178 protein-coding genes (2 of these 178 only partly in view) are annotated in these 230,686 nt (G+C 46.8%); 133 read left to right on the top strand and 45 right to left on the bottom strand.

What is annotated here, in order from left to right:
• The 3 genes from OL444_RS29455 to OL444_RS29445 all read right to left on the bottom strand — a co-directional run.
• Window positions 1-3,296, bottom strand: the 5' portion of a protein-coding gene (locus OL444_RS29455; protein ID WP_264727324.1) for a SusC/RagA family TonB-linked outer membrane protein. The gene continues 247 nt to the left of window position 1, outside the view; 3,296 of the gene's 3,543 nt are visible here — the first part of the coding sequence; its start codon is at window positions 3,294-3,296; the stop codon falls past the left edge of the window.
• A 276-nt stretch (window positions 3,297-3,572) separates the two neighbouring features.
• Window positions 3,573-4,730: a FecR family protein gene (locus OL444_RS29450; RefSeq protein ID WP_264727326.1), complete on the bottom strand. Its 1,158-nt coding sequence runs from the start codon at window positions 4,728-4,730 to the stop codon at window positions 3,573-3,575.
• Window positions 4,731-4,801: 71 nt separating this feature from the next.
• Window positions 4,802-5,389: an RNA polymerase sigma factor gene (locus OL444_RS29445; protein WP_264727328.1), complete on the bottom strand. Its 588-nt coding sequence runs from the start codon at window positions 5,387-5,389 to the stop codon at window positions 4,802-4,804.
• Between the two features lie 438 nt (window positions 5,390-5,827).
• Between OL444_RS29445 and OL444_RS29440 the strand changes: the two genes are divergently transcribed.
• The 14 genes from OL444_RS29440 to OL444_RS29375 all read left to right on the top strand — a co-directional run bounded on the left by OL444_RS29440 (window position 5,828) and on the right by OL444_RS29375 (window position 34,741).
• On the top strand, window positions 5,828-6,427 hold the full coding sequence (locus tag OL444_RS29440) for an RNA polymerase sigma factor (protein WP_264727330.1): 600 nt from the start codon (window positions 5,828-5,830) through the stop codon (window positions 6,425-6,427).
• Window positions 6,428-6,541: 114 nt separating this feature from the next.
• Window positions 6,542-7,546: a FecR family protein gene (locus OL444_RS29435; protein WP_264727332.1), complete on the top strand. Its 1,005-nt coding sequence runs from the start codon at window positions 6,542-6,544 to the stop codon at window positions 7,544-7,546.
• 419 nt (window positions 7,547-7,965) lie between these two features.
• On the top strand, window positions 7,966-11,610 hold the full coding sequence (locus OL444_RS29430; protein ID WP_264727335.1) for a SusC/RagA family TonB-linked outer membrane protein: 3,645 nt from the start codon (window positions 7,966-7,968) through the stop codon (window positions 11,608-11,610).
• A gap of 10 nt (window positions 11,611-11,620) precedes the next feature.
• Window positions 11,621-13,108, top strand: coding sequence for a RagB/SusD family nutrient uptake outer membrane protein (locus OL444_RS29425; protein WP_264727337.1), 1,488 nt, complete (start codon window positions 11,621-11,623; stop codon window positions 13,106-13,108).
• A 38-nt stretch (window positions 13,109-13,146) separates the two neighbouring features.
• On the top strand, window positions 13,147-14,046 hold the full coding sequence (locus OL444_RS29420; RefSeq protein ID WP_264727339.1) for a zinc-binding metallopeptidase: 900 nt from the start codon (window positions 13,147-13,149) through the stop codon (window positions 14,044-14,046).
• A gap of 34 nt (window positions 14,047-14,080) precedes the next feature.
• On the top strand, window positions 14,081-15,379 hold the full coding sequence (locus OL444_RS29415) for a DUF4302 domain-containing protein (RefSeq protein WP_264727341.1): 1,299 nt from the start codon (window positions 14,081-14,083) through the stop codon (window positions 15,377-15,379).
• Between the two features lie 47 nt (window positions 15,380-15,426).
• Window positions 15,427-24,387 carry a DUF8696 domain-containing protein gene (locus OL444_RS29410; protein ID WP_264727343.1) on the top strand — a complete coding sequence of 2,987 codons (8,961 nt, stop codon included), beginning with the start codon at window positions 15,427-15,429 and terminating at the stop codon, window positions 24,385-24,387.
• A gap of 170 nt (window positions 24,388-24,557) precedes the next feature.
• Window positions 24,558-28,685, top strand: coding sequence for a PKD domain-containing protein (locus OL444_RS29405; protein WP_264727345.1), 4,128 nt, complete (start codon window positions 24,558-24,560; stop codon window positions 28,683-28,685).
• A gap of 32 nt (window positions 28,686-28,717) precedes the next feature.
• Window positions 28,718-29,722 (top strand): PorP/SprF family type IX secretion system membrane protein, encoded by a 1,005-nt coding sequence (locus tag OL444_RS29400; protein WP_264727347.1) that lies wholly within the window; start codon window positions 28,718-28,720, stop codon window positions 29,720-29,722.
• 26 nt (window positions 29,723-29,748) lie between these two features.
• Window positions 29,749-31,746 carry an OmpA family protein gene (locus tag OL444_RS29395; RefSeq protein WP_264727349.1) on the top strand — a complete coding sequence of 666 codons (1,998 nt, stop codon included), beginning with the start codon at window positions 29,749-29,751 and terminating at the stop codon, window positions 31,744-31,746.
• A 34-nt stretch (window positions 31,747-31,780) separates the two neighbouring features.
• Window positions 31,781-32,812 (top strand): PorP/SprF family type IX secretion system membrane protein, encoded by a 1,032-nt coding sequence (locus OL444_RS29390; RefSeq protein ID WP_264727351.1) that lies wholly within the window; start codon window positions 31,781-31,783, stop codon window positions 32,810-32,812.
• A 57-nt stretch (window positions 32,813-32,869) separates the two neighbouring features.
• Complete coding sequence (locus OL444_RS29385; RefSeq protein WP_264727353.1) at window positions 32,870-33,460, top strand: collagen-like triple helix repeat-containing protein; 591 nt, start codon at window positions 32,870-32,872, stop codon at window positions 33,458-33,460.
• A gap of 106 nt (window positions 33,461-33,566) precedes the next feature.
• The gene (locus tag OL444_RS29380; RefSeq protein WP_264727355.1) at window positions 33,567-34,130 is read left to right on the top strand and encodes an RNA polymerase sigma factor; all 564 of its coding nucleotides are present in this window, start codon (window positions 33,567-33,569) and stop codon (window positions 34,128-34,130) included.
• Window positions 34,131-34,210: 80 nt separating this feature from the next.
• The gene (locus OL444_RS29375) at window positions 34,211-34,741 is read left to right on the top strand and encodes a hypothetical protein (RefSeq protein WP_264727357.1); all 531 of its coding nucleotides are present in this window, start codon (window positions 34,211-34,213) and stop codon (window positions 34,739-34,741) included.
• 4 nt (window positions 34,742-34,745) lie between these two features.
• Here the strand turns inward: OL444_RS29375 and OL444_RS29370 are convergent, their stop codons facing one another.
• Entirely contained in the window at window positions 34,746-35,312 is a 567-nt protein-coding gene (locus OL444_RS29370; protein WP_264731725.1) for an RNA polymerase sigma factor, read from the bottom strand.
• A gap of 198 nt (window positions 35,313-35,510) precedes the next feature.
• Between OL444_RS29370 and OL444_RS29365 the strand changes: the two genes are divergently transcribed.
• The 4 genes from OL444_RS29365 to OL444_RS29350 are packed head-to-tail and all read left to right on the top strand — an operon-like array spanning window position 35,511 to window position 42,935.
• Window positions 35,511-36,482 (top strand): FecR family protein, encoded by a 972-nt coding sequence (locus OL444_RS29365; protein ID WP_264727359.1) that lies wholly within the window; start codon window positions 35,511-35,513, stop codon window positions 36,480-36,482.
• A gap of 17 nt (window positions 36,483-36,499) precedes the next feature.
• Window positions 36,500-39,823 carry a SusC/RagA family TonB-linked outer membrane protein gene (locus tag OL444_RS29360; protein WP_264727361.1) on the top strand — a complete coding sequence of 1,108 codons (3,324 nt, stop codon included), beginning with the start codon at window positions 36,500-36,502 and terminating at the stop codon, window positions 39,821-39,823.
• Window positions 39,824-39,841: 18 nt separating this feature from the next.
• Window positions 39,842-41,575 carry a RagB/SusD family nutrient uptake outer membrane protein gene (locus OL444_RS29355; protein ID WP_264727364.1) on the top strand — a complete coding sequence of 578 codons (1,734 nt, stop codon included), beginning with the start codon at window positions 39,842-39,844 and terminating at the stop codon, window positions 41,573-41,575.
• Between the two features lie 16 nt (window positions 41,576-41,591).
• Window positions 41,592-42,935, top strand: coding sequence for an alkaline phosphatase family protein (locus OL444_RS29350; protein ID WP_264727366.1), 1,344 nt, complete (start codon window positions 41,592-41,594; stop codon window positions 42,933-42,935).
• Between the two features lie 73 nt (window positions 42,936-43,008).
• On the opposite strand, the gene OL444_RS29345 is transcribed toward OL444_RS29350, so the two are convergent.
• The 3 genes from OL444_RS29345 to OL444_RS29335 all read right to left on the bottom strand — a co-directional run bounded on the left by OL444_RS29345 (window position 43,009) and on the right by OL444_RS29335 (window position 45,058).
• The gene (locus tag OL444_RS29345) at window positions 43,009-43,950 is read right to left on the bottom strand and encodes an HTTM domain-containing protein (protein WP_264727368.1); all 942 of its coding nucleotides are present in this window, start codon (window positions 43,948-43,950) and stop codon (window positions 43,009-43,011) included.
• Window positions 43,951-43,956: 6 nt separating this feature from the next.
• Window positions 43,957-44,601 (bottom strand): hypothetical protein, encoded by a 645-nt coding sequence (locus OL444_RS29340; RefSeq protein WP_264727370.1) that lies wholly within the window; start codon window positions 44,599-44,601, stop codon window positions 43,957-43,959.
• 97 nt (window positions 44,602-44,698) lie between these two features.
• Complete coding sequence (locus tag OL444_RS29335; protein WP_264727372.1) at window positions 44,699-45,058, bottom strand: hypothetical protein; 360 nt, start codon at window positions 45,056-45,058, stop codon at window positions 44,699-44,701.
• Between the two features lie 337 nt (window positions 45,059-45,395).
• On the opposite strand from OL444_RS29335, the gene OL444_RS29330 reads away from it, so the two are divergent.
• The gene (locus tag OL444_RS29330; RefSeq protein ID WP_264727374.1) at window positions 45,396-45,734 is read left to right on the top strand and encodes a helix-turn-helix domain-containing protein; all 339 of its coding nucleotides are present in this window, start codon (window positions 45,396-45,398) and stop codon (window positions 45,732-45,734) included.
• Between the two features lie 16 nt (window positions 45,735-45,750).
• Here OL444_RS29330 and OL444_RS29325 read toward each other — a convergent pair whose 3' ends face one another.
• Genes OL444_RS29325 through OL444_RS29315 form a run of 3 tightly spaced genes read right to left on the bottom strand, consistent with a single transcriptional unit; the run spans window position 45,751 to window position 47,413 of the window.
• Window positions 45,751-46,503: an SOS response-associated peptidase gene (locus tag OL444_RS29325; RefSeq protein ID WP_264727376.1), complete on the bottom strand. Its 753-nt coding sequence runs from the start codon at window positions 46,501-46,503 to the stop codon at window positions 45,751-45,753.
• Window positions 46,504-46,511: 8 nt separating this feature from the next.
• On the bottom strand, window positions 46,512-47,006 hold the full coding sequence (locus OL444_RS29320) for a hypothetical protein (RefSeq protein ID WP_264727378.1): 495 nt from the start codon (window positions 47,004-47,006) through the stop codon (window positions 46,512-46,514).
• A 17-nt stretch (window positions 47,007-47,023) separates the two neighbouring features.
• A complete protein-coding gene (locus tag OL444_RS29315; RefSeq protein ID WP_264727380.1) occupies window positions 47,024-47,413 on the bottom strand; it encodes a LexA family protein in 390 nt (129 codons plus the stop codon).
• 859 nt (window positions 47,414-48,272) lie between these two features.
• Between OL444_RS29315 and hisG the strand changes: the two genes are divergently transcribed.
• The 21 genes from hisG (at window position 48,273) to OL444_RS29210 (ending at window position 68,045) form a co-directional block, all read left to right on the top strand.
• Window positions 48,273-49,127, top strand: a complete 855-nt coding sequence (gene hisG / locus OL444_RS29310) for an ATP phosphoribosyltransferase (protein ID WP_264727381.1) — start codon at window positions 48,273-48,275, stop codon at window positions 49,125-49,127.
• 12 nt (window positions 49,128-49,139) lie between these two features.
• Window positions 49,140-50,411 (top strand): histidinol dehydrogenase, encoded by a 1,272-nt coding sequence (gene hisD, locus OL444_RS29305; RefSeq protein WP_264727383.1) that lies wholly within the window; start codon window positions 49,140-49,142, stop codon window positions 50,409-50,411.
• Between the two features lie 51 nt (window positions 50,412-50,462).
• Window positions 50,463-51,536: a histidinol-phosphate transaminase gene (gene hisC, locus OL444_RS29300; RefSeq protein WP_264727385.1), complete on the top strand. Its 1,074-nt coding sequence runs from the start codon at window positions 50,463-50,465 to the stop codon at window positions 51,534-51,536.
• Complete coding sequence (hisB, locus tag OL444_RS29295; RefSeq protein WP_264727388.1) at window positions 51,533-52,669, top strand: bifunctional histidinol-phosphatase/imidazoleglycerol-phosphate dehydratase HisB; 1,137 nt, start codon at window positions 51,533-51,535, stop codon at window positions 52,667-52,669. Before hisC ends, hisB begins: the two co-directional genes overlap by 4 nt.
• A gap of 236 nt (window positions 52,670-52,905) precedes the next feature.
• A complete protein-coding gene (locus OL444_RS29290) occupies window positions 52,906-54,315 on the top strand; it encodes an anthranilate synthase component I family protein (protein WP_264727390.1) in 1,410 nt (469 codons plus the stop codon).
• Between the two features lies 1 nt (window position 54,316).
• The gene (locus OL444_RS29285; RefSeq protein WP_264727392.1) at window positions 54,317-54,886 is read left to right on the top strand and encodes an anthranilate synthase component II; all 570 of its coding nucleotides are present in this window, start codon (window positions 54,317-54,319) and stop codon (window positions 54,884-54,886) included.
• An 86-nt stretch (window positions 54,887-54,972) separates the two neighbouring features.
• The gene (gene trpD / locus OL444_RS29280; protein WP_264727394.1) at window positions 54,973-55,968 is read left to right on the top strand and encodes an anthranilate phosphoribosyltransferase; all 996 of its coding nucleotides are present in this window, start codon (window positions 54,973-54,975) and stop codon (window positions 55,966-55,968) included.
• Window positions 55,969-55,984: 16 nt separating this feature from the next.
• Window positions 55,985-56,785, top strand: a complete 801-nt coding sequence (gene trpC, locus OL444_RS29275) for an indole-3-glycerol phosphate synthase TrpC (protein WP_264727397.1) — start codon at window positions 55,985-55,987, stop codon at window positions 56,783-56,785.
• A 7-nt stretch (window positions 56,786-56,792) separates the two neighbouring features.
• Window positions 56,793-57,428 carry a phosphoribosylanthranilate isomerase gene (locus OL444_RS29270; RefSeq protein WP_264727399.1) on the top strand — a complete coding sequence of 212 codons (636 nt, stop codon included), beginning with the start codon at window positions 56,793-56,795 and terminating at the stop codon, window positions 57,426-57,428.
• 54 nt (window positions 57,429-57,482) lie between these two features.
• The gene (gene trpB / locus OL444_RS29265; RefSeq protein WP_264727401.1) at window positions 57,483-58,691 is read left to right on the top strand and encodes a tryptophan synthase subunit beta; all 1,209 of its coding nucleotides are present in this window, start codon (window positions 57,483-57,485) and stop codon (window positions 58,689-58,691) included.
• Window positions 58,692-58,698: 7 nt separating this feature from the next.
• The gene (trpA, locus tag OL444_RS29260; protein ID WP_264727403.1) at window positions 58,699-59,469 is read left to right on the top strand and encodes a tryptophan synthase subunit alpha; all 771 of its coding nucleotides are present in this window, start codon (window positions 58,699-58,701) and stop codon (window positions 59,467-59,469) included.
• Window positions 59,470-59,558: 89 nt separating this feature from the next.
• Complete coding sequence (gene hisH / locus OL444_RS29255) at window positions 59,559-60,152, top strand: imidazole glycerol phosphate synthase subunit HisH (RefSeq protein ID WP_264727405.1); 594 nt, start codon at window positions 59,559-59,561, stop codon at window positions 60,150-60,152.
• A gap of 1 nt (window position 60,153) precedes the next feature.
• Window positions 60,154-61,299: a 1-(5-phosphoribosyl)-5-[(5-phosphoribosylamino)methylideneamino]imidazole-4-carboxamide isomerase gene (gene hisA, locus OL444_RS29250; RefSeq protein WP_264727407.1), complete on the top strand. Its 1,146-nt coding sequence runs from the start codon at window positions 60,154-60,156 to the stop codon at window positions 61,297-61,299.
• 11 nt (window positions 61,300-61,310) lie between these two features.
• Window positions 61,311-62,066 carry an imidazole glycerol phosphate synthase subunit HisF gene (hisF, locus tag OL444_RS29245; RefSeq protein ID WP_264727410.1) on the top strand — a complete coding sequence of 252 codons (756 nt, stop codon included), beginning with the start codon at window positions 61,311-61,313 and terminating at the stop codon, window positions 62,064-62,066.
• Between the two features lie 21 nt (window positions 62,067-62,087).
• The gene (gene hisIE, locus OL444_RS29240; RefSeq protein ID WP_264727412.1) at window positions 62,088-62,681 is read left to right on the top strand and encodes a bifunctional phosphoribosyl-AMP cyclohydrolase/phosphoribosyl-ATP diphosphatase HisIE; all 594 of its coding nucleotides are present in this window, start codon (window positions 62,088-62,090) and stop codon (window positions 62,679-62,681) included.
• Between the two features lie 146 nt (window positions 62,682-62,827).
• The gene (locus tag OL444_RS29235) at window positions 62,828-63,910 is read left to right on the top strand and encodes a TlpA disulfide reductase family protein (RefSeq protein WP_264727414.1); all 1,083 of its coding nucleotides are present in this window, start codon (window positions 62,828-62,830) and stop codon (window positions 63,908-63,910) included.
• Between the two features lie 70 nt (window positions 63,911-63,980).
• Window positions 63,981-65,120 (top strand): TlpA disulfide reductase family protein, encoded by a 1,140-nt coding sequence (locus OL444_RS29230; RefSeq protein ID WP_264727416.1) that lies wholly within the window; start codon window positions 63,981-63,983, stop codon window positions 65,118-65,120.
• A 147-nt stretch (window positions 65,121-65,267) separates the two neighbouring features.
• Window positions 65,268-65,627: a BlaI/MecI/CopY family transcriptional regulator gene (locus OL444_RS29225; protein WP_264727418.1), complete on the top strand. Its 360-nt coding sequence runs from the start codon at window positions 65,268-65,270 to the stop codon at window positions 65,625-65,627.
• An 18-nt stretch (window positions 65,628-65,645) separates the two neighbouring features.
• A complete protein-coding gene (locus OL444_RS29220) occupies window positions 65,646-66,911 on the top strand; it encodes a M56 family metallopeptidase (RefSeq protein ID WP_264727420.1) in 1,266 nt (421 codons plus the stop codon).
• Window positions 66,912-67,077: 166 nt separating this feature from the next.
• Window positions 67,078-67,530, top strand: a complete 453-nt coding sequence (locus OL444_RS29215; RefSeq protein ID WP_264727422.1) for a redoxin domain-containing protein — start codon at window positions 67,078-67,080, stop codon at window positions 67,528-67,530.
• Between the two features lie 5 nt (window positions 67,531-67,535).
• A complete protein-coding gene (locus OL444_RS29210; protein ID WP_264727424.1) occupies window positions 67,536-68,045 on the top strand; it encodes a DsbA family protein in 510 nt (169 codons plus the stop codon).
• Here OL444_RS29210 and OL444_RS29205 read toward each other — a convergent pair.
• Window positions 68,022-69,098, bottom strand: a complete 1,077-nt coding sequence (locus tag OL444_RS29205; protein ID WP_264727428.1) for a formylglycine-generating enzyme family protein — start codon at window positions 69,096-69,098, stop codon at window positions 68,022-68,024. The two genes, OL444_RS29210 and OL444_RS29205, sit on opposite strands and share 24 nt — an antisense overlap.
• 186 nt (window positions 69,099-69,284) lie before the next feature.
• On the opposite strand from OL444_RS29205, the gene OL444_RS29200 reads away from it, so the two are divergent.
• Complete coding sequence (locus tag OL444_RS29200; protein WP_264727430.1) at window positions 69,285-70,655, top strand: GH1 family beta-glucosidase; 1,371 nt, start codon at window positions 69,285-69,287, stop codon at window positions 70,653-70,655.
• Window positions 70,656-70,688: 33 nt separating this feature from the next.
• Here the strand turns inward: OL444_RS29200 and bamG are convergent, their stop codons facing one another.
• Together bamG and OL444_RS29190 are read right to left on the bottom strand one after the other, a co-directional pair.
• Window positions 70,689-71,918 (bottom strand): BamG family beta-barrel-assembly machinery protein, encoded by a 1,230-nt coding sequence (bamG, locus tag OL444_RS29195; RefSeq protein ID WP_264727432.1) that lies wholly within the window; start codon window positions 71,916-71,918, stop codon window positions 70,689-70,691.
• Window positions 71,919-71,926: 8 nt separating this feature from the next.
• Window positions 71,927-73,258: a DUF4270 family protein gene (locus OL444_RS29190; protein ID WP_264727434.1), complete on the bottom strand. Its 1,332-nt coding sequence runs from the start codon at window positions 73,256-73,258 to the stop codon at window positions 71,927-71,929.
• 247 nt (window positions 73,259-73,505) lie between these two features.
• On the opposite strand from OL444_RS29190, the gene OL444_RS29185 reads away from it, so the two are divergent.
• The 5 genes from OL444_RS29185 (at window position 73,506) to OL444_RS29165 (ending at window position 78,343) form a co-directional block, all read left to right on the top strand.
• The gene (locus OL444_RS29185) at window positions 73,506-74,504 is read left to right on the top strand and encodes a Kelch repeat-containing protein (RefSeq protein WP_264727436.1); all 999 of its coding nucleotides are present in this window, start codon (window positions 73,506-73,508) and stop codon (window positions 74,502-74,504) included.
• Window positions 74,497-74,838: a DUF4907 domain-containing protein gene (locus OL444_RS29180; protein ID WP_264727438.1), complete on the top strand. Its 342-nt coding sequence runs from the start codon at window positions 74,497-74,499 to the stop codon at window positions 74,836-74,838. The genes OL444_RS29185 and OL444_RS29180 overlap by 8 nt, the downstream gene beginning before the upstream one ends.
• Before the next feature lie 419 nt (window positions 74,839-75,257).
• Window positions 75,258-76,328 (top strand): sensor histidine kinase, encoded by a 1,071-nt coding sequence (locus OL444_RS29175; RefSeq protein ID WP_264727440.1) that lies wholly within the window; start codon window positions 75,258-75,260, stop codon window positions 76,326-76,328.
• Window positions 76,325-77,032 carry a LytR/AlgR family response regulator transcription factor gene (locus tag OL444_RS29170; RefSeq protein WP_264727442.1) on the top strand — a complete coding sequence of 236 codons (708 nt, stop codon included), beginning with the start codon at window positions 76,325-76,327 and terminating at the stop codon, window positions 77,030-77,032. The genes OL444_RS29175 and OL444_RS29170 overlap by 4 nt, the downstream gene beginning before the upstream one ends.
• A gap of 183 nt (window positions 77,033-77,215) precedes the next feature.
• Window positions 77,216-78,343, top strand: a complete 1,128-nt coding sequence (locus OL444_RS29165; RefSeq protein ID WP_264727444.1) for a cysteine desulfurase family protein — start codon at window positions 77,216-77,218, stop codon at window positions 78,341-78,343.
• 77 nt (window positions 78,344-78,420) lie between these two features.
• On the opposite strand, the gene glmM is transcribed toward OL444_RS29165, so the two are convergent.
• Window positions 78,421-79,803, bottom strand: a complete 1,383-nt coding sequence (glmM, locus tag OL444_RS29160; protein ID WP_264727446.1) for a phosphoglucosamine mutase — start codon at window positions 79,801-79,803, stop codon at window positions 78,421-78,423.
• A gap of 260 nt (window positions 79,804-80,063) precedes the next feature.
• Between glmM and OL444_RS29155 the strand changes: the two genes are divergently transcribed.
• The 30 genes from OL444_RS29155 to flxY all read left to right on the top strand — a co-directional run bounded on the left by OL444_RS29155 (window position 80,064) and on the right by flxY (window position 111,832).
• Window positions 80,064-82,082 (top strand): LTA synthase family protein, encoded by a 2,019-nt coding sequence (locus OL444_RS29155; RefSeq protein ID WP_264727448.1) that lies wholly within the window; start codon window positions 80,064-80,066, stop codon window positions 82,080-82,082.
• 79 nt (window positions 82,083-82,161) lie between these two features.
• Window positions 82,162-82,905, top strand: a complete 744-nt coding sequence (locus OL444_RS29150) for a class I SAM-dependent methyltransferase (RefSeq protein WP_264727449.1) — start codon at window positions 82,162-82,164, stop codon at window positions 82,903-82,905.
• A gap of 2 nt (window positions 82,906-82,907) precedes the next feature.
• Complete coding sequence (locus tag OL444_RS29145) at window positions 82,908-83,486, top strand: phosphatase PAP2 family protein (RefSeq protein WP_264727451.1); 579 nt, start codon at window positions 82,908-82,910, stop codon at window positions 83,484-83,486.
• Entirely contained in the window at window positions 83,483-84,214 is a 732-nt protein-coding gene (locus OL444_RS29140) for a ZIP family metal transporter (protein WP_264727453.1), read from the top strand. The genes OL444_RS29145 and OL444_RS29140 overlap by 4 nt, the downstream gene beginning before the upstream one ends.
• 23 nt (window positions 84,215-84,237) lie before the next feature.
• The gene (locus OL444_RS29135; RefSeq protein ID WP_264727456.1) at window positions 84,238-85,527 is read left to right on the top strand and encodes a hemolysin family protein; all 1,290 of its coding nucleotides are present in this window, start codon (window positions 84,238-84,240) and stop codon (window positions 85,525-85,527) included.
• Window positions 85,528-85,681: 154 nt separating this feature from the next.
• Window positions 85,682-87,217, top strand: coding sequence for a flexirubin biosynthesis tyrosine ammonia-lyase FlxA (flxA, locus tag OL444_RS29130; protein ID WP_264727457.1), 1,536 nt, complete (start codon window positions 85,682-85,684; stop codon window positions 87,215-87,217).
• A 61-nt stretch (window positions 87,218-87,278) separates the two neighbouring features.
• On the top strand, window positions 87,279-88,007 hold the full coding sequence (flxB, locus tag OL444_RS29125) for a flexirubin biosynthesis SDR family reductase FlxB (RefSeq protein WP_264727459.1): 729 nt from the start codon (window positions 87,279-87,281) through the stop codon (window positions 88,005-88,007).
• 71 nt (window positions 88,008-88,078) lie between these two features.
• The gene (locus OL444_RS29120) at window positions 88,079-89,305 is read left to right on the top strand and encodes a beta-ketoacyl-[acyl-carrier-protein] synthase family protein (protein WP_264727461.1); all 1,227 of its coding nucleotides are present in this window, start codon (window positions 88,079-88,081) and stop codon (window positions 89,303-89,305) included.
• Window positions 89,306-89,535: 230 nt separating this feature from the next.
• On the top strand, window positions 89,536-89,793 hold the full coding sequence (locus OL444_RS29115; RefSeq protein WP_264727463.1) for an acyl carrier protein: 258 nt from the start codon (window positions 89,536-89,538) through the stop codon (window positions 89,791-89,793).
• On the top strand, window positions 89,793-90,668 hold the full coding sequence (locus OL444_RS29110) for a lysophospholipid acyltransferase family protein (protein ID WP_264727465.1): 876 nt from the start codon (window positions 89,793-89,795) through the stop codon (window positions 90,666-90,668). The genes OL444_RS29115 and OL444_RS29110 overlap by 1 nt, the downstream gene beginning before the upstream one ends.
• 76 nt (window positions 90,669-90,744) lie before the next feature.
• The gene (locus OL444_RS29105; protein ID WP_264727467.1) at window positions 90,745-91,170 is read left to right on the top strand and encodes a hotdog family protein; all 426 of its coding nucleotides are present in this window, start codon (window positions 90,745-90,747) and stop codon (window positions 91,168-91,170) included.
• Window positions 91,171-91,176: 6 nt separating this feature from the next.
• On the top strand, window positions 91,177-91,908 hold the full coding sequence (locus OL444_RS29100; protein WP_264727470.1) for a hypothetical protein: 732 nt from the start codon (window positions 91,177-91,179) through the stop codon (window positions 91,906-91,908).
• A gap of 61 nt (window positions 91,909-91,969) precedes the next feature.
• The gene (locus tag OL444_RS29095; RefSeq protein WP_264727472.1) at window positions 91,970-92,392 is read left to right on the top strand and encodes an acyl-CoA thioesterase; all 423 of its coding nucleotides are present in this window, start codon (window positions 91,970-91,972) and stop codon (window positions 92,390-92,392) included.
• 8 nt (window positions 92,393-92,400) lie between these two features.
• Window positions 92,401-93,543, top strand: a complete 1,143-nt coding sequence (locus OL444_RS29090; protein WP_264727474.1) for a beta-ketoacyl-[acyl-carrier-protein] synthase family protein — start codon at window positions 92,401-92,403, stop codon at window positions 93,541-93,543.
• Window positions 93,544-93,606: 63 nt separating this feature from the next.
• Window positions 93,607-94,671 (top strand): SAM-dependent methyltransferase, encoded by a 1,065-nt coding sequence (locus tag OL444_RS29085; RefSeq protein ID WP_264727476.1) that lies wholly within the window; start codon window positions 93,607-93,609, stop codon window positions 94,669-94,671.
• A gap of 140 nt (window positions 94,672-94,811) precedes the next feature.
• Window positions 94,812-96,068 carry an NAD(P)/FAD-dependent oxidoreductase gene (locus tag OL444_RS29080; protein WP_264727478.1) on the top strand — a complete coding sequence of 419 codons (1,257 nt, stop codon included), beginning with the start codon at window positions 94,812-94,814 and terminating at the stop codon, window positions 96,066-96,068.
• On the top strand, window positions 96,061-96,687 hold the full coding sequence (locus tag OL444_RS29075) for a hypothetical protein (RefSeq protein WP_264727480.1): 627 nt from the start codon (window positions 96,061-96,063) through the stop codon (window positions 96,685-96,687). Before OL444_RS29080 ends, OL444_RS29075 begins: the two co-directional genes overlap by 8 nt.
• 34 nt (window positions 96,688-96,721) lie before the next feature.
• Window positions 96,722-96,985, top strand: coding sequence for a phosphopantetheine-binding protein (locus tag OL444_RS29070; RefSeq protein WP_264727482.1), 264 nt, complete (start codon window positions 96,722-96,724; stop codon window positions 96,983-96,985).
• Window positions 96,982-98,175 carry a beta-ketoacyl-[acyl-carrier-protein] synthase family protein gene (locus OL444_RS29065; RefSeq protein WP_264727484.1) on the top strand — a complete coding sequence of 398 codons (1,194 nt, stop codon included), beginning with the start codon at window positions 96,982-96,984 and terminating at the stop codon, window positions 98,173-98,175. Before OL444_RS29070 ends, OL444_RS29065 begins: the two co-directional genes overlap by 4 nt.
• Before the next feature lie 10 nt (window positions 98,176-98,185).
• Window positions 98,186-99,250, top strand: coding sequence for a beta-ketoacyl synthase chain length factor (locus OL444_RS29060; RefSeq protein WP_264727486.1), 1,065 nt, complete (start codon window positions 98,186-98,188; stop codon window positions 99,248-99,250).
• On the top strand, window positions 99,244-100,020 hold the full coding sequence (locus OL444_RS29055) for a polysaccharide deacetylase family protein (protein ID WP_264727488.1): 777 nt from the start codon (window positions 99,244-99,246) through the stop codon (window positions 100,018-100,020). Before OL444_RS29060 ends, OL444_RS29055 begins: the two co-directional genes overlap by 7 nt.
• Window positions 100,013-100,645, top strand: coding sequence for a flexirubin biosynthesis/transport protein LolA2 (gene lolA2, locus OL444_RS29050; protein WP_264727489.1), 633 nt, complete (start codon window positions 100,013-100,015; stop codon window positions 100,643-100,645). The genes OL444_RS29055 and lolA2 overlap by 8 nt, the downstream gene beginning before the upstream one ends.
• Complete coding sequence (lolB2, locus tag OL444_RS29045; protein WP_264727491.1) at window positions 100,623-101,273, top strand: flexirubin biosynthesis protein LolB2; 651 nt, start codon at window positions 100,623-100,625, stop codon at window positions 101,271-101,273. Before lolA2 ends, lolB2 begins: the two co-directional genes overlap by 23 nt.
• Window positions 101,274-101,332: 59 nt before the next feature.
• Window positions 101,333-101,692: an ApeI family dehydratase gene (locus tag OL444_RS29040; RefSeq protein ID WP_264727493.1), complete on the top strand. Its 360-nt coding sequence runs from the start codon at window positions 101,333-101,335 to the stop codon at window positions 101,690-101,692.
• Entirely contained in the window at window positions 101,693-102,880 is a 1,188-nt protein-coding gene (locus OL444_RS29035) for a DUF2062 domain-containing protein (RefSeq protein WP_264727495.1), read from the top strand.
• Window positions 102,881-102,985: 105 nt separating this feature from the next.
• Window positions 102,986-106,858, top strand: coding sequence for a trifunctional MMPL family transporter/lysophospholipid acyltransferase/class I SAM-dependent methyltransferase (locus tag OL444_RS29030; RefSeq protein ID WP_264727498.1), 3,873 nt, complete (start codon window positions 102,986-102,988; stop codon window positions 106,856-106,858).
• On the top strand, window positions 106,845-108,362 hold the full coding sequence (locus tag OL444_RS29025; protein ID WP_264727500.1) for a phytoene desaturase family protein: 1,518 nt from the start codon (window positions 106,845-106,847) through the stop codon (window positions 108,360-108,362). Before OL444_RS29030 ends, OL444_RS29025 begins: the two co-directional genes overlap by 14 nt.
• Before the next feature lie 2 nt (window positions 108,363-108,364).
• On the top strand, window positions 108,365-110,056 hold the full coding sequence (locus tag OL444_RS29020) for a C45 family autoproteolytic acyltransferase/hydrolase (RefSeq protein ID WP_264727502.1): 1,692 nt from the start codon (window positions 108,365-108,367) through the stop codon (window positions 110,054-110,056).
• 11 nt (window positions 110,057-110,067) lie between these two features.
• Complete coding sequence (locus tag OL444_RS29015) at window positions 110,068-110,463, top strand: holo-ACP synthase (RefSeq protein ID WP_264727503.1); 396 nt, start codon at window positions 110,068-110,070, stop codon at window positions 110,461-110,463.
• 76 nt (window positions 110,464-110,539) lie between these two features.
• Complete coding sequence (gene flxY, locus OL444_RS29010) at window positions 110,540-111,832, top strand: flexirubin biosynthesis putative acyl-CoA ligase FlxY (protein WP_264727505.1); 1,293 nt, start codon at window positions 110,540-110,542, stop codon at window positions 111,830-111,832.
• An 86-nt stretch (window positions 111,833-111,918) separates the two neighbouring features.
• On the opposite strand, the gene OL444_RS29005 is transcribed toward flxY, so the two are convergent.
• Both OL444_RS29005 and OL444_RS29000 read right to left on the bottom strand, forming a co-directional pair.
• The gene (locus OL444_RS29005) at window positions 111,919-112,248 is read right to left on the bottom strand and encodes a hypothetical protein (protein ID WP_264727507.1); all 330 of its coding nucleotides are present in this window, start codon (window positions 112,246-112,248) and stop codon (window positions 111,919-111,921) included.
• A 457-nt stretch (window positions 112,249-112,705) separates the two neighbouring features.
• Window positions 112,706-113,194 carry a DUF6702 family protein gene (locus tag OL444_RS29000; protein ID WP_264727509.1) on the bottom strand — a complete coding sequence of 163 codons (489 nt, stop codon included), beginning with the start codon at window positions 113,192-113,194 and terminating at the stop codon, window positions 112,706-112,708.
• A 69-nt stretch (window positions 113,195-113,263) separates the two neighbouring features.
• Between OL444_RS29000 and OL444_RS28995 the strand changes: the two genes are divergently transcribed.
• From OL444_RS28995 to OL444_RS28985, 3 genes are all read left to right on the top strand, one after another.
• The gene (locus OL444_RS28995) at window positions 113,264-113,848 is read left to right on the top strand and encodes a HupE/UreJ family protein (RefSeq protein ID WP_264727511.1); all 585 of its coding nucleotides are present in this window, start codon (window positions 113,264-113,266) and stop codon (window positions 113,846-113,848) included.
• A gap of 91 nt (window positions 113,849-113,939) precedes the next feature.
• On the top strand, window positions 113,940-116,261 hold the full coding sequence (locus OL444_RS28990; RefSeq protein WP_264727513.1) for a M1 family metallopeptidase: 2,322 nt from the start codon (window positions 113,940-113,942) through the stop codon (window positions 116,259-116,261).
• A gap of 79 nt (window positions 116,262-116,340) precedes the next feature.
• Window positions 116,341-117,150 carry an alpha/beta hydrolase gene (locus OL444_RS28985; protein WP_264727515.1) on the top strand — a complete coding sequence of 270 codons (810 nt, stop codon included), beginning with the start codon at window positions 116,341-116,343 and terminating at the stop codon, window positions 117,148-117,150.
• A gap of 280 nt (window positions 117,151-117,430) precedes the next feature.
• On the opposite strand, the gene OL444_RS28980 is transcribed toward OL444_RS28985, so the two are convergent.
• From OL444_RS28980 to OL444_RS28950, 7 genes are all read right to left on the bottom strand, one after another.
• Window positions 117,431-119,038, bottom strand: a complete 1,608-nt coding sequence (locus OL444_RS28980) for a SusD/RagB family nutrient-binding outer membrane lipoprotein (RefSeq protein WP_264727518.1) — start codon at window positions 119,036-119,038, stop codon at window positions 117,431-117,433.
• Window positions 119,039-119,067: 29 nt separating this feature from the next.
• A complete protein-coding gene (locus OL444_RS28975; RefSeq protein ID WP_264727519.1) occupies window positions 119,068-122,214 on the bottom strand; it encodes a SusC/RagA family TonB-linked outer membrane protein in 3,147 nt (1,048 codons plus the stop codon).
• 475 nt (window positions 122,215-122,689) lie between these two features.
• The gene (locus OL444_RS28970) at window positions 122,690-124,270 is read right to left on the bottom strand and encodes a SusD/RagB family nutrient-binding outer membrane lipoprotein (RefSeq protein ID WP_264727521.1); all 1,581 of its coding nucleotides are present in this window, start codon (window positions 124,268-124,270) and stop codon (window positions 122,690-122,692) included.
• An 11-nt stretch (window positions 124,271-124,281) separates the two neighbouring features.
• On the bottom strand, window positions 124,282-127,683 hold the full coding sequence (locus OL444_RS28965) for a SusC/RagA family TonB-linked outer membrane protein (RefSeq protein ID WP_264727523.1): 3,402 nt from the start codon (window positions 127,681-127,683) through the stop codon (window positions 124,282-124,284).
• An 89-nt stretch (window positions 127,684-127,772) separates the two neighbouring features.
• Entirely contained in the window at window positions 127,773-128,795 is a 1,023-nt protein-coding gene (locus OL444_RS28960) for a FecR family protein (RefSeq protein WP_264727525.1), read from the bottom strand.
• Window positions 128,796-128,873: 78 nt separating this feature from the next.
• Complete coding sequence (locus OL444_RS28955; RefSeq protein ID WP_264727527.1) at window positions 128,874-129,464, bottom strand: RNA polymerase sigma factor; 591 nt, start codon at window positions 129,462-129,464, stop codon at window positions 128,874-128,876.
• A 130-nt stretch (window positions 129,465-129,594) separates the two neighbouring features.
• Window positions 129,595-130,470 (bottom strand): AraC family transcriptional regulator, encoded by an 876-nt coding sequence (locus OL444_RS28950; protein ID WP_264727529.1) that lies wholly within the window; start codon window positions 130,468-130,470, stop codon window positions 129,595-129,597.
• A 302-nt stretch (window positions 130,471-130,772) separates the two neighbouring features.
• On the opposite strand from OL444_RS28950, the gene OL444_RS28945 reads away from it, so the two are divergent.
• From OL444_RS28945 to OL444_RS28915, 7 genes are all read left to right on the top strand, one after another.
• On the top strand, window positions 130,773-131,783 hold the full coding sequence (locus OL444_RS28945) for a LacI family DNA-binding transcriptional regulator (protein WP_264727531.1): 1,011 nt from the start codon (window positions 130,773-130,775) through the stop codon (window positions 131,781-131,783).
• Between the two features lie 539 nt (window positions 131,784-132,322).
• Window positions 132,323-135,442 (top strand): SusC/RagA family TonB-linked outer membrane protein, encoded by a 3,120-nt coding sequence (locus tag OL444_RS28940; RefSeq protein ID WP_264727533.1) that lies wholly within the window; start codon window positions 132,323-132,325, stop codon window positions 135,440-135,442.
• An 11-nt stretch (window positions 135,443-135,453) separates the two neighbouring features.
• Complete coding sequence (locus OL444_RS28935) at window positions 135,454-137,028, top strand: SusD/RagB family nutrient-binding outer membrane lipoprotein (protein WP_264727535.1); 1,575 nt, start codon at window positions 135,454-135,456, stop codon at window positions 137,026-137,028.
• A gap of 87 nt (window positions 137,029-137,115) precedes the next feature.
• Window positions 137,116-137,826, top strand: coding sequence for a hypothetical protein (locus tag OL444_RS28930; RefSeq protein WP_264727537.1), 711 nt, complete (start codon window positions 137,116-137,118; stop codon window positions 137,824-137,826).
• 431 nt (window positions 137,827-138,257) lie between these two features.
• The gene (locus OL444_RS28925) at window positions 138,258-141,557 is read left to right on the top strand and encodes a SusC/RagA family TonB-linked outer membrane protein (protein ID WP_264727539.1); all 3,300 of its coding nucleotides are present in this window, start codon (window positions 138,258-138,260) and stop codon (window positions 141,555-141,557) included.
• Between the two features lie 39 nt (window positions 141,558-141,596).
• Complete coding sequence (locus OL444_RS28920) at window positions 141,597-143,174, top strand: SusD/RagB family nutrient-binding outer membrane lipoprotein (RefSeq protein ID WP_264727541.1); 1,578 nt, start codon at window positions 141,597-141,599, stop codon at window positions 143,172-143,174.
• Between the two features lie 95 nt (window positions 143,175-143,269).
• Entirely contained in the window at window positions 143,270-144,850 is a 1,581-nt protein-coding gene (locus tag OL444_RS28915) for a hypothetical protein (RefSeq protein WP_264727543.1), read from the top strand.
• 77 nt (window positions 144,851-144,927) lie between these two features.
• On the opposite strand, the gene mutS is transcribed toward OL444_RS28915, so the two are convergent.
• Window positions 144,928-147,537: a DNA mismatch repair protein MutS gene (gene mutS / locus OL444_RS28910; RefSeq protein WP_264727546.1), complete on the bottom strand. Its 2,610-nt coding sequence runs from the start codon at window positions 147,535-147,537 to the stop codon at window positions 144,928-144,930.
• Between the two features lie 47 nt (window positions 147,538-147,584).
• Between mutS and OL444_RS28905 the strand changes: the two genes are divergently transcribed.
• The 9 genes from OL444_RS28905 to OL444_RS28865 all read left to right on the top strand — a co-directional run bounded on the left by OL444_RS28905 (window position 147,585) and on the right by OL444_RS28865 (window position 154,398).
• Entirely contained in the window at window positions 147,585-148,127 is a 543-nt protein-coding gene (locus OL444_RS28905; RefSeq protein WP_307735012.1) for an RNA methyltransferase, read from the top strand.
• A gap of 54 nt (window positions 148,128-148,181) precedes the next feature.
• Entirely contained in the window at window positions 148,182-149,048 is an 867-nt protein-coding gene (locus OL444_RS28900; RefSeq protein WP_264727548.1) for a UbiA-like polyprenyltransferase, read from the top strand.
• A gap of 15 nt (window positions 149,049-149,063) precedes the next feature.
• Entirely contained in the window at window positions 149,064-149,477 is a 414-nt protein-coding gene (gene ruvX, locus OL444_RS28895) for a Holliday junction resolvase RuvX (protein ID WP_264727550.1), read from the top strand.
• A 134-nt stretch (window positions 149,478-149,611) separates the two neighbouring features.
• Window positions 149,612-150,190 carry a peptide deformylase gene (gene def, locus OL444_RS28890; RefSeq protein ID WP_264727553.1) on the top strand — a complete coding sequence of 193 codons (579 nt, stop codon included), beginning with the start codon at window positions 149,612-149,614 and terminating at the stop codon, window positions 150,188-150,190.
• 66 nt (window positions 150,191-150,256) lie between these two features.
• Window positions 150,257-150,808 carry an RNA polymerase sigma factor gene (locus OL444_RS28885; protein ID WP_264752045.1) on the top strand — a complete coding sequence of 184 codons (552 nt, stop codon included), beginning with the start codon at window positions 150,257-150,259 and terminating at the stop codon, window positions 150,806-150,808.
• Between the two features lie 6 nt (window positions 150,809-150,814).
• Window positions 150,815-151,684 carry an anti-sigma factor gene (locus tag OL444_RS28880; RefSeq protein ID WP_264727556.1) on the top strand — a complete coding sequence of 290 codons (870 nt, stop codon included), beginning with the start codon at window positions 150,815-150,817 and terminating at the stop codon, window positions 151,682-151,684.
• Window positions 151,685-151,901: 217 nt separating this feature from the next.
• Window positions 151,902-152,450, top strand: coding sequence for an RNA polymerase sigma factor (locus OL444_RS28875; protein ID WP_264727558.1), 549 nt, complete (start codon window positions 151,902-151,904; stop codon window positions 152,448-152,450).
• Between the two features lie 15 nt (window positions 152,451-152,465).
• Complete coding sequence (locus tag OL444_RS28870) at window positions 152,466-153,314, top strand: anti-sigma factor (protein WP_264727560.1); 849 nt, start codon at window positions 152,466-152,468, stop codon at window positions 153,312-153,314.
• Window positions 153,315-153,444: 130 nt separating this feature from the next.
• Window positions 153,445-154,398 (top strand): hypothetical protein, encoded by a 954-nt coding sequence (locus tag OL444_RS28865; RefSeq protein WP_264727562.1) that lies wholly within the window; start codon window positions 153,445-153,447, stop codon window positions 154,396-154,398.
• Here OL444_RS28865 and OL444_RS28860 read toward each other — a convergent pair whose 3' ends face one another.
• Together OL444_RS28860 and OL444_RS28855 are read right to left on the bottom strand one after the other, a co-directional pair.
• Complete coding sequence (locus tag OL444_RS28860) at window positions 154,399-156,033, bottom strand: T9SS type B sorting domain-containing protein (protein WP_264727563.1); 1,635 nt, start codon at window positions 156,031-156,033, stop codon at window positions 154,399-154,401.
• A 189-nt stretch (window positions 156,034-156,222) separates the two neighbouring features.
• Entirely contained in the window at window positions 156,223-157,290 is a 1,068-nt protein-coding gene (locus tag OL444_RS28855) for an RluA family pseudouridine synthase (protein ID WP_264727565.1), read from the bottom strand.
• 87 nt (window positions 157,291-157,377) lie between these two features.
• On the opposite strand from OL444_RS28855, the gene lipB reads away from it, so the two are divergent.
• Entirely contained in the window at window positions 157,378-158,076 is a 699-nt protein-coding gene (lipB, locus tag OL444_RS28850) for a lipoyl(octanoyl) transferase LipB (protein ID WP_264727567.1), read from the top strand.
• Window positions 158,077-158,137: 61 nt separating this feature from the next.
• Here the strand turns inward: lipB and OL444_RS28845 are convergent, their stop codons facing one another.
• From OL444_RS28845 to OL444_RS28835, 3 genes are all read right to left on the bottom strand, one after another.
• Window positions 158,138-158,863, bottom strand: a complete 726-nt coding sequence (locus OL444_RS28845; protein WP_264727569.1) for a hypothetical protein — start codon at window positions 158,861-158,863, stop codon at window positions 158,138-158,140.
• Window positions 158,864-158,928: 65 nt separating this feature from the next.
• Window positions 158,929-159,822: a 1-aminocyclopropane-1-carboxylate deaminase/D-cysteine desulfhydrase gene (locus tag OL444_RS28840; protein ID WP_264727571.1), complete on the bottom strand. Its 894-nt coding sequence runs from the start codon at window positions 159,820-159,822 to the stop codon at window positions 158,929-158,931.
• A 123-nt stretch (window positions 159,823-159,945) separates the two neighbouring features.
• Window positions 159,946-161,289 carry an alpha-L-fucosidase gene (locus tag OL444_RS28835; protein ID WP_264727573.1) on the bottom strand — a complete coding sequence of 448 codons (1,344 nt, stop codon included), beginning with the start codon at window positions 161,287-161,289 and terminating at the stop codon, window positions 159,946-159,948.
• Window positions 161,290-162,353: 1,064 nt separating this feature from the next.
• Between OL444_RS28835 and OL444_RS28830 the strand changes: the two genes are divergently transcribed.
• The 8 genes from OL444_RS28830 to ilvA all read left to right on the top strand — a co-directional run bounded on the left by OL444_RS28830 (window position 162,354) and on the right by ilvA (window position 172,586).
• Window positions 162,354-163,256, top strand: a complete 903-nt coding sequence (locus OL444_RS28830) for a sugar phosphate nucleotidyltransferase (protein WP_264727575.1) — start codon at window positions 162,354-162,356, stop codon at window positions 163,254-163,256.
• Window positions 163,247-164,338, top strand: coding sequence for a phosphotransferase enzyme family protein (locus OL444_RS28825; protein ID WP_264727577.1), 1,092 nt, complete (start codon window positions 163,247-163,249; stop codon window positions 164,336-164,338). The genes OL444_RS28830 and OL444_RS28825 overlap by 10 nt, the downstream gene beginning before the upstream one ends.
• A gap of 518 nt (window positions 164,339-164,856) precedes the next feature.
• Window positions 164,857-165,759, top strand: coding sequence for a branched-chain amino acid transaminase (locus OL444_RS28820; RefSeq protein ID WP_264727579.1), 903 nt, complete (start codon window positions 164,857-164,859; stop codon window positions 165,757-165,759).
• A 301-nt stretch (window positions 165,760-166,060) separates the two neighbouring features.
• Window positions 166,061-167,740, top strand: a complete 1,680-nt coding sequence (gene ilvD / locus OL444_RS28815; RefSeq protein WP_264727581.1) for a dihydroxy-acid dehydratase — start codon at window positions 166,061-166,063, stop codon at window positions 167,738-167,740.
• A complete protein-coding gene (gene ilvB, locus OL444_RS28810) occupies window positions 167,706-169,454 on the top strand; it encodes a biosynthetic-type acetolactate synthase large subunit (protein ID WP_307735011.1) in 1,749 nt (582 codons plus the stop codon). Before ilvD ends, ilvB begins: the two co-directional genes overlap by 35 nt.
• A gap of 49 nt (window positions 169,455-169,503) precedes the next feature.
• A complete protein-coding gene (gene ilvN, locus OL444_RS28805; RefSeq protein ID WP_264727583.1) occupies window positions 169,504-170,052 on the top strand; it encodes an acetolactate synthase small subunit in 549 nt (182 codons plus the stop codon).
• Window positions 170,053-170,157: 105 nt separating this feature from the next.
• Window positions 170,158-171,201 carry a ketol-acid reductoisomerase gene (ilvC, locus tag OL444_RS28800; protein ID WP_264727585.1) on the top strand — a complete coding sequence of 348 codons (1,044 nt, stop codon included), beginning with the start codon at window positions 170,158-170,160 and terminating at the stop codon, window positions 171,199-171,201.
• Between the two features lie 128 nt (window positions 171,202-171,329).
• Window positions 171,330-172,586, top strand: a complete 1,257-nt coding sequence (gene ilvA, locus OL444_RS28795) for a threonine ammonia-lyase IlvA (RefSeq protein WP_264727587.1) — start codon at window positions 171,330-171,332, stop codon at window positions 172,584-172,586.
• A 72-nt stretch (window positions 172,587-172,658) separates the two neighbouring features.
• Here the strand turns inward: ilvA and OL444_RS28790 are convergent, their stop codons facing one another.
• Window positions 172,659-173,711 (bottom strand): NAD(P)-dependent alcohol dehydrogenase, encoded by a 1,053-nt coding sequence (locus tag OL444_RS28790; RefSeq protein ID WP_264727589.1) that lies wholly within the window; start codon window positions 173,709-173,711, stop codon window positions 172,659-172,661.
• Window positions 173,712-173,813: 102 nt separating this feature from the next.
• Between OL444_RS28790 and OL444_RS28785 the strand changes: the two genes are divergently transcribed.
• From OL444_RS28785 to OL444_RS28750, 8 genes are all read left to right on the top strand, one after another.
• On the top strand, window positions 173,814-174,614 hold the full coding sequence (locus OL444_RS28785) for an SDR family NAD(P)-dependent oxidoreductase (RefSeq protein ID WP_264727591.1): 801 nt from the start codon (window positions 173,814-173,816) through the stop codon (window positions 174,612-174,614).
• Window positions 174,615-174,638: 24 nt separating this feature from the next.
• A complete protein-coding gene (locus OL444_RS28780; RefSeq protein WP_264727593.1) occupies window positions 174,639-175,778 on the top strand; it encodes an NAD(P)/FAD-dependent oxidoreductase in 1,140 nt (379 codons plus the stop codon).
• Window positions 175,779-175,874: 96 nt separating this feature from the next.
• Window positions 175,875-178,271: a glycoside hydrolase family 95 protein gene (locus OL444_RS28775; protein WP_264727594.1), complete on the top strand. Its 2,397-nt coding sequence runs from the start codon at window positions 175,875-175,877 to the stop codon at window positions 178,269-178,271.
• Between the two features lie 159 nt (window positions 178,272-178,430).
• Window positions 178,431-180,110: a sodium/sugar symporter gene (locus tag OL444_RS28770; RefSeq protein WP_264727595.1), complete on the top strand. Its 1,680-nt coding sequence runs from the start codon at window positions 178,431-178,433 to the stop codon at window positions 180,108-180,110.
• Between the two features lie 40 nt (window positions 180,111-180,150).
• Window positions 180,151-181,629, top strand: coding sequence for a xylulokinase (locus tag OL444_RS28765; protein WP_264727596.1), 1,479 nt, complete (start codon window positions 180,151-180,153; stop codon window positions 181,627-181,629).
• Between the two features lie 37 nt (window positions 181,630-181,666).
• On the top strand, window positions 181,667-182,995 hold the full coding sequence (gene xylA, locus OL444_RS28760) for a xylose isomerase (RefSeq protein WP_264727597.1): 1,329 nt from the start codon (window positions 181,667-181,669) through the stop codon (window positions 182,993-182,995).
• A 93-nt stretch (window positions 182,996-183,088) separates the two neighbouring features.
• Window positions 183,089-184,039 (top strand): aldose 1-epimerase, encoded by a 951-nt coding sequence (locus tag OL444_RS28755; protein ID WP_264727599.1) that lies wholly within the window; start codon window positions 183,089-183,091, stop codon window positions 184,037-184,039.
• Window positions 184,040-184,265: 226 nt separating this feature from the next.
• On the top strand, window positions 184,266-184,985 hold the full coding sequence (locus OL444_RS28750; RefSeq protein ID WP_264727602.1) for a carboxypeptidase-like regulatory domain-containing protein: 720 nt from the start codon (window positions 184,266-184,268) through the stop codon (window positions 184,983-184,985).
• Window positions 184,986-185,088: 103 nt separating this feature from the next.
• On the opposite strand, the gene OL444_RS28745 is transcribed toward OL444_RS28750, so the two are convergent.
• Both OL444_RS28745 and OL444_RS28740 read right to left on the bottom strand, forming a co-directional pair.
• Window positions 185,089-186,222: a S1C family serine protease gene (locus OL444_RS28745; protein WP_264727604.1), complete on the bottom strand. Its 1,134-nt coding sequence runs from the start codon at window positions 186,220-186,222 to the stop codon at window positions 185,089-185,091.
• Entirely contained in the window at window positions 186,197-186,772 is a 576-nt protein-coding gene (locus OL444_RS28740) for an RNA polymerase sigma factor (protein ID WP_264727606.1), read from the bottom strand. The genes OL444_RS28745 and OL444_RS28740 overlap by 26 nt, the downstream gene beginning before the upstream one ends.
• Before the next feature lie 133 nt (window positions 186,773-186,905).
• On the opposite strand from OL444_RS28740, the gene OL444_RS28735 reads away from it, so the two are divergent.
• From OL444_RS28735 to aroC, 8 genes are all read left to right on the top strand, one after another.
• Window positions 186,906-187,148 (top strand): hypothetical protein, encoded by a 243-nt coding sequence (locus OL444_RS28735; protein ID WP_264727607.1) that lies wholly within the window; start codon window positions 186,906-186,908, stop codon window positions 187,146-187,148.
• A gap of 600 nt (window positions 187,149-187,748) precedes the next feature.
• Window positions 187,749-188,573: a prephenate dehydratase gene (locus OL444_RS28730; protein WP_264727609.1), complete on the top strand. Its 825-nt coding sequence runs from the start codon at window positions 187,749-187,751 to the stop codon at window positions 188,571-188,573.
• A gap of 25 nt (window positions 188,574-188,598) precedes the next feature.
• Window positions 188,599-189,762: a pyridoxal phosphate-dependent aminotransferase gene (locus OL444_RS28725; protein WP_264727611.1), complete on the top strand. Its 1,164-nt coding sequence runs from the start codon at window positions 188,599-188,601 to the stop codon at window positions 189,760-189,762.
• The gene (locus OL444_RS28720) at window positions 189,759-190,601 is read left to right on the top strand and encodes a prephenate dehydrogenase (protein ID WP_264727613.1); all 843 of its coding nucleotides are present in this window, start codon (window positions 189,759-189,761) and stop codon (window positions 190,599-190,601) included. The genes OL444_RS28725 and OL444_RS28720 overlap by 4 nt, the downstream gene beginning before the upstream one ends.
• A 35-nt stretch (window positions 190,602-190,636) precedes the next feature.
• A complete protein-coding gene (locus OL444_RS28715; RefSeq protein ID WP_264727615.1) occupies window positions 190,637-191,740 on the top strand; it encodes a chorismate mutase in 1,104 nt (367 codons plus the stop codon).
• Window positions 191,741-191,846: 106 nt separating this feature from the next.
• Complete coding sequence (gene aroB, locus OL444_RS28710) at window positions 191,847-192,872, top strand: 3-dehydroquinate synthase (RefSeq protein WP_264727617.1); 1,026 nt, start codon at window positions 191,847-191,849, stop codon at window positions 192,870-192,872.
• A gap of 36 nt (window positions 192,873-192,908) precedes the next feature.
• Window positions 192,909-194,171: a 3-phosphoshikimate 1-carboxyvinyltransferase gene (gene aroA, locus OL444_RS28705; protein WP_264727619.1), complete on the top strand. Its 1,263-nt coding sequence runs from the start codon at window positions 192,909-192,911 to the stop codon at window positions 194,169-194,171.
• Between the two features lie 47 nt (window positions 194,172-194,218).
• Window positions 194,219-195,217 (top strand): chorismate synthase, encoded by a 999-nt coding sequence (gene aroC, locus OL444_RS28700; RefSeq protein ID WP_264727621.1) that lies wholly within the window; start codon window positions 194,219-194,221, stop codon window positions 195,215-195,217.
• Window positions 195,218-195,305: 88 nt separating this feature from the next.
• Here the strand turns inward: aroC and OL444_RS28695 are convergent, their stop codons facing one another.
• Together OL444_RS28695 and bamJ are read right to left on the bottom strand one after the other, a co-directional pair.
• Entirely contained in the window at window positions 195,306-195,683 is a 378-nt protein-coding gene (locus OL444_RS28695; RefSeq protein ID WP_264727622.1) for a hypothetical protein, read from the bottom strand.
• Between the two features lie 36 nt (window positions 195,684-195,719).
• The gene (gene bamJ, locus OL444_RS28690; protein WP_307735009.1) at window positions 195,720-196,442 is read right to left on the bottom strand and encodes a BamJ family beta-barrel-assembly machinery protein; all 723 of its coding nucleotides are present in this window, start codon (window positions 196,440-196,442) and stop codon (window positions 195,720-195,722) included.
• A 152-nt stretch (window positions 196,443-196,594) separates the two neighbouring features.
• Here bamJ and OL444_RS28685 point away from each other — a divergent pair, with 152 nt between their 5' ends.
• The gene (locus OL444_RS28685; RefSeq protein ID WP_264727625.1) at window positions 196,595-197,782 is read left to right on the top strand and encodes an acyloxyacyl hydrolase; all 1,188 of its coding nucleotides are present in this window, start codon (window positions 196,595-196,597) and stop codon (window positions 197,780-197,782) included.
• A gap of 59 nt (window positions 197,783-197,841) precedes the next feature.
• Here the strand turns inward: OL444_RS28685 and OL444_RS28680 are convergent, their stop codons facing one another.
• The 5 genes from OL444_RS28680 to OL444_RS28660 all read right to left on the bottom strand — a co-directional run bounded on the left by OL444_RS28680 (window position 197,842) and on the right by OL444_RS28660 (window position 202,891).
• Complete coding sequence (locus tag OL444_RS28680) at window positions 197,842-199,734, bottom strand: CocE/NonD family hydrolase (RefSeq protein WP_264727627.1); 1,893 nt, start codon at window positions 199,732-199,734, stop codon at window positions 197,842-197,844.
• 72 nt (window positions 199,735-199,806) lie between these two features.
• The gene (locus tag OL444_RS28675; protein ID WP_264727629.1) at window positions 199,807-200,157 is read right to left on the bottom strand and encodes an MmcQ/YjbR family DNA-binding protein; all 351 of its coding nucleotides are present in this window, start codon (window positions 200,155-200,157) and stop codon (window positions 199,807-199,809) included.
• Window positions 200,158-200,202: 45 nt separating this feature from the next.
• Window positions 200,203-201,090 carry a hypothetical protein gene (locus OL444_RS28670; RefSeq protein WP_264727631.1) on the bottom strand — a complete coding sequence of 296 codons (888 nt, stop codon included), beginning with the start codon at window positions 201,088-201,090 and terminating at the stop codon, window positions 200,203-200,205.
• 163 nt (window positions 201,091-201,253) lie between these two features.
• Window positions 201,254-202,156, bottom strand: a complete 903-nt coding sequence (locus OL444_RS28665; protein ID WP_264727633.1) for a hypothetical protein — start codon at window positions 202,154-202,156, stop codon at window positions 201,254-201,256.
• A gap of 222 nt (window positions 202,157-202,378) precedes the next feature.
• The gene (locus tag OL444_RS28660) at window positions 202,379-202,891 is read right to left on the bottom strand and encodes a hypothetical protein (RefSeq protein WP_264727635.1); all 513 of its coding nucleotides are present in this window, start codon (window positions 202,889-202,891) and stop codon (window positions 202,379-202,381) included.
• Between the two features lie 312 nt (window positions 202,892-203,203).
• On the opposite strand from OL444_RS28660, the gene OL444_RS28655 reads away from it, so the two are divergent.
• Window positions 203,204-204,457 (top strand): alkaline phosphatase family protein, encoded by a 1,254-nt coding sequence (locus tag OL444_RS28655; RefSeq protein ID WP_264727638.1) that lies wholly within the window; start codon window positions 203,204-203,206, stop codon window positions 204,455-204,457.
• Window positions 204,458-204,596: 139 nt separating this feature from the next.
• Here the strand turns inward: OL444_RS28655 and gcvP are convergent, their stop codons facing one another.
• Entirely contained in the window at window positions 204,597-207,458 is a 2,862-nt protein-coding gene (gcvP, locus tag OL444_RS28650) for an aminomethyl-transferring glycine dehydrogenase (RefSeq protein ID WP_264727640.1), read from the bottom strand.
• Window positions 207,459-207,621: 163 nt separating this feature from the next.
• On the opposite strand from gcvP, the gene OL444_RS28645 reads away from it, so the two are divergent.
• Window positions 207,622-208,116 (top strand): YkgJ family cysteine cluster protein, encoded by a 495-nt coding sequence (locus OL444_RS28645; RefSeq protein WP_264727642.1) that lies wholly within the window; start codon window positions 207,622-207,624, stop codon window positions 208,114-208,116.
• A 59-nt stretch (window positions 208,117-208,175) separates the two neighbouring features.
• On the opposite strand, the gene OL444_RS28640 is transcribed toward OL444_RS28645, so the two are convergent.
• Window positions 208,176-209,432, bottom strand: coding sequence for an MFS transporter (locus tag OL444_RS28640; RefSeq protein ID WP_264727644.1), 1,257 nt, complete (start codon window positions 209,430-209,432; stop codon window positions 208,176-208,178).
• Between the two features lie 121 nt (window positions 209,433-209,553).
• Between OL444_RS28640 and OL444_RS28635 the strand changes: the two genes are divergently transcribed.
• Window positions 209,554-210,795 (top strand): PQQ-dependent sugar dehydrogenase, encoded by a 1,242-nt coding sequence (locus OL444_RS28635; protein ID WP_264727647.1) that lies wholly within the window; start codon window positions 209,554-209,556, stop codon window positions 210,793-210,795.
• A 197-nt stretch (window positions 210,796-210,992) separates the two neighbouring features.
• The gene (locus OL444_RS28630) at window positions 210,993-213,113 is read left to right on the top strand and encodes a carboxy terminal-processing peptidase (RefSeq protein ID WP_264727649.1); all 2,121 of its coding nucleotides are present in this window, start codon (window positions 210,993-210,995) and stop codon (window positions 213,111-213,113) included.
• A gap of 714 nt (window positions 213,114-213,827) precedes the next feature.
• On the opposite strand, the gene OL444_RS28625 is transcribed toward OL444_RS28630, so the two are convergent.
• Complete coding sequence (locus OL444_RS28625) at window positions 213,828-215,435, bottom strand: S41 family peptidase (RefSeq protein ID WP_264727651.1); 1,608 nt, start codon at window positions 215,433-215,435, stop codon at window positions 213,828-213,830.
• Window positions 215,436-215,651: 216 nt separating this feature from the next.
• On the opposite strand from OL444_RS28625, the gene OL444_RS28620 reads away from it, so the two are divergent.
• From OL444_RS28620 to OL444_RS28595, 6 genes are all read left to right on the top strand, one after another.
• Complete coding sequence (locus tag OL444_RS28620) at window positions 215,652-216,500, top strand: BadF/BadG/BcrA/BcrD ATPase family protein (protein WP_264727652.1); 849 nt, start codon at window positions 215,652-215,654, stop codon at window positions 216,498-216,500.
• A gap of 23 nt (window positions 216,501-216,523) precedes the next feature.
• The gene (gene murQ / locus OL444_RS28615; protein WP_264727654.1) at window positions 216,524-217,342 is read left to right on the top strand and encodes an N-acetylmuramic acid 6-phosphate etherase; all 819 of its coding nucleotides are present in this window, start codon (window positions 216,524-216,526) and stop codon (window positions 217,340-217,342) included.
• Window positions 217,343-217,373: 31 nt separating this feature from the next.
• Window positions 217,374-217,937 (top strand): hypothetical protein, encoded by a 564-nt coding sequence (locus tag OL444_RS28610; protein ID WP_264727656.1) that lies wholly within the window; start codon window positions 217,374-217,376, stop codon window positions 217,935-217,937.
• 191 nt (window positions 217,938-218,128) lie between these two features.
• The gene (locus OL444_RS28605) at window positions 218,129-218,812 is read left to right on the top strand and encodes a succinate dehydrogenase cytochrome b subunit (RefSeq protein ID WP_264727658.1); all 684 of its coding nucleotides are present in this window, start codon (window positions 218,129-218,131) and stop codon (window positions 218,810-218,812) included.
• A 19-nt stretch (window positions 218,813-218,831) separates the two neighbouring features.
• Entirely contained in the window at window positions 218,832-220,805 is a 1,974-nt protein-coding gene (locus OL444_RS28600; RefSeq protein ID WP_264727659.1) for a fumarate reductase/succinate dehydrogenase flavoprotein subunit, read from the top strand.
• A 63-nt stretch (window positions 220,806-220,868) separates the two neighbouring features.
• Entirely contained in the window at window positions 220,869-221,633 is a 765-nt protein-coding gene (locus tag OL444_RS28595; RefSeq protein ID WP_264727661.1) for a succinate dehydrogenase/fumarate reductase iron-sulfur subunit, read from the top strand.
• Window positions 221,634-221,721: 88 nt separating this feature from the next.
• Here OL444_RS28595 and OL444_RS28590 read toward each other — a convergent pair whose 3' ends face one another.
• From OL444_RS28590 to OL444_RS28580, 3 genes are read right to left on the bottom strand one after another with little or no spacing between them, the layout of a single operon-like run.
• Complete coding sequence (locus tag OL444_RS28590; RefSeq protein ID WP_264727662.1) at window positions 221,722-222,759, bottom strand: phytase; 1,038 nt, start codon at window positions 222,757-222,759, stop codon at window positions 221,722-221,724.
• 39 nt (window positions 222,760-222,798) lie between these two features.
• The gene (locus OL444_RS28585; protein ID WP_264727663.1) at window positions 222,799-224,154 is read right to left on the bottom strand and encodes a hypothetical protein; all 1,356 of its coding nucleotides are present in this window, start codon (window positions 224,152-224,154) and stop codon (window positions 222,799-222,801) included.
• A 12-nt stretch (window positions 224,155-224,166) separates the two neighbouring features.
• Window positions 224,167-226,941, bottom strand: a complete 2,775-nt coding sequence (locus OL444_RS28580; protein WP_264727664.1) for a TonB-dependent receptor domain-containing protein — start codon at window positions 226,939-226,941, stop codon at window positions 224,167-224,169.
• A gap of 224 nt (window positions 226,942-227,165) precedes the next feature.
• Here OL444_RS28580 and OL444_RS28575 point away from each other — a divergent pair, with 224 nt between their 5' ends.
• Both OL444_RS28575 and OL444_RS28570 read left to right on the top strand, forming a co-directional pair.
• Window positions 227,166-228,548 carry a Gfo/Idh/MocA family protein gene (locus OL444_RS28575; RefSeq protein ID WP_264727665.1) on the top strand — a complete coding sequence of 461 codons (1,383 nt, stop codon included), beginning with the start codon at window positions 227,166-227,168 and terminating at the stop codon, window positions 228,546-228,548.
• Window positions 228,549-228,688: 140 nt separating this feature from the next.
• Window positions 228,689-230,686, top strand: partial view of a S9 family peptidase gene (locus OL444_RS28570; RefSeq protein WP_264727666.1) — the 5' portion only. It continues 141 nt past the right edge of the window; only the first 1,998 of its 2,139 coding nucleotides appear in the window; its start codon is at window positions 228,689-228,691; its stop codon lies off the right edge, out of view.

The raw sequence follows: 230,686 nt of genomic DNA, 5'->3' as shown, positions 1-230,686 counted from the left end.
CGGTCTGGCGGAAAGGACGTGGCCAGGTCGTTGGCGTAGCTTTGGTAATAGGAAGTAGCGCTGGTCAGCCGGTCATTGGGCACATACTTACCATCAGGACCCATTTTTACACCGGGGAGAATCATACCATCATGGTATACCCGGCCATTGGAAGCGTTGGCAGGCGCTGCTAAGTTATGTTGCCACGGAATTTTTTTACCATCGCCATCGATGTAGTAGGCGAGGCCACCGCTGGCTTCATCGCGGTAGTCCAGGGTGCTTTCCAGCTGCCCGGTACCGGTGAGGCGGTTGTTGGTATAAGAGAAGATCGTACCGCCATATTTATAATCCAGCCCGATACGGAAATTGAAATCCCCGTACTGAAAATCGGAAATGAACCCACCGTATATTTTCGGCATCACGTTGCCGCCGGAAATGGTTTTCTGGTTATTTAATGCATACAGCCCGTTGTTGTCTACCACTTTGTTGCCGGCATCATCGCGGAGATAATCATACAACAATATTTCCCCGTATGGCCGGCCTTCGTCTGCATGAATGGAGGCTGCAGAACCGTTGATCAGGTTACTGACCGGATTATTGGTAACACCGGGGTATAAACGGGTAACCATAGAACCCTGGCTGGCAGCATTCAGGGTAAGGTTCCAGCGATAGTTTTTACCCAGCAGCGGCGTACCTGTTACGGCCAGTTCAAAGCCCCATGCTTTTACATCGCCGACATTGATTTTTAAACCTGTGGAGCTGGAGGCCGGAGAAATAGGCAGACTGAAGATCTGATTATACCGGTGATTGGTATAAAAGGAGAAGTCGAGGGTAATTCTGTTTTGCGGCAGGAAGGTGTTGTTGATACCAATTTCAAATTCCCGTTTGCGTTCCGGTTTTAACGCGCCTGGCAGCAGGGCGGCAGGTGGTGCAATACTCAGGGCGGTGGTATTGGCCAGGCGGTTGAAACCATATTGGTTATTGGCAAAATAACGGTTGGTACCATTACCTACATCGGCCCAGGATAACCTTAACTGGCCGGTATTGACAGCCGGAATGCGGAAACGTTCCGTATAGTTCCAGGTCAATGCGGCGCCGGGATAAAAGTATTTATTGTTTTCCGGCGGCAACGTAGAGTTCCAGTCCTGGCGGCCCTGCAGTTCCAGGGTGATTTCATTTTTCCACGACAGGGCGGCGGAGGCGAGCATGCTGTACAGTACGTCGTTGCCGCGGGTATAGTTACGCAACAGGTAAGCGTTACTGGTGTTGGGAGTACCGGATTCGTTGGCGAAAGAATACCAGTTGGCAAAGTTTAATCCGCCGATGGTGTTGGTGCCCAGGTAGTCCACGGTGCGCAGCCGGTATACACCGCCGGCGAAGGCGAAGAGATGGAGGTCGTCGTGGAGGAAGGATTTATTATAATTCAGTAAGGCCTGATAGGTTTGGGTAGTCGCATTTTCCTTGGCAACGCCAAAGCTGCCGCCATCTACACTGGGTAATATTCTGGTCACACTTTTTTCTGTGGTATAGTTGGTGTTGTCGTAGTCCAGGCCTGCTTGTCCTACCAGGAATATATTCGGTGTGAAGTTCAGTGTTACCTTGGCGGAGGTGATCATATGCAGTTTGTCGTCCTTGTAGCGATTGTTGCGTTGGTTCCATTGGAACTCGCCGAGGTTGCTGAAAGCAGTAGGTACGCCGGCATTGGAAAGATCCCGTTTGTAGCCGGTGGCGTCGGTGTAGAAAGGATATATTTTGCTGAAGTCATAATCTACCGGAAATCCCCAGGCAACGGATTGCCCGTTGGCATCGCGGCGATTCTGGGTGGTGACGTTGTAGATGTTGGAGATGACTTCAAACGTCGCGAGTTTGGAAGCTTTGATATTCCCGCTGAAACTGAAGGTATTTCTTTTCTGCCATGCGTTGTCACCGGCGATGTCGTGGTAGTTGTAATTGGTATAGGAGGCACGCAGGCTACCTTTTTCATTGCTGCCGGAGATGGCCACGTTGCCGGTAGTGGAATGTCCGGTTTGAAAGAGCGACATGAAGTTGCCGGTATGCGCGCTGTTTTTAACCATTGTGCTGTCGTAGAACATCACATCGGCATCGTCAAAGGCGGGACCGAAGCTGAAACGTTTGTTGGGCAGCATGCGTGTTTTACGGCCGTTTATGGTGGCGTAAACCGTGTCGTAGAGGTTGTCCCCCAGGCCATATTTATTTTGCAGTTTCAGGTAGGAAACCGGCTGTTCTATGGCATACTGGAAGCTGCCGGTCATACCCAGTCCCTGGGCGTTGCGGCCGTTTTTGGTGGTGATGAGCATCACGCCGTTGGCCGCATCACTGCCATATAATACGGTGGCTTTGGCGCCTTTCAGGATATCGATAGACTCAATATCTTCCGGGTTGATATCGTTGATGCCGGCGCCATAGTCAAAGCCTTGTCCTACGCTGCCGCCGATAGCTGTTTTCCGGTCGCTGAGGATGACACCATCCACTACAAAGAGGGGGCGGGTGTTTTGATCGGGGTTCATACTGGCCGCACCGCGGATGTTGATTTTGATGCCTCCCTGCGGACCGGCGGCGCCAACGTTAACGCCTACACCGGCGGCTTTTCCATAGAGGGCAAGGAAAGGGTTCATGGTGCTGCCGGCTTTGGTCAGTTCTTCTCCTTTCACGGTGCTGATCGCATAGCCGAGCGTTCCTTTGGGGCGTTTGATACCGAGTGCCGTTACCACCATTTCATTGAGGCCGCTGGACGCGGGTAGGAGGGTCACGCGCAGTACTGTGTTGTTGCCAACGCTGACAGATCTTGGTTCAAATCCGATAGAGCTGAATACCAGTATCACTGGTCCATCGGGTACTTCGATGCTGAACCGGCCCTGCGGATCGGTGGCGCCGCCGGTGCGGGTGCCTTTGATCACGTAGGAAACACCTGGAATAGGGTTGCCGGAGCTATCCTGTACAACGCCTGTTATTCTACGTGTAGCCGGTTGCGTTAGTGAGACTGCCGGAGCGGCAGCTTCTTTTTCCCGGATGGCAATAACCTTTCCAATGATTTCATAGCTGAGTGGCTGGTGCTGAAATACGAGTTGCAGCACTTTTTCCAGCTCCATGTTACGTACATCGATATCTACCGGTTTACTTTTTTTGAGGATGGCATCTTCATACCAGCATTTATACCCGGATTGTTTTTTGATTGCTTCCAGGACCCTTTGCAGGGGCGCATTTTTTTGAGATAAGGTAATAGGCTGTGCGTATGTTTTTGCACTGAGCTGCAGGCAGGTCACTGTTAATAACAGGACGATCAGTTTGAGCTGCATAACCAGTTGTTTTTTAAAGGAGAGATGAATACCTGTCCTGTGATAGATGCTGGTGGACAAAAGCCCCGGGACATAGGAGGGCTTTGCATGACAATTAGATTGCATACATTTGCATTGTTTGAGTTTAGTGAAATCGGGATTCCTGCTGATCACTGAGCTGAACCTGTGCCAGGGGTGGGTGAGATCACTCCTGGTTTTTTTTCAGATCAGTGTGGCGGCCGTTTTAAGGACCTTTGCTCATGGTATTGGTTTTTGGTTGATACTGATTACAGCCGGTTACGGCATTACGACGAGCTGATTACCTTCCATGCTAAAATGAATCTTACTTACCTCCAGCAACTTTAATAATTCAGTCAGCTGCGCATCTCTGGGGATGTCACCGGTGAAGGTGCGTTCCGGGATATGACCATTGTATACTACTTCTACATCATACCATCGTTCCACTTGCCGCATAATGGTCCGGATGTCGGCACTTCTGAAAGAGGTGAATCCGTTTTTCCAGGCAACGGCCAGTTCCACGTCTGCGTTTTCTATTACCTGCAGGTCACCATCTGCGGGAAACAGGGATTGTTCGCCTGGTTTCAGGAGGCGGGATTCCTGTTGCCGGCTTACTTTTACGGCCCCTTGTAATAAGGTGGTTTTTACAGCGGTTTCGTTTTGGTAGGCCATGATATTAAATCGTGTACCCAATACCGTTATATTGGTGTTGTTGGCAATTACTTCAAATGGTTGTCTGGCATTGTTGCTTATTTCAAAATAGGCTTCTCCGCTTAATTCCACCTGCCTGGTTGTGGTGGTGAAGGCCGTTGGGAACTTCAGGGAAGAAGCGGCATTCAGCCATACTTTGGACCCATCAGGCAACAGCAGTTGGTATTGCCCGCCTTTCGGTGTGCGTAACAGATTATAGCTAATGGCCTGGCCGGTATTACCTGTGTTTTTATGATAGATCAGTTGTCCTGCTGTTGTATAAAAAGGTAAACTGTCTGGTGATTTATTAATATGGCTATCGAGTGTAATGGTGGCGCCACTGGCGAGTGTTAAGGTCGCTTTGTTACTACCGGGAGCCATCCTGGCTGCCGGGTTGTTGCCAGCGGTCAGTGGCGGTATTTTATTTTTTTTATGTCCGTTCAATAATAACCAGGTGCCCCCGGCAATCAGCAATAATAGCACAGCAGCAGCCCATAGTGGGCGGTACCAGCGTTTTACCGGCCGAAGGATGGTGTTGTGCTGACGTGCCGGTATAGGAGCCGGCAGTGTTGAAAACAAGGTGCCATCTGCATCGGCAGATTGTATCCAGGCTTCTTCTATCATCAGCTCCAGCTGCGGATCATTTTCCGCGGCCTGCAGAAAAGCGCTGAGCGCTTCCAGTTCTTCCGGTGTGGCAGTGCCATTAGCATAGCGGTTTAATAGGTATCGTAACCGGTTGTTGTTCATCTGGAAAATTATGATGCTATCTATATGACAGCAGGAAGAGAAGAAAAGAGGTAATGCGGTGAAAAAAAATTTCAGAGTGGCCGGGAAGTACAGGAGAATAGCAACAGGGCCGGTAGTTCCGGATGAGCGAGGGCATAGTTCCGGATAGATCGTAATGCCAGCACCATATGTTTTTTTACGGTTTCCAGGGAAATAGACATCCGCGCGGCAATTTCGGCCTGCCGTAATCCTTCGTCGCGACTGAGCAGGTATACTTTCTGTTGCTGGGCCGGCAGTTCAGCAATGGCCTGTTCAATAATCTGCCGGTAGTGGTGGCCGGGATGTTCATCGGTATGTGCACTGGTCGTGGCTACATTCATTTTCCAGGCCTGATGCTGTGCCAGTTCGCGGCCGAGTTTTTTCAGATAGGAAAGGGTATAGTTCTTCGCTACTACATACAGGTAAGGATGGAATTGTTGTACGGCTGACAATTTTTCTCTTTTCTCCCATATGCGTATAAATATTTCCTGTACGATTTCTTCTGCGAGTGGGAGAGAGCCGGTAAGCCGCAGTACAAAGTAACCAAGCCTGTTGCGGTAGGTATGGAATAATTGCGCAAATGCTGATTCATCGCCCTGCGCGACACGGCATAGCAAAGCTTGTTCACTATTTGATTGCACGTTATTCAAATTATAGCAAGATGCCCCCCTTGAGCTGATTTGGTTGATATGCTGTAAATATAGTTATTCTTGTCTTGATAAAAAATGATAATTGTAAATCGGTTGATCCGTACTTTTATGGTTTATTATCCGCATATAAAAAGAAGTATTATTTTCCGGTATATATACTGCAACTATCTGATCAGGATAGGAATATGGGAAAAAATGCGCTGAATGGCTATTGCAGTCAGGTTGAAAATGGGCCCCGGTTTATGTTAACTGTTCTTACTATGTATATAATAATTTATAATTATAATTAATACGAATTTAATTATTAAATAATAATATTTGTTACTAATTTATACCTGAGAACTGGTGGCCATTGTCGTTGGGAAACCCGGCTTTTTCTAGCCATATAAATTGTATTCCACTTGGTATGATTTATATAAAAGAAGTGATATGAATATAATAGATGCTGAACTGGTATTGCGATTACAGAAAGATGAAGTAAGCGCATTTGATAATTTATACTGGAAATATCACCAGGCTGTATACCGGAATATTTTCAAATTCGTTAAAGATGCCGGCGCCACAGAAGATATTTTACAGGAAGTATTTACACGCCTGTGGGAGAAGCGGCAGGACATCCAGTCAGACCAGTCTGTAGCAGGGTGGTTGTTTGTGATTAGTTTTAATTTATCAGTGAACTATGTCCGGAAAAAATTACGGGAACAGGATCTGCATAAAAAACTACTGGTACTGGATACCGAAGACGAACGGGCATTGGACCGGAAGAATATAGACGAAGAACAGTTTAGTTTATTGGAACAAGCTATTGCGATGTTATCTCCCAAGAAGAGAACCATTGTTACCCGCTGTAAACTGGAAGGTAAAACCTATGATGAAGTAGCCCACGAACTGAATATTTCCCGGAATACCGTAAAGGAACATTTGTCTGAAGCTATGATTAAGCTGAATGATTATATGCAACGGCATGGTGACCACAAATACATTTTTCTATTGTTACTGTTTCTGAACTATCAAGGACCATCTCATTAATACTAACCATTAAGTATATTATCATTAAAAAAATGTAAACATTATTAAAAAAAGATTAAAAAAGACCCCCCCGTTTTTGGGACCCCGGTGTATTTACATTAAACCGTCACGATAGTGCACAACAGAAAGGAATATCTCAAAGAACTGTTACACGCTGATAAATGGTCTGCTACAGAACAACGGTGGATGTTGCAGTATTTGGATAGTAACGATCTGTCGGAACTGGAATCGATAGCGGCAGAAGAGTTTCAACAGACAGGAGAAAACGTTACTGCAGTACTGGATAAACCAGTATCTGAACGGTTGCTGAAAAGCATCCATGCACGTATCAGCTTCCCCGGAAAATCTTCCCGGAATGTTATCGCTCTTTACGGAAAAAGCGTTGCCGCAGCCGCCATCCTGTTATTGCTGGCAGGAACTGCCTGGTATACATTGTCACACAGGCAGGAAAAGGCGCTCGTATTATCATCTCAATCGGCCCGTAGAATAGTAACATTGCCCGATGGTTCCGTTGTACACCTGGAAAAAGGCGCCACTATTACCTATCCGGCGAACTTTGGCCAAAAAAAACGCGAAGTACAATTAAAAGGAGAAGCTTATTTTGAAGTTAACCACAACGCAGGCCACCCTTTTATCATTACTTCTGACCTGATCAATACCACTGTACTGGGAACTTCTTTTAACATGGAAGTACAAGGTGGAAAAGAAGCCAAAGTAGTAGTGGTATCCGGTATGGTACAGGTGAATACCCGTAATGGCAACAACCAACATGCACAACTGGTACTAACAGCCAACAAGAGTGCCGTGTATAACCGGGCAGCCGGTAAACTGGAATTACACGATGCCACAGACGATGCCCGTTTTTTTTCTCAGAAAAGGAATGGTAAATTTGTTTACAAAGGATTACCCCTCGCAGCAGTAGTGGAAGACCTCCGGCGATTTTACAATGTACCCGTACAAACCAACGGAAAAATAGCCCAGTGCAACTTCTATGGCGACTTTAGTACAAATGATGATTTAGAAAAAGCGCTCAATTTAATTGCGCTGACCCTTAATGCCAGAATCGAAAAGAATAATAACAACAACGGATATACGATAGTAGGTGGAAGTTGTAGATGATTAACCAATTAAAAAACCCGTTAACCAATTTTTCAAAATAAGAAAACTCCAAGCAACCCAGTTGAGTCTTGATCGTTTAAAAAAATAACTGATTGCTGGTATACTATCCTGGTGGCCTTTAGCCTGAAATACTTTTCATGCCTGGTTACTTTTTCTTGATTAAATACGCGTGTATTTAATACGTGGCTGCCTATTGCCAATACGTGCCATTTCAATTATTGTAGTTAGTAAATATCAACCGAACTAAATCACAACATGGAACATTATCAATCAATTTTTTCCGGATAGTCACCCCGGTATAGACATTTTATACTGATTAAAAATCCACTGCATGGCAGCAGGCGCTTTGTTGCCCGGTTTCGTCGGAAAGCCGGAATGGGATGCTATTGCCCGGAATGAAACCCACATAAAATCATTGTATGTTTAAAAAGGCCCATCCTTTTATATATCTTTTTATTATCCTGGTATCGGTGCTGCAGGTGCGGGCTCGTGGTGCCGGTATGCAGGATGCGCTTGACAAAAAAATTACTATCCAGCTAAAAAATGTGATCCTCAAAGATGCCCTGGAAAAAATCAGTAACCTGGCAGAAGTCTCTTTTGTATATGTAGGCAGCGATGTACTCGATGGCAATAAAGTAAGCATCAATGCACGCAACGAAAAAGTAGGAGATCTCCTGCATAAACTGCTGACGCCTTATTCTCTTTCCTTTAGTGTGTTATACGGCCGTATCGTGATTAAACATGATAATAGTGCTAAAACGGTTTCTCTAACGGAAACGAATATACTGAGACAGATAGTACTGCGGATTACCGATGCCCGTGGTGTAGTCATTAATGAAAAAGGAGAACCCGTTCCCGGCGTCATCATTATTGTGAAAGGCTCTTCCCGTGGTACCAGCACGGATGATAAAGGTGAGTTTGAAATGAAACGGGTACCCAATGACGCTACCCTGTTATTTAACTATAGCGGATACCGGGTGGAAGAAATAAAAATGGGAGAATTCAGAAGCGGTCCGCTGACAGTACTGCTGAGAGAAAAGCCTACCCGGCTGCAGGAAGTAGTGGTAACAGGTTTTCAACAAATTGAACGGGGAAAATTTACGGGTGCAGCCACCCGCCTGAAAAGTGAAGACGCAAAAATAAACGGTGTAACCGATGTAAGCCGCATGCTGGAAGGCAGGATTGCCGGTGTAGCGATACAAAACGTATCCGGTACTTTCGGCTCTGCCCCTAAAGTACGTATCCGTGGCGCTACTTCTATCAATGGCGATAATAAACCATTATGGGTAGTCGATGGCGTTATACTGGAAGATGTCGTAAATATTTCCAATGACCAGTTATCCAGCGGCGACCCGGCTACCTTGCTGGGATCGGCCATTGCCGGCCTTAATGCCAACGATATTGAGAGCTTCGATATATTGAAAGATGCCGCCGCTACTGCGCTGTATGGCGCCCGCGCCATGAACGGCGTAGTGGTGATCACTACCCGCAAAGGCCGGCCAGGAAAACCTGTCATCACCTATAACGGTAATTTCAGTACCCAGCTGAAACCTGCCTATGCCAACTTTAATATTATGAATTCCGGCCAGCAAATGTCGGTGCTGGCCGAACTGGAAAGAAAAGGTATTCTTACTTCCGATATCCTGTCTCAGGGAGATATCGGTGTTTTCGGGAAGTTGTATGAGCAGCTGGATGCAGATGGTAATGGCAACTTTCCGGTGGAGAATGATCCGGAACGGAAACGGGCATTTTTACTGCGTTATGCCAAAGCCAACACCGACTGGTTCAACCTCCTCTTCCGCAATAACTTTGTACAGGAACATTCCCTCAGCATCGCTTCCGGTACCGACCGTGCCCAGTCTTATTTCTCGGCCGGCTTCTTTAGTGATAACGGCTGGACACTGGCCGACAGGGTGACCCGTTATACCCTGAACTATCGCAACAACTATAGCTTTGGTAACCGCTTAACCGCGGGCTTCTCTGCATTGGCTTCTGTACGCCGCCAAAAAGCCCCCGGGGCCCTCACCCGTAGCAGCAACCCGGTAGAAGGGCGTTATGACCGCGATTTCGACATCAATCCGTTCAGCTATGCACTTAATACCAGCCGTACACTGACTGCTTATGATGAAGCAGGCAACCTGGAATATTTCCGCAGAAACTATGCACCGTTTAACATCCTGAATGAACTGCGGAATAACTACCTGGACCTGAATATGATGGATGTTCGCCTGCAGGGTGATCTGGCCTTCCGGCTTTCCCGGCATCTGCGCTATGAATTTATGGGCGCCATCCGCTATGTAAAATCGTCGCGCGAACACCAGATCACCGAAAACGCCAATATGGCCAATGCCTATCGGGCAGCAGGCAATGCTACCATTGCCCAGAACAATAAATTTCTGTACCGCGATCCGGATGATCCGGACGCTTTACCCGTGATTGTATTGCCTTCCGGTGGTTTCTATAACCGCACGGAAGATCAGCTGCTTAATTACGACTTCCGCAATAACCTCAACTATACCGACACCTTCGGTACCAAACATCATGTGAACGTCCTGATTGGTCAACAGGTAAAATATGCCGACCGTCAGAATGCTTCGAGCACAGGCTACGGCTACCAGTATGAAAACGGCGGCAATGCCCTGGTAGACTATCGTATCCTCAAACAAATGATTGAAAGTAATTTCCCGTATTACGGGATGGCACGCGACTATGACCGCTTTGCAGCCTTTTATGTGACCGGTACCTATGCCTACAACAATAAATACAACCTCACAGCTACCGCCCGTTACGATGGTTCCAACCGCCTGGGACAATCCCGTAAAGCGCGCTGGCTGCCTACCTGGACTCTGGCAGGTTCCTGGAACCTCGGCCAGGAAAATTTTGCACAACGGATGAATAACCTGGATTATCTCACCCTGCGTGCCAGCTACGGATTAACGGCGAGTATGGGACCAGCTACCAATTCCAACATCGTATACCAGGCCATCAATACCAAAAGACCACACCTGAGTGAAGTGGAGTCTGTCATCAGCCTCGCACACCTGCAAAATGATGAACTCACCTGGGAGAAATTATATACCACCAATATCGGATTGGATGGCGGCTTTTATAACGGCCGGCTCAACTTCAGCATTGATGCCTATTCCCGTAAAAGCTTCGACTTAATCAGCATTATTAAAACTTCCGGTATCGGAGGTGAAATGTATAAGGCAGCCAATTATGCCGACCTCAGTTCAAAAGGTGTAGAGATCATGATGAGCGGAGATATTGTCCGTAAAAAAGACTGGGGCTGGAGAACCAACCTGACCTTTGGCTACAGTGTCAATAAGATCACCTATGCGCGGAATATACCGGGCATTTTCGATCTGGTAGTGGCAGAAGGAGGCAGCAAGGAAGGATATCCCGTACGCGGCCTGTTTTCTTTGCAATACACAGGCCTGAACCCTAAAACCGGGGTGCCTTCTTTCATTAATGAACATGGTCAGAACAGTCCGGATGTATACCTGCAGGATCTGAATACGGCACATCTCGTATATGCGGGACCGGTAGATCCACCCGTAACCGGTGGTTTCTCCAACACATTCCGGTATAAATCTTTATCCCTGAATGTATTTTTTACCTATCAGTGGGGAAATAAAATCCGGTTATATCCGGCTTTTAAAACGTCTTATTCAGACCTGGATGCGATGCCTAAAGAGTTTTATGACCGTTGGGTGATGCCGGGCGATCAGCACCAGACCCATGTGCCTTCTATGCTCGATGCCTACGAGAAACTGCTGATCAAAGGTGCTTTTCCCTATAACAATTACAACTATTCAACAGAGCGGGTGGCAAAGGGAGATTTTATCCGTCTTAAAACCGTCTCACTTACCTATCAGCTGCCTGTGGCGCTGGTACAAAGGGCGGGTTTCAGTAGTGTGGCAGTGAGTGGTACCGCTATCAATCCCTGGCTGATTTGTGCGGATCCGAAACTGCAGGGCCAGGATCCGGAATTTTTTAACGCCGGCGGCGTGGCACAGCCCATACAGAAACAATTTACCATTTCAATTAAAGCAGGTATTTAAATAATCAGATATGATACTGTCATATATAACGCAAACCACTATACGAATATTTAAAATACTGTTGATTTTATCTGCAGGAATTTTCGTGTTATTGACAGGTGGTTGCAGGAAGTACCTGGAACAGCCGCCAGACAGTAGCTGGACGGATCTCAGCAGTCCTGCCAAAGTAGGGAAACTGTTGGGTACTGCCTATCCGCAGTCCAGCTATGTGGTGATGTGCGAATCCATGACGGACAATGTAACAGATAAAGGAGCAGGTGTGATAGACCGGCCTAATGAAGAAGCGTTCCTGTTTAAAGATATCACAGCCATTACCCAGGATTCTCCTGAAGCATACTGGGAAGCCTGCTATACGGCCATCGCTACCGCCAACCTGGCGCTGCAGGCCTGTAACCAGGCGCCCGATCCGAAAAACTACCGGGCGCAGAAAGGAGAAGCGCTGCTGGCAAGAGCCTATGCCCACTTTATGCTGGTAAACATATTTGCGCAGATCTATGATCCGGCCACCGCTGCTACCAATCCGGGTATCCCTTATGTGACCGTCCCGGAAACCGTAGTGATGAAACAATATGAGCGGAAAACAGTGGCCTATGTATATGACATGATAGAGAAAGATTTGCTGGAAGGTTTACCAATGATCAGCAATGATGCCTATAGCGTACCGCGATATCATTTCAACAGAAGTGCTGCCTATGCTTTTGCTACCCGGTTTTACCTCTTTAAGAAAGATTACAGCAAAGTACTGACCTATGCCAGCCATACTTTTTCCAACAATGATGTAGCCAGTAACATGCGGCAATGGAATACCGTATATGCCAGCCTGTCGCCGGCACGGGTGTTTGAGCTGTATGCCAGCGCAAAGGAAAATGCCAACCTGTTACTGGTAGAAACCAGCTCCCGGTTTGGCCGCTATGTGGGCCGCTACCGGTATGATATGGACTACATCACCCATGCACAGATATTTATGTACAACGTAACCGGTGGCGCCTGGTGCTATCCGCTTTATTACACCGGTTCACAGGACTATCTGGTACCTAAGCTGACAGAGTATTTCGTGAAATCTTCCGGCAACGGCACCATCGGCCAGCCCTATGTGATGTTACCCTTGTTCACTACAGAAGAAGTGCTGTTTAACCGAGCGGAAGCCAATGCGTGGCAACGGAATGTAAGTGAAGTGCTGGAAGATCTGAACCTGTTTGCCGCTAAACGGATCCGCAACTATGATCCTTCACAGCACACCATTACGCTGGGTCGTATCAAAGCATTTTATGGCATCAGTGATACCCGGTCGGCACTGATCCGAACCATCCTTGATTTCAAACGTGCAGAATATGTGCAGGAGGGGATGCGGTGGTTTGATCTGTTGCGGTATAAACTTCCCGTGGAACATCAGACCAAAGAAGGGCAGGTACTAACGCTCAATGCAGATGATTACCACCGGGTGTTTCAGATACCACAATCGGCTACAACGGCAGGAATAGCACTTAATCCAAGATAATAACAATGCATCGTCTCAACTAAAATAAAAATGCCAAGATGAAATATTTTTTACGCGTTATCACCTTATGCTTACTGGTAGCTTGCAGTAAACAGGACAACCTGGGGGATGTGGAAGATATTCCCGGATTGGGCGGCGATACCTGGGTAAAAGGTCCGCTGGATAAATGGTTGTATGACTCGCTCACCGTACCGTACAACATTGCCGTAAAATATAAATGGGACCAGTTTGAATTTGAACTGGACAAAACGTTGGTACCGCCTAAGGAATCGCAGGTAATACCCGTGATGAAGGCTGTGAAAAAAGTATGGATGGATACCTATATCGCTGCGGCCGGAGAGCTGTTTTTTAAGCGTTACTGCCCTAAGTTTTTTATCCTTTCCGGCAGCGCGAGCTGGAATGAGAACGGTACCATTACCCTGGGTACTGCAGAAGGCGGACGCAAAGTAGTGCTATACCTGGTGAATGATTTCCGCACCAAAGATATGGAAGGATACCAACCGGAAGATGCCGCCCGGGTGAAACAGGTATTCCGTGTCATCGAACATGAGTTTGCGCATATCCTGCACCAGCAAATCATGTATCCGGTCACTTTCCGTCAGATCAGTAAAGGATTATATACCGCCAACTGGAATAATATTTCCAATGCCAAAGCCAATCGCGATGGATTTGTAACAGCTTATGCCATGGCTTCCTATGATGAAGATTTTGCAGAGATGATTGCCACTATGCTGGTAGAAGGCCGGGATGGTTTTGATCGCATTGTAAACAGTATTCCGCCCGGATTCAGCGCAAATGGTATTTCCCAGGCGGAAGCAAGAAGTCGTTTGCGTGCAAAGGAAGCGCAGGTAGTCAGCTATTACCAGACAATCTGGCAAATGGATTTTTATCGCCTGCAGGCCCGTACCAGAAACGAAATAGTACGGTTACTCTATTAAATCCGGATGTGCTGCAAAGCAGAAAAATACAGGTATGAGAAAAACACTATTGTGCCTATTACTGATACTTATTGGTTTGTGTGCCTGTAAAAAGGAAACAGATCCGCTTTTCGGCATGTCGCCGGATGCACGTATCAATGATACACTCCAACATTATCAGCAGGTACTTACAGGTGCGGCTTATGGTTGGAAGGCACTGGTGTATCCTGCCGGTACGCCCGGCACTGTATTTAGTTTCTTCTTCCGTTTTTCCAATAACAACCGGGTGGAGATGCTGGCTGATATCACGGCTGCTGCCAGTTATAAAACTATGGAAAGCAGCTGGCGCCTGAAAGCACTGCAGCAACCCTGTTTGCTCTTTGATACCTATTCCTACCTGCATGTGCTGTGTGATCCGGACGGCAATGTGAGTGGCGGACAAAATGGAAAAGGCCTGGGATCGGATTTTGAATTTGCTATTAACGGCATGAAGGGAGATACCCTGTTACTGACCGGCCGCTTTAATGGCAGCAGGGCTATGCTGATAAAAGCCACCCAGCAGGAAGAAACCGCCTATTACAAACAAGGGGTTAACCGGGCACTGGATAGTGTCGTGAATATCCTGACCTATTTCCACCGGCTTAATACCGGCCGGCGGCAATACGACCTGCATGTAAACCGCCAGCTGCATCAGCTCACCTTTACCTGGATGAAAGAAGGCAACATGAAAAAGGTGACTACCGGTTACTACTATACGTTGTCGGGCATTGCACTTTCTCCTGCCTTTGAAGATAGTGCTGCTACGGTAATCAACAGTTTTGATGGCGTGAAATGGGAACACGATGCAGTGACCTTTAAGATCAGCGGAGAACAGGCGGCCATTACGGCTACACCCCGGCCGGTAGCAGTAGACCCCACTGCCCCGGCGAGATGGTACAGAGCGGCGGCAGATATTGGCCGGTACTGGGTTTCTTACAAGGGGTTTCATGTAAACGGTGTAGACGATGCTTTTAACATCTCCAGTCTGCCGGACTTTCTGGGCCTTTGTTACTGGCCGGAGATAGAAGGCCCTGGTACTGGTATCGACTGGCTCAGTTTCATTATCAAAACAACAGATGGTCCTGTGGCATTATACGGTCCCGGCTATACGCCGCCGGAGTTTACCCCTGATGGCAGAATCATTTTTAACGATGCCGGCATGTTCGGAAGGTTACCTCCCAACAGAAGGCCGGTAGATAAAACCCGCGCAAAGATGGCAGACAGTGAAGGCTTTTACCTCGTGCAAACAGGAGAGAAAAGCTATGATATGGTAAGTGCAGCCGATGCCCGGGTATGGATTACGTGGAAATTATAACCAACATAAACATTGTTTTATAGATCAATCAATTCAAATAACCTCATATGAGAAATTGTACGATTCGTTTTCTACGTAGAACGACATTACTTATGGGAGTATTGCTGATGCTGGTGTGCCGGCTTGCCGCGCAAACAGATATAAAAATCGGCACAGATACGACCGGTAATACGAATACGGGATATCCCTGTCCACTTCAGGACTATTTTGAAGGCAGCCGGGCGCAATACCTTTTCAGGGCGTCTGAACTAAGAGCTGCCGGTATGAACACAGGCGCCATAACGGCGATTAAATTCCTGGTTAAACGCCTGAATGGCGGAGGAATTATTGAACAGTACACGCTCAAAATCGGTACCACTACCGATGCTACCCTCAGTGACAACAGCTGGGTGGCGGGGAGTAATACTGTACTTGGACCGGTAGACTATCAGCCGGTTATAGGCCTGAATACCTTTACCTTTTCGACGCCGTTTTTCTGGAACGGCACCGATAACATCGTTGTGGAAGTATGTAACGGAGCTCCGGACTCCGATAACAATCTCACTTATACCTATAATCCGGAAGTTACTTTCACCCAAAACCTTTCGTTTAACGGATCGCATACCTATCGTGCAGATAACCTCAACTATGCCTGTGGTACTACCAGTACCACCAACAACGGGACCATGACCAGCCGTCCCAATCTGATCTTTAGCTGGGCGGCAGCTTCTGCCTGTACCGGTACACCGGTAGCAGGTACCGCTACTGCCAACCCTACTACGGTATGTATGGGGCAGACATTCAATGTAAGTCTCACCGGTTCCACGCTGGCTTCCGGTCTGGAATATCAATGGCAGATATCTACCAATAATACTACCTGGACAGACATCCCCAATCAGACGAGTGCGAAGCTGACAGCTACACAAACGGCTACTTCCTATTATCGTTGTAAGGTGACCTGTAAGAACGGCAATACATTTGCCTTCTCCAACAGTGTAGTGGTGAATTCGCCACTGGCCGTTTCCGGTACTTTCAGTATCAATAAGGCACAGCCTACAGGCGGCACCAACTTCGCCTCCTTTGGTGATGCCTATAACTACATGAAGTGCGGTATCAACGGACCCGTAATATTCAATGTAGTGGCCGGCAGCGGTCCCTATGTGGAACAACTGATTCTGAAACCGGTGCCGGGCGCTTCGGCAACCAATACCATTACCTTTAACGGTAACGGAGATACGCTGACTTATGCGCCGACATCTGCCAATAAAGCTATTATAAAACTAGATGATGCAGATTATTTTACTTTCAATAACCTGGTGATAAAAAGCCGTGCTACCGGCTCCGGTACCTATGGATGGGGCGTATTCCTGACAAATGATGCTGACAACAATACTATCAGCAATAGTACCTTTGTACTGGATACGACTACTTCTTCTACTGACCATGCCGGTATTGTGATCAGCAGCTCCGCTTCGTCTGCTACCACTACCGGAGATGCCAAATGTGATTTCAATACTTTCACCGGTAATACCATTGTCGGTGGCTACTATGGTATTGTGATGACAGGTAGCTCCAGTATGGCTAATGGTAATAATAAAATTACCAACAACAAGATCCTGGAATTTTATAGCTATGGTATTCATCTGCAGGGTTCCTTTAATACCCTGATCGAAAATAATATCATCAGCCGACCCCAGCGAAGCTATGTATCCAGCTTCTACGGTATCTATTTTACCGGGCTGAGTACCCGCGCAAATGTTACCCGTAACCGCATCAGTAATCCTTTTGGCGGTGCAGGCGGAAGTACCAGCAGCAGTTATGGTATTTACTTCTCCGGTACCGACGCTTTGTCGCAGCTGGAAAATAAAGTTACCAATAACCTGATCTATAATTTTACCGGTAAAGGAGATGTGTACGGTATCTATAATTCCAGTTCCGATAACGTGTGGTATTATCATAATACCGTTGCAGTCGATGGAAGTGGTTCAGCTACCGGTAGCTACGCTGCCCGTGGTTTTTATCAGACTTCCAAAGCAGAAGGACTGGAGTTTTTATTTAACCTGATCACGGTTAGTCGTACCGGTGCCGGTAATAAACATGCGGTTTATTTCGGTACCAATACAAGCGTGATCCACGCCAACAGGAATGACTATTTTGTAACTCCTGCAGCTACCAGCTATACTGGTTACGCCGGTGGTAATGCCGTGACTTTGCTGGACTGGCAGACCGCTTCTAAACAGGATACCAATGGCCTGGCAGTGAATCCTTTGTTTGCCAGTACGGGTAGTGGTAATTACCAGCCAACCAATGCTTCATTGGATAACAAGGCTTTACCGGGATATGGTATCACGGTAGACCTGAACAATACCACAAGAAATGCGACTACACCGGATATTGGCGCTATTGAATTTACGCCTGGTCCATGTACAACGCCGCCAACACCAGGTAACGCTAAAGTAAACCCTGCTACCGTATGTGTAAACAGGAAGGTAACGTTGACGCTGGCAGATAATTCCATCGGATTAGGACAAACCTACCAATGGCAAACTGCTGCTACCATCAGTGGACCTTATACTTCATTGGGCACACCGATGACGAATCCGGATACAGTGGTGCAGGCAACAGCTACCTTGTATTATCGCGTGGCAGTAACTTGTAGCGGTAATACGGCTTATTCAACGCCGGCATTACTTACTGTGTCACCGGCCTTCCCGGGTGGTACCTATACCATTAACAAGGGAGCGCCAGGCAGTGCTACCAACTTTGTTAGCTTCAATGCTGCCAAGGCTGCCATGGAATGTGGTATCAGCGGTCCTGTTATCTTCAATGTGGTATCCGGTTCCGGACCTTATGCGGAACAGTTGATACTGGATTCTATTGCCGGTACTTCTGCCGTAAACACCATTACCTTTAACGGTAACGGCAATACGATTAAATTCCAGCCGTCCGATAACCAGGAAAGAGCGGTTATCAAACTGCGTGGCGCAGACTATATTACTTTTGATAGTCTGACGATTGATGCTACCGGTGGTGATTACGGATATGGTGTGCACCTGCTGGCAAATGCCGATAGTAACACCATCAGCCGCAATAAAATTCTGACAGACCCTACAGAAGAGTATGGAGATTATGCAGGTGTTGTGATCAACGGGGCAGACGGAAGCACTACTTCCGGTACCAATAATCGCTGCGATGGTAACGTTGTCCGTAATAACAACATCAACGGTGGTATATACGGTATCGTGATTTATGGAGAATCTGCTACACCGGTAATCGGTAATAAAATAGTAGGAAATACCATCCGTGAATTCTACGAAAGTGGTATCCAGGCTACCTATACGATCTATACCCTGATCGATAAAAATACCATGTCGAGACCTACCCGTGTGAGCGAAAGCTACACACTCTATGGTATCCAGGTAGAAGATAAAGGAGAAGGCGTAGTAGTGAGTAATAACCGGGTACATCATATGTTTGATGGTAACCCGACTACCAGCAGTAGCTTCATCGGGATTAGTTTTAGTCTGGCAGATGCTACCAGTACCAATCCTGCCAAAGTTTTCAATAACGTGGTAACCGATATCCGTGGCGAAGGAACACAGTCCGGATTGCAGGCTTATTCTGCGGACTATGTGCATTTCTATCACAATACCATTGTACTGGATGACCAGCTGAATACTTCTCAGTATGACGAATCAATGGCGTTGAATATCGGTTCTTCCGGAGCCGGTATGAGAGTTTTCAACAACATCTTTGATGTACGCAGATCAGGAGGAGGCGCCAGAGTAGGTATTGAACTGCCTTATGGCGGCATCACGGGTCTGTCTTCTGACTACAATGATATTTATCTTAACAGTACTACCGGTGAAACCTTCTTCGGTCGTTCCAACATAGATTATCCTACGCATGCAGACTGGAAAGCAGGCATTAAAGCGGATAGTAACTCGCTGACTATTGCACCGGTATATGCAGATCCATCTGCTGGTAACTATGCACCTGTGATTTCTCCGCTGGACAACTCCGGCAAGGCAGGTACTGGTGTTACTATCGATATAGCAGGCGTAACAAGAAGTACCACTACACCGGATATGGGTGCCTGGGAAATCAATATCCCGCAGTGTACCAAACCGATTATTCCGGGTACAGCGGTGGTAGATCCTGTTACGGCTATTTGTATGGGTACGAAAATTAAACTGGATCTCACCGGTAACAGTAAAGGTGGCTTCCAGACTTATCAGTGGCAGCGTGCGACCAGTGCAACCGGTCCATGGGAAAATGCCAGTGATACCCTGTACGTAAGTGTATTTAATACAGAAATAGGGGTGGCTAATTATTATCGTTGCAGAATTGTTTGCGCCGGTACAGATACGGCCTATTCTGCTTTGGTGAAAGTGAACCTGAATCCGCCATTACTGGCAGGAACCTATACCATTAATCCTGCGCTGCCTGTAAGTGCAACCAACTTCCAGTCATTCAGCAGTGTTATCTCCAAACTGGAATGTGGTATCGCCGGTCCGGTTTTATTCCTGGCCAAAGCAGGTACCTACAATGAACAGCTGGTGATGCATCATATTCCGGGTAGTTCACGCATAAATACCGTGACTTTCCAGAGTGAAACCAACACCGCATCATCTGTAACATTGTCCAACACCGCTACCAGCGCTGCCAACTATGTATTGTCGCTGGACAGCGTGAAATATGTGAGCTGGAGAGCGATCACCTTTAAACCATTATCCACCAGATACGCAAGAGGCGTGGTGTTTAATAATAAAGCGGCTTTCGACAGCATCGTTAATTGTACGATTACCCTGCCAGTGAGTACTTCCGGCAGTAATAGTATAACAGGGGTGTTTGCAGACGCTTTTGAAGGTGACAGCAACGTGATAAGAGGTAATACCATTGTGAATGGTAGCTATGGCATTTCCTGGAAAGGAGACTATAACGTGGCAACACCATCTTTGGTAATTGATAGTAATACGATCAGTCAATCCAATGCAAGAGCCATTGATCTGGATTATGTTGGAAGGGCGAAAATCCGGAAAAACATCATCACACAGAATGCACCTGGTGCTTCCGGCGCCACTGGTATCTATGTGTATAATTCAGATTCCAGCTTTGTGATTAATGATAACAAGGTAAACATCAGTAATGCTACCTTGAAAGTGATGGGTATTTATGTGGGTAGCAGTAAAGCCCTGACAGGTGAACGCGCCCGTGTAAGCGGTAACCAGATTATAGCCAGAACAGGATTGACCAGTACGGTATATGGTATGGAACTGGATGACGTAGCACAGGCGACAGTGGTGAATAACATCATCAGTGTGAAAACTTCCGCTACCAGCGCTTATGGCTTGTATAGCACGAGCGGTACCAATATCGATTATTACAATAACAGTGTATTAAACAGTACGGTTTCTGCCACCGGTGAAAACTATGCCGGCGCCTTTAACCATAGTGGTACTTATGCTAATAACATCAAAATAAAGAATAACATTTTTGCCAACGACACTACTGGTCGTGCCTTGTATATTGCGGATCCGGCTTACCTGAAAAGCGATTACAATACACTGTATACCAAAGGTAGTGTACTGGTACAAAGAGGAGGATGGCCAGGTGCTGCCTATGCGAACCTGGAAGCCTATAAAAACGCGGCAGGACTGGACATCAGCTCCATTGTCTATAAACCCGCTTTCGTGGATGATAACGAACTGAAACCGGATGTAAACAATCCGCATGTTTGGGCTATCCATGGACGTGGTGTACAGGTACCGGAAAATGATAAAGACATCCTGGGTAATAACCGGCCTACGACTTTGACGGCTGGTGTACCGGATATGGGTGCCTATGAATTCCTGCCGGCGGTAACACCTCCTGCATTGCCGGCTATCCCGGCTGTTGCAGCGCCAGGCGTAACACAGGCCTTTATGTTTGGGTCTGATACCGTAACTAAAATTACCTGGATACCAGGCGCCGATATTCCTACAGATTTTGCTGTAAGACGTTATTCCGGTGTGAAACCACCGAATATTGCTACCGGTACCGACTATATGTATTTTTATACAGACGTGGATGTAACCCCATCCGGAAGCAGGTATAACTATAATATCCAGCAGTTCTATGTGGATTCCTGGCAAGGGTTTATCAAACGCCAGAAAGATATCAGACTGGCGCGTACGGATAGTACCAATACCTGGAAAGTAGATTCTTTAAGTACCGTAAATGATAGCAAGAATATCATTACCGACAGCACCCTGCATTATTTCGACAAGTTCACAGGGTTGAATGGTAGTGAGAAAACAGTACAGGTAATACAACCGGCAGATAGTTCCAACAGAGGAACCCGCTTCTGGGTAGGATATGGTTATCACCAGTTCTTCGAGCAGAGCAACGATCAGAACATGGTACTGTATCTCAACGCAGAGGATTCTTCCAACGTAACGGTACGTATCAATGGTACCGCATGGGAACGTACGTATCGTATCCCGGCGAATAAAACCATCACCACGGAAATCATCCCTAAATCAGGATTGAATGATGCCCGCCTGGTGGAAGAAGGTCTCTCTGACAAAGGTATCAGTATTGAAAGTGATGTGCCAATTGTGGCTTATGCACATATTTATGGCAGTGCCTCTTCCGGTGCTACCATGTTGTTGCCGGTAGGTACTTACGGATATGATTATTCTACGTTATCATCCCGTCAGAATTACGCCACAACCGGTACCTATTCCTGGTTCTATGTAATAGCCGACTATGATAATACAAAAGTAGAAATCACGCCATCGGTGCCTACATTGGCTGGTAAACCCGCTAATCAGACGTTTACCGTAACCCTGAATAAAGGGGATGTGTACCAGGTACTGGGTGCCATGATGGGTAGTTCCTCAGAAGGATATGACCTGTCCGGCAGCCGTGTGAAATCCATTCAGAATGAAGATGGTAAATGTTATCCGATGGCTGTATTCTCCGGTAGCAGCCGTACAGGCCTGGCTTGTGGCGGTGCTGCAGGTGGTAGCGGTGATAACTTTATCCAGCAGAACTTCCCATCACAGGCATGGGGTAAAAAATACCTGACTGCACCTACATCCAACAGTAGCAGTGCTACCTCGCTGATGACCAACATCTACCGTGTACTGGTGAAAGATGTGGCTACCGTTGTGAAACGGAATGGTGTGGCATTGACAGGTATTATCAATAACCGTTTCTATCAGTATGAAAGTGGTACCGCTGATTATATCGAAGCAGATCAGCCGGTAATGGTGGCGCAATACATGTCGTCTTCAGGAAGTTGTCCGAACACCGGTGGTGATGGCGACCCTGAAATGATCTATATCAGCCCGCTGGAACAGGGTATCAAAAAAGTAGGTTTATACCGTAACACGGTAGAATCTATCACGAGAAACTATCTCACCCTGATTATACCTACCGGTGGTGTGCCTTCGCTCAGAATCGACGGCAGCCCGACCGTAGATTATACTTATCCGCATCCTAACCTGGCCGGCTATACGGTAGTGGTGAAACGTTGGGCAGCAGCTGCTGCACAGTGTTCGGTAGTCAGTGATTCTGCCTTTACCGCTATTACCTATGGCCTTGGCAGTGTGGAAAGCTATGGTTATAATGCAGGTACGCTGGTGAAAAACCTGAATATCCTGCCTTCTTTCAACAACGTTTGGAATAACACAGGTAATAAAAATACCTATACCTGTGCTAAAACACCGTTCCAGTTCTCTATGCTGATTCCGGTGAAACCAACATCAATTACCTGGAAACTGAGTCAGGTTAGTAATCTGACACCTAATGCAGATGTAGTACAGCAAAATCCTGTACCTGCAGATTCACTGATCGCAAACGAACGGAAATACTATCGTTTTGTATTGCCGCAACAGTATGTATTCAGCAAACCAGGTAAATATTTTGTGCCTATTCTGCTTACCCACCCGGATATTGAAAGCTGCAGCAACAGCTTCGAAAGTATCCTGGAAATAAAGGTGATTCCTGCACCGGTGGTTAACTTCAACGTAGACTATACCGGTTGTGTGAATGATGTGGCTACTTTCAAAGGCCTGGCTACTACCAGCAATGGTGTAGGCATCAGCAGCTGGAAATGGGACTTCGCAGACACTACTTACGGTTATGCGAAAGATACCGTGAAACGATTCAAATATCCGGGTACCCGTCAGGTGAAACTGAGCATTGTAGCTGCAGAAGGTTGTATCGGTGATACTACCAAAGAAGTGGAAGTGTTCTCACCGGCAGTTGCTTTCCTGGTGAAAGACTCCATGACAGTGTGCAGTGGAACAGACGTAACCCTCGCCGTAAAAGATCCGGAAGCAGGCGTATTGTATAACTGGTATGACGCCCCTGTAGCAGGTAATCTGCTGCATACCGGCAACACCTATACGATTACCGCTATTGCCGCCAGTGGTACCTATTATCTGGAAACCGTTACCCACGGATGTCCGGGAGAAGTACGCCGCAAGGCCATTGTACATGTATTGCCGGTACTGGCAACCCCTGTGGCTAAAGTAGATAGCGTAGGCGTGAACACCATCCGTTTCAAATGGAATGCCATAGTCAATGCAACCGGCTATGAAGTGTCCCTGGATGGTGGTACTACCTGGAAAGTGCCGTCTTCCGGCAGCAACGGGCTGGTACACGTAGTGATTGGTCTGAAACCAGTACAAAGCATTACCCTGATTGTACGTGCCAAAGGATGTGAAGATAAAGTGTCCGAACCGGTAGAAGGTAAAACCTTACCGGATGGCGTATACATCCCGAATGCCTTTACACCTAACAATGATGGTAAAAATGATATACTGCTGGTATATGGCTATATCATCAAAGACCTGCACCTGGCCATTTTTGACCAATGGGGTGAAAAGGTTTTTGAAACCAACAGCCAGACTATCGGATGGGATGGTACCTATAAAGGAAAAGAACTGCCTTCCGGTGTCTACATCTATGTTGGTCATTTCACTTTAACGGATGGATCGAAAACAGAGAAGAAAGGTGTAGTGAACCTGATCCGTTAACAAGTAAAAATTATGGTATGAAACATAAAATCATATCAGTAGCTGCGATGTTGTATTGGCCTTGTGCCAATACAGCATCCCACAGCTACCCTGCAGGACATGGATCGTTCGTTCAACAGATAAGATGATCGTAAAACAATAACCATTTCAATGTCCAAAATTGAAACAAGATGTCAACCAAACTAACATATCACCCGGTCAGTCCACTGGTTAAAAGATGCTTTTTTGCCATAATTGTACTGATGTTGCAAGCCGTAGCCCTGCTTACAAATGCCCAGAATCTTTCCAATAAAGGAAAGGAATTCTGGGTGGGCTACGGGCACCATCAGTTTATGGAAATGGGGCAGTCCAACAGCCAGGAAATGATTCTGTACCTCAGTGCAGAATATCCGGCAACGGTTACTGTAAGTATTACAGGTACCACCTGGACCCGCACCTATAACGTTCCTGCCAACTCCGTGATAGCCACGGATCTCATTCCCAAGTCAGGCGGTATTGATGCGCGTTTATACTCATTGCCGCCCTCTTTCGGAGGAACCGGCGGAGAAGGTGTTTTTCAGAATAAATCCATCCATATTAAAAGCAATGTGCCAATTGTGGCCTATGCACATATTTATGGCAGTGCCTCTTCCGGTGCTACAATGCTGATGCCGGAAGAAACCTGGGGGTATTCCTATATTTCGGTGAACAGCCAGCAGTATTATGATAACAACTGCTACTCCTGGATGTTTGCCATTGCCAATCATGACAACACCGTGATTGAAATCACCCCATCTGTAACCAGCCGTAATGGCCGGCCAGCCGGTGTGCCTTTTACCGCTACCCTGAATAAAGGAGATATCTACCAGCTGGTGGGCGAATCATTGGGCAACAGCCAGGGACGGGAACTAACCGGAACTACTGTCAAGTCTATTGCCAACAGCAACGGAGAATGTTATCCAATAGCGGTATTTTCCGGCAGCAGCCGAACCTCTATCGCTTGTGGCAGTATGGGAGGAAGTGGAGATAACAACATTCAGCAGATCTTCCCGTTCCAGGCCTGGGGTAAACGTTACCTGACGGCGCCTACTTCTGAAAGCGGTACTGCCAGTAATCTGGAGAACAGCATTTTTAAAGTAGTGGTGAAAGATCCGACTACGGTAGTGAAAAAGAATGGTGTAGTACAGACCGGCCTGATTGCAAATTCCTACTATGAGTTTGTCAGCAATACCGCCGATTTTATAGAGGCCGATAAACCTGTACTGGTAGCGCAGTTTATGCCATCATCCGGTGCCTGCGGCAATGGCGGCAGTCTGGGTGATCCGGAAATGTTTTATCTCAGTCCCATCGAACAGGCGATTAAACGGGTAGGATTCTACCGGAATGTGCGGGAACAGATCAGCGTGAACTATCTTACGATGATCATACCTACCGCCGGCTTAAATTCCCTGCGGATCGACGGAAGCCCCACTTTTGATTATTCCTATGCGCATCCTAACCTCAACGGATATACGGTAGTGGTGAAAAGATGGGATGCTACGTCCGCACAATGTATTACTACCAGCGATTCTGCCTTTACCGCGATTACCTATGGATTAGGTAGCGTGGAAAGTTACGGCTACAATGCCGGTACGCTGATTAATAACCTGAATGCAGTAGGGGCTATTCACAATACTTACGACACTTCGAAATCAATCAATGACTTTACCTGTACACAAACACCGGTACAACTGTCCATATTAATGGCTTATCAGCCAACCAAAATGGTATGGAAGCTGAGTGCGCTGGGAACTGCCATTTCACCTAATGCAGACGTGGTGGTAAATGCACCGGTCAGCACAGGTACGGTATTGGTGAAAGGGATTACCTACTATAAATATACCTTACCGGGTACTTATCAGTTCAGTACTATCGGCGATTATGATATAACGGTATTCTCTACCCACCCCAGTATCGAAAACTGTAATAATACCGAGAAGGTAGGATTTACGGTGCCGGTAAGAGGTAAACCAAGAGCCGTGATGACTTACGCCTACACCGGTTGTACCCTTGATACCGTTTATTTTAAAGGAGATACCACGCTGAAAGAACCGAAAATAGACCGCTGGTTCTGGGAATATCCCGGAGCTGTGAAAGATAGCGGTATGCTGGTGAAAAAAATATTTGCGCCCGGCACACATGCCGTTAAACTCATGGTGATTTCAAAAGATGGCTGTCTGGGAGATACTGCGTTCTCTGTACAGGCGTTTCCGAAACCGGTAGCTGCTTTTACCACAGACCAGGCAGCTTTGTGTGAAGGAGGCACCTTGAAAATAACAGACAACTCTACCTACACGGGCACCGCGCCATTCAAAACATGGTACTGGGATTTTGGTAATGACTCGGTACTCACCGCTACCACGGGTGTGCCACAGAACATACCATACAAAGCCTATAAAACCTACACCCTCAAACATGTGGTGAAGGTAAGTGACCTTTGTATCAGCGATACGGCTACTAAAACAGTTACCGTATATGCGAAGCCGAAGCCGGCTTTCACCTATCCATCCGGTTGCTTGCCGGTAAGTGGGGTGGTACAGTTTACCAACAATTCCACAACACCGGATGTGCAGAATCTGGCAGTGCATAGCTGGGATTTTGGAGATGCGGGCGCTACCCCAGCCAATCCCAATACGTCCACACTGAAAGATCCTACGCATGCCTATACGAAATACGGTACCTACAATATTAAATATACCCTTACTACCGATAAGGGCTGTACGAAGGATACCACGATTACAGCCACCTTTAAACTGAAGCCGGAACTGGCTTATGGTGCGCTGACCGGTATATGTGTGAATACGCCCGGTACTGTGAAGGTGGATGCTGCCAGTGTATTAAACGGGGTATTGGGTAAAGGATATTATCGCGGCCCGGCAACTGACTCTACAGGTAATTTTACCCCTGCCACAGCTGGCGCAGGTACCCATACCATCTGGTACATCTTTAATACAGACAAAGGTTGTATTGATTCCATTTCCCGCACAGTAGTCGTATATCCGAAACCGGTAGCTGCCTTTGCTGCAACTACAGACGTCTGCCTGGGACAAATCGCCACCTTTACAGATCAATCTACACTGCCTGGTGGTACGATTACCAGCTGGAAGTGGGATCTGGGTAATGGCACGAAACCCACTAATAACAACAATACACCGTTTACGGTTACCTATCCGCAGGATACGACCTATCGGGTGAAACTGGTGACTGTGAGCGATCACAACTGTAGCAGCGATACCGCCTTTGCCAATGTGGTGGTGCATCCTTTACCGGTAGCAGATTTTACCCTGCCGGAGAAAGTATGTATGCCGGAAGGGAAAGCGGAATTCAAAAACCTGTCTACCGTAAAAGATAAATCACTCCTCACTTACCAGTGGAGTTTCGGAGAAGGTGGTGCCGGTGCAGTCACTACAGACCCGGTATACTATTACAAGGCCTATGGTCCTTTTGATGTGACCCTGAAAGTAACCAGTGCATTTGGTTGTACGAATACTGCCGTGAAAAAATTAACCGCCTTCTACGGTCAGCCGGTAGCTTCCTTCAAAGTATCTCCGGATACGCTTTGTCAGGGTACCGATAATGTGTTCACCGATCAAAGTACGGATGCAACAGGCACCATCAATAAATGGCAGTGGAATTTTGGTGATGGAACTACCTCTACAGATCGTTCTCCGGTAAAACGTTATACCGCTCCGGGAGAATATATGGTACAACTGCAGGTATCCAATCAGTCAGGTTGCGGCTCTTCTGCCTATAATCACAAGGTAGTGGTATACCTGCAACCGGTAATTGATGCAGGTCCTTCTTTTGTGGTAGCACAGGGTACTACCATTACTTTCAAGCCGGTGGTAAATGATGCAGTAAACCTGACCTTCCGTTGGGAACCCGCTGCAGACTTCCCTAACCCGGCTGTGCTGGCGCCTGTAATACAAGCCATGCACGATGCAAGCTATACCCTCACGGCTACCGGTAAACATAATTGTACTGCCAGTGATGGCCTCACCGTGAAAGTGCTGAAAGCAGTACAACCGCCAAATGCTTTTTCTCCGAATGGCGATAATATCAATGATACCTGGGTCATCAAAAATCTGAGCGACTACCCAGGCGCCACAATCGAAGTATTTAACCGGTACGGACAAAAAGTGTATTCTTCCAAAGGCTATGATGCAGCATGGGATGGTAGTTTCAAAGGCAGTCAGCTGCCAATGGCCACCTACTACTATGTGATCAGACTCAGTAATGGATTTGAACCACTGACAGGCTATGTAACTATTATCAGGTAACGTAAATCATTCACATAAAACACGGAACGTACATGAGAACTTTCATTGTATCATTATTCATATTAGTGGCCATAACGCTGGCGGGTAAACGGCTCATGGCACAGGCAGACCCTCACTTTTCGCAGTATTACGTATATCCGTCCTGGTTAAACCCTGCCCTTACCGGCGCCTTCGACGGAGATTACCGGGTAGCAGCCATTTATCGCACCCAGTGGGGAAATATCAGCCCGTTTAAGACATATGGTGTGGCAGCAGAAATACCCACCCAGAAAAATATCAATTTCGGCGCCAGCGTATTGAATCAGGCTGCCGGCGATGGAGGCTATAACTATACGACTGGTTATGCCAGTGCGGCCTATACCGGCGTAAAGCTGGACGCAGCCCATTATCACCGGTTAACGTTTGGCTTACAACTGGGATTTATTCAGCGCCGGTTCGATCCTTCCAAGCTCACCTTCGGTGAGCAATGGAACCCGGTGACGGGCTATAACCCCGGCACTCCGGTAACAGATATCCTGACACGTACTTCTGCCATCTCTTTTGATGCCGGCGCCGGTGCTTTGTACTACGATGCTACCCCTGGTAAAAACTATAATATCTATGGTGGTTTTTCCGTGATGCACCTGACCCGGCCACAGGATCAGTTCAGCGCCAAAGGGGATGCCCGTTTCCCGATGCGTTTTAATATTCATGGCGGCGTAAAACTAACGTTGTCGGATAAACTGAGTATTACTCCCAACTTCCTGTATATGATACAAGGCCCTGCACAGGAAAAAATGATCGGCGCCTATGGCCAGCTCAATGCTGCCAATGCCACTGATTTTCTGCTGGGTGTGAACTACCGGTATAAAGATGCGATTACCACGCATGCCGGTTTCATTTATAAAACCATGATGCTGGGTGTGAGCTACGATATCAATACCTCCGAGCTCAGCAAAATGGCGCGTGGCTCCAACAGCTTTGAAGTATCCCTGACATTCATCGGCCGCAGGAAGGTAAGAACACCGGAAGTGGAATTTGTTTGTCCTCGTTTGTAACCAAATTTTAACGCAACAGCTATCTCATGAAAAAAATATGCTTTACCGCAGCCGTGTTGTTATCAGGTATGATGTCTTATGCGCAGTATACCTACAACTACCTGAAAGCGGCAGATCAGTACTATAAAAACCAGGATTACAATTCTGCCATACAGTATTATGAAAAGTACCTGGGGTCGCGGAATAAAACCGTGAAAACGGATTCCTATAAACCCTATGCAGCTACCTCCGGCGCCAAAACAAAAGTGGTAGCAGTGAGCAGTGAACAACAGGCCGTATATAAGCTGGCGGAGAGCTACCGGAATCTGCATAACTATCAGAAAGCAGCGCCGAATTATGAAACGGTGATCGCATCAGATAAAGGCAGCTTTCCACTGGCAGGTTATTATTATGCTGTGTCTTTAAGAGCTTTGGCAAAATATGAGGAAGCAACCAAAGCTTTTCAGCAGTTCCTGGATCGGTATCCGGAGAATGATTTATTCAAAACTGCTGCTGGCAGGGAGTTGGAAAACCTGCGTTTTATCACCACACAGCTGGGCCGGAAAGATCTGGCACTGTATGATGTGCGTAAAGCGCCGGCAGCATTGAATACTACCGGCGCCAGCTATGCGCCGGTGTGGAATCCGAATGGTGCGTTGATCTTTACTTCCACCAGACCGGATAATGCAGCCTCAAAAAATCATACCTATGTGAACCGGCTATATACGGCTGATTATGCCAACGGACAGGCTAACAACATTAAACCATTTGACCTGGACCAACCTGCCTCCCTGCATCAGGGAGCAGTGAGCCTGTCGCCCAACGGAGAACTGTTGTTCCTCACCCGCTGGCATATCGATCATGGTAAAAAAACATCCGCCCTGTATGTGGCACATAAAAACGGAGATGGCTGGAGCAAACCCGTATTGCTCGATAGCCTGGTAAATACAGCCGGCAGCAATACGCAGCAGCCTTTTGTATTGCCCGATGGTAAACATCTCCTGTACAGCAGCGATAAGCCCGGTGGCCACGGTGGTTTTGACCTGTGGTCTGCGGTAATCGATGAAACAGGTAAACCCTTGGAAACCACCAATCTGGGTGAGGTAATCAATACTGCCGGCAATGAGCAGTCGCCTTTTTATCACGAAGCAACCAATACGCTGGTATTTTCGGCAGATAGCCGCACCGGTATGGGAGGCTATGATTTCTTTGCCAGCAAAGGCCGTATCGGTAGCTGGAAGGAACCCGTGAACATGGGATATCCGGTGAACTCCATTAAAGATGATATCTACTTTGCCAGCAGAAGCAATAACAAAAATATCCTCGACGAAGTATTGCTGGGAACAGACCGCGCTGCAGAATGTTGCCTGGAGCTGTTTTATGTACATAAAAACCGGCTGGCGAAACAGCTGAGTGGTACGGTAGTCGCCTGCGACGACAATACCCCGGTAGTAGGTGCAGAAGTACGTGTAGTGAATACTGTTAGTAACCAGGTGATCTATACGCATATGACGGGCGCCGACGGTAGCTACGCATTTACCGTAGACGAATTTTTGCCGCTGAAAGCAGAAGCCAATGCCACCGGCTACACGCCTGGTACCCAGCAAATCGCAGTACCGGCCGATGAAGACGCAGCTGGCCTGACAGCTCCTGTATTGTGCCTGACGAAGATTGTAACACCGGCGTCTCCGGAAATACTGGAGAACGTGTATTACGATTTCAACGAGGCAACGTTGCTGCCAGCTTCTTTTGTTTCATTGGATAAACTGGTACGGCTGCTGAATGAACATCCGGAAATGGAAATAGAACTGAGTGCGCACACCGATAGCAAAGGCTCCAAAAAGCTGAACCAACGTCTTTCCGAAGCACGTGCTAAAAGCTGTGTTGACTATCTCGTGGAAAAAGGTATTGCTGTTTCCAGGCTGACCTATAAAGGGTATGGTGCTTCACAACCGGTAGCGCCGAATACATTGCCGGATGGCAGCGATAACCCGGAGGGCAGACAGCAGAACAGAAGAACCGCTTTCACGGTGCTGAAAAAATAGCCAGTAAGAGGCTTTCATCCAAAATTTCTGAGTCATGAAAAAAATTGTGCTTACAGGATGGGTGGTGCTAATGGCACTTTGGACCCATGCGCAGCAGCAGCCACATTATACGCAGTATATTATGAATCCTTTTATTATCAATCCTGCTGTGGCGGGGATTGAAAACTACTGGGACCTGCGTTTGAGCCACAGACATCAGTGGGTGGGTATGAAAGGAGCGCCGGTAACTACTTACCTGACCCTGCATGGCCCGTTACGGAAATCTGAGTATGCTGCTGCCTCGCCAACCGGATTTGATCCACAGGGAGAAAACCCCCGCGGCAAAGCCTACTGGCGGGATTATACCACGCCGCCGCCACATCCGGGAGTAGGCCTTACTGTTTTAAACGACAGAACGGGCCCGCTGAACCGCTTTTCGATAACAGGCGCCTATGCACATCATATTAATCTTTCGCCCACTACCAGTATCAGTGCCGGTATTTCAGTAGGTATGCAACAGATTAGCCTGGATGCCAGTAAGGTGGAGTTTTTTGATCCGGCAGATCCGGTACTGGGTAGTTCCGGTGGTGTCCTCAACAAATGGCGGCCGGAAGTAAATGCAGGTCTGTGGCTGTATGGTGCAGACTATTTTGCCGGATTATCTGCGCAGAATATCATCCCGCAAAAGATCGGTTTTGATAATGGTAAGGTGATCGGCGATTCTGTACTGAAAGGAAAACTGATCCCGCATATCTTTTTTACAACGGGCTATCGGTTATGGATAAACGATGACCTGAATGTGATGCCTTCTGTGATGTTGAAGTTTATTACAGCCAAACCGCTGAGTGTGGATGTAAACGCCAAAATGATGTACCGCGACCGCTTCTGGGTAGGAGCGTCCTATCGGCTGAATGATGGAATAGCAGGCATGTTTGGAGTAAATATCAACTCCATGATTAATATCGGGTACTCCTATGATTATACCACATCATCCCTGAATACCGTCACGAAGGGATCACATGAGATCATGATAGGGTTCCTGCTGGGCAATAAATTTGGAGATACCTGCCCCCGTAATGTATGGTAGGCCGTTACGTATTCAATTGTCATAAATAAAAAAAACACTAAAATCTAAGCTGTCATTATGAAACAGATCACGCGCTTTTTGCCGCACGTATGCATGCTCGCTGTAGTATTATTTTTTGCTGCCTGTTCTAAAAAAGGCGACCAGGGTCCCGCTGGTTCACAAGGTCCTGCAGGACCTGCCGGGATTCCCGGTACAACCGGACCTAAAGGAGATTCCGGCGCACCCGGTACTTCCAATATTATTTATTCTGATTGGCTGGATGTACAATATGGCGTAGGGGAAGTATTGACAAGACCCAATGGCGACAAAGATACCATCAGCTATATAGCCGGTATTCAGGCGCCTAAAATTACAGCGGCATTGTTAGGGAAGTCTGTAGTAAATGTATACATCAACCTGGGCACTGCCGCCACTCCCCGTGTAGTGGTGCTGCCTTATACAGATGAATATGGTACGTTGATCCGTTTTGTAGCTACTACCCAGCTGATAGCCCTGGTAGCAACAGATCCGGTTGGTACCGTTAATACGGCAGATGGGAAAAGATTCCAGTACCGCTATGTAATAGTGCCAGGTACTGCTGCTGCACGCAGTAGTATTAACTGGACAGACTATACGCAGGTTAAAAAGTATCTCGGTTTGAACGATTGATAAATGAGGCTTTACTCAAAGCCACCAGCATAGAAATGCAGGGCTGCCTTCTCCAGGGTGGCCCCTTATCTAAACCTTCATTGCTTAAAATCTTTTTTTATAGTTTATGAACAAGTATAGTGATCTCACGGATCAGGAACTGATCCACTCATATATAGCAGGTAATAACCTGGCTTTTACGACCCTGGTGCATCGCCATAAAAGCAGGCTCTTTACAACCATTGTTTTGCTTGTGAGAGACCGTGCGCTGGCAGAGGATATATTTCAGGAGGTATTTATTAAAATCGTAAATGCCCTGCAATCCGGCCAGTATACAGATAACAGCCGTTTCCTCGCCTGGGCGGTACGCATTGCGCACAACTGCTGCATCAGCCATTTCAGGAAAGTAAACAGCTGGTCTAAAGTAGTGGTGGAATACCATGATGAAATCGGAGACAGCATGGCGCACATGGAACATAGTGCGGAACATCATCTTATCACCCAGGAAATCAACCAGGAAATAGGGGAGATGCTCAACCAGCTACCGAAATTGCAACGGGAGGCATTGATTCTACGTTATTATGCAGACCTCAGTTATAAAGAAATAGCACAAACGGTGGGCATTAGTATTAATACGGCATTAGGCAGGGTTAGATATGCGCTGATGAACCTGCGTAAACAGGTAGTCTAGGGAATGTACACGCGATTCCGCCTGGTACTGCAGCTCCTGGTTGTCATATTTATTCCCGTTGTTTTGTAACTTTAACGGTAATGAATACACGTTGTAAGTTATATGCCGGATTATTATTTATTGCAGGACTGTTTGGAAATTACCCGGTGAAAGCCCAACATGGTAAAGGATTTCAATCATTTAACCGGTATGGGGCAGGTGTGCAGAAAAGTGCATATATCGATGTAGGTTGGTTAGCATACAGTTATACCCCCAGCCGTCACAAAGGCCGTTATTACGATATATCGGCCGGCACCGAAGCTATTATCAGCAAATATTTCCTGGTTGCGCCTAAGTTAAGTATGGATGCGGCAATAATGCCCGTGTTCGGGGGAAAGTCTTTTTACCCGGGCTTCGGGATGGATTTTTCTGTACCTACCAATTTCCGGGAGTGCGATTACCTGCTTACCCCTAAGGCAGGTATCGCCCTGGCATATGGTTTATTACGCTTGTATTACGGTTACAACTTCGTAATCGGAAAACAGCATTTTACCCAGGTAGGTGCCCATAAAATTTCTTTTGAAGTAAATCTGTCTTCTTTACAGGGAGAGAAACTGCAGATAGTGCATTAAGCTATTACAGGTGGTGGTGCATACTCATTAGCAGTAAGAATACACCCGGATAATAGGTTTCTTTTAATTCTTTACGTAATACCTGGAGCGCTTTGCTCATGTGTTTTTCTACTGTTTTTACAGAGATACCCATCTCTTGTGCGATATCTTTATAAGGCAGATTCCCATAGTAATTCAGCATAAATACTTCGCGGCATTTCTGCGGCAAGGTATTGATGCTATGGGCAATCTGCTTTTTTAATTCATGCTGTTCAAGTGTCTGTGGGGGCGTCGCTTCCCGCTGGTGGGCCTGTTTTAATAATTCCTGGTGATGTCCTTCCTGCACCAGTTTGTTCCGCAGAATATTCGATACTTTATATTTCACGGCATTACTCAGGTAGCCGGTAATGTTGGTATTTGCCGGCAACGTTTTTCGCTTGAGAAATAAACTGATAAAAACATCCTGGATCACATCTTTGGTTTGTTCCTGATCCTGGAGAATGCGGTAAGCCTGCTTGCTGAGTAAAGGCACAGTGGCTTTGTACAGTAACTCAAACGCTGTTGTGTCACCTTGTTGGGCCTGCTGCCACAGGCTATCGCATGTATGGTTACCGGTTGTGCAGATAAGAATAGAATTTGCCTGTAAAGATATTGGCTATGGCAAAGTTTCCATGTTATCTTATGGTAAACACCTGCGTAATGTTAACTTAATATTAATTGCCGCTTTTTTTTAAAAAAGGACTGGGGGGAAATACGTGTTGAAGTGATATTAATAGCAAACACCTGATTCATGACACCAGCCCGGCTGCAATACTTATTGGAAAAATACCTGAATGGAACGGCTACCAGTGCAGAACAGGAAGAATATGACCGTTGGTATAACCGGGAAGGATTATTGCCGGAAGCTCCCTGGACACCGGAAGAAGTGGAGGCGGTATATGCAAAAATAAATGCGGGCATCAGCCGGAAAAAAGTATTTCAGTTGCGTTGGGCCGCCGCTGCCGCTGTATTACTGCTGGCCGGTACCTGGTGGATCATGCGTGCACCGCATACGGATACACGAAAAACACTGGTTATACAAAAAGCGGTTCACCCGGATAGTATGGTCATCCGTAATACCACAGGCAATACAAGAGAAATCAACCTGCCGGATGGCTCGCTGGTTACTTTATATAAAGATGCAACTATTCGTTTTGCAGCTCCTTTCGGCGCCCGCGATCGTACAATACTGCTACACGGAAAAGGTTTTTTCAACGTGGCTAAAAGTGCGACGGCGCCCTTTACTGTGATCAGTGAGCAGGTAGCTACTACCGCACTGGGTACTTCCTTTACCATCGCAGGCATGGAAAAGGAAGTAAAGGTAACCCTGCACACCGGAAAGGTAATGGTGAAAACAACCGCACAAACAATGTATCTCCGGCCGGGACAACAGTTGTTATGCGATGTGCACACCGGTATTACCCGACTGCAACCAGCTACACCGGCCCGGCCGGCTGTAATGGCGCCGGTTATTTCCTATGGCTCGCGGAGTGGCTTCACGGCAATGTTTGATCAAACGCCGCTGGCCAATGTACTGGATACTATCGCCAAAGGATATCAGGTAAATATTCACGTACAACACGATGCCTTCCGGGATATTGCTTTCTCCGGTGTGATACGGGATACGGATTCACTGGCACAGGTACTGCATCGGATTGCCATGCTACATGATTTGAAAATTGTAACAACACATACGGGTTATCGTATAGAAAAAAATCACTAACTAAATATTTGCGTACTATGAGACATCGCTACCAGGTAGTGACGGGCGGAGCTTTGCCCCTGATGAACCAACTGGCTGCTAAAAAAACAACCGGGATATCCTGTTGTAAATTGATCTGCATGCTGCTGCTGATTTGTAGTAACTGGTTGCCGGCGCATGCCCAGAAAAAAGCCTGGATAAAAGGCCTGATCGAAGATGAAAAAGGACGCCCGATACCCGGCGCTTCTGTACAGTTGAAAAGTGGTCCGGATAGCCTTAAGCGTTATGCCGTGACCAACGAACAAGGCGTATTTATTTTTGATGATAGTCAGCAACAAGGCCCGTTTGTATTTAGTATTGTATATGTAGGATACGTTACGCAGCACATCACTAAAACACATCTGGACCCGCAGAAAGAACACTCTATTTATGTGGTGTTAAAAGAATCTTCGGCTGCGCTGGGTGAAGTGGTGGTAGTAGGTTATGGCACCCAAAAGAAACTGAACCTCACCGGTGCTGTGGACCAGGTAGGGAAAGAAGTATTTGAAAACCGCCCTATGACGAGTGCTACCAAAGGGTTACAAGGAGCTTTACCCAATCTGAATATTCGTATTACCGATGGAAAACCAATACGGGGCGCTACTTACAACGTAAGGGGAACGACTTCTATCGGTGCCGGCGGAAGCGCACTGGTATTGATTGATGGGGTTCCCGGCGATCCCGATTTGCTGAATCCGAATGATATTGAAAGTGTATCGGTGCTGAAAGATGCGGCTTCTGCGGCAATCTATGGCGCACGGGGCAGTTTCGGCGTGGTATTGATTACGACCAAGCACCCGGCTAAAGACAGAACCCAGCTGACCTATTCCGGCAACTATTCGCTGAATGACCGTACCATACGGCCTAATCTTATCACCAACGGATATGAGTGGGCGAAAAATTTTGATGAAGCATTTTACGCCTGGAATGATTATAAATCACATCCGCAGAAAGCCAACAGTGTATTCCCGTTTTCACTGGATTACCTGGATGAACTGAAACGTAGGAACGAAGATCCTTCTTTGCCGCAAACCGTTGTGGATCCTGCTACGGGTAATTATATATATTATGGCAGTACCGACTGGTTTAAAGAATTATATGCAGATAATAATCCGGCTACGGAACAAACATTATCCGTTTCCGGTGGTAGTGCAAAATCTGAATATTATCTCTCCGGCAGATATATGTCGCAGAATGGTATCTTCCGTTATAATCCGGATAAATTCAAAATGTACAATGTGCGGGCAAAAGGAGCAGTGAAACCATTCTCCTGGCTCCGTGTGGAAAATAACTTTGATTTCTCCCAACGTACTTATTTTTATCCTATCCTCAATCATCCCGGTAATACCCCTGTGTGGAGAAGAATCTCCGATGAGGCGTTCCCGGTAGCGATGCTGAAAAATCCGGATGGTACTTTAACGGAAAATGCGTCGATTGTTTTCGGCAGCTTTATCAGCGGTAATAACTATTCCGATCAGACGCAGTTAATGTTGCGTAATACTTCCCGCTTTACGACCAGCTTTCTGGACAACAGGCTGCATATAAACGGCGACTTTACCTATGCACATACCTCCGGTGTGGAAACCCGTTTATATACACCGGTGCCTTACAGCAAAGCGCCGGGTGTAATACTGACCCGCGGGGAAAGCAAAATGAATGAAGACCAGGGCCGCACCAATTACACCGGTATGAACCTGTACGCGGATTTTGAACAACGCTTCGCGAAACATTATTTTAAAATATTGATGGGGTATAACTATGAAAATACGTTATACAAATCCCGTTATTTCCAGCGGGATGGCATTATCAATACCGATTTGCCGGACTTCTCCCTGATGAACGGACTGGATTATCGCCTGACGGGTGGCGGTTATGAGTGGCGTACACTCGGTGGATTTTTCCGTTTGAATTATAACTATGATGAAAGATACCTGCTGGAAGTAAACGGTCGTTATGATGGTTCTTCCAAGTTCCCGCGTACGCAGCAGTATGGCTTCTTCCCATCTGCATCTGCCGGCTGGCGTGTATCTAAAGAAAAATTCTGGCACATTTCTCCGGCAGCTGTTTCCGATTTTAAAATCCGCGCCTCCTATGGTTCCCTGGGCAATGGTAACGTAGATCCTTATCAGTTCCTGGAGAAAATGGCGGTAAAGAAAATGGGGATGGTGATCGGCGGTATCTTACCGGATTATACCCAGAAACCCAATGTCATTCCGGATGGTCTGACCTGGGAAAAATCTACTACCGTGAATGTGGGCGTGGATGCTGCTTTCCTCAGCAACCGGCTGAAAGTAAACTTTGATAAATACACCCGGTATACCACTAATATGTTTACCGTTGGCCAACCCTTACCTGCTGTATTTGGCGACAGTGTACCCAAAGGCAACTATGCCGATCTGAAAACAAAAGGATGGGAGCTATCTGTCAACTGGAGCGATGCCTTCCAGGCAGATGGCAAGCCTTTTAACTATTCTGTTGGGGTGGTATTATCTGACAATGTATCTTATATCACCCGTTTCAATAACCCCAGCGGACTTATTAATACCTACTATGAAGGAATGCGGGTAGGTGATTTCTGGGGATTTGTGAACGATGGTTATTTCGAAAATGAGGCAGCCATTAAAAACCATAAAGTAGATCAGTCTTTTATAAGGGTATCCAATGCCAACATCCTGAAACCGGGTGATATCCGTTATAAAGACCTCGATGGCAACGGGAAAATAGATCAGGGTAAAGGTACTTTGGGTGATCCGGGCGATCAGCAGGTAGTGGGTAACTCCGAGCCACGTTATGCTTTTGGCGTAACAGGTGCCGCCAGCTGGAATAATTTCTTTATCAATGTGTTCTTCCAGGGAGTAGGAAAAAGAGACTGGTGGCCGGGTACAGATGCATCCCTTTTCTGGGGCCAGTACAATCGTCCTTACAGCTGGATGCCTGCAGAAATTCTGGATAATCGCTGGTCAGAAGAAAATCCGGATGCCTATTTCCCCCGCTTCCGTGGCTATACCGCACTGAATGCAAATGCGGAGTTAACGGTGAAACAACAGAAATATGTACAGAACGTGGCTTATGTGCGCCTGAAAAACCTGACGGTGGGATATAACCTGCCAAAGGAATGGATCTCGAAAGCGAAGATACAGCAGGCACGTATCTATTTCACCGGACAAAACCTGTGGACATGGTCGCCGATGTACCGCATTATGAGAACGCTGGATCCCGAAGTAATTGAAGGCGGAGATCCGGAGCTGAGTAAGGGTGCGGGAAATGGAATGTCTTATCCGATGTTGAAAACATATACGGTTGGTGTGAGTGTCACTTTTTAACGTTTAATGCTTACTACAATGAAAAATAGTATTTACCTGTTATTGGTCCTGGTAATGGTGGGATGTAAGAAGGAGCTTGATCTGAAACCATTCGACAAACTGAGTCCGGACAACGCTTTTAAAACAGAATCAGATCTGCAGTTATATGCCAACTCTTTTTACAACATCCTGCCTTCCGGTAATGATATTATCCGGGGAGATGTCATGAGCGATTATCTGGCCGGGAAAGATGCCAATGCGTATATCCGTCCGGGCGCCTATACGGCAACGCAGGCCAATGGCTGGGATTGGAAGGAGTTACGTAATATCAATTATTTCCTGGAACATTATGGCCAGGCCAATGTAACAACAGAAGCCAGGAATCACTATGCCGGACTGGCGCGCTTTTTCCGGGCCATGTTCTATTTCGAAAAAGTAAAACGTTTCGGTGATGTACCCTGGTACAATAAAACCATGACCATCTCCGATCCGGATCTCTATAAAGGACGTGATCCGCGGGTAAATGTAATGGACAGCGTGTTGGCCGACCTGGACTTTGCCTGCGCCAATATCCGGGCAAAAAAAGACAACAGCTGCTCACAGATCACCAAATGGGTGGCGCTGGCATTTAAATCACGGGTATGTTTGTTTGAAGGCACTTTCCGTAAATATCGTTCGGCATTAAATTTACCCAATGCCGATGTGTGGCTGAAAGCTGCTGCCAGCGCTGCAGCGGAAGTGCGGAAAAGCGGGCAGTATAAACTCAACGCCAGTGGTGATCCTGCCATGAATTACCGCAACCTGTTTATCAATGAAACACCGAATGCGGATGAGGTAATACTGGCCTATGTATGTAACAAAAGCTGGCGGGTATTCAACGATGCCAACTGGTTCTTTACCAGTGCTACCTATGGCAACCGTTTGAGCCTGGTGAAAACATTTACTGATACCTACCTGAACCGGGATGGCAGCCGCTTTACCGACAAAGCAGATTTCGATAAAATACCTTTTCAGGAAGAAGTGAAAAACAGGGACCTGCGTTTGCAGCAAACCATCCGCATGGGTAAATACAACCGCGAAGGACAAGCAGCACCGCCTGATTTTACGTATAGCTATACCGGTTATCAGCCGTTGAAGTATACACTGGATGCTAAGGCAACAGACGGTGTAGGAGAAAATAACAACTCCATCCCTATCATCCGCTATGCGGAAGTATTGCTCAATGAAGCAGAGGCGAAAGCCGTATTAAATGATTTCTCGCCCGAAGACTGGAATCAGACAATTAAATTGCTGCGTAACAGAGCGGGCATTCAGCAGGCAGATATGCCGGTGACGGCCGATCCTTTCCTGATGAAGAAATACTTCCCGGGTGTCAGCGATGCCGTATTGCTGGAAATCAGAAGGGAGCGGGGAATTGAACTGGCACTGGAAGGCTTCCGGTTTTATGACCTGATTCGCTGGGATGCCGGCAAGCTGCTGGAAAATGTATATGATGGTTTATATGTAGCGGCCATGGATGTACTGATGGACCTGAATGAAGATGGGAAGCCGGATGTATCCTTCGTCAAGAAAACACCTGCCACAAAAGTACCGGGCGTGTATTATTTTCTGATAGATGATGATCAGACTAGGCTGTCGGAAGGTACTAAAGGTAACCTGATCTGGCTGAGTAATATCGAAAGGAAATGGGAAACCTATAAATACGTATATCCGATACCGTATAATGAGATTGTATTAAATCCCGCACTGAAACAAAACAAAGACTGGCAGTAATTTAAAATAATATAGCATGAAAAAGATATTACTGATAGCCGGTGGCATGTTGCTGGGAGCAGCTGCCATGGCACAACAGGCGAAACATGTGGTGCTGATTACCATCGATGGTTTCCGGCCCGACTTCTACACCGACCCTTCCTGGGGAATGGTGAACCTGCGTATGATGAAAGAAAAAGGGGCTTATGCTGCAGGCGTAAACAGTGTATTTCCTTCCGTTACCTATCCCAATCATACGTCTTTGATTACCGGGGTAACACCCGCCAGACATGGCATCTATTATAATACGCCGTTTGAAGGCGATAGTGCTACCGGAAAGTGGTATTGGTATTACACTGCCCTGAAAACGCCTACATTGTATGATGCCGTGCGTAAAGCCGGCAAAACATCCGCCAACGTGATCTGGCCGGTAACGGTAGGCGCGCCGGTAGACTATAATATCCCCGATATCTGGCCACTGGGCAAGGATAAAGACCGTAGGATGGCTACTGCTGCCAGCGCTTATCCAAAGGGATTATGGGAAGAAGTACAGGAGCAGGCTACCGGAAAAATTACGCCGGCAGACTTTGCGATGGAAAACGGAGAGATGATCATGGACGAAAACGTAGCGCGTATGTCGGCCTATCTCATTCGTACCTATAAACCTGCTTTCACCACCTTGCACCTGGCTTGTACAGATCATTATGAACATGAAGAAGGCCGCGATGGTTTCCTCGTAAGAAAAGCAGTGGCCGGCGCAGACCGCGCACTGGGTACGATTGTGGAAGCACTCAAACGGGCAGGCATATACGATAGCACCGCCATCATCGTCACCGGTGATCACGGTTTTGTGGATATACAACAGTCTTTTGCCCCCAACCTGTTACTGGCGCAACATGGACTGCTGAATGATGTTCAGAAAGGAGACTGGAAAGCACAGTTTCATACCGCTGGCGGCGCCGCTTTTTTATACCTGAAAAATCCGAAAGACCAGGCAACCCTGGAAAAGGTAAAAGCAATACTGAAAGCGTTGCCGGCGGCACAGCAACAGCTGTTTAAAGTACTGGACCGTACTGCATTGACGGCTATCGGTGCAGATCCATCTGCGGCCCTGGCCCTGGCTGCGGCTAAAGGTGTCACCATGAGTGGCGCCCGCAAGGGAGAGCTGATAAAGGCCGCCAAAGGCGGTACCCACGGTTATTATCCTGATTTTAAGGAAATACAGACCGGCTTTGTGGCATATGGCGCCGGTATTCTGCCGGGCAGTCACGTAGTGGAAATGAATGTAACCGATGTAGCGCCGCTGATCGCGCAGCTGTTGGGGCTGCCTTTTGAAAAGGTGGATGGCAAAGTGCCACCAGGTATTACTACCACCCGCTAATAAAAAACGCCCCGCAAATCCTGCGGGGCGTTTTTTTATGAAGAAAGAGATAATGGTATCCCGCTGAAATAAGCTATGTTAACCTGATTTCCTGATGCGGCACAACCGGTAATGCAGGAATTTTCCACCGGATGATTTTGTTGATACGATGGATGATTTTATTGAGTAGTCCCAGCCATTCCCGATCATTGAAGAAAAATCCGTAGGTCATGATGAAGATGATTTCAAAGCCGTATATCATCATGAATACATAGATCCCCAGGTGAAGTGCAATGCCGCACAGAATGATCGGTACTCGGGTTTGGCGGAACCATACCAGTACCGGAAAATACATTTCTATCAACAGGGTAGCGTAAGTAGTGATGGTGACAAAATAACCGTTTTTGACCAGCAGATCGTTCCAGGGGGTGCCTTTGAAACGGGCGAGGCTCATGATATAATAGGTGGCTACACCATTGAACCACACATTTGCATGAATCTTATGGAAGGCCGACCAGAAATAAACGATGCAGAAATGGATGGTTACTGCCCGTACTGCCAGGTTGGAGAAGAGGTTGGACAGGCGTTGCAGGGTTTCGTTCCGGATCTGCAGGGCCTTGATACTAAAGTATTGATAGCTGTCTGCGAATACCATGTATAATACCACAAAACGCATGAAGTTATCCCCACCATTCAATACAATGTTACACAGGCGTTGTACGGTTTCATACAGCAGAAATAAGAGGAGTGCTGTGAAATGTTTGCCGATGCCAAAGAGGAAGAGTACAATGACTACCAGGTAGGTCGTAATAAATACCTGATAATGTTCCCGGATAACGGAGCTTTGAATACCCAGTAGTTCCGTGAGTACGGTCGGAGTGGGCGAAATAAAGGATTGGGGACCGTACAGGATGTCGAGGTAAGGCCATTGAAAAACAATCGTCTTGAACAGGTGAAAACAGATGAATACCCGGAATACGGCCAGGTAAAAAGCGTAATTGTTTCTTTCTTCCATGCGGATCATTAGACTATACATGGCGTATTATTTTTGTTGATTAAATGATAAGTAATCGCTCATGAAAACCGCTTCCTCTTTTCGGGTTTGGGGGTGTGGGTCATTTCTTTCAGAAAACCGGGGCAGCAGAATACGGGTGGTGATGAGCCGCATATCGTGGGTAGCGGTATCGATACCATGTTCCCTGGCCACGAGTGTACCGTAGTTGCTGAGTGTCAGGAAAGAACTGCTTTGCTGGATATAGTTTTTAATAGTGATTTCGCCGGCGGTATCAATGCCTGTTTTGTTCTTTAGTTGTTGCTGATAATGCAGATTGTCGTGCAGCTCAGAAGAAATATCTGATACGCCGCCTACATTGCCGGAGATCACATAATCCAGTATTTCCTCATGCCAGTTGAAGGGGGCTTTTTTTTGTTTTTGTTCCGTGATGTGTGCCAGTACTTCTACTACTTTTACCTGTTGTGTTTTTTTATCCCGGAATTCGTAATAGAGGCGTTCATCAAAGTCCGGTGGTGGCGCAAAGAAACCCCAGCGCTGGAATAGCCAGAACTGAAAGGTTTTGCCTTGCGGATATAGTTTTAGATAGAGATAATTATCCGGCATGGTGAAAATAAACGTCATCACGAAATAGGCGATGAATGTCAGGAAGATGACAGGACGCAGGTATTTCATACAAAAAAATTATACAGTTATCACCTCATCAAAAAAGGCTATCAGCTTCCGTTTTTCCTGGCAGGAAAACGCGGAAAACTGATAGCCGGTTGATGGTTTAATCGAGGCTACGCATTTTGCTATCCAGCAGTTGCTGTTCATTCAGTATACCCGGACGGGCAATAGGGCCGCCTGGTTGGGTGATGATGTCAGCAGTTGGATAATCCAGGATGGCAGTGCGCAGGGCCGTAATCCTGATAATGTACAAGGTTGGGCGAATGATCAGTGTAGTAGGATAAGGTGTAATAAAGGTAGTCTGATCGGAACCGCTGGCTATAACAGCTGGCAGATTATTGTCTACTACTTTTCCTTTGCCCAGTAAAGCGGAGTTTTTGGAATGGGTGAAACTGGAAAGTGTAATCACCGTTACTGCTAAACATGCCACGATGGCTGTTTTAGCATTGAAGATGCTTTTCATGATGTGTGTTTTTGAGGTTTATATAAATGAATAATAAACAATGGGTAATGGTAATATTACCATTCAATTAGTACTTGAAATATCTGAGAAGTGAACGTATGATGTTTCGGTTTATGAAACAGGTGTAACAGTGCTCATCTCGCTGAAGTTTGACAATTGGCTCTTCTTTTTGGGGTTAGAAATGTGCTTTTCAACGAAGACAAAGTTGCGGATTAATTATTTACCTGCCTATAGCGTGGATGTTTAATTTATTCCTAATTTTACAGTGGCTAATCTATTTATCCTGTATTGCAGATTGTTTGTATTATGATCCTTTACTGCTAAAAAGCATCACCCCATGGTAGCTGATATGATCAGACGGCTTCGTATAGAACGCAATCTCACCCAGGAGTATCTCGCACATGAACTGGATATTTCGCAGAATGCCTATTGCAAAATAGAGAACGGTCAGGTGAATATTACCGTAGACCGGTTGGAAAAAATTGCGGCGATTCTGCAAACGCCGCTGACAACACTTTTTACCTGCCATGCCAGACAGGAGCCGGCTATTGATACCTGGCAGGAAATGAAAAGTATGATTGCGGTATTACAGGAAGAATTACAGGCTAAACAAAAAGTAGTGGACACATTACTGGAAGTGATCCGTGAATGGAAAGCCGGCCACCCGCTTAGCTGACAGTGGCCGTAATGTTTTAAACTGTGAGTGCAGGTAATCCTTCGTATTGAACAGGTGCAATGACTGTAGCGTCATCAGGTTTCACTTTCCGTACAGAATTCACCGGCCAGTAGTCGAGTGCGTGGGAAGGCTGTTCGTATTGCAGTAAATTACGTATATCCGTATCAGTTATATCGGTATGTAACCATTCCTGTGCCAGGTCATTGGGCATCATCAACGGCATTCTGCCGGCATTATCGCCGCCATTATGTATCTGCGCCATCACCGGATTGGCGCTGCGGGTGAGCAGGGTGAAAGTAGGTATACGATCGGGTTTATCCACATCCCAGGAGTTAGACAAAGCCCACAGGCCGGCAATAAAAAACAGTTCCTGTTCTTTGGGCCGGATGTAATAAGCTACTTTGTTTTTCCAGCCTGGTATCTGCCGGTATTCAAAGAAACCAGTGGCTGGTATCAGGCAACGCTGATGCCGGATAGCGTTCCACATGGTACCGTTTTCCAATACTTTTTCACTGCGGGCATTGAGGAACATTTGCCGTTGTTTTTTCACCTTTTCGGGTGTATTCAGCATTTTGGGAACAGGCCCCCAGGTGTAATAGTCCAGCTGCAGCCCATTGTTATTCACAACAACCGGCCATTGCGGAAAAGACATGCCTATTTTATGATAGGTGGCATTAAAACCTGCCGGTGGCTGACCTCCTCTTTTCAGGGCAGGCAGGTATTGGAAGATACTCTCTATAGTGGTATGAAAGGCAATATCGTAACACATATGATGGATTAATATTCTTCTATAACAGATAAAGGTACTGCTAATTCTTCTTCTCCGTAATGCAGGTGGCAATACAATTCACCGTAACGCAGCGATAGGGTGGCGTCGATCTTTTCTTTCCGGTCCGGCTTCCAGGATGTTTTTCCGGCGATATACTTCCGTACCCGGTTTTCCAGTTGCAGGGGCGGCTCCCATACTTCATCCTGCAGCAGGGCGGCATATACTTTATACCCGGCCGGCTGCGCGGCGGCTACATATAACTTATCTATTTCCTCTTTGTGATGCGACTGATAAATATATTTCCGGGCATCAAACCGAATGTGCTGAAAGTGAAGATTGGCTTCACCAATATTTTTATAGGGGGTAATCAGAAAAATTTCTTTGATCTGATGATCTGTTTGATTTCTGGCGACTTCATACCGCTGCCGTACGAACAGGGTAAAGCCATTTTCCAGTAACGCTGTTACCAGCTCGGGTGACAGTAATGCTAAAGGTTGGTACATGTGACAGATTTTTTCCCTTATTTACACACATCTATGATAATGGCGATAACAACGCCCCACACCTGAAAATCTGTTTCTTCTGTGATCATAATCGGTTTATAAAAAGTATTCTCCGGATGTAATACCCAGTGCCGGCCGGCTTTTACCAGTCGCTTTATGGTATAGTCCCCATCCAGCAGGGCTACAATAATATCACCGGTAGCCGGGCGTCTGCTGCGGTCTACGACTGCCATACAACCATCCGGCATATGCGCTTCCACCATACTGTCGCCTTTTACCCGTACAACAAAGGTGTGGCCGGGACTAGGGTGCAGCATATAGGAAAGATCTGTGGCCAGCTCGGGTTCATCCGGGCTGCTAAGTACCGGCAGGCGGATATGCGTGTTACTTACCTTCAATGCTTCCATATAATTACTATTTTAAAATGCTAATTATATTAGCAAAATAAAGCTAATTTTTTTAGATGAAGAAATGTATTAACAGATTGTTTGCAAAAGAGCAGGATGGCTGACCACTGGTCACATAGAAGTCGTTATATATCAATGGAATGACCGCTCTGTATCTGCTTGAAATAGTCCGGATATTAGGTGTTGTCACCGATATCGAGTGCCCGACAAGGGGAATGTCTGACAGGAAATCAAAGAATCAATTTGTATGGAGAAAAAAATAGAAAGGATGTATAACGTTAATGACTAAACGATAATAAATTGCAATTGCAGATAGGAAAGTACCAACTTTACAGGTCATTCATTTTTAAGAACGTATGTTTTTATCGCAGTACCAGTCTGTAATATTGCCGTGCATTACTGCAGTGCGTTGCCCCTGGTTATAGGACACCTGCTTATATTCTTTGCTAACACAGTCGTTGTCTGTATAAAAAACGCTTTCCTGCATTTATAATATACCGTTACATCGGCTTATTGATATAGCCGGTGAATGATATGGTTATAAATGACCGGTGGCCGGCAGTAACTGTCGGTTATCCTGCATGGTTTGCTAATGCCATGGATATATTAGCACCGGAGGGGGGAATATCCTCCGGTAAGCAGGATTTATTATAATATGTATACTTCACAAAAAATTTACTTTGATTTATCATTTTACTTACTATTTTTGCACTCGACATTATGATTACTAACATACATATCCATCACCATCATCATTTCTTACCACACCGGTAGGCTGGGATGTTTATGTGTATCACCATATTAGATCATCATCAGGGGCTTACCAGAACGGTAAGCCCCTTTTTTATTTCACCCAAAGATGAAACTGAAAATCGCCATCCAGAAATCCGGCCGCCTGCACGATGATTCCATCAAACTATTGAAGGAATGCGGCATCGACATCAACAACGGTGTTAATAAGCTGAAAACAGAAGCCACCAACTTTCCGCTGGAAGTGTTCTTCCTGCGGGATGATGATATCCCGCAATATATTGAGGACGGGGTAGCTGATATTGGTATTGTAGGGGAGAATGTGGTGCTGGAGAAGAAAAAGCAAGTTAACATCGTACAAAAACTGGGATTCGGTAAATGCCGTCTCTCCATGGCTGTGGAGAAATCCATCGAATACAATTCCGTACAGGACCTGCACAACAAACGGATTGCGACCAGTTATCCGGTGATTGTGGAAGAATTCCTGCAACGTAATGGCATTACCGCCGAAATCCATGAGATCAGCGGATCGGTGGAAATAGCGCCTGGTATTGGGCTGGCAGATGCCATCTGCGACCTGGTGAGCAGCGGCTCTACCTTGTTTATGAATGGTCTCAAGGAAGTGGAAACAGTACTGAAATCAGAAGCGGTGCTGGCGGCCTGCCACAACCTGCAACCTGCCCAGCAGCAGCTGCTCGATAAACTGCTCTTCCGTATCCAGGCAGTGCGGAAAGCCAAAAACAATAAATACATCCTGCTGAATGCACCTAATGATAAACTGCAGGAGATCATCAGTCTGCTGCCGGGAATGAAAAGCCCGACAGTATTACCTTTGGCGGAGGCAGGCTGGAGTTCTGTACATTCCGTACTGAATGAAAATGAATTCTGGGACATTATCGAAAACCTCAAAGCCGCCGGTGCACAAGGCATTCTGGTAGTACCCATCGAAAAAATGGTGATCTAAACTGATACAAACATGCAAATCATAAAATTTCCGGATAGCTCCACCTGGAACGCTTTACTGCAGCGGCCTGTAATGGATACATCCGCCCTGGAACAACAGGTAGGAAACATATTGAATGATGTAAGGGAGAATGGCGATGCGGCTGTCAGAAAATATGCCGCCGCCTTTGATAAGGTGACCCTGGATGATTTGCTGGTACAACCGGCAGCCTTCCTGCAGGCAGAAGCTACGTTGGATCCGGTACTGAAAGACGCCATCCGGCAGGCAGCCCGTAATATAGAAACCTTTCACCGTGCCCAGCAGGAAACACCACAGGTGATTACCACCATGCCAGGCGTACAGTGCTGGCGTAAATCTGTGCCGATTGAAAAAGTAGGCTTATACATTCCCGGTGGTTCGGCGCCGCTTTTCTCTACCATCCTGATGTTAGGGATTCCGGCCATGATAGCGGGTTGTAAGGAAATTATCCTATGTACGCCCGCGTTGCACCCGGCTATTCTGTATACCGCGCAACTGATTGGTATCTCCAAAGTCTTTACGATAGGCGGTATACAAGCAATTGGCGCCATGGCTTTTGGTACGGAATCCGTACCACAGGTATATAAAATATTTGGCCCCGGTAATCAGTATGTCACCTGCGCCAAACAGCTGGTCAATAAAAGCGGTATTGCCATTGATATGCCGGCCGGTCCATCAGAAGTAGCTGTACTGGCGGATGATAGCTGTATTCCTGCATTTGTGGCGGCAGATCTGCTGTCACAGGCAGAACACGGTCCTGATAGCCAGGTAGTACTGGTAACCACCAGCGAAAAAGTGATCACCGATGTGGAAAATGCCCTGAAAGTACAACTGGAAGCGCTCTCCCGTAAAGGTATTGCTACCGCGGCCCTGGACAACAGTAAAATGATCCTGGTATCGGATATGGGTACAGCCGTGGAAATGCTCAACGCATATGCACCGGAGCACCTGATCCTGGCTTGTCGTGATGAATTAAACATCGCAGGCAATATTACCAATGCCGGCTCCGTTTTCCTGGGTAACTATACACCTGAAAGTGCGGGTGATTATGCTTCCGGTACCAATCACACGCTGCCTACCAACGGTTATGCAAAAGCTTATAGCGGCGTATCACTGGACAGTTTTGTGAAGAAAATAACTTTCCAGCAGATCTCCCGCGAAGGCCTGGAGCAGATTGGCCACACCATTGAAACAATGGCAGCTGCAGAAGGACTGGATGCCCATAAAAATGCGGTAACAGTAAGGTTACGTTATGAGGATATTTAACAACCGCTTTCCGGTAAAAAACAGTAAATTTCTATATCTCAAAATATAACGATGTTTAATCTCGATACCCTGCTGAGGGATAACATAAAAAGACTGGTACCGTATTCCACTGCCAGGGATGAATTTAAAGGAGAAGCAGCCATTTTCCTGGATGCGAACGAAAACAGTTTCGGCTCTCCGTTACCGGTGAATTACAACCGGTATCCGGATCCGTTGCAATGGAAAATAAAGTACAAGCTGGCCGATATTAAAGGCGTACCGCCGCAGAACATCTTTATCGGCAACGGCAGCGATGAAGCCATCGATTTATTGTACCGCGCATTTTGTAATCCGGGTGTAGATAATGTAGTGCTTTGCCCGCCTACCTATGGTATGTACGAAGTGAGTGCACACATCAACGATGCCGTGATCCGCAAAGTGAGCCTCACGCCGGACTTTCAGCTGGATATCCCGGCTTTGCAACAGGCGATTGATGAACATACCAAGCTGATTTTTGTCTGCTCTCCCAATAATCCTACAGGTAACTCCATCCGGAAATCAGATATAGAATTATTACTGAATAACTTCAATGGTATTGTGGTAGTGGATGAAGCGTATATCAACTTCGCCCGCCAGAAAACATTTATCCAGGAACTGACGGAATACCCTAACCTGGTGGTGTTGCAAACCCTGTCCAAAGCATGGGGCCTAGCCGCATTGCGGGTGGGAATGGCGTTTGCCGGAGAAGATATTATCAATGTACTCAATAAGGTAAAACCACCTTACAATATCAGCCAGGCTACACAGGAACTGGTGCTGCAGGCACTGGACAATGTAGGCCGGGTGAATGAGTGGATCCGCGAAATAGTCATAGAGCGCGATCTGTTGTCAGCCGCACTGGAGCAGCTACCGCAGATATTGGAAGTATATCCCAGCGATGCCAATTTTGTGCTGGTAAGAACCAGTGATGCGAAAGGCATTTATCAATACCTGACTACACAGGGTATTGTAGTGCGCGACCGTTCCCGGGTAGAGCTGTGTATGGGCTGTCTGCGTATCACCGTAGGTACACCGGAAGAAAACCTCCGCCTGCTGGAAGTATTGAAATCTTTTAACCTGAAAACAGAAATTCCCGTATCTGCATGAAAAGAGTGCTCTTTATAGACCGTGATGGTACTTTGATCAAAGAAGTGCCACCTACCTATCAGATCGACAGCCTGGAAAAAGTAGAGTTTTATCCCCGGGTATTTGTGAATATGGCCCGGATTGCTGCAGAGCTGGATTATGAACTGGTGATGGTCACCAACCAGGATGGCATGGGCACACCGGCTTTCCCGGAGGATACTTTCTGGCCGGCACAAAATATGATCCTGAAAGCATTTGAGAACGAAGGGGTGAAGTTTGATCAGGTATTCATTGACCGTACTTTTCCGGCAGACAATGCGCCTACCCGGAAACCCCGCACCGGTATGCTCACGCAATACCTGAACGGTGGCTATGACCTGGCCAACTCCTTCGTGATCGGGGATCGTATCACTGATGTGCAGCTGGCAAAGAACCTGGGCGCAAAAGCGATCTGGCTGAATGAAGGCGATGGATTAGGCAGTGGGGAGATCAGTGATGACGCTGCTGCATTGCAGCCGGTGATAGCACTGGAGTCTACAGACTGGAACCGTATCTATGAATTCCTGAAACTGGGCTTAAGAACGGTGACGCATACACGTAAAACCAATGAAACGGATATTACCATTTCGCTGAATCTCGATGGCAGCGGTAAAGCCAATATCCATACCGGGTTGGGCTTCTTTGATCATATGCTGGATCAGATTGCCCGGCATGGCGCCATAGACCTGGATATTACCGCTAAAGGGGATCTGCATATAGATGAACATCATACGATCGAAGATACCGGTATTGCCCTGGGAGAAGCGATTGCCAAAGGCCTGGGCGATAAACGGGGAATAGAAAGATATGGTTTCTGTTTGCCGATGGATGATTGTCTGGCGCAGGCAGGTATTGATTTTGGCGGCCGTAACTGGCTGGTATGGGACGCGGCGTTTAAAAGAGAGAAGATAGGAGAGATGCCGACAGAAATGTTTTTCCATTTCTTTAAATCCTTCTCAGATGGTGCAAAGGCGAATCTCAACATCCAGGCTACAGGCGAGAATGAACATCATAAGATAGAAGCTATTTTCAAGGTGTTCGCCAAAGCTATTAAAATGGCCGTGAAGCGGAATCCGTATAATATGCAACTACCGTCGACGAAAGGTGTGCTATAATTTAACAGTCAAAAAAAATTTGCATTTTATGGAAAAATGTTACAATTTTGTTCCCGTTATGCAAAAGAATATGACAAATAAATATTGGTGGTGGCACGGAATCATATCCTGATCTGTGTTACAGTGCCATGTTTAGTCTGAATATAATTAGAAGGCTCGCTGTTACACAGCGGGCCTTCTGCTTTTTAGTACCCTTCCAATTTTAAACAATAAATCACCTTTCACCCAAGAAAATCATGCGTACCATTCAAGTAAAAACAAGATCCAAACAGATGCTGGCTGATATTTATACGCCAGTGGGTATCTATCTGCGGCTGCGTGATAAATTCCCTGGTGCTATCCTCCTTGAAAGTACCGACTACCGGGCCAGCGAAAACAGCTATTCCTTCATCTGTGTTAAACCTATAGCCGGTATTGAAGTAACATCCACCACCAACTTCGAATTCAAGTACCCCAACCTTCCGGTAGAAAAGAAAGAATTAAAAAACAAGCAAACCGTCATTGAAGAAATCGGGAAGTTCCTGGGTAACTTCTCCTTCAGCGAAAAACAACCAGTGCCGCTGGCACAAAGCCTTTTCGGATATTCAACTTTTGATAGTGTTCAATTCTTTGAGAAGATCACCTTCAACAAACAGAAGCAGGGCGATAACAACATTCCGTTTATGCGTTACCGCTTCTATCAGTATGTAATTGCGATCAATCACTTTAAAGATGAACTTTATTTATGTGAGAACCAGGTAGAAGGCGTGGATAGTGAGTTTGAACTGGTAGAATCACTGATCCGGCACAAAGATTCACCCGGGTATCCGTTTGCAGTGGTAGGGGAAGAAAGCAGTAATATGACGGACGAAGCCTACATGGAAATGGTGGAAAAAGGTAAGCAGCACTGTTTCAGAGGAGATGTTTTCCAGGTAGTACTGTCAAGAGCCTTCCAGCAATCCTTCTCCGGTGATGAATTCAATGTATACCGTGCCCTCCGCTCCATCAACCCCTCTCCTTATCTTTTCTTCTTCGATTACGGCGATTACAAATTAATGGGTTCCTCTCCGGAAGCACAGCTGGTGATCCGGGATGGTAAAGCTACCATACATCCTATTGCGGGCACTTTCCGCCGTACCGGCGACGATACCCAGGATAAAATACTGGCAGATCAGCTGCTGGAGGATCCGAAAGAAAATGCGGAACACGTGATGCTGGTAGATCTGGCCCGCAATGACCTCAGCAGAAATGCAAAAGAAGTGGAAGTGTCTTCTTACCGTCAGGTGCAATATTATTCGCATGTTATTCACCTGGTAAGTGAAGTGATTGGAAAGGTAGATCCTGCACTGAATCCGTTTGACCTGCTGGCGGCTACTTTCCCTGCAGGTACGCTATCCGGCGCACCTAAATACCGTGCAATGGAAATCATTGATCAGTACGAACCTACTGCCCGCGGTTTCTATGGCGGCTGTATTGGTGCGGTAGGATTCAATGGCAACTTTAACCACGCCATCATGATCCGCTCTATACTCAGTAAAATGAATACACTCTACTATCAGGCAGGTGCCGGTGTAGTAGCAAAATCTGTAGCTGCTTCAGAACGTGATGAAGTAAACAATAAACTCAACGCACTAAAACAAGCCATTCTGCTGGCACAAAATATTTAATATGAATATCCTGGTTTTTGATAATTACGACTCTTTTACCTATAATCTGGTACATCTCGTAGAAAAAATCATCAACGGAAAAGTAACCGTTGTACGCAACGACGAAATTCCTTTGGAGAAAGTAAACGATTTTGATAAAATTATTTTATCCCCCGGTCCTGGTATTCCGGAAGAAGCAGGTTTACTGTTGCCGCTGATTAAAGCATACGCCCCTACCAAATCCATCTTTGGCGTGTGTCTGGGCCAACAGGCAATCGGGCAGGCATTCGGCGCTTCGCTCATCAACCTGAAAGAAGTATATCATGGTGTAGCTACCAATGTGGAGGTGATTGCCGAAGATGGCCGTCTTTTCAAAAATATGCCCCGCGAACTGCAGGCAGGCCGTTATCATTCCTGGGTGATTGATGAAGCTACCTTGCCGGCAGAACTGGTGGTAACCGCAAAAGATGCGGATGGTATAGTGATGGCCATACAGCATAGCAAGTACGATGTAAGCGGGGTGCAATTCCATCCCGAGAGTGTGCTGACCCCACTGGGAGAGCAGATTTTGAGAAACTGGCTGGAACTGTAATCAACAGCAGGTGTAAAAAATTATCCAACGGCACACCGGCAGCACGATAATACCTTCCGCCGGGTGCAAATAAAAAGTCTTCCAACATGAAAAAGATTCTCAATTATCTCTTCGAACATAAAACATTCAGCCGCGATGCTGCCAAAGAAATCCTCACCAGCATCTCCAAAGGCGTATATAATGAAAGTGAACTGGCCGCATTCATGACCGTGTTCCTGATGCGCAGTATCACCATCGATGAATTGCTGGGCTTCCGCGATGCCCTGCTGGAATTATGTATTCCGGTAGATCTGAACGGTTATGAGGTACTGGATATCGTAGGTACCGGCGGGGATGCAAAAAATACCTTTAATATTTCTACCTTGTCGTGCTTTATTGTGGCAGGTGCAGGAGGGAAGGTAGCGAAACATGGTAACTATGGTGTTTCTTCTGTCAGCGGTGCCTCTAACCTGATGGAGCTGGTAGGCTACAAATTCAAGAACGAAGATGCCAAGCTGAAAACAGAGCTGGAAGATGCCGGTATCTGTTTCCTGCACGCACCGTTGTTTCACCCGGCCCTGAAAAATGTAGCCGGTGTTCGCCGCCAGTTGGGTATCCGTACTTTCTTTAATATGCTGGGGCCACTGGTAAATCCGGCGAAGGCGCAGCATCAGCTGATAGGCGTATACAGCCTGGAAATGGCCAGGGTATATAACTACCTGTTCCAGCAAACAGATAAAAAGTTTGTGATTGTACACAGCCTGGATGGATATGATGAAGTATCGCTGACTGCCGACACGAAAGTGATTACCAATGCCGGAGAACAAGACTGGACGCCGGAACAGCTGGGCAAACGCAAAGTACATCCGGAAGATATTTACGGCGGTAATACCGTAGAAGAAGCAGCGAAAATATTTATGAAGATATTGAAAGGAGAAGGTACATGGGCGCAGAATTCCGTTGTATTTGCCAACGCAGCAATGGGATTGTACAGCCTGGGTAAATACAATACGTATGAGGAGTGTTTTGATGCAGCGGTAGCTTCGCTGGAATCAGGCAACGCATATACGGCATTTAAAAAACTGATTGCTTTGCAAGCATAGCATTATACACATGCAAATGAAAAACATTCTGGCAGAAATAGTTGCCCATAAACAGATAGAAGTAGCGGCGCGGAAACTACAGCGCAGCGCGGCAGACCTGCAACAAACCTCTGCTTTTAACCGGGAACCCCTGTCACTGCGTAACTTCCTGCGGCAGTCCGAAAAAACAGGCATCATTGCAGAATTCAAACGCCGTTCTCCATCTAAAGGCATTATCAACGACCGGTCTACCGTACAGGACGTAACAACAGCGTATACACGCTATGGCGCTTCCGGTTTGTCGGTACTCACGGACGAAAAGTATTTCGGCGGTTCTTCCGACGATCTGCAACAGGCCCGCAGCTTTAACCAGGTACCGATTTTACGGAAAGACTTTGTGATCGACGAATACCAGATCCTGGAAGCAAGGGCGATCGGGGCAGATGTTATCCTGCTGATCGCTGAATGCCTGGATGCTGCGCAGATAGCACACCTGTCTGCTTTCGCACACAACCTTGGTCTGGAAGTATTACTGGAGGTACATAGTGAATCACAGCTGGAAAAAGTAACCGCTCATACCCACCTGGTAGGCGTGAATAACCGCGATCTGATCACTTTTAACGTGGACTTCAACCGCTCTTGCGAGCTGGCGCCTAAAATCCCGGCTGACAAAGTAAAGGTGGCAGAAAGTGGCATCAACGATCCTGCAGCAATTATTACCCTGAAAGCAGCCGGATTTGAAGGCTTCCTTATCGGAGAACATTTTATGAAACAGGAAGATCCGGCCCGCGCATTCGGCAACTTTGTGCAGGAGCTGAACGATCTGCAGTCTAAATAACCAGCTTATGCGTATTAAAGTGTGCGGTATTACCAGAGCCGCTGACCTGCAGGGATTGATCGATAATGGGGTGGATTATGCAGGGTTTATCTTTTATGAGAAATCACCCCGCTTTGCCGGCAGCAAAATAGATGCGAGAACCGTACGGGAAACCACCGGCATCAAAAAAGTGGGCGTCTTCGTAAATGCTCCGCAGGATCAGGTGTTGCGCACCGTGGCAGACTATGCCCTGGATATGGTACAGCTGCATGGCGATGAAACGCCGGAATATTGTGCGGCAGTGCGGACCGTTGTACCTGTGATCAAAGCTTTTCGTATAGGGGATAACGTTAACTGGGAAACGGAGTTGTCTCCTTATCTCTCCGTAACAGATTACTTCCTGTTTGATACGGCTTCTGTAAAAGGATATGGTGGTACCGGCGAACGTTTTAACTGGGAATTGCTGGAGCAGTATCCGTTTACACATCCTTTCCTGTTGAGCGGCGGCATCGCCCCGGATCAGGCCACAGTCATCCGCAGCCTGTCATGGCCGGCATTGCTGGCAGTAGACGTCAACAGTAAGTTTGAAGACAGTCCGGGTATAAAAAATATACCGCTGGTTACTGCCTTTGTACAGGCGCTACAACAGGAGAAGCTGGTATAGTGACGCAGGCATGCGGGAAAAATAATTCATTCATCAATATTAAAATCAACGATCATGGACATTGCGATTAATACAGGCAACTCCAGGTATCAGGTGGATAAAAACGGTTACTATGGCAGATTCGGTGGTGCATATACGCCGGAGATGTTGTACCCGAACGTAGAGGAACTGCAGCGCAGGTACCTGGAAATCCTGAGCGATCCTTCTTTTCAGCAAGACTTTGAAGCCTTGTTGCGGGATTATGTAGGACGCCCTTCCCCGTTGTATTTTGCGAAACGTCTCAGCGAAAAATATAACGCAAAAATCTATCTCAAAAGAGAAGACCTGAATCATACCGGTGCACATAAAGTAAACAATACCATCGGCCAGATCCTGCTGGCACAACGCCTGGGTAAAAAGCGGATCATCGCGGAAACCGGCGCCGGTCAGCATGGAGTGGCTACTGCTACCGTGTGCGCACTCATGGGAATGGAGTGTGTGGTATATATGGGGAGCATTGATATTGAAAGACAGGCGCCCAACGTGGCCCGCATGAAAATGCTGGGTGCTACGGTGATTGCAGCTACCAGCGGCAGCAAAACGCTGAAAGATGCCACCAATGAAGCCATCCGCGACTGGATCAACAACCCGGTAGATACCCATTACATCCTGGGTACCGCAGCCGGCCCACATCCTTATCCGGATATGGTGGCCCGTTTTCAGTCGGTGATCAGTGAAGAAATCAAAAAACAACTGCTGGAAAAAACCGGTAAAGCCAATCCGGATTATGTGGTGGCCTGTATCGGCGGCGGTAGTAATGCGGCGGGTGCATTCTTTCACTATCTCGATGAACCGGAGGTGAAACTGGTGGCTGTGGAAGCCGGCGGGAAAGGTGTACACAGCGGTTTCTCTGCGGCAACTACCCAGCTGGGAAAAATAGGGATCATACATGCCAGCAAAACATTGCTCATGCAAACGGAAGACGGACAGATTGTAGAACCACATTCTATTTCTGCCGGCCTCGATTATCCTGGTATTGGTCCAATGCATGCCCACCTGTATGAAACAGGCCGGGCACAGTTCCTGGATGCTACGGATGATGAAGCCCTGGCAGCTGCCTACGAACTGAGCTTACTGGAAGGAATCATTCCGGCGATGGAATCAGCACACGCCCTGGCGAAACTGAAAAATATGACCCTGCATCCGGAAGATGTAGTGGTGGTATGCCTGTCTGGCCGGGGGGATAAAGACCTGGATACTTACATCCGTCACATGAAAAAATAAATGTAGCATGCAAAATCGTATTGATCAACTGTTTGCCCAAAAGCAACACGGTATTCTGAATATATATTGTACGGCTGGTTTCCCGCAGTTAAATGATACTTTACGGATCATGACTGCCTTACAGGAAAACGGCGTGGATCTGATCGAACTGGGTATGCCTTTTTCTGATCCGCTGGCAGACGGGCCGGTGATCCAGGACAGTAGTACCAAAGCCCTGCAGAACGGAATGAGCCTCAACAAACTGTTTGAACAGCTCACCGGTTTCAGGGAACGTATACACGTACCTGTTATCCTGATGGGATACCTGAACCCGGTATTGTGTTATGGTATCGAAGCTTTCTGTGCCAAATGTGCGGAAGTAGGCGTAGATGGTATCATCGTACCGGACCTGCCCATGGCTGAGTTTGAAGAAGAATACAAACCCGTTTTTGAAAAATACAATCTGCACCTTATCTTTCTGGTAACACCGGAAACAGGTGAGGCACGTATCCGTAAAATAGATAGCCTGAGTAAAGGTTTTATCTATGCGGTATCTTCCTCTTCCACTACAGGTAAAGAGAAGGATATGAGCGGCCAGCAGGCTTATTTTGAACGCCTGGAAAAACTGCAGCTCAAAAATCCGGTGCTGATTGGTTTTGGTGTGAAAGATAAAGCTACTTTTGAGACGGCTACGGCGCATGCCAACGGAGCAATCATTGGTACCGCTTTTATCAAGGCTATTGAACATAGTACTGATATCAGCGGCAGTGTGAAAGCATTCGTGGCAACGATCCGGTAACCGGATAATATTCATAACCGGTGAGGAGGTTTTCATTTACCTGCCACCTCCTCACTGGTTTTTAGCTGTAACAGGTAATTTTCCATAGCATGAAAACAGTTATAATCAAGTACAACGCAGGCAATATCCGCTCCGTGCAGTTTGCATTGGAGCGTTTGGGCGTTAATGGCATTGTTACAGATGACAAGGAAGAGATTCTGTCGGCAGACAAAGTTATTTTTCCGGGTGTGGGCGAAGCCAGCACCGCGATGAAATACCTCCGGGAACGCAACCTGGATCAGCTGATCAGGCAGCTGCAACAGCCGGTATTGGGTATTTGTCTGGGGATGCAGCTGCTGTGCAACCATTCGGAAGAAAATGATACGCCTTGTCTGGGTGTGTTCGACATTGCCGTCAAACGTTTTCAGTCACCTGGTGAAAACCTGCTGAAAATTCCACAGATCGGCTGGAATAATATTACGGGATTACATAGTGTCGTATTCGAGCATGTTCCTGAAAATGCATACATGTATTTTGTGCATAGCTACTATGCAGCGCTGGGCGCTGATACCGTGGCTATCAGCAATTATATCATTAACTATAGTGCGGCGTTGCAGAAAGATAATTTCTATGCCGTACAGTTCCATCCGGAAAAATCGGCCACCGCTGGCGCACGCATTATCGAAAATTTTTTGAACGTATAAGATGAATATCCGCAGGATCAATGTTGAAGATACATTGCCGCTCAGAAGAGATGTACTATACCCGGGATTGTCACTGAATGATGTAAAGGTAGAAAATGATGCAGATGGCCTGCATTTCGGTGTGTTTGAAGAGGGAGAGCTGGTCACGGTGGTGTCGCTGTTTCTGGGCCGGGAATCGGCACAGTTTCGTAAGCTGGCCACGAGGCCGGGTTGTCAGGGGAAAGGTTACGGGAAAGCGATACTGGCACATCTGGCAGCCATCTGCCGCCAGGAAAAATTGTCACGGCTTTGGTGTAATGCCCGCGATACCGCTGTAAGTTTTTATGAAAAACTGGGCTACCGGCAACAAGGCGATTATTTCATCAAACAAGGTATCCGTTTTATAAAAATGGACCTATCATTGGACATGAGCGCTATGAACGCAAAACGTTTTGAAATCATTCCGGCTATTGATATTATCGGTGGCAAATGTGTAAGGCTCACGCAGGGCGACTACAACCAGCAGAAGGTATATAACGAACATCCGCTGGAAGTAGCAAAGGCCTTTGAAGCTGTGGGCGTTCGTCGTTTACACCTGGTAGACCTCGATGGCGCCAAAAAAGGCGCGGTAGTCAACTGGAAAGTACTGGAAGATATTGCCGGTAAAACAGGGCTGGTAACAGACTTTGGCGGCGGTATTAAAACAGATAAAGACCTGGAAATTGTATTTGAAAGTGGCGCTGCATTAGCTACTATCGGTAGTGTTGCCGTGAAGTCGCCGGAACTTTTTTTCAGCTGGGTGAAAACCTATGGGGCGGATAAAATATTCCTGGGCGCCGATGTGAAAGACGAGAAAATTGCCGTAGCGGGCTGGCAGGAAACCACTTCCCTGAGCATCTTCGATTTCCTGGAAAGCAATATTGCACAGGGCGTTACCAATGTCTTCTGTACGGATATTGCAAAAGACGGACTGCTGCAAGGACCTTCCACGGAACTCTATCAGAAAATAATAGCCCGTTTCAGCCAGATTCATTTCATCGCCAGCGGCGGTGTCACTACTGTAGGCGATATCGAAGCCCTGCAGGAAATAGGCTGCAGTGGTGCTATCATAGGTAAAGCTATCTACGAAGGAAACATCCCGGTGGAAGCATTAAAATCATTCCTGTAAATAACGTATGTATGCTGACCAAACGTATTATACCCTGTCTGGATATTAAAGATGGCCGTACCGTAAAAGGGGTCAACTTCGAAAATATCCGGGATGCCGGAGACCCCATAGAACTGGGGGCTTTGTATGCCGAACAAGGGGCCGATGAACTGGTGTTTCTGGATATAACGGCAACGAATGAACGAAGAAAAACACTGTCTGAACTGGTTACCCGTATCGCCCATCATGTAAACATACCCTTTACTGTAGGCGGAGGTATTTCGTCTGTGGAAGATGTATATGTATTGCTGCAGTCAGGTGCCGATAAAATATCCGTCAATACGGCTGCTTTTAACCAGCCGGAACTGATAGATACGCTGGCCCGTGAGTTTGGCAGCCAATGTATTGTACTGGCTATTGATACCCGTTTTGAAGACGGCGACTGGTATGTATACCTGAATGGCGGCCGCCTGAAAACGGCTGTAACGGCGTACGACTGGGCAAAGGAAGCCGTAAACAGAGGTGCTGGTGAAATATTGCTCACTTCCATGAACAATGATGGCACCAAACAAGGGTTTGCCCTGGATATCACCGGTAAATTGTCGCAACAGCTGAATGTGCCCGTGATTGCCTCCGGTGGCGCCGGTAACGAAACCCATTTCCTGGAAGTATTCGAACAGGCGCAGGCAGATGCCGCGCTGGCAGCCAGCATTTTCCACTATAAGGAAATAGAGATCCCTACCCTTAAGAACTTTCTCTATAGTAAAGGGGTGAATGTAAGGTTTTAATGAAATTTGAAATAAGCTAACATGCAAATAGATTTTCAGAAGTCACCGGATGGCCTGGTACCGGCCATTATTCAGGATGCTGTCACCAAAAATGTACTGATGCTGGGTTATATGAACAAGGAGGCGCTGGAAAAAACCATGGCAGAAAGTAAAGTCACTTTTTTCAGCCGTTCTAAAAACCGGCTGTGGACAAAAGGAGAGGAGAGCGGTAACTTCCTGCTGCTGCAGGATATCAAGGTAGACTGCGACCAGGATACGATCCTGATTAAGGCTACACCTGTTGGACCGGTATGCCATACCGGCGCAGATACCTGCTGGGATGAACAGAATATCGGCAACGATTTTCTGGCGAAGCTGGAAAACATTATTGCCGACCGTAAAAATAACCCGTCAGATAAATCCTATACTTCCGGTCTCTTTTCGCGGGGGATCAACAAAATAGCCCAGAAAGTAGGCGAAGAAGCCGTGGAAGTGGTCATAGAGGCAAAAGACAACAACGATGCCCTGTTTCTCAACGAATCGGCAGATCTCCTGTTCCATTACCTGATTCTCCTGCAGGCAAAAGGATTTCAGTTGGCAGATGTGCTGGCGGTATTAAAGGAAAGACACAAATAGCAAAAGACTAACAAGATAAATTGAAGCCGTGCACCTTTTCCGGCAGATGGGGAACATCTGTTGGAAAAGGTGTATTTCGTTCCGTTAAATTTGTAATTTCTATTCTTAGTATATTAGCGCCTGCTAACTAATTAAAATAAATTATAATGAAACAAATATTCCTGTTGGCTACGGGACTGTTATTGTCGATAGGCATGCAGGCCCAGGTGGTATCCGGCACAGTAAAGGGTGGCAACGGTAAAATGATCTACCTGTTTGATGACCAGGATAACAACCCGGACGACTCCGTGATGATTAAAGATGAACAGTTCAGCTTTAAAGTGAAGAGCAGCAAGGAACCTACTGTATATGCCCTGATACTGCAGGAAGTAAATTACCCGATGTTGTTTGTAACCGGTAATGAACCGATACATTTTACCACGGGTTTTACTACCTATCCGATTGCATCGGAGGTGAAGGGAAATGAGAACACACTGGCAATGCAGCAGTATCAGAAGGCATTTGAGCCGCTGATTAAAAAAGCGCAGGCGCTGAATGCCAGTGCACAGGATGTACATCCGGAAGATGAACCGGCTAAAAATGCTTTCCGTAAAAAAGCAGATGCGTTCAGTAAAGAAGTGGTGACCACCGGTACCGAATTCATTAAAGCCCATCCAAAACATATTGCCAGCATCTGGCTGCTGATGAATGAACTGCGTAGTCGCCTCGAACCGGCGGAGTTCAAAAAGCTGTTTTATTCCCTGGATAAGTCGCTGCAAGAGAGCCCGTATGGCGAAAGTGTAGCCGCTTATATAAAAAGCCTGCAGGCAAATGCACTCAATGTAGAGGCCGATGACTTCTCTCAGGAAGATATGAAAGGGAAACCGGTAAAGTTATCCTCTTTCCGGGGGAAATACGTGCTGGTGGACTTCTGGGCCAGCTGGTGCGGTCCTTGCCGGCAGGAGAATCCGAATGTGGTAAAGGCGTTTAACAAATACAAACATAAAAACTTCACGATCCTGGGTGTGTCACTCGATAACGATCGCAGCCGCTGGCTGCGGGCCGTAGGACAGGATGGCCTGAACTGGACGCAGGTATCTGACCTGCGTGGCTGGGGTAATGAAGTGGCTGTTCAGTATGGTATTCAGTCCATTCCGGCCAATTTTCTGGTAGATCCGGAAGGCCGTATTATTGCCCGCAATCTGCGTGGAGAAGAGCTGGAACAAAAACTGGAGCAATTATTGAAATAGCCGTTTATCAAAATCAGATTGACATTGATCAGCTGATTTATCAAATTTGTTATTCGAAAAATCCACATCAATGAAGAAAACGTTTCTAGGTGCCGCCATGTTTTTGCCGGCAATGCTTTTTGCCCAGGATAAAAAAGCGGCTACTGCGGGTAAGCCTTTTACCATTCAGGGTGCCGTTACAGAACAGCATAATCCTGCTACTGTATATCTCCGGATGCGCAAAGCAGGTGAAAATATCCTCGACAGTGCTCAGGTGAAAGATGGTAAATTTACTTTTACCGGTAATCTGGAAGAGCCTATCCTGGCCAGCCTGATGCTGGTGCAGAAAAGCACCGACAAGCCGGTATCTATGGGACGTGATATGCTGGCCATATATCTCGACAAAGGTAATATCAGCGTAAATACAACTGATTCCATCAGCAAGGCGGTGGTAACAGGTTCCAAAGCCAACGATGACTATAAGCAACTGAATGAACTGCTGCGTGAAGTAAATGCCCATTCACGTGTATTGGAAACCAAATACCGTGAACTGTATGCCAAAAAAGATACAGCTGGTATGAAAGCACTGGATGCTGAATTCGATAAAGCAGATGAAGAAGAAAAGAAGATAGAAAAAGAATTTCTCCTGCAGCATACTTCTTCTCCGATCGCCATGTACCTGGTAAACCAGGTAGCTGGTTACGATATTAAACCAACGGAAATAGAACCTATCTACAAAAAGCTGGATAAAACGGCCAGAAACTCTCCTTCCGGAAAAGAGTTTTCCAGACGCCTGGAAGCAGCACGTAAAACAGCTGTAGGACAGGAAGCTATTGAGTTTTCCCAGGCAGATGCCGACGGAAAAGCAATCAGCCTGTCTTCTTTCCGTGGTAAATATGTACTGGTAGATTTCTGGGCCAGCTGGTGTGGTCCCTGCCGTGCAGAAAACCCGAACGTAGTAAAAGCATACGATAAATTTAAATCCAAAGGATTTGATATCCTGGGTGTTTCCCTGGATGATAAAAAAGAAAAATGGCTGGCCGCTGTAGCCGCAGATAAACTCGCCTGGACACATGTTTCCGACCTGAAAGGCTGGAAAAATGCCGCAGCAGATCTGTATGGTGTACGCGCGATCCCGCAGAACGTACTGATCGATCCGAAAGGAAAAATCGTAGCAAAAAATCTCCGTGGCGAAGACCTGGAGTCTAAGCTGGAAGAAATACTGAAGTAAGCACCTGCTTACGCTGGCAAGCAAAAAAAGAAGCTACTGATGCGAAAGTGTCAGTAGCTTTTTTTTATCCGGGAGAAAATAAAATTTGGTTATCTACGAAATGTTCGTAGATTTACGAAAGAATCGTAATTGATAAAATCCGTTCTTATGGAAAAACTAACCCAGCAGGAGGAAGCGGCCATGGTAGCCATCTGGAAAGCAGGAAAAGGTTTCGTGAAAGACTTTCTGGAGGTACATGCTATGCCTGCACCGCCCTATACTACGCTGGCGTCTACTATTAAAAATCTGGAGAAAAAAGGGTACCTGGAAAGCCGGAAAGTGGGTAACGTATATGAATATACGCCATTGATCGCGGAAGAGGTGTACAAACAAAAATTTATGAATGGTTTTGTAAAAGACTATTTCAGTAATTCCTACAAAGAGCTGGTCTCTTTTTTTGCGAAAGAGAAGAAGATCTCCCCGGAAGAATTAAAGGAAATCATCAGCATGATAGAAAAAGGTAAATAGTACTTTAAAACGATCGTTATGGTACCTGTGGCACTCATATATCTCCTGAAAATAAATATGGCACTCCTGGTGTTTTGCAGCGTTTACTGGTGGGGCCTGCGCAGGCTTACCTTTTACACGCTTAACCGGATATTCCTGCTGGCATCGGTGATATTCTCCTCCATATATCCACTGATATCCGTGGATGATTTTATTAACCGGCACGAAACGCTGACCGGAGAGATGTGGTCGCATATACCGGATTTAAATGCCTGGAAAACACCGTCGCCTGCTGGTACGCCCTGGGAAATCGTTCTATACCTGTTTTGGGTGGGAGTATCGGTAATGGCTATACGTTTTGTAGTACAGTTGTTGTCGCTTTGGCGGATACACCGCCGTACCGTTGCCGGTCAGGCAGCGGGTGTACCGGTACGGTTGCTGGAACAAGGCGTCAGCCCGTTTTCTTTCTTCCGGCATATTTACATCAATCCTGCGCTCTATGAGCCGAAAGAGCTGACAGCTATGCTACGCCACGAACAGGTACATGTGCGGCAATGGCATACTGTGGATGTGATCATCGGAGAACTGCAGCAAATCTTTTATTGGTGTAACCCCGGTGCATGGCTGATGAAAATAGCTATCCGGGAAAACCTGGAATTTATTACAGATCATTCCCTGCTCTGTCAGGGTATCGACAAAAGAGCTTATCAATACAGTCTGATTAAAGTTAGTGGGATCCCTAATGCGATGGCCATCGCAAATCATTTCAATTTCTCACCTATAAAAAACAGGATCATCATGATGAACAAACAAAAATCATCAGGTTATCAGCTGGCCCGCTACCTGGTATTGGGTGTGCTGGCAGGAGGGTTGGTATTGTCACTGAACTATTCCCGGGCTGCCGCACAGGCGGTATTTATTCCCTATGCCGATTCTACACCGCCGCCACCTCCTCCTCCGCCTCCACCACCGCCGCCGCCACCTCCTCCGCCACCTGCTCCGGTCAGATCATCGAAAGAAGCGAAACCACCAGTGCCGGCGAATGCACCGAAACCACCCGCCCCGAAAACAGGCAGACAGGTGTTTGCTTCGGGTCAGCCTTTGGGGGAACCTAAAAATCAGCAGGAGCTGTTGTATGTACTGGATGGTGTAATCGTAGAGAGGAGTGCACTGAATGCCTATGAAAGTACAGACCGGATTGCCGAAATAAGGGTATATAAAGGTGAACATATTACCCCTGAAATGATCGCCCGATACGGAGAACGAGCCAAAGGAGGTATAGTGTTTGTTGTCCTGAAAAAATAGGATCATCAGACACGGCACATTGCCCGATAAAATATCAACGACACAAAAGATATAAAAGCCATGGCATATGCCATGGCTTTTTTGTTGGCGGGTACACAACATTCTATCCAAATGGCTGTTTATATACAGATACTATGATATTCCCTGATCCGCTAAACTTTACAGTATGCTACAACAAGGGGAAACAGCACCCGTTTTTACATTATCAGCTTCGCCGGATACACCCGTAACGCTCTCGGATTATCGTGGCAAAAATGTGATCCTGGCATTTTATCCGGCAGACTGGAGCCCGGTATGCAGCGATCAGATGGCGCTCTACAATGAAATGCTGGCTGTGTTTCAACAATACAATGCCGTGTTGTTGGGGATTTCCGTGGATGGCGTCTGGTGTCATCAGGCATTTGCCAAAGACCGGCACCTGCATTTCAACCTGTTGGCCGACTTTGAACCGAAAGGCGCTGTAGCCCGTAGCTATGGTGTGTACGAAGGAGGCGTCAGCCAGCGGGCCCTGTTTGTCATAGATGGAAAGGGGATCATCCGTTGGAGTTACTTGTCGCCTATCGGAGAAAATCCGGGCGCCGATGGTATCCTCGAAGCACTGACACAGATTAAAAACTAACGGTAATGGCTACACTCACACCTCCTGTTAATGTATACGATCATATACTGGGACCTGCCGGCGCAGTGGTGGAACTGGTGGAATACGGCGATTTCCAGTGTCCTTATTGCGGCGAAGCTTTTTCGATTGTAAAATCATTGCAGGATGCCCTGCAGGATACACTGCGCTTTGTATTCCGGAATTTCCCGCTCCGCGAAGCCCATGAATACGCCCTGGATGCTGCGCTGGCAGCAGAAGCAGCCGGGCGGCAGCAACGCTACTGGGAAATGCATGACGCTATCTACCAACACCAGCAGGAATTGGATGAACTGCTGCTGGCCAGACTGGCCAAAGATTTAAAACTGGATATGGACCAATTTGCCGAAGACCTGGAAGATCCCCGGCTGGTAAGTAAAATAGAAGCTGATTTTGAAAGCGGCATCCGCAGCGGTGTAAACGGTACGCCCACCTTTTTTATCAACGGCAAACGTTACGACGGCGATTACCGTGAACTATTGTCGGCGCTGCGCGACTGAGCGCACACAACGGAAGCCCAGATTAGCCAGGCCGGATTCCGGTGTGGTTTTCATACGCGCGGATACCCGGTAACCCCGGCAATATTCATCACTGCACATAAAAGACCCTCCCCGGATGACTCTTTTAGGCTGCCCCGGATCATCCGGGTCAAACCCTTTGCCAGGGCCGGCCGGATTGGTCACGCCTTTTTCATCCCGCAGATAGGTGTTGGCATCATACCAGTCTGCACACCATTCCCATACATTGCCGGACATATCATACAGCTGGTAACCGTTAGGGCTATACGATCCAACAGGCGCCGTACCATAAAAACCATCTGTGGTGGTATTCCGATAGGGAAAGTTCCCGTTCCAGGTGTTGGCTTTGGCTTTGCCGGCAGTCAGTGCTTCATTCCCCCAGGGATATACCTGTTCCCGTAAACCGCCACGTGCGGCATACTCCCATTCTGCTTCTGTAGGCAGGCGTTTCCCGGCCCATTGGGCAAATGCCTGTGCATCCATCCAGGATACCTGGGTAACCGGGTGATTGGCGAGGCTGTCGATATTACTATGTGGGCCTTCCGGATGTTGCCAGCTGGCGCCGGCTACGAAACGCCACCATTGCGATACGTCATCGAAAGGAACGGCATGGTCAGGTGGCGAAAATACGAGCGCCCCCGGCGCCAGCATACTGCTATCTGGTTCCGGTGAGCCGGGAGGCAGGCTTTGCATCAGTTCTTCTTTGCTGATAGGCTTTTCGGCGGTAGTGATATAACCGGTAGCGGCTACGAAAGCAGCAAACTCCCGGTTGGTAACTTCATGTGTATCCATCCAGAAGCTGTCTACCTGCACGGTATGCCCGGGTAATTCATCCGGCATGCCGGTGGAGTCGTCTGCACCCATCCGGAAGGTGCCGCCGGGAATGAGTACCATTTGCTGCAAGGCAGCGGTATCACCTGCTACGATCGATTGATTTGCCTGAGGGGCCGGCTGGCCGGCACACCCGCCGGTGGCCAGGATACAGCCAAACAGGCCGGTGAGGATCACCGGGTTGCTGATCAGTTTTTTCCACATAGCGTCAAAAATAATAAAAGAACTGAGGTAACCGGTAAGGGAAATGATAAAAGGTGAGGTATTGCCGCGGATAACAACCGGATCTGCAGACTTAACAATTATATAATCGTTATTCCCCGAAAACTATTGTAAACTGCAGCTTTATTGGGTGGTGCAACACACCGGCACCCTTTTACAGTATTGCATATGCAAAAGATGGCTGTGCCCTTTACACGTAAGGATTTCGGGGATGATTTTTTATGGGGCGTTACTATTTCCGCTTTTCAAAATGAAGGTGCCTTCTCTGCAGATGGCAAAGGCCTTTCTATCTGGGATACCTTCTCTTCCCGTAAAGGAAAAATCAAAGACAAAAGTCATGCACAGATCGCCTGTGATTTTTACAACCGCTATACCCAGGATATCCTGCTGGCAAAGCTGTTAGGGTTCTCTGTATTCCGTTTCTCCCTCTCGTGGTCGCGCATCATGCCGAAAGGCACCGGTGCGGTAAACCAGGCGGGCATTGACTTCTATCACCGGGTTATCGACGCCTGTCTGGAGCTGGGACTGGAGCCTTATGTTACCCTGTACCATTGGGATCTGCCCCAGGCGCTGGAACACAAGGGGGGCTGGTGTCACCGGGGAGTGGTATTTGCCTTTGAAGAATTTGTACGGATATGCACCCGCGAATATGGCAATAAAGTGAAGCATTGGATTGTGATGAATGAGCCATTCGGTTTCACCGCACTGGGATATATGCTGGGCGTACATGCGCCGGGGAAATTCGGCTTGTCTTATTTCCTGCCGGCCGTTCATCATGTGACATTAGCACAGGCAGAAGGAGGGCGGGTTGTGCGGGAAGAAGTACCTGGCGCTGTGATCGGAACCTCTTTATCCTGTTCCCGCATCATCCCTTATACCAACAGTGAATCCGATCTGCTGGCTGCCCGGAGAGCCGATGCGCTCTTCAACCGCATGTTCCTGGAACCTGCGCTGGGCATGGGATATCCGGCGGCAGACTTCCCGCTGCTGAAACGGATCGAACGCCGGTATGCACTGTGGCGCGATTGGGACCGGCTGGCCTTCGACTTCGATTTTATCGGCGTACAAAATTATTTCCCCCTGGTGGTGAAGTATAATGCCTTTATGCCGGTGGTAAAAATATCGGAAGTGAAAGCCCGCTACCGGAACGTGCCGGTAACCGGTCTGGGATGGGAAATCAATGGAGATGGGTTGTATGAAATGCTGAAACAGTTTGCCGCTTACGACCAGGTGAAAAAGCTGATTGTCACCGAAGGTGGCGCTGCTTTTACCGACACCCCTGAACCTGGTGGCCGTATTCACGATACTGCCCGCATCAACTATTTCCAGGAATACCTGGCAGCTGTATTGAAAGCAAAGAAAGAAGGTATTCCGGTAGATGGATATTTCGCGTGGACCCTCACAGATAATTTCGAATGGGCCGAAGGGTATCGCGCCCGTTTCGGTCTGGTATATACGAATTTCGATACCCAGCAGCGTATCATCAAAGATTCCGGCTATTGGTTCCGGGAGCTGCTGACCGGCACAGCACCTGGCTGACAGGTCGCGTGCCGGTATCTCCACATCCGCTGGCTATTGTGCCAGCCGCTTAAAGAACCAGATATCCCTTAAGGTAAAATTAAACAGCACGTTGAAGTAGTTTTCTTTTATCAGTCCGTTTTTACTGGTACCGCGTTGGCCTGCTTCTATTCCCATGTAATACCGGAGCTGTCCGGTGCTGTTGGGGAACGATATCCCCAGCGTACCGGAGATGTCTTTGATCTGCTGGTCTTTGATCACCAGCGGCGTTTTATTATAACTGAATCCAGCCTGAAATACAGTACCCTCAAAGGTTTGGTAGAGATAATGTTTTTTGAGCGCATATTCCACCCCCATCGCATATCGTTCTCCATCGCGGTATACATAGCTGTTGGTTTTTTTATTCAGCCCGTTCCAGGCCTGGCGGCGGTAATCAGCCACCCAGGTGAAAGTACCGTTGGACAGTGAAATACCTGCGCCGTATTGTGCCGGCAGGGTGAAGTAGGTAGATTCCAGTTGCTCTTTATACAAAGAGGTTTCATCTTTGTCGGTGATGTTTATTTTCTCCCGTATCTGTAGCCGCGATTCAAAACGATAGGTGGCGCCCAGTCCCAGCTCCCAGGAGTCCTTTATTTTTCCGATGTACTGTACACCTGCTGTGAAGTTGGGTTTGAAGGTATACCTTTTATGTTCAGTGAGGAAAGAGTCGGTGCCAATGGCCTGCAGGGTATTCATAGGGCCAAAGAGAAAGGCCGTGGATACGCCGACGGAAAAGTTTTTGTTGATCCGGATGGCATTGGAAATATAGGGCCGGTTAATACCGCCGGTACCGGTGGTGGTAGCCGTAACGGGAACGCCGGTGCCGGTGACGAAATGGGTATTCACCAGTTTGTAGTTGATGGTAGTGAAAGGTGTAATGCCGGCGCTGATTCCCCAGAACTTAGTGGCTTTGAAGCCTACAGCCAGTTTCTTGAAGGTAAGATCCCATGCATTTTGCGATACATTATTGCCGGTATAAGTCACCTGTTGTACCCGGGGAGAAATTTCAAAGAAAAAATTCTGCGTAGGCAGGTTGCCGTAGGAAGCGGGATTCAGCTCATTCAGATAACCGGTGTGACTACGACCGATACCAGCACTTCCAAGGCCAAAATTGCGGCTGTAATCCTTTTCTTCCAGGTCGCCTATACCGTAGGCAGAATAAAGGGAATTAAGCCCGTGCTGTGCTTTAATGGTAGTGTGGCAAAGCAGCAGCAGGATAAAGCCGGTAAATATTTTTATTCGCATGGGCGTCCTTATTTATACAACAGGTAGTATAACTGTACAGTGAGTTTATTTCTTTTGTTATAATGATCGCCTATGGCCAGCCGGTCCAGGGTACCTTTGCTGTCAGACACACCTGGTGTGAGCAGCAATCCCCTGGAATGAAAATCGAGTACCGTCAGCTGATTGACACAATACTTGGTGATATCGTAGGTGTAGGTGGTATTCAGATTATAGAGATCATCCAGCGTCAGCAGGCCATAGGACAGCGAGTCTGTAACCCGGTTTTTATTGTCTACCTGGCACAGTACCAATCGTGGCGGCAGCCGGAAATCTGTATACGTATCTGATTGAGGCGATACAATCAGGGTTGCTTTCATGATTTTGAAAAACTTACCCAGGAAAGGCAGATTTTTCAGATAGGGAATGTCAATACGTGTAGCCACTCCCGTTATAGGCTGCATATACGCAATATTTTTCATGCTGGTAGAGGGCAGCTCTTTGACCGTTTCAGAAAAGGCTTCCAGGGGGGTGCCGCTGCGTTCCGCCAGTACCTGGTTGAACTGCAGATTGGCTGCCTGCATCTGGAAGTCTACATATTTTACGGTAGTGATGATTTCGTTGGTATGATAATACAGCCGGATTTTCAAGGTGGTATCACCAGCCATAAAAGCCATCACGGCTTTATTGTTGGCGCCGCCCCTCACCTGCAGTCCTTTGAAGAAATCCAGGAACTTACCGGCATCGGTGATATCCGGGCTTTTATCCCGCATCATGTTGAAAAGTTGTTCCCCCAGCACATCAGTGAGGGGGATGCTGATCTGCCGGTCGGACCTGGGATATACGATACCATTGAAAGTACCAATGGGGGTACTTTCGGTAGGGAACTTACTTTTATTGTACAGATAGATAGAGTCTTTGGGGAATTTGATCTCTGAGATGACACGGTATACCTGATACTGCTGCACCGGCAGGGAGTCGCCGGAAATGTAGCCGGTGGGGCGCATCAACAGCCGGATGGAATCGTACTTTGATCCGGTCTTAGGGATGTCGATGGTGCCGGGTTTGGCTACCTGGAAAAAGGAGCTGGCAGTAATTTTCCCGAATAGGGGATCGATACGTTTGCCGGCCAGCAATACGCCCGACCCGGAAGTGGGGATCGAGTCATACTGAATCGTTTTCACCTGCAGGGTAAGGGTATCGGTAAGAATGTAATCTGTTTTTTCGCTACCTACAATATTCTCGTTGTTGAAACCGGTCTTTTCGCAGGCAGTAAAAACAACCCACCATAACAGGACCCACAAAAACTGGCCGCTACGGTTACAGGAATGCCTGGAAAATAAATAACACATAGTATGATTCATGGTGCGCAATTTTAGACAGGATCTATACTTACAATCGCTGTAATATGCCAACAGCCAAAATTTGTCGATGAATCAGCGGATCTGTTCCTTATGCTGCCCGGCGTGCCCAGGCGGGCGTTTTAACGGAAAGATTGCAATTGGCAGATGAAATAGGGGTATCTGTCCGCTAAAAAAGCAGGAACAGCTATTTCCTGTTTGATGGAATACTTCTGCGGATAATTTTGGCAGCAGTAAAAAGAACATGCTAATGCGATATCTCAAAGGTTACTATTTATTATTAATGGCTTTCTTAATGGCCTGTTCGAAGGATGATTCCAGTTCGGATAAGTTGGGAAACTGGATGGCACGTTCGCCATTCGATGGCGTGGGTAGAAGTGCCGCGGTTTGCTTTGTCATTAATGACACAGCATATATTGGTACCGGATATGATGGAGATGACCGGCTGGCGGGTATTCTCTGGGCATATGACCCGGATATAAATCAGTTTCGTCAGCGGGCTGCATTTACGGGCGAAGGCCGTAGCAACGCAATAGCCATGTCCATTGGAGGAAAGGGATATGTAGGTACGGGATACAACGGAAGAGATAGACTGAATGATTTTTACGAGTATGATCCGCGGACAGATAGCTGGACCAGAAAAAATGATTTTCCGGGAACGAAACGTTATGGCGCGGTGGCTTTTTCCCTCAATAATAAAGGATACATCACTACCGGATATGATGGTAACTGGTTAAAAGATACCTGGGAATATGATCCGGCAAAGGATCTTTTTACGCAGGTAGATAGTTATCCGGGGAATAAAAGATCAGATGCTTCTGTTTTTGTGATCAATAATCGCGCGTATGTCATGATGGGCACTTCCAGTGCTTCTTTTGTATCCGACTTTTTTGCCTTTAACGGTAATACACGCAAATGGGAACCGCTTCGGAGCATCGATAACCTCAGTGATGACAGCTATGATGATGACTATAATTTCAAAGGTAGTGGCGCCGCAGCTTTTGCCCTGAGAGGCAAAGGATATATTGTATGTGGCAACAAAGGTTCGCTGTCTACAGCCGTGTGGGAATATACACCGGAAGGGGATACCTGGCTGCAGAAAACAGATTTCGAAGGTGCTGCCCGTTCCGGTGCAGTGGGCTTCACAGTGAAGAATCGTGGCTTTGTGGGCCTGGGCGCCAGCTCCAGCCTGTACCTGGATAATTTCTTTGAATTTGATCCGACTGCGGAATATGAAAAAAATGATTAAGCAAAACAGGGCGCTTATCGGCACGGTGTTGCTGATAGGGCTGGTAGTACTGGCTGTACAGTATAAAAAGAAATCAATAAAGTCCACCGCAAACTATCAGTTTGCGGTGGAGTCGTTTCCGGTAAATGGTGGATGGGGATATAAGGTGCTGGTAGATAGGCATCCTTATATTTACCAGGATGATATACCGGGTTTGCCTGGTAATCAGGCCTTTCATTCAAAAGAAGATGCACTGCGTGTTGGAACAGCAGTTATGAAAAAAATGATGGAACATAAATCGCCTGGTATCACCGTAGAGGAACTCCGGGATATGCAGATCGCAGAGGCGCAGTAAGCAGGACTGCTGCGGATTCACAGTACCCCTTAAAGGATAGTAAAATCTGATTTTATTACGGAAATCGGACAGGATTTTCTATGAAGTTTATTTTTTTTAGTTTAACTTTAATTTTAACAATCCCTTATATACGGATTAACAAACTTTAACACAAGTGTAACCCTATCTAATGTAAGTTTATCGCATCAAACCAAATGATGCTAAGTTTCAAACAGATTTTTAGGAATCGCCCCTTTATCGTATCACTGCACGTCCTGGGATGGGCATGCTTTCTATTTTTTCCGTTTTTTATCTATCGGATTCAGATATTACACAGGGGGATTTTTATCAAAGAACTGATTGGTAACTTTTTTTTGATTGCTATTTTTTATCTCAATATTTATGTATTGATACCCCGTTTTTTTAACGGGAAAAAAATAGTGTTATACATAAGCAGTATCATTCTGTTATTGGTGTTGTCTACGCTGCAGCAAGCGGCATTGGACTTTTATTTTTTTAAGTTTTTTACACCCTGGAAAGCAACGGAACTACGCCTCGATAAAAAGAATTCCGGATTCCCGGTAACATCGGACAGCCTTCCCGCGTTTCAGGAAGCAAGGAGGCAGCATTTTAAGATGCTGACTACAGGAGAAACATTACCGGCTACCGAAGGACAGTTAGTAACCATCAGCGCCACGCATGCACCTTCCGGTACGGACAGTATACGACCACTGACACCCGGCCCTGCTATGACAGGTATTGCGATTGCCACGCGGGTAGGAGAGGAGCCTTCTTTCTGGCAGTTCCTGTTCTTCCCGGAAGTTATACGACGTTCCAGTGTATTTGGTTTGCTGATGTTGTTTATGAGTGGCTTTATCAAGATTGCCATGCAATGGTTTAACAGCGAAAAACAAAGAGAGGCCTTAAAGGTGGAGAAGCTGGATGCAGAACTGAAATTCCTGAAATCACAAATCAATCCTCATTTTCTTTTTAATTGTCTGAATACTATTTACTCACTGGCACACAAACAATCCAAACAAACAGAACATGCTATACTGAAACTGTCAACCATCATGCGCTATATGATCTATGAGTCCAATGAAGATAAAGTGATGTTGTCGCAGGAACTAAAATATCTTCAGGATTACATAGATATTCAGCGCTTACGTTTACCGGATGATATGAATATTCATTACCGCTTAGCCGGTGAAGCCACCAGGCAACAGATAGAACCTATGCTCCTGGTACCTTTTGTAGAAAACGCCTTTAAGCATGGCATCAGCTATACAGAGAAATCATTTATAGATATTGCTATTGCGATTGAAGAAAATACCGTGCAACTGAAAGTCGCCAACAGCCACTTTAAAGAGCGCGTAGCAGAACGAGGCGGAATAGGTTTACAAAATGTATTAAAAAGGCTTGGAATGCTATATGCCGATGAACATGAAATCGATATCAGCGAAACTGAAAACCAATTTATTGTTAATCTTAAAATAGTGTTGAAAAAATGATAAAGTGTATTGCAGTGGATGATGAACCATTGGCACTGGAAATCATGGAAGACTATATCCGGAAGGTCCCATTCCTGACGCTGGCGGGTAAGTTTGAGAATGCTGCCACAGCGCTTCGTTTTATTCAGGATGAACCGGTAGATCTGGTATTTCTGGATATTAAGATGCCCGACATTACCGGCATACAGTTTCTGAAATCGTTGAAGTATCCGCCATTGGTAGTATTTACTACCGCTTATGGCGAGTACGCTCTCGATGGTTTTAACCTGGATGTCGTGGATTATCTCCTGAAACCCGTTCCTTTTGAACGGTTCCTCAAGGCCGCCGCCAAAGTCAGTGAAGTATTGCTGGCCTCCCAACAAAAAGGTGGAGTAGAAGGCGCCTGGGTAAATGATTACATTTTCATTAAAACAGAATACAAGATTATTAAAATTAATCTGGAAGATATTTTATTCATTGAAGCGCTGAAAGACTATACGAAAATATATACACATAATTTACCGGTACTCACGCTGCGTAGCCTGAAATCATTTGAATCCCGGTTACCGGCAGATAAATTTATCCGCGTACATCGTTCCTATCTGGTGTCACTCAACAAAATTCACTGTGTGGAAAAAAACACCGTCATGATCGCCAATCAGTCTATTCCGATCAGTGATGGTTACCGGGAACGGTTTTATGAGGTCATTAACCGGAATTCCTGATCCGGCCACTTTAAAAATATCATTTATCCATACGCCCCATGTAGCTGATACGGCTGCATGGGGCGTATTTCCTGTGCAGGTAATTCGTAATTTTTATAATTTCTGCTTTTTTCGGACATTTGCTACACTTTTTAAACCACCAACCATTATTAATAATTAGTTCTTTATCAAAAACCACCAACATTGGAAAGAATATATTTTGACAATGCAGCCACCACCTCGCTGGAACCAGCCGTACTGGAAGCGATGCTGCCCTATATGACCGAAAAGTTCGGAAATCCTTCTTCTATCTATTCCTATGGCAGAGAAAGCCGCCTGGGTATAGAAAATGCCCGTAAATCAGTTGCCAAAGCATTAAATGCACATCCCGGAGAAATTTTCTTTACCTCCGGTGGTACAGAAAGCAGCAATACCGCCATTAACGCGGCGGTAAAAGATCTGGGCTGCAAACATATCATCTCTTCACCGATCGAGCACCATGCGACCCTGCATACGGTAGAATACCTGCACCATCACGATGGAATAGGACTGTCTTTCGTAAAAATACTGCCCTCCGGACATATCGACCTGGCGCACCTGCGGGAACTGCTGGAAGCTGCCGGCGAAAGATGCCTCGTTACCCTGATGCATGCCAACAATGAGATCGGTAACCTCCTGGACATCCACGCGGTGGGTAACCTGTGCAAGGAATTTGATGCCATCTTCCACTCTGATACGGTACAAACAGTAGGACACTATCCGTTTGATCTGCGTAATACACCGATACACTTCATCACCGGGGCCGGACATAAATTCCATGGTCCTAAGGGAGTAGGTATCCTGTATATCAATGAAAACGTGAAGATATCCCCGTTCATTCAGGGGGGCAGCCAGGAACGCAATATGCGCGCCGGAACTGAAAATCTCTATGGTATCATTGGTTTCGCCAAAGCGCTGGAACTGGCTACCGCTCACCATACGGAGCATAGTGAATATATCAACGGCCTGCGTATGTACATGGCAGCACAGCTGCAACAACATATTCCGGACGTCACCTTCAACGGCGACCTCCATGGCAGCAGCCTGTACACCGTGTTAAACGTGGCCTTCCCTAAATCGGAAAAAACGGAAATGATCCTCTTCAACCTGGATATCAATGGTATCTGTGCTTCCGGGGGCAGTGCGTGTACCTCCGGCGCCAATGCCGGATCACACGTTATTCGCGCCTTCAACAACAATCCTAACCAGATTGCCGTACGTTTCTCCTTCTCCAAAAACAATACAAAAGAAGAAGTAGACAGCGTAGTGGAAAAGCTGAAAGAGTTAATGTAGTAGCTAACTATATAAAATAAAACAGCGGAGATACAGGTATTACCTGCGTCTCCGCTGTTTCGTTATAAGCCGTTCTATTAATGCATGAATTCTTTGATATCCTGCATGATTCTTTTGGCAATATTATCGGCAGTGGTTTCATTCTGACTTTCCGCATAGATACGGATAATCGGCTCGGTGTTGGAGGTACGTAAGTGTACCCAGTCCTTGTCGAACTCAATTTTCAGTCCGTCTTCGGTGTTCAGCGGCTGGTTTTTGTATTTGCCTTTGATTTTTTCGAAGATGGTTTTTACATCTACCCCTTTATCCAGTTCTATTTTATTTTTAGAGATAAAATAGTCAGGATAGCTGTTACGCAGGGCTTTGATGCTTTTTTTGCTGTGAGCCAGGTGACTCAGGAAAAGACCGATACCGATCAGGGCATCCCGGCCGTAGTGCAGATCCGGAACAATGATACCACCATTGCCTTCTCCACCAATTACAGCGTTGGTTTCCTTCATTTTCTTTACCACGTTTACTTCTCCTACAGCAGACGGCGTGTATTCGCCACCGTGTTTGAGGGTAACGTCTTTGAGAGCCTGGGTAGACGACATGTTGGAAACGGTGTTGCCTTTTCTTTTGCTCAGTACATAGTCAGCTACCGCTACGAGGGTATACTCTTCCCCGAACATGGAGCCATCTTCACATACAAAACAAAGACGGTCAACATCCGGATCTACGGCGATGCCCAGGTCGGCGTTGGATTTATTGACTTCGTTGGACAGCGCTGTCAGGTTTTCTGCCAGTGGTTCCGGGTTGTGGCTGAATTTACCGTTTACTTCCCCGAACAATACCTCTACTTCTTCCACTCCCAGTGCTTTCAGCAGAGGTGGAACAAAGAGGGCGCCGGTAGAGTTAACCGCATCAACCACTACTTTGAAGTTACGTTGTCTGATGGCTTCCACGTCAACCAGCGGATAGTTTACTACCAGGTCTACGTGTTTCTGCAAATAAGAATCGTCCTGTGTATAGGTACCCAGCTTATTTACGTCGGCAAAGTTGAAGTCTTCTCTTTCCGCGATGTCCAGCAACAGGGCGCCGTCTTCTCCGGAAATGAATTCTCCTTTGCTGTTCAACAGTTTCAGCGCATTCCATTCTCTCGGGTTATGGCTGGCAGTCAGGATGATGCCGCCGGCGGCATTTTCCAGGGTAACCGCTAACTCAACGGTCGGCGTGGTAGATAAACCAAGGTCTACTACATCAATGCCTAACCCGTTCAGGGTAGATACTACCAGGTTTTTCACCATTTCGCCGGAAATACGGCCATCACGGCCTATTACCACTTTACGGTTATCTGTTTGCTGCGTGAGCCAGGTGCCGTATGCTGCTGTGAATTTTACCACATCTAATGGTGAAAGTCCCTCTCCGGGCTTACCGCCTATGGTTCCGCGTATGCCGGATATCGATTTGATCAGTGCCACAAGATTCAGTTTTTAAGGAAGGCAAATATAAAAAAAACCATCTCAGATTTCCTAATTATGAAAAGATGACCATTCGTATTATGATGATAATATTATATTGAGTTTGGTTAAAATAATGTAATAATTGTACAGGGTTGTCCCATTGTGGCTTCCTTTCCATCTATATGGCCGAATTTGTCATTCGTAATTTCCCCTGCCTACCTCCTCACACTTTTCATTATATTTGCAGCTACGCTTTTAAAAAAACAGCTATACGTTACATGCAATACTCGTGGAAGAGTATACCCCGGTATATTCGTTATGTGTTTGTTCAAACGCTTTATCTTTTTCTGTTGATGCTGATGTTCAGGACCATTTTCTACCTGTTCTTCTTCAAAACCACCATTACAGATAACGCTGCGATTGCAAAGGCCTGGTACCTGGGGGTAAAATTCGATATCCGGCTTACCCTTATACTGATCATTCCCATAGCCCTGTTGGCCCTCATTGCCCGCAACGGATTTTTTACTTCCAAGGCTATACGTAATACGAACTTCATCTACTTTTTTATCGTCTACCTGGTGCTGACCCTGTTGTACATACTGGATCTCGGGCATTATGACTACCTGGGCCTGCGCCTGGATCCTTCTGTATTGCGGTTCCTGGCCAAAGGTGAACGGGCAGACAATGCCCGGATGGTGTGGCAGAGTTATCCGGTAGTGCGGGGTGCCCTGGCGATTATCGTATTTATGTACCTGTTGTGGCGTCTGCAGAAAAATACCTGGAAAAGATTTGCGGCACAGGCGCCGGTATATTTGCGTAACTGGCCTTTTACCGGTTACACCGTGGGGCTGGTATTATTAGTGGCCGCCGGTATGTATGGCAACTTCGCCTGGTTCCCGCTGCGCTGGAGTCAGGCCATGTTCACCCGCGATAACGGGGTCACCAGCCTGGGACTGAATCCTATCCTGTACTTTGTGTCCAACTTTTCCGTGAAAGGCGATACGTTTGAAGAAGAGAAAACCCGGAAGTACTACCCGACTATCGCGGAATACCTGCAGGTCGACAGTCTGGAGGCCAGTAAACTGAATTATGTACGCACCGTAGCAGGCGATCCGGCCAAACCTAAATTGAACATTGTATTGGTGATGCTGGAATCTACCGGCGCCGCCGTGACCAGTATGTATAATAACCCCATGCAGGCAACGCCGCATATGCAGCGGCTGGCCGACAGCGGGGTGCTGTTCCGCAACTTCTATGTACCCGCCATCAGTACGGCTAAAACCGTATTCGGTGTCACCACCGGGCTGCCGGATATTACCGCCGTGAAAACAGCCAGCCGGCATCCGAAGATGCTGGACCAGCGTATTATCATGGACCAGTTCAAAGGCTATGATAAACTGTACCTGCTGGGAGGTAATACCAACTGGGCCAATATCCGGGCGGTATTTACCAACAATGTGGAAGGTGTACGGATTTATGAAGAAGGCATGTATAAATCGCCTAAAGCAGACGTTTGGGGCGTATCGGATTATGATCTGATTACAGAGGCCAGTGGCATCTTTAAAGCTAATAATGACCAGCACAAGCCATTTGTTGCGTTCCTGCAGCTGGCAGATAACCACCCGCCTTATACCACTACCAGCGGCGCCGGCGACTTTAAAAAAGTGACGGAAAAAGACCTGGATATGAACAAATTCCGGCAATCCGGTTTTGTATCAGTAGACCAGTTCAATGCCCTGCGGTATGAAGATTATAACGTAGGCCACCTGATTGATATGGCCCGGAAAGACGGCTACCTGGATAATACCATCTTTGTATTTTTCGGCGATCATAACTGTGTGCTGAATCCCTACAAATTCATGCCGTTGCCGGAATATGACATCGCTACCGGCGGGGTGCATGTAACGGCGTTTATGTATAGCCCGAAACACCTTGCACCACAACAGGTGAACACACCCGGCAGTTTACTGGACATTTATCCGACTGTTGCCGGTATGGTAGGTATGCCTTATAAAAACTATACCCTCGGGGTCAATCTGTTCGACAGTACCCGGGCAAAAGATAAATACGTCTTTATTAATTATATGCGTAACCAGCAGCCTTATTACGCTATCCTGGGTGACCGGTATCTTTATGAGATCAATTTCAAAACAGACGCGGCTGCCATGTACGATCTGCTGGAAAATCCGCTGAAAAATATACGGGCAGAACAACCAGACACCGCTAAAAGCCTGGATAATTTAACACGTGGATTTTACGAAAGCACGCGATATTTGATGTTTAATAATAAAAAGTAAACTTTTGGCAAATCGCAGCCGGCAGGAGATATATGGTATATATTTACTGCCGGCTGTTGTGGCCGGAGGGGTATAAATTATGGAAGTAGATAAACTTTGGTTTAAAGATTGGTTCAATTCTCCTTATTACCATTTGTTGTATAACAACCGGGATGAGCGGGAAGCGGCTGCTTTTATAGATAAATTACTGGCCTATTTGCAACCGGCTCCGGGGGCAGAAATGCTGGATGTAGCCTGTGGAAAGGGCCGGCATGCCAGCTACCTGGCTGATAAAGGCTATTATGTAACCGGTATAGATCTTTCCATTGAAAGCATCAATGCCGCCAAAAAGCTGGAAAACGACCATCTCAGTTTTTTTCAGCACGATATGCGGCTGCCTTTCCGTGTCAATTACTTTGATGTGGTATTTAACTTCTTTACCAGTTTCGGATATTTCGAGTCCCGCCGTGATAATGACAATGCGCTGCGCACGCTCCGGAATGCCCTGAAACCAGGAGGGAAGCTGGTGCTGGATTACCTGAACAGCCCTTATGTGGCGGCTCACCTCATTTATGATGAGGTAAAGGAAAAAGAGAATGTCGTGTTTGATATCCGGCGGGAATACAAAGACCGGAAATTCATGAAACAAATCAGTATCCTGGATAAGGATAAAATGCGCCGGGCTTCCTTTACGGAAAGTGTGAATGCTTTTACCCGGGAAGATTTTGAGGAGATGTTTAGCCGGCAGGGCCTCCGTATCACTGAAATATTCGGCGACTATCACTTTAACAGCTATGATGAACAACGTTCGCCACGTTTAGTCATCGTTGCTACAAAATCATAGCCATGCTTGAAGGTATCCTGCGGGGAGATCTCAGACTATTCTTTCATATTAACGGACAATGGCACAACGCATTCCTGGATGTAGTGATGCCTTTTCTACGGGAGCCATATGTATGGGCCCCCTTATATCTTTTCCTTGGCCTGTTTGTAACGATCAACTATGGCTGGAAAGGGCTTTTCTGGATTGTTTTTTTCCTGCTGTGTTTCGGGGTAGCGGATCAGACCAGCTTATTCCTGAAAGAATCTATCGGCAGGCTGCGGCCATGCCGGGATCCGTTTGTATCACATTATGCCCGTGTATTGGTGGTATATTGTCCGATGAGCGGTAGCTTTACCTCTAACCATGCCGCGAACCATTTTGCGCTCGCGACGTTTTGTTTCTTAACTTTAAAATCAGCATTCGGCCGGTATGCCTGGCTGTTCTTCCTTTGGGCTGCTGCCATCTCATATGCACAGGTATATGTAGGCGTACACTATCCGCTGGATGTTACCGGTGGAGGAATACTGGGTATTTTAATTGGGTTACTGAGCGGTAGTTTCTTTCAACGCCGTATCAGGCTGGAACCTGAACTGACAACATGAACTGGAATTATCTGATACTTATACTGGCGGCTACGCTTGCTGGTGGGATTATACCCATGACGGTAAAGCGGGTGCACGCCAACTTCTCTATCTATCTGCTGGCCTTTACCGGTGCTTTTCTTTTTGGTGTTACCATCATGCACCTGTTACCGGAAGTATTTCATGAGCTGGGACACGCAGCGGGTATTTATATCGCGCTGGGCTTCTTCCTGCAGGTTTTCCTGCAGCAGCTGTCACATGGCATGGAGCATGGGCATACCCATATCCCCGGCGATCATCACCGGCATATCGCAATACTGCCCTTGCTGCTGGGCTTGTCTATCCATGCTTTCATGGAAGGGATTCCACTGGGATTTCAGTATGAAGATAAATCAGCCCTGCCTTCGCTGATGCTGGGCGTAGCGGCGCACAAGATCCCGGAAGGCCTCACCCTGATGACGGTTATGTTGCACGCCCATAAGAAAAAGGCTTATCTGTGGCGGATTTTGGTGACCTTTGCATTGGTAACCCCACTGGCAGCATTGCTGGCAGGATGGATGGGGAACCGCTTTGAAGTGATACAGCATTACCTGTTATATCTGGTAGCATTGGTGGTAGGTACTTTCCTGCACATCTCCACGACTATTTTTTACGAAAGTGGCACCAGACATCATGAACTCAGCGGCCGCAAGGCGCTGGCTATCGCCTCCGGATTGGTGCTGGCATTTCTTACCCTTATATTTGAATAATTCATTATTTTTAGGCTCTATTTATGGAAGTCGTCATTATCATCATCCTCATTTTACTGAACGGCCTATTCTCGATGTCGGAAATAGCAATGGTGTCAGCTCGGAAGATCCGGCTGGAGAATCAGGCCAATAAAGGGGATGAAAAAGCAAAAGCAGCATTAAAGCTGGCTAACAAACCAGACACCTTTCTTTCTACGGTACAGATCGGGATTACCCTGATCGGTATTTTAACCGGGATCTACTCCGGTTCCGGTATCAAGGCCGATGTAATGGCCTGGCTCAACACGTTCCCTTCCCTTCAGCAATATAGCAGTATACTGGCCACCATTCTGATTGTAGTGGTGATTACTTTTTTCTCCCTGGTTTTCGGAGAATTGTTGCCTAAACGTATTGGCATGGCCAAGCCGGAATCTATTGCCAAATACATGGCCAAACCGATGACGGTATTGTCATGGCTCACCTTTCCCTTCATCCTGTTGTTAAGCGCCGCCACCAACCTGCTGGTAAAATTATTGAATATCAAATCCAACGATACCCACGTTACGGAAGAAGAGATCAAAGCCATTATCAATGAAGGTACCTCCTCCGGTGCCATCGAAGAAACAGAGCAGGAAATCATTGAACGGGTATTTCATCTGGGGGATCGTAATATCACCTCCCTGATGACCTACCGCAATGATATCACCTGGTTGGATATCAACGAAGCGGCAGCGGACTATCATGCCAAAATCCTGGACAGCCTGCATTCGGTATATCCGGTATGCGACGGCCAGATCGACAGCATCCGTGGTTTGGTGACGATCAAAGACCTCTATGGGGTAACCGGCAAAAATGTAAAGCTGTCAGAGATCATTAAAAAACCTTTGTTTGTACCGGAAAATAATACCGCTTACCAGGTACTGGAAAAGTTTAAGGAAACCCATTTACATGCTGCCTTTATTGTGGATGAATATGGCACGTTCCTTGGCATGATCACGCTCAACGATATACTGGAGGCCATTGTAGGGGATATGCCGGAAACTGCGGAGAGTGATGATTACGAGATGGTGTTACGGGAAGATGGTACCTGGCTGGTAGATGCACAGATTCCGTTTTATGATTTTCTGGAGGAATTTGATTACGAAGACTGGGCTACTGAATTTGAACAAGACTTCGATACCCTGGCTGGTTTCGTCCTGCATCACCTGGAACATATTCCGCAAACAGGCGAAAAATTTGCCTGGAGAGGATTTACTTTCGAGATTGTCGATATGGATGCACATCGTATAGATAAGGTTTTAGTAACACCACCGGCACCAACGGAAGAAACATAAACATTTCCTTGAAAAACGAATCGTTGCAGTAGAAATCGCATACGTAATTACCCGTAATTCGTAGTGAAGGGCTGGTATTTTATTTGGATAAATCCAGCTTTATACTAATTTTGGGCACTTTTTTACATACATAAATATTTTAATTTATTATAAGATGGTCACACTAGGTAGTAAGGCGCTGTCCCTGGATGAAGTGTACAGGATACTTTTGGGTGGAGAAGAGTTGGCGTTGGAAGCAGCCGCATTACAGCAGGTTGAAGCTAGTTATCTGTTTCTTGAAAAGTTTTCAGCTAAGAAGCTGATATATGGCATCAACACCGGTTTTGGCCCAATGGCACAGTACCGCATCAGTGAGGAAGATACCTTTCAGTTGCAGTATAACCTGATCCGCAGCCACAGCTCGGGTGCTGGAAAGTGCATGTCGCCACTCATGACCAAAGGCCTGATGATAGCACGTTTGAGCAGCTTTATGCAGGCTCACTCCGGCATTCATCCGGAAGTCGTACACCTGCTGAAAGACCTGATCAATAAAAACGTATATCCGTGTGTGTTTGAACATGGCGGCGTAGGCGCCAGCGGCGACCTCGTACAGCTGGCACATCTGGCACTGGTACTCATCGGAGAAGGGGAAGTATGGTATGAAGGCGCCTACCAACCTACCGCATCTGTATTTGCAAAGTTAAACCTGCAACCGATCAGCATCCATGTAAGAGAAGGACTGGCCATTATCAACGGTACATCCGCCATGACCGGTGTGGGACTGGTAAACCTGATCCACGCCCGGAAATTATTGGGTTGGTCTGTGATATTGTCTGCCATGATCAATGAAATCGTGGAAGCATTTGATGACCACCTGTCGGCAGAACTCAATGTCGTGAAAAAGCATGAAGGACAAAATGCCATCGCGGCTAAAATGCGGGAAATCCTGCAGGGTAGCAAAATGATCCGGCATCGTCCTGATCATCTTTATAAAGAACTGGAAGAAGAAGTATTTAAAGATAAAGTACAGGAATATTATTCCCTGCGCTGTGTGCCGCAGATCCTGGGCCCCGTTTATGATACCCTGGCACATGCAGAAAAACTGGTGGTACAGGAACTCAATTCCGTAAGCGATAACCCGGTAGTGGATCATCATCTCGGTAACGTATTTCATGGCGGAAACTTCCACGGTGACTATGTTTCCCTGGAAATGGACAAACTGAAAATTGCGGTTACCCGCTTATCCATGTTGTCTGAGCGGCAGCTGAATTACCTCATGAATGATAAGCTGAATCATAAATTCCCGCCATTCATGAACCTCGGCAAACTGGGCTTCAACTTCGGTATGCAGGGCGTACAGTTTACGGCTACTTCTACGGTAGCAGAAAACCAGACCCTCTCTTTCCCGATGTATGTACACAGTATTCCTAACAATAACGATAACCAGGATATTGTGAGCATGGGCTGTAACGCAGCTATCATGACACAGAAGGTGATTGACAATACCTTTGAAGTGCTGGCTGTGCAGGTAATGACCATGCTGCAGGCAGTAGATTATCTGAATTGTCAGGACCGCCTGGCCGCTTTCTCTCATAAGATCTACCAGGAAGTGAGGGCTATTTTCCCTAAATTTATTGACGACAGCCCACGTTATAAAGACTTGCAGAAAATCAAGGAATACCTGGTGCAACATGAACCGGTGCAGTTTTAAGAACAGGGGAAGGGCTGCGGTGACGCGGCCCGTCATTCATTAACCGTAATTTGTAATTTTCATGAAGTGTGCATTAGTAACGGGGGGATCCAGAGGTATTGGCAGGGCAGTATGTATTAAACTGGCTGAACTGGGATATCATGTGCTGATTAATTATAAAGGCAACGAAGCCGCTGCACAGGAAACCCTGGAAGGGGTAACAGCAACCGGCAGTACGGGTGAACTCCTGCAGTTCAACGTAGGGGATGCTGCAGAAGTACAACAGGTACTGGGCGGCTGGGTAGAAAATCATAAAGATCAATTCATTGAAGTACTGGTGAATAATGCCGGCATCCGCGAAGATTCCCTGATGTTCTGGATGAATGATACACAGTGGAATAATGTAGTCAACATCAGCCTGAATGGTTTCTTTAATGTCACCAAACAGGTACTCAATAATATGTTGCTGAAACGGAATGGACGTATCATCAATATGGTATCACTGTCCGGCCTCAAAGGCTTACCAGGACAAACCAACTACTCCGCCGCGAAAGCCGGCGTGATTGGCGCTACCAAGGCCCTGGCCCAGGAAGTTGCCAAAAGAGGGGTGACCGTTAATGCTATTGCTCCGGGCTATATCAAAACGGATATGACCGCAGAACTGAACGAAAAGGAACTCGCCGCACAGGTACCGATGAACCGTTTTGGTACACCGGAAGAAGTAGCAGGTGCCGTCGCTTTTTTTGTTTCCCGGGCTGCCGGTTATATTACCGGTGAAGTGTTGAATATCAATGGTGGTCTGCATACCTAGAACCCGGAATGCAAGCGCGAAGCACGTATAATATAATTTTCTAACAGCTAACAGCTAATTGCCAAGAGATAATGAACCGCGTAGTGATCACTGGAATGGGCATCTACTCCTGCATTGGAAAAAACAAACAGGAGGTAAAAGAGTCCCTGTATCAGGGTAAATCAGGCATCGTACTGGACCCGGAAAGAAAAGCCTTTGGTTATCGTTCCGGGTTGACCGGTTATGTGGAAAGACCGGAACTGAAAGGTTTACTGGACCGCAGGGCCAGGCTCATGATGCCGGAACAGGCGGAATTTGCCTACGTAGCTACCCGGGAAGCCCTGGAGCAGGCAGGCATAGACCAGGATTATATTGATAAAACACCCATTGGCCTGTTATATGGCAACGATAGCTCTGCAAAACCGGTGGTAGAAGCCAACGATATTATGCGGGCGAAAAAAGATACCATGCTGGTAGGTTCAGGATCTGTATTTCAGACCATGAACTCCACCGTGAATATGAACCTGGCTACTATCTTCAAGCTGCGCGGCGTGAATTTCAGTGTGAGCGCTGCCTGCGCCAGTGGTTCACATGCCATTGGCCTGGGGTATATGTTTATCCGTAATGGGATGCAGGATGCCGTTATCTGCGGTGGCGCCCAGGAAGTAAACATCTATGCCATGGGTAACTTCGATGCCATTGCTGCTTTTTCTGTACGGGAAGATGACCCAACCCGTGCTTCCCGCCCGTTCGACCGCGACCGCGATGGCCTGGTGCCCAGCGGTGGTGCTGCTACGGTTATACTGGAAAGCCTGGAATCGGCACAACGGAGAGGCGCTACCATTTTAGGAGAAGTACTGGGCTATGGCTTTTCTTCCAATGGCGCACACATCTCTAACCCAACGGTAGACGGACCGGTACGTTCCCTGCAGATTGCCTTGCAGGATGCCGGACTGCGACCGGAAGATATTGAATACATTAATGCGCATGCTACTTCCACAGCAGCCGGCGATGCCAGCGAAGCCCGTGCTATCTACGAGGTATTCGGCAGCACCCAACCCTACGTTAGCTCAACCAAATCAATGACCGGCCACGAATGCTGGATGGCAGGCGCCAGTGAAATTGTTTACTCCATGCTGATGATGCAAAACGGATTTATTGCACCCAACATCAACCTGGAAAATCCGGATGAAGATGCCGCCCGGTTAAATCTTGTTGCACAGACAATAGATAAAAAATTTAATATATTTTTGTCGAACTCTTTTGGATTTGGAGGCACAAATTCTTCCCTGATCGTAAAAGGATGGGAAGGGATATAAACCATAGCATAAACCATAGCGCTATCATGAACTGGTCTTGTAGATTATTGGCACAGTTTTTTACGCATGTGAATGGTAAGGAAAAAGTAGGATAGCCCTGCTGTCCGTAACCTGCAGCCGATTACTTCAAAATATGCTTAACTTTGTCAAACCAGGATCATCATGGGTTAAATCAAAAATAACGCTTAAACATTTTTTTTTAAACGACCTATATCTGATCACACACTTTTATGAATATCAAAGAAATAATAACTGTTACGAACACTTTTCTGGTAGAGGAGTTTGAAGCAAACCCCGATGAAATCAAACCGGAAGCGAATCTGAAAGCCACACTGGATCTGGACAGTCTGGATTATATTGATATGGTGGTTGTTATTGAAGACAACTTTGGCTTTAAGGTAAAACCGGAAGACTTTCAGACGATAGTGACCTTCCAGGACTTTTACGATTATGTAACTGCGCGTGTTCAACAAAAAGAACTGGTGTAATGCCTTCCTGGCAAGGAAAGTCCAAGGGAAATAAGCTCGGATATGGTATTTTCATTTTCATACTCCGGTATGGAGGCGTTTATCCGGCTTATTTCCTGTTGAGGTTTGTCGCTTTCTACTATTTTTTATTTTCCTGGAGCTCTTCCAGACCGATCTACCGATACTTCCGTTACAGAATAGGGTACGGCAGATGGCGTTCCCTGTACAGTTTGTACCGGAACTATTACCTGTTTGGCCAGACGCTGATCGACAAGATTGTGGTGATGGCAGATATGGCCAATAAATTCACCTTTGATTTTGACGGTGAACATCACCTGCGGCAGCTCGTAGCCGGAGAGCGGGGCGGTATACTGCTCAGCGCCCACCTGGGCAACTGGGAAGTGGCCGGTCATCTCTTCAAAAGGCTGCAGACAGCTATTAATATTGTGATGTTTGATGGAGAACACCAACGCATCAAAGAATATTTATCTGCTGTTACCGGCAACCGTAATGTGAATATTATCGTTATTAAGGAGGATCTATCGCATATTTATGCTATCAATGAAGCCTTGAGTAAACGGGAACTGGTATGTATGCACGCAGACCGTTTTTTACCCGGTAATAAAACCCTGACGGCTCCGTTGCTGGGGCATGATGCCCGTTTTCCTATGGGCCCCTACCTGCTTGCAGCTACTTTCAGGGTACCTGTTTCTGTGGTGTTTGCTTTTAAGGAATCAGCTACCCATTATCATTTTTATGCAACGGAACCCAGAACTTACCATGGCCGTCGTAATCAGGGAGTGGAAACCGCCTTGCGTGATTTTGTGACACTACTGGAAGAAAAAATAAAGCAATACCCGGCCCAGTGGTTCAATTATTATGACTTTTGGGAATAATCCGTGTTTTTACTGGTAATAATTTCAAGGAATTCTATTTACTTCGTGTTTCATTTTTTACTAATAACTTGTGCAGATGTTTATTCATACAGATGATATTACAGCATACATTCCGCAACGTGCCCCGATTGTAATGATCAGTGGTATTCTGGAAGTCGATGGGCCTAAAACCCGCACGGGACTGACCATAGCGGCAGATAATATTTTTGTTGAAAATGGCGTACTCACTGCGCCGGGCCTCATGGAAAATATTGCGCAAACAGCTGCTGCCCGTATCGGTTATATTGCCAAACAGGAAAATGCACCGGTGCCACTGGGATTTATTGGCGCCGTGAAAGACTTTGAAGTGTTTGAATTGCCTCCGGCAGGACAAACCATTGAAACGACTACTGAAATCGGAGGAGAAGTATTTAATGCCACGATGGTAACCGGCAAGGTAATGTGGGATGGCCGGGTAATGGCACAATGTGAAATGAAAATTTTCATCAACCCGCAAATATAACAGCATATGCGTCTCAGTAAACTCGTAGCAATCCCTTTGATCTTATGCGGCTTGTGGTCATCCACAGCAAAAGCACAGAAACTGAAAAATTTTCTGGAAAACAAAGATTCCTCTTTTACCTGGCTGGGTGTGGATTTCACACAGGCCCGTCTGATTGGTGATGCAGGCGCTGATGCCGCAGACATCGTAGCACGTCACTTTGCCGGTATTAACCAGGTAGTCGTGAATGAGCCCAAGAAGTATGATGTTTCCGGTGCATTTCACCACAGTAAAGTGAATTACGCCATCACAACCGTTAACAAACGTAATGAAGGCACCAATAAAGATTTGCTGAAATCCGATAATCCGGAAGACTTCAACCACCTGAAACCGGAAGATATCCAGAAGCTGGTGAAAGGATTTGATTTCAGCGATAAAAAAGGTATCGGCGTATTATTTGTAATGGAAGCCATGAGCAAAGCTGAAAAAGCAGCGGCCATGTATGTAACCATTGTGGATATGGATACCCGCCGTGTACTGCTGACAGAACGGATGACCGGCAAGGCCAAAGGTTTTGGCTTCCGTAACTACTGGGCTTTCTCTGTACATGATGTCATGGATGATTTCAGTTCTGATTACAACAAAATCAAACAGAAATATGCAGATGCCGTAGATCCGGTAGAAGAAACTGCACCTAAAAAAGAAGGCAAAACTGCCGTAGCTACCAAAGGCACCAAGGCCGCCAAGAAAAAAGGCTAAGCCAACAGGGTTCCGGTGAGCCGGATTTCCTCAGGGAAATAAAATCAGAAAATATAAAGAGATGGGTTTAACCGAGAGTACCAGCATACAGGTCAGATTTAATGAGGTAGATTCGCTGGGAATTGTATGGCATGGGCATTATGTGAGATATTTTGAAGACGGAAGAGAGGCTTTCGGTGAAAAATACGGCTTGCGTTATCTGGATTTTTTTGAACAGGGATATACGGTTCCCGTGGTAAACGTACAATGTGACTACAAACGCTCTTTACGCTATGGCGATATGGTAGTAGTAGAAACCAGGTTTGTGGACAACATGGCGGCAAAAATAAAATTTGAATATACACTGACTAATCCGGCGACCGGTGAAGTGATTGCAAAAGGTTCTACTGTACAGGTTTTCCTGGATAAAGAAACCACTACCCTGCAACTCACTACACCGGCCTTTTTCAATGCATGGAAAAAACAACACGGACTGGTTCAATAAAGGGTATTATGCAACAGGTGTTTGTAGTAGCAGATAATATTGTGGGACCATTGGGCAGTACTACCCGGGAAAATTTTGACCAGGTGATGCAAGGCAACAGTGGTATCCAACAGCAGCATGTATATGCTGCTGCACCGTTTTACGGCGCGATGCTGCAACCCGGTCAGCTGGATGCCTTTACAGCAGGTTTGCACGTAGACGGCTATACGCAGTTTGAAAAAATGCTGATCGTATCCATCACCGATGCACTCCGGCAAACAACCATCCGCTTGTCGGACCCCCGCACCGGACTCATTATTTCCACTACCAAAGGCAATATCGAATTACTGGAACAGCAGTCACAGGACACTGCTCCGGTAATGGATAACCTGCCGCTCTTTGATACAGCAGCTAAAATAGCCGCTTATTTTGACGCGGTCAATAAACCACTGGTGGTAAGCAGTGCCTGTATCTCCGGATTGGTGGCCATCCTTACCGCTAAACGGTTAATAGAATCCGGGAAGTATGATCAGGTAGTAGTAGCAGGAGCAGATGTACTCACCCGTTTTGTTTTATCTGGTTTCCAGTCGTTTCAGGCAGTGAGTGCCGTACCCTGTAAACCATTTGATGCCGCCCGCTCCGGGGTTTCCCTCGGCGAAGGCGCTGCTACGGTTATACTCAGTAATAATAATGCCGGAGCCGGTTTTGTATTGGGCGCCGGTGCAATAAGCAACGACGCGAATCATATTTCCGGCCCTTCCCGTACCGGGGAAGAACTGGCCGCTGCGATGCAGCTGGCATACAAAGAGAGCGGCCTTACACCAGCCGATATCGGTTTTGTATCCGTACACGGTACCGCTACCCTGTACAACGATGAAATGGAAGCCAAAGCGCTGCATCATGCAGGATTGGCAGATGTTCCCGTAAACAGCTTAAAAGGATATTATGGCCATACCCTGGGTGCTGCCGGTCTTATTGAAGCCATCATCAGCATGCAGGCCATGAAAGCAGGCGTGGTATTGCCTACCCGGGGATATGAAACTTCCGGTGTTACGCAACCGGTAGCCGTTACCAGCCAGCTCCTGCAAAAAAAATCGGCACATTTTCTGAAAACCGTTTCCGGATTCGGAGGATGTAATGCAGCCATGGTATTCAGCCTGGTGCAGGAATAACACAACAGGTCTCCTGTAGCAACAACAGTTAACAATCAATCACAGTCAAAATAAATCATTGTCGTGTTTAATAAAGAAACAAAAACAGCATTAGAAGCCAAAGAAGCAGCATTGCGTCTGGCCTTTGCCCCCGTTGCTTTTCAGGCTACCCGGGCACTGCGCGATATGGGAATCTTAACAGCAGTCAGCAACAGCCGCGCTGAAGGTATTACCATCGAAGCCATTATGGAGCAGACGAAATTATCCCGCTATGCAGTAAGAGTTTTGCTGGAAGCTGGTTTGGGAATGGAACTGGTGATTGTGAATGATAAAAAATATACCCTGACCAAAACCGGCTACTTTATTTTACATGATCAGCTGACCCGTATCAACATGGACTTTTCACAGGACATCTGCTACAAGGGTATGAACCATTTGCAGGAAAGCCTGAAAGAGGGCCGTCCTGCCGGTTTACAGGAGCTGGGCCCCTGGGATACCATCTATCCCGGATTATCCCTGCTGCCGCCTGAAATCGGCAAGAGCTGGTTCGATTTCGATCACTACTATTCCGATCTGGCTACACCAGCTGCACTGGACATCGTTTTTGAAAATAAACCAAAACGTTTGCTGGATATCGGCGGCAACACCGGTAAATGGGCACTGGCATGTACTGCCAAAGACCCCGATGTGGAAGTAACCATATTTGATTTACCCGGACAGGCCGGACTGGCACAGCAAAAAATGAAAGATGCCGGAGTAGAAAACCGGGTGCATTTTCATATTGCCAACATTCTCCACGAGGAATTACCTTTCCCTACCGGGTTTGATGCCATCTGGATGAGCCAGTTCCTGGATTGTTTCTCCGAAGCAGAAATCGTTTCTATCCTGAAACGTTGCCGCGAAGCACTGAATGAAGACGGTACGGTATATATCCTGGAGCCTTTCTGGAACCGCCAGCAATTTAAATCTGCCGCTTTCTGCCTGCAACAGACCTCTTTATACTTTACGGCGATGGCCAATGGTAACAGCCAGATGTATCACACCGATGATTTCTTCCAGTGCGTGGAAGATGCCGGCCTGCAAATCGTGGAAGAAAACAACCAGATGGGTATGAACTATACCCTCCTGAAATGCAAAAAGAAAAACTGATACACCGGATACCGGAGAGAAAGCAGCGCTGATGACTGGCAGGTGGAATAGCCTTGTTCTCCGGAAAATATCCCGGCATATCGTTTTTAAATAAATAAAATCCGTTCAACAACAAATTCCTGAAACCCAAATTGTTTCGTATGACTATTGAACAAGTCGATGTATTGGTTATTGGTGCAGGACCTGCCGGAACTGTAGCTGCATCTATTATTCACCAGGCCGGGTATAAAGTGAAAGTGGTGGAAAAACAACAGTTTCCCCGTTTTGTCATTGGCGAAAGCCTCTTGCCCCGCAGCATGGATGCATTGCAGGAAGCTGGCTTTATAGAAGCCATCAAGGAAAAAGGTTTTCAGCAGAAATACGGCGCCAAGTTCGTGAAAGGGGATGCTACCTGCGATTTTACTTTCGAGGAACAATTCACACCCGGTTGGACGTGGACCTGGCAGGTGACCAGGGCCGATTTTGATAAAACACTGGCCGACACGGTAGAAAAAATGGGCGTGCCGGTAGCATATGAAACTACGGTAACGGATATACGTTTTAACGGATCTGATTCTGTTACAACCGTAACAGATAAAAATGGACAACAATCGCAGATTGCTGCCCGCTTCATCGTGGATGGCAGCGGTTACGGTCGGGTAATTCCCCGCCTGTTTAACCTGGAAAAAAATTCCAGCCTGCAACCGCGCAAGGCATTATTTGCCCATACCGTGGATGAACGCCGTTCCATGGCGGATGAACCTAACCGTATTACGGCCGTGGTACACCAGAAAGGCGTATGGATCTGGATTATTCCGTTTTCTACCGGCGTTACTTCGGTTGGCTTTGTAGGAGATCCGGAATTTTTTGCCGCCTACCCGGGCAGCGATGAAGAAAAATACCGGGCTTTACTGGAAGCAGAACCCTATACCAGGGAACGTTTCCGTGATGTGCCGCTGGTATTTGAACCCCGCATATTAGAGTCGTGGTCGGCTACTACCGATAAATTTTATGGCGATGGATTTGTGCTGACAGGCAACGTAACAGAATTTCTGGACCCGATTTTCTCATCTGGCGTAACTTTAGCCTGCGTTTCTGCACAAACAGCAGCAAAGCTGGTGATCAGAAAACTGAAAAACGAAGCCGTAGACTGGGAAAAAGAGTACATGGAACCTACCATGCAGGGCGTGAATACCTTCCGCTCCTATGTAATGGCCTGGTATGAAGGTACCCTGGATACCATCTTCTTTAAAAAAGATGCAGACCCGGTTATCAAAGGGCAGATTTGCTCTGTACTGGCCGGTTATGTATGGGACCTGGACAATCCTTTTGTGAAAAACCATGATACAGCCCTTAAACGGCTCGCCAGAACAATTGAATTAACAGAAAAACTAAAAAGCAGCTCAGAGATTGAATAGCGAAGACGCATATATTACAGGTTGTTGTATCATTCGTAATCACCGGGTATACTTAAACGGGACGTTACAATGGGAAGCGGATCAGGCATTGGGATTATCCGAATTTCTGCGGGCAGGATACGACCGCTTTTCCGGGCAATATCCGAAATTTCATAAAATGGATGCACTCAGTAAACTGGGCTGGCTGGCGGCAGAAGTATTGCTGCAGTCGACCGATGTGCATACCCTGCCGCCGGAAACCGTAGGCCTGGTACTCTCCAACCGGAGCGCCAGCCTGGATACGGATGTCCGTTATTATGCCACAGTAAAGGATATTGCGAGTCCGGCCCTGTTTGTATATACGCTTCCTAATATTGTGATGGGCGAAATTTGTATCCGGCACGGTTTTAAAGGAGAGAATACCTTTTTTGTGTCCGATACATTCGACGCCGGATTGATGAGTGAATATCCCGCAACACTGCTGGCTGTGACACCGTTGCAGGCCTGTATATGCGGATGGGTGGAGGTGATGGAACAGCAGTATGAAGCAGCTGTTTTTCTGGTGGAAAATAAACAAAGAGGACTGGCCATACCGTTGACAGCAGCGGCTTTAACAGCCAGTTACCAACAAGACATATAACATCATCGTAAATAACTTAATTTAAACTATTACCGTGGAAAAGTTGATGGCGGATCTGAAAGCGCAGATCATTGAACAATTGAACTTGCAGGAAGTAACACCGGAAAGCATCGGCGATGATCAGCCTTTGTTTAAAGACGGACTGGGACTGGATTCTATTGACGCGCTGGAGCTGATTGTATTATTACAGCAACACTATAATATCCGCATTGCCAACCCGGAACAGGGCCCGGAAATATTCCGCTCTGTACGCACCATGGCAACCTATATTCAGGCAAATCAAACCAATAAGGCATGAGTGACAAGGTATGGATAGCAGGCGGTGGGGTGATCAGCGGTATCGGGCTGGATCTGCGTGCCTGTTTACAGGCATTCAGGGATATGCAACCCGGTATGACAACGATGCAGCACCTGCGCTCTGTGCATCATAATACCTTTCCGGTGGCGGAGGTAAAGGCAGATAATGCCACCCTGGCCGATATGGCCCGTATGCCGGAACACATCAGCAGAACAGCACTGCTCAGTCTCATTGCTGCCCGCGAAGCGTGGCAGTCTGCCGGATTGAGGGATATTTCAGCCTACCGGGTCGGATTTGTTTCCGGCAACACGGTAGGAGGAATGGATAAAACAGAAGATTTCTTTGCAGACCTGCTGACCCATCCCGGTAAAGGCAGGTTGAACCAGGTAGTACACCACGAATGCGGTAGTATTACTGAACTGGTAGCAGATACCCTGGGTATCCGGCATCATATATCCACCATCAGTACAGCCTGTTCTTCCGGCGCCAATGCATTGATGTATGGCGCACGGCTGATCCGCAACAACATCGTGGATGTAGTGATTGCCGGTGGTACCGACTCCCTTACCCGCTTTACCCTCAACGGTTTTAATACCCTGATGATACTGGACCAGCAGCCCTGCCGCCCGTTCGATGATACCCGTACCGGGCTTAATCTGGGCGAAGGCGCCGGCTATGTAATACTGGTGTCAGACAGTCTGGCTGCCCAGCTGCAGCCCTGGTGCCGCCTGAGCGGTTATGCCAATGCCAACGATGCCTACCACCAGACGGCTTCCTCGCCGGATGGTACCGGCAACTACTTAGCCATGAAAGGGGCCCTGGACATGAGCGGACTACAACCGCAACAGATTGATTATATCAACCTGCATGGTACCGGCACCCAAAACAACGATATATCTGAAGGAATTGCTATTAGCCGCCTGTTTGCGCCGCATTTCCCGGTAATGAGCTCCACAAAATCATTTACCGGGCATACACTGGGTGCCAGCGGAGGAATTGAAGCCGTGTTTTCAGCTATGGCCGTTAAGGAAGGCATCATTTATCCGAACGCCCGTTTTGAACATCAGATGAAAGAACTGCCGTTTGCACCGGTGGCAGCTTACGCTACCGGCAAACCTTTGCAGCATGTGATGTCCAATTCATTTGGTTTTGGAGGCAATTGCTCCAGCCTGGTGTTTTCTAAAGCATAAACAGCATTACATGAACATCTATATAAATGGTACGGGTTGTATATCTCCGCAGGATACTGCGCAGGGTGGTCCATTGCTGGACAACCTGCAGGAGTACGACCAGGTACGCCTTGCCGCTATAGACCCGGATTACAAACAATGGATTGATGTGAAACAGATCCGCCGGATGAGCCATGTGGTGAAAATGGGCGTAGGCGCCGCCAACCTCAGTTTACAGGCCGCTGGTATCAATGCCGTGGATGCGATCATCACCGGTACTGCATACGGCTGTCTGGACGATACCGGCGTATTTCTTGCCAAAATGGTGAAACAGCAGGAAGAAATGCTGACACCTACCGCTTTTATTCAAAGTACCCATAATACAGTAGCTGGCCAGATTGCCCTGCTGATGGGATGTCAGGGATATAACAACACCTTTGTGCATCGTGGCTTTTCCTTTGAACAGGCCTTGCTGGATGCGACCATGATATTGAAAGAAGGTAGTGCCAGACAGATACTGGCTGGTGGTTTGGATGAATTAACCCAATACAGTTACGACATCCTGCACCGTTTCGGTATCTATAAAAAAGAACCGGTAAAAACCATGGAACTGCTGAACAGCCCTGTTCGTGGTACCATTGCCGGTGAAGGAGCCGCCTTCTTTACCCTGGGAACAGAAAAAATTCCTGGCGCCGTAGCTACCCTTACCGGCCTGAGTACCCTGTACAAGCCGCTGTGGGAAGGAGAAGTGATCGGACATATCATGAAGTTCCTGGAAGATCATCAATGTACACCGGCAGACATCGACCTGTTGATAACCGGCAGAAACGGAGATATTGACCAGGATGAAATTTATGAAGAAGTAGCCGGAGCGCTGTTTCCCGACCAGGCCGAAGCCTGTTTCAAACACCTTTGCGGAGAATACCCTACAGCCATGGCGTTTGGGATGTGGATGGCCAACAGCATCCTCTCTGAACAACAGGTGCCGGAAGCTGCTGCCTTTTTTGGCCGCGCTCCGGAAAAAATCAACAGGATATTATTGTATAATCATCATCAGGGTACACACCATTCCCTGATTTTAATAAGTGCATGCTGAATTATCGGGTAGCATATATAGTGGGTATCGGCTGGTTGATGATACTGGTAGTACTGGATGTGTTGTCCGTGTACCCGGTACCGTTATGGATGTTCTTTACGCCGCTGTTATTGTTGCCACTGTTTGTATGGGGCGCGATGAATGTTCGTTCGGGATTTTATATTAAAGTATTGTCCCGGGCAGCAACTACAGAAAAAGTAGTGGCCCTTACCTTCGATGATGGCCCGCAACCGGCGCATACACCGGCTATCCTGGATATGCTGCAGGCACACGGCGTACCAGCCGGTTTTTTTTGTATCGGCAAACATATTGTCGGCAACGAACACTTACTGAAACGCATACACGATGAAGGGCATGTAATCGGCAATCATACCTATTCGCATCATTTCTGGTTTGATATGTATGGCAGCCGCCGGATGCGTGGTGATATGGGAGATATGGACAACATCACACAAACGGTGACCGGCCTGCGTCCGCGCCTGTTCCGGCCGCCCTATGGCGTTACCAATCCTAACCTGGCCAAAGCCATACAAACAGGTGGTTATCTGCCGGTAGGCTGGAATATCCGATCGCTGGATACGGTGGCCACAGATAAAACAGCATTGCTGCATAAGATTATTAGCCAGCTGCAGCCAGGCGCTGTGATCCTGTTGCACGATACCTGCCGGATTACGGCTGATATCTTACCGCAGCTGATTGCGGATATCCGCGCTAAAGGGTATCGCCTGGAAAGAATTGATAAAATGTTAAACGTATCCGCTTATGCATAAATGGATCATCTGCTTAATTTGCTGCGTGGCGGGTTTACCGGTCTTCGCACAATCCGGTTTTAAGCCGGTAACAGACCTGGCGCCGCTGAAACAGCAGTTTGCCCGGGCAGCACAGAATACACAAAGTATTCAATGTGATTTTGTGCAGGAAAAGAACCTGAGCATGCTGTCGGATAAAATTGTATCCAAAGGAAAGTTCTGGTTTAAAAAAGAGAATAAAGTAAGAATGGAATATCAGCAGCCATCCTACTATCTGTTGGTCATCAACGGAAAAGATATCCGTATCAAAGATGCCCAGCGGGAGAATAAGGTGTCTGGTAAAAGCAATAAACTGTTTGAACAGGTAAACCGGATTACGGTAGATTGTGTACGGGGTACTGTGCTGGATAATGCAGACTTTACTTCCGCCGTATCAGAAAATGCCCGGCAATACCGCCTGGAACTGGTACCGGTAAATAAGGTGCTGAAAACCTATTTTAAAACCATTGTACTGCTGGTAGATAAACAGGATTACAGTGTTGCCAGTATCACTATGCAGGAACAATCCGGCGATGATACCACCATCAGTTTTTTGCATAAACAATTAAACAGTCAGATTCCGGATGCGGTATTTTCTGTTAAATAGTATCCTCGTAATAACGGGATTGCTGACGGGGTGTCGTTCTTCCTACAAAGGACTGCAACGCACGGCTGGTGATGTACAATGCATCCGGCAGTTCAGTCCGCAGTTTACGGCAACGTTGTATAGTACACAGGTAAATGTATTAAAACATCACCTGAGCGGTTTGTTGTTTTTTAAGCAGATGCCCGACAGCAGTGTACGCGTGGTATTTGCCAATGAAATGGGTTTTAAGTTCTTTGATTTTGAATTTGATAAACAGGGCAACTTTACCAATCATTTTATCATAGATAAGATGAATAAAAAAGCGGTGGTAAAAACACTCCGGCAGGATTTTGCCCTGGTATTGTTGCGCCCGGATCTGCATCAGGCCTATATGGCTACGGATAGCCTTTACCGTTATGTAGCCGTGCCTACTGCAAAGGGGCATAACTATTATATGACGGATACGGCCTGCACACAGCTGATAAGGATTGAACAGGCCTCGAAGCGCCGCCCTGCCGTAAAGGTATGGATGCAGCATTACAACAACGGCGTACCGGATACGATTCAGATTCAGCATCAGCATTTCCGTTTCAATATTTCCCTGCAACGGGTAGAACAAAAACAAACCAATACTACATCAACACCATAATTATCTCATGATAACCGGATCACCTGAAAAGGACATTCGGGTAAAGACCATATAAATTTATGTTAGCAGGAAATTTTTATACCATTACCACCCAAACACAGGATGCCGGACAGGTAACGACCACTATCGAGCTGAATGCCGCACATCCGATATTCGAAGGCCATTTTCCGGAACAACCCGTTGTTCCCGGTGTATGCATGATGCAGATCATTACCGAATTGCTGCGTGGCGCATTACAACAGCCGGTTACTTTACAGAAAGCCGGTCAGATGAAGTTCCTGAACATGATCGATCCCGGAAAAACACCGTTGGTAGATGTGACCATCTCCTTCAAAACTGAAGAGGCAGGCCAGAAAGTAAACGCTACGCTGAAACGCGACGACACCACATTTATGAAGTTCCAGGGGATTTTTAAGTAAGTGACGAACCATACTATATATAACGGACTTTTTGAAAGTCACCGCGCAGCGGTACTGATTCCCACCTACAACAATGCCGCTACACTGGGGGCTGTACTGGCAGATGCGTTGTCATATACCAGTCATGTGATTGTGGTGAATGATGGTGCTACCGATGATACAGCCGCCGTGCTGGAACAATATCCTGCTATACAGCTGGTTTCGTATAGTCCTAACCGTGGCAAGGGGATTGCACTCCGCCGTGGATTTTCCTATGCGGCTGCCCAGGGTTACCAATACGTGATTACCATGGATGCAGACGGACAGCATTTTGCCTCCGATCTGCCGGTGATGCTGGATAAAATCAAGGAAAACCCGGATGCACTGGTCATTGGTGCGCGCAACCTGCAACAGGAAAATATGCCAGGTAAAAATACCTTTGCCAATAAGTTTTCCAATTTCTGGTTTTATGTGGAAACGGGGCTGAAAGCGCCGGATACACAATCGGGATACCGGTTGTATCCACTGCACCGGATGCGGAACATGCATTTCTGGTGTACCAAGTATGAATTTGAAATAGAAGTATTGGTGCGCAGTGCCTGGAAGGGTATAAAAATAGACTGGGCGCCGGTAAAAGTATATTATCCGCCGGCAGAAGAACGGGTATCCCATTTCCGTCCTTTCCGCGATTTTTCGCGTATCAGCGTACTGAATACAGTACTGGTACTCATCACTTTTTTATATATCAAACCCCGCGACCTGATCCGGTTTCTGTTGAAAAAAGAAAGCTGGAAAAAGATGTGGCGGGAAGAGGTATTAAGGGCAGATGAATCCAATGGCCGGAAAGCCGCTTCCATCGGCTTCGGCATATTCATGGCCATTGTACCCATTTGGGGTTTTCAGCTGCTGGTAGCCATTCTGGTGTCCATCCGGCTGAAACTGAATAAGGCACTGGTGTTGCTGGCGGCGCATGTAAGCACCCCGCCGCTGACACCCTTCGTTATTTTTGCCAGCTTCTTAACCGGCCGTATCTGGCTGGGACAAACCGCTAAAGACCTGGTTTTCACGGAAGGCATCACTTTTGATACCATCCGCGATAACACCTTACAATATATTTATGGCAGTATCACCCTGGCTATTGGGGCCGGCCTGCTGGCCGCCGCTGTGAGCTGGGTATTGCTGTCAGTTTTCAGAAAACAAAAGAAATAATTGCATCGTATGCATGGCGGACTGTTGAGAAGGGAGCAGCAACAATAAGGTTGCTGTATTTTCATCGCATTGAAATCACGGTACGCCGGCTGTAATCAGTTTTATATGGGCCATCTTTTTGTAGCCATCTATAATTTTTTTGAGCGGCAGCGGATCTGGTTGTGGCTTTGTACAATCGGCTGTTTCCTGCTGGCGGGATTTTTTGCTGCCAAAATCAGGCTGGAAGAAGATATCACCAAAGTGTTGCCGCAGGATAAAAAACTGGATAAGCTCCAGCAGGTTTTCCAGGACTCAAAATTTGCGGATAAACTCATCGTCACCGTTTCTCAAAAGGATACGCTGCAGGAAGCCCGCCCGGATAGCCTGACGGCTTATGCGGCGGCACTGATCACACAGTCGCAGGAACAACTGTCGCCCTACATCAAACAGATACAAGGCCAGGCAGACGACGCCATGATCATGGAATGGATGCAACGCATCCAGGATCACCTGCCCATCTTCCTGGAAGAAAAAGATTACCATAAAATCGATACCTTATTAACCCCGCAGCAATTACAGCAAACATTACAATACGATTATAACACCCTGATTTCTCCGGCCGGACTGGTATTAAAGAAGATGATACAGGCCGATCCTGTGGGTATTTCCTGGATAGGTGTAAAGAAATTACAGCACCTGCAATACGATGACCAGTTTGAGTTGTACGACAGCTATATCATGACGAAAGATCATCGTCACCTGATGTTGTTCGTTACCCCGGTACATCCGGCCAGTGCTACCAAAATGAATGCCCGCTTCCTGCAGGGACTGGATCATATAAAAGATAGCCTGGACCAACGTTTTCCCGGTGTTGCCGCCAGCTATTTCGGCGGTGCTGCCGTGTCGGTAGGCAATGCTACCCAGCTGCAACGGGATACCCTGCTCACCCAGGGCATTACCGTGGTATTGCTGGTGGTACTGATTGCCTTTTTCTTCCGGAAAAAGCGGGCGCCGGTGTTGATTATGCTGCCGGTAATATTCGGTGGACTGTTCTCACTGGCATGTATATACGTTATTAAGGGACATATTTCCGTGATGGCACTGGGCGCAGGCGCCGTGGTGCTGGGTATTGCGGTGAACTATTCCCTGCATGTATTTAACCACTACCGGCATTCGCAGGATATCCGGGAAGTGATTCATGACCTGGCCACCCCCATGACGCTGGGTAGCTTTACTACCGTTGGCGGATTCCTGTGCCTGCAGTTTGTACAATCGCCGATGCTGCGCGATGTAGGGCTGTTTGCAGCACTGAGCCTGGTAGGAGCGGCGTTGTTCTCCCTGATTTTCCTGCCCCACTGGATTGTTAGCCGCAGGCAACAACAGCCCGCGATAGCACATGACAGCTGGCTGGACAAAATAGCCGGGCTGAAACCGGAAAGAAATAAATACCTGGTAGGAGGCATTTTTCTGCTCACCATTGTCTTCTTTTTTACCGCCCGCGACGTATCCTTTGAAAGCGATATGATGCGCATGAACTACATGACGCCTGGTTTAAAAGCAGCAGAGGCACGGCTAAACAGCATCAATTCCTATACGGCCCAATCGGTATACGTGGTAACGGAAGGCAACAGCCTGGAAGAAGCCCTGGAAAACGGAGAGCGGTTACTGCCGGCACTGGGCAAACTACAAGAGAAAGGCATCGTGAAAAAATATGCCGGCGTACAGGCGTTACTGTTATCTGCCAAAGAACAACAGCTACGTATCCAACGCTGGGAGCAATACTGGACACCGGAGAAAAAACAACAGCTCCTGCAGGCATTACGTACCTACGGACCTGCCAGTGGATTCAGTGCTACGGCTTTTAATGGCTTTGAAGCACTACTGCAGCATAACTATGCCGTATTGTCGCCGGAAGAGATGGAGGAGATGGGTAAAAGTAACCTGGGCGACTTCATTATCCGGAAGCAGGGCCGCACTTCCCTGGTTACGTTGCTGAAAGTAGATCCGGCACAGAAACAGGCGGTGTATGCTGCACTGGAATCGCTGCCACATACCACTGTGCTGGATAAACAATATGCCGCCAATCGCCTGGTGGAAGTGATCAAAGAGGAGTTTAACAGCATTGCCTGGATGACGTCTTTGCTGGTGTTTTTTGCCCTGCTGTTGTCCTATGGCCGTATTGAGCTGGCGTTGATTACCTTTATCCCCATGGCTGTGAGCTGGATCTGGATATTGGGTATCATGGGCCTTTTCGGCATTAAATTCAATATTGTGAACATCATCCTCTCTACTTTTATTTTCGGTTTGGGAGATGATTACAGCATATTTATGATGGATGGTTTATTACAGGAATATAAAACCGGCAAAAAAACATTGTCCTCGTTTAAGTCTTCTATTTTCCTGTCGGCGATTACCACTGTGTTGGGGCTGGGGGTATTGATCTTTGCCAAACACCCTTCCCTGCAGTCCATTGCCCTGATTTCCATTATTGGTATTGGTACGGTGGTGCTCATATCGCAGGTCATGATTCCTTTCCTGTTTCACTGGCTGATCACCAACCGGGTGCGGAAAGGGTTTGCGCCATGGACGGCTAAAGGTTTGTCACTGTCTGTATTTTCTTTCCTCTATTTTACGATCGGCGCTTTTATACTCACCTTCATTGGCTGGGTACTGATCCGCTGGAATCCGTTTAGTAAAGAGAAAGGGAAGGTATTATACCATCGTATTTTATCGGCCTATACCCATAGTGTATTGTACATTATGCGTAATGTGAAAAAACGGATCATCAATCCGGAGAATGAGCAATTGGCCACGCCGGCGGTGATCATCAGCAATCACCAGTCATTCCTGGATATCCTGGTATCTACCATGTTACACCCGAAAGTGATTCTGCTGACGAATCAATGGGTATGGCGTTCGCCGGTATTCGGGGCAGTGGTGCGGCTGGCGGATTATTATCCGGTAGCTGACGGCGCCGAAGGCGCTATCGAAAAACTGCGTGACCGGGTAGCGCAGGGATATTCCATTGTGGTATATCCGGAAGGAACCCGTTCGCCGGACCCCGTGATTAAACGTTTCCACAAAGGCGCTTTTTATATAGCAGAACAGCTCAACCTGGATATTTTACCCATGGTTATTCACGGTACCGCCTATACGATGACCAAAGGCGATTTTCTGTTGAAAGATGGTACAGTAACAGTTAAATATCTGCCGCGTATTACGCCGGACGACGACAGCTGGGGCGATAACTACAGCATGCGTACCAAAATGATCAGCCGGCATTTTAAACAGGAATATGAAACCTTGCGGGCAGCCGTAGAAGTACCGGCCTATTTCCGGGAACAGCTCAAATACAACTTTATTTATAAAGGCCCGGTGCTGGAGTGGTACATGCGTATCAAAACAAAGCTGGAAGGTAATTACCAGCTGTTCCATGAACTGTTGCCGAAAGAAGGGAATATACTGGATATCGGTTGCGGCTACGGATTTATGGATTATATGCTCAGCTTCGCGGCGGCAGGCCGCCGGATTACGGGCATTGATTATGATGAGGAAAAGATAGCCACCGCCAATCACTGTTATGGAAAACCGGGGCAGTTGCACTTTATTCATGGCGATATTGCGCAGATGCCTTTCGAGAAAAAAGACGCTTTTATCCTGAGTGATGTATTACATTACCTCACAGCTACCGAACAGGAAGAACTGTTGAAACTGTGTATAGAAAGGCTGACAGACAACGGGGTGATTATCGTCCGCGATGGCGACAGTGACAAAACAAAACGACATGAAGGTACCCGGTTCACGGAATTGCTGTCGACCCGGATTATTGGATTTAATAAAACGCGCAACCATACCCTGTCATTCTTTTCAGCTTCCCGTATGCGGGAGCTGGTACAAAAGTATGGTGCGGAAGCAACCGAAATAGATAATACGCGATACACCTCGAATGTAATATTTGTGATTAAAAAACCACCCCCAAAAAAATATGCACAACTATGATGTAGTCATAATAGGTAGCGGTTTAGGAGGCCTTGTATGCGGGGCCATACTGAGCCGTAATGGATACCGGGTAGGCATATACGAAAAAAACAGACAGGCCGGCGGATGCCTGCAAACCTTCTCCCGGGAAAAAGTCATTTTCGACTCCGGTGTACACTATATCGGTGGATTGGGAGCAGGAGAAAATCTGCATAAAGTATTTAAATACCTGGGTATTCTCGATCAGCTGAAACTGAAACGGATGGATATGGATGGCTTCGACCATATCAGTTTTGGTGCAGACGATACGGTATACCGGATGGCCCAGGGAGAAGATAATTTTATCCGTACGCTGCTGACACAGTTCCCGGATGAAAAAAAAGCGTTGCAGGACTACTGCGACATGATCCGGGAGGTATGCAGCAAATTCCCGTTGTATAATCTCCGGGAAGGCGATTATGAAGAAAAACGCAGTGTGCTGCAGATCAATGCCGTAGATTTTTTGCGGAATGTAACCCGGAACGAACGCCTGCAACAGGTGTTGGCGGGCAATAATCTGTTGTATGCCGGTGTGGCCGAGAAAACACCGTTTTACGTACATGCGTTGGTGTTAAACAGTTATATACAAAGCTCCTGGAAATGTGTGGATGGCGGCTCTCAGATCAGCAAGTGGCTATGCCGCCGGATCACGGAAAACGGAGGCGCTATCATCCGTAATACAGCCGTAACCGCTATCCGGACAAACGGCGACCGGGTAGATCACATCGTACTCCAGGATGGTACGGAAGTACGTGCGCAACATTTCATTTCCAACCTGCATCCCGCACAAACCCTGGAGATGACAGAAAGCACGGTCATCAGAAATGCCTATCGCAGCCGTATTGCGCAGCTGGAAAATTCTGTGGGTGCCTTTGTCCTGAATGTGGTATTGAAACCAGGCACTTTCCGCTACCTGAATTATAATTATTATTACCATGCTTCGGAAGACGCGTGGGCAGGGATTGACTACCAGGTGGAGGCGTGGCCGCAAACCTATGCGATGTATGTGTCTGCCAGCTCCAGGCATGAAACCTATGCAGACAGCCTTTCTATCATGACCTACATGCGTTATGAGGAAATGGCGCCGTGGCAGGATACTTTCAATACCGTGTTACAGCCGGATAGCCGCGGCGCCGGTTATGAAGCCTTTAAAAAAGACAGAACCGAACGGCTGATTGCCTGCGTGGAGAAAAAGTTTCCGGGATTCCGGCATTGTATTCAATCTACTTACGTCGCCACGCCGCTGTCTTACCGCGATTATATCGGTTCGGGCGATGGCAGTATGTATGGTATCCAGAAAGACAGCAATGATCCGTTACGGACCATGGTTTCCGCCCGTACCAAACTATCCAATTTGTATCTTACCGGTCAAAACCTGAACTTGCATGGAATTTTAGGGGTAACTATCAGTGGGGTGATCACCTCAGCGGAATTGCTGGGCACCGGTTTCCTGGTAGACGCGATTAATCAGTCAACACATCAATAAAAGTGGAAAAGAAGAAACGAAGCGGCTGGAGAAAGCTGGGACGCATATTATTATATCTGTTGGGCGGTATTTTGCTGCTCTTCATTGCACTGGCCATCTACCTGGTATCGGTGAGTCATATTACACCACCGGAGATCGCCAACCGGCAGGCGCTGACGCTGCAACGGCAAACGCTGGACAGCGGCGCCTATACATTGGGCAACAACTGGTTCCGCAAAAGTAACAGCGGCCTGTATGAAATGTATGTAGAAGGCGCCCCTTTTGAAAGAGGCGTCATCAACGGCAAATTATCCGGAGAACTGATCCGTCGCCAGGAAGATAATTTTGTGGACCAGATCAAAAAAATGATCCCTTCTACCTTTTACCTTCACTTCCTGAAATACTTCATCGGATGGTTTAACCGCGACCTGAGTGCGCATGTGCCGGAAGAATTCAAAGAAGAAATTTATGGGGAATCTTTTTCCGCCTCTGATCAATACGATTATATCGGTTCCAATTACGAACGGCTGATGAACTACCACGCAGCCCATGATATCGGGCATGCGTTGCAGGGCATGATGCTGGTGGGTTGTACTTCTTTCGCTACCTGGGATGCAAAGTCGGCAGACAGTAACCTGATCATCGGTCGCAATTTCGACTTTTATATGGGCGATAAATTTGCGGAAGATAAGATGGTGGTTTTCTATCACCCCGATAAAGGACACAACTTCATGTTTGTGACCTGGGGTGGTTTTACGGGCGTGGTATCCGGTATGAATGATAAAGGACTGACGGTCACCATCAATGCAGCCAAGACGGATGTTCCTTCCGGTGCGGCTACGCCGGTATCGCTGGTCGCCCGCGAAATCCTGCAATATGCACAGAATATACAGGAAGCCCGTGCGATTGCTGCCAGACGTAAAATGTTTGTATCGGAATCTTTCCTGGTAGGATCTGCTATCGATAATAAAGCTGTGGTGATTGAAAAAACGCCTTCCGGCATGGATATGTACAGTCCGAAGCAGGACTTCATTACCTGTACCAACCATTTCCAGGGCGATACCCTGGGCCAGCTGGCCTCCAATAAGCTGCAGATCAACGAAAGTGCTTCGGCCTACCGGTACGAACGCCTGACAGAGCTGCTGCAGGAAAAAGGACCGAATACCGTACAGAAAACAGCAGACATCCTGCGCGATCGCCGCGGGTTACATAATGCCGATATCGGTATGGGCAATGAAAAAGCGATTAATCAGTTTATTGCGCATCATGCCATCATATTTGAGCCGAAGAAAAAGCTGGTGTGGGTATCTGCGGCGCCGTGGCAACTGGGGCAGTTTGTTGCCTATGACCTGAATAAGATTTTCAGCATGAAAGGGCTGACTGCCAATCACGAAGTGTACGACAGCTCCCTGACACTGCCGGCAGATACTTTCCTGCTGTCGGAAGATTATAAAAACTTTATCCATTACCGGCAGCTGAAAGAGCGGCTGGCCAATGGGGAGGATATAGATACCAAAGCATTGGTAGCCGCCAATCCGCAATACTACCATGCCTATGTGCTGGCAGGGGATGCGGCATTTAAACGCACCCGTTTTGCGGAAGCGAAGCAATATTATGAAACGGCGCTCACCAGGGTAATTGCCACCAAAGGGGAGGAGCATCATATTCGTAAGCAGTTGGAACTGTGTCAGCAGCATTTGCAAAAAACGCATTAAAAGCAGCGAGGATGATCCTGGGTATAGGAACAGATATTACCGATGTGGCGCGGATAGCGGCCAAACTCAGTAAAGGTACCGGGTTCCGGGACCTGGTGTTTACGCCGCTGGAAATTGCCTATTGTGACGCGCAAACGATCCCGGCTGAAAGTTATGCCGCCCGTTTTGCGGCAAAAGAGGCTTTTTTAAAGGCTTTAGGCACCGGTTGGGGGAATGGAGGCGTAAACTTCAATGAGATCGAAATAAGGAACAATACGGCCGGAAAACCGGACTTGTTTTTAATCGGTACTGCCACGGAAAGATATGCACCGGCAGGCATCACTAAAATATGGGTATCATTGTCGCATGAAAAAAATGCGGCAGTAGCCATGGTCATCCTCGAAGGAAACAATCAGTTATCATCATGAACTATCCGTTGCGCCGGAAAGCCGGTAACGGTAAACCCGTTACGTCGCCTGGCGGAATGTGTTAACGATTCAAACTATGTATATACCGGATATAGAGCTGCAATCAGCGGTAGCGATCAGGAATTTTCAGGAAAAAGAAGTCATGCGGTTGTTGGGGTATCTGCGGGAATTTTCGCCGTTTTACCGGTCATGGTTCCGGCAGCATAACATACAGCCTGATAATGTGCAATCACTGGATGATTTTTCCCTTATTCCACCGGTAACCAAAGAAGACCTGCAGGCATACAACTGGGACTTTTTATGCGTGGATAAAAGCAAGATTGCAGAATACACGACTACTTCCGGTACGCTGGGAAAACCTGTTATCATTGCCCTCACGGAAAAAGACCTGCAGCGTTTAACCTACAATGAATACATTTCATTTTGCTGCGCAGACGGATCCGACAGCGATATTTATCAGCTGATGCTGACACTTGACCGGCAGTTTATGGCCGGTATGGCGTATTACAATGGTATCCGTAAGCTGGGTGCCGGCGTACTGCGCGTGGGACCGGGTGTACCTAGTATGCAATGGGAAAATATCCGGCGTATACAGCCCACCACGATTGTGGGCGTACCCTCTTTCATTGTAAAGTTGATTGCCTATGCAAAGGAACATCAGATCGATATTAATGCCACTTCTGTGAAGAAGGCGGTATGTATCGGGGAGAATATCCGGAACACGGATTTTTCGCTGAATGTACTGGGAAAGAAAATCACAGAGCAGTGGAATATACAGCTGTATTCCACCTATGCCTCCACCGAAATGCAGACGGCTTTTACGGAATGCAAAGCCGGCAAGGGCGGACATCATCATCCGGAATTGTTGTATGTGGAACTGCTGGATGAAAACAATCAGCCGGTAGAACCAGGGCAGGCAGGGGAAGTTACCATTACCACGCTGGGAGTGGAAGGCATGCCGCTGCTGCGTTATAAAACAGGGGATATTTGTCAGTATGAACAGGATCAATGTAGTTGTGGCCGGCATACCCTGCGTTTATCGCCGGTGATAGGCCGTAAAAAGCAGATGATCAAATATAAGGGCACTACCTTGTATCCGCCGGCATTTTTTGATTTGCTGAATGATATGGAAGATGTGAAGGAATTTGTGGTGGAAGTATTTTCCAATGAGCTGGGTACCGATGAAGTGTTGCTGCATCTATGGCCGCGCGAGGAATCAGAGGAGGTAGACCGTAAAATAAAATCCTATCTGCAGGCCAAGTTGCGGGTGATACCGCAGGTGCGGTATTGCGGCCAGCAGGAAATAATGCGGATGCTGTTTCCTGAAAACAGCAGGAAACCGGTTAAGTTTATCGATAACAGAAGTTAATATTTAACCATCTGTTATAAATCGTAATATTTAATACCAGTATAAGAGATAGCAGGGCTGTTTATCCATGGGGTAAATAGCCTTGTTTATTTGGTAGACCGGATAGATTCCAGTTGTTTGGAAAGATCTTCTACTTTGGCCAGTTTAATCTGTTGTTTCTTATCTATTAATTTCTCTTTTTCGTGTTCCGGAACTGTGGGGTCCTGCAGTAAGATATCTATCTCTTTAATCAAAGCAATGGTGGCTTTCCTGATTTGTTTGTTTTTTGAATAGTTTTCAAATTTCCACTCTATGTAACGCCATATGAATGCAAATGCTATGGTGATAGATGGAGCGGCAATAACCAACCAGGATTTTACGGCATAGCTATCTGGTAAATTTTTCGCAAGTAATACTAACAATGTTCCACCACCCACACCTGCGATATTCGAATTATTAGGGGTCTTTTTTTTATGGGATGATGGGGGGCTAATAGGTTTTATCAAAGGACGGATTCGATTAGGTTAGGTTAATCTCCTAGTAGTACGTCGGCCGTGTGTAGGATTTTTTTAGTACCATTCTGTTTATTAAGATCTAAAATTATAGTTTGACCAGATTTACTCTTTATTTCTATTTTATGGCGGTCTTTCAGGTTACTGGAAGAGTTTTTTATAACTCTGCGGAGCATCAGGAAAAGAGGAGAAAGAAACGCTCCTCCCGCTATAATAGCTAAGAGCAAATTGGTAGTAGTTGACATTTTTTTTATTATTTGAGGATTACTTTTTTATTAAACTTTCCTTGATCAGACTATTCCATTTTTCAGCTAATATAGTAACGCAAACGCAACCAAATTTATGGAAATTACGGTAGATAATAAAAAAGAATAAATTCTTCCTAAAACCTTAGGACTGCTGTTGCATTTGGATTGTCAAGCTTTATACTTTTCCTTTCCCCACCTACAATCACATGAATCATATTCGTCTGAGACGGGTGTCGGTTGTACAGTACATCATTTTTTACCTGTACTTGTTTAGGCGCCGGCACATCCGTGGCTTCAAGAAAACTCCACACTGCATCTTCTTCAATCTTATAACCGATAAATCTTAGTACAATATTCCTGCCATCCAGGTTAACCGTGAGATGCTGTGACAGGTAGGCAGCGATATAAGCTTCTACCTGTTTACGGTTGGCTGGTCGGATAATGTCGAAGTGTGTGTCATACTGGGCTTTCAGCGCGTTCTCCAGGTCATCTGCGAAAATACGGCAGCTGACTTCCAGTTCCTTTTTGGCGGCATTGTGTGTAATTTCTGTTACACTGGCATAGAAAGGATGCATCATCGTCAACCACATGGCCATCCACCATTTACATAATAATAAACCCACTTGACTAAATTTATTTAGATAATTAACTTTTAGTGTTTATAATTACCAAATTTAGACAAAAGCAGGGCAATGGATGAATTGTATTTTCAGCTGGGATGGCAACATATTCTTAACTGGGACGCGTATGATCATATTCTTTTTGTGATAGCACTGAGCGCTATCTATGTATTACGGGACTGGAAAAAAGTATTGGTACTGGTCACCGCATTTACAATCGGACATTCTATTACGCTGGCATTGAGTGTACTACATATTATTCGTATACCCGGCGCGCTGATAGAATTTCTGATACCGGTTACCATCTGTATCACGGCCTTTTCCAATATTGTCCGGAAAGAAGAAGCACCACGTCATTTGCAGCTGAATTATTTTTATGCCTTGTTTTTTGGACTGATCCACGGACTCGGGTTCTCCAATTACCTGAAAAGCCTGTTGGGGAGCCAGGCAAACATTGTTCAACCATTATTAGGATTTAATATAGGACTGGAATTTGGCCAGATCCTGATTGTGTTGACGGTACTGTTACTGTCGGCAGTAGCCGTAAATATGGCGGGGGTAAAACGGCGCGACTGGAATATGTTCCTGTCATCCGCTACCTTTGGCATCGCGTTTTTAATGGTGCTGCAGGGAATAAGAGCAGCACTGATCAATTAATTTGCAGTTATCGCACGCGGGAGTGGAAACAGGGAAGGGGGTTTCCGTATCATACCGGCTGTGAGCTGTTATCGTTTTTTCAATACTGATTATGAGAAAAAGTTTTTACCTGCTCGGTATGCTTTGTTGCGGCACAATAGCGTTGTCTGCACAGCAAAATCCGGGGTCCAACCACGGCAATCGTTTTGAACAACTGGGTACGATGTTGCAGTCACCCAACATGTACCGTTCCGCTTCCGGTGCTCCCGGTCCGAAATACTGGCAGCAACGCGCCGATTATGATATCACGGCCACACTTGATGACGACAAGCAACGGCTCACCGGCGCTGAAACCATTACTTATTTCAACAACTCGCCGGACCCGCTGACCTATCTGTGGCTACAGCTCGATGAAAATGAGCATGATCCGAAAAGCGATAACCGCTCCTTTGATGGCAGCCGGATGTCGGATAAAATGACCCTTTCGCAGCTCAATAAAATACTGCCGCCTGCCGGCGACTGGGGCACGAAAATTACCAAAGTAACCGATGCAGCCGGAAAGGCCCTGTCCTATACCATCAACCAGACGATGATGCGTATAGACCTGCCCAACACCCTGATGCCAGGTGAAAAAGTACAGCTGAAAGTGGAGTGGTGGTATAACCTCTCCGATCGCATGAGCATCGGCGGTCGTGGTGGATTCGAATATTTTCCGGAAGATAAAAACTACCTGTATACCATCACCCAGTGGTATCCGCGCCTGGCCGTGTATTCCGACTTCCAGGGCTGGCAGAACAAACAGTTCACCGGCAGAGGAGAATTTGCCCTCGCCTTCGGTAATTATCGTGTACGCATGAACGTGCCTGCCGATCATATCGTAGGAGCTACCGGCGAATGTCAGAACTACCGCGAAGTGCTTACACCGGCACAGTACCAACGCTGGCAGCAGGCGAAACAAAGTAAAGAACCTGTGGAAGTGGTAACACTGGAGGAGGCGAAAAAAGCCATACAGCAAAAAGTAGCTGCCCGTAAAACATGGGTATACGAAGCACAGCATGTGCGCGACTTTGCCCTTGTATCTTCCCGCAGGCTGGTATGGGATGCCATGGCAACACCCGTGGAAGGTAACCAGGTAATGGCTATGTCTTACTATGGACCGGAAGCCTATCCGCTATATCGCCGCTATTCCACCAAAGTGGTGGCACATACCTTGAAGTCTTATTCCAAACATACCATTCCTTATCCGTACCCGGTAGCCATTTCCGTGGAAGCCGCCAACGGGATGGAATATCCGATGATTTGTTTCAACTACGGCCGGGCAGACAAAGACGGCACCTATTCAGAAGCAACAAAGAATGGGATGATCGGGGTAGTCATTCATGAGGTAGGGCATAACTTCTTCCCGATGATCGTTAACTCCGACGAGCGGCAGTGGTCCTGGATGGATGAAGGCCTGAATACCTTCTGCCAGTTTATGGCAGAAACAGAGTGGGATCCGGAGTTCCCCTCACAGCGGGGACCGGCACATAAGATTGTGGATTACATGAAAATGCCGAAAGACCAGCTGGAACCAGTGATGACCAACTCCGAAAATATTATTGAATTTGGTCCGAATGCCTATGCCAAACCGGCTACGGCACTGAATATACTGCGGGAAACGGTGATGGGACGCGAATTGTTTGATTTTGCTTTCCGGGAATATGCCCGTCGCTGGGCTTTCAAACACCCTACGCCTGCCGACTTTTTCCGCACCATGGAAGATGCTTCTGCAGTAGACCTGGATTGGTTCTGGCGCGGATGGTTCTTTGGTACGGAGCCTGTGGATATCGCACTGGATAGTGTGAAATGGTACCGGATGGATGGTAAAAACCCGGAAACCACAGCCAGTGCTGCCAGAGAGGCGTACGAAAAAGGTAAAGACCACATTGCCCGTCAGCGGAACAAGGCGGCTGGTATCACCTATCCGGTACTCCAGGATACCAGCTTGCAGGATTTCTACAGCAAATGGAACCGCTTTGAAGTACGGTCCGAAGATAAAGCTGCCTACGAGCAGTTCTACAACGGTTTGTCTGCAGAAGAAAAACGGATGTACGACAGCAAAAAGAATTTTTACGAAGTCACCTTTAGCAATAAAGGAGGCCTGGTAATGCCGCTGATCATTGAGTGGACGTTTACCGACGGCACGAAGGAAACAGACCGGATTTCGGCCTATATCTGGCGTAAAAACGAAAACCAGGTAACGAAGGTGTTTGCTAAAGATAAAACGGTAGCCACCGTAAAGCTGGACCCGCTGCGTGAAACCGCAGATATCGATGAAAATAACAACAGCTGGCCCCGGGAGGCTGCCCCCTCCAGGTTTGAGCTGTTCAAAGCCAATACGGCGCCACGAGGTGCCAGTTCAGGCGATAATCCGATGAAGAAAAGAAATCAGTAATAAAAATTACGCATCTCCCCGGAGATGCGTAATTTTTATTACCTAAAATGTAATTTTTAATTCTTTCAGGATAGAGACTATGAAAAAATACATCACGTTTTTCCTCTTTATTTCGCTGTGGCAAACAACCCGGGCAACGGTGACGGACACGGTGGCGATCTACAGCAATGCGATGCACACCAGCTACAAATGTGTGGTGATCACACCGGATGCTGCCGGTAAAGGAACGCAGCGGTTTCCTGTTGTATATCTGTTGCATGGGCACGGCGGTAATTATGCCAACTGGATAAATAAGGTACCCGCCCTGCAGGAGCTGGCGGAATCCTTTGGATGTATCATTGTATGCCCGGATGGTGCGGTCGGCAGCTGGTATGTAGACAGTCCGGTAGACAGCGCCTTTCGTTATGAAACCTACATCGCGAAAGAAGTACCGGCGTATATCGATCACCGTTACCCCACGCTGGCAACACCCCGTTACCGGGCTATTACCGGATTGAGTATGGGCGGCCATGGTGCTTTATACCTGGCTATCCGGCATCCCGAAATTTTTGGGGCAGCAGGGAGTATAAGTGGTGGGGTAGATATCCGGCCTTTCCCAAAAAACTGGGATATCGCCAAAAGACTGGGGCCGGCAGGAAACAAAGGCACTAACTGGAATGATTATACGGTGATCAACCTGGTAGATAAAATAAAACCCGGTAGCCTCCCTTTGATCATTGACTGTGGGGTAAAGGATTTTTTTATTGATGTTAACCGCAATCTGCACCAGAAGTTGTTACAACTGGGTATTCCGCATGATTATATAGAAAGGCCGGGCGAACATAATTGGGCTTACTGGAGCAATGCAATACATTATCAGCTGTTGTTTTTCCACAGGTATTTTCAATAGGCGTTACGCCGGATGATAAAAAAAATAAAGCCTTTCCGGGAACGGGAAGGCTTTTTTAAATAGTAAAAATTAGTCCTAAGTGAAGATATGAAAAACGTATTTGCGATGCTTCAAAAAAACGGCCGTTTGCAAGAGTACAAGCGGCCTTAAACATGTTAAATGTGACCTAAATTGAATGCAAAGCAAAAAAAGATATATCGTTTGAATGGTGTTTAAAAATGCCGGCCCTGAATAGGACCGGCCTTTTTTATGCACGCGATTCAAAATAAGACGTTGGTAATCATTTGGTATCCCACCACAGCGGGGTACCTGCTACATCTTTCGGCACGCTCAGGGTACTGATGGCTTTCTGCACAGCTGCCGCGTTGGTAGCATATTCATTGCTTGGAAATATGGATCTCCGGATGAATTTTTTAGTATCTACGGTACCGCCACTGGCGTTTACCACTACCGGGAACAGTTTAGGATAACCGGTGCGACGGAATTCGCTCCAGGCTTCCTGACCTTCCGGATAATTGGCAATCCATTTCTGGGTGAGGATACGTTCCAGTTTTGTTTCAAAGACAGCCGCATCTTCCCATTTGATGGTGATGGTGCTGAGGTAAGGAGAACCTTCCTTGATGTCGTTCTCTCCGGCAGTAATTGCTTTTGGATCGATGTAAGGTTTAGGTTTCAGGGTGCTGTTATTATAGTAAGCGGCGGCATTCGGCAGTTTATGCTGTTCGAACGATGCCTGGATACCAGCTTCGTAGTTAGCCTGTGCACTTCCGGCGCCTGCCCAGTTACGGATGGCTGCTTCAGATTTCAGGAACCAGGCTTCTGCAGTGGTCATCAGCTGTATTTTGCTCTCGAAAAAGGCCAGTTCTGAATAACCCTGGTAGCGTCCTTTGTCATCTATATTGATACCGTTGCGAATACCTTTGTAGGTACCAAATACTGCTGGATTCGGATCGATGGCCGGTTTGAAATATTTCGGCAGACGAGGATCTGCATAGCCACCCAGGATAGATTCAACAGGAGCACCCATGCGGATATCCTTCCAGGAATCACTGATCGTATTCAGTGGGTGGGTAGTACTACCAATGCTTACGAGGAAATTGTCATCTACAGTAGACAGTAATCCACCAGCGTTGGCCAGGGCTGCTTCTCCTTCTGCTTTTGCTTTTGCCGGATCGATGTTAACAATACGTAATGCCAGGCGAAGTCTCAGGGTATTGGCAAATTTCAGCCAGCGATCGTATTTTCCGCCATATACCAGGTCGGCCTTGGTAAAGATAATGCTGCTGCTTTTATCTTTAAGCGGCGTCAGGATATCGATGGCTTCTTTCAGGTCCGCAAAAAATGCATAGTAAGCATCTTTCTGGCTGTCGAAATCAATTCCTCCCTCGCTGTTGGGCTGGTTGTATTTGGTGTAGATGATCGGACCATATAAATCGCTCAAACGGTGGAACGCTTCCACACGCAGGAGTTTAGACATGGCATAGGTATCATCGAATTTTCCTTTGGAGAAAACGCCGGCTTTATAGGAAGGGTTCATCACGTTGGCATAGGCAACGTTCCACGGGGTACCGTTCCAGCCATCAATGATAAAATAGGTGGTGTTGTTTTTATTTCCTGCAAAGTTGGCGGGCGTCATCATATAACCACTGAAAATATCGCCAAACAGGTTTTGTTGTACCTGAAAGTCCGGTACTGGAGTAAATAGGTATATACTGCGTTGCGCCTGTTGCAGCTGGGCTGCTACGATGGCGAAATCACCTTCGAGGTCTTGATCGGTGGAACCGTATGGATCTTTATTAAGCTCTTCGAAATTTTTGGTACAGCTACCCAAACTCAGCGCTGCCACAGCGAGTACCAGTCCTGCTTTTTTGAATGCTTTATAGTTCATAGTTCTTTTTTTTGATGTTCTGAATCAGGTTAAAATGCACATTTCACATTCAAGCCAAAACTGCGGGTAGCCGGTAATCCGAATACATCCACACCTTGTACGCCGTTGTCGGTACTCATACTCAATTCTGGATCATAAGGCGCTTTTTTGGTGAAGAAGAACAGATTGCGGCCAACAAAACCTACTTTCAGATCTTTGATAACATTGGTACGTAATGGAACTGCATAAGTCAGGGCGAGTTCTCTTAAACGGATGTTGGTAGCATCATACATATAGTATTCAGTGATACCGGCACGACCACCTACGCCGCCATAGAATGTTTGAGCAGGTATTTTACCGGTAAATTTACCACCACCGATTTTGGTAGCAGGAATGTCTACACCGCCATTCTCACGGGCATCAGCACTAGCCTTAGACACACCGAATTCATCCAGCATTGCCTGGGTGATGCTCATCACTTTACCACCGAAACGACCATCTATCAGCACGCTCAGACTCAGTTGTTTCCAGGTCACAGTGTTAGACCATCCCAGCAGGAATTTAGGAGTCGGGTTACCGAGGTAAGACAGTTTACCAGGTTTGCTTTGTGGGTTGCCTTTATCGTCTACAATAATGGAACCATCGTCTGCACGCTGGAATTCACGACCATAGATATCACCGAAAGAACTACCCTCATGCAGCATCAGGGCATAGTTGTTTACGTTGTTGCCTCTTGGCGTAATCACGTAATCACCTTTCAGCTGTGGCGCCAGTTCAATGATTTTATTGCGGTTACGGGTGAAGTTGAAGTTAGTCTGCCAGGTGAGATCTTTCTGTTTGATTACCTGATAGCCAAGGGAAGCTTCGATACCGGTGTTTTGTACGTTACCGGCATTGATGAATGCATTCGGATACAGGTATCCGGAAGAAATCGCAAAGTCGAAGTACTGGTCTTTTGTATGAGAATTATACCAGGTAATGTCAAAGTTCAGGCGGTTATCCAGCAATCTCCACTCGGTACCAAATTCAATAGAGGTAGTCATTTCCGGTTTCAGGGTTTGACCCAGATAAGCGCCGGAAGTATTGGAAGTTAATAAACCTGCGGTGATCCGGTTTACCGGCAGGGTAGAAAATTGTGCTACGTCGTTACCCACTCTCGCGAAGGAACCGCGTACTTTGGCATAATCTACAAATTTAGGCAGTTGCACAATGTCGCTGAGGATGGCATTTAGCCCGGCAGAGTAGTAGAGGTAACCTTTTTTCAAATTAGGGGTAAATGCCAGGGTGGAAGACCAGTCGTTACGTGCGGTCAGATCCAGGAATACTTTTTCGCTGAGGTTGAAACCTACGGTACCGAATACAGACTGTAGCTGTCTTCTCTGACCGGTAGGCGTTACCTTGGATGCGGTATTCAGGTTGATATTACCAATATGGAATACGTTGGCAAAAGCTAAATCAGCATCTTTGGAGTCCATGAAAGTACGGTCCTGACGTAGATCTGTGATGCTGGTACCGGCCGTAAAGTTGAAACCAATTTTGTCAGACAGTTTTTTGTTACCTACCAGTAATACATCACCATAATATTGGGTGCTGCTCAGGAAGTCGTAAGTGTAACGTCCGTTTTTGTCTGCGATGGTAGTTTGCGTACCTGCATTGGCTTTCAGTTCATATTTATCCCATGATTTGTTGACGTTACCACGTGCCTGGATGCTTAACCAGTCATTCAGGGTGTAACGAACAGCGAGGGAAGCGATGATGTTATCCTTACGGTTATCTGTTATATTTCTGTTCAGGATCCAATAAGGATTCTGTTGAATGTCGTTTCCTGCCAGATTCTTCTCCGCATTGATATTCCACCAGTCCTGCAGGTACATGTTGCGGGAAGGAGAGAAGTACTCATAGTTATTTTTATATCCTTCGAAATCCAATCCTCTGGGGAATAAGTATAAACCGGTCAGCGCATTGTAGTATAATCCGGAAGTAGGCCGGTTGTATGCTTTCTGGGTAGTCATCTGCACATTCGCATCCAGACTCAGTTTATCGTTCAGGAATTTTGCAGTTTCTCTGAAATTAACAGTATGCTGTCCGAACTTGGAAGTAGGGATAATGCCTTTGTTCGTGGTATTGGAATAGGAGAAATAGGTCTGTGCTTTTTCTGTGCCTCCTGAAACATTCACGGAATTAATCCAGGTAGTACCGGTCTGAAAAAAGTTTTTCACATGATCAGGGCTACTACCTTTTGGACCCCAGCTATATTTCTCGTCAGGGCCGCTTTGTTTATAGTCATATTGCAGCTCCGGGCGGTAAGCAGGTCTGTCAATCGTAAAGTTGGAAGAATAAACGATTTTCGCCTGACCCACTTTTCCTTTTTTAGTGGAAATCATAATTACCCCGTTGGCAGCCTGGCTACCATAAAGCGCAGAAGCAGAAGCACCTTTTAATACGTTGATGCTCTCAATATCATCCGGGTTGATGGTACTTAAGATATCACCCCCGTCACGGCCACCGGAAGAAGCGCCGGATGCCTGACCCCAAAGGTCGGAAGGTTGCGCACTGGTGAAGTTGGCAATGGGTACACCATCAATCACGTACAGTGGCTGATTTTCCCGGATAGATTTTTGTCCGCGTAAAATAACACGGGCAGAACCACCTACACCGGAAGCACTGCGGTTTACCTGTAAGCCGGATACTTTACCGGACAGGCTGTTCAGCACGTTACTTTCTTTAACGGTAGTCAGGTCTTCCCCTTTTACCTGTTGTGTGGAATAAGTGAGGTCTTTGGCTTTACGCTGGATACCGAGGGCGGTTACTACCAGCTCATTCAGGCCTTTTACATTGTCTTCCAGTCTGGCATTGAGTGTAGCGCTGTTACCAACTGTTTGTTCCTGTGAGCCAAAACCCACAGAGGTAAAAATAAGTACATCCCCTGCTTTGGCAGTAATATGATATTGGCCGTTGGCATTGGTCTGGGTACCACGGGATCCCCCTTTTACCTGTACAGTAACACCTGGCAAGGGGTTACCTTTGTTGTCACGTACTGTTCCGCTGATTTCTTTTTCCTGTAAGATACTGCGGAAGGAAGTCGTGGATGAATTAGAATAGCCGGCAGCCTTCACATATGCATGGTCTGCTAATATGGAAGTGAGTGCAAGACCTGCCATAGCACACACTTTCGTAAGGCCTGGGTGTTTTTTCATACTTGCCTTTTTTTTGGTTAATAATGGTTTTGTATAAATCGGATAAAATGACCATTGGTATTAGTAGCGTGCATTGGTAATAGAACTTTGATGGCGTGTTGAAAAGCAAAACATCCCCATTAGTATGGTGTGACCCATGCTTTACTATCATACATACATAAATGAGTGTGGACGGTATTTACCTTATTTCAGACGGCGTGCAGCCTATATCTTAAAGTACGCGTGTTGGCTGTACTCCCGGCAATACTTCCTGTATCCTGTTACATGAAATGTAGTTTTTATAACGTTGCTTTTTTTACAGATAACCAGACTTTTATTCTTGCTACAGGAAGGATGTCGTGCGTTAATTAAAATAGTACCATTGGAAATTAAAAAAAAATAGGAAGTCCTTGAGAATACAGATTTTCAGGAAGATACAGGCAGATAAATCTTGCATATGTATTCCCGGAAAAGCCTGCATGCGCTGGGGTTGCAGTCATGGACGGGTATCCCACCAAAGGGGAGTACCACCGGTATCCTCACCTCCCAGGGTAAGTCTTGCCCGGTAAACTGCTTTGGGATTGGTGGTGATTTCGAGCTGCGGAATAGGCAGGCGGCGGATAAATTTTTCTGTAGCGATGGTATTACCACTGTTGTTGATCACTACCGGAAATAATTTAGGATAACCGGTACGTCGGAATTCACTCCAGGCTTCCTGTCCTTCCGGAAACATAGCAATCCATTTTTGCGTAATGATACGCTCCAGCTTCTCTGCCTCGGTAGCCTGTTCATCCCACCGGATGGTAATCTTGCTTAAATAAGGGCTGCCGGGAGGGATATTGTTTTCCGGATTGCGCGGATCTACATAGGGATTGGGTTTGTTGGTGCTGTTGTTAATATAGTCGTTGACATTGGGAATATTATACTGCCGGAAGGATGCCTGGATTCCCTGCACATAATTATTGGCGGCATTGCCGGCATTTTTCCAGTTATGCAGGGCGGCTTCTGCTTTTAGAAACCAGGCCTCTGCTACCGTCATAAATAAAATCCTGTTCTCAAATCTTACCAGCTGCGAAAATCCGGAATACTCTTCCTTGGCGGAAATATTGATACCATTGCGGATACCATGATAGGTATTGGTACCGGCATCAGTAGGCACAAAATAATGCGGCAGCCGTGGATCTTTGTAACCGGTTAAGATCGATTCCATGGGAGCGCTCATGCGCAGATCAGCCCAGGTGTAGCACATAATATTCAGTGGGTGCGTAACCGGTGAAATATTGACCGCAAATAAATCCTGTGGGTCCTGCAACAGTCCCAGCGGATGCCGCAGGGCCGCTTCTCCTTCTTTACGGGCTTTCTCCGGATCTACATTGTATATACGGATAGCCAGCCGTAAGCGCAGGGTGTTGGCAAATTTTACCCAACGGCTATAGTCGCCGTTGTATACCAGATCGAAGGCACTGAACCGTTGCTGCGCATTACTATCAATATACCTGGTTAACACATTAATCGCAGAATCCAGGTCCGTAAAGAAATGATAATAAGCTTCCTGCTGCGAGTCATAGTCCACACTTTTATCGGGATTGATAACACCATAATGAGAGTAGATGATAGGGCCGTAAATATCACTGACCCTGTGCATGGCTTCTACTTTAAGGATCTGTGCCCATGCATAGAAATCAGGATACTTACCCCGGGCTTTTTCCTGTGCAAAATCGCAGGATTTCATCACATACGCATAAGCGATGAGCCAGGGTTTATTGTTCCAGAAGTAGAGCAAACCATAGTTGGTATTATTGATGTTGCCTTCAAAGGGAGTAGGAGGCATCATATACCCGGAGAATACATCTGCATTGAGATTCTGCTGTAATTGTGCAGTAGGTGGATCGTTATAAATCAGCAGGTTTAACTGTGCCTGCGAAAGGGGTTCACCCATCAGCCGGTGATCTGCTACCAGTTCATCTTCATCAAAATCGAAAGGATTTTTATTGATACTATCAAAATTTTTGGTACAGCCGTAACCTGAAAATAGGGTGACGATTATCAACAGAAATATGTTAGTCCGGTTTTGCATTGGTAAGTATATTAAAATCCGACTTTAAAATTAACCCCCATACTGCGGGTGGGTGGTAGCCCGAATACGTCCACGCCTTGTAAGCCATTGCCTGTTCCCATAGAAACTTCCGGATCGAAAGGTGCGTGCAGCGCAAAAAAACAAAGGTTCCTGCCAATGATGCCGGCACGAATGCTGCGTATCCATTTCCCTTTCACAGGAAAACGATAGCTGACAGCCAGTTCCCGTAACCGGATATTTGTAGCATCATACATATACATTTCTCCGATACCTGCCCTGCTGCCGATCGTAGTATAATAGGTTTCTGCATTTATTTTACCCGTAAAGGGGGCGCCGTTGGTGTAAACCGCATTCAGCGCTACGCCTCCGTTGTCGCGGGCTTTGGCGGTAGCTTCACTTACGCCGTAACCATCCAGAATGGCCTGGGTGATGCTCATCACTTTACCGCCGAAACGGCCATCTATCAGAAAGCTGAGGGTAAGATTCCGGAATTCTACGCTGTTGTTCCAGCCCAGGGTAAAGTCCGGACTGGGATTGCCTATTTTCTTAAAGGTCTTGTTGGTTTTCAGGTAGCCGCGTTCGTCAATAAGATACTGCCCTTGCTCATTGGTAGCGAGTTCTTTGTTGGCATAAATATCTCCCCAGGAACCGCCTTCTTTGATAAAGGAGCCGAACATGTTCACCCCGAAATCGGTGAGCACAAACATATTGGTCGTATCAGCTCCCGGGATGCTGGTATTGCTGAGGGTAATCACCTTATTGCAGTTGGTGGCAAAGTTGATCGTGCTGGTCCAGGTTATTTGTTTACTACGTATAGGCGTTAAGGTGAGTGTGGCTTCCCAGCCCATGTTCTGAATATTACCCATATTCAGATAATAGGTCAGGTATTTGGTACCGGGAGGCGCCGGTACTTCCATGTATTGTTTATAGTTGTTGTTTTTATAGAAAGTAACGTCGGCGGATATACGGTTTTTGAGAAACCTGGCTTCCAGTCCCACTTCAAATGCCCGGTTGTCTTCCGGTTCCAGGTACACGCCGGGATAGGGAGTACGCTGGTTCAGCACCACCCGTGATACACCGGCTACGGTGAGTAAGGTAAAAGGAGCGGGGTTGGAAGAATAGCTGGCAATATCATTACCTACTCTGGCGTAGGAGAGCCGGGAACGGAGGAAGTCTATCGGCTCCGGCATTTTAAACATATCGCTCCAGATAGCAGAGAGGCCGGCAGAATAATATAAATATCCCATAGGCTTTGTGGGAGTAAAGGCAAAAGTACTGGACCAGTCGTTTCGTGCCGTAAGGTCCAGGAACAGGTAGTTCCGGAAACCCACCTGTGCATTGGCGAAGAGGGCTTGTAACTGTTTTTTCTCCACACTGTGCTGTGCATCCATGGCACTGCTCAGGATATTGGAAACAGAAAATTTATTGGCATAGAACAGTCCCGGATCTGCATTGGGATTGGCGCCGTTGTAGGTGCGTTCATGTGCCCTTATATCTGAAATGCTGGCGCCGATGTTGCCGGCGAGGTGTATTTGGTTGGTCACTTTGCCGGTAGCATTCACCATCAGGTCGGCGTATAGCTGGGTATTGAGTTCTTTTTCCAGGGTATAGCGGCCATTGGTGGGGGCCAGTACCACCTGGGTACCTGCGTAGGCTTCCAGTTCGTACTGGTCCAGTGATTTATCGAAGCTGCCGCGCCCTTTCACCGACAACCAGTTGTTGAGCTGATAACTCAGCGCCAGGGTAGCGGTACCCCGGTACCGTAAGTCGAGCCGCCGGTTGCGTTTCAGGGCCCATACCGGATTTTGCTGATCATCCTGCCCTATCCATTCTTTATCATGCCGGATGTTCCACCAGTTCTGCAGGTATAGCTGGCGGCTGTTGTCGTAATATTCGAAGTTGTTGCTGTAATAAGCAAAGTCCTGTCCGCGGGGCAGGGTATACAAGCCGGAAATAGGGCTGTAGTATAAGCCGGAAGAGAGGCGGTTCTCTGTATTCTGTGCCAGGAAGGAGACGTTGGCATCCATTACCAGTTTTTCATTCAGCAACTTTAATGTTTCCCGGAAATTGGCGGTATGCCGGTTGAATTTATTGGTCGGTAAAATGCCTTTATTGGTGGTATTGGCGTAGGAAAAATAGCTTTGTGCGGTTTCGGTACCGCCGCTGAAGGAAACGGTATTGGTGAGTGTATAACCGGTGTTATAGAAATGACGGACATGATCAGGTACCTGAATGGGGGCGCCCCAGCTGCCGATAGATCCTGGCTGCGGCTTACCGATAATATTCGGGCCGGGTGGCTCTTTCTGGGCGTAGCGGTATTGCAGTGGTGGAAGCAATGCGGGTGTTTCCAGGGTGAAGTCGGAGGCGACATCAATCTTATTTTTACCGGGCCGGCCTCTTTTAGTCGTAATGAGAATCACGCCGTTGGCCGCCTGGCTGCCGTATAAAGCGGCGGCAGAAGCACCTTTCATAATGCTGATGCTTTCAATATCGTCGGGGTTAATGTTGGAAATACCATCTCCGCCATCGCGGCCACCAGCGCCAATGGTGTTGTTGGATTGTCCCCACACGTCTACCGGCTGGGCAGGGGTATAGTTGGCGTAGGGAATCCCGTCTACAATATACAGGGGCTGATTTTCCCGGGTAGATTTATTACCGCGGAGCACCACCCTTGCGGAGCCGCCGATACCGGAAGCATTGCGGACAATGGTAACGCCGGCTGATCTGCCGCTCAGTGAATTGATGACATTGGCGTCTTTTACAGCAGATAGCTCATCACCATCCAGTTGCTGGGCGGAATAGGGGAGTTCTCTGGCTTTTTTCTGGATGCCCAGGGCGGTAACCACCAGCTCACTGAGTCCTTTGATATTCTCCAGCATACGTACGTGCATTTCGTTGCCGGTGCCTATATTGATTTCTTTGGTCACAAAACCGACAGAGCTGAAAACGAGAATATCACCGGGGCCGGCTTTAATGGTAAAACCTGCTTCGGCGTTAGATTGTGTGCCTTTATTAGTGCTCTTGATCTGAATTGTAACCCCCGGGAGTGGCGTGCCTTTACTATCGCGTACGGTGCCTGTAATTTCTCTTTCGAGTGAAACGTGATTAACCAGGTCTACTGTGTGTGATGAACCGGTGTCGTTAGCTGTTCCTACAATGATTTTATTATTAATGCGGGTAAACTTTAATCCGGTTTGTGCTGATAATAACGCGAGAACTTCATCAATAGGTGTTTGGGTACAATTTAAAGTGACCTTTTTTTTCAGGTTAAGATCAGTTTTGTCGTAATGAAAGTTGAGTCCTGTTTTAGTGGATATTTCTGTCATTACCTCTTCCAGGCCTTTATTCTTTACCTGAATACTGACGACAATAGTTGTTGGTGGATCTTGTGCCTGCGGGATAGCGCTAGTCATTGTGTTCAAGCTCCCAGCCAACAATAGTGTCAGCATTAACCCCATGGATAGAAACCATTTCATGGGGCATGGCTTTACCTCCATATGAACTAGTTTTTATTTACCAGATAAATAGTATCGTTTTTAATGGTATAAGATAATGATTTTGCAATACAAATAATATCCATAACGTCTTTCAGGCTTTCATTTTTAAAAAAGCCGGTGTAATTCCACTTGGTTTTATCGCTTTTATTGATCACCGTTACACCGTAGCGGTTTTCAATACTGGTAACAATTTCATTATAAGGGGCATCGCGGAATACAAGATAACCTTGTTGCCAGCCGGTTACTTCATCCGGTTTGGAAAAGACCGTTTTAACGAGGCTGAGGGATTGCCGGTTATAGCTGATCTGTTCACTGGGTAACAGGATCATAGAGGCTGTTTCCTGGCCATCGCCATTCAGCTGGTCTATTTTTACTTTACCACTGATCAGGGCTACGGTCACCTGGTTTTCCTGGCTGTACGCCCGGATGTTGAAGGTGGTGCCCAGTGCGGTGGTGGCAATTTCGGCTGCTCTTACCACAAACTGTCGTTTGGGATCAGTGCTCACCTGAAAAAACGCTTCCCCTTCTTCCAGGAAAACGTTCCGTGCAGACGCGGAGAAGTGGCTTGGATAGCGCACTTTACTGCCTGCGTTGAGTGCAATGGAGCTGCCATCTTCCAGTACAATATTTTCATTGGCACCTTTGGCAGTCGTGATTTCTATAAAGCCGTCTTTCTCCACCCGGTTGCTTTTTGCAGGCGGTAGTTTCGCCAGCTGTTTTTCCGGAAGGAGCGTAGCCGCCGGGCGTTGGTTATTGAACCAGAACAGGGCTGCTGCCAGCAGGATAGCTGCGGCAGCGGCAGACCAGTACCAGGCATACATCCGGCGCACCGGTGTGGCAGGAGCGATCTGTTCATTGATATGCAATTTTATGGATTCCAGCTGCAAATCGAGTGCAGCGTCGTCCACTACGGCAGATTGATGCCGGTTGATACGTTCAAACCATTGGTTTATAATATCCGCTTCTTCCGGTGAGCAACTCCCCTGATTATATCGCTCCAGCAATATTTTTATCTGTTCTGTGTCCACCTGATAGCGTTTTGTGTTGTTGATAAGTCGTAATAATGAAGGAATAGTACCATTGCCACAGCGTGTTTTTTATACACATTATAAACCTCCGGTCAGGATAAGGGATATAACCAACAGAATCATATCCGTTTGTGCATAGTTGGCTCTTAAAATCTTTAATGCCTTGGTGATCTGATTTTTTACGGTTTGCTGGGATAAGCCAAGGTGAGTAGAAATTTGCTCTACGGTCAGGTTTTCAAACCTGCTGAGCATAAAAATTTCTTTCATCCGGCCCGGAAGATGATTGATTGCCTCAAACATATCCTGGGTTTTGGCTTTATAATCCACCGTTTCTATCACCGAGTGCGGTTGGGCATCGAAATGCTCGATAAGTTGTTGTAAATATTTCCGGTAGGTGGCGTTTTTACGGTATATGTCTATGATTTTGTGACGGGCCATCTGGTACAGATAGGCCTTCAGCGACTCTTTCAGCACCAGGGAGTGTCGCTTTTCCCAGAGGGAGATAAAAATATCCTGCAGTACATCTTTGCTGATTTCTCCAGCCTCCAGTTTACTGTATACAAATAGATACAGCATCTTACTGTAGCGGTCGTAGATGGCATTGAAGGCTGCGCTGTCATCGCTTTTGAGCAGCGATACTAACTCGTTATCGGAACAACTGCTGTACATCGAATTACAGTAGTAATTAAGCGTTTTGGTTGATAATTACTAGCATTGAAAGTAAGAATAAATTCTGTATTTAGGAACACCTAAATTTCCGAAAAGACAAAATCGTTCCATTTGTTTGTTTTTTAAGTAGTTAGGCTTCTTTGAGTCGTAACTCATTTTTGTATTCTTTCGGTGTTTTGCCTACAATTTCCTTGAAAAACCGGTTAAAATTGGACAGGTTCTTAAATCCACAGGAATAAGCTATTTCTGCAATCGACCAATCTTCTTCCGTGAGCCGTTTACAGGCATGGCCTATACGCACTTCATTCAGGAACTGTACAAACGATTTTTTGGTACGGTTCTTAAAAAAACGACAGAACGACTGTGGCGATAAATTGGTAATGCTGGCTACATCCTGGAGGGAAATCTCCTTGGAGAAATTATTCATTACATATTTAAACACTTCGTCAATCTTGTGGTTGTCCTTCACATTGTAGGCATGTGAATAACCGGTACTGGCAAGGTAATAACAATCCCGTGTTTCCGACAGGGTTTTCAGAATACTCAGTAAAGAGATAATCCTGTCGAGGCCTTCTTTTTTAGGCAAGGTTAAAATTTCCTGTTTCAGCTTATCATGCGTAGCCCCGGTGATCTTCATACCCCGCTGGGCACGGTGAAAAAGCTCCGTCAACGCCTTCGTTTCCGGTAATCCGTAGAACTTCTCCCCGAAAATATCTTTCGGAAAATAAATCACCACAGACTTCGCCTTCAGCGTTTCGTCTCCTTTGTAATAATCTTCTTCATTATACCATACATGTGGTATATGTGGTCCCAGAAACACCATGTCGCCTTCTTCAAAGCTCTCTATGCTATCTCCCACAATTCTTTTTCCGTGGCTTTCCGTCACATATACCAGCTCACATTCCGGATGAAAATGAAACGGTGTATTGAAATATGGATCACATCTCTCTATGATGGTGATCTGGTTATCGGCAAAAGCCCCCACTTTAATAAGGATGGGTTTCATTCACGTATTAATTTAAACAACTATTTTATTGTAACAGTCCTATACTTTATTACCATTGCCAATATGTACTGATCAGTAACCGTAGATTGACAGGTGATTGGTACTACCATTATCCTATGAATGTTGCCAAATTATTAAAAATTGGTTAAAAAAATACCATTATCCCGAAAATAACCTTTTAATGTGATACCGGAAGCCAACATCATTTTCTGCCGGATGTTTGGAATAATTAAACCAACCACGTATTTTTCAACTTGATTTTGTAAATTACGCTGGGCTAAATCGATATAGCGTTGTCTTCTATGAAAGGAATCTCTATCAAAGATATTGCAAAACAGGCAGGAGTATCTCCTACTACCGTCTCCTTTGTACTCAACGGAAAAGCAAAAGAAAAAAGAATCAGTGACCAGGTCAGCAAAAAAATTCAAAAAATTGCTACACGGTTGAAGTACAAACCCAATCAGCTGGCACGCGGCCTGCGCACCGGAAAAACCAAAACCATCGGCCTCATAGTGGAGGATATTGCCAATAATTTCTTCGCCAGCCTCGCCAAGGTAATGGAAGATGAAGCCGATAAATACGGCTACAAAGTGCTGTATGGCAGTACAGAAGACAATACGGAAAAAGCCAAGGGACTGCTGGAAGTACTCAAATACCGCCAGGTAGACGGCTACATCATTACGCCTACCAAAAACCTGGATAAAGAAATAGAACTGCTCAAAACTACCGGCAAGCCGGTGGTACTCATGGACCGTTACTTCCCGCACGTGAGCAGCCATTACGTAGTGGTGGACAACTTTCAGGGCACCTATGATGCCACTTCCCACCTGATTCAACAGGGCTACCGGAAAATAGGCATTGTAACCATTACCTCCGATCAGATCCAGATGAAAGATCGTATGGACGGATATATGGCGGCGCTCAAAGACCACCGTATTCCTTTTCAGAAAACCCTGGTAAAAAAACTCCCCTTTGAATTGGACCGGGAACATTTCACCACGGAAATAAAACATTTCCTGACCACAGTAAAAGGCCTGGACGCCGTTTTCTTTGCCACCAACTACCTGGGTATCTGTGGTATCGAAAGTCTGCGCTCCCTCGGCTGGCAGATCGGCAAAAAAATAGGCGTCATCAGTTTCGATGACCACGACCTGTTCCGCCTGCACAGTCCTGCTATCACCTGCGTGGCACAACCCATTCCGGCTATCGGAAAAAATATCATCAACCTGCTGATGCAGGAACTCAATCAACCTTCTACCTCCCCGCAACAGATTGTACTGGCCCCGGAACTGATTATTCGTGAATCTACCTGAGTGCGGCTACACAGCACAATGCAGTGGAATAACAGATTTTTGCGGTACTGTAGTACTTATGAACCATTGAAACGAATTATATATAGTCATTCCCGTTAAAAAAAGATACAAAGCCAGGCACTGATATACCGCCGGAGAAGGTTGGCGTCATCGCGCAACAGACAGGCATTCATTCGTCATCAGGGGGAGCATCCTGCCCTGAATCTATACAATATTAACCGCCTAAAAGATCCACATTTGACAGAACCTGAAAAACTGAAACCAGCTGCAGCTGTAACCCCTATTCAACAGATTACTGCTGACAAACCCTGAACGTATGAAAGGAAAGAACAAATAAGGCCTGACATAGGATAGAACGAATCATGCCGTCTTCTCCGGAAGGCAGCATAAGGGAGTGTATTGTTTGTCCGCAAGGCTACCGGTAACGGCTGTACCTGAATTCTTCCGGCAGGAGTCAAACACTTTCCCGGATTCGTTGTTATAGCGTGTGATTCCTTCTCTGTTCTATTCTACTATTTCTTCACTTTATTTTTTATAGTATGATCAGAAATGCTAAATATGCTATACTTTTTATTGTGTTATTATTGCTGGTAAACACCGTTGTGTGGGGCCAGTACACCACGACCTTCACCGGCAAGGTAACGGATAGCGGCGGCCAACCCCTCATGGGCGTGAATATCCTGATAAAAGGTACTTCCAAAGGAACAGCTACAAACATAGACGGTAATTACACCATAACGGCGCCGCCAGGCAGTACCTTGCTGTTCCGGTACCTGGGATACCTGCCACAGGAAATCGCTGTAGGGAACGAACCTACCCAGAATGTGGTGCTGAAACAGGATGAGAAGAATCTCAGTGAAGTGGTAGTCACCGCCCTCGGCATCCGCAAGGAAAAGAAAGCCCTCGGTTATGCGGTATCAGAGATAAAGGGCGAAGAACTCACCCAGGCACGTTCTACCAATATCGCCAATACCCTCTCCGGTAAAGTGGCGGGCTTAAATGTTACCACCACAGCTACCGGACCTGCAGGGTCTACCCGTATCATTCTGCGGGGAAATACTTCGATCGATAAAAACAGGAACAATCAACCTCTCATCGTAGTAGATGGGATTCCTATCAATAATGATAACTTAGGTGCGGCCACTGAATATGGCGGAACGGATGCCGGCGACGGTATTTCCAGCATCAACCCCGATGATATTGCTTCCATGACGGTGCTCAAAGGTGGTTCTGCCGGCGCTTTATACGGTTCCCGTGCTTCTAACGGGGTTATCCTCATCACCACTAAAAGCGGTGCCAAAAGAAAAGGAGTAGGCATTGAATACAGCAGCAACATCGTGATAGACCGCCCGATTGTGAATAGCCTCGACTGGCAATATGAATACGGAATGGGACAAAACGGCTTAAAACCGCAGACAGTCGGAGAAGCCAGATCCGGTGGCCTTTTCAGCTGGGGCGCTAAACTGGATGGTTCTTCCGTTATCCAGTACGACGGCAAATTCCGGCCCTACAGCGCCGTAAAGGATAACTTCAAAAAATTCTACAAAAGCGGATACACCTTCACCAATTCAGTAGCCATGAGCGGAGGCACCGATAAATTTACCTACCGCTTCGGGGCTACCGATATGAAGAATGAAGCCATGCTGCCCAATTCGGGTATCAGAAGAGATAACCTCTCGCTCAATATTTCCGCTTTGTTAGGCAAACACCTCACGTTAAACGTATATGCAAAATATATCCGGGAACGTACCTACAACCGGCCACGGGTATCGGATTCACCGGGTAATGCCAATTACTCCCTGTATCTGTTGCCTACCAGTTTAAGCGTACAAACCCTGAGAGAAAGTAAACTGGATCCGGACGGAAATGAAGCCCGCTGGAGTGATAATCAGTATACAACCAATCCCTGGTTTGCCGCATATGATTTTGAGCAGGATGATAAAAAAGACCGTTATATCAATGCCGCAGAGCTACGGTATGATGTGCTCAGCTGGTTGTATGTAAAAGGCCGCATCGGGGCCGATATGTATAACAGAACCAATAAAGCCATTACGCCCAACGGTACGGCTTATATACCGGGTGGCGAAATCAATGACCAGACCCGGCAAAGCTTCTACGAACTCAATGCGGATGTGATGGTAGGCATGGATAAGCTGGTGGCCAAAGACTGGCGGGTAACTGCTTTTGCCGGCGCCAATGTCATGCGCAGTAAAAATGATAAGTTGTACCTGAGAGGCGCAACCTTCAATGTGCCCTACTATTACGACCAGAGTAACCTGCAAACCAAAACGGTACTCAATGATATTTTTGAGAAGAAGATCAACTCCGTATATGCGTCCGCAGAAGTGGGCTTCCGGAGTTTTCTGTACCTGACGCTCACCGGCCGCAATGACTGGTTCTCCACCTTGCCGCTGAACAGCAACAGTATTTTTTATCCATCGGCGGGATTGAGCTTTGTGTTATCTGATGTGGTAACCATGCCGAAATGGATTAATTACGCCAAGCTGAGAACATCCTGGGCCCGTGTAGGTGGCGACACCGATCCTTATCGTTTGCGTCTGGGCTACCAGGTACAAAACCCCATGTCACTAGGCACCAATACCCTGCCGGTAGCTGATGTGAAAAAATCTACCGATGGTAATTATATTATTCCCAATCCCAACCTGCGGCCTTATACCAACGACAGCTATGAAGCAGGACTGGAGGCGCGATTCTTTGATAACCGCCTGACCGTTGATTTCTCTTACTACAACCGTAAAACCAATGATGATATTGTACAGGCCTCCGTGTCGGTTGCTACCGGTTATAATGCGGCCTTTATCAACGTAGGTAAGGTGAGTAACAAAGGCGTAGAACTGATGTTAACGGGAACGCCTGTACGGAATAAAAATTTCACCTGGGATATTACCCCGAACTTCTCCTACAACCGCAGTGAGGTAATACAACTGGATGGTAAACTGAAATCCCTGAAGGTAGCGGATGTACGTACATTCAATGTCACCATTCAGCAGGTGCCTGGTGAACCTTTCGGTGTGATCATGGGCTATAAGTTCAAACGCGACGAGCAGGGAAATATCCTGTTCAACAGTGCCGGCAAACCTTTACAGGGAGAGAACACTATTTTTGGTACTGGTGTGGCGCCGTATACATTGGGGGTGACCAACAGTTTCAGCTACAAATCTTTTTCACTGGGCGTATTGGTAGATGCCCGCTGGGGTAATAAAATCTATTCCGGTACCAATGATTATGCCTACTATTACGGCCTGCAGAAGAATACGCTGGAAGGCAGGGAAGGAGGTGTGAAAATCAAGGCGCAGGACCCCAATGATCCTTCCAAATATGTGGATAAAACCGTTTCTGCACAGGACTATTACCAGAATATCGCGTTCAATATTGCCGAGCCGTTTATTTACGATGGGGCCTTTATCAAGTTGCGGCAGGTAATCCTTACCTATAACCTCTCGCCGGAGATCATGAAGAAAACGCCCTTTACCGGCGCTTCCTTATCGTTCGTAGCCCGTAACCTCTGGATTATTTATAAAGATATTCCCAACGTAGATCCGGAATCTACGTATGGTAACGGCGCCGGTCAGGGTGCCGAAGTATTGGGGTATCCCCAGGCAAGAAGCTATGGATTAAACCTGAATGTGAAATTTTAAATCAGCTGCACATGTTTAAGTTAATATATCAAGGCAGGATATGGCTGTTGGCCGCTACACTGGCCATGAGCGCCTGTACAAAAAACTTTGAACAGATCAATACGGATCCTACCGCTGCACCGGCTGTAACACCGGGTATTCTGCTTACGCGGGGATTGCTTTATGCTTCCGGTGGTGAATTTGAAGCGTGGCGTTCCAATCTCATTTACTGCGGGCCTATGGTGCAGCATTTATCTTCACTCAGTCTCACGTATGCGGGAGATAAATACCTGTATAACGATGGTTACAGCGGGGCCGCCTTTAACTCGTTTTATCCGAATGGTATCAAGATACTGGTTACGTTGATAAACCAGACAGCGAATGATCCTGCACAGGCCAATTTTAATGCCATGGCTACGATTACGAAGGTAATTATGTTGCAGCGGTTAACAGACCTGCATGGAGATGTACCCTATCTGGCAGCGGGGCGAGGTTTTCTGGACCTGAATTTTTCTCCGGCCTACGACCGGCAGGAAACGATTTATAATGGTTTGGCAGCAGAATTAATCGCCGCTGCCGCGAAGCTGGATGCAGCGAAGGCAACGCCTGGCAGTGCTGATATTTCCGGTTACGGCGGATCGCCGGAGCAGTGGAAGAAGCTGGCGTATTCATTGTTGCTGCGTATCGGTTTACGCCTGTCTAAAAAATCCGATCCGGCCAAAGCGAAGGAGTATGTACAGAAAGCCGTTGCTGGTGGCGTTTTTACACGAAATGAAGACATCTTCTACATGCAGCATGTAGCCGGTGATTATGATAATCCCAATAGCCACGTGATAGGTGTATACCCCGGCAGCAGGGCAGAAACAGGGAAGAGTAACCTATCTATCAAGCTCTCTAAATTTTTTGTAGACCTGCTCAAAACGAAGAACGATCCGCGTTTGCCGTTTATTTCAGAACTACCGAAACCGGATTCCACACCGGGTGGCAGCAACGTACCTGCGCTGCAGAAAGGATTGCCCAATGGATATGATAATACTTCTGATCCGGTATACGGCATCGGATCTACCGGAGATGCGGATCTGGCGCACTACTCACAGCCCCGGCAGATAATTGCGCAACCCAATTCCCCCAACATTTTCCTGACGTATTCGGAAGTACAGCTGATGTTGGCAGAAGCCACGGCAAGAGGATGGATTGCCGGAGATCCGGTGTCCCGTTTTATTACCGGGGTGAAGTCTGGTATCTGGCAATGGTCTTTGTACGGGCCCGCGATTGTATATGACGACGCTGCGGCGCAGGCCTATGCCCTGGCAGAATCGGCGGCAGTGGGTGCCGGTAGCCTGAATACGAAGCTGGAAGCCATTAACACCCAGTATTATATCACCACGTTTTTGAATGAATATGAAGCGTATGCTAACTGGCGCCGTAGCGGTTATCCGGTGCTGAAGCCGGTGAATTACAAGAATAACGAAACCAATGGCCAGATCCCGCGCCGGTTGCGGTATCCACGTAATGACTATGATGTAAACCGCGAAAATGTAGAAGCTGCCAATGCCGCGCAGGGCGCGGATTTGTTTACCACGCCGGTGTGGTGGGATAAACCCTGATGATCATCCTGACAGAACTTACAGATGCCGGCAATAGCCACCCCGCTGTTGCCGGTATCACGTCGCTGACTGCATAAGCTATTTTGTATGAAACAATGGATGTTACTGCCTGTCCTGCTGGTGATTACGATTACCAGGCTTTACGGACAGGAGGCCCCGGCGCCGGCGGCCGATATGCGGGATAGTATCCGCGGATTGAAATCCTGTTCTGTAGCTGGTTTTGGCAATAAGAACAATACGGTTGGTTCTCCTTACCTGTATACCAGTTGGGAGTATATGTGGCTGGATTCCATGAACAACAAACCGGTACAACGTGCCAGGGCATTCCATGCCAACCTGGACCTGGAGAAAAATATGCTCATCATCAAAGGCCAGAATGGCCATACCTATACGCCGGAAGTAGCCGGTATACAAGCCTTTCATTTCAAACACCGGGAACTCAGCTATTATTATGTGGGCGTGGAAACCAACCGGCAATGGAAATTCATGCAGCAGTTGGTAAAGGGGAAATACATGCTGGTAAAGGATACCCACATTATATTGGTGAAAGCAGATATAGAGGATAATGAACCTGTGCCGGGTGGAAAAGAATATGATGAATACAAGAAGGAGTATAGCTATTACCTGATTGCAGCAGGGACGCCGGTGAAAGTAAGTATCCGGAAGAAATTGTTTTTATCGGCATTGGAGAATGATCCGGTGGCGTTGGAGGCTTCGCGGAAATTTTTCAGTTTGTATGATGGTCCTTTTGATGAAAATGCTGCTGTGGCTCTGATCGCTTTTATCAATAAGCAGTGATGTGGTAATATTATCTTGTTGTTTGTTGATATAATTTTAACTTCCTTAACGAAGTGTTAACCAATAATAAAAAAATTGTTAAATCTTTTTTGCACTTCTCGTAATTATCCCTAAGTTTGAAACCGTTATTTCTATCGAAGGGAATAAAAGAACTTGTTTGTGAAACTGATAATTGTGAAAGTGGTGATACAGGTTTTTTTTATTGCTGTTTGCTAAAACGTTTTACTACTGTACTGTAGCGATGTACGGTAGCTATACAGTGAAATAATGAAGGGGCTAATGGAGTAATTCCATGTAAAAAACAAAGGGACGGAAACCACAGCATTGTCTTTCGGAGTGTCACACTACGTGCGCGACAGCATGCGGGTCCCCGTATACTTTTAAACTATGTGTCTGATTCTACTTGCTATAATTTAAACCAAATGGAAGCTATGCGAAGATCACTTCTTCTCGCCACGTTGCTTTTTTTATGCTGCTGCGTTACCGCATGGGCACAGGATAAAAAAGCGCTTACAGGAACTGTAAAAGATGAAAAAGGTACCCTGTTACCAGGTGTTACTGTAAAGGAAAAAGGTGCTGCCAACGGTGCCATGACCGCTGCAGACGGTTCCTTCAAAATTAATGTAGCACCCAATGCTACGCTGATATTCTCCTATATCGGCTTTCTCAACCAGGAAGTGCCTTTAAATGGCCAATCCGTTTTACAAATTGTTTTAAAGGAAGACAACAAGAATTTGAGCGAAGTGGTAGTAACTGCCATGGGTATCAAAAAACAAAGCAAAGCGCTGGGTTACTCCGTGAGCACGGTGTCTGCCAAACAGCTGACACAGGCCGGTGCAACCAACTTCGCTTCTGCTTTGTACGGTAAAGCTGCGGGTGTAAAAATCCAGACAGCTCCCGGTGGTGCCACCAGTGCGGTATCTGTAAGTATCCGTGGGGTAAACTCCCTGACTGGTAACCAGCAGCCACTCTACATTGTGGATGGTATTCCTATCCGGAATGGTGGTGCTAATACTGAGAACTATTGGGATCAGCCGCGTATCATGGGTAACGGTATCGTGGATATCAACCCGGAGGATATTGAAAGCCTGACCGTACTGAAAGGTGCTTCTGCATCTGCCCTGTACGGTTCTGAGGCAGCGAATGGTGTAGTAGTAATTACGACCAAAGGAGGTGCTCATAAAAAAGGTCTCGGTGTAGATGTAAATACTAACTACACAGTAGAAAAAGTAGCTTTCACCCCTAAATTCCAGAATACCTATGGTCCGGGTTATGACTATGAAACCGCTGTGGGTAGAGGATTTGCTGAAACTGGTTTTAGAAAGGAGACTTATAAAGGCCAGACCTATGAGCGTGCAGACTATAGTGCCTATGGTAACTTTGGTGCAATCATGGACGGTCGTCCGTTGCTCTGGTGGGATGGACAGGTAAGAAACTATGATCCGCAGCCGAATAACTATAAGAAAATGTTCCGTACCGGTTACAACTGGAATGGTAGCGTAGCCATATCCAATGCTTCTGAAATGGGATCTTTCCGTTTTGCCTACACCCGTACACAATATGAAGGTGTACAACGCGGTGGTAAGCAAGGAAAAAACATTTTCAACTTCAACGGTACTTTAAAGCTGCATAAGAAAGTAACAGCAGATGTAATGGTAAATTACATCAACAGCAATACCCTCAACAGACCGGTACAGCTGCGTAACCTGAGTACTTTTGATGGCTTGAACCGTTCTGAAAAAACAGACATTTTGTTCGACCGGTTTAAAACATCCGAAGGGTATCAGTTTGTAACCGTTGGTAATAGAAATCGTAATCCTAACGAAGCTTTCATTTTCAACAATAAGGGTACTGCTTTCATGTCTGATGTATTATGGAGACAGACATACGATAACTATGAAGAGAAAATGGATCGTGTAATCGGAAGCTTTACCCTGAATTATTCCATTCTGGATAATCTGAAACTCCGTGGACGTGTTGGTACGGATCTGACATCTGAATATATTGAAGACAGACAACATAACCTGTATTCAACTGCATTCGGGGGAAGTGGTGTATTTGGCGCATATAATAACAAGTATAATACTGTTTATGGTGACGTATTGCTGACCTATACCCAAAAGCTGGCTAAGGATTGGGATCTGACCGTGAATGCAGGTGCGCAGGGTAGAAAGGAATTGTACCGTCGTGCTTCTGAGGTTACTCAAGGAGGATTAATTCTGGAAAACTGGTTTAGCTTGAATAATACCACCGGTGTAGTGAAAAGCATACTGGCCCGCCAGGAATTACGGAAAGCAGCTTTCTTTGCAACAGCCAGTATTAATTTCAGAAACTATTGGTTCCTGGAAGCCACATCCCGTAAAGAATATGCCTCAACACTGCCTCCAGGTGGTAACTCATTCTTCTATCCTTCCTTCAACAGTAGCTTTGTATTTACAGAAGCGTTCCATTTACCGGAAGTACTGAGCTATGGTAAGTTGCGTGCTTCCTTCGGTATGGTAGGTAATGAACCTACTGTTTATGATGCCTATATCGGTTATGATCAGAAACAAGTTAGTGGCGTACCTACGCATAGTGCGGGTGAAAAGCTGGGTAATAACCAGATCAAGTCTGAACGGAAAACAGAAACAGAAATAGGTCTGGAAACGAAGTGGTTGAAAAATCGGTTAAGCGTAGATGTTACTTTCTATACCAATAAGATTACTGATCAGATCATTAACCTGACTACCCCCATGACTTCTGGTGTTATTTCCAAGCTGGTGAATGTGGGTGACCTGAAAAATACAGGTTGGGAATTTGCCATTAATGCCAGACCACTGGCTGATAAATCTCCCCTGTATTGGAATATTGGCCTGAATGCTGGTGCCAATAAAAATAAGGTGATCAGATTAATGGACGGCGTAGATTTCCTCTCGTTAAAAGATGAAGACAACGGTGCCCTGCGTATTGTGGCAGCGCCAGGACAGGCATTTGGCGATATCTATGTAAATGAACGTTTACGGGATCAGAACGGTCGGTTGGTCATTTCAGCGGATGGTATCTGGGAACGTGATAATACCAAACAAACCAAAGTAGGTAATATGTTGCCGAAGATTGCCGGTGGTTTATCCAATAACTTTACCTATAAGAACTTCAACCTGGATATCCTGGTAGACTTCCGTTGGGGTGGTGATCTGGCTTCCCTGACCAACTACTACGGTATGGGTAAAGGAGAGCTGAAAGAATCAATGCAATACCGTGATGAAGCGAATGGTGGTTTGCCTTATTATATAGTGAAGGGTGCTGATGGCTCTTATAATAATGTAAGATTGCCTAATCATAATGCCACTGCTCCAAATGGAGAAAGAGTGTTCCACGATGGTGTAGTGCTGGATGGTGTTACTGCAGACGGAAAAACTAACGAGAAATTGATCTCTGCGGCTTCTTACTACCTGAATACTTTTTCATGGGGAGATGCCGGACGTTATGACCAGGCTGTTTACAAAAACAACTACATCAAACTGCGTGAAGTATCCTTAGGTTACACCTTGCCTAAAAAGACAGTTGGTAAAATTGGTTTCCAATCCATCAACGTGTCTCTCATTGGTAGAAACCTGCTGTACTTCTATAAATCATTACCTAATATTGATCCGGAAGCAGCTATCGGAACGCAGATGTCCACACAGGGTATAGAGTATGGAACAACGCCTGCTACCAGAAGTTTTGGTGCTGCAATTCGTGCTAGTTTCTAATTAATTATTTATTTAGCGTAATATTTAATCTGCATGTTCATGAAATTCAATATAAAAACAATTACTGCAGCACTGTTAATCGGTGCTGCAGCGATAGGAGCTTCTTCCTGTACCAAGCAAATGGAGGAAAGTTATCCTAATCCGGATAAAACAGAGAAAGCCGCCGTACCGTTTCTTTTCAGTAATGAAATTCTGAGTGGCCGGAACAGATTGACCTATACGCAACTTTTTACGGCTGTGCGTCCTATGTTAGGCGTATATACGCAAACAATGGGTTTTCAGAATGGTACCAAGAGATATGAAGTCGCCCCTTCTTATGCAGAAATGCGTTGGAAAGAGTATTATGTAAATACCTTACAAACTTACCGGGAAATAAATTTTGTATTCGATTCATTACCGGCAAGGGAAAAAAATATTCAGCAGATCTATGTTGCGTTAAGCAAAGTGTTTTTTATTCATGAGACAGCGAAAGTAACAGATCTGTGGGGAGATATGCCATTCTTCCAGGCAGGAATGCTGAGGAATTTTGCCAATCCTTCTATGCATGCTGCCTACGACAGTCAGGAAAGCATTTATACCTGGATGTTGGCAGAATTGAAGAAAACAGCTGATTATCTCAATGAATATAAGCTTCCCGTAGGTAGCGAAAGCGTTGTTACAGAAGGTCTGAAAAAGCAGGATGTGATATTTAAAGGCGATCGCGAAAAATGGAAAAAGTTCACGAACTCCCTGCGTTTACGTTTGGCGATGAAAGTTTCCTATGTAAAACCAGTATTGGCAAAGGCCGAAATTCAGGAGATATTGGGCAATCCAAAACTTTATCCTGTGATGGAAACAAATGTGGATAATGCATTGATTGTTGCTGTGGGGCCTGACTTATTTGCAATTGATAACCAGCATGAATACGGTATTCGTAGTATGGAAGGTTTCAATGCAGCGCCTTTTGTAATAATTGATAAAATAATGCAACCACAAGGAGACCCACGTTTATCCATTCTCTATACAAAGAATAAAGAAGGTAAATATGCTGGTATGCCAATGGATGTTTCTACTGAAACCCAGGCAAATATGCTGAGAGATAGTTTGATCAGCCGCATGGATTCCGCTACCTTTACCCGTAACAACTTCTTCCCAGGAGTGTTGATGACTGCATCAGAAGTTTCTTTCCTGAAAGCGGAAGCTGCTGAACGTTTAGGCATCGGTGGTAGTGCGCAAACTGCTTACGAAGAAGGTATCCGTCAATCTATCAATTTCTACTACGATATCCGTAATATATCAACATTTAAAGATAAAGTAGCAACGCCAACTGCAGTAGCAGTGGAGGAGTTCCTGAAAAAAGAAGGTGTAGCGTATGGTACCGACAACATGAATAAGATCTGTACCCAGAAATGGTTGCACCTGAATTTCGTTCAGGCAGAAGAAAACTGGGCGGAAGTACGTCGTAACAAATTACCTAAACTGGTATTTGCCAATGACCCATCTTCCACTTTACAACGTAATGTACCGATGCGTTGGAATTACCCGGCTAACGAACGTAACTATAACGCTGCCAACTATGCCGCTGTTGCTGGTAAAGACAGAACAGACGTAAAAGTTTGGTGGGACGTAAAACCATAAAAAACTAAGTTATCCTTAGAAACTTTGCTTGTGATAAAAAAACCGCTTCTTTATGAAGCGGTTTTTTATTTTTAGGGCCTAAAATTCCATTCCCTATGAACGCGAAAACCCTGTTACGCGCAATGGCCCTTTCCATGTTACTATTGTTGCCCGGTCTCATGAAAGCCCAGTCTGTTAAAGTAAAGAAGATTGATTTTGCGGCCTATGGCTGCGATCCGTTGATTGCATTAGATGATGAAGTAAGACGGAAAGATCCTGGTCAATACAATATCCCCTGTACCGGCTGTAACTTTGAATATCCTAAACTGATCAACGGATATCCGGTACAGCAAACCCATGGTAACCCATGGATGACGAATGTGCCACATGCCCTGGTACTGAGAACAATAGACCTGGAGGATGGTGTCCATAATTCCGGTGCTGCAATCAAGTACCCATTTGAAAAAAACAAAAAGTACACCATTGCTTTCCGGTCCTGGTGCAGCCTGGATGACTGGGATCATTCAAATGCCCCGACACCCATGGCTGTACTGCATGCGGTGGTGACCAACAATCCGGTATTTGCTGGCTGCTGGGACAAATTTATTCCTATTAGTGCCCCCAACTCCATTGCCTGGCAATTTGGATATACCGTCAGAGGGCAAATGGAAGAACCGGTGATGACTTTCTCTCCTACCACTTGTTACAATTACCTTTGGTTAGGAACAAGTATGTTTGACTCTACCAGTAAGAATTGTTCTTCGCATATTTCTATGTTTACAGTGACGATTACTGAAATTGATGTGCATGAAATTGTAGGAGACCAGCGGTTTTGTAGCTCAGCGAACTATTCACTGACCAATTTAAAACCCGAAGAAACAGTTACCTGGTCTACTTCGCCGAACCTGACTGTTACAGCAGGACAGGGTACCAGTGCCGTAAAAATCAGCGGCACCGCCAACGGCCCTGGTTATATAGAAGCCACCATTTCTAATCCTGCCAATCCTTGTCAGACACCCGGAAAAGTAAGAAAGGATGTACGAACGGTGATTGGTGTACCGGATAATACCAAACTTTCTATTACCGCTTATACACTGTGCCCGGGCAAGTGGAATGATGTATCTGCCAAATATAACGGTGGTTGTTTCGCAACAGCGGATATTGTTGATGCGCAATGGAGTACTGGCTGGTACGATAATGCTGAATTCAATGGAGATGTCATGGGATCCTGCAGCCCTGGCGACTATTCTGGTATGCGCGCTATGCCACGTCCTGGCTCCAGACAAGCCGTCATCGGTATTAATGTGGCTAATCTCTGTGGATGGAGTGGTATGAGTAAAATGAAAATTGTACCGGTATACGATGGCCCTTCCGGTTCCTGCAGTGGCGGTGGTGGCACTTTCGCTATGACGGTAGCGCCTAATCCGGCCCGGCAGCAGATCAACATTACCATCGATAAATCTACGCTTGATAAATCCGTGGTGCCCGTGGCCATGAATAAGGCGGCGGTGAGTGCGCAGGCTTACTACAAAGTGACGTTAACGGACCTGATGGGGAATGTAAAATATATCCGGCAGTTCCCGGCAGATCAGTCGCTGCTGCAAGTACAGCCAACGGGTATTCCGGATGGAGAGTATGTATTGAGAGTAGAAGGAGACGGTGTGTCGAATAGCCGGATAGTAAGGTTTGCTAACTAAGCGAATATTGTATGAAAAAAACAGCCCGTTACAAAATTTTGTAACAGGCTGTTTTTTATAAGATAGATAATGTCGTCTTATCCGATCATATTTTTGATTTCACTCAGTTTTAGCAATGCTTCTACCGGGGTAAGCCGGTTTACGTCCACATGATCCAGCTTTTCGCGGATCAGCTTAAAGGTATCGCTGTGGGCATCAAAAATATTCAGCTGTAATTGCTGGGTAGGCGTACTTATTTTTTTGATGTTTTCCTTGAGGGGCGCATCAATATGTTTTTCTTCCAGGTTGGATAATACTTCATTGGCGCGGTCTATCAGTTCCGGTGGCATGCCGGCCATACGGGCCACGTGAATACCGAAGCTGTGGCGGCTTCCACCCGGCGCCAGTTTCCGCAGGAAAATAATTTTGTTGCCGGATTCCATATTGGTGATATGGAAATTTTTAACGCGGCCATGTTTATTTTCCAGTTCATTCAGTTCGTGATAGTGGGTCGCGAATAATGTTTTAGGACGGTGTGGTGTCATATCATGGAGGTATTCCACAATACTCCAGGCAATGGAGATACCATCGTAGGTACTGGTACCACGGCCTATTTCATCCAGTATCACCAGGCTGCGAGGCGTAATGCTGTTGATGATGCTGGCCGTTTCGTTCATTTCCACCATGAAGGTAGATTCGCCACCGCTCAGGTTATCGGAGGCGCCTACACGGGTGAATATTTTGTCTGTCAGGCCTATTTCTGCACTGGTGGCGGGCACAAAGCTACCCATGTGTGCCATCAGGGTAATGAGGGCGGTTTGGCGCAACAGCGCGGATTTACCACTCATGTTGGGACCCGTGAGGATAATGATCTGCTGGGATTCTTTGTCCAGCTGCAGATCGTTGGACACATACGCTTCCCCGGCAGGCAATCCTTTTTCAATAACCGGGTGACGTCCTTCTTTGATCTGCAGGTCAAAGCCATCGGTGATAACCGGTTTGCGGTATTTGTTTTGTACGGCGTTGTGGGCAAAACAGAGCAGACAGTCGATGCGGGCAAATACCTGGGCATCTTCCTGAACGGGTTTAATAAAACCTTGCAGGGCCTGAATCAGTTCATCGAACAGCCGGGCTTCCAGCGTTTGTATTTTATCTTCTGCGCCTACGATTTTCTCTTCGTATTCTTTCAGTTCCGGCGTGATATACCGTTCTGCGTTGGCGAGGGTTTGTTTGCGTATCCAGCTTTCCGGTACCTTGTTTTTATGGGTGTTGGTTACTTCCAGGTAGTAGCCGAAAACGTTGTTGAAGGCTATTTTCAGGGAAGGGATACCGGTTGCTTCGGATTCTTTCTGTTGTATCTGCAGCAGGTAGTCTTTGCCTTTGGTGGCAATGTTGCGCAGGCTGTCCAGTTCCTCATTTATGCCTTCTTTGATGACACCGCCTTTGTTAACGAGTGCCGGCGGATTTTCCATGACTTCATCGAGGATGCGGTTCAGTAATGGTTCGCAGGCGTCCAGTTTTTCGTGCAGGCGTCCGAGGTAGTCGTTATGGGTGGTCTGGAGGAGCTGTTGTACTTCCTGTACCTGTTGCAGGGAACGGGCCAGCTGCATCACTTCCCGCGGGTTGATTTTTTTGAGTGGTATTTTGGATACCAGTCTTTCCAGATCGCCGGTTTGTTTCAGGTGGTGGTGTAGGGCTTTGGAGAGATCTGTTTCTTTGATCAGGAACTCCACGGTGTCGAGGCGTTCGTTGATATGTTTTTTATCCCGCAGGGGAAATACCATCCAGCGTTTCAGGAGACGGGCGCCCATGGGAGTGACCGTATTATCCAGTACTTTCAGGAGGGTTTGTCCGTTTTCCACGCTGCTGTTGAGCAGTTCCAGGTTACGTACGGTGAAGCGGTCCATCCACAGGAAATCGTCCTGGTCTACCCGTTGCATACGGGTAATATGTTGCAGGTGGGGATGTTCCGTATCTTTCAGATAGTGGAGGGTGGCGCCGGCAGCGATGACGGCGGCGGGGAGGCTATCGATACCAAAACCTTTGAGGGAGTGGGTCTGAAAATGTTTCAGCAGTGTTTCTTCCGCATAGGTAGCGGTAAAGATCCACTCGTCCATGGTGTAGGTATAAAACCGGGAACCGAAGGTCGCTTTGAAGTGTTTTTGTTGCTGGCGGGCAAACAGTACTTCTGCCGGGCGGAAACTTTGCAGGAGTTTGTCTACGTATTCTATACTACCCGCTGCAATAAAAAATTCGCCGGTAGAGATATCGAGGAAAGAGACGCCGGTGGTATCTGCGCCGAAATGTACGGCTGCCAGGAAGTTGTTGCTGGAGTTTTCCAGGAGTTTATCGTTAATGGCTACACCGGGAGTAACCATTTCCGTTACGCCTCTTTTAACGATGCCTTTTACGGTTTTCGGGTCTTCCAGCTGATCGCATACGGCCACGCGGTGACCGGCTTTCACCAGTTTGTGCAGGTAGGTATCCAGGGAATGGTGTGGAAATCCTGCCAGATCTACGTAGGAGGCCGAGCCATTGGCCCGTTTGGTTAATACAATTCCTAATACCCTGGCTGCTATAACTGCATCCTCATTGAACGTTTCATAAAAATCGCCCACACGGAACAGCAGTACGGCATCGGGGTATTTATCCTTGATCGCCTTATGCTGTAGCATGAGCGGGGTTTCTTCTGATTTGCTTTTTGCCATGGCGCAAATATATAAAACTCCCCTCATCCTCGTTATCTTTGCACCCGATGAGAAAATTAAGCATGGATGAACTGGGCCGTAAAACGGTGGCAGAGTTCAAAGCCGCAGATAAAACACCGGTGGTACTGGTGCTGGATAATATAAGGAGTATGCATAATGTAGGTTCGGTGTTCCGGACGGCAGATGCATTTCTGTTGCAAGGTATTGCCCTGTGTGGTTATACGCCGGTGCCTCCGCACCGGGATATTCATAAAACGGCGCTGGGTGCTACGGAAACGGTGGAATGGCAATATTTTGCCACTACGCTGGAGGCGGTAAAGGCCCTGCAGGCAGAAGGTTACCAGGTGATGGCCATTGAGCAGGCGGTCAACAGCCATATGCTCGACGGATTTGTACCACCGGCCGATAAGCCGCTGGCATTGGTTTTTGGCAACGAAGTGAGTGGGGTAGACCCGGAAGTGATGCGGGTGGCAGACGGTTGTATCGAGATTCCGCAGCTGGGTATGAAACATTCTTTAAATATTTCTGTGAGTACTGGTATTGTGGTTTGGGATATCTTTGTAAAATTGCGGGCCGCTGGTACCCGATGAAACCAAACACTGAAACAACCCGCTGCCGGTAAGGCAGCTACATGCTGTTGACATATGATTACTACTATTAATAAATACCTTTCGCTGGTAAAATTCAGTCATACGATTTTTGCCATGCCTTTTGCGCTTACAGGCTTTTTTATGGCCACTACCAAGGGTGGTGGCGCTTTCAGCTGGCAGCTCTTTGGGCTGGTGGTGCTATGTATGGTATTTGCCCGGAGCGCTGCGATGGCATTTAACCGCTGGCTGGATGTGGATATAGACAAGCTGAATCCGCGTACCGCCAAAAGGGAAATCCCGGCGGGCATTATCTCTCCCAATAATGCCCTGTTTTTTATTATAGCCAATGTGGTGTTGTTTATGGCTACCACCTGGTTTATTAACCGGCTTTGTTTTTTCCTGTCGCCGGTAGCTTTGCTGGTGGTGCTGGGATATAGCTATACGAAGCGTTTTACGGCCCTGTGTCACCTGGTGCTGGGTGTTGGGTTGTCGCTGGCGCCGATCGGCGCGTATCTGGCGGTAACAGGCGAATTTGCCGTATTGCCGGTACTGGTATCCGTGCTGGTACTTTGCTGGGTATCCGGATTTGATATTATTTATTCTCTGCAGGATGAAGATTTTGATAAATCGCAGCAGCTGAATTCCATTCCGGCATGGCTGGGACTTTCCGGCGCTTTGCGTTTCTCCGAATTTTTGCATGTGCTCACAGCCGCGCTGGTGATTACCATCGGTATTGCCGGGCATTTTGGCTGGGTATACTGGATCGGGGCTGCGGTATTTGTAGCGATGCTGATCTCTCAGCACCTGCTGGTAAAACCGCATGATCTCAGCAAAATCAATATCATGTTTATGACCACCAATGGTATCGCCAGTGTGGTGTTTGCCGTATTTGCGATCAGCGATATGCTGCTCTTTCAATAATTTTAATCCGATCAGATGGCGAGAATACTGGCAATAGATTACGGGAAAAAAAGAACCGGGCTGGCCGTAACAGACCCTATGCAGATCATCGCCAGCGGGCTTACTACGGTAGCTACGCATGACCTGATCCCTTACCTTAAAAAATATTTTGCCGCAGAACAGGTAGAAACCATCGTAATCGGTGAACCCAAAAACCTGGATGGCAACGATACCCATGCTACACCGCTGGTAGCGGAATGCATCCGGATTATTCAGAAAAACTTCCCGCAGATTAATATTGTAAAGGTGGATGAGCGGTTTACTTCCAAAATGGCTTTCCAGACCATGATCGATAGTGGCCTGAAAAAGAAAGACCGCCAGAATAAGGCGCTGGTCGATGAAATCAGTGCCACCATTATATTACAGGAGTACCTGCATCATAAATTATAAATAATAAATTATCTGCATGTGTAATTATTTCCTTTTCTGATAAATTCAGACGTAACGGCCCAATCCATGGGCTACTGCGTGCCAAATCCGGAAATATCTCTCTAACTTTGCAGATTAAACCAAGAATTCAGAACATGATTTTGCCAATAGTAGCTTACGGACATCCTGTGTTAAGAAAGGTAGCAGAAGACATCACACCGGAATACCCTAACCTGAAAGAATTAATTGCCAATATGTGGGAAACCATGTACGCTTCCAATGGCGTAGGAATTGCGGCACCACAGATAAACAAATCCATCCGCTTATTTGTAGTAGATAGTGAGCAGATCATCAGCAACCTGGAAGAAGACGAGAAGAATGATTACCCTGGTGATAACGGTGTGAAAGAAGTTTTCATCAATGCACATATCGTAGAAACCGGTGGTAAAGACTGGGCATACAATGAAGGATGTTTAAGTATTCCTAAAATCCGGGAAGATGTAAACCGCGCTGAAACTGTAACCCTGAGCTATGTTGACGAAAATTTTGCTCCTCAGGAAAAAACATTCAGCGGCGTTACGGCAAGGGTAATTCTGCATGAGTATGATCATATTGATGGTAAACTTTTCATTGATCACCTCAAGCCATTAAAGAGAAGAATGATAAAAAGCAAGCTGGATGATATCACAAAAGGTAAAATAAGGGTGGATTACAAAATGACTTTCCCTAAATAGGAAATAATTTTGTAATGTAAAGAAAACCCGTTATTTTGGTATCGTATAACATCCATATCCTCAAACTTGGGAGCTACCTTAACATACACTGAAGACGAATTAGTTCAGGGCTTAAAAGCCAGGGATGAAAAAGTATTTAGCTATTTGTATGACCATTACTCTCCTGCCTTGTATGGCGTTGCCCTTAAGGTAGTTCCGGACGAAGCTGCAGCCAGCGACGTATTACAGGAAGTTTTTGTAAAGATATGGCGCAACATCGATCGATACGATGCCGATAAAGGGCGCTTGTTTACCTGGATGCTGAATATAACGCGTAATACCGCTATCGACAGCCTCCGGTCAAAGTCACACAAACTGGAACAGAAAGTACAGGATGTTACCAGTGTATCATTGATGTACGAGCCACAACTGGCCGTACATCTCTCTGTAGATCACCTCGGATTAACCAAGGTCATAGAACGCCTTCAAAAAGATCAACGCACTATTATTGACATGGCATACTTTAAAGGTTGTACCCAGGAAGAAATAGCCAGGTCCCTCGATATACCATTGGGCACTGTGAAAACCCGCATGCGCAATGCAATTATACAATTGAGAACGCTGTTAAAACAATTGTAAAAAACTGTGGATGTACAAAGTTACATATCATCCGGTATTTTAGAAAGCTACGTATTTGGTCTCCTGTCTACGGAAGAACAGGAAGGAGTAGAAACGATCGCGTTACAATACCCCGAAGTGAAAGCCGCCGTGTACGCACTGCAGCAGGATAATGAACGGTTTGTAAAACTATACGCCCTTACGCCGCCTCCTGAAATCAAAGATCGGTTGCTGGATATCATCCGGCAGGAAGATACGCAAGCCGGCCACGCCCGGCTGCCGGCAGAACTGCGTCAGCCTGCTCCGGAAGCCGTCAGGCCAGCACCTGTGAAAAAACTACCGGTCGCTCCCAAATCCAAAGATGTTATCTGGAAATACCTGACAGCTGCGATTGTCGCTTTGCTGATTGGCAGTGTGATCATGAATTTCTTCTTCTTCAACAAATCCACGGATTATAAAAGTCGCTATAAATCACTCATAGCTGCCAAAGAAAAACTGGATGAAGAAAAAGAACATCAGACCCTCACCCGCGCTACCACGCCGGACCTCGAGCTGCTGAATGATACGGCAGTGAAGTGGGTGAAGATGACCGGTAGCGGCCACTTTGCCGGCACGGCTGTTACGGTTTGCTGGAACCCGCAAACACAGATTGTATACCTGTTGGTACTGCTCATGCCGGTACCACCTCCCGGTAAACAGTTTCAGCTATGGGCCATCGCCAATGAAAAAATGATTAATGCAGGCGTGTTTGACAGCGGCGCAGAAGTATCCCAAAAAATGCAACAAATGAAAACCATAGCCCTGGCAGATGCTTTCGCCGTAACCCTGGAAAAGAAAGGCGGTAGCACAGCACCTTCTATGGATCAGCTGTATATGAAGGCCCTGGTAAAAAAATAGCCCACGCAATATAAAATTTGTTTATCCTCATAAATCAGTATATTGCTGTAAGTATCGCTATAAAACAAGGCCTCATCTGACCAATAGAAGCACCTGGATTATCAGCGTAAGGAGAATGTAAATAGATTAGCTATGCCCCATTGTGCATTCCCGTGCGTAATTACATGTTATGAAGTAATGTTCAACTATAAATACCATTAATTATATCCGATCTGTTTTGGAATATGCTGCTACATATACAGAAGCTGAACTTGTTCATGGGTTAAGAGCCCGTGACCAGAAAATTTTCAGTTACCTGTATGACCAATACTCACCGGCTTTGTATGGGGTCATTGTAAAAGTATTGAACGACGACAGCTCGGCAGGAGACATCCTGCAGGAAGTGTATCTGAAAATATGGCGTCATATTGACACTTATGATGAGGCCAAAGGACGGCTCTTCACCTGGATGTTAAATATAGCCCGTAATACCGCGATCGATGTGTTACGTTCCCGCTCCTATAAACTGGAACAAAAAGTACAACACATCACCACAGCAATACAGGGTAGTCATCAATTGTCAACCACACAACCATCTATCGATCACCTCGGATTTTCCCGCATACTGGAAAAACTGACCCGGGAGCAACGCACCCTGATTGATCTGGCTTATTATAAAGGTTGTACCCAGGAAGAAATAGCGCGCGTGCTGGAAGTGCCGCTGGGTACCGTGAAAACAAGAATGCGCAATGCAATTATGCAATTGAGAAATATTTTAAACAAATAATTTTTTGTAAAACTGGTGGACGCACAACATTACATATCGTCCGGTATTATTGAACTGTACATAGCCGGTATGGCTACGGCACAGGAGGTGGAAGAACTGGAATCTGCCATGCTGCAATTTCCTGCAGTAGCAGCGGAAGTGGAAGCCTATCGCCGTAATATGGAAGAATATGTAAGGATGCAGCGGGTGAATCCGGAAACGGATATTAAAACACGTTTATTTAACCAAATCAATAATGAACCCAATTTGCAGGTGGGTGCTCCTACGCCCGATTCCAACCTGCAGCAACCAAAAGTAGTGTCCATGCAAGAAACAAAAAACCTATCCTGGAGGTGGATAGCCACCGCCGCCGCCGTGCTGCTGGTGGGCAGCCTCATTTTGAACTACGTGTTCTTTAACCGGTACAAGGAATTCAAGGAATACAAAGACAAATACCAGTCTTTGCTCGTATCCCAAAACTCCATTTTGTCGAAAAGCAATCTTTACAAAACACGCTTAGAACAAATGCAGGAGTCTTTGGATGTACTCCAGGATCCAAATGTATTAAAGGTTAAAATGCCAGGTACCAAACCATTCCCAGAAGCTTTAGCAACTGTATTCTGGAACCAGCAGAACCAACAGGTATACCTGAAAGTTAACAGCCTGCCGGAACCTGCTGCAGACAAACAATACCAACTGTGGGCTATCGTAGATGGCAAACCAGTGGATATGGGCGTCTTCGAAATGGGTGATTCTATCAACCTGCTCCAGAAAATGAAAGTTACCGGCAAAGCACAAATGTTTGCTGTAACACTGGAGAAAAAAGGTGGTGCCGTTGCGCCGACACTTGAACAAATGTACGTAGCCGGGAAAATTCCTGGTTAAGCATAACTAGCCTGTATCAGGCTTAGTATTCTGCAAAAGCTATTGCAGGAAGAATGGTTCCGCTACCCGGCGGAGCCTCCTCTTCCCCGCAATAGCTTTTTGCTTTCCGCTTTTTCCTTAAATTGCACGCATGTCGCATTTTTTCAGGAAAAGTTTAGCCGGAGCTATTATCGTTTGTTTGTTAAACTGGCATCACGCCGCAGCGCAGGATACCGCCCGCTATAAGGGCATGACAGTTAACCTGGACGAAGTGATTGTAGCTGCAAAACGTATAGGCTTCGACGTGAATAGTTTTATTAAACGGGTAGAAGATGATACCACTTTTTACCGGGCGTTTAAAAACCTGCATATCATCGGGTTCTCCGCTGATAATGATATCCGTGTGCTCAATAAACAAGGCGCCGTACAGGCCTCCCTGTACAGCCAGACGGAACAGGAAGTAACCGGCAGGTGCCGCACCATGAAAGTGGTGTCCGAAAAAGTAACGGGCGACTTCTACGACCGTAAAGGCGGGTATAATTATTATACGGCGGAACTGTATGCCAACCTGTTTCTGGCCAAAGGCACCCAGTGTGTGGATGCGGCCGGAGAATCCACAGAGCGGTCCGGCGGTAGCCTGGCCCGTCATAAAGCACAGCTGAAACAACTGATCTTCAATCCCGGTAAACCCGTGAGAGGCGTACCGATTGTCGGACAAAAAGTGGCCATCTTCAACGCGGATGTGATCCGCTTCTATGATTTTTCCATCACGGCGGAAGACTATGTGGATGGTACCCCTTGTTATGTGTTTTCTGCGAAATCCAAACCGGGTCTGAGCCGGATAGACCGGGCAGAGGTAGTCGTAGATGAACTGATTACCTACTTCAATAAGGAAAATTTTGAAATCGTAGGCCGTAAATATGCCCTCTCTTACAAGACGATGTTATTTGATTTTAATGTGAAGATGAATGTGCAGATGACCAAACAGTTTGGCCTGCTCATACCTGCGCTGGTGACCTATTCCGGTACCTGGAATGTACCCTTTAAAAAACGGGAAACCGCTACCTTCACCGCTAAGTTCCATCAATTCACCAGTGCGCATTAATCAATAGATAGCGGTTACGGTGCCGGTTTTATGTACGACCAGGTTGGTATTCACTTCCCGGTAGTCCACGATCCAGACAAACGTAACGGCGTCAATGGCCTGCCCGTATACTTTGCCGGTCCAGCCTACTTTTGGATCGGTAGTGAAAAATACCCTTTCTCCCCAGCGGTTGTAGATACTCAACGTATATTGGTATACGGGACACCGGAATATGGGCCGGAAATAGTCATTTCTGCCATCACCGTTGGGCGTGAAGGCCGTCGGGAAGTGCATGGTACAGGCACAGTCCTGGTAGCTGATCTGCACGGAATCCACACTCTTACCACAGGCATTGTGGGCAACAATCGCATAAATACCGGGCCGGGTGACGTTGTATACCGGCACGCTGGTACTGTCCTGCCACTTGAAAGCAGCGCCGCCGATACCTGTTGGCTGCAGCTGGAGCGTCTCCTCCTGACAGAGTAATTTATCGGGTCCCAGGTTGGCCCGCAAGGTATCCACATAGCTTACTCGAATGGCGTCTGAAGCTTCACAGCGGCCTATTTTGGCCTGTACGGAATAATTGCCGGGCTGGGTGACATAATAGGTCGCCTGGTCGGAACCATCCTGCCACAGATAGGTACCATTGCCGAAATCGGCGGTGAGCACCAGGAAATTGCCTTTGCAAAGCGTGGTATCATTGCCCAGGTTTAATTTTTTCAGGCGGTTATAATTCACAAAAACGGTATCTACCACACTGCAGGTATGATTGATTTCTACCAGTGCCCACACATTACCTTCCGATCGGATGGTTACACTCGGTTTAGTAGCGCCTGTGCTCCAGGTCCATTTAGTGGCGCCCGGCGCTTTGGGGGCCAGGGTAATGGATTCTCCGGGGCATAACAGCGTATCAGGTCCCAGTGTAAAGGGCAGGGGGCTGCCGGTAAAGGTAATGGTCACTTCATCGGTGATAGGTGCACATCCTTTCGGATATACGTTGACGTGGTAAGTACCGGAAGTGGTCACGTCCTGGGTGGGTGAGGTGTTGCCGGTATTCCACTGATAGGTACAGTTTTGAGCGGTAGCATCCAGGGCAATATGTTCTCCGGTACACAGCACCAGGTCGGGGCCCAGGTCTATGACGGGAATAGGGGTATAAAATACGTTGACAGAATCCCGCAGGAGGCAGCCGTTGATTTTTACTTTATAGGTAGAAGCGGTATCTACCAGGATGCTGCTGCCGGTGGAGTTATCCTGCCAGAGATAGGTGGCCCCGGGTATGACAGGGGCTTCCAGCGTCATGGTATTGCCTTCACACAGGGTGATGTCCTGTGGGCCCAGATCATATAACACTGGTGATACAATAGCGATATCCTGTATCGTCGTATCGGGTTTCCCGTTACGCCAGGCTACCAGCCGGATGGTGTAGGTGCCGGTTTGCGTATAAATATGATAGGGGTAGATTTTTTTGGAAGAGTCTTTTTCGGCAGATAACGGATCTCCAAAATACCATTTTACAGAATCAATACCGGCAGGAGCAGGAATCGAAAAATAAATGGTGTCATTGACGCAGGTGGAAGAAGGCGTGAAAGCAGTCGCACGGCCCCCGGCGCTGGCGGTAAAAAACATCGCACAGCACAGCAGTATGGCTGACATCAATTGGAGTATACGCAGGGATTTTAGTTGGAAAAGGTCGCTCATTGATTGACATGGTAATGAGCACTAAGATAGGTTAAATATATAGATTATTTATAATAAATTTATGTCAAAAAAATTACGCATAGGTCCGTTGGTGGTGACATACCGCTTTGGGACCTATGCGTAATACTTTTATCGCAGGAAAGATTATTCTACATCCAGTGGTCTGGCGGCTACATATCTTCTCCATTTTTCCAGCACGCTGGTGAAATCGGCTGGCATAGGACTTTCGAAGTACATCTGCTGCCGGGTGCGTGGGTGTATAAAGCCCAGCTGCTGCGCATGCAGGGCATGGCGCGGCATGATATCAAAGCAGTTTTCCACAAACTGTTTGTATTTGGTATAGATGGTACCTTTTACAATGCGGTTACCACCATAGGTTTCATCATTGAAAAGGGAGTGGCCGATGTGTTGCATATGTACGCGGATCTGGTGCGTGCGGCCTGTTTCCAGCCGGCATTCTACCAGGGATACATAGTTAAAGCGTTCCAGCACCCGGTAATGGGTAATGGCTTCTTTACCATATTCTCCGTCGGGATAGGCATCCATGATTTTGCGTAACCGCTGATGGCGGCCCACATGTGCGATAACCGTACCTTCGTCTTCTTCAAAATTTCCCCAGGTCAGGGCAATATACCGACGGTGTACTGTGTGGTCAAAAAACTGTTTGGCCAGGTCATTCATCGCCTTGTCTGATTTGGCAATGACCAACAGGCCGCTGGTATTTTTATCGATCCGGTGCACCAGGCCGAAACGGGGAATTTCCGGTTCGGTAGCTTGTGTTTTATCGCCCAGATACCACGATAAACCATTCACCAGGGTACCATCCCGGTTACCACAGCCCGGGTGTACTACCAGGCCGGCAGGTTTATCGATGATCATTACATCTTCATCTTCATACACAATATTCAGGGGTAATTCCTGCGGTATTATTTCGGTGCTTTCCGGATTTCTGTTGGAATACACAACGATTTTGTCCTGCGGCTTGATCTTGTAGTTGGCCTTAACGGGTTTATCGTTAACAATAACCAGCTCGCCATCGAGCGCCTGTTGTATTTTATTGCGGGTGGCACCTTCAATACGGTAGGTAAGGAATTTATCAATACGGATAGGCTCCTGCCCTTTATCTACAACCATATTGATTTTTTCATACAATTCCTCACTGCCATCACCGTTTTCCAGCTCATCTTCCAGTTCCAGCAATTCTTCAGCCATTAATATAAATTTTTGCAAAGGTACGTATCTTTGTGCGCTGAAAACAAAAAGCAGCCCGCCTGGCGTTTTCTTCAATCCGAAAGTAAGATGAATAAGCAGCAGATAGTCGTAAAAGACCTGGGTATTATAGATTACCAGCAGGCATGGGATTACCAGGAACAGCTCCTCCGGGAAAATGTACAGCTGAAATCACAGGCCGTCGGCCAACACCCGAAGCCCACTACCAATTACTTATTGTTTTGCGAGCATCCGCCCGTATATACCCTGGGTAAAAGCGGGCATATGGAAAATCTGTTACTGGATGAGCAGGAACTGGCCGCCCGCGGTATTGGCTTTGTGCCCACGAACCGCGGCGGGGACATAACTTTTCATGGCCCGGGCCAGATTGTAGGCTATCCTATTCTGGATCTCGAAAATTTTTTTACAGATATCGGTAAATACCTGCGTTGTCTGGAAGAAGTCATCATCCGCACCCTGGCGGATTATGGCGTTACCGGCGACCGTTCCCAGGGCGAAACCGGCGTGTGGCTGGACCCGCACAATAAATTGGCCGCCCGTAAGATATGTGCGATGGGCGTGCGTTGCAGCCGTTGGGTAACCATGCATGGCTTTGCGCTGAACGTCAATACACCGATGGATTATTTTTCCAATATTATCCCTTGTGGTATTGCCGATAAAAAGGTGGCTTCCCTGAACCTGGAAGTAGGCCGCGAGGTGCCGGTGGAAGAAGTCAAAGCCCGGCTGAGCAAGCATTTTGCCGAGGTATTTGATGCGGAGATGATTTAAATACGTATCCCAACGATATTAACCCAAAGGCCCCGGTATGTACCGGGGCCTTTGGGTTGTATTACATTTTGTAATTAAGCGGAATAAAGAAGTTCCATTTTTCTTTCAGCTTGCCTTCTTCATACAGTTCAAAGTTGAACCAGCCGGCATGCAGGAATACGGCCTTCTCCAGGATCAGGGAAGGGCCTTTCAGGTGGTCAATGTCAAACAGGAAAGTCCCGTTTGACTCGTAAAACTTCACGGAATATTTTTTCTGGAGGGCATCCGGTACTTTGATATTAATGTTCCCGTCTGCCGTGGTGTAAACATAGTTGGAGGGCCGCCACACAATTCTTTCCGGCTCTTTGTTTTCTTCTTCTTTACCTCTCAGCCCTTTGGCTGCATCTTTAATATCGGCATACTGCAGCTTCTGGTCAGCCCGGATAGTGCTGTCAGACAGCGCCAGTACTGTTTTACTGTAGAGAAACCGGCCGTTGGTAAATACGATGAATAAACGATAGTAGTTGGTACCTGGCAACGGTTTATTATCCAGGTAAGCATTCCGGGTTTGGGTAGGATAACTCGCGTATCCGATGGTGTTAAAGTTCAGCACACTGTCGAGGGATCGCTGCACGCCGATTTCTCTTACCTGCATAAATCCCGAGATCCAGTCCAGCTGGATTTTACCGGTTTTAATGGTGGCCGTGAAATCGGGCAATACAGGTGGCGTATATTCCTGAGCCTTACCGGTCAATGCTGTCAATAAAAAAATTCCGATGCCTATACAAATAGGTACTACCTGCTTCATACTAATAATTCCAAGCGCTTTAAGTTGGCAAAAATACACTACCGTTCAAATATAAAGAACAGTTTTTAAAAGGCCAGCGTACCCGGTGCAAGAGATAGGTTACCCTGCAGGCCGCCGGTATGGATGAGCAGTACCCGGCTGTTATCCGGGAAGTAGCCCTGCTGCACCAGTTCACGGAATGCCAGCAGCAGTTTTCCGGTATAAATAATATCTGTGGGAATGCCGGTTTCCTGGTAAAAAGTATTGATAAAATCTATAAGGCCCGGAGATATTTTAGCATATCCGCCGCCGTGATGATCATATAACAGGCGCCATTGGGCGGTATGATCCGGCCGCAGCAGGTCGCTGATGTCCTTTTCCAGGAACTGCGCGCCCTTGAGCACAGGAATACCGATGACCTGCTGGGAAGGCGCTGCCTGGTTAATGAGCCCGGCGAGGGTAGTACCGGTACCCGCCGCACATAAAATATGCGTATAGCCGGCAGTGGGGTGAATGGTCAGTATTTCTTCACAGCCCTGTGCACCGGCTGCATTATGGCCGCCTTCCGGGATCACCAGGGTATCCGCCTGGTGATAATACCACTGGGAAGGATCATACTTGTTTTTATAGTCTTCCCGGCTTACAAATACCAGCTCCATTCCATGAGCGGCGGCCTGTTGCAGGGTATGGCCGGGTATAGCCGGCTGTTCGCCCCGGATAATGCCCGTGGCGGCAAAGCCGGCCATTTTACAGGCGACGGCGGTAGCAGCAATATGATTGGAGTAGGCGCCTCCGAAAGTCACGATACGGGTGGCTCCGGCTGCTTTCGCCGCTGCCAGGTTGTATTTCAGCTTAAACCACTTGTTGCCGGAGATGGCAGGATGCAGCTGGTCCAGCCGCAATAGGGCGGCTTCCAGGCCTTCCGGCAGCCAGGAGGTATGAAAAGTATCCAGTGTAATCTGTTGATAGGAAAATAACATGCAGGAAAATTACGAAATACGGATAACGCAACACGCATTTTCGGGGAGTGCCGTTGCCGGCTGTTTCTCCACGAAAATGCGTGCTATGGGAAAGCCTGATCCCGGGTGGGTCAGCGCTGTTATTTATTCGTTGTCATTGGTCAGGTAACCGCCTTTACCTCTGTACAGTTTTACCGGTTTATCCAGTTTTACCTTCAGTACGGTCACGTATTTATCCTGCACATTTTCCGGTACCTGGATGTATACCAGTCCGGGTACAGGGCTCCAGGAAATTTTACCCACAATTTTGTGGGAAAGCGGCGTACCGGTGCCCAGGGTGCTGATAGATGTGATTTTATTATCCAGACCTTTGATCACGACCTGGCCGCTGGTTTTACCAGGGAGGAACAGGTATAAGGTGGTAGAGTCTTTAGAGAGTGTGGTAGGGCCATAGAAGTGTCCCTGCGGGATACCACCGATGGTATTGAAAATACCTTCCCCGTTGCGCTGGTTCCAGGCGCCCAGTTCCTGCAGTACGGTTACCTGTTCTGCCGGAATGGTGCCATCTGCTTTAGGACCTATGTCCAGCAGGAGGTTCCCGCCATTGCTTACGGCATCCACGAAAATAGAGATCACTTCAAAAGGTGTTTTCCAGTTGGTGTCCTGTGGCTGCCAGCCCCAGTTGTCGTTGACAGTCATGCACAGTTCCCACCATTTGGCATGTGGGCGGGTTACCGGGAAGTTTTGTTCCGGTGTATCGTAGTCGCCATAACCTTGTAAGCGGCCATTGATAATGGTGTTCGGGTTATGTGTTGTCAGCATGTTACGCATTTTAGGCGCTTCCCATTCTTGGGCGGAATGTTCCCAGTCGCCATCGAACCACCATAAGTCAGGATTGAATTTCGTCATGACTTCTTTCATCTGTCCTTCGTAATAATCGAGGAAACGCTGCCACCTGGCGGGTTGTGCTTTGATATCGTACCGGCTGCTGTCTTTCAGAAACTGCGGATAATCTTTATAACTCCAGTCGATCAATGAAAAGTAAGCACCGCATTTGATGCTGTCTTTCCGTAATGCGGCATATAACGGGGTGAGCACATCTTTTTTGGCGGGTGTGCTTTTTACAACGTCGAGTTTACCAAAGCTGGTATTCCACAGGGCAACGCCATCGTGATGTTTGGTGGTCATCACGGCATAGCGGGCGCCGGAAGCTTTGATCAGATCTGCCCACGCCTGCGGATCGTAGTTGCTGGCAGTAAAGCCTTTCAGCTGCTGCATATAATCCGGGTAAGCGATTTTTTTGTTGTGGAAAGACCAGGATTCATCTATGCCTTTTACAGAATAGATACCCCAGTGAATAAAGATGCCCAGTTTGGCATCCGCAAACCACTGCATTTTTTCTTTGTTCTCAGGAAAGGTTGGTTTTTGCGCATACGAGGTTGCGTACAGCTGTGTAATACAGGCTCCCAGCACTAATAATCTTTTCATCGTTCCGTTTAATTAATCTTTAAATATTCGCTGTAAAAAGAAAGTGTGAAAATAACGGTAATGAGGAAATAAAACCAATACTTTTATCACTAATCATAGTGGTATTTATCCGCTTGCGGGCGCTTTGTTTTTTATCAGCCGGATGTGGGCGGAGCTATGGTGTGATTTTCCCTGATGGCAATAGGAGAGACAGGCTGCCATTATTCATCAGGAGCGGATGTGAGATAGGGTTGCAACAGGTGTTGAAATAATCGTTATTGTCTACTCATAAATTAATAGAAAAAAGTAAATCGTTAAGATAAAATACAAGTAAATATTTTTAGTGTGTGATTGACAATAAAAAATATAAATCAGATTTATTGCCATAGTTCTTGACATACAGATGAACACCTATTGTGTGATGAACACGTGTGTGGTATATCATTGTCTGTTGTATGTTTTATTATAATGATATGCATACTATCTTTTTTAAAACAGCATATCCTTGTTGGGGGATTACTACAGCTATCCTGACAGGAAATAATCATATGCTTATCTGGTAACCTGGCACTGATGAGAAGCCGGGTTAATTTACGCAGATAAGGCGTATTATGGGTGAGCACTATCTGCTGTAGTATAAAGCCGGGAGATGCCAGAAAATGGCAGGGAAATAAATAATATTATTTATTTTAATATATATTGATCGCTTGAATATTACGGGGGCAGACTGGAAATAAAGCCGGTTAGGGTAAGCGTAAACGTTATATACAAACTGCAGGCAAAAACGGGGAAAGTGTGTGCCACGTGGTATTCTGCCGGCTATCCCGCTTTAAAGTAAATGTCCTGCTATATTGTTTAGGCCCTGACTGTATCGCCCCTTCACTATAAAAAGGCATAAGATATTTGATTATTAATACTTATTTTGCTCCGGCAAAAAAAGACCAGTCGTTCTGCCATTAGTCAGCTTTGATCACTCGAAACCGCACGCCGATAAGGGTAAAAGCGTTAAAAATGCTTTTAATGATTAAATTTAACGCCGGTACTTTTAGCGATTTAATTGGAAATTATAAACTAACATAGACAAAATGCAACCTACTTTATTGATTTTGGCGGCCGGAATGGCCAGCCGGTACGGGAGTTTAAAGCAAATACAGCAATTTGGTCCCAGCGGCGAAACCATCATTGATTATTCTATTTACGATGCAATCAAAGCTGGTTTTGGAAAAATCGTATTCATTATCCGCAGGAATTTTGAAGCCGACTTTAAAGAAATCTTTGAACCTAAGCTGAAAGGCAGAATCGCAGTGGATTATGTATTTCAGGAAATGGATGCATTTGTAGGGGATCACGCGGTGCCTGAAGACAGAACAAAGCCATGGGGAACTGCGCATGCCATCCTGTGTGCAAAAAATGCGATCAAAGAACCATTTGCGGTAATCAACGCGGATGATTTCTATGGTACAGATTCATTTGTAAAAATGGCTGGCTTCCTGAATAATGATTGTAAACCGGACGTTTACAGCGTAGTGGGTTACGAACTGGGTAAAACCATCAGCGAACACGGTTCTGTATCCCGCGGCGTATGCGCGGTAGATGCACAGCAAAACCTGACCGCTATTAATGAGAGAACCAAAGTATACCAGGATAACGACCAGATTGTTTACGAAGAAGCAGATGGCAGCAAACATCCGCTGTCAGCTGAAACACCGGTGTCTATGAACTTCTGGGGTTTCCATCCGAGTGTATTTGACCTGAGTCAGGAATTATTCAACGAATTTCTGGAGAAAAACCTCAGCAACCCTAAAGCTGAATTCTTTATTCCGATTATTGCTGATCAATTCATCAGCCGTGGAGTAGGAAAGGTGAAAGTGTTGCCTACCAGCGCCAAATGGTTTGGAGTAACCTACAAAGAAGATGCACCGGGTGTGCAGGCCAGCTTGTCGGCTTTGGTTGATAAAGGAGAATATCCCGACAATTTATGGAAATAACACCTAATACAAAGATCCTTCAGGCTTTTGGACTTGAGCCTGAAGGATTGCATGTCCGGAAATTTGGATCAGGACACATTAACAACACTTTTCTGCTCGAAAAAAAGCAGGACGGCAGCAAATACGTTTTACAGAAAATTAATGTCAACGTATTTAAGGAACCAGGTGTGATTGCCGCCAACCAACGAATGGCAGCAGACTATCTGGCCGCGCATCATCCCGGCTATCTGTTCATTACGCCCATCCCTACTGTAGACGGGGAAGAGCTGTATGTAATGGACAACGAATACTGGCGCATGATCCCTTTTATTGCCGGTTCCGTGACGGTAGATCAGGCCGACAACCCAAAGCAGGCATTTGAGGCAGCCAAACAGTTTGGCCGCCTGGCCAGTAACCTTTCGGGTATCGATCTGAAGCCGTTTAAAGCTTCTATTCCGAACTTTCACAACCTGACTTTACGTTACAGTGCTTTTCAGGAAGCTATCCGCAACGCAAAGGACGACCGGAAAGCAGCAGCAGAAGAGATGACGGAAGCATTCCTCCGCTATTCAGACATCGCAGTAACGTATGAACAGCTGAAAACAAATCCGGAATTCAGAGACCACCTGATGCACCATGATACCAAAATCAATAACGTATTGCTGAACAAGGATACTTATGAAGGTATTTGTGTGTGCGACCTGGATACCCTGATGCCCGGAAAAATCATCTCCGACCTCGGTGATATGATACGCACCTATGTGTGTCCGGTATCCGAAGAAGAGCGAGACCTCAGCCAGATCGTTATCCGCGAAGAATACTACGAAGCCCTGATGCAGGGGTATTTGCAGGAGATTGGCGGAACTTTGACAAAAGTAGAGAAAGAACAGTTGTTCTTTGCCGGGAAGTTCATGATCTATATGCAGGGGATACGTTTTCTGACCGATTATTTAAACGGCGACATTTACTATCCCATCAAGTATCCACAACATAATTACGAACGCGCCAATAACCAACTCGTATTATTACAGCGCCTTATTGAAAAAGAAACCGTACTGCAGCAGATCATTGATAAATGCCTGCATGTCAGCGAACAAGTGTAGAACATGAACAAGAAATGAAATCATTGAGCCCGGTGTTTAACGCACCGGGCTTTTTTATGGGGGCACTGCTTTCCGGCGAAAGGATCCCCATTTTACCCGTACTGCCGGATATTTTCCATCTGAAAAAAGAAAATATTAATTCCGGATTCGTAATTCTTTAGATATTATTGCTGTAAAAGCGACTTTTTTTGAATATTTTCAAAAACGCCTTATGTGATTAATTTTTCACGAAATATTGAAGGTGTTATTGTTTTTTATTTTTTTCACGAATACTTTTGTATCGATAGTAAAATAATCACCTCCATTATGTGGGTCAACAAAGACAATATAAAACTTAATCACATCGTACCTCAGCTCAACTGGGCTATCACGAAGGTCGTGATTATTGTCGTTGTCATTATTAGCCACCACTATGGAGGATAGGTACACGTGCATATAATCGCAAGATATAACAGCCTTCCTCCGCAAAGAGGAAGGCTTTTTTTATGACTGTATTTTCCTGTTACAATTTCAATTTTATGTATAGCTATTACAACGACAACACTATTCTCTACATCAACGGTGAATTCCGTAAAGCCAGTGCAACTACTACAGACCTGTACGGCCAGTCATTACACTATGGTTACGCTGTGTTTGAAGGCATACGTGCCTACAAAACCGCCAATGGCGAAGTGAAAGTATTCAAAGCAAAAGAACACTTCGACCGTTTGCAACGTTCCTGTGAACTCATCCATATCCCTTACAAATTTAATAACGAGGAGCTCATCGCTGCTTGTTATAAAGTGTTGGAGTTAAACAATATGGAAGAAGCTTACATACGACCACTGGTGTTCTGTCCGCCTAACATGACCCTGAAAGCGGCATCTGAAGCACACATCCTCATCTGTGCCTGGGAATGGGGCGCTTACCTCGGTGAAAAACTGCTGCGGGTAATGACTTCTTCCTACGAAAGGCCCAACCCTAAAGCATTCAAGATAGAATCAAAATCGGCCGGCTTATACGTGAACTCGATATTAGCCTCCCAGGAAGCGAAAGAAAAAGGATATGATGAAGCACTCCTCCTCGATATCAATGGTTACGTTGCAGAAGGGCCCGGAGCAAACATCTTCTTCGAAAAGAACGGCAAAATTTTTACGCCTCCTCCCGGTAACATTCTCCCCGGCATCACCCGCGCTACTGTGATAGAACTTTGTCACGAACTGAATATCCCCATAGAAGAAAAACTCTTTACTACCGATGAATTGAAAGAAGCCGAAGCAGCTTTCTTCTGCGGTACTGCTGCAGAAGTAATCGGTATTGATTCACTCGATGGACAATCTTTCAGCAAACCATGGGCACAGTCGCTGGGTAAAGTACTGCAACAGGCGTATAAAGCAAGAGTACTGGAGAAAAGTTTTCAACGGGAAGCACAACTGGTATAAAATACGCAGCAGAAAGTATAAGGCTGTTGCAGTAGGTTAGGTTAACTTACCAGTGATGAAAACAAGTTAACCCTGTAACCCGCTTTATACTTTCTGCAATTATCTTTTCTCTTTGAAGGTTGTAAAACCAAAATGTTAAAAAGCTTTGTAGCAAAGGGTTTCGGCGCGCGAAGGGCAGATTTGAAGACCGGTAATTCAGCAATTCTTAGTTTGAATTTGCCCGAAGTACCCGGTAATTTGTGCAGAAGTTTTAAAATAGGATTGCTATAAACAGTTGGTAGTCCGGGTAATAATAAAAGCAATGGAATTAAATAAGTATAGCAAAACGATCACGCAAGATCCCACACAACCCGCTGCACAGGCGCAGTTGTACGGAATCGGTCTGACGGAAGAAGATTTGAAGAAAGCACAGGTAGGTATTGTCAGCATGGGATATGATGGTAATACGTGCAACATGCACCTCAACGACCTTGCAAAAGAGGTGAAACAAGGTGTCTGGAGCAACAACCTGGTCGGACTTATTTTCAATACCATCGGGGTCAGTGACGGTATCAGCAATGGTACACCCGGTATGCGTTATTCTCTTGTAAGCCGTGATCTGATTGCCGATTCTATTGAAACTGTTTGTGGTGCACAATACTACGATGCATTAATCACGGTGCCAGGCTGCGATAAAAACATGCCCGGTTCCCTGATGGCCATGGGGCGGCTGAATCGCCCGGCTATCATGGTGTACGGCGGTACGATCGCACCCGGTAAATACAAAGGCCAGGATCTCAACATCATCTCTGCTTTTGAAGCATTAGGTCAGCGAATGGCCGGCCAGCTGGATGAAGGCGATTTCAAAGGCATCATACAAAATTCCTGCCCCGGCGCAGGAGCCTGTGGTGGCATGTATACAGCCAATACGATGTCGTCTGCCATCGAAGCACTCGGCATGAGTTTACCCTACAGTTCATCCAACCCCGCCCTGAGTCAGGATAAAAAAGATGAATGCGCCGCTGCCGGCAAATACATCCGCCTGCTCCTGGAAAGAGATATTAAACCGCGTGACATCATGACGAAGAAAGCATTTGAAAATGCGATCACCGTGATCATGGCACTCGGCGGCAGCACCAACGCTGTACTGCATTTCATCGCTATCGCGAAATCAGTAGGCGTATCTGTCAGACTGGAAGATTTTCAGGAGGTAAGTGATAAAACGCCCCTGATTGCAGATCTGAAACCAAGTGGTAAATACCTCATGGAAGACCTGCATAATATCGGTGGTGTGCCACTCGTGATGAAATACCTGCTCAAACAGGGACGCCTGCACGGAGATTGTTTAACTGTTACCGGAAAAACAATTGCAGAAAACCTGGAAGATGTAGCAGACATAGATTTCAGCACGCAGGATATCATTGTGCCGCTGGAAAAACCACTGAAATCAAATGGTCACATCCAGATCCTGTATGGCAACATCGCAGAACTGGGATCCGTGGCAAAAATAACCGGTAAGGAAGGCGAACGTTTTAAAGGCCCTGCCCGCGTATTTGATGGCGAATTTGAACTCATCGCCGGCATACAATCCGGAAGAGTACAGAAAGGGGATGTGGTAGTGATCCGGCAGGTAGGCCCCAAAGGTGCGCCAGGTATGCCTGAAATGCTGAAACCTACCAGTGCCATCATGGGAGTAGGGTTAGGTAAAAGTGTAGCACTGATTACCGATGGCCGTTTCTCTGGCGGTACCCACGGTTTTGTGGTAGGACATATCACTCCGGAAGCCTTTGATGGCGGTGCGATTGGCCTCGTGAAAGACAACGACATTATTGAAATCGATGCAGTGAACAATACGATTAATGTGGAGATAAGTGAAGAGGAAATGAATGCCCGTCGCGCAGCATGGGTACAACCAGCATTAAAGGTATCCAATGGAATTCTATTTAAGTACGCAAAACTTGTAAAAAATGCAACAGAAGGATGTGTTACCGATGAAGACTGAAAAAGCTGACAAGCCATTAACGGTTAAACCTGTTATCACCGGCTCTGAAGCGGTCATCCGCTCTCTCATAGCAGAAGGCGTGGATACCATCTTTGGTTATCCTGGAGGTGCTATCATGCCTATTTATGATGCCTTGTATGACTTTCAGGATCAGGTACATCATATACTGGTAAGGCATGAACAAGGAGCTACCCATGCTGCACAGGGTTATGCCCGCAGTTCCGGCAAAGTAGGTGTGGCTTTTGCCACATCCGGACCCGGTGCTACCAACCTGGTAACAGGCCTGGCAGATGCTTACATGGACAGTACCCCGATGGTATGCATTACCGGCCAGGTGGCCGCAGCACTGTTAGGTACAGACGCTTTTCAGGAAACAGATGTTATCGGTATTACCATGCCGATCACCAAATGGAATATTCAGGTGACCCGCCCGGAAGAGATTCCCGGTGCCATGGCCAAAGCTTTTTATATTGCCCGTAGCGGCCGTCCCGGACCAGTATTGGTGGATATCACCAAAAATGCACAGTTCGGCGAGTTCGAATACGAGTATAAAAAATGTGATTACATCCGTAGTTACAGTCCTGTACCAGTGCTGAATGAAGACGCTGTATTGGATGCTGCTACGTTGATCAACAATGCAAAGAAACCTTTTATCCTGTGCGGGCATGGCGTACTGCTGGCCGGTGCAGAAAAAGAGCTGGCAGCACTGGCAGAAAAAGCACAGATACCGGTGGCTTCTACTTTGCTGGGATTATCCGCCGTACCGGTAGAACATCCGCTGTATGTAGGTATGCTGGGTATGCACGGCAATTACGGCCCGAATGTACTGACCGGCGAATGTGATGTACTCATCGCAGTAGGTATGCGTTTCGATGACCGCGTTACCGGTGATGTATCCTGTTATGCCACCAAGGCAAAAGTGATTCACATCGAAATTGATGCAGCTGAAATCAACAAGATCATCAAAGCAGATGTGGCGATACATGCAGATGCGAAAACAGCTTTGCAATCGCTGCTGCAAAAGGTACAACCTGCTGCGCATACAGAATGGATCGCGGAATTCAGAGACGCTGATAAAAAAGAATACGATAAAGTACAGCATGCGGAACTGTTTCCGCAGGAAGGTGAACTGAAAATGGCGGAAGTAATCCGTCGGATTTCAGAAAAAACCAACGGCGAAGCCGTGCTGGTAACAGACGTAGGGCAACACCAGATGGTAGCTTCCCGTTACTACCGCTTTAAAAATCCGAATACCAACATCACTTCCGGTGGTATGGGTACCATGGGATTTGCTTTGCCGGCAGCGATGGGCGCTAAAATGGGTACACCTGAAAAAGAAGTAGTCGCTATCATCGGCGATGGTTGCTTCCAGATGACATTGCAGGAACTTGGCACGATCTATCAATCACAGATAGGTGTGAAAATTGTTATCCTGAACAACAATTTCCTGGGCATGGTAAGACAATGGCAGCAGTTGTTTTTCGACAAACGCTATTCTTCCACAGAAATGGTCAACCCCGATTTTGTACAGATTGCCAAAGGATTTTTTATCCCTGGTAAAAAAGTCACAACACGGGACGATATATCCGCCGCTATTGATGAAATGCTGGCCCACCAGGGAGCATACCTGCTCGAAGTAGTCGTGGAAAAAGAAGACAACGTATTCCCCATGGTGCCGGCGGGCGCCCCTGTTTCCGCCATCAGGCTCGAGTAGCAACACGGCCCGGATTTCCTATTGATCATTTGTAATTCACAACAGGTATATGCAAAAAGAATATACAGTAACGGTATATACGGAGGATCGTATTGGTATAACTAACCGTATTACGATCATTTTTACCAGAAGAGGTATCAATATCACCAGCTTAACTACTGCGGAAACAGAGATTCCCGGCGTATTTAAATTCATCATAACGGTGATGTCTACACGTGAACAACTGGATAAGGTAGTCGGACAGATTGAAAGGCTGATAGAAATACACCGTGCCTTTGTACATGAGGAAGAAGAAGTGGTATATCAGGAACTGGCACTGTACAAAATATCTACCCGGTCACTGGATACCGGAGATATTGAAAGACTGATCCGCGACCACCAGGCACGTATCCTGACGATTACGGCTGATTACTTTGTGATCGAAAAAACAGGCCATCAGCAGGAGCTGATCGACTTTATCAAAAAACTGGAACCATACGGGCTGATTGAATATTCCAAAAGTGGCCGTGTCGCGATTGTGAAATGGAGCCGTCGTTTCCATGAACACCTGAAAGATCTGGCTGCTGTGGAAGCAGATAACCTGATCAGCAACGACTGATAACAACCACCCGGTTTTAAAAAATACGATAACAATACATTTATTCAAATCACATCACGGCTATTGGCACACTGCTGACAGCCTACAGCTAAAAAAAGACAACACATGGCAACCATCAATTTTGGAGGGGTACTCGAAGAAGTAGTAACCAGAGAAGAATTCCCTATGGAAAAAGCAAGGGAAGTGCTGAAAAACGAAGTGATTGCAGTAATCGGTTATGGCGTACAAGGTCCCGGACAGGCCTTAAACCTGAAAGACAATGGCTTTAACGTTATTGTTGGTCAGCGTAAAAATTCCAAAACCTGGGATAAAGCAGTCGCTGATGGCTGGGTTCCTGGAGAAACTTTATTTGACATTGAAGAAGCCGCTGCAAAAGGTACGATCATTCAGTTCCTGCTCTCCGATGCCGGACAGATCACCCTGTGGCCTACCCTGCAAAAACACCTCACTCCTGGTAAAGCCCTGTACTTCTCCCATGGATTTGGTATCACGTATAAAGAACAGACAGGCATTATTCCTTCAGCTGATATTGATGTGATTCTGGTAGCGCCAAAAGGTTCCGGTACTTCTTTACGTCGCCTCTTCCTGGCTGGTCAGGGTCTGAACTCCAGCTTTGCTATTTTCCAGGATGCTACCGGCCGTGCTAAAGAACGTGCAGTAGCGCTGGGTATCGGCGTAGGTTCCGGTTACCTCTTCGAAACAGATTTCAAAAAAGAAGTATTCTCCGATCTGACCGGCGAACGCGGCTCTCTGATGGGTTGTATCCAGGGTATATTCGCAGCACAATACGAAACACTGCGTAAGAATGGCCACTCTCCATCTGAAGCTTTCAACGAAACAGTAGAAGAACTCACACAGTCACTCATGCCACTGGTAGCAGAAAATGGTATGGACTGGATGTATGCTAACTGTTCTACTACTGCACAGCGTGGTGCACTCGACTGGTGGAAAAAATTCAGAGACGCTACACAACCGGTATTTGATGAACTGTACAACAGCGTAGCTACCGGTAAAGAAGCCGCGCGTTCTATTGCTTCCAACAGTACCGCTGATTACCGCGAGAAACTGAACGAAGAACTGAAAGAACTCCGCGAAAGCGAAATGTGGCAGGCTGGTGCGGCTGTACGTAAGCTGCGCCCTAATGCGTAACAAATAGATTACGAATAATAAATCAAGCATTACGCCTTTCCCGGAAAATCAGGGTCGATCATCGCCATATAGATCTTCTGGGAAAGGCGTAGTGCTGAGTGTTCGGTTCGTAATGCAAAAAATCAGATATGTCTCCCAATATAACAGAAGTCAGCTCCCTGAACATCCTGGATGCAGCTGTGAAACTGAAGCCGGTGGTGATACGCACCCCGCTTACCTATAGCGCTACGCTATCCCGGCGCTATCATTGTGATGTGTTCCTGAAACGGGAAGATATGCAGATTGTACGCTCCTATAAACTAAGGGGCGCCTATAACCTGATCAGCAGCCTGCCTGCAGCCGTATTACAGAAAGGCGTAACCTGCGCCAGTGCAGGTAACCATGCACAGGGCTTTGCCTATGCCTGTAAAGCCATGAATATTAAAGGCGTGGTATTTATGCCGATTATTACGCCTAAACAGAAAGTAAATCAGGTGAGTATGTTCGGCGGCGATCATATTGAAATCCGCCTTGTTGGAGATACATTCGATGACTGTGCTGCAGAAGCACAGGCATTTACCATCACAAGCGGGATGACTTTTATTCCACCGTTTGACAACACTAAAATTATTGAAGGGCAGGGAACCGTAGCGGTAGAAATACTGGAAGATCAGTCAGGTATTGATTACCTGTTTGTGCCGGTAGGTGGCGGTGGTCTCGCAGCCGGTACCGGTACCTATTTCAGAACTTACAGCCCTAAAACAAAAGTAATCGGCATCGAGCCGGAAGGCGCGCCTTCTATGTCGCGCGCACTGGACAGCGGCGGCCCTGTTACCCTGAACGAAATAGAACGGTTTGTAGATGGCGCAGCGGTAAAAAGAGTGGGCACCCTCAACTACGAAATATGCCGGGAAGTACTGGATAAAATGCATCTCGTACCGGAAGGGAAGGTGTGTTCCACGATCCTGAAATTATATAACGAAGATGCCATCGTTGTAGAGCCGGCCGGTGCTTTATCGATTGCGGCACTCGACGATTTTGCAGATGAAATCAGGGGAAAGAAAGTGGTGTGTGTGATCAGCGGCAGCAACAACGATATTGATCGCATGCAGGAGATCAAAGAACGGTCACTGCTATACGAAGGATTGAAACATTATTTCATTGTACGCTTTGCACAGCGGCCGGGTGCCCTGCGGGAATTCGTTAACCATATTCTGGGGCCCAACGACGATATCACCCGGTTTGAATATATTCAGAAACATAATAAAGAAACAGGTCCGGCACTGGTGGGAATAGAATTGAAATTCCGGGAAGATTATGATAAACTGATTGAGAATTTCCGCAAATACAATTTCCATTATACAGAACTGAATAAAGATGATAATCTCTTTGGTTACCTGGTATAAGCTTCCTTTGTAACAGGAACATAAAAAAGCAACAGCATATCGCTGTTGCTTTTTTTTATAAAAGAGATGTACCTAGCTTTTCTTCAGGCTGGCAATATCTATCACAAACCGGTATTTCACATCGCCTTTTAACATGCGTTCATAGGCGTCGTTAATATCCTGGATGTTGATAACTTCCACATCGCTGACAATGTTGTGCTCCGCGCAGTAGTCCAGCATTTCCTGTGTTTCACGGATACCGCCGATCAATGAACCGGCAATACTCCGGCGACCTGTAATGAGATTGAATGCAGGTACGGCAGAAGGCACCGGTGGTGCCCCCAGGCAAATCATGGTACCATCCAGGTTGAGCAGGTTCAGGAAGGTGCTGTATTCGTGTGGAGCAGAAACCGTGTTGATGATAAAGTCGAAACGGCCACGCAATTCTTTCAGCTTCGCCTTGTCGTTGATCAGGGCAAAATGATGCGCCCCCAGTCTTCTGGCATCGGCCTCCTTGGAAGGAGACGTACTTAACATCGTTACTTCTGCACCAAAAGAGGCGGCCAGTTTTACGGCCATATGACCCAGTCCGCCCAGTCCCAGTACGGCTACTTTATGGCCTTTACCTACCTTCCAGTGACGCAGCGGAGAGAAAGTAGTAATACCGGCACACAACAGCGGCGCAACCCCTTCCAGCGGCAATTTGTCGGATATCTTCAGCGTGTATTTTTCGTCGGTGACAATGTCAGTGGAATAACCACCATAGGTCAGTGTCTTACGATCCATTTCATAGCTGTTGTAAGTGCCGGCGTTACCAGGTACACAGTATTGTTCTTCTCCGGCTTTGCAGGGATCACATTCCCGGCAGGAGTCTACAAAACAACCAATACCAGCCAGGTCGCCCACCTTGAAACGGGTTACATGCGCTCCTACTTTGGTGACACGGCCTACAATTTCGTGACCGGGTACCATCGGGTAGATAGAGTCTTTCCATTCATTCCTTACCTGATGTAAATCGGAGTGACATACCCCACAGTATAGAATGTCTATTTGCACATCATGCGGACCTACTTCCCTTCTTTCAAAATTCCAGGGTCCCAGGGGAGTGGTGGCATTTTGTGCTGCATAAGCCTTGGTTGCAATCATGGTGTAAATATTTTGTTCCGAAGCTACGTAATTTGTGCGATTGATCCGTAAGCAGGAATTTCCCTACATTAGGGAATCATTCAGGATTAAATTAAACGGTATATGGAATCAGGATTAAAGGGAAAGGTAGCCATTGTAACCGGTGGCAGCAAAGGCATCGGTGAAGCGATTGCCTCCGCATTATGGCAGGAAGGGGCAGCCGTGGTGATAACGGCGCGTAATGCGGCAGAAGTGGAAGCAACGGCGGCGAAGATGCGGGAAGCAGGCGGAAAAGTATTGGCGGTAGTAGCAGACATGACAAAAGAAACAGACCTGCAACAGCTGGTAACGGCTACCATACAGGAGTTTGGTCGTATAGATATACTGGTGAACAACGCAGGCATCATCGATACCTTTGGGCCTGTGGATACCATTACGGTGGCACAGTGGCGCTGGATCTTTGAAGTGAATGTATTTGGCGTGGTGGCGCTGACAAACCTGGTCATTCCCTATATGCAACAACAGGGAGGCGGCAGAATCATCAACATCTCCTCAGAAAATGCGGAGCAGCCAGACCCGATGATGGTACATTACAACGCTACCAAAGCGGCGTTGAATAACTATAGTAAAACCTTATCCAAAGCCTGGGGCAAGGATAACATCCTGGTAAATACCGTATCACCGGCATTTATCAAAACACCGCTGGTAGATGATTTGCTGGAAGGAATAGCCAAAGAAAAGCAGCTCACCGTAGCGGAGGCGGCAAAGCAATTCCTGAAAGAAAACCGTCCGAATCAGGTATTGGGCCGGCCGGGATTACCGGAAGAAACCGCCGGAATCGTGGTGTTCCTGGCAGGCGCACAGGCTGGTTTTATCACCGGCGGCGTATTCAGGGTAGACGGAGGTTCAGTAGGAACGGTATAAATCTGTCATCTATAAATCTGCAACATGCTTAGCTACTGGGAACAACAAAGTCTATTACAATATGACTATATCATTATAGGAAGTGGTATCGTAGGATTATCCACAGCTATCAGCCTGAAAGAAAGAGAACCGCGTGCACGCGTGCTGGTATTGGAAAGAGAGGTGTTGCCTACCGGCGCCAGTTCCAAAAATGCCGGCTTTGCCTGCATCGGCAGCCTCACGGAAATACTGGCCGATCTGCAAACGATGTCGACAGAAGAAGTGTTGAACCTGGTAGCCATGCGTATGGCCGGGTTACGGTTGTTGCGGAATCGTTTGGGAGATGACCGGATCGGATATCGTGAAAATGGAAGCTATGAGCTGATAGGAGTGCACGAGGAATGGGCACTCAACGAGCTGGAGGCGGTGAACCGTACGCTGGGGGATCTCTTTGACGAACAGCCGGCATTTAGTTTGGCCAATGAAAAAATAAATACGTTCGGCTTTGCCGGCAAACAGGTAAAGGCCCTTATCCGCAACCATTTTGAAGGGGAGCTGCATACCGGAAAAATGTTACGCACCCTGATCGATAAAGCCATTGCCAGCGGAGTGGAAATCAAAACCGGTTGCCCGGTCACCCATATAGAAGATTTTCATACAGTCGTTAACGTGGTAGTACCTCATCAGCTGCTCAAAGAAGATATCATCTTCACCTGTCGTAAACTACTGGTATGTACCAACGCTTTTACCCGGCAGCTGCTGCCCACGGAAGAAGTGATACCGGGCAGGGGACAGGTGCTGATTACTGCTCCGGTGAAGGACTTACGGTTTAAAGGCATCTTTCATCTGGAAGAAGGGTATTACTATTTCCGGGAAGTGGATGGCCGCGTATTGCTGGGAGGCGGGCGTCAGCTGGACTTTGCCGGCGAAACGTCGGTAGATTTTGTCTTCAATGACCGCATCCAGCACGAATTGGAAACATTATTAAGGACCCTGATCCTGCCGGACCAGCCTTTTACCATCGAAAGCCGGTGGACAGGTATCATGGCGTTTGGTCCTACCAAAAAACCGATCGTACGTGCGTACACCGATAATATTATATTGGGTGTACGGATGGGAGGTATGGGCGTTGCCATTGGCTCCATGATCGGAGAGAAACTCGCCGTGATGGCTACTGAAGCATAAATACTGATAGCATTGCGTTGAATATTGATATTATCTTATAGCCCCCCTTGTGAACCGGATATCTGTTGCGTATATTTAGGGCTGATCATTCCCGTTATGAAACATACACTGCATGTCCTGCTGCTATCGCTGCTGTCATGGGGAGCTGCTGCCCAGCTTCCTGCTCCGTTGAAATTATGGTATACTGCGCCCGCTGCAAAGTGGATGGAAGCCTTGCCCGTAGGTAATGGCCGCCTGGGCGCCATGGTGTACGGACATCCGCAGGCAGAGATCATCCAGATAAATGAACAAACCCTGTGGGGCGGTACCCCATACAACGACGCCAATCCGAACAGTCTGCGGGTATTGGATAGTGTCAGAAGTCTTTTGTTTGCCGGCAAACCGGCTGCAGCCCAGCAACTGGCCACCCCCAATATGGTGGCAGTAAATGCGGAAAACAGCGATCAGCTGGCTGCCCGCTTCCGGTCCTATCAGACCCTCATGAACCTGCATATACGTTATGGCGATCGCCCTATCAGTGCCTATAAACGGGAGCTGGACCTGACAACAGGTGTGGCGGTGAGTCGTTTTACCACTGACGGGGTTACCTATACCCAGGAAGTATTTGCCTCAGCGCCGGCCAATGTGATCGTCGTGAAAGTAAAAGCTGATAAGCCGCGCAGGCTGCAGGCCGTGTTATACCTGGATCGTCCGGATACAAAAGATACCCTGGTTCGTTATAAAGATGCGACTACCACCGTGTGGGAGGGCAATAAATTATTACTGCAGGGACAAATCCAGGATATGCAGGAAAAAGAAAACCGGGGTCCGGTAGGTAAACATATGCGTTTCGCGGGTGTGGTGACGGTGCAGCAACAAGGCGGCCGCTTACAGGCATCCGGCGATAGCCTGGTGGTAACCGCTGCAGATGAGCTGGTACTGTTTATTGACGGGGCTACCAACTACAATGCGCCAAAGCTCTCACTGGATGAACTCGTATCGCCGGTAGCTGTATTGCAGCAGGCCATAAAAAAGTATAGCCAACTCCGTTACGACCAGCTGAAAGCAGCCCATATCAAAGACCACAGTGCTTTCATGAACCGGGTTACTTTCTCTCTGGCAGATACCACTACAGACAAACCTACTGATGCAAGACTGGCTGCCGTAAAACAAGGCGCCTACGATGCTCACCTGACCATGTTGCTGTTCCAGTATGGCCGTTACCTGCTGCTGGGCAGTTCCCGGCGGCCGGGTGTATTGCCTGCCAATCTGCAGGGCATCTGGAACAATCATATCAATGCCCCCTGGGAATCTGATTTCCATACCAACATTAACCTGCAGATGAATTACTGGCAGGCGGAATCAGGCAACCTGCCGGAAACCGTGGCGCCACTGAGTGCTTTTATGAGCCGCATCCGGGAGCAGGGGCGTATCACTGCCCGCAAAATGTATGGCGCCCGGGGCTGGGTAATGCACCATGCCACCGATGCTTTCGGTAAAACAGGCCTGCAGAACCAGATGTATTATGGTACCTTCCCCATGGCCAGCGCCTGGATGTGTATGCACCTGTGGGATCACTATGATTTTACGCGCAACCGTCGTTATCTGGCAGATACTGCCTACCCCATCATGCATGAACATGCCCTCTTTATCAAAGATTTTCTGGTAAAAGGACCCGAAGGATACCTGGTAACCGCGCCGGCCTATTCACCGGAGAACTGGTATAAAGACCCGGCCACGGGTGAAGCGCAATCGCTCACCTATGGCCCCACGATGGATAACCAGATCATCCGGGAATTTCTGGAACGCTATATAACGGCAGCGCATATACTGAAAAAAGATGTGGCTTTTGCCGACAGTATGCAGCAGGTGATGGCACAGCTGCCGCCTACCCGCCTGGGTAAGGATGGCCGTATCCTGGAATGGATAAAGCCTTATGAAGAAGAAGATCCGGGGCACCGGCATATATCGCACCTCTTTAGCCTGTATCCGGGTACTGGTATTAATGCGGCTACACCGGCATTATTTGCCGGCGCCCGCGCCACCCTGGCCTATCGTTTAGCCCACGGCGGCGGACATACCGGCTGGAGCCGCGCCTGGATCATTAATTTCTATGCCCGCCTGAAAGATGGGGAAAAAGTATTTGAAAATATACAGGCCCTCTTTCGGAAATCTATCTATACCAATTTATTTGATGACCACCCGCCCTTTCAGATAGATGGTAATTTCGGCAGTGCCGCCGGGATAACAGAAGCGTTGCTGCAAAGCGGCCGGGAAGGCATTGAATTACTGCCTGCACTGCCGGCAGCCTGGCAGGAGGGAGCTATAAAGGGTATCCGGGCGCGCGGGGGCTTTGAAGTAGATATTGCCTGGAAAAATAACCGGCTGACCCGGGCGGCCATCAGGTCCTTCACCGGGGAGCCGGTAACGGTCACGTATAAAGGAAAATCTGTGGTGGTGCAACCCGCCAAAGGGGCCGTAGTACAGGTGGCGCAGCAGCTGGGTATACAATAGTCAGGAGGTAGTAACGTTTTATAACGGACATCCGGTAAGCGGGTGGTATAAGGCTAATGGGAGATGTTTTTTCCGGTTTGAAAAAATTGTAAGCGTATTTTATACATTTATTCACTATATTGATTCGCCAAAATTTTTATATCAACACGTTTCAACGTTATGCAACCAAACTCCTTACACTATTTTGACTACCTGGTATTCCTGGTATATTTTGTAATTGTAGCCGGTTACGGTTACTACATCTATAACCGGAAGAAGAAGGCAACGACCGATTCCAAAGACTTCTTCCTCGCGGAAGGTTCGCTGACCTGGTGGGCTATTGGTGCGTCATTGATCGCATCCAATATCTCGGCAGAACAGTTTATCGGGATGTCCGGCAGTGGCTTTAATATAGGTCTTGCCATTTCTACTTATGAATGGATGGCGGCAGCCACCCTGATTGTAGTAGCGATCTTTTTCCTCCCTATCTATTTAAAAAATAAGATCTATACCATGCCCCAGTTTCTGGAACGCAGGTATAATCAAACGGTGAGTACCATCATGGCGGTTTTCTGGCTGCTGTTATATGTGGTGGTAAACCTCACTTCCATCCTGTATCTCGGGGCGTTGGCCATCACCACCATCTCCGGTATTAACTTCTACGTGTGTATGGTCGCACTGGCCTTTTTGGCCATCCTGATTACACTGGGGGGGATGAAGGTAATCGGGTATACAGATGTGATCCAGGTGTTTTTCCTCATCCTCGGCGGATTGGCCACTACTTACCTGGCCCTCGGCCTGGTATCCAAACATTTTGGCGGCAGTGGCGTGGCACAAGGCTTTAAGCTGCTGACAGAACATGCCAGTGATCACTTTCATATGATCCTGCAGCGCGATAATCCGAAATACCTGGACCTGCCGGGACTAAGTGTACTGATTGGCGGTATGTGGATTGTAAACCTCAACTACTGGGGATGTAACCAATACATCACGCAACGTGCGCTGGGAGCGGATCTGAAGACAGCGCGCAGCGGCTTGCTGTTTGCCGGATTCCTGAAATTGCTGATGCCTGTGATCGTAGTATTACCCGGGATTGCTGCCTATGTACTGCACAAGGAAGGATTATACCACCAGGAAATGCTGAAAGATGGCAGCCTGAATCCGGATAACGCCTATCCCGTATTACTGAATCTCTTGCCGTCAGGACTGAAGGGTCTGGCTTTTGCGGCGCTCACCGCAGCGGTAGTAGCCTCATTAGCCGGTAAAGCCAATAGTATTTCCACTATTTTCTCCCTGGATATCTACAAGAAAATTTATAACAAAGATGCCGATGAGAAAAAGGTGGTAGGCGTAGGCCGTACCGTAGTGATTGTGACGATGATCATAGCGATTGTTATTTCCAACTTCCTTGGCATCGATAAAAAAGGTGGTTTTCAGTTCATCCAGGAATATACCGGCTTTGTTTCTCCTGGTGTATTCGCCATGTTTACCATGGGCTTTTTCTGGAAACGCACGACTTCCAGTGCAGCACTCTTTGGTATGATCGGTGGTTTGTTGCTGTCATTCCTCCTGAAATTTATGCCAGGATGGGTAAACCTGGAACCATTGAGCCAGATTGGCTTTGCAGCTTTAAACCCGGATAGCGGTTTGTGGGAAATGGCATTCATCGACCGGATGGGCGTGGTGTTTGTCATCTGTGTTATCGGCATGGTGATCATCTCGCTGGCAGATAAGAAAAGTATTAACAATCCGAAAGGCCTGGCCATCGACAGCAGTATGTTTAAACCCAACCTGGGCTTTACCGTAGGCGCCTTGCTGATCACAGGAATACTGATTGCATTATATACTGTTTTCTGGTAACCGATTACCAGCCAGATTTTTTAAAACGTAATAGTTTTGTATGTATTTCATCGGTTATGATATTGGTTCTTCTGCTATCAAAGCAGCCCTGCTGCAGGCGGATACCGGTAGCTGCATAGCCGCTGCCACCAGCCCGGAACGCGAAATGCCCATACAGGTACAACAACCCGGATGGGCAGAACAGGAGCCGGAAAGCTGGTGGCAGGAAGTCATACACGCCACCCGGCTGTTGCAGCAGCAATACCCGTTTGATCCTGCACAGGTAAAAGGCATCGGCATCGCTTATCAGATGCATGGTCTGGTATGTGTAGACCATCAGCAACAGGTGCTGCGCCCGGCCATTATCTGGTGCGACAGCCGGGCGGTAAACACTGGCGAACAAGCCTTGCAGGCATTGGGCGCCGACTACTGTTTATCACATCTGCTGAATGCACCCGGCAACTTCACCGCAGCAAAGCTGCGCTGGGTGCAGGAAAATGAACCACCTATTTATGAACGTATTCACCGGGTCATGTTACCCGGTGATTTTATTGCCATGAAACTTACCGGAGAGGCCACCACCACGGTATCCGGTTTGTCAGAAGGCATCTGCTGGGACTATCTGCATCAGCAGGTAGCACATCCCTTACTGCATTATTTTCAGATAGATGAACAACTGTTATCCCCCATCGTGCCTACGTTTGGGATACAGGGATATGTTACCGCAACGGCTGCCGCCGCACTGGGACTGGCTCCCGGCACACCGGTTACCTACCGGGCCGGCGATCAGCCCAACAATGCCTTCTCCCTGCAGGTAATGCAGCCCGGAGAGGCAGCAGCTACCGCCGGCACTTCCGGAGTGGTATATGCGGTACATGATAAAAATACCACCGACCCGCAAAGCCGGGTCAATACTTTTGTACATGTAAATAATGACATCACACATACCCGCAATGGTGTGCTGATGTGTTTGAACGGAACGGGTATTGCCAACAGCTGGCTTAAAAATATACTGGGAGATGTTACCTATCCGGCTATGAATGACATCGCTGCGGCTGCACCGCCCGGTGCCGGCGGCATACAGCTGTTTCCGTTTGGCAACGGCGCCGAACGGATACTGGGCAATAAAAGTATAGGCGCTACCGTGAGTGGATTGGATTTCAACCGGCATAACCGTGCGCACCTGTTAAGAGCTGTACAGGAAGGCATCGCCTTCGGACTACATTATGGAATGGGGATCATGCGGGAAATGGGATTGGATATACACCGCGTACGGGCAGGTCATGCCAATATGTTTTTGAGTCCTTTATTCTGTGAAGTATTTGCCAATACAACTGGCGTAAGCATTGAATTATTTAATACAGACGGTGCGCAGGGCGCCGCCCGGGGCGCTGCTATCGGCGCCGGGAATATCACGCCGGAACAGGCTTTCCGGGGTATGCACCGGAAAGCGGTAGTAGAACCGGTAGCCGCGTTGCAGGCGCAGTACCGCGATATTTACGGGAACTGGCTGCAAAGACTGTCCGCCCTGCCCGACTAACGGAAAAGACACTACGATCGTTTTAAACCACTTTGTTATGAGTATTACATTGGGCAACCACGAATATTTTAAAGGGATTGGTAAAATACGTTATGAAGGTCCACAGTCGGATAATCCGTTGGCCTACCGGTGGTATGATGAAAATCGCCTGATTGCCGGCAGGTCCATGAAAGACTGGTTCCGCTTTGCAGTATCTTACTGGCATACCTTCTGTGGCACTGGTGGAGATCCTTTCGGACCGGGTACCAAAAACTTCCCCTGGCTGACGGCTACCGACGCGATACAATGTGCCAAAGATAAAATGGATGCCGCCTTTGAGTTTATTACCAAACTAGGCCTTCCTTATTATTGTTTTCATGATATCGATCTGGTGGAAGAAGGTAACGGCGTAGCTGCCTATGAAAGCCGTATGCAGGAGATAGTCACCTATGCTCAGCAGAAACAACAAGCCAGTGGGGTAAAGCTGTTGTGGGGCACCGCCAATGTATTCAGCCATCCGCGTTATATGAATGGCGCTGCTACCAATCCGGATTTCGCTGTGGTGGCTTATGCCGGCGCACAGGTAAAAACAGCCCTGGATGCTACCATCGCACTCGGTGGCGAAAACTATGTGTTCTGGGGTGGCCGCGAAGGATATATGACTTTGCTGAATACCCAGATGAAACGGGAACAGGAACACCTGGCCCGCTTCCTGACAATGGCCCGCGATTATGCCCGTAAACAGGGATTCAAAGGCACATTTTTTATTGAGCCTAAACCCTGTGAACCCACCAAACACCAGTACGATTACGATAGCGCCACCGTCATTGGATTCCTGCGTTACTACGGACTGGATCAGGATTTTAAACTTAATATTGAAGTCAATCACGCCACCCTGGCCGGACATACTTTTCAACATGAATTACAGGTAGCCGCAGATGCCGGCATGCTGGGCAGCATCGACGCCAATCGCGGCGATAACCAGAATGGCTGGGATACGGATCAGTTTCCCATGCACCTGAATGACCTGACAGAAAGCATGCTGGTGATACTGGAAGCCGGCGGCTTTGCGGGGGGCGGCGTCAACTTCGATGCTAAAACCCGTCGGAATTCTACAGACCTGGAAGATCTTTTTCATGCCCATATCGGTGGCATCGATGCTTTTGCACGGGCAGCCGTGATAGCAGAAAAAGTACTGACCCAAACAGCGTACAGGCAATACCGTAAGAACCGGTATGCTTCTTTTGATACCGGTGCCGGACAAGCATTTGAAACCGGTGGACTCACGCTGGAAGACCTGCATGCCATTGCCGCAGCAGGAGGTGCGCCGGCACAGATCAGTGGAAAACAGGAATGGCTGGAAAATCTTATCAATACCTGTATATAAGCAGGGATAACCGTTTACACGTAATTAAATCATCAGGGGCAGATGTAATTCTCCCTTAATTTTTCTATTTTGTTCCAACGAAAAATCTGAACAATGAAATTTGAGATACATAACTTCCGGGAAGCAGGATTGGATATACTCGCACTCGTTGATCCACAAAGTGATACCAGGGTAGAAATTTTACCGGCACATGGCGCCCTGCTGCATGCTTTTAAAGTAAAACATCACGGCGCAACACTGAACCTGCTGGATAGCTATACCAATGAGCAGGACTTACAGGAAAACATCCGGGACAGTTTTAAAAATGTAAAACTCAGTCCTTTTGCCTGCCGCATCAGGAATGCTACTTATACCTGGGATGGACAATCCTACCAGATAGAAAATACAATAGCGCCGGGAAAAGCCCTCCATGGCTTCCTGTACGATGCAGATTTCACAGTTACCGCACAACACGCCGATGAGGAAAAAGCGACAGTGACCATGTCTTATCGCTATGAACAGGCAGATGCAGGTTATCCTTTCAGCTATGATTGTGAGGTCACTTATACTTTATACCATCAGCTGGAACTGCAGGTAAGTACTACCATCACCAACCGCAGTGCGGCCACTATTCCGGTGATGGACGGCTGGCATCCTTATTTTTCCACTGGTACACCGGTAGATGAGCTGGAGCTTACTTTTGCCTCCAATGAAATGGTGGAATTTGATGAACAACTGATACCCACCGGCAAGTTGTTGCCCTACACTGCTTTTACAGCAGGCAAAAAGCTGGCAGGGGTGGAGCTGGATAACTCTTTTATGCTGGACTTCGCAAAAGCACAGCCAATGGCTACTTTGCTGGACCCGGTAAAAAATATCCGGATAGAATTTTATCCGGGCGCCCATTACCCGGTATTACAGATCTATATTCCGCCACACCGCAACAGTATTGCGATAGAAAACCTGAGTGGTGCGCCGGACGCATTTAATAACGGACTGGGGCTGGTACAGCTGGCAGCTGGCGAAAACAAGGTATTTGATGCCCGTATTCGTATTGTCTTGTAAGCCGGATACATCACTAAAGAAAGATGATCACTATACCTTAGTAGTAAAGCGTGCTGAGGTACGGAAATAAAAGAAAGATCCTTTTGCCGGCAGGCGGAAGGATTTTTTCTTTTTAACACCATCAGCTTTTCTTTAATTTGTGTTGCGTAAGGAGATGAACAATGTCTATGCTGAGGTGTTTGTTCAGAAGAGGAAGGATAGTAAGGATTTAACTTAAAAGGATTCTATGAATTTTTTAGCGCGTGTTATCGCATTGGGAAGTTTTTTTTGTCTGGCGACCGTACAGTTGTTGCAGGCACAGGTAACTGTTACAGGGATGATTTCTGACAGTAATAAGCTGGTGCTGCCTTACGCTACCGTGAGTAATATCACTAATGGCAAGCGATCTTTGTCTGATCAGGGCGGTTTCTATAAAATATCAGCTTCCCGTAATGACAAGCTGGTATTTACTTTCGTGGGGTACCATCCGGATACGCTGGTAGTAACGCTCACAACGGGTACCCTTACCCGGAATATGGTGATGGTGCCGGCTGGTAAATTCCTGAAAGGCGTGGAAATTACAACGCAGTATACACCTTATCAGATCGACTCTATAGAACGCCGCAAACAATACGGTTATATCCTGGATCTGCCGGATACCCATCTGGCAGGAGATAATACACCGGTAGGAGCGGGTGTTGTATTTAGTCCTATTACGCGTTTCTCCAAGAAAGAAAAACAGAAACGGCAGTTTAAGAAGAATTATGAGCAGATGGAGAGAGAGAAGTATATTGATTCCCGTTTTACACCGGTGTTGGTGCATCAGGTAACCGGGCTGGCAGGCGACTCCCTGCAACATTTTATGCGGGATAATTATCCGGATTATAACCTCATGCGGACGATTCCGAATAATGACCTGATCTATTGGATCACGGATCGTTACAAAGCCTGGTCTGGCAAGAAATAATAAACTAAAGGAAAAAAAAGAAGAGCGGATATAAAAGCAACAAGCCGTATTGCTTTTTTCCGCTCTTTGTTTTTTAAAAAGGTAGATAGGGGTGAGGTATAACTTAGTTATACACTTTCACCATATAAACAAACTCTTCGAGTTTTTTGATCTGATCCATTCTGCTCAAACCTTCCAGGTGGCTTTTGTGGTTCCAGTCTTTTCTGGTTTGTTTGCTTTTAGGCATTTCTTCCAGCAATCTTTTCAGGTGTGCTGATTTAACGGCGAAGGCTATACCATCAGAAGTGGTTTGTTTGCCGGTAACGATACCTATTACATCGCCTTTGTTATCCAGCAGCGGTGCGCCGCTGTTGCCGGGATTTACCGGAATAGATACCTGGTAGGCCGTGGTATCGCCGTTGAAGCCGGTTTTAGCACTGATGTAACCTTTGCCATAGACAATTTCATCCCGGGGGAATCCCATGGTGAATACTTCTTCACCCAGTCCGGCGTTTTGCGGTTTCAGCGCATAAGGTAAAGGTTGGCCTTTGAAAGAGGAATCCGCGATTTTCAATACGGCCAGGTCACTGGAAATATCTTCAAATACACTGATGGCTTTAAATGCTTCTCCTTTATTATTCTGTACGTATACAGAGTCGGCACCGGAAATGACGTGGTAGTTGGTAACAATATACCCGTTGCCGGAAACGGCAAAACCGGTTCCGCCGTAGGTGCCCGGGTTTACCGGTGCTCTGTTTTTACGGTTAATATCGTTGATGATGGCAGTCTGGGAACGTTGAATATTATTCAGGACCCTTCTTACATCTTCATATTGTGCAGTAGATTTGTTGCGGGCCGCATTCTGTAATACCGCGATGGTAGACAGCGAGGTAACGAGTGCGATACAGGCGGCAGCAGCCAGGTTGGTAATGGTTCTGCGGCGGATGGATAATCTTTTGGCAGCGAGTGTAGCGTCCTGCGCTTGTTTGCGAAGGGTAGGCATATCGAGTTGCTGGTGCAGCTGATCCATTTTGGCCTGCAGGTTTTGTCTGTCACCGTATGACTGCAGTTGCTGTAATAAAAACTGATGTTCTTCTACCTGCTGATTGATCAGCGGGTTACTTTGACGTAATGCTTCGAATGCAGCTTTTTCCTGCCCGCTCATTTCCCCTTCCAGGTAACGTTCAATTTCACTTAATAAGATCATATCTTCTTTCATGGCCGCTTGCTGCTTATAGTGATGTATTATATTGCTCAAAAAATAATTTCTTTAGCCGCATCAGACATTTGTATTTCTGATTTTTGGCATTTTCAGCATTGGTATAGCCGAACTTTACTGCTATTTCCTGCATAGATTTTTTATGCAGATAATAATCTTCCAGTATTGTTTTACAAGGTTCGCCCATACTGCTCATGGCGCCTTCCATTATCCGGAACTGCTGATCCCTGGTGGTATGTTCTTCCAGTTCTTCTGCAGCGGGTATCACTTCTTCCATTTCGGGTGATAAAGCATACATGCCGTAAGTGCGTTGTATCTTTTTTAACCAGAGATGGCGGCAAACCGAATAAAGAAAGGTTTTGAGCCTGCTGCTTAAAGTAAAATCACTTTTGCTCACCTTTTCATACAGTACTATAATGGCTTCCTGGAAAATATCTTTGGCGTCATCTTCCGAGCCATTGTGCTGCAGAATCATCCTTAAAACCATTGGAAAATGTTCTGAATAAATGATTTCCAATGATTTATCATCACTTTTTGCCAATCCCAGCAATAACTCCCTGTCTTTTTCTATGTCTTGATTTTGCTTCACTCTTAATACGGTTATTAGGCCTTTGGTAACCCAAAGTACCGAAAAAAAATTTTTTTCAAATCTTGGGTTACCTTTTGGGTGACCCGGGTATAAAGGTTAAATCATTCAAAAAACAACTTAAAACTATTGTACGATGAAGAACGTAATTAAAATCGGTTTCCTGGCACTTTCTTTTGGTCTGTTCGCAGTTGCTTGCGGTGGTGGCGAAAACAAATCTGCTGTTGATTCAACTGTAAATGCTGCTGGTAACGCTATCGATTCAACTGTTGCTAAAGTTGATTCTACTGTGAATGCAGTTGCTGATTCTGCTCACGTAGCACTGGATTCTGCTGCTTCTCACGCTGCTGCTAAAGTTGATTCTGCTGTAAAACACTAATTTTTAACCTTTTAGGTTTTATAAATAACCGTTTGGGCTTAGCCTGAACGGTTTTTTTATGCCAGTTTCCGTCCAAACAAGATCGGGGCCGTTTTTATATGGTATCACGCTCTCAAAAATGTTTTTTAAATTTTTTCCAATAATGGTACCTGTTTTTTAAAATTATCATATTTTTCCTCTTAGGGTATTGGATAATTAAAATCGTGCCGTACTTTTGTTTAGCATTAAAAAATGCCACACAAATAAGATTATGATACAACAAGCGACTTTTGGATTTTTTAGCTTTTATTATTTCTGGTACCAGGAATAGGAAGGTCGTTTGTCAGTATAAAATATAAAAGAAACTACAAAAAGGCCTTCCGGTGATCCGGGAGGCCTTTTTGATAATAACAACACAAAGATGATGTCACCAGTTAACAAGAACCGTTACTTTTTTTATTACTTCTCTTACTTCTTTTATGCGAAGAAGCCAGGGACTCGTTTGCAATAAAATAACTTTAAATATAAAGTACAGCGCAAAGGGTCCCATTCACGGGACCCTTTCTGTTTTAAATAGCTAGTTGCTGTAGCAACTAAAAACAAAAAAATAATCAATTACACATGAAAATTGCAATACAAGGGTTTGAAGGATGTTTTCACCAGGTGGCTGCCCAGGAATTTTTCGGTAAACAAACGGAAGTGGAATCCTGCGCCTCCTTTGCTGAGCTGATCCGCAAAGTGAAACATCAACCCGATGTGGATGCAGGTATCATGGCTATCGAAAACTCTATTGCCGGCAGCATTTTACCCAACTACACCCTGATAAAAAATTCAGGACTCCATATTACCGGTGAAATTTACCTGCAGATTAACCAGCATCTGATGACATTACCCGGTCAATCTATGGAAGATATCAGAGAAGTGCATTCGCACCCGATGGCTTTGTTACAGTGCATGGACTTTCTAGAAAAGTATCCGCATATTAAACTGGTTGAAACAGAGGATACTGCATTGAGTGCCAGGCATGTACGTCAGAAAAAACTGAAAACTACCGCTGCTATTGCAGGTAAACTGGCAGCAGATATCTTTGAGTTGGAGATCATCGCTCCCAATATTCACACGAATAAGAATAATTATACCCGGTTTCTGGCAGTTTCCCGTAACAGTGTAACTACCCCACCGGACGCGAACAAAGCATCGGTTTATTTTCAAACCAGTCATGATCGCGGAAGCCTTGCGAAAGTACTTACAAAAATTGCAGACGCCGGAATTAACCTATCCAAGCTGCAATCTTTTCCTATCCCGGCAAAAGAATGGAACTACTACTTCCACGCCGACATGGAATTTGACAACCCCGCCCACTTTGAAAAGGGGTTAGGTGAAATATTGCCATTGACCGAACACCTCAAAGTGTTAGGCATTTACAAAAAAGGAAATACACATTAATCAGTTTCAGAAATCCGGATGGACTATGCAGATACAGGTAGCTAAAAGATTACAGGGTACAGAAGAATACTACTTCTCCAAAAAATTGCGGGAAATAGAAGAAATGAACCAAACAGGTGTTCGGGTGATCAGCCTGGGCATCGGTAGCCCCGACCTGCCGCCCCACCCATCCGTGGTGGCTGCATTGCAGGAGCAGGCAGCTTTACCCAATACCCACGCTTATCAGGGGTACAAAGGTATTCCTGCTTTACGCCAGGCCATGGCCAGCTGGTACCACGAATACTACCAGGTGAGCCTGAACCCGGATACGGAAGTACTGCCACTGATAGGTTCCAAAGAAGGGATCATGCACATTTGTATGACCTACCTGCAGGAAGGGGATGCCGCCCTCATTCCCAACCCGGGATACCCTACCTATCGTTCGGCGGTAAACCTGAGCGGCGCTACGGTAATCAGCTACGACCTGATAGAAGCCAACGGATGGCTCCCCGATCTGGATGCATTGGCCCAAACAGACCTGAGCCGGGTGAAACTGATGTGGGTAAACTATCCGCATATGCCCACCGGCGCCAGGGTGAACAAGGAGTTTGCACAAAAGCTGATTGCTTTTGCCAGACAACATAACATCCTCATCTGCCATGATAATCCTTATAGCTTCATCCTGAATGAACAACCGGAAAGTTTGTTGCAGTTTGAAGGGGCAAAGGACGTGGTACTGGAACTGAACTCGCTGAGCAAATCGGGCAATATGGCCGGCTGGCGGGTAGGTATGATGGTCGGTAAAGCAGAATGGATTTCAGATGTACTGCGTTTCAAAAGCAATATGGACTCTGGTATGTTCCAGCCCGTACAGCTGGCGGCAGTGAAAGCGCTGCAACTGGGCAGCGAATGGTACAGTAGCCTCAATACCATTTACCGCGCCCGGCGGGAAAAAGTATATCAGCTGCTCGACCTGCTGCAATGCACCTATGATAAAAACCAGGTGGGTATGTTTATGTGGGCACGTATCCCCGATACCTATGAATCCGGCTACACGCTGGCAGATCAGGTATTACAACAGGCCCGCGTATTTATTACCCCGGGAGGTATTTTTGGTAGTAACGGTAACGGCTATATCAGGGTAAGCCTTTGTCAGGATGAAAAGGTTTTCCAGGAAGCAATAGACCGGATCAAAACAGCATTAAAATGATTGTATCAATAATTGGAACAGGCCTTATCGGCGGCTCGCTGGCTATTACCCTGAAAGAAAAGGGAACTGCCTCCCGGGTAATCGGCGTTGATCTTGACGCCGCCCACCTGGCACGGGCCGTGGAACTGAACATTATCGATGAAGGCGCCTCACTGGATGTAGCCATGGAACGTTCAGACCTGCTGGTGCTGGCAATACCCGTAGATGCCGTGCTGCAGATCCTGCCCCGCATCATGGATAACATCCGCCCCGGACAAGTCATCATGGATGTAGGCTCCACCAAGGCAGAAATACTGGATCTGGTTAAAGACCATCCCAACAGAGGCCGCTTTGTAGCGGCTCACCCCATGGCAGGTACCGAGTACTCCGGTCCGGATGCTGCTGTACGCAACCTGTTTGTACACAAAACAATGGTGTTGTGCGACGTTAAAAACAGTGATGAAGATGCCCTGGAGTTAGTGGAAAATATGGTAGACCAACTGCAGATGCGTACCGTATATATGAATGCGGAAGAACATGACCTGCATACAGCTTACGTATCCCACATCTCACACATCACTTCTTTTGCACTGGCATTAACCGTGCTGAAGAAAGAAAAAGAAACAGGCCGCATCTTTGAACTGGCCAGTGGTGGTTTTGAATCTACCGTACGTCTGGCGAAAAGCTCGCCGGATATGTGGGTGCCTATCTTCAAACACAACCGCAGCAATGTACTGGATGTACTGGACGAACATATCAACCAGCTGCAGCAAATGAAAACACTGCTGGAACTGGAAGACTATGACACGTTCTATAAATTAATACAGAAATCAAATAAAATCAGGAAAATCCTGAAGTAATCACTTAATACTAACAATCTCCTTAACTTAATACTATGGTACACACAATGGAAGAAATACTGTCGCAAACCAAGTTCTCCGATCCTGCCTCTGATAAGAAGCCACTGATCATCTCCGGCCCTTGCAGCGCTGAAACGGAGGAACAGGTATTAGCTACCGCCCTCGCATTACAGAAAACAGGTAAAGTAGATGTTTTACGTGCCGGTATCTGGAAACCCCGTACCCGTCCAGGTTCTTTTGAAGGTATTGGTACCAAAGGCCTCGCCTGGTTACAGAAAGCCCGCGAAATTACCGGTCTGCCTTTAGCTGTGGAAGTAGCTACTGCGAAACAGGTGGAAGACGCGTTACATTTCGGTGTAGATATTTTATGGGTAGGAGCCCGTACTACAGTAAACCCTTTCTCTGTACAGGAAGTAGCAGATGCCCTGAAAGGTGTGGATACAACGGTGTTAATTAAAAACCCTATCAACCCTGATCTGGAACTCTGGATCGGTGCGGTGGAAAGAATACAAAAAGCAGGCATTAACAAAGTGGGATTAATCCACCGTGGTTTCTCCAGCTATGGTAATACACAATACCGCAATGCGCCGATGTGGCACCTGGCTATTGAGCTGAAACGCCGTATGCCGGAACTGCCAATGATCTGCGATCCAAGCCATATCTCCGGCCGTCGTGATATCCTACAGGAAGTTTCTCAGGAAGCCATTGACCTGGATTACGATGGACTGATGCTTGAAACACACGTAGATCCGGATAATGCCTGGAGCGATGCCAAACAACAGGTAACCCCTGAAAAACTGGCGGAACTGCTGGATGGTATTGTTTGGAGAAGAGAACATACCGATAAAAAAGATTTCAACTCTGCCCTGGAAAAACTGCGTGCGCAGATCAATCAGGTAGATGATGAAATTATGCTGCTGCTCGGCAATCGTATGAAAATTGCAGAGAAAATTGGTAGCTACAAAAAAGAAAATAACATCACCATCCTGCAAACCAACCGTTGGAACGAAATCCTGGAACGCAACATCGCTAAAGGTGAAAAACTGGGCCTGACCAAAGAATTCATCCTGAAATATTTTGATGCGGTACACCTGGAATCCATCAACCGCCAGAACAGGATCATGAACGAAGAAAAATAGCTTTTATCCTTTACTATTTATCTTTCAGTTGTTGTAATAACGGAAACGGCTAAACGATAATTGTAAAATTAAAAGCGTTTACTAAAAGCTAAATGCGATCAGCTAAATGCTAATACAAACGCACCGGTTTCAACAGCAGGCTACCCAGTATTTTTTAGGGGAAAGCCTGCTGCAACTTGGCAACCACGTAGACAGGAACAGGGCCGTACTGGTCATAGATGAAAATGTGGAACGGCATCACGGACATCACCTGCATGACTGGAAAAAAATTATTGTTCCGGCAGGAGAAGAAGTGAAAAACATGGCTACCATCGAAAATATAATCGATGGGTTAACCGCGCACGAAGCAGACCGTAAAACAACACTGGTAGGTATTGGCGGCGGCATGTTGACCGACGTAGCCGGATTTGCCGCCGCTATCTATATGCGGGGGATTCCTTTTGGTTTCGTACCTACTACTTTACTGGCACAGGTGGATGCTTCCATTGGCGGTAAAAATGGCGTGAGCCACGGCAAACATAAAAACCTGCTGGGCATCATCCGTCAGCCATCGTTCATCCTCTTTGACTATACGTTGCCGCTGACCATGCCGGATGAAGAATGGCACAACGGTTTTGCGGAAATCATCAAATACGCCTGTATCATGGATGCAGCCCTGTTTGATTTCCTCGAAGCCAACAAAGAAAAAGCCCTGTTGCGTGATGTAGCCGTACTGGAATATCTCGTGGAAAAATCTGTGGCTGCCAAAACCAAAGTGGTACTGGAAGATGAGTTTGAAAATGGCCCGCGCCGCTGGCTGAACTTCGGCCATACACTGGGTCATGCGGTGGAGAAACTGGAGCACATGGCACATGGTAAAGCCGTGGCAATAGGTATGGTAGCTGCCAGCCGTTTTTCAGAAAAACTGATCGGGTTCCCGGCAGAACAGACGCAGCGACTCATCAGACTGATCAGCAATTACCAGCTGCCGGTAGCATTTACTTCCGATAAAACGGCGGTATTCGACATCTTCAAACTCGACAAGAAGCGGGAAAAAGACGTAATACATTTTGTATTACTGGAGGAAATAGGGAAAGCAACTACGATGGCTGTACCTATTACGGAACTGCGGGAGCTGCTCCAGGAGTTATAAATTTTTTAACCAACAAAAGGCGGAAGACATATACATATGCAAGTTACTGTATCACCAGCGATCATTAAAGGAACCGTTACAGCCAACCCTTCCAAGAGTGCTATGCAGCGCGCTGTGGCAGCGGCTTTACTGGCAAAAGGGAAAAGCATTATCCGCAATCCCGGCCTGAGCAATGATTGCCTGGCTGCACTGGAAGTAGCCGAAAACCTGGGCGCTAAAATTAAAAGGGAGCCGGAACATTTTGAAATTACCAGCAACGGGGTACAACCGTTTTATGATGAAATCAATTGCGGCGAATCAGGTTTAGGTATCCGGATGTTTACCCCTATTGCAGCGTTATCGTCGCTGCCGATTACCATTGATGGCCACGGTAGTTTAACAACCCGCCCGATGGATTTTTTTGAAGAAGTACTGCCGCTTTTGCAAGTGAAATGTACGACACAGGGTGGTAAATTACCCTTACATATTCAAGGTCCTTTACAACCGGCTGCTATTACCATCGATGGTTCTTTAAGCTCCCAGTTTCTGACCGGGTTGCTGATGGCTTATGGCGCAGTTGCGGAAGATGTGACCATCACTGTGAAAGATCTTAAAAGCAAACCATACATTGCGTTGACCCTGCAACTGATGGCACAATTTGGTGTTACGGTTACAGAAGAAAATTTTGAAAAATTCCATTTCGGAAAAAAACAAAGCTATAAAGCAGGTGAATATACCGTGGAAGGAGACTGGAGTGGGGCGGCTTTCCTGCTGGTAGCAGCAGCGGTAGCCGGTAAGGCAGAAGTACAGCACCTGAACACCGCTTCTGCACAGTCAGATAAAGCGATCCTGGAATCACTGGAAAAATCCGGTGCACACGTATTACAGGGTATGTTTACCGTTAATATAGAAAAAGACAAACTGGTGGCATTCGAAACAGATGCGACAGATTGTCCCGATTTATTCCCGCCGCTGGTAGCCCTGGCTGCTAACTGTAACGGTACTACGAAAATAAAAGGCGTGAGCCGCCTGGCGCATAAGGAAAGCGACCGTGGACTCACCCTCCAGGAAGAATTTGGTAAAATGGGTATCCGCATAGACCTGGAAGGAGATGTGATGCTGGTACATGGCGGTACCGGAATTAAAGCGGCTACCGTACATTCGCATAATGACCACCGTATTGCAATGGCCTGCGCAGTAGCAGCCCTCACCGCAGACGGACCGGTAGTGATTGAAAATGCAGAAGCCATCAATAAATCATATCCGGAATTTTATGATCATCTGCAACAGCTGGGCGGTAAAGTATTGGTGCATGCATAACCTTGTTGCAGGTTATTCCTCTTTTTAAAATCTTAAATCATCAGCTTGTGAACAGTTTTGGTAGATTATTCCGTGTAAATGTTTTTGGCGAGTCGCATGGCGCCAGTGTAGGCGTAAACATAGATGGTATTCCGGCAGGTATTCCCCTGCAGCAGGAAGACTTTCTCGCCGACCTGGAAAGACGTAAAGGTGGTGCCCGTGGTACTACGCCCCGTAAAGAAGAGGATCTGCCTTTTATCAAGTCAGGTGTATTCAACGACCATACAACAGGAGCGCCGGTAACGATTCTCTTTGAAAATAATAATACCCGCAGTACGGATTATGAAAAGCTGCGGGAGTTTCCGCGGCCCGGTCATGCCGATTTTGTGGCCACGGAAAAATTCGGTGGCTTCGAAGACTACCGTGGCGGCGGCCATTTCAGCGGCCGGCTTACCTTAAATCTGGTTGCCGCCGGTGTGATTGCCAAAAAAATATTGGGCAAGGATATCAGTATCCAGGCAGTTATCAAGGAAGTAGGCGGTTATGCGGATGCGGAAGAAGGACTGAATGCAGCCATTGCAGCCAAAGACTCTGTTGGCGGCGTCGTGGAGTGTGTGGTGGAAGGATTGCCGATTGGCCTCGGTGAACCGTTTTTTGATTCGCTGGAATCGGCCCTCGCACATGCGGTATTCGCCATTCCTGCTATTAAAGGAATTGAGTTCGGCTCCGGCTTTGCCGCTGCCCGTATGAAGGGCGTGGAGCATAATGATGCCATTGTGGATAAAAGCGGTAAAACAGCTACCAATCATGCCGGTGGCGTGGTAGGAGGTATTACCAATGGTAATCCGCTGGTGTTCCGTATTGCTGTGAAACCTACTTCCAGCACACCTAAGGAACAACAAACCCTCAATATTAAAAGCGGAGAAGTAGAAACCTTCAGTGTAAAAGGTCGGCATGACCTGTGTATAGCGCTGCGGGTGCCTGTGGTACTGGAAGCCGTGACCGCCATGGTACTGGCCGATTTCATATTGCTGGAACAACGCCGGCCCAGAATTTTTTCTGCATAAATCATCAACATAAAAAAATCAGGGATCAATTATTTCCGGAAAGTAATCTTACCGGAAACCATTGATCCCTGATTCGTTAGATATGCCTTTACTCCCCGATTCTTTTCCGCAGCAGAGCTCTTTGCTGCAACAGTTGAAAGGAAACCGTTGCCCGCCGGGAATAAATAAAATCGTAGATATACAAAGCTTTCGATAATTCAGATTGTGTTTGCAATACGGCTGCCAGCAGTTCCAGGGTGGAAGTATGCAGGTGGTTATCCCGGAGGTATGCCTGAAAATCTTCCATCGTGGCGTGGGTAACATCCTGCAGCATCAGATCACTTTCCGCTGCCAGTACCTCATTCATAGCCCGATCCATCTCCTGAAGAGCGGGAGCAGACTTTTGCAACCCGGCTTTACTCAGGGCTTCTCCGGCTTCCCGGATCAGCTTTTCCAGTAAATCTTCTTTCCGATATGATACGCCCATGAAATTTTTTTAAGGGGATAATAATCCGCGCGCGTCTTACTTAACGATATCGAGCAGTTCAACATCAAATACCAGTGTGCTGCCGGGACCAATTTTCGGCCCTGCCTGACGTTCGCCGTATGCCAGGTCAGCAGGAATAAAAAGGCGCCATTTGGAGCCTACCGGCATCAATTGCAGGGCTTCCGTCCAGCCTTTGATCACACCGTTTACCGGGAATGTAATCGGCTCTCCTCTGTCTACTGAACTATCAAACACAGTACCGTCGATTAATGTACCGTGGTAGTGGGTTTTAACTTTATCAGTGGCGGTAGGTTTCGGACCGGTACCTTCTTTCACGATTTGGTATTGCAAACCACTCGGAAGCGTAACAATACCTGGCTTGGTTTTATTTTCTGCCAGGAATTTTACACCGGCTTCGCGGTTTTTGGCAGATTTTTCTGTTTTCAGCTGCTGCAGGTAATTGCTGATGCTCATATCACTTTGTTCTTTAGATAAGGTTAAAGGTTGACTTTTTAAGACATCCTGAATGGCTTTGGCCAGTAAAGTGGTGTTTACATTTTCCAGACCCTGTGCTTTCAGGTTATCTGCGATATTCAAACCAATACCATAACTGACACTATCCAGACGTGTTTTCAATACCTGGCCTTTTGCCAGTGGTTTAGCTGTTCCTGTTTTAGGTTTGGCTACCGGTTTGGATTGAGAAAAACCTGGAAGGGACAGTACCCCGAGGGCACCAATAAACACATATTTTTTGTACATAAATTAATGGTTGTCAGTGTTTTGTTTGAATAAGGCGTTATAAGATGTATGCAAGTTAACTAAATAACTTATTACGCGGTATCTCCGGTAGTAGTCTAAAACAAAAGAAAAGGTTAATTGTTTTTTCGTATAGGTTTACACGTTAAGAGTTTATGAAGCATTTTTTGATGATGGTGCAACTTTGGTGCACAGTATTGGTAGTCCAGGCACAGGATACCACAGATCTTTGGCAGAAGGCAAAACAAAACCCCAATCTGGGCAGATTTAAATACCTGGAGCTCAAACTACACAATGGTTCCCACATTTATAACGGCGAGAATATGGGCGAATTCCTGAAACATGGGTATCAGTCAATGGAAATACGTATGGGCTGGCAGTCTACCGGCGCACACGACTGGCAACGCGCCCTCAATTACCCCAGTTACGGCCTGGGATTTTATACCGGTTGGATAGGCGAAGCTACCATATTGGGTAATCCCAGCGGATTGTATGGCTTTTTTTATGCGCCGCTATGTCGTCGTAAGCGACATACATTCGAAGCCGGTCTGGCATTGGGGTTAACCTATGACCTGAATACCTACGATAAGCACACCAACCCGTTGAATGATGCTATCAGCTCTAAAGTGGATGTGTATTTTAACCTGAGCATCGGTGGGGTGTGGAAGGCATCGGAGATATGGGACCTTACCTACGGGCTGGATCTGACGCACTTCTCCAACGGCCGTACCCATACGCCTAACCTGGGTTTGAATATGGCAGGCTTCAATGTGGGCGTACGTTATCATTACAACAGTATCAAACGGATTGTTAAAAAACAGATAGACAGTACCTATACGGCCAATATCCGGCCTACGTTTATTGTAGCGCCTTTAAAACCGCTGCGGCAACGGAATGAGGTCAGCATTTACGGCGCCTTTGGAGTGGTACAACATGACAGCCGGCAGAATACCAGCGCTTTTTACGGTACCGCATCGCTGGTGATGGATTACAGCCGGAGGTACAGCCACATTGCCAGTTTTGGCGCCGGCCTGGACGGATTCTATGATGGTTCGCTCGGCTATACGTATGAACAGCAATATGGTGGCCGGGTACGCACGGGCGATAAAATGCTGGGGGGTATTCACATTGGTCATGCCTTGCATTTACAACGGTTTGATCTTGTCACGCAGATGGGTACTTACTGGTACCAGCGGGATGACAAGAAAGGGTCTGTGTTTTTGCGGGTAGGACTACGCTATAACCTGCATAAGAATGGCTTTATGCAAATCGGATTAAAAACCCTCAATGGTGCGAAAGCTGATTGGGCAGAGTGGGGAGGCGGTGGAAAAGTAGCCTGGTAACGATATATAAAAAACGGTCCCGCAGTTGATGCGGGACCGTTTTTTATAACAAATCAGGTTTATGGAACGATCGGCAGCGTTACCAGTGAAGGGTGCTGTGCATCGTGGTAAATACGGATGGTGGCTTTTTTAAAGTCGCTTTCCGTGGCTTTGTAAATATCTGTGAACTGCTGCGGATTCCGGTCTGCCAGCGGGAACCAGCTGCTTTGTATCTGTACCATGATGCGGTGCCCTTTCTTAAAAGTATGGGCTACATCCGGCAGGGTAAACTTCACGGCAGTAGGTTCGTTGGGTACAAATGGGGCCGGGTTTTCGAAACTGTTGCGGAATTTACCCCGCATAATTTCGCCACGTACCAGCATCTGGTAACCACCCATCGGATAAGTAGAAGACGGAATACGGCGGTGTTCAGCCGGTGCATCTTCTTCATATTTAAAATCTTCCGGGAATACATCAATCAGTTTTACCACAAAGTCGGCATCGGTGCTGCTGATACCGGCAATCAGATCTGCTACCAGCGGACCTGCCAGGGTGATGTCTTTATCCAGTACAGTCGTTTCAAAGGTAACCACATCCGGGCGACGTGCAGCAAAACGCTGATCATCGGTCATGTAGCTGATGGTGCGGCTGAAGTGTACATCTTCTGTATACGGAACCGGTTTGGCCGGATCACTTACATATTCGCTGAAACTGTTGGTAGCAGCAGGTTTGGAGAAGGATAACTTTCCATCCGGTTGCAGGTAAACAGGGGTAGTTTGTATTTCAGCAGGAGGCCATTTAGGCAGGCGTCTCCACTGGTTTTCACCGGTGAAGAACACGGTAGCTTCTGCAATATCCGGTGTCTGTCCTTTACCTTTCAGGTAATAATTGAAAAACGGTACTTCAATGTTGTTGGCATAGTACTCGGAAGTATTGCTGTCAAAGCGTACTTTACCCAGGTGTGTACCATCGTTGGAAGCCCACTGGCCATGATACCACGGACCTACCACAACACGGTTGTTGGCGCCCGGGTTTTTCTCTTCAATTGCTTTGTAGGTATTCCAGGCACCGAAGCAATCTTCAGCATCAAATAAGCCACCTACTACCAGCATGGCGGGTTTAATATTGGTCAGGTGATTACGCACGTTGCGTGCCTGCCACCAGCTGTCGTAATTCGGATGGTCGTACATTTCCTGCCAGAAGGGAACGCTGTCGCCTACCAGTTTGGCAAAGTTTTTCAGCGGACCTGTTTCCAGAAAGAATTTGTAGTTATCTTTTGTGTAGTAATCGAATCCTTTCGGGCCTGTTTTGGTAGGCTGCGGGTGAGGATGGTCAAATACGGTGTAGAAAGAGAACGCATCTGATAACATGAAAGCACCGTTGTGGTGGAAGTCATCTCCGATGAACCAGTCGGCAATAGGCGCCTGCGGGCTTACGGCTTTTAATGCCGGATGGCCGCTTAGGGCACTCATGCTGGAATAGAAGCCGGGGTAGGAAATACCGAAGACACCCACGTTGCCATTGTTGCCCTGCAGGTTTTTCACCAGCCAGTCAATGGTATCATAGGTATCGCTGGCTTCATCAATCTCTTTTTTGCCTTTTTTAGCGGCATTAAAAGGACGGATATTCACATATTTACCCTCACTCATCCAGGTGCCTCTTACATCCTGTATCACCATGATATAGCCTTCTTTCAGGTATTTTTTATAGTGATTGTTGTAAAAAGGGCGGAAGGCATCTTCTCCGTAGGGAGCGCAGGAATACGGTGTGCGGGACATCAGGATGGGATGTTTTTCTGATTGATCTTTGGGAAGATAAACAGAAGTAAACAGTTTTACGCCATCACGCATCGGAATATATAATTCTTTTTTGGTGTAGTTTTCCCGCATCCAGAGGGAATCCTGGTTAACAGCCCGGGATGTGGCGGGAATTGCAAACAGCGCGGCGCAGGCCAGCAGCAGCCATTTTCTCATAAAACAGTTAATTTTTGACTCCGGCTAAAGTAGGAAAAAAAACGGGGAATGGCCGTGGTAAATGGTGAATGGTTATTGGCCCAGTTTCTCTCTTTCTTTTTTAGGTAAGCTGGCAACTACCAGGTCATAGGAATCTTTGATCCATTCCAGCAGGAGTTTGTTAGGAATATTAGTATGGGTTTCTACGGTATTCCAGTGTTTTTTGTTCATGTGATAACCGGGAGTCACACCTTCATAACGTTCCCGCAACTCAATGGCGGTTTCCGGATCACATTTCAGGTTGATACTTTCAAAATTGACCAGATCAGTCAGGGCAAATAACTTTCCTGACACCTTATATACCAGGGTATTTTCTCCAAAAGGAAATTCTTCGGTAACACCGGGAAGAGAGAGGCAATACTCCTGGAATTGTGTCAGGTTCATGTGGAAATAATTATACGGCAAATGTAAAGCAGACCGGTTAATATTTTACCGGGCTTTGATAATTTTATAGCGATAAAGAATTTTTTTATTGATGCCGCTATACCACTGCTCCTGCATATAGTTGCTGCCGGGATAGAATATACCGGTTACTTGTATGGCTACGGAAGGCGAGGCGGTTTGTGAAGAGGTAAGCTGTATGGCGGTAGCGAGGTATTCACTGCCAAAATAAGGATAGCCGGCTTTGGCCCACTCCGCCAGTAACAGGGGATTCCGGGATGTTATCGGATAGAGGGCGTTGGGGAGCTCCCCGTAGGTGATGGTAAAAATATCCTGCTGCAGGTTGCTGGTCTGATCGGGGAAGAGATAATGATCCATAAAAGTATAGCCGGTCAGGTTATTGTTGTGGTAATCAAATTCTTCATAAGCCAGTTGTTTTCCTACGAAGGTGTAATGCCAGCTCTTGCTGCCGATAAGTCCCAGCCGCCCTTCCTCATTGCGGTACCAGTTTTTGGTGGTATCATAACCGGAAATGGCTTCTCCCTCTTCCCGGTAAAAGGTCGTGTAGGTGATAAACCGTTTGGGCTCCCATCCCAGGGAATCAATGGAAGTCAGGTAGGACCTGTGATTAGGGTCCGTATAGTAATTGTAGGCAGCCCTCAACCTGCCGTCTGTTTCGTAGATATACAACACATAGCTGCTCCATTCTTTATAATAGTTATCATAGATCCACCGTTTTTGCAGCCGGTGCCGGTTGTCATAGATCAGCGAATCCCGGGGAATACCGTTAATCGTAATGCTGCTGACGAGGTAAAGATCTTTCGGTGGTTCCGGCGGGGCAGGTGGAAGATAGTCGTCTTTTTTAGCACAGGCAGTAAGCAGCAGAAAACAAAAGAGGATAGGATACAAGCTGCGGAGATGATCGTGGGGGGGCATAAGAGGTGATTTGTTATAGAACGTGGAAAGATCGAATTCCGCATGTCAAAAAAGAGATTTATCGGCGGGGAAGGAATAAAAATCCAGGTTATTTATCTTGTACTGGGGCGGGGGCAGGTAAAGAGAGGTACCGTCGCAGGCACGTACCTGCGACGGTAAATCATTATTTAGCTTTGATATAGGTATACCAGATAGTATACTTTGATTTGCTGGGCAACACGGTTAATTCCTGTTTTTCCAGGATGGTGGTATTAAGCGCATACTGATTAACAACAGTAGTACCCTGGTTGGTTTCACTTACAGGTGTTACAATTTCTTTGGTCACATTATGTTCACTGGGAAGCATAATGCCGGTTGAATAATACGTCTGTGTGAAAAACAACGGGTTTTGTAAGAATATCCGGTGAAACGGATTGATGTTGTTATCGTATTCGTAGGCCAGGCTGGTTTCACCAGGTGCTTCGTGATTGTCAGTCCAAAAATAGCGGGAGGTAATTTTGGCGACATCCTTGCCTTGCAGCTGATAGTTTACTTCGTGCATGTATTTGGCCGTTGGGTGATCCCTGGTCAGTACCTTCGGGGCAATACCCACGATCACGCCATTGTTGCTGAGCAGGTAGGTGGTTGTATCCTTGCTGTATTTTTCTCCCCGGAGCGGGAAGGTAGAATAGATGATCAGTTTACCGGGTGCCCAACCTACAGAGTCAGCCTGTTGGAGTACTAGCTTACCGTTGTCGTTATAACGATATTCTCTTTCCCAGCTTACTTTTCCGGCATTATCATACACATAGACATGGCGTCTGGAAAAATTGGCGGAGGTTTCATTCTCGTAGGTATAGAAATCTGTCAGCTGATTTTTGTCGTTGTAGACAAGGCTGTCATAGCTGTCCATCCGGGTGCCGTCAAAATTCCGGAGGGTACGCAGCAGATATTCTCCCGTTACAGGTACGACCGGATCAATAATAGGTTCATGGGTCGTATCTTCTTTTTTACTGCAGGCAACAGTGGCCAGTAATAAGGCGGCAATGGCGCCTTGCAGCAGGTGTCTTTTTTTGAAGTGTAGCATTTGGTTGTAGTTAATCGTATTTAATAATAAGAAGGTATAGGCTAACTTGTCTTGCAACGAATAGGATAGGCCATAAAAAGAATAGTGCTTTGTGTGAACAAAGCACTATTCTTTTTATGAATGTCAGGCCAGTGCCTGATAAGCGTCTACTGTCTCAGAAAGGTATAGCGTATAAACATTCACGTTAGAGAACTAATATATGTTTTTACGAACAGACAAGTCTTATTTTTTATTTATACTGATGATCACCCTGGAGTACCGGGCATATACAATTTCTACTTCCTGACCGGCGCGATAACCTTCCAGTACCCCACGCATCCAGTAGAACAATTTCTTTTTCCGGTTATCCAGCATAATGGAGATGTTGGTCTGCGTATCATTGTTTTCTACATACACAGCTTCCATCGGAGCCTGCAGGGTGGCTTTCTGTAAGGCTACCAGGTCTTTCTTCAAAGCCCAGTAACGGATATCGGTAACTTTTATCAATGCAAATATCAATGCTATAATGAAGGATATAATCCATACCCAAAACCAGATATTCTTGAAGGAGAGGAGAGATTCGTCCGCATTCCCCTGCTCATTATGTGTGTATAGGTAAATTTGTGGTATTACAGCAGCTACCAGCATCAGGCAAAGACCAATCAGCCCGAATTTGGTAAGTTGTTTTTTGTTCTTTTGTAACGCTTCCTGTAATAGAAAATTTTCCTCAGTAGTAATAAAGGTATAATCGGACATAATAAAGATGGTTTTTCAGTTGGCTAATATATGTATATATTATTAATTAAGTAAAATAATATATGTATTTTTTTACTTAATAATTGTCGTTTTGCCCGTTTCTATTGATTTTGGTTAGATAAATGATAAAATATTATCATTTATTTTTGATGTCTATATACTTTGAGAAATAATACCGGATACTTATTAACGTATAGCGGAGGCAGGCTATTATCCCGAATTGAAAATACTTTTCTAATTTGCAGCCCGTTATAACCCATCATCTGTTATGCTTCCCCAGCTACCATCTTTGTAAATCATAAAATAATAATAGTGAAACAGTTTTTCTTATTCATCGCAGCTCTGGTATTGATCAGCAGCAACAACTTTGCACAGGACACAGCCCAGCAGGTTACCGCCGGCCGCACCAACAGTGCTACCCGGCAAACCAGGCCCTATGTTATCATGATTTCCATAGATGGTTTCCGGTATGATTATGCAGAGAAATATAACGCTGCCCATCTGTTGCAGCTATCCGGACAAGGTGTAAGGGCCACCGCTATGCAACCTTCTTTTCCTACGCTCACCTTTCCCAATCACTATTCCATCGCTACCGGCATGTATCCGGCTCATCACGGGCTGGTAGATAATAGCTTCTATGACCGCAAAAGAGACGCTATCTATAAAGTAGGCAACCGCGATGCAGTAGAAGATGGTACCTGGTACAACGGCATCCCGCTGTGGGTATTGGCCGAAAAGCAGCAAATGCTCAGCGCCAGCTATTTCTGGGTAGGATCTGAAAGTGCCATTCAACAGGTAAGACCTACCTACTATTATAAATACCAGGAAAAAACAGGGATCAACCAACGCATTCAACAGGTGGTCAACTGGTTAAGCCTGCCGGAAGAACAACGGCCACACCTCATCACTTTCTATTTCCCGGAAGTAGATCATATGGGACACGGCTATGGTCCGGATACCGATAGCGTACGGCAGGCCGTGCAGTTTGTAGATGCCAGCATCGGCAAAATGGTGGAAGCAGTCAATAAACTGAACCTGCCGGTAAACTTTATCGTAGTATCCGATCACGGTATGGCGCGCGTAGATACGGAAAAGGTAATCACCCTGCCGGAAGCGCCTGAATGGAAGTCATTGAAGGTCGTACCCGGCAATGAAAAAATAATGCTCTACGGCAGCAGTGAAGCCGAAATTAAAACCGCTTTCGACTACCTGAAACAACACGAAAATCATTATACCACTTACCTGAAAAAAGAAACACCACTCAGATGGCACTACGGACAGGAAGATATTTATAACCGCATTGGTGATATTATCCTGCTGGCAGAACCGAACTACGCTTTTGGTATGCCCGGTAAAAAAATGCATCCGGGACACCATGGTTTTGATAATAACCTGAGCGACATGCAGGCTGTTTTCATGGCCTGGGGGCCTGCGTTTAAACCGCATACCCGTATTGCTACTTTCGAAAACGTACATGTGTATCCGTTAGTCGCAAAAATACTGGGCCTGGATATTACCCAACCCATAGATGGCAAGCTGGAAGTACTGGAACCGGTACTACAATAAATCTACATGATCATAAAACAATACGCCCCGCCCGTTACTACAGTAGTGGGCGGGGCGTATTGTTTTATAGGAAATCAGTATGGTAAAAAAGAAACGCCTGGTATGCAATATACCAGGCGTTTCTTATAAAATAATAGTACTAGGCTTCTACCGCTTCCTCATAAGCACTTACCGGTTCGCAGGTGCAAATCAGGTTTCTGTCGCCATGGGTGTTGTTCACACGGCTGATAGAAGGCCAGAATTTATTGGCTTTTACATATTCCAGCGGGAATGCTGCCTGTTGACGACCGTAAGGACGGTTCCATTCATCAGCAGTAATCACAGCCTGGGTATGCGGTGCATGTTTTAATACGTTGTTCTGTTTGTCGGCACGGCCTTCTTCTACTGCACGAATTTCTTCGCGGATAGACAGTAAAGCATCGCAGAAACGATCCAGTTCACCTTTATCTTCACTTTCAGTAGGCTCAATCATAATTGTGCCTGGAACCGGGAAGCTCAGGGTAGGAGCGTGGAAGCCATAGTCCATCAGACGTTTTGCTACGTCTTCTGCTTCAATACCGGCAGTGGATTTGAACGGACGCAGATCCACGATGAATTCGTGGGCGCAGGTACCATTCACACCATTGTACAGGATATCGTATGCTTTCTCCAGTCTGGTCTTCATGTAGTTGGCGTTCAGGATCGCATAGCGGGAAGCCTGTTTAACACCATCTGCACCCAGCATACGGATATACGCGTAGGAAATCAGCAGAATGCTGGCAGAACCAAATGGTGCAGCAGATACTGCACTGGATAATTCGCCGTTATTCAGGAAAACGTGACCTGGCAGGAAGGGAGCCAGGTGTTTGGCTACGCAGATAGGGCCCATGCCGGGACCACCACCACCATGCGGAATCGCAAAGGTTTTGTGGAGGTTCAGATGGCATACATCCGCTCCGATCAGACCTGGAGCAGTTAAACCTACCTGGGCATTCATGTTGGCGCCGTCCATATATACCTGTCCGCCATTTTCATGGATGATGGCACATATTTCCTTCACGCTTTCTTCGTATACACCGTAAGTAGAAGGATAAGTGATCATGATACCGGCCAGGTCTTTGGCGTGTGCCGCAGCTTTGGCTTTCAGGTCAGTTACATCGATGTAGCCATTTTCCAGGGCTTTTACCACTACTACCTTAAATCCGGCCATTACCGCAGATGCCGGGTTGGTACCGTGTGCACTGATCGGAATCAGCATCACGTTACGATGACCTTCGCCTCTGCTTTCATGGAATTTGCGGATAACCAGCAAACCAGCATATTCACCTTGCGCACCGCTGTTAGGTTGCAGGCTGCAAGCGTCAAAGCCGGTAATTTTGCTGAGGTATTCACCCAGTTCGTCTGCAATCTGTAAGTAACCACCTACCTGATCTTTAGGGGCAAAAGGATGCATTTTGCTCCAGTGTGCCCAGCTTAAAGGAATCATTTCAGTAGCAGCATTCAGCTTCATGGTGCAGGAACCCAGGGAAATCATAGAAGTGTTCAGCGACAGATCTTTGTTTTCCAGTCTTTTCAGGTAACGCATCATCAAAGACTCGCTATGGTAGCTATTGAATACCGGATGGGTAAGGTAAGCAGAAGTACGTTGCAGGGAAGCAGGGATGTTGATCGCTGTGTTGCTGACAGCAGCAGCATCCACCTGACCAGCGCCAAACAATTGCAGGATATCATTCAGGTCTGCAATGGTAGTGGTTTCATCCAGAGAGATACTGGTATTGCCATTGAAGTAACGGAAGTTAATACCCGCCGCTTCAGCAGCATCTTTTATAGTTGTTCCGGTTACAACGATCGTATCGAAGAAATGATCGTTCACCAGCGTCAATCCTTTCGCCTGGAGTTGTTTAGCCAGGGTATGCGTGAGCAGGGTAACTCGGGTAGCAATTTCCTGCAGGCCTTTAGGACCATGGTATACAGCATACATCGCAGCCATATTGGCCAGTAATGCCTGTGCTGTACAGATATTGGAAGTCGCTTTTTCGCGTTTGATATGCTGTTCACGGGTTTGTAACGCCATACGCAGGGCACGTTGACCCTGAGCATCGATACTCACGCCAATGATACGGCCGGGAATAGAGCGCTTGAAATCATCTTTCACTGCAAAGAAGGCGGCGTGCGGGCCACCAAAGCCCAAAGGCACACCAAAACGCTGTGCGGAACCAAAGGCTGCATCCGCGCCTAATTCGCCCGGAGTAGTCAGCAAGGTCAGTGCCAGCAGATCAGTTGCCACACCTACGTAAGCATTCACGGCATGTACGCTGTCGATGAAAGCACGGTAATCTGCAGCAGCACCCAGGTTATCCGGATACTGAATCAACGCACCGAAATACAGTTCATCCAGCTGTGCTGTTTTGTAGTCACCTACTACTACTTCAATTTGCAGTGGAGTAGCACGGGTGTAGATAACATCCAGTGTTTGCGGATATACGTTGATGTCTACAAAAAACTTAGGCCTGGTTACATGATCATGGTCTTTGTTCAGTGCATTGAAGAACATGGTCATTGCTTCTGCAGCTGCAGTGGCTTCATCCAGCAGGGAAGCATTGGCAATGGGCAAACCGGTCAGGTCAGCTACCATGGTTTGATAGTTCAGCAAACTTTCCAAACGGCCCTGTGAGATTTCTGCCTGGTAAGGAGTATACTGGGTATACCATCCCGGGTTTTCAAACACATTGCGCAGAATAACACTGGGAGTAATGGTATCGAAGTACCCCTGCCCAATGTAATTGCGGAAAACTTTGTTTTTCAGAGATACATCCTTCAGTTGGCGCAGATAATCACTTTCGCTGATGGCTGCAGGAATAGCCAGTGGCTGCTGCATGCGGATAGTACCCGGAACTGTTTTGTTAATCAGCTCGTCCAGATCGGAAACACCTATGGTTTCAAGCATCTGGTTTTTCTCAGCTTCATTCGGCCCTATGTGACGGTGCACGAATTCATTTTGTTGAATATCAAAAAGATTCATGATGTAAGCAGGTAGTTTGAAATAGAATGCGCAAAGCTATGCAGATTTTAAGCAATCGCCAAAATGTACGCATGGGCGGAGAAAAACAGTGATAAACGAGCTTTCCGGCAACCCCTTAAATGTCATGGTTTTGTCCATCAGCTAATTACCTATCTTTGCAGTAATGAGTAAAATATTAGAAGATTGGGAACAAAAGGCCCAGGATAAACAGAAGGCCAACAAACAGTTTTTACAGAAGCTGCAAACCCGCCGCGGTAAAGGCGTGGAGAAACTGTTACCTGAGCTGCATGACGAAGCTTTCAGCAAAATAGATTGCCTGGAATGTGGCAATTGCTGCAAGAGCATCAGCCCCCGTTTTAAAGGCCCGGATGTGAAACGCATCGCCAAATACCTGGGCATGAAAGAAGGCAATTTTGTAGATACCTATCTGCGCCTCGACAATGATGGTGATTATGTGGTGAAGTTCTCTCCCTGCCCGTTTCTCGGCGCCGATAACTACTGCGGTATCTATGATGTTCGCCCCGGCGACTGCGAAAACTATCCTTATACCGATAGCTACGATTTTTTCAAACGTCCCAATATTACTTTTGCCAACAGTACCATCTGCCCGGCCGTTTATTATGTGCTGGAAAGACTGAAAGATAAAATGGGGATATAAAAAATGCGTCTTTACAATTTTTTTTAAAAACTGTAAAGACGCACCCTCCCTGCTTTTTATCAGGGCTTCAGATCCAGCTTACGCATAGCCGGAGAAATAATATAAGTGGTAATCACCACACCCAACGTTACACAACCACCAAATACCACCGAAGGTACCAGCCCGATTGCCCGCGCCATAAATCCGCTTTCAAAAGCACCCAGCTCATTGGAAGATCCCACAAACATAGAGCTGACAGAAGATACACGGCCCCGCATATCATCCGGCGTTTTCAACTGCAGAATGGTTTGCCGGATAATGACACTGACGCCGTCCAGCGCGCCGCTAACCAGCAATATGGCCATAGACAGGATAAAGCTGGTGGAAAGTCCGAATACGATGATACACAGTCCGAAGCCGAAAACCGCTGCCAGGAGCTTAATCCCCGGTTTATGCACCAGTGGTTTATGCGCCAGGATGAACATGGTAATCAGGGCGCCGATAGCTGGTGCGGAACGCAACAGGCCATATCCCATAGAATCCACATGCAGGATATCAGTGGCAAATGCCGGTAACATGGCCACTGCACCACCAAACAACACCGCAAACATATCCAGTGCCATAGCACCCAATACTACTTTGGTCTGCCATACAAAACGCATCCCTTTGGTCAGCCCGTCGAGGAAGCTTTCTCCCTGCGACTTGTAATGTATAGGTTTGGCTTTGATGTGGATTAAACTGTATAAAGGCGCGAGAAATACCGCTACTACCAGCAGCATAGACCAATGCACCCCGAACCAGTGGATACAAAGCCCACCCAGTGCCGGCCCCAGTACACCACCGATCTGCCACGCAGAAGTGCTCCAGGTAGCGGCGTTGGCATACAACTGCCGGGGTACCAGTAATGACAACAGCGAGAAATTAGCCGGACTGGTAAAAGCCCGTACAATACCGCCCAGGAATACCAGCGAGTAGATAAGATTAAGCACAAGCTTGGTGGAGAGGCCTGCTACGGCGCGGTCCCAGGTAAGCAGAAACAAACCGGTACTGATCAGGATATAGGCGATCACACACAGCAACAACATGCCGCGCTTTTCGCGCTTATCTACCAGATGACCGGCAAATGGCGCCAGTAATACAGCCGGGATAACCTCTGCCAATCCAATCAGTCCCAGGGAAAAAGGGTCCTTCGATATTTCATACACTTTCCACTCGATAATAGCGAATTGCATAGCCAGGGCAAATACAAGCGCAAAGCGGATAACCAGATAATAATTGAATTCCGGGAAACGTAACGAAGCGTAAGGGTCGTTTTTAGAAGATGCCGAATTGTCCAACCTGATGAAATTTTTTACGAAGGTAATAAAAAGGAAAAACCGGGAAGCCGGAAAACAGGAACCCAGGGTTATTAGCTTTCCATTTTTAAACCTATTTTTATTAGGTAAAATGCTGCACGATATGAAAACACATGGTTTGCTACGCCTGGCCCTATTGCCGGTTATGTTTGTTCAGATAGCCTGCGCCGGTGATCCCGGAAAAAAAGAGGAAAAAAAAGAAAGTACCTCCGCTGCCTCCAATAAGGTAAAACTGCAATTGGTGACAGACAAATTCATTTCTCCCGTTAACATGGCCGTACCCGGCGACGGGTCCAACCGGTTGTTCTTCTGTCAGAAAGAAGGACAGGTGTGGATCGTACAGCAAGGGAAACAGCTTACGCAACCCTTCCTGGATGTAAGCAGCGACATGGTAAAAGTAAACGCCGCCTACGATGAAAGAGGGCTGCTGGGAATGGCCTTCCATCCTGATTTTAAGCGCAACCGCAAATTTTATGTGTATTACAGCGCACCGGTGGCCAACCCTGTCAAGAATGTATTGAACCACAAAAGCCGGTTGGTGGAATTCACGGCATCTGCCGGTAATCCCAATATAGCCGATCCGGCTTCCAAACGTATACTCCTGGAGATCGACCAGCCCGAATCCAATCACAATGGCGGCCAGCTGGCCTTTGGAAAAGATGGCTATCTCTATGTGGCACTGGGAGACGGTGGTGGCGCCGGCGACAAACATGGCGCTGCCGGTAACGGACAAAACCTCGGTACACTACTAGGAAAGATTATACGTATTGATGTTAATGGCACCCCCTATAAAGTGCCTGCCGATAACCCGTTCGTGAAAACAGCCGGAGCAAAGCCTGAAATATGGGCTTATGGCCTCCGCAACCCCTGGCGCTTCTCTTTTGACCGCGTTACCCACCAGCTGTTTACCGGCGATGTAGGACAGGATATTTATGAGGAAATAGACATCATCACCAAAGGCGGTAATTATGGCTGGCGGATTATGGAAGGTTACCACGATTTCAAGGTGCCTGCCGGTACCGATAAAAGTAAATTGATTGCACCCATCCACGAATATGACCACAATTTGGGGATCAGTATAACCGGTGGTTACGTATACCGTGGAAAAGCTATCCCTGCGCTCACCGGGCAGTATGTATTCGGCGACTACAACGGGAAAGCCTTTGTACTGGCGCCTAAAGGCAATAAATGGGAACGGTCGGACCTCGTATTTTCCAACCGCCCGGCCGATAACCTGCAGATCCTCAGCTGGGGAGAGGATGAACAGGGAGAGCTGTATATGCTCACCAGCGCCTCCACCAGTGCCGGCTTTAAAGGCGCCGTTTACAAGCTGGTGAAAGACTGATACGCTGCATCCTTCCGGTTCCTTGCGGGTAGCCAGCAGCACGGAACCGGTACCTTCTGGCCCGGTGGTAGCAGCCGTATATCTGCTGCGGATTCCGTTTGGCCCAATTTTTTGTTAAAAGGAAATAAATTCCGTCAGCGGCGGATGATTTTATTTTATATTTGATTTGACAACAGTTAAGTTCAATTGAGATACATATGAGACTGAAAGTGATTATACCGGTTGTGCTCCTCAGCATCTCCGCAGGCGTGCTGGCTTTTAATAAAATGGGACATAACGACGAACCCCCGGGTCGTTATGAGGTGATCATGAACCTGGTTGGCCAGATGCTGAAAGAAGGGCATTATCAACCGAAGGAAATTGACGACAAATTTTCGAAAGAAGTTTTTAATAAGTACTTACGCAGCCTGGATACCGAGAAGAAATTCTTCCTCAAAACAGACGTCCAGAAATTAATGCCTTTGTCTACACACATTGACGACGAACTGAAAGGGGCTCCCCTCGATTGTTTCCGTAATATCAATGCGCTGATCAAACAAAGAGTAGCAGAAGCGGCAGCTATTTATCCGGAAATTCTTTCCAAACCGTTCGATTTCACCGCAGAAGAAAAAGTAACATTGGATCCGGAAAAACTGGATTATCCGGTGGATGAAAATGCACGGAAAGAATCCTGGAGAAAAGTATTGAAATATCGTACCCTGGAAAAACTGACAGACCTGCAGGATATCCGGGAAAAAGATAAAAGCAAGGACAGTGTAAAAGTGAAAACCGATGCAGAACTGGAAGTGGAAGCCCGTACAAAAGTAAAACAACTGTACGACCGCTACTTTGAACGCCTTAAAAACAGACAGAATGATAACGATCGTTTCAACCTGTATGTAAATGCGATCACCACTACTATGGACCCGCATACCGACTACTTCCCACCAGATGAAAAAAGAGCATTTGAAGAACAGATGGCCGGTAAGTTTTTTGGTATCGGTGCACAGCTGAAAGAAGAAGGAGATCGTATTAAAGTAGTTAGCATCGTTACTGGTAGTCCAAGCTGGAAACAGGGACAACTGAAAGCAAATGATGTCATCCAGAAAGTAGCCCAGGGCGATAAAGAACCAGTAGACATTACCGGTTATCCGGTAGAAGATGCGGTAAAACTGATCCGCGGTAAAAAAGGTTCTCCGGTGAAACTCACTGTGAAAAGCGTGGATGGTACTACCAAAGATATTACCATCATCCGCGATGAAATCGTAACAGAAGAAACCTTTGCAAAATCTGCCATCATCAATGGTCAACATAAAATTGGCTATATCTACCTGCCTGAGTTCTATGCCGACTTCAACGACCGCAACGGCGCCCGCAGCGCGGAAGACGTAGCCCGCGAAGTAGCTAAACTAAAAGCAGAAAAAGTAGAAGGTATCATCCTCGACCTGCGCTTTAATGGCGGTGGTTCCCTGCAGGATGTAGTGCAGATGGCCGGCCTGTTTATTCCGGAAGGTCCGGTGGTACAGGTACGTTCCAGAGGCGGCGACGCCGTAGTACTGCGCGACCGCGATAAAAATGTACAATACGATGGTCCGCTGGCGATCATGGTTAATGAATACAGTGCTTCTGCATCTGAGATCCTGGCCGCTGCCATGCAGGATTATAAACGTGCCGTGGTTATCGGTAGCACGCAAACATTCGGTAAAGGCACCGTACAGCGCCTCTTCAACCTGGATGATTTTTATCCGGTAAAAGACGGTGGCAGCCTCGGCGCCCTGAAACTCACCCAGCAGAAATTCTATCGTGCCAACGGTGGTTCTACTCAGCTGAAAGGTGTAGCATCTGATATCGTATTACCAGATCCTTACTACGAAGTAGCAGAACGTAAAGACAGTGATGCACTGGTATGGGATGAAATTCCACGGGCGGCATTTACCCCCTGGTATAATCCGGTAAATACAGAGTCACTGAAAAAGAACAGCGAAAAAAGAATGGCGGGCAGTCCTGCTTTCAAACTGCTGAACGAAAATCTGACTACCTTAAAGAAACTGGAGAAACAGGAAACTTATTCCCTGAATCTGCAGACGTATAAAGCAGAACAGAAAACCAATACAGCTGCACTGAAAAAGTACGATGCTGTGAATGATAAAGTAAAAGAACTCAGCATTGTCAATATTAAAGCTGATATGGACAAACTGGGTAACGACTCTACTAAAATCGCCCGCAACAAAGACTGGCTGAAAATCAGAACCAAAGACATTTACCTCGATGAAGCGGTGAATGTGATGAATGATCTGATTGTACAGTCCTTACCTAAAATGCAGCGGAAAGCGCAGTAACAGGCGTTAAAGTATACGTATTACGCATGGTGAAGAAGATAATTATCTTTTCCACCATGCGTAATTTTTTTTAGGTAGATGAGCACCTGTTTTTTTATCACGAACAACGTCCGGAAATTATAGGGAGTATCGTTTTTTTTATAATTTTGTGTTGCCATTTTTAGGCCCAGTCGCCAGTAGTTGACGAATCCCAGGGGAGGTAGTTGACCGGAGTAATTTTACCACGCACCCGTAGGGGGATGACATGGCGATGTTCAGATAGTGACTTTAATAGCTTGTTAATAGCGTCATGGGTTGAAACCGAACTTCCCAGAAATTCGGAATGAGAGGCCTAAACTACAAGCAATGGCAAAGAAAAAACTAAGCATTAGTTTAATCTTTGGAGGTTGGATAAAATTCAAACTCTGCTGGATTAAGAGAAAGAAATAAGTTTTTAGGCCCGCCCTGGGCGGGCCACTTTTTTGAGATCGTTTCCCCACCAACTTCCCTGTTGGTATCCTACACCCAGCTAATAATTTCCCAAACTATTTATGCATTCATACTGTCAGTAATAGTGATAGTTGAGATTTCATGCAGATGTACCGTCAAAAAAGAGAACAGGTTATCCGGATAAGGGATAGGCAAAAAAAATACGCATGGCAGATAAGATAAAAGCGAATCGGCTTCGCGTACATCTTATCCGCCATGCGTAAGCGTGATATCAGTATATTCTTATTAATCTTTCTCCTGTTCTACTACTTCCACCGCTTTCTTCACCATAGGATCGGTAGCATTGATGGTTTCATAGAAGCCTTCTGTCCTGTACAGCTGGCGGGCCAGCATTGCTTTGATCCTTGTTCTGATTTCCTGTTCATCATGTGCGTTCAGGCGATCCAGACCAGGGATGCTGTCTGTTTTTGCATAGGCCTTGAATTCATTCAGTAACTCATTGCTGGTCTGGAATTGTTTCACGAAATCGGAGGCATCTTTATATTGTTTGAAAGCCTCGCGGTGAGTAGTATAATAGCGATAGGCAAAATTGCTGAAGCTATTACGTGTATAGATAGCCGTGAGTGCCGGTGTGAAACGGCTGGTATCAAAAGGAATGAAGAGGTCTGGTGTGATACCACCGCCGCCATATACGCGCCGGCCTTTGCTGGTTTTATATGGAATGGTATCGGTAATCCGGATACTGTCTTTATTCAGCATTTCACCGTGATGGTAACGCTCTACGATGTCGTCTTCATAATTGGCGCGTCCTTTATCATAAGGTTTCTGGATGCTTCTGCCGGAAGGAATATAATAACGGGCTACGGTCAGGCGGAGGGCGCCACCGTTGTCGAGGTCATATTGTTCCTGTACCAGTCCTTTTCCAAAAGTACGACGACCGATAACGGTACCACGATCCCAGTCCTGGATAGCGCCAGCCAGAATTTCGCTGGCAGAGGCAGAGCCTTCATCGGTCAGTACTGCCAGGGCGCCTCTTTCAAAAAGGCCCGGCCGTTTGGTTTTATAGTCAGCACGCGGATAGTCCTTGCCTTTGGTATACAGGATGAGTTTATTGTCTTCCAGCAGTTCATCGGCAATACGGGTAGCTGCGTCCATGTAACCGCCCGGGTTCTGCCGGAGGTCAATAACCAGTTTCTTCATGCCTTGTTTATCCAGTGTGCGGATCGCCTTCATAAATTCATCGTAGGTAGTAGCGGAGAATTTGCTGATTTTGATATAGCCGACACCGGGAGCCGCCATGTAGCTGGCATCGATGCTGTACAAAGGAATCACATCTCTCTTGATAGGGATTTTGATCGCTTTTTGCTGCCGGAGCATAGTGGTGTTCACCACAGAGCCGGCTGGCCCGCGCAGCAGCTTGCGGATTTTTTCAGGGGTAATACCGTTACCGGCTACCACGCTGTCATTCACTTTAAGGATTTTGTCGCCACTTTGTACGCCGGCCGCTTCGGAGGGGCCGCCGCTCAATACGCTGATCACATTTACGGTATCTGCCACAATATTGAATTCTACCCCGATTCCTTCAAAATTGCCATCCATATCTTCATTCACCTGTTGCAGCTGCGCTGGTGGAATATAAATGGAGTGAGGATCGAGATGGGCGAGGAGGCCTTCGATGGCTTCCTGTTGTAAATCATCGGTATTGAGTGAATCTACATACTTCGCTTTGATGAGGTCCATTACTTCCTGTAAGGCACCCCGGCTGGGCTTCGTGAAAAATACAGTAGCGCCACCGGTATTAGACCCCGGCATTTTATGTCCCAGGAACATACCCAGGGCTAACACAACTGCAAATAGAAGAGGTAAAAAAACATTCAGCTTCCTGTTAGACATAATTTGATTATTATCCCGCTAATTTATATGACCAATCTGTAACCATGTAATATAAGCAGCCGGCGGAAGGAAATCTGCCATCCTGCGTCCATCATCATAGCTTAAACAAAAGGGTGGCTATTTGTTTATATGAAACCGTTTTGTTTAAATTGTGACAAAAATAGCATAAATCGGGTGCAAACATTTACGATTCTTTAATTTCATATATTACAGGACATGGCTGAAAGAATAAAGCTGATCGCTGATAGTGGATCTACCAAAACAGACTGGGGCCTGCTGGGTACAGGAACGTCCCCGATTTTCAGGACGCAGGGGGTAAGTCCCTATTTTCAATCTGCGGAGCAGATAAAAGCGATCCTGGTGGAAGAATTGTTGCCGCAATTGCCGGCCGATATTTCTGTAGAAGCCGTTTATTTTTATGGTACAGGCCTGGCCCAGCAAAAAAATACGGAGCTGGTAACGGCAGCCATCAAAAACGTATGGCCGGCTGCGGAAATAGAAGTACAGCACGATCTGATGGGGGCGGCACGGGCGCTTTGTGGCCGTCAGGAAGGAATCGCCAGCATCCTGGGTACCGGTTCCAATTCCTGTTATTATGACGGTACCAACATCATAAAAAACAATCCCGGCCTGGGTTATGTGCTGGGAGATGAGGGCAGTGGCGCTTATCTGGGGAAAAAAGTATTGCAATATTATCTCTATAATACATTTGATGACGACTTACGGAGCCGTTTCGAATATAAATACCCTACCAATAAAGACGAAATCCTCGAAAACGTATACCGGAAGCCGTTAGCCAACCGCTATCTGGCCGGATTTGCTACCTTCCTGTCGGAAAACAGGCAGCACTTCCTGATCGAGAACATCCTGGAAGACGGATTGAACGATTTCTTCTTCAGCCATATATATAAATACCGGGAAAGCTGGACAACCGCGTTGCACTTTACCGGCGGGATCGCCTGGCATTTCCAGGATATCCTGAAAGAACTATGCGAACTCTATGAACTGCCGATGGGTAAGGTACTACGTACGCCTATGGACGGTTTGCTGGAATATCATCGTTAATCATTTTCAATCAGAACAAGAATATGTCATTTGTAAAAGTAACGGAACAGACTTCTCATTACCGGCACCTGGAAAAAATGAGTGTACAGGAGCTGCTGACAAATATTAATAAAGAAGATCAGTCGGTTCCGTTGGCCGTGGAAAAAGCGATTCCGCAGATTGAAAAACTGGTGGCTGCCATTGCCGACAAAATGCTGGCGGGTGGTCGTTTATTTTATATGGGTGCTGGCACCAGCGGCCGGCTGGGCATCGTTGATGCTTCAGAGTGCCCGCCTACCTTTGGGGTGCCACATGGATTGGTGATCGGCATCATTGCCGGCGGCGATGCGGCCATTCGTAAGGCAGTTGAGTTTGCTGAAGATGACCGGGAGCAGGGCTGGAAAGACTTACAGGAATTTAATATTACAGATAAAGATGTGGTGGTAGGTATTGCTGCCAGCGGTACGACGCCTTATGTGATCGGAGCCCTGGATGCCTGCCGCAGTAAAGGAATTGTTACCGGCAGCATCAGTTGCAATCCGGATACACCGGTATCGGCAGCAGCCGACTTCCCCGTAGAGGTGGTGGTCGGACCTGAGTTTGTGACAGGGAGCACCCGCATGAAAAGCGGTACGGCGCAAAAGCTGGTACTGAATATGGTGTCTACGGCAGTCATGATACAACTGGGCCGGGTAGAAGATAATAAAATGGTGAACATGCAGCTGAGTAATGAAAAACTGGTAGACAGGGGCGTGAAAATGCTCATGGAAAAACTTTCCCTGACAGATTATGAACTGGCACAGCGCCTCCTGTTGAAAGCAGGCAGCGTGAAAAAAGCAGTAGATGATTTTGTGAAAGCATGATTTAACCCGAAATTTGCATAGATAACCAGATATGCATAACATAGAGCCATATTACAACTGGCGGCACCTCTACACCGCTGAAGAAGACGAACTTTCGCCGTTTTACGGGCGCGAGTACAGTGAATTTGAATATTCCAATACGGTATATAACTATTATGTACATCCGCAGTGGGATGAATTTGGTTCCCGTAACCTATACCTGAAAATCCTGTTTGTCGATTATCAGTTTAGTTTTGCCATTATAGAATTTCTCGGGGAATGGAATGATGCCATTGATAATGATATCATGACCCTGAAACGTAATATTATAGATGTACTGATTGCGGATGGTATTGTCAAATTTATCCTTATTACGGAAAATGTGATGAATTTCCATTCTTCGGATGATTGTTATTATGAAGAATGGTGGGACGATATTAAAGATGAAGGGGGCTGGATTGTCAGTCTGAATATGCCTGTGCAGACCCGTCAGGAGTTCGAGAAATCAAGATTACATTACTACATCCACCTGCTGGATGATGAACATTGGCGAACATATCAGCCATTACATTTGTATAATAAGATAGATAATATCATGTTGAACCGACTCGAATAGAAAACTTTTCCCGGTTAGGAAAAAGAAAAATTGCATGCGTGAAGCTTTGATTTTCATGTACCATTGGTCATGCATAGGGGAGGGTATAGTGCTAAAACATGAGAAATATCATTTGGTTTTAATTTTTCCTGCGTTAAATTTGCCCGACATTTCAATCATCTTTTTATACTAGGAAGCTTAGAATTTTACTTATGAAGTGGTCACAGTTCTTTAATACCTCTATCGGTAAGAAGTTATTGGTAGGTGCTACCGGTTTGTTTCTTTGCAGCTTTGTTCTTGTGCACCTGGCGGGTAACTTCCAGCTGTTGTACAAAGACGAAGGCAAGGCTTTTAACACTTATGCAGCCTTCATGGGCCATAACAGTCTGATTCAGTTTATTGCCTGGGGACTGAAAGTGGTGATCCTGCTCCATGCAGTGGTAGCCCTCCAGCTCACGTTCAAAAACAGGGCCGCACGTCCGGTAAAGTATGCCGTAAACGCCGGTAACCAAACCTCCTCCTGGTTCAGCCGTCAGATGGCGATCATGGGAAGCATTCTCCTTATTTTTATTGTTATCCACCTGGCTAACTTCTGGGCTAAGTTTCACTACGCTGATATGCCCACCCACGCATATGATGGTATACAGGAGCCTTTGAAGGATCTTTACCTCGTATCCCAGGAAACATTTAAGCAAGGCTGGCTGGTTGTACTGTATGTAATCGGTATGATCGGTTTATCATTCCACCTGATCCACGGCTTCAAAAGCGCGTGTCAGACCTTTGGCTTAAATCATAAAAAATACAACGGGATCATCAACTTCATTGGTGTATGGGTGTTTGGTGTAGCTATTCCTATTGGATTTGCTATCATTCCTGTTCTAATCTATTTTCAATAATTCTGTAAAGTAAGGATATATGTTGAACGCAAAAATTCCTGCCGGAGCATTAAATTCAAAGTGGGAAGACTATAAAGGCCACTGTAAGCTGGTGAACCCTGCCAATAAGCGGAATCTGGAAGTGATTATTATTGGTACTGGTTTGGCTGGCGCTTCTGCAGCGGCATCTTTAGGTGAGTTAGGATATAAAGTTAAAGCCTTCTGCTTTCAGGATAGCCCACGCCGTGCGCACAGTATTGCTGCCCAGGGTGGTATCAATGCGGCTAAAAATTATCAGAACGATGGTGACTCCGTGTTCCGTCTGTTCTACGATACCGTTAAAGGTGGTGACTACCGCGCCCGCGAAGCCAATGTGCATCGCCTGGCAGAGGTAAGTGGCAATATTATAGATCAATGCGTGGCACAGGGTGTTCCCTTTGCCCGTGAATATGGTGGCCTGTTAAGTAACCGCTCTTTCGGTGGTACACAGGTACAACGTACTTTTTATGCGGCAGGCCAGACCGGTCAGCAGCTGCTGTTAGGTGCCTACTCTGCGCTCGAGCGTCAGGTAGCCCTGGGTAACGTAAAAATGTACAGCCGCCACGAAATGCTGGAAATCGTGAAAATCGATGGTAAAGCACGGGGTATTATTGCACGCGACCTGGTAACAGGTGAACTGGAACGTCACTTCGGCCATGCTGTATTGATTTGCAGTGGTGGCTACGGTAACGTATTCTTCCTGTCTACCAACGCCATGGGTTCCAATGCAACAGCCGCCTGGAAAGCTACCAAAAACGGTGCTTACTTCGCGAACCCTTGCTTCACCCAGATCCACCCGACTTGTATCCCGGTTTCCGGCGATCACCAGTCTAAACTGACCCTGATGTCCGAGTCATTACGTAATGACGGCCGTATCTGGGTACCAAAAAAACAAAACGATAGCCGTAAAGCCAGCGATATTCCTGAAGACGAAAGGGATTATTACCTGGAAAGAAGATATCCTGCCTTTGGTAACCTGGTACCACGTGACGTGGCTTCCCGTGCTGCCAAAGAAAGATGTGATGCCGGTTACGGTGTGGGTACCTCCAAACAGGCGGTATACCTCGACTTTGCCGCTGCTATTGAACGTTACGGTAAAATTGAAGCCGGTAAACGCCAGATCGCAGATGCTTCCAAAGAAGCCATCATCAAATTGGGTAAAGAAGTAGTCGCTGAAAAATATGGTAACCTGTTCGACATGTACGCCAAAATCACCGGCGAAAATCCATACGAACTGCCAATGCGTATCTACCCTGCGGTACACTATACCATGGGCGGTCTGTGGGTAGACTACGAACTGAATACCACTGTACCAGGTTTATATTCACTGGGTGAAGCCAACTTCTCCGACCACGGTGCTAACCGTTTGGGTGCATCTGCACTGATGCAGGGCCTCGCAGATGGTTACTTCGTCATTCCTTACACGATCGGTAACTACCTGGCGGATGAAATCCGTACCAAGGCAATCCCTACTGATCATGCTGCCTTCGTGGATGCAGAGAAAAGAGTACAGGATACCCTCAGCAAACTGTTGTCTATCAAAGGTTCCAAATCCGTTGATTTCTACCATAAGAAACTGGGTAAAATCATGTGGGACAAATGCGGTATGGCACGTAATGAGAAAGGTCTGAAAGAAGCCATCGAAGAAATCAAAGCACTGCGTGCGGAGTTCTGGAAAAATGTACGTGTACCGGGTGATGCGAAAGAATTTAACCCTGAGCTGGAAAAAGCGGTACGTGTGGCCGACTTCCTGGAACTGGGTGAATTAATGTGTATGGATGCACTGAATCGTCGCGAATCCTGCGGTGGCCACTTCCGGGAAGAATCCCAGACAGAAGATGGTGAAGCACAACGTGATGATGAAAACTTCAGCTATGTGGCAGCATGGGAGTACAAAGGCGATGGCCAGTACGAACTGCACAAAGAACCACTGGTGTTCGAAGAATGTAAACCTACACAACGTAGCTACAAATAATGGTTATTGGTTGATTGTTGAACGGTTAACCAGGATTATAAATCAAATAATTGTCCAAGGTATATGGAACATTATAACATGAACCTCACATTAAAAGTGTGGAGGCAGAAAAATAAAAACGATCAGGGTAAATTTGAAATATTACAGGCTAAAAATATCTCCTCAGAAATGTCTTTCCTGGAGATGTTTGATGTGGTGAATGAAGAACTGATCAACGAAGGAAAAGAACCAGTTGCATTTGACCACGACTGCCGTGAAGGTATATGTGGTATGTGCTCTATGCATATCAACGGCCGTGCACACGGTCCATGGGATGGTACTACTACCTGCCAGCTGCATATGCGTGCTTTCAAAGACGGAGATACGATCACGGTAGAACCATGGAGAGCAGGTGCTTTCCCGGTAATCAAAGACCTGACAGTAGATAGATCTGCTTTTGACCGCATCATTGAAGCGGGTGGTTACATTTCCGTAAACACAGGTAACGCACAGGATGCCAACTGTTTGCCGGTAAACAAACAAGACGCTGACCTGTCTTTCGCAGCAGCTTCCTGTATCGGTTGCGGTGCCTGCGTAGCAGCTTGTAAAAACTCTTCTGCGATGTTGTTCGTGTCTGCTAAAGTTTCCCAGCTGGCATTACTGCCACAGGGACAACCTGAAAAACAGACCCGTGTACTCAACATGGTAGCACAGATGGATAAGGAAGGTTTTGGTAGCTGTACCAACACCGGCGCCTGCGAAGCAGAATGTCCGAAAGAAATCTCCCTGACCAATATCGCCCGCCTCAACCGCGAGTTTATTGGTGCCGGCGTTTCTTCTGAAAAATAGTTAAGTAATAAAATAAAAAACGGCTGTATCATCTGATGATACAGCCGTTTTTTTATGAGGCTACCTGCCAGGCAGGTAGCGGTGGCTTTTATTTTATCCGGGCAGCGATATCGCGCCAGTCATAGAAATGAAAGGTACGGTCGGTACTCATGGCAACGAACAGTCCCTGTGGATATCTCGCTCCCAGGTTTACGGATACTACATCAGAACCATCGCTGTTAATCGCAGATACCGGAATTTTCGCCAGTAAGGTGGATTGGTTGCCGGTTCTCGGATATACGTTGAAGCTATTCGTATCCTGGTCGGAAACGAGGATATAGCCGGTACTGTCGCCGCTTTTGTAAATACTGATACCTTCATTGTCTACCTTAAAATCTCCCTGACCAAACAAGGCAATTTCTGCATCTCCTTTCGCCGGATCAGCATAGTACTTGCGTATACCCGTTTGTTCATCAGAATAATACACATACCCCAGCTCATTATCTACGGCAACACTTTCAATTTCTTTTTTACCGCTGTAGGCACCAAATTTACGTATAACGCTACCCGTTACCTGTCCCTGGCCATTGTCGGATAACCGGTACTGCCACAGGTAACCGGTTGCCGGCCCTGATTTACGGCTTACAATCGCAAAAATGGCGCTGTCGGCAGCGCGGGTATACAGGCTGATACCCATCGGGCCGCGTTCCGCTTCTCCTTCAAATACCGGAATGCCACCATTGTCGATAGGGGCCATATCCGGCAGGCGGTAAATACGCAGCTGGTTGGTCTCCCGTTCAGTCGCCACCGCAATATCCGTAGGCACGCCATTCAGGAGCAGGCCATAGGCGATGTCCACATTGTTGGGTCTTTTCAATCCGCTGATTTTCTTTACCAGCTTACCTTCCAGGTTGTATACATATAAAGCGCCATCGGTATTTTTGTCAGTACCGATGATGAGGCTTTGTGAGCTGTCTTTTTTGTTGATCCAGATAGCCGGATCATCGCTATCGTAGGTAGTAGCCGGTGTGATGAACACGGGTTTTACCGCATCCGGCGCTGCCGCCGGAATCTTTTTTTGTGATTGGCCGCAGGCAGTCAGCAGTACGGCAGTAACTACGGTAGGCAGGAATGGTTTATAGCCCATTGGGTGAAATATTTTTATACAGATGATCGTAAGATAAGATTAATGCTGATTACCGCTGCCGTCTGTCTGGTAAGCACCCAGATCAGCGCCTGGCTTCATCACGCTCGCTGCCAGATCGCCGGTAGCGGTAGTCGTATTCAGCGGGGCAAAGTTGGTAAATCCTTTACCGGTAGCAGGAGAGGCAGACTTGATCCGGAAATTGGACGTGCCCTGTATCAGCAGGGGCAATGGTTGCTGTTTCCAGGTCACCGCCGGTGCTTTAACCGTACCTCCCAATGTGGTGTAATCAAACTGGTCTACATCATATCCATAGAACAGCGGATTATTTTGTTTGATACCACCATGGATATCTGTCGCCTGGAAGGCAGTTTGCCCGTCGGTAGCATTGAACTGGTTCAACAACGTAGGGGCGTTACCGTAGTACAGGTTATGACCATAGGTAATGTTCTCCAGATCAGCTGTAGATACAATCCGCAGGCTGATACGGCAGTTGATGAACAGGTTGTTGAATACCTTGCCTTTGGCGAGGGCTTCATAGTTAACACCACCACCCCGGTTTTCCTTGGTCTGGCGGAAACCGCAGTTGATCATGGTATTGTTGTAAACATTTACATTCGTCTGGATGGTTTTGCTGCCGGTGTTGGCTACTTTAAAACCATTGGTGGCAGCGCCGGTAACAACGTTATAGGCCACGTCGCCTACGGTACCGGATTTGATGTTGAAAGCTTCTCCGCCTTTCTCGCCGCATAACTCAAAGGTATTGCGCAGGATGCTGATCTTACCGCCATCTACGCGGATGGCATCATCTTTACTGCCGGTAATCCAGCAATCTTCCAGGATAAAGTTTTTATCCATATTGGCAAAGTAGATCAGGTAGCGGGGATCGCCGGCGCCATATACGCCGTTCTTCACCGCCGAAGGGCCGCCGGCATATTCAATATGCGTCCATTTCAGAATCAGGTCGCCACCGGCAGCATCATCTTTTACCGGTGTACATTGTATACCACCCCAGATGCCTTTAAAGGCGTTATCTGTGGAGCGCTGCGGCTCGGCTACGGTAATATAGTTGGGCGCCGATTTGGTACCCAGGCTGATGAATGATCCGTTGACGGTAATCTGCGGACTTTTCTGCTGACTGCCGTCGCCGAGTGCGATCAGTTTCACGCCGCTTTCCATGGTAACGGTATCGCCCTGGTTGATGGTGATATCTTTCTCAAAATAATACGTGCGCCCCGCCAGCATGGTACCTTGTATACTGCCGGATAAAGTATCGGTGGTAATCGGTTTGCTGGGCGTAATCACCGGCTGTGAAATAGAAATAGTAGCATCCTTATGACAGGAAGCAAATAATAAACCGGTGCAGCAGGCAGTGAGTATATGTATGTTGAATTTCATGTTATCAGTGTTTTAAAGCTTGAAACGAAGACCCAGCAGGTAAGTCTGACCATAGGAATTTTTACGGATGAAGATATTTTTACCCGGCTCCTGGTGAGGTACGCCGGCTACATCGTCGCCGTTTTTACTCTTGATGAATAACTCATACGGTGTATTCAGCAGGTTGCCGATTTTCGTATAGGCGTACAGGTTTTTCCAGATTCTTTTCTGTGCAGAAAAATCCAGTTGCACAAATCCTTTTTGCCAGATGTCGCTGTCGAGGAAAGGAGATACCTTATCGATGCGTTCACCGGTGTATACCATGGCCAGCTGGGCATCCAGGGCACTTTTGGTATCCTTGTAGAGCAGGGATACGTTGGCGATATGCTGAGATTGTCCCTGCAGCGGTCTGTGCTGGCTCACTGTTTTCTGGGTAACGTTACCATCGTCTTCGCGGTAAGCCTGTACTTTGTCGCTGCTGATAGTAGATTTGGTAAAGGTGTAGTTGGCACGGATACCGAACTGGCGGATAAACTTCGTAACATCCAGTTCAAAGCCGTAGTTATTGGCGGTACCGAAGTTACCGCTCATGAGATAGATGGTACGGTTATCCTGTATTAAAGCGGTTTCAATCGGATCTTTGATACGTTTGTAGAAGACGCCTGCCAGCACCTGATCCAGTGCTTTCGGGAAGAATTCATAGCGCAGGTCAAAGTTGTTGGAAGTAGCACGTTTCAGATAAGGATTACCTTTTTCGGTATAGTCTGCATCCGGGTCGCCGCCATCGAAAGGAATGACTTCGTAGAATCCGGGTCTGCTGATCGCTTCATAGTAAGATAAGCGGATGTTTCTTTTGCTGTCCGGCATGTATTTGAAATGAATGCTGGGCAGTACATCGGTATATTTTAAAGTACCGGATTTACCCGCTATCTTTTCAGATACGTTGGATAACCAGCTGGAGTTGGTATGCTCTACACGCACACCCGCCAGTGTTTGCAGGCGGCCAATCTGGAATTTTACCTGTCCGTAGTAGGCGCCGGTTTTTTCGGTGAAATGATAGTTCAGGGCATTGTCTGCACTACCAGCGCCATTGAATACTGTGAGCGGATGTTCATCGATGTTGTTCTTGAAATGCTGTGTAGCAGAATCCGGCCGTAATTTATACTGGTCGTATACACTGTTACGTTGCTTGTCGCGGTACATACCTCCTGCGGTGAAAGTAGCGGGGATACCCAATATCGTTGGTGTATATACGAAGTTCAGGTAACCGGTTTTATCTTCATCTTCATTGCGGGCCCACTCATGGGTAACGCCATTGAGGGCATCCAGGAAAGATGGCTCTTGTTTCAGCTGTTTGTCTGGCTGTGGTGTAACGCCGGTGCTGAGGTTCAGGGAAGTACGGTCCGGTGTATTGGAGGTAGCTTTGGAGTATACAGCCGACCAGTTTACCCGCAGGCGGGAAGCCAGTTTGTGATCGCCCTGCAGGGTGAAGTTGGTGATTTGCTGTACCATCCGTTCACTTCTGTAGGTGTTGCCGATTCTGCCGGTGCCCGGGCCTACGCGGCCCAGTTCCAGACTGGTGTCTGAGCTGAAACGGAACTGGTCCTGTCCCAGGTTCATATAAGCAGCATACAGGGATACCTGCTGGTCATCATTGAAGCGGTAGTCTACTTTTCCGTGTAGCCCTGTACGTTGTTGCCGGATGGAGTACTGTCTGCTTTTGGCAGAGGTAAACATTGGCTTGTTGGTTCTTTTATCGATTTCTGTTTCCAGGAATAATGTTTCATTGTAGCGGTAGCTGTTTTGGTAGCTGATACCCGCAATGGCGCCCAGTTTACCGTTTTTGCTGCGTCCGCCCGCACTGATGCCAAACACGGAAGACAGGGGTGCTTTACCCGTAGTCAGGTGCAGGGGATTGTTGGTGAAGTCGCGGCCGGTGGCAGTATAATCTTTCCCATTGCTGATGCGGGGAGAGGAGGAGGTGGAGCCACTGCGGTCGAAGCGGGTGAAGTCCTGGTTGAAAAGCGTCTGTGCCTGACCGATAGCAGCGTTGGCCTGCAGTACAAACCGGTTGGGCGCATCTTTCATCACCATGTTGGTAGCGCCGCCGATGGCGTCTCCTTCCATATTGGGCGTAAGTGCTTTATATACTTCCAGCCGGTCTATGAGGTCGGCAGGAAAAATGTCGAGTGGTACAAACCTGTTTTTATTATCCGGGCTGGGTATCTTCACGCCGTTGATCAGGGTGTATTGATATCTTTTATCCATACCACGTATAATGGCATATTGTCCGTCGCCGTTGTTGCTTCTTTCCAGAGATACGCCGGATACCCGTTGCATCACGTTGGCAATGGTAATATCGGGCGATACTTCGATGGCCTGTGCTGATACAGCGTTGAGTACCATGTCTGCATTCTGCACGGTTTTTCTGACTGCACGATCGCTGGTTTTATCACCTTTCCCTTTCACTGTCAGCGTTTGCAGTGATCTGTCTTTCCCTTCCAGAGAGAAGTTATAGTTGTTGGCAACATCGGCTTTACATTGAATTGTTTCTGTCAGTTCCGCATGCCCCATGTCTTTGAGGTGAATGGCATAGTCGCCGGCAGGTACCTGTTTGAATACAAAGCTGCCATCCAGTCCGGTGGTAGCAACAGCGGTAAAAGCGGCGCCTTTCAGCTTCACTGACGCCCCTACCAGCGGCTGGCCGGTTTGTTTGTCAGTGATAATTCCCTTTACAACGGTAGTTGTTTGTGCAAATGCACTCATAACAACCGTGATGAATAAGAGCAGTGGTAAAAAAAACTTCATGTTGGATCTCAATTTGGGGGCGAAATAACCGTTCTTCCAACATTATAGCACTATATATACAGTTAAGGATTTATGAAGGAATTGTGAAGATTTTATTAAGTTTTACAATTGTGTCTTTTTGACAATTAAATCATGTAAAAAACGGGCTCCTTTACCGCTTGTAATTCACAGTCGTTATTTCATAATTTATTTATTATAATGTAAGGTATTTTAAAATGTGAACTATGTCAGATCAATCACGTCGGAAATTCATTAAACATATCGGCAGTACGGCTGCACTGCTCGGTATAGGCCGGCTGGCAGCCATGGGGGAAGTGCCCACCTTGTTGCAACCCGGTCAGCGGGTGGCAGCAAATGATAAAATCCGTATTGCCTGCGTAGGAATGGGAATTATGGGCTTCGGGGATGTACAAACGGCCATTAAGGTACCGGGAGTGGAATTTGTAGGCGCCGCAGACCTCTACGATGGCCACCTGACCCGGGTGAAGGAAGTATTCGGTCCGCAGGTATACACCACCCGCGATTACCGGGAACTCCTGAAACGGAAGGATATTGATGCCATCATTGTGGCAACACCCGATCACTGGCACGATACCATTGCCATTGAAGCCATGGAGAGTGGAAAAGCCGTGTATTGCGAAAAGCCAATGGTACAGCAGATTGCAGAAGGGCACCGCATTATTGCCACACAACAGCGCACCAAAGCGGTTTTTCAGGTAGGTAGCCAGCGGGTGAGCAGTATAGCCCTGGCGGAGGCACGCAAACGTTACCAGGCGGGTGAAATAGGCCGGCTCAATGTGGTGGAAGCACGTATGGACCGCCATAGTGCCCTGGGCGCCTGGCAGTACTCTATACCACCGGATGCTTCTCCGGCGACGATCGATTTTGATACCTTCCTGAAAGATACCGCCAAAGTACCTTTTGATCCGGTACGCTTTTTCCGCTGGCGCAATTACCAGGCATATGGTACCGGTATTCCCGGCGACCTCTTTGTGCACCTGATATCCGGACTGCACTTCATTACCGGATCTTCAGGGCCGGTGAGCATCTATGCCAGCGGCAACCTGGTGCAGTGGAAAGACGGCAGAGATGTGCCGGACACCGTGGTAGCTATTTTTGATTACCCGGAAACAAAAGCCCATCCTTCTTTTCAGATGACGCTGCGGGTAAACTTTGCAGATGGTAGTGGCGGCGGGGAATATACCCGGCTGATAGGCACGGAAGGCGTATTGCAACTGGGCTGGAATGACTTCTCCATAAAAAAACATAAACTACCGGAAGCACCTGGCTATGGCGGGTGGGATACATTCAATACTTTTCCGCAGATACAGCAGGATAAGTTTGTGCAGCAATACAACGCCCAATACGGGGCCAGCCAGCGAAAAGGGGAGGAGTCTTCCCAGTCTTTTGCTGCCCCTAAAGGCTACGACGACCGGCTCGAACACTTTGCTAATTTCTTCGAATCCATGCGTACCGGTAAACCAGTGATTGAAGACGCGACTTTTGGACTGCGGGCAGCTGGTCCGGCGTTGGTAGCCAATGAAAGTTATTTCGGCAAAAAGCTGATCCAGTGGGATCCTGAGAAGATGGTGATAAAAAAATCGTAACGAAAAATAATATAATTGGCGCTGCCACAAAGTAAGACTCACCGCTTTCAGGCAGCGCCTCATTTCCCGTTTGTAATACTAAATTCCCTCATCTGTGCGCACTTTTTAGTAAATTTAGCCGTACCTTAAAATACACACCTATGTTTAAGAACTTCCAGGGTAATGGTATGTTGCTTTTGGGAATTGTGTTAATGATGTCTTGTAATGAAAATAACCGTACTATGAATGAACAGGCTTCTATTGTGCCTCCTGTAGCAGAAAAAATTGCGAAAGAACTCACTATACACGGAGATAAACGAATCGATTATTATTACTGGATGAATGAGCGGGAAAACCCTAAAGTGGTATCCTGGCTCAATGCCGAAAATGCCTATCTGGATACGATGATGGCGCCCCAGCATAAACTCCGGGAAACGCTCTTCGATGAAATGAAATCGCGTATCAAGGAAACCGATATGAGTGTGCCTTATCTCAAAAACGGTTTTTATTATTATACCCGTTATGAAGAAGGGAAAGAATATCCTGTTTACTGCCGTAAAAAAGGTAGTCTGGAAGCAACCGAGGAAATAATCCTCAACGTAAATGAACTGGCTGCCGGTCATAGCTATTGTCAGGTAGGCGGGGTGAGTATCAGTCCCGACACCCGGTTGCTGGCTTATGGTATAGATACCGTTAGCCGCAGACGATACACCATTCATATCAAAAATCTGGAAACAGGAGAAGTACTCAAAGACGCTATTCCGGAAACAACGGGATCTGCCACCTGGGGCAATGATAATAAAACACTCTTCTATAGCCGTAAAGATACCGTTACCCTCCGGGCCGACCGGATCATGCGGCATACATTAGGCGCAGCAGCAGATAAGGAAGTATACCACGAAAAGGATGAAACCTTTGATGTGGGAGTGGGTAAAACCAAATCCGGTAAATATCTCCTTATCGTGAGCGAGAGTACGTTGTCTTCTGAAACACGTATTCTGGATGCCAGCACCCCGGAAGGTACCTTCCAGATTTTTCAGCCGCGTGAAAAGGATATGCTCTATCACATAGAGCACCGCGATGATAAGTTTTTCGTTGTCACCAACTGGAACGCCCTGAACTTCCGGATGATGGAAACTTCCCTGGCGAAAACAGCGCGGGAACACTGGAAAGAAGTCATTCCCAACCGCCCGGATGTATTATTGGAAGACCTCACCGTCTTCAAAGACTACCTGGTGCTGAGCGAGCGTAAAAACGGTCTGACACAGATCCGTATTATCAATTCCACCACACACCAGGAAAAATACCTGCCTTTCGCGGAAGGCGCCTATACGGCCAGTGTAGGCATAAATCCGGAAATGGACAGCAAAGAACTGCGTTATCATTACACGTCCATGATTACACCTGGCTCCGTGTATGATTATAACATGGAAACCGGTAAGAGTGAACTGAAAAGACAACAGGAAGTATTGGGTGGCTACGATCCGAAAGACTACGCATCTGAAAGACTGTATGTAACCGCTACCGATGGTGCGAAAATTCCGGTATCCATCGTATACAAAAAAGGTTTTGATAAAAACGGAAAAAGTCCGTTGCTGCTGTATGGCTATGGCTCTTACGGCAACAGCATGGATGTGTATTTTAATTCAACGCTCCTGAGTTTACTGGATCGCGGTTTCGCCTTTGCGATTGCACATGTGCGCGGCGGACAGGAAATGGGACGGCAATGGTATGAAGATGGTAAGATGTTTAAAAAGAAAAACACCTTCACCGATTTCATTGCCTGCGCAGATTACCTGGTGAAAAACAACTACACCGGTTCCGAACACCTGTATGCGATGGGCGGTAGTGCGGGCGGACTGTTAATGGGTGCTATCATCAATATGCGGCCGGAACTGTTCCATGGTATAGTGGCACAGGTACCTTTTGTAGATGTGATTACTACTATGCTGGATGAAAGCATTCCGCTAACGACCGGCGAATTTGATGAGTGGGGCAATCCTAAAAATAAAGACTCCTACGATTACATGAAGTCTTATTCGCCTTATGATAATGTCACAAAGAAAGCTTATCCCAATATGCTGGTCACAACAGGATTGCACGATTCTCAGGTGCAATACTGGGAACCTGCCAAGTGGGTAGCTAAATTAAGAGAACTG

Source organism: Chitinophaga nivalis (assembly GCF_025989125.1).
GTDB classification, from domain to species: Bacteria; Bacteroidota; Bacteroidia; order Chitinophagales; family Chitinophagaceae; genus Chitinophaga; species Chitinophaga nivalis.
This window is presented reverse-complemented; position numbering and strand designations above follow the sequence as displayed.

What these genes read in the sequence shown, in the direction of transcription:
- OL444_RS29080 (WP_264727478.1), top strand. Translation starts at nt 94,812, where the DNA reads ATGACTATTGAACAAGTCGATGTATTGGTTATTGGTGCAGGACCTGCC.
- OL444_RS28590 (WP_264727662.1), bottom strand. Translation starts at nt 222,759, where the DNA reads ATGGGCTATAAACCATTCCTGCCTACCGTAGTTACTGCCGTACTGCTG.
- OL444_RS29170 (WP_264727442.1), top strand. Translation starts at nt 76,325, where the DNA reads ATGATAAAGTGTATTGCAGTGGATGATGAACCATTGGCACTGGAAATC.
- OL444_RS28900 (WP_264727548.1), top strand. Translation starts at nt 148,182, where the DNA reads ATGATTACTACTATTAATAAATACCTTTCGCTGGTAAAATTCAGTCAT.
- OL444_RS29015 (WP_264727503.1), top strand. Translation starts at nt 110,068, where the DNA reads ATGATCCTGGGTATAGGAACAGATATTACCGATGTGGCGCGGATAGCG.
- hisH (WP_264727405.1), top strand. Translation starts at nt 59,559, where the DNA reads ATGAAAACAGTTATAATCAAGTACAACGCAGGCAATATCCGCTCCGTG.
- OL444_RS29425 (WP_264727337.1), top strand. Translation starts at nt 11,621, where the DNA reads ATGATACTGTCATATATAACGCAAACCACTATACGAATATTTAAAATA.
- OL444_RS29065 (WP_264727484.1), top strand. Translation starts at nt 96,982, where the DNA reads ATGAGTGACAAGGTATGGATAGCAGGCGGTGGGGTGATCAGCGGTATC.
- OL444_RS29205 (WP_264727428.1), bottom strand. Translation starts at nt 69,098, where the DNA reads ATGTGGAAAAAACTGATCAGCAACCCGGTGATCCTCACCGGCCTGTTT.
- OL444_RS28735 (WP_264727607.1), top strand. Translation starts at nt 186,906, where the DNA reads ATGAAGAACGTAATTAAAATCGGTTTCCTGGCACTTTCTTTTGGTCTG.
- OL444_RS28915 (WP_264727543.1), top strand. Translation starts at nt 143,270, where the DNA reads ATGAACGCGAAAACCCTGTTACGCGCAATGGCCCTTTCCATGTTACTA.
- OL444_RS28635 (WP_264727647.1), top strand. Translation starts at nt 209,554, where the DNA reads ATGAAAACACATGGTTTGCTACGCCTGGCCCTATTGCCGGTTATGTTT.
- gcvP (WP_264727640.1), bottom strand. Translation starts at nt 207,458, where the DNA reads ATGAATCTTTTTGATATTCAACAAAATGAATTCGTGCACCGTCACATA.
- OL444_RS28930 (WP_264727537.1), top strand. Translation starts at nt 137,116, where the DNA reads ATGAAACAATGGATGTTACTGCCTGTCCTGCTGGTGATTACGATTACC.
- OL444_RS29185 (WP_264727436.1), top strand. Translation starts at nt 73,506, where the DNA reads ATGCGATATCTCAAAGGTTACTATTTATTATTAATGGCTTTCTTAATG.
- OL444_RS29140 (WP_264727453.1), top strand. Translation starts at nt 83,483, where the DNA reads ATGAACTGGAATTATCTGATACTTATACTGGCGGCTACGCTTGCTGGT.
- OL444_RS28905 (WP_307735012.1), top strand. Translation starts at nt 147,585, where the DNA reads ATGAGAAAATTAAGCATGGATGAACTGGGCCGTAAAACGGTGGCAGAG.
- OL444_RS29155 (WP_264727448.1), top strand. Translation starts at nt 80,064, where the DNA reads ATGCAATACTCGTGGAAGAGTATACCCCGGTATATTCGTTATGTGTTT.
- OL444_RS29390 (WP_264727351.1), top strand. Translation starts at nt 31,781, where the DNA reads ATGAAAAAAATTGTGCTTACAGGATGGGTGGTGCTAATGGCACTTTGG.
- OL444_RS29145 (WP_264727451.1), top strand. Translation starts at nt 82,908, where the DNA reads ATGCTTGAAGGTATCCTGCGGGGAGATCTCAGACTATTCTTTCATATT.
- OL444_RS28645 (WP_264727642.1), top strand. Translation starts at nt 207,622, where the DNA reads ATGAGTAAAATATTAGAAGATTGGGAACAAAAGGCCCAGGATAAACAG.
- OL444_RS28660 (WP_264727635.1), bottom strand. Translation starts at nt 202,891, where the DNA reads ATGTCCGATTATACCTTTATTACTACTGAGGAAAATTTTCTATTACAG.
- OL444_RS29430 (WP_264727335.1), top strand. Translation starts at nt 7,966, where the DNA reads ATGTTTAAAAAGGCCCATCCTTTTATATATCTTTTTATTATCCTGGTA.
- OL444_RS29410 (WP_264727343.1), top strand. Translation starts at nt 15,427, where the DNA reads ATGAGAAATTGTACGATTCGTTTTCTACGTAGAACGACATTACTTATG.
- lipB (WP_264727567.1), top strand. Translation starts at nt 157,378, where the DNA reads ATGAATAAGCAGCAGATAGTCGTAAAAGACCTGGGTATTATAGATTAC.
- OL444_RS29230 (WP_264727416.1), top strand. Translation starts at nt 63,981, where the DNA reads ATGAAGAAAACGTTTCTAGGTGCCGCCATGTTTTTGCCGGCAATGCTT.
- OL444_RS28695 (WP_264727622.1), bottom strand. Translation starts at nt 195,683, where the DNA reads ATGGGCGTATCATATCGGAAAGAAGATTTACTGGAAAAGCTGATCCGG.
- OL444_RS28980 (WP_264727518.1), bottom strand. Translation starts at nt 119,038, where the DNA reads ATGAACTATAAAGCATTCAAAAAAGCAGGACTGGTACTCGCTGTGGCA.
- OL444_RS29335 (WP_264727372.1), bottom strand. Translation starts at nt 45,058, where the DNA reads ATGAAAAGCATCTTCAATGCTAAAACAGCCATCGTGGCATGTTTAGCA.
- OL444_RS28580 (WP_264727664.1), bottom strand. Translation starts at nt 226,941, where the DNA reads ATGAAGTTTTTTTTACCACTGCTCTTATTCATCACGGTTGTTATGAGT.
- OL444_RS28620 (WP_264727652.1), top strand. Translation starts at nt 215,652, where the DNA reads ATGGCTGAAAGAATAAAGCTGATCGCTGATAGTGGATCTACCAAAACA.
- OL444_RS28720 (WP_264727613.1), top strand. Translation starts at nt 189,759, where the DNA reads ATGATTGTATCAATAATTGGAACAGGCCTTATCGGCGGCTCGCTGGCT.
- OL444_RS29355 (WP_264727364.1), top strand. Translation starts at nt 39,842, where the DNA reads ATGAAAAATAGTATTTACCTGTTATTGGTCCTGGTAATGGTGGGATGT.
- trpA (WP_264727403.1), top strand. Translation starts at nt 58,699, where the DNA reads ATGCAAAATCGTATTGATCAACTGTTTGCCCAAAAGCAACACGGTATT.
- OL444_RS29100 (WP_264727470.1), top strand. Translation starts at nt 91,177, where the DNA reads ATGCGTCTCAGTAAACTCGTAGCAATCCCTTTGATCTTATGCGGCTTG.
- ilvC (WP_264727585.1), top strand. Translation starts at nt 170,158, where the DNA reads ATGGCAACCATCAATTTTGGAGGGGTACTCGAAGAAGTAGTAACCAGA.
- OL444_RS29350 (WP_264727366.1), top strand. Translation starts at nt 41,592, where the DNA reads ATGAAAAAGATATTACTGATAGCCGGTGGCATGTTGCTGGGAGCAGCT.
- flxA (WP_264727457.1), top strand. Translation starts at nt 85,682, where the DNA reads ATGGTCACACTAGGTAGTAAGGCGCTGTCCCTGGATGAAGTGTACAGG.
- OL444_RS28585 (WP_264727663.1), bottom strand. Translation starts at nt 224,154, where the DNA reads ATGAAATTCAACATACATATACTCACTGCCTGCTGCACCGGTTTATTA.
- hisIE (WP_264727412.1), top strand. Translation starts at nt 62,088, where the DNA reads ATGCAAATAGATTTTCAGAAGTCACCGGATGGCCTGGTACCGGCCATT.
- OL444_RS29135 (WP_264727456.1), top strand. Translation starts at nt 84,238, where the DNA reads ATGGAAGTCGTCATTATCATCATCCTCATTTTACTGAACGGCCTATTC.
- OL444_RS29210 (WP_264727424.1), top strand. Translation starts at nt 67,536, where the DNA reads ATGGCTACACTCACACCTCCTGTTAATGTATACGATCATATACTGGGA.
- OL444_RS28665 (WP_264727633.1), bottom strand. Translation starts at nt 202,156, where the DNA reads ATGCTACACTTCAAAAAAAGACACCTGCTGCAAGGCGCCATTGCCGCC.
- OL444_RS29405 (WP_264727345.1), top strand. Translation starts at nt 24,558, where the DNA reads ATGTCAACCAAACTAACATATCACCCGGTCAGTCCACTGGTTAAAAGA.
- hisD (WP_264727383.1), top strand. Translation starts at nt 49,140, where the DNA reads ATGCAAATCATAAAATTTCCGGATAGCTCCACCTGGAACGCTTTACTG.
- hisB (WP_264727388.1), top strand. Translation starts at nt 51,533, where the DNA reads ATGAAAAGAGTGCTCTTTATAGACCGTGATGGTACTTTGATCAAAGAA.
- bamG (WP_264727432.1), bottom strand. Translation starts at nt 71,918, where the DNA reads ATGCGAATAAAAATATTTACCGGCTTTATCCTGCTGCTGCTTTGCCAC.
- aroB (WP_264727617.1), top strand. Translation starts at nt 191,847, where the DNA reads ATGCTAATACAAACGCACCGGTTTCAACAGCAGGCTACCCAGTATTTT.
- OL444_RS29325 (WP_264727376.1), bottom strand. Translation starts at nt 46,503, where the DNA reads ATGTGTTACGATATTGCCTTTCATACCACTATAGAGAGTATCTTCCAA.
- OL444_RS28950 (WP_264727529.1), bottom strand. Translation starts at nt 130,470, where the DNA reads ATGAAACCCATCCTTATTAAAGTGGGGGCTTTTGCCGATAACCAGATC.
- OL444_RS29110 (WP_264727465.1), top strand. Translation starts at nt 89,793, where the DNA reads ATGCCTTCCTGGCAAGGAAAGTCCAAGGGAAATAAGCTCGGATATGGT.
- mutS (WP_264727546.1), bottom strand. Translation starts at nt 147,537, where the DNA reads ATGGCAAAAAGCAAATCAGAAGAAACCCCGCTCATGCTACAGCATAAG.
- OL444_RS29025 (WP_264727500.1), top strand. Translation starts at nt 106,845, where the DNA reads ATGCACAACTATGATGTAGTCATAATAGGTAGCGGTTTAGGAGGCCTT.
- trpC (WP_264727397.1), top strand. Translation starts at nt 55,985, where the DNA reads ATGAAAAACATTCTGGCAGAAATAGTTGCCCATAAACAGATAGAAGTA.
- OL444_RS29415 (WP_264727341.1), top strand. Translation starts at nt 14,081, where the DNA reads ATGAGAAAAACACTATTGTGCCTATTACTGATACTTATTGGTTTGTGT.
- OL444_RS29345 (WP_264727368.1), bottom strand. Translation starts at nt 43,950, where the DNA reads ATGTATAGTCTAATGATCCGCATGGAAGAAAGAAACAATTACGCTTTT.
- OL444_RS28990 (WP_264727513.1), top strand. Translation starts at nt 113,940, where the DNA reads ATGAGAAAAAGTTTTTACCTGCTCGGTATGCTTTGTTGCGGCACAATA.
- OL444_RS28595 (WP_264727661.1), top strand. Translation starts at nt 220,869, where the DNA reads ATGGAACATTATAACATGAACCTCACATTAAAAGTGTGGAGGCAGAAA.
- OL444_RS29270 (WP_264727399.1), top strand. Translation starts at nt 56,793, where the DNA reads ATGCGTATTAAAGTGTGCGGTATTACCAGAGCCGCTGACCTGCAGGGA.
- OL444_RS29235 (WP_264727414.1), top strand. Translation starts at nt 62,828, where the DNA reads ATGAAACAAATATTCCTGTTGGCTACGGGACTGTTATTGTCGATAGGC.
- OL444_RS28955 (WP_264727527.1), bottom strand. Translation starts at nt 129,464, where the DNA reads ATGTACAGCAGTTGTTCCGATAACGAGTTAGTATCGCTGCTCAAAAGC.
- OL444_RS28750 (WP_264727602.1), top strand. Translation starts at nt 184,266, where the DNA reads ATGAATTTTTTAGCGCGTGTTATCGCATTGGGAAGTTTTTTTTGTCTG.
- OL444_RS28825 (WP_264727577.1), top strand. Translation starts at nt 163,247, where the DNA reads ATGGAAATAACACCTAATACAAAGATCCTTCAGGCTTTTGGACTTGAG.
- OL444_RS28965 (WP_264727523.1), bottom strand. Translation starts at nt 127,683, where the DNA reads ATGACTAGCGCTATCCCGCAGGCACAAGATCCACCAACAACTATTGTC.
- OL444_RS29095 (WP_264727472.1), top strand. Translation starts at nt 91,970, where the DNA reads ATGGGTTTAACCGAGAGTACCAGCATACAGGTCAGATTTAATGAGGTA.
- OL444_RS29330 (WP_264727374.1), top strand. Translation starts at nt 45,396, where the DNA reads ATGGTAGCTGATATGATCAGACGGCTTCGTATAGAACGCAATCTCACC.
- OL444_RS29420 (WP_264727339.1), top strand. Translation starts at nt 13,147, where the DNA reads ATGAAATATTTTTTACGCGTTATCACCTTATGCTTACTGGTAGCTTGC.
- OL444_RS29120 (WP_264727461.1), top strand. Translation starts at nt 88,079, where the DNA reads ATGAACCGCGTAGTGATCACTGGAATGGGCATCTACTCCTGCATTGGA.
- OL444_RS29105 (WP_264727467.1), top strand. Translation starts at nt 90,745, where the DNA reads ATGTTTATTCATACAGATGATATTACAGCATACATTCCGCAACGTGCC.
- OL444_RS28680 (WP_264727627.1), bottom strand. Translation starts at nt 199,734, where the DNA reads ATGAGAAAATGGCTGCTGCTGGCCTGCGCCGCGCTGTTTGCAATTCCC.
- def (WP_264727553.1), top strand. Translation starts at nt 149,612, where the DNA reads ATGATTTTGCCAATAGTAGCTTACGGACATCCTGTGTTAAGAAAGGTA.
- OL444_RS29090 (WP_264727474.1), top strand. Translation starts at nt 92,401, where the DNA reads ATGCAACAGGTGTTTGTAGTAGCAGATAATATTGTGGGACCATTGGGC.
- OL444_RS29200 (WP_264727430.1), top strand. Translation starts at nt 69,285, where the DNA reads ATGCAAAAGATGGCTGTGCCCTTTACACGTAAGGATTTCGGGGATGAT.
- OL444_RS29190 (WP_264727434.1), bottom strand. Translation starts at nt 73,258, where the DNA reads ATGAATCATACTATGTGTTATTTATTTTCCAGGCATTCCTGTAACCGT.
- OL444_RS29060 (WP_264727486.1), top strand. Translation starts at nt 98,186, where the DNA reads ATGAACATCTATATAAATGGTACGGGTTGTATATCTCCGCAGGATACT.
- flxY (WP_264727505.1), top strand. Translation starts at nt 110,540, where the DNA reads ATGTATATACCGGATATAGAGCTGCAATCAGCGGTAGCGATCAGGAAT.
- OL444_RS29365 (WP_264727359.1), top strand. Translation starts at nt 35,511, where the DNA reads ATGACACCAGCCCGGCTGCAATACTTATTGGAAAAATACCTGAATGGA.
- ilvN (WP_264727583.1), top strand. Translation starts at nt 169,504, where the DNA reads ATGCAAAAAGAATATACAGTAACGGTATATACGGAGGATCGTATTGGT.
- OL444_RS28785 (WP_264727591.1), top strand. Translation starts at nt 173,814, where the DNA reads ATGGAATCAGGATTAAAGGGAAAGGTAGCCATTGTAACCGGTGGCAGC.
- lolA2 (WP_264727489.1), top strand. Translation starts at nt 100,013, where the DNA reads ATGCATAAATGGATCATCTGCTTAATTTGCTGCGTGGCGGGTTTACCG.
- OL444_RS28625 (WP_264727651.1), bottom strand. Translation starts at nt 215,435, where the DNA reads ATGTCTAACAGGAAGCTGAATGTTTTTTTACCTCTTCTATTTGCAGTT.
- OL444_RS28985 (WP_264727515.1), top strand. Translation starts at nt 116,341, where the DNA reads ATGAAAAAATACATCACGTTTTTCCTCTTTATTTCGCTGTGGCAAACA.
- OL444_RS28845 (WP_264727569.1), bottom strand. Translation starts at nt 158,863, where the DNA reads ATGAAGCAGGTAGTACCTATTTGTATAGGCATCGGAATTTTTTTATTG.
- OL444_RS28725 (WP_264727611.1), top strand. Translation starts at nt 188,599, where the DNA reads ATGCAGATACAGGTAGCTAAAAGATTACAGGGTACAGAAGAATACTAC.
- OL444_RS29040 (WP_264727493.1), top strand. Translation starts at nt 101,333, where the DNA reads ATGTTAGCAGGAAATTTTTATACCATTACCACCCAAACACAGGATGCC.
- flxB (WP_264727459.1), top strand. Translation starts at nt 87,279, where the DNA reads ATGAAGTGTGCATTAGTAACGGGGGGATCCAGAGGTATTGGCAGGGCA.
- OL444_RS28575 (WP_264727665.1), top strand. Translation starts at nt 227,166, where the DNA reads ATGTCAGATCAATCACGTCGGAAATTCATTAAACATATCGGCAGTACG.
- OL444_RS29115 (WP_264727463.1), top strand. Translation starts at nt 89,536, where the DNA reads ATGAATATCAAAGAAATAATAACTGTTACGAACACTTTTCTGGTAGAG.
- OL444_RS28840 (WP_264727571.1), bottom strand. Translation starts at nt 159,822, where the DNA reads ATGTTATTTTCCTATCAACAGATTACACTGGATACTTTTCATACCTCC.
- OL444_RS29220 (WP_264727420.1), top strand. Translation starts at nt 65,646, where the DNA reads ATGGTACCTGTGGCACTCATATATCTCCTGAAAATAAATATGGCACTC.
- OL444_RS28715 (WP_264727615.1), top strand. Translation starts at nt 190,637, where the DNA reads ATGGTACACACAATGGAAGAAATACTGTCGCAAACCAAGTTCTCCGAT.
- bamJ (WP_307735009.1), bottom strand. Translation starts at nt 196,442, where the DNA reads ATGTACAAAAAATATGTGTTTATTGGTGCCCTCGGGGTACTGTCCCTT.
- OL444_RS28935 (WP_264727535.1), top strand. Translation starts at nt 135,454, where the DNA reads ATGTTTAAGTTAATATATCAAGGCAGGATATGGCTGTTGGCCGCTACA.
- OL444_RS28685 (WP_264727625.1), top strand. Translation starts at nt 196,595, where the DNA reads ATGAAGCATTTTTTGATGATGGTGCAACTTTGGTGCACAGTATTGGTA.
- OL444_RS29290 (WP_264727390.1), top strand. Translation starts at nt 52,906, where the DNA reads ATGCGTACCATTCAAGTAAAAACAAGATCCAAACAGATGCTGGCTGAT.
- OL444_RS29320 (WP_264727378.1), bottom strand. Translation starts at nt 47,006, where the DNA reads ATGTACCAACCTTTAGCATTACTGTCACCCGAGCTGGTAACAGCGTTA.
- OL444_RS28755 (WP_264727599.1), top strand. Translation starts at nt 183,089, where the DNA reads ATGAAATTTGAGATACATAACTTCCGGGAAGCAGGATTGGATATACTC.
- OL444_RS28765 (WP_264727596.1), top strand. Translation starts at nt 180,151, where the DNA reads ATGTATTTCATCGGTTATGATATTGGTTCTTCTGCTATCAAAGCAGCC.
- OL444_RS28945 (WP_264727531.1), top strand. Translation starts at nt 130,773, where the DNA reads ATGAAAGGAATCTCTATCAAAGATATTGCAAAACAGGCAGGAGTATCT.
- ruvX (WP_264727550.1), top strand. Translation starts at nt 149,064, where the DNA reads ATGGCGAGAATACTGGCAATAGATTACGGGAAAAAAAGAACCGGGCTG.
- OL444_RS28610 (WP_264727656.1), top strand. Translation starts at nt 217,374, where the DNA reads ATGCATAACATAGAGCCATATTACAACTGGCGGCACCTCTACACCGCT.
- OL444_RS29385 (WP_264727353.1), top strand. Translation starts at nt 32,870, where the DNA reads ATGAAACAGATCACGCGCTTTTTGCCGCACGTATGCATGCTCGCTGTA.
- OL444_RS29285 (WP_264727392.1), top strand. Translation starts at nt 54,317, where the DNA reads ATGAATATCCTGGTTTTTGATAATTACGACTCTTTTACCTATAATCTG.
- hisA (WP_264727407.1), top strand. Translation starts at nt 60,154, where the DNA reads ATGAATATCCGCAGGATCAATGTTGAAGATACATTGCCGCTCAGAAGA.
- OL444_RS28770 (WP_264727595.1), top strand. Translation starts at nt 178,431, where the DNA reads ATGCAACCAAACTCCTTACACTATTTTGACTACCTGGTATTCCTGGTA.
- OL444_RS28670 (WP_264727631.1), bottom strand. Translation starts at nt 201,090, where the DNA reads ATGCCCCCCCACGATCATCTCCGCAGCTTGTATCCTATCCTCTTTTGT.
- ilvA (WP_264727587.1), top strand. Translation starts at nt 171,330, where the DNA reads ATGTCTCCCAATATAACAGAAGTCAGCTCCCTGAACATCCTGGATGCA.
- OL444_RS28940 (WP_264727533.1), top strand. Translation starts at nt 132,323, where the DNA reads ATGATCAGAAATGCTAAATATGCTATACTTTTTATTGTGTTATTATTG.
- OL444_RS29180 (WP_264727438.1), top strand. Translation starts at nt 74,497, where the DNA reads ATGATTAAGCAAAACAGGGCGCTTATCGGCACGGTGTTGCTGATAGGG.
- OL444_RS29440 (WP_264727330.1), top strand. Translation starts at nt 5,828, where the DNA reads ATGAATATAATAGATGCTGAACTGGTATTGCGATTACAGAAAGATGAA.
- OL444_RS28995 (WP_264727511.1), top strand. Translation starts at nt 113,264, where the DNA reads ATGGATGAATTGTATTTTCAGCTGGGATGGCAACATATTCTTAACTGG.
- OL444_RS29450 (WP_264727326.1), bottom strand. Translation starts at nt 4,730, where the DNA reads ATGAACAACAACCGGTTACGATACCTATTAAACCGCTATGCTAATGGC.
- OL444_RS28925 (WP_264727539.1), top strand. Translation starts at nt 138,258, where the DNA reads ATGCGAAGATCACTTCTTCTCGCCACGTTGCTTTTTTTATGCTGCTGC.
- OL444_RS29340 (WP_264727370.1), bottom strand. Translation starts at nt 44,601, where the DNA reads ATGAAATACCTGCGTCCTGTCATCTTCCTGACATTCATCGCCTATTTC.
- OL444_RS29400 (WP_264727347.1), top strand. Translation starts at nt 28,718, where the DNA reads ATGAGAACTTTCATTGTATCATTATTCATATTAGTGGCCATAACGCTG.
- OL444_RS28730 (WP_264727609.1), top strand. Translation starts at nt 187,749, where the DNA reads ATGAAAATTGCAATACAAGGGTTTGAAGGATGTTTTCACCAGGTGGCT.
- trpB (WP_264727401.1), top strand. Translation starts at nt 57,483, where the DNA reads ATGGACATTGCGATTAATACAGGCAACTCCAGGTATCAGGTGGATAAA.
- OL444_RS29225 (WP_264727418.1), top strand. Translation starts at nt 65,268, where the DNA reads ATGGAAAAACTAACCCAGCAGGAGGAAGCGGCCATGGTAGCCATCTGG.
- OL444_RS28835 (WP_264727573.1), bottom strand. Translation starts at nt 161,289, where the DNA reads ATGAAAAGATTATTAGTGCTGGGAGCCTGTATTACACAGCTGTACGCA.
- OL444_RS29375 (WP_264727357.1), top strand. Translation starts at nt 34,211, where the DNA reads ATGAATACACGTTGTAAGTTATATGCCGGATTATTATTTATTGCAGGA.
- OL444_RS28860 (WP_264727563.1), bottom strand. Translation starts at nt 156,033, where the DNA reads ATGTCAGCCATACTGCTGTGCTGTGCGATGTTTTTTACCGCCAGCGCC.
- OL444_RS28675 (WP_264727629.1), bottom strand. Translation starts at nt 200,157, where the DNA reads ATGAACCTGACACAATTCCAGGAGTATTGCCTCTCTCTTCCCGGTGTT.
- OL444_RS29055 (WP_264727488.1), top strand. Translation starts at nt 99,244, where the DNA reads ATGCTGAATTATCGGGTAGCATATATAGTGGGTATCGGCTGGTTGATG.
- OL444_RS28855 (WP_264727565.1), bottom strand. Translation starts at nt 157,290, where the DNA reads ATGGCTGAAGAATTGCTGGAACTGGAAGATGAGCTGGAAAACGGTGAT.
- hisF (WP_264727410.1), top strand. Translation starts at nt 61,311, where the DNA reads ATGCTGACCAAACGTATTATACCCTGTCTGGATATTAAAGATGGCCGT.
- OL444_RS28775 (WP_264727594.1), top strand. Translation starts at nt 175,875, where the DNA reads ATGAAACATACACTGCATGTCCTGCTGCTATCGCTGCTGTCATGGGGA.
- OL444_RS29395 (WP_264727349.1), top strand. Translation starts at nt 29,749, where the DNA reads ATGAAAAAAATATGCTTTACCGCAGCCGTGTTGTTATCAGGTATGATG.
- hisG (WP_264727381.1), top strand. Translation starts at nt 48,273, where the DNA reads ATGAAACTGAAAATCGCCATCCAGAAATCCGGCCGCCTGCACGATGAT.
- OL444_RS28630 (WP_264727649.1), top strand. Translation starts at nt 210,993, where the DNA reads ATGAGACTGAAAGTGATTATACCGGTTGTGCTCCTCAGCATCTCCGCA.
- OL444_RS28830 (WP_264727575.1), top strand. Translation starts at nt 162,354, where the DNA reads ATGCAACCTACTTTATTGATTTTGGCGGCCGGAATGGCCAGCCGGTAC.
- lolB2 (WP_264727491.1), top strand. Translation starts at nt 100,623, where the DNA reads ATGCGGTATTTTCTGTTAAATAGTATCCTCGTAATAACGGGATTGCTG.
- OL444_RS28600 (WP_264727659.1), top strand. Translation starts at nt 218,832, where the DNA reads ATGTTGAACGCAAAAATTCCTGCCGGAGCATTAAATTCAAAGTGGGAA.
- OL444_RS28975 (WP_264727519.1), bottom strand. Translation starts at nt 122,214, where the DNA reads ATGAAAAAACACCCAGGCCTTACGAAAGTGTGTGCTATGGCAGGTCTT.
- murQ (WP_264727654.1), top strand. Translation starts at nt 216,524, where the DNA reads ATGTCATTTGTAAAAGTAACGGAACAGACTTCTCATTACCGGCACCTG.
- ilvD (WP_264727581.1), top strand. Translation starts at nt 166,061, where the DNA reads ATGGAATTAAATAAGTATAGCAAAACGATCACGCAAGATCCCACACAA.
- ilvB (WP_307735011.1), top strand. Translation starts at nt 167,706, where the DNA reads ATGCAACAGAAGGATGTGTTACCGATGAAGACTGAAAAAGCTGACAAG.
- OL444_RS28865 (WP_264727562.1), top strand. Translation starts at nt 153,445, where the DNA reads ATGTCGCATTTTTTCAGGAAAAGTTTAGCCGGAGCTATTATCGTTTGT.
- OL444_RS29380 (WP_264727355.1), top strand. Translation starts at nt 33,567, where the DNA reads ATGAACAAGTATAGTGATCTCACGGATCAGGAACTGATCCACTCATAT.
- aroA (WP_264727619.1), top strand. Translation starts at nt 192,909, where the DNA reads ATGCAAGTTACTGTATCACCAGCGATCATTAAAGGAACCGTTACAGCC.
- OL444_RS28780 (WP_264727593.1), top strand. Translation starts at nt 174,639, where the DNA reads ATGCTTAGCTACTGGGAACAACAAAGTCTATTACAATATGACTATATC.
- trpD (WP_264727394.1), top strand. Translation starts at nt 54,973, where the DNA reads ATGAAAAAGATTCTCAATTATCTCTTCGAACATAAAACATTCAGCCGC.
- OL444_RS28790 (WP_264727589.1), bottom strand. Translation starts at nt 173,711, where the DNA reads ATGATTGCAACCAAGGCTTATGCAGCACAAAATGCCACCACTCCCCTG.
- OL444_RS28605 (WP_264727658.1), top strand. Translation starts at nt 218,129, where the DNA reads ATGAAGTGGTCACAGTTCTTTAATACCTCTATCGGTAAGAAGTTATTG.
- OL444_RS29215 (WP_264727422.1), top strand. Translation starts at nt 67,078, where the DNA reads ATGCTACAACAAGGGGAAACAGCACCCGTTTTTACATTATCAGCTTCG.
- hisC (WP_264727385.1), top strand. Translation starts at nt 50,463, where the DNA reads ATGTTTAATCTCGATACCCTGCTGAGGGATAACATAAAAAGACTGGTA.
- xylA (WP_264727597.1), top strand. Translation starts at nt 181,667, where the DNA reads ATGAGTATTACATTGGGCAACCACGAATATTTTAAAGGGATTGGTAAA.
- OL444_RS28820 (WP_264727579.1), top strand. Translation starts at nt 164,857, where the DNA reads ATGTATAGCTATTACAACGACAACACTATTCTCTACATCAACGGTGAA.
- OL444_RS29150 (WP_264727449.1), top strand. Translation starts at nt 82,162, where the DNA reads ATGGAAGTAGATAAACTTTGGTTTAAAGATTGGTTCAATTCTCCTTAT.
- OL444_RS28920 (WP_264727541.1), top strand. Translation starts at nt 141,597, where the DNA reads ATGAAATTCAATATAAAAACAATTACTGCAGCACTGTTAATCGGTGCT.
- OL444_RS29030 (WP_264727498.1), top strand. Translation starts at nt 102,986, where the DNA reads ATGGGCCATCTTTTTGTAGCCATCTATAATTTTTTTGAGCGGCAGCGG.
- OL444_RS28970 (WP_264727521.1), bottom strand. Translation starts at nt 124,270, where the DNA reads ATGCAAAACCGGACTAACATATTTCTGTTGATAATCGTCACCCTATTT.
- OL444_RS29360 (WP_264727361.1), top strand. Translation starts at nt 36,500, where the DNA reads ATGAGACATCGCTACCAGGTAGTGACGGGCGGAGCTTTGCCCCTGATG.
- OL444_RS29315 (WP_264727380.1), bottom strand. Translation starts at nt 47,413, where the DNA reads ATGGAAGCATTGAAGGTAAGTAACACGCATATCCGCCTGCCGGTACTT.